The 230,686-nt window shown below is 47.3% G+C and carries 201 protein-coding genes, 34 tRNA genes, 6 rRNA genes, 1 pseudogene and 3 riboswitches (2 of these 245 running past the window's edge); of the genes and pseudogenes, 179 read left to right on the top strand and 63 right to left on the bottom strand.

Annotation, left to right across the window (positions count from 1 at the left end; all coding sequences use genetic code 11):
• On the bottom strand, positions 1-395 hold the beginning of the coding sequence (locus tag QF049_RS22110) for an SWIM zinc finger family protein (RefSeq protein ID WP_307540614.1). It extends 1,363 nt beyond the left edge of the window; only the first 395 of its 1,758 coding nucleotides appear in the window; its start codon is at positions 393-395; the stop codon falls past the left edge of the window.
• 301 nt (positions 396-696) lie between these two features.
• Between QF049_RS22110 and QF049_RS22105 the strand changes: the two genes are divergently transcribed.
• Positions 697-1,515, top strand: a complete 819-nt coding sequence (locus QF049_RS22105) for an endonuclease/exonuclease/phosphatase family protein (RefSeq protein ID WP_307540612.1) — start codon at positions 697-699, stop codon at positions 1,513-1,515.
• A gap of 163 nt (positions 1,516-1,678) precedes the next feature.
• On the opposite strand, the gene QF049_RS22100 is transcribed toward QF049_RS22105, so the two are convergent.
• Positions 1,679-2,506 carry a methyl-accepting chemotaxis protein gene (locus tag QF049_RS22100; RefSeq protein ID WP_124118247.1) on the bottom strand — a complete coding sequence of 276 codons (828 nt, stop codon included), beginning with the start codon at positions 2,504-2,506 and terminating at the stop codon, positions 1,679-1,681.
• Between the two features lie 367 nt (positions 2,507-2,873).
• Here QF049_RS22100 and QF049_RS22095 point away from each other — a divergent pair, with 367 nt between their 5' ends.
• From QF049_RS22095 to QF049_RS21920, 36 genes are all read left to right on the top strand, one after another.
• Positions 2,874-5,117, top strand: coding sequence for a glycoside hydrolase family 88/105 protein (locus QF049_RS22095; RefSeq protein WP_307543377.1), 2,244 nt, complete (start codon positions 2,874-2,876; stop codon positions 5,115-5,117).
• 331 nt (positions 5,118-5,448) lie between these two features.
• The gene (locus QF049_RS22090) at positions 5,449-6,789 is read left to right on the top strand and encodes an ABC transporter substrate-binding protein (protein WP_307540608.1); all 1,341 of its coding nucleotides are present in this window, start codon (positions 5,449-5,451) and stop codon (positions 6,787-6,789) included.
• A gap of 47 nt (positions 6,790-6,836) precedes the next feature.
• Positions 6,837-7,787 carry a carbohydrate ABC transporter permease gene (locus QF049_RS22085; RefSeq protein WP_307540606.1) on the top strand — a complete coding sequence of 317 codons (951 nt, stop codon included), beginning with the start codon at positions 6,837-6,839 and terminating at the stop codon, positions 7,785-7,787.
• Positions 7,784-8,632 (top strand): carbohydrate ABC transporter permease, encoded by an 849-nt coding sequence (locus QF049_RS22080; protein WP_307540604.1) that lies wholly within the window; start codon positions 7,784-7,786, stop codon positions 8,630-8,632. The genes QF049_RS22085 and QF049_RS22080 overlap by 4 nt, the downstream gene beginning before the upstream one ends.
• 28 nt (positions 8,633-8,660) lie before the next feature.
• A complete protein-coding gene (locus QF049_RS22075) occupies positions 8,661-10,529 on the top strand; it encodes a cache domain-containing sensor histidine kinase (RefSeq protein ID WP_124118243.1) in 1,869 nt (622 codons plus the stop codon).
• Positions 10,526-12,130: a response regulator gene (locus tag QF049_RS22070; protein WP_307540601.1), complete on the top strand. Its 1,605-nt coding sequence runs from the start codon at positions 10,526-10,528 to the stop codon at positions 12,128-12,130. The genes QF049_RS22075 and QF049_RS22070 overlap by 4 nt, the downstream gene beginning before the upstream one ends.
• 51 nt (positions 12,131-12,181) lie before the next feature.
• Entirely contained in the window at positions 12,182-12,727 is a 546-nt protein-coding gene (locus QF049_RS22065) for a GNAT family N-acetyltransferase (protein WP_307540599.1), read from the top strand.
• Positions 12,728-13,357: 630 nt separating this feature from the next.
• Positions 13,358-14,910: ribosomal RNA gene (locus QF049_RS22060) — 16S ribosomal RNA — on the top strand.
• A gap of 341 nt (positions 14,911-15,251) precedes the next feature.
• Positions 15,252-18,179 (top strand): 23S ribosomal RNA (locus QF049_RS22055).
• Positions 18,180-18,253: 74 nt separating this feature from the next.
• Positions 18,254-18,370: ribosomal RNA gene (rrf, locus tag QF049_RS22050) — 5S ribosomal RNA — on the top strand.
• The 16S, 23S and 5S rRNA genes sit together here with 17 tRNA genes alongside, the layout of an rRNA operon.
• A gap of 38 nt (positions 18,371-18,408) precedes the next feature.
• Positions 18,409-18,482: transfer RNA gene (locus QF049_RS22045), tRNA-Ile, on the top strand.
• 34 nt (positions 18,483-18,516) lie between these two features.
• Positions 18,517-18,592, top strand: a tRNA-Ala gene (locus QF049_RS22040).
• A gap of 1 nt (position 18,593) precedes the next feature.
• Positions 18,594-18,669: transfer RNA gene (locus tag QF049_RS22035), tRNA-Asn, on the top strand.
• 4 nt (positions 18,670-18,673) lie between these two features.
• Positions 18,674-18,745 (top strand) — tRNA-Glu (locus QF049_RS22030).
• 6 nt (positions 18,746-18,751) lie between these two features.
• Positions 18,752-18,827: transfer RNA gene (locus QF049_RS22025), tRNA-Val, on the top strand.
• 16 nt (positions 18,828-18,843) lie between these two features.
• Positions 18,844-18,917, top strand: a tRNA-Met gene (locus QF049_RS22020).
• Between the two features lie 25 nt (positions 18,918-18,942).
• A tRNA-Asp gene (locus tag QF049_RS22015) sits at positions 18,943-19,020 on the top strand.
• Positions 19,021-19,152: 132 nt separating this feature from the next.
• A tRNA-Phe gene (locus tag QF049_RS22010) sits at positions 19,153-19,228 on the top strand.
• Between the two features lie 20 nt (positions 19,229-19,248).
• Positions 19,249-19,324: transfer RNA gene (locus QF049_RS22005), tRNA-Thr, on the top strand.
• 9 nt (positions 19,325-19,333) lie between these two features.
• A tRNA-Tyr gene (locus tag QF049_RS22000) sits at positions 19,334-19,419 on the top strand.
• 9 nt (positions 19,420-19,428) lie between these two features.
• Positions 19,429-19,504: transfer RNA gene (locus tag QF049_RS21995), tRNA-Lys, on the top strand.
• Between the two features lie 6 nt (positions 19,505-19,510).
• Positions 19,511-19,591 (top strand) — tRNA-Leu (locus QF049_RS21990).
• Positions 19,592-19,601: 10 nt separating this feature from the next.
• Positions 19,602-19,676, top strand: a tRNA-Gly gene (locus QF049_RS21985).
• 7 nt (positions 19,677-19,683) lie between these two features.
• Positions 19,684-19,760 (top strand) — tRNA-Arg (locus tag QF049_RS21980).
• 17 nt (positions 19,761-19,777) lie between these two features.
• Positions 19,778-19,856: transfer RNA gene (locus QF049_RS21975), tRNA-Leu, on the top strand.
• 7 nt (positions 19,857-19,863) lie between these two features.
• Positions 19,864-19,937, top strand: a tRNA-Pro gene (locus QF049_RS21970).
• A gap of 10 nt (positions 19,938-19,947) precedes the next feature.
• Positions 19,948-20,018, top strand: a tRNA-Gly gene (locus QF049_RS21965).
• A gap of 391 nt (positions 20,019-20,409) precedes the next feature.
• Positions 20,410-22,275, top strand: coding sequence for a 3D-(3,5/4)-trihydroxycyclohexane-1,2-dione acylhydrolase (decyclizing) (iolD, locus tag QF049_RS21960; RefSeq protein ID WP_307540597.1), 1,866 nt, complete (start codon positions 20,410-20,412; stop codon positions 22,273-22,275).
• A 52-nt stretch (positions 22,276-22,327) separates the two neighbouring features.
• Positions 22,328-23,230, top strand: a complete 903-nt coding sequence (iolE, locus tag QF049_RS21955; protein ID WP_307540594.1) for a myo-inosose-2 dehydratase — start codon at positions 22,328-22,330, stop codon at positions 23,228-23,230.
• Between the two features lie 199 nt (positions 23,231-23,429).
• Positions 23,430-24,440 (top strand): 5-dehydro-2-deoxygluconokinase, encoded by a 1,011-nt coding sequence (iolC, locus tag QF049_RS21950; protein ID WP_307540592.1) that lies wholly within the window; start codon positions 23,430-23,432, stop codon positions 24,438-24,440.
• A gap of 104 nt (positions 24,441-24,544) precedes the next feature.
• Positions 24,545-26,020 carry a CoA-acylating methylmalonate-semialdehyde dehydrogenase gene (locus QF049_RS21945; protein WP_307540590.1) on the top strand — a complete coding sequence of 492 codons (1,476 nt, stop codon included), beginning with the start codon at positions 24,545-24,547 and terminating at the stop codon, positions 26,018-26,020.
• A gap of 69 nt (positions 26,021-26,089) precedes the next feature.
• Entirely contained in the window at positions 26,090-27,142 is a 1,053-nt protein-coding gene (gene iolG / locus QF049_RS21940; RefSeq protein WP_307540588.1) for an inositol 2-dehydrogenase, read from the top strand.
• Positions 27,143-27,252: 110 nt separating this feature from the next.
• Complete coding sequence (gene iolB, locus QF049_RS21935) at positions 27,253-28,059, top strand: 5-deoxy-glucuronate isomerase (RefSeq protein WP_307540585.1); 807 nt, start codon at positions 27,253-27,255, stop codon at positions 28,057-28,059.
• Positions 28,060-28,181: 122 nt separating this feature from the next.
• Entirely contained in the window at positions 28,182-29,189 is a 1,008-nt protein-coding gene (locus QF049_RS21930; protein ID WP_307540582.1) for a LacI family DNA-binding transcriptional regulator, read from the top strand.
• 331 nt (positions 29,190-29,520) lie between these two features.
• Positions 29,521-30,048 (top strand): hypothetical protein, encoded by a 528-nt coding sequence (locus tag QF049_RS21925; protein WP_307540580.1) that lies wholly within the window; start codon positions 29,521-29,523, stop codon positions 30,046-30,048.
• Positions 30,045-30,554 (top strand): GNAT family N-acetyltransferase, encoded by a 510-nt coding sequence (locus QF049_RS21920; RefSeq protein WP_307540578.1) that lies wholly within the window; start codon positions 30,045-30,047, stop codon positions 30,552-30,554. The genes QF049_RS21925 and QF049_RS21920 overlap by 4 nt, the downstream gene beginning before the upstream one ends.
• Before the next feature lie 149 nt (positions 30,555-30,703).
• Here QF049_RS21920 and QF049_RS21915 read toward each other — a convergent pair whose 3' ends face one another.
• The 3 genes from QF049_RS21915 to QF049_RS21905 form a co-directional block, all read right to left on the bottom strand.
• Positions 30,704-31,063 carry a hypothetical protein gene (locus tag QF049_RS21915; protein WP_307540577.1) on the bottom strand — a complete coding sequence of 120 codons (360 nt, stop codon included), beginning with the start codon at positions 31,061-31,063 and terminating at the stop codon, positions 30,704-30,706.
• Between the two features lie 260 nt (positions 31,064-31,323).
• Positions 31,324-32,163 (bottom strand): DUF4261 domain-containing protein, encoded by an 840-nt coding sequence (locus QF049_RS21910; RefSeq protein WP_307540575.1) that lies wholly within the window; start codon positions 32,161-32,163, stop codon positions 31,324-31,326.
• A 76-nt stretch (positions 32,164-32,239) separates the two neighbouring features.
• Positions 32,240-32,605: a DUF1304 domain-containing protein gene (locus tag QF049_RS21905; RefSeq protein WP_373428284.1), complete on the bottom strand. Its 366-nt coding sequence runs from the start codon at positions 32,603-32,605 to the stop codon at positions 32,240-32,242.
• A gap of 256 nt (positions 32,606-32,861) precedes the next feature.
• Between QF049_RS21905 and QF049_RS21900 the strand changes: the two genes are divergently transcribed.
• Complete coding sequence (locus QF049_RS21900) at positions 32,862-33,395, top strand: MOSC domain-containing protein (protein ID WP_307540572.1); 534 nt, start codon at positions 32,862-32,864, stop codon at positions 33,393-33,395.
• A gap of 16 nt (positions 33,396-33,411) precedes the next feature.
• On the opposite strand, the gene QF049_RS21895 is transcribed toward QF049_RS21900, so the two are convergent.
• Together QF049_RS21895 and QF049_RS21890 are read right to left on the bottom strand one after the other, a co-directional pair.
• Positions 33,412-34,251, bottom strand: coding sequence for a helix-turn-helix transcriptional regulator (locus tag QF049_RS21895; protein WP_150364028.1), 840 nt, complete (start codon positions 34,249-34,251; stop codon positions 33,412-33,414).
• 28 nt (positions 34,252-34,279) lie between these two features.
• The gene (locus QF049_RS21890; RefSeq protein ID WP_307540569.1) at positions 34,280-35,017 is read right to left on the bottom strand and encodes a WecB/TagA/CpsF family glycosyltransferase; all 738 of its coding nucleotides are present in this window, start codon (positions 35,015-35,017) and stop codon (positions 34,280-34,282) included.
• A 256-nt stretch (positions 35,018-35,273) separates the two neighbouring features.
• Here QF049_RS21890 and QF049_RS21885 point away from each other — a divergent pair, with 256 nt between their 5' ends.
• The gene (locus tag QF049_RS21885; RefSeq protein ID WP_150364027.1) at positions 35,274-35,723 is read left to right on the top strand and encodes an SRPBCC family protein; all 450 of its coding nucleotides are present in this window, start codon (positions 35,274-35,276) and stop codon (positions 35,721-35,723) included.
• Positions 35,724-35,900: 177 nt separating this feature from the next.
• Entirely contained in the window at positions 35,901-37,430 is a 1,530-nt protein-coding gene (locus QF049_RS21880) for a methyl-accepting chemotaxis protein (RefSeq protein WP_307540566.1), read from the top strand.
• Positions 37,431-37,573: 143 nt separating this feature from the next.
• Here the strand turns inward: QF049_RS21880 and pyk are convergent, their stop codons facing one another.
• The gene (gene pyk, locus QF049_RS21875; protein WP_062838171.1) at positions 37,574-38,989 is read right to left on the bottom strand and encodes a pyruvate kinase; all 1,416 of its coding nucleotides are present in this window, start codon (positions 38,987-38,989) and stop codon (positions 37,574-37,576) included.
• 112 nt (positions 38,990-39,101) lie between these two features.
• Between pyk and QF049_RS21870 the strand changes: the two genes are divergently transcribed.
• Positions 39,102-39,881, top strand: coding sequence for a helix-turn-helix transcriptional regulator (locus QF049_RS21870; protein WP_036607966.1), 780 nt, complete (start codon positions 39,102-39,104; stop codon positions 39,879-39,881).
• A gap of 134 nt (positions 39,882-40,015) precedes the next feature.
• Here QF049_RS21870 and QF049_RS21865 read toward each other — a convergent pair whose 3' ends face one another.
• Positions 40,016-40,687 (bottom strand): phosphatase PAP2 family protein, encoded by a 672-nt coding sequence (locus tag QF049_RS21865; RefSeq protein WP_307540563.1) that lies wholly within the window; start codon positions 40,685-40,687, stop codon positions 40,016-40,018.
• Positions 40,688-40,993: 306 nt separating this feature from the next.
• On the opposite strand from QF049_RS21865, the gene QF049_RS21860 reads away from it, so the two are divergent.
• The 4 genes from QF049_RS21860 to QF049_RS21845 all read left to right on the top strand — a co-directional run bounded on the left by QF049_RS21860 (position 40,994) and on the right by QF049_RS21845 (position 43,181).
• Entirely contained in the window at positions 40,994-41,782 is a 789-nt protein-coding gene (locus QF049_RS21860; protein WP_307540561.1) for a CPBP family intramembrane glutamic endopeptidase, read from the top strand.
• A 150-nt stretch (positions 41,783-41,932) separates the two neighbouring features.
• Positions 41,933-42,169 carry a DUF6953 family protein gene (locus tag QF049_RS21855; RefSeq protein ID WP_036607962.1) on the top strand — a complete coding sequence of 79 codons (237 nt, stop codon included), beginning with the start codon at positions 41,933-41,935 and terminating at the stop codon, positions 42,167-42,169.
• A gap of 395 nt (positions 42,170-42,564) precedes the next feature.
• Positions 42,565-42,765: a cold-shock protein gene (locus QF049_RS21850; RefSeq protein ID WP_024633772.1), complete on the top strand. Its 201-nt coding sequence runs from the start codon at positions 42,565-42,567 to the stop codon at positions 42,763-42,765.
• Positions 42,766-42,953: 188 nt separating this feature from the next.
• Positions 42,954-43,181: a cold-shock protein gene (locus QF049_RS21845; RefSeq protein ID WP_017691121.1), complete on the top strand. Its 228-nt coding sequence runs from the start codon at positions 42,954-42,956 to the stop codon at positions 43,179-43,181.
• Between the two features lie 243 nt (positions 43,182-43,424).
• On the opposite strand, the gene QF049_RS21840 is transcribed toward QF049_RS21845, so the two are convergent.
• On the bottom strand, positions 43,425-43,772 hold the full coding sequence (locus tag QF049_RS21840) for a hypothetical protein (protein WP_307540558.1): 348 nt from the start codon (positions 43,770-43,772) through the stop codon (positions 43,425-43,427).
• A gap of 165 nt (positions 43,773-43,937) precedes the next feature.
• Between QF049_RS21840 and QF049_RS21835 the strand changes: the two genes are divergently transcribed.
• Entirely contained in the window at positions 43,938-44,672 is a 735-nt protein-coding gene (locus QF049_RS21835; protein ID WP_307540556.1) for a class I SAM-dependent methyltransferase, read from the top strand.
• 57 nt (positions 44,673-44,729) lie between these two features.
• Here the strand turns inward: QF049_RS21835 and QF049_RS21830 are convergent, their stop codons facing one another.
• Positions 44,730-45,374, bottom strand: coding sequence for a GntR family transcriptional regulator (locus QF049_RS21830; protein WP_036671927.1), 645 nt, complete (start codon positions 45,372-45,374; stop codon positions 44,730-44,732).
• A gap of 322 nt (positions 45,375-45,696) precedes the next feature.
• On the opposite strand from QF049_RS21830, the gene QF049_RS21825 reads away from it, so the two are divergent.
• The 24 genes from QF049_RS21825 (at position 45,697) to QF049_RS21710 (ending at position 56,798) form a co-directional block, all read left to right on the top strand.
• Positions 45,697-46,518 (top strand): transporter substrate-binding domain-containing protein, encoded by an 822-nt coding sequence (locus QF049_RS21825; RefSeq protein ID WP_124118875.1) that lies wholly within the window; start codon positions 45,697-45,699, stop codon positions 46,516-46,518.
• Between the two features lie 23 nt (positions 46,519-46,541).
• Entirely contained in the window at positions 46,542-47,198 is a 657-nt protein-coding gene (locus tag QF049_RS21820; RefSeq protein ID WP_307540553.1) for an amino acid ABC transporter permease, read from the top strand.
• A 141-nt stretch (positions 47,199-47,339) separates the two neighbouring features.
• Positions 47,340-48,560 (top strand): ornithine--oxo-acid transaminase, encoded by a 1,221-nt coding sequence (locus tag QF049_RS21815; protein WP_307540551.1) that lies wholly within the window; start codon positions 47,340-47,342, stop codon positions 48,558-48,560.
• Positions 48,550-49,512, top strand: coding sequence for an arginase (gene rocF / locus QF049_RS21810; protein WP_307540549.1), 963 nt, complete (start codon positions 48,550-48,552; stop codon positions 49,510-49,512). Before QF049_RS21815 ends, rocF begins: the two co-directional genes overlap by 11 nt.
• 614 nt (positions 49,513-50,126) lie before the next feature.
• Positions 50,127-51,679 (top strand): 16S ribosomal RNA (locus tag QF049_RS21805).
• A 341-nt stretch (positions 51,680-52,020) separates the two neighbouring features.
• Positions 52,021-54,948, top strand: a 23S ribosomal RNA gene (locus QF049_RS21800).
• Between the two features lie 73 nt (positions 54,949-55,021).
• Positions 55,022-55,138: ribosomal RNA gene (rrf, locus tag QF049_RS21795) — 5S ribosomal RNA — on the top strand.
• A gap of 59 nt (positions 55,139-55,197) precedes the next feature.
• Positions 55,198-55,271: transfer RNA gene (locus QF049_RS21790), tRNA-Ile, on the top strand.
• Positions 55,272-55,304: 33 nt separating this feature from the next.
• Positions 55,305-55,380, top strand: a tRNA-Ala gene (locus QF049_RS21785).
• A gap of 1 nt (position 55,381) precedes the next feature.
• A tRNA-Asn gene (locus tag QF049_RS21780) sits at positions 55,382-55,457 on the top strand.
• 3 nt (positions 55,458-55,460) lie between these two features.
• Positions 55,461-55,552 (top strand) — tRNA-Ser (locus QF049_RS21775).
• A gap of 17 nt (positions 55,553-55,569) precedes the next feature.
• Positions 55,570-55,641 (top strand) — tRNA-Glu (locus QF049_RS21770).
• Positions 55,642-55,647: 6 nt separating this feature from the next.
• Positions 55,648-55,723, top strand: a tRNA-Val gene (locus tag QF049_RS21765).
• A 17-nt stretch (positions 55,724-55,740) separates the two neighbouring features.
• A tRNA-Met gene (locus tag QF049_RS21760) sits at positions 55,741-55,814 on the top strand.
• Positions 55,815-55,840: 26 nt separating this feature from the next.
• A tRNA-Asp gene (locus QF049_RS21755) sits at positions 55,841-55,918 on the top strand.
• 23 nt (positions 55,919-55,941) lie between these two features.
• Positions 55,942-56,017 (top strand) — tRNA-Thr (locus QF049_RS21750).
• A gap of 97 nt (positions 56,018-56,114) precedes the next feature.
• Positions 56,115-56,190, top strand: a tRNA-His gene (locus QF049_RS21745).
• Positions 56,191-56,201: 11 nt separating this feature from the next.
• Positions 56,202-56,276 (top strand) — tRNA-Gln (locus QF049_RS21740).
• A gap of 9 nt (positions 56,277-56,285) precedes the next feature.
• Positions 56,286-56,361, top strand: a tRNA-Lys gene (locus QF049_RS21735).
• A gap of 9 nt (positions 56,362-56,370) precedes the next feature.
• Positions 56,371-56,458: transfer RNA gene (locus QF049_RS21730), tRNA-Leu, on the top strand.
• 8 nt (positions 56,459-56,466) lie between these two features.
• A tRNA-Gly gene (locus tag QF049_RS21725) sits at positions 56,467-56,541 on the top strand.
• 6 nt (positions 56,542-56,547) lie between these two features.
• Positions 56,548-56,624, top strand: a tRNA-Arg gene (locus QF049_RS21720).
• A gap of 16 nt (positions 56,625-56,640) precedes the next feature.
• A tRNA-Pro gene (locus QF049_RS21715) sits at positions 56,641-56,714 on the top strand.
• Between the two features lie 13 nt (positions 56,715-56,727).
• Positions 56,728-56,798 (top strand) — tRNA-Gly (locus QF049_RS21710).
• 272 nt (positions 56,799-57,070) lie between these two features.
• Here QF049_RS21710 and QF049_RS21705 read toward each other — a convergent pair.
• A complete protein-coding gene (locus tag QF049_RS21705; RefSeq protein ID WP_307540547.1) occupies positions 57,071-57,931 on the bottom strand; it encodes a hypothetical protein in 861 nt (286 codons plus the stop codon).
• Positions 57,932-58,059: 128 nt separating this feature from the next.
• A complete protein-coding gene (locus tag QF049_RS21700; RefSeq protein WP_307540545.1) occupies positions 58,060-58,986 on the bottom strand; it encodes a LysR family transcriptional regulator in 927 nt (308 codons plus the stop codon).
• A 356-nt stretch (positions 58,987-59,342) separates the two neighbouring features.
• On the opposite strand from QF049_RS21700, the gene QF049_RS21695 reads away from it, so the two are divergent.
• The 7 genes from QF049_RS21695 (at position 59,343) to QF049_RS21665 (ending at position 67,350) form a co-directional block, all read left to right on the top strand.
• Positions 59,343-60,359, top strand: a complete 1,017-nt coding sequence (locus QF049_RS21695) for an ABC transporter ATP-binding protein (RefSeq protein WP_307540543.1) — start codon at positions 59,343-59,345, stop codon at positions 60,357-60,359.
• 72 nt (positions 60,360-60,431) lie between these two features.
• Entirely contained in the window at positions 60,432-61,505 is a 1,074-nt protein-coding gene (locus QF049_RS21690) for an ABC transporter substrate-binding protein (protein ID WP_307540540.1), read from the top strand.
• Between the two features lie 129 nt (positions 61,506-61,634).
• Positions 61,635-63,305, top strand: coding sequence for an ABC transporter permease (locus QF049_RS21685; RefSeq protein WP_307540539.1), 1,671 nt, complete (start codon positions 61,635-61,637; stop codon positions 63,303-63,305).
• Positions 63,302-64,930, top strand: a complete 1,629-nt coding sequence (locus QF049_RS21680) for an MBL fold metallo-hydrolase (RefSeq protein WP_307540537.1) — start codon at positions 63,302-63,304, stop codon at positions 64,928-64,930. Before QF049_RS21685 ends, QF049_RS21680 begins: the two co-directional genes overlap by 4 nt.
• 224 nt (positions 64,931-65,154) lie before the next feature.
• The gene (locus QF049_RS21675) at positions 65,155-66,060 is read left to right on the top strand and encodes an anhydro-N-acetylmuramic acid kinase (RefSeq protein ID WP_307540535.1); all 906 of its coding nucleotides are present in this window, start codon (positions 65,155-65,157) and stop codon (positions 66,058-66,060) included.
• Complete coding sequence (locus QF049_RS21670; RefSeq protein ID WP_307543374.1) at positions 66,026-66,385, top strand: anhydro-N-acetylmuramic acid kinase; 360 nt, start codon at positions 66,026-66,028, stop codon at positions 66,383-66,385. The genes QF049_RS21675 and QF049_RS21670 overlap by 35 nt, the downstream gene beginning before the upstream one ends.
• Before the next feature lie 125 nt (positions 66,386-66,510).
• On the top strand, positions 66,511-67,350 hold the full coding sequence (locus QF049_RS21665) for a MurR/RpiR family transcriptional regulator (RefSeq protein WP_036616797.1): 840 nt from the start codon (positions 66,511-66,513) through the stop codon (positions 67,348-67,350).
• Positions 67,351-67,496: 146 nt separating this feature from the next.
• Here QF049_RS21665 and murQ read toward each other — a convergent pair whose 3' ends face one another.
• Positions 67,497-68,402, bottom strand: a complete 906-nt coding sequence (gene murQ / locus QF049_RS21660; protein ID WP_307540533.1) for an N-acetylmuramic acid 6-phosphate etherase — start codon at positions 68,400-68,402, stop codon at positions 67,497-67,499.
• Positions 68,403-68,424: 22 nt separating this feature from the next.
• The gene (locus QF049_RS21655; RefSeq protein WP_307543371.1) at positions 68,425-69,381 is read right to left on the bottom strand and encodes an N-acetylglucosamine kinase; all 957 of its coding nucleotides are present in this window, start codon (positions 69,379-69,381) and stop codon (positions 68,425-68,427) included.
• 363 nt (positions 69,382-69,744) lie between these two features.
• On the opposite strand from QF049_RS21655, the gene QF049_RS21650 reads away from it, so the two are divergent.
• Genes QF049_RS21650 through nagZ form a run of 7 tightly spaced genes read left to right on the top strand, consistent with a single transcriptional unit; the run spans position 69,745 to position 77,812 of the window.
• The gene (locus tag QF049_RS21650) at positions 69,745-71,097 is read left to right on the top strand and encodes an ABC transporter substrate-binding protein (protein ID WP_307540529.1); all 1,353 of its coding nucleotides are present in this window, start codon (positions 69,745-69,747) and stop codon (positions 71,095-71,097) included.
• A gap of 54 nt (positions 71,098-71,151) precedes the next feature.
• On the top strand, positions 71,152-72,075 hold the full coding sequence (locus QF049_RS21645) for a carbohydrate ABC transporter permease (protein WP_307540527.1): 924 nt from the start codon (positions 71,152-71,154) through the stop codon (positions 72,073-72,075).
• 38 nt (positions 72,076-72,113) lie between these two features.
• Positions 72,114-72,947, top strand: a complete 834-nt coding sequence (locus tag QF049_RS21640; protein ID WP_307540525.1) for a carbohydrate ABC transporter permease — start codon at positions 72,114-72,116, stop codon at positions 72,945-72,947.
• 49 nt (positions 72,948-72,996) lie between these two features.
• Positions 72,997-74,106, top strand: a complete 1,110-nt coding sequence (locus QF049_RS21635; protein WP_307540523.1) for an ABC transporter ATP-binding protein — start codon at positions 72,997-72,999, stop codon at positions 74,104-74,106.
• Positions 74,107-74,154: 48 nt separating this feature from the next.
• Complete coding sequence (locus tag QF049_RS21630) at positions 74,155-74,865, top strand: hypothetical protein (protein WP_307540521.1); 711 nt, start codon at positions 74,155-74,157, stop codon at positions 74,863-74,865.
• Positions 74,865-76,061, top strand: a complete 1,197-nt coding sequence (locus tag QF049_RS21625) for an exo-beta-N-acetylmuramidase NamZ family protein (RefSeq protein WP_307540519.1) — start codon at positions 74,865-74,867, stop codon at positions 76,059-76,061. Before QF049_RS21630 ends, QF049_RS21625 begins: the two co-directional genes overlap by 1 nt.
• A 35-nt stretch (positions 76,062-76,096) precedes the next feature.
• The gene (gene nagZ / locus QF049_RS21620; protein ID WP_307540517.1) at positions 76,097-77,812 is read left to right on the top strand and encodes a beta-N-acetylhexosaminidase; all 1,716 of its coding nucleotides are present in this window, start codon (positions 76,097-76,099) and stop codon (positions 77,810-77,812) included.
• 170 nt (positions 77,813-77,982) lie between these two features.
• On the opposite strand, the gene QF049_RS21615 is transcribed toward nagZ, so the two are convergent.
• On the bottom strand, positions 77,983-79,383 hold the full coding sequence (locus QF049_RS21615) for a serine hydrolase domain-containing protein (protein ID WP_307540514.1): 1,401 nt from the start codon (positions 79,381-79,383) through the stop codon (positions 77,983-77,985).
• 267 nt (positions 79,384-79,650) lie between these two features.
• On the opposite strand from QF049_RS21615, the gene QF049_RS21610 reads away from it, so the two are divergent.
• Together QF049_RS21610 and QF049_RS21605 are read left to right on the top strand one after the other, a co-directional pair.
• On the top strand, positions 79,651-81,624 hold the full coding sequence (locus QF049_RS21610) for a methyl-accepting chemotaxis protein (protein WP_307540512.1): 1,974 nt from the start codon (positions 79,651-79,653) through the stop codon (positions 81,622-81,624).
• Positions 81,625-81,843: 219 nt separating this feature from the next.
• On the top strand, positions 81,844-83,040 hold the full coding sequence (locus QF049_RS21605) for a DUF2087 domain-containing protein (protein WP_307540510.1): 1,197 nt from the start codon (positions 81,844-81,846) through the stop codon (positions 83,038-83,040).
• Positions 83,041-83,174: 134 nt separating this feature from the next.
• On the opposite strand, the gene QF049_RS21600 is transcribed toward QF049_RS21605, so the two are convergent.
• Positions 83,175-85,175, bottom strand: a complete 2,001-nt coding sequence (locus QF049_RS21600) for a methyl-accepting chemotaxis protein (RefSeq protein ID WP_307540508.1) — start codon at positions 85,173-85,175, stop codon at positions 83,175-83,177.
• A gap of 438 nt (positions 85,176-85,613) precedes the next feature.
• On the opposite strand from QF049_RS21600, the gene QF049_RS21595 reads away from it, so the two are divergent.
• The 9 genes from QF049_RS21595 to QF049_RS21555 all read left to right on the top strand — a co-directional run bounded on the left by QF049_RS21595 (position 85,614) and on the right by QF049_RS21555 (position 93,943).
• Positions 85,614-86,318 carry an AzlC family ABC transporter permease gene (locus QF049_RS21595; RefSeq protein WP_036616527.1) on the top strand — a complete coding sequence of 235 codons (705 nt, stop codon included), beginning with the start codon at positions 85,614-85,616 and terminating at the stop codon, positions 86,316-86,318.
• Positions 86,309-86,638 carry an AzlD domain-containing protein gene (locus QF049_RS21590; RefSeq protein WP_091019970.1) on the top strand — a complete coding sequence of 110 codons (330 nt, stop codon included), beginning with the start codon at positions 86,309-86,311 and terminating at the stop codon, positions 86,636-86,638. Before QF049_RS21595 ends, QF049_RS21590 begins: the two co-directional genes overlap by 10 nt.
• A gap of 289 nt (positions 86,639-86,927) precedes the next feature.
• A complete protein-coding gene (locus QF049_RS21585) occupies positions 86,928-87,725 on the top strand; it encodes an NAD-dependent epimerase/dehydratase family protein (RefSeq protein WP_307543368.1) in 798 nt (265 codons plus the stop codon).
• Positions 87,726-87,840: 115 nt separating this feature from the next.
• Positions 87,841-88,497 (top strand): SGNH/GDSL hydrolase family protein, encoded by a 657-nt coding sequence (locus tag QF049_RS21580; RefSeq protein ID WP_017691078.1) that lies wholly within the window; start codon positions 87,841-87,843, stop codon positions 88,495-88,497.
• A 387-nt stretch (positions 88,498-88,884) separates the two neighbouring features.
• Positions 88,885-89,151, top strand: coding sequence for a hypothetical protein (locus tag QF049_RS21575; RefSeq protein WP_307540505.1), 267 nt, complete (start codon positions 88,885-88,887; stop codon positions 89,149-89,151).
• A complete protein-coding gene (locus tag QF049_RS21570) occupies positions 89,132-89,809 on the top strand; it encodes a hypothetical protein (RefSeq protein ID WP_307540502.1) in 678 nt (225 codons plus the stop codon). Before QF049_RS21575 ends, QF049_RS21570 begins: the two co-directional genes overlap by 20 nt.
• Positions 89,691-90,788 carry a heparinase II/III domain-containing protein gene (locus QF049_RS21565; protein ID WP_307540500.1) on the top strand — a complete coding sequence of 366 codons (1,098 nt, stop codon included), beginning with the start codon at positions 89,691-89,693 and terminating at the stop codon, positions 90,786-90,788. The genes QF049_RS21570 and QF049_RS21565 overlap by 119 nt, the downstream gene beginning before the upstream one ends.
• A complete protein-coding gene (locus tag QF049_RS21560; RefSeq protein ID WP_307540498.1) occupies positions 90,781-92,733 on the top strand; it encodes a glycosyl hydrolase in 1,953 nt (650 codons plus the stop codon). Before QF049_RS21565 ends, QF049_RS21560 begins: the two co-directional genes overlap by 8 nt.
• Before the next feature lie 73 nt (positions 92,734-92,806).
• A complete protein-coding gene (locus QF049_RS21555; protein WP_307540496.1) occupies positions 92,807-93,943 on the top strand; it encodes a glycoside hydrolase family 88 protein in 1,137 nt (378 codons plus the stop codon).
• Positions 93,944-94,265: 322 nt separating this feature from the next.
• Here the strand turns inward: QF049_RS21555 and QF049_RS21550 are convergent, their stop codons facing one another.
• On the bottom strand, positions 94,266-94,871 hold the full coding sequence (locus tag QF049_RS21550; RefSeq protein WP_091019980.1) for a methyltransferase domain-containing protein: 606 nt from the start codon (positions 94,869-94,871) through the stop codon (positions 94,266-94,268).
• A gap of 238 nt (positions 94,872-95,109) precedes the next feature.
• Between QF049_RS21550 and QF049_RS21545 the strand changes: the two genes are divergently transcribed.
• Positions 95,110-97,455 (top strand): Ig-like domain-containing protein, encoded by a 2,346-nt coding sequence (locus QF049_RS21545; protein WP_307540494.1) that lies wholly within the window; start codon positions 95,110-95,112, stop codon positions 97,453-97,455.
• A 160-nt stretch (positions 97,456-97,615) separates the two neighbouring features.
• On the opposite strand, the gene chrA is transcribed toward QF049_RS21545, so the two are convergent.
• The 6 genes from chrA to QF049_RS21515 form a co-directional block, all read right to left on the bottom strand.
• On the bottom strand, positions 97,616-98,161 hold the full coding sequence (gene chrA, locus QF049_RS21540; RefSeq protein ID WP_017691072.1) for a chromate efflux transporter ChrA: 546 nt from the start codon (positions 98,159-98,161) through the stop codon (positions 97,616-97,618).
• A gap of 2 nt (positions 98,162-98,163) precedes the next feature.
• Positions 98,164-98,751 (bottom strand): chromate efflux transporter ChrB, encoded by a 588-nt coding sequence (gene chrB, locus QF049_RS21535; protein ID WP_307540492.1) that lies wholly within the window; start codon positions 98,749-98,751, stop codon positions 98,164-98,166.
• Between the two features lie 12 nt (positions 98,752-98,763).
• Positions 98,764-99,258: a chromate efflux transcriptional regulator ChrS gene (chrS, locus tag QF049_RS21530; RefSeq protein WP_036616550.1), complete on the bottom strand. Its 495-nt coding sequence runs from the start codon at positions 99,256-99,258 to the stop codon at positions 98,764-98,766.
• A 271-nt stretch (positions 99,259-99,529) separates the two neighbouring features.
• The gene (locus QF049_RS21525) at positions 99,530-100,645 is read right to left on the bottom strand and encodes a PAS domain-containing sensor histidine kinase (RefSeq protein ID WP_307540490.1); all 1,116 of its coding nucleotides are present in this window, start codon (positions 100,643-100,645) and stop codon (positions 99,530-99,532) included.
• Positions 100,638-101,288, bottom strand: coding sequence for a response regulator (locus QF049_RS21520; RefSeq protein WP_017691068.1), 651 nt, complete (start codon positions 101,286-101,288; stop codon positions 100,638-100,640). Before QF049_RS21520 ends, QF049_RS21525 begins: the two co-directional genes overlap by 8 nt.
• A 108-nt stretch (positions 101,289-101,396) precedes the next feature.
• Positions 101,397-101,828, bottom strand: coding sequence for a GAF domain-containing protein (locus QF049_RS21515; RefSeq protein WP_076332600.1), 432 nt, complete (start codon positions 101,826-101,828; stop codon positions 101,397-101,399).
• Between the two features lie 373 nt (positions 101,829-102,201).
• Here QF049_RS21515 and QF049_RS21510 point away from each other — a divergent pair, with 373 nt between their 5' ends.
• Positions 102,202-102,978, top strand: a complete 777-nt coding sequence (locus QF049_RS21510; protein ID WP_223868873.1) for a Crp/Fnr family transcriptional regulator — start codon at positions 102,202-102,204, stop codon at positions 102,976-102,978.
• 162 nt (positions 102,979-103,140) lie between these two features.
• Here the strand turns inward: QF049_RS21510 and QF049_RS21505 are convergent, their stop codons facing one another.
• The 3 genes from QF049_RS21505 to QF049_RS21495 form a co-directional block, all read right to left on the bottom strand.
• A complete protein-coding gene (locus QF049_RS21505) occupies positions 103,141-103,695 on the bottom strand; it encodes a GNAT family N-acetyltransferase (RefSeq protein WP_307540485.1) in 555 nt (184 codons plus the stop codon).
• Between the two features lie 277 nt (positions 103,696-103,972).
• Positions 103,973-104,128, bottom strand: coding sequence for a hypothetical protein (locus tag QF049_RS21500; RefSeq protein WP_017691064.1), 156 nt, complete (start codon positions 104,126-104,128; stop codon positions 103,973-103,975).
• A gap of 153 nt (positions 104,129-104,281) precedes the next feature.
• Positions 104,282-104,575 (bottom strand): hypothetical protein, encoded by a 294-nt coding sequence (locus QF049_RS21495; protein WP_307540483.1) that lies wholly within the window; start codon positions 104,573-104,575, stop codon positions 104,282-104,284.
• Between the two features lie 224 nt (positions 104,576-104,799).
• On the opposite strand from QF049_RS21495, the gene QF049_RS21490 reads away from it, so the two are divergent.
• From QF049_RS21490 to QF049_RS21475, 4 genes are all read left to right on the top strand, one after another.
• The gene (locus QF049_RS21490; RefSeq protein WP_307543366.1) at positions 104,800-106,314 is read left to right on the top strand and encodes a DUF6359 domain-containing protein; all 1,515 of its coding nucleotides are present in this window, start codon (positions 104,800-104,802) and stop codon (positions 106,312-106,314) included.
• 207 nt (positions 106,315-106,521) lie between these two features.
• On the top strand, positions 106,522-107,151 hold the full coding sequence (cdaS, locus tag QF049_RS21485) for a sporulation-specific diadenylate cyclase CdaS (RefSeq protein WP_307540481.1): 630 nt from the start codon (positions 106,522-106,524) through the stop codon (positions 107,149-107,151).
• 287 nt (positions 107,152-107,438) lie between these two features.
• Positions 107,439-108,545 carry a Glu/Leu/Phe/Val family dehydrogenase gene (locus QF049_RS21480; RefSeq protein WP_074093168.1) on the top strand — a complete coding sequence of 369 codons (1,107 nt, stop codon included), beginning with the start codon at positions 107,439-107,441 and terminating at the stop codon, positions 108,543-108,545.
• A gap of 233 nt (positions 108,546-108,778) precedes the next feature.
• Positions 108,779-110,845 carry a methyl-accepting chemotaxis protein gene (locus QF049_RS21475; RefSeq protein ID WP_307540479.1) on the top strand — a complete coding sequence of 689 codons (2,067 nt, stop codon included), beginning with the start codon at positions 108,779-108,781 and terminating at the stop codon, positions 110,843-110,845.
• Between the two features lie 153 nt (positions 110,846-110,998).
• On the opposite strand, the gene QF049_RS21470 is transcribed toward QF049_RS21475, so the two are convergent.
• Complete coding sequence (locus tag QF049_RS21470) at positions 110,999-111,862, bottom strand: LysR family transcriptional regulator (RefSeq protein WP_307540477.1); 864 nt, start codon at positions 111,860-111,862, stop codon at positions 110,999-111,001.
• A gap of 156 nt (positions 111,863-112,018) precedes the next feature.
• Here QF049_RS21470 and QF049_RS21465 point away from each other — a divergent pair, with 156 nt between their 5' ends.
• On the top strand, positions 112,019-113,080 hold the full coding sequence (locus tag QF049_RS21465) for an alkene reductase (RefSeq protein ID WP_307540474.1): 1,062 nt from the start codon (positions 112,019-112,021) through the stop codon (positions 113,078-113,080).
• Positions 113,081-113,242: 162 nt separating this feature from the next.
• Here the strand turns inward: QF049_RS21465 and QF049_RS21460 are convergent, their stop codons facing one another.
• Together QF049_RS21460 and QF049_RS21455 are read right to left on the bottom strand one after the other, a co-directional pair.
• Complete coding sequence (locus tag QF049_RS21460) at positions 113,243-114,586, bottom strand: MFS transporter (RefSeq protein ID WP_307540472.1); 1,344 nt, start codon at positions 114,584-114,586, stop codon at positions 113,243-113,245.
• 9 nt (positions 114,587-114,595) lie between these two features.
• The gene (locus tag QF049_RS21455; protein ID WP_307540470.1) at positions 114,596-115,837 is read right to left on the bottom strand and encodes an ATP-grasp domain-containing protein; all 1,242 of its coding nucleotides are present in this window, start codon (positions 115,835-115,837) and stop codon (positions 114,596-114,598) included.
• A 217-nt stretch (positions 115,838-116,054) separates the two neighbouring features.
• On the opposite strand from QF049_RS21455, the gene QF049_RS21450 reads away from it, so the two are divergent.
• Both QF049_RS21450 and QF049_RS21445 read left to right on the top strand, forming a co-directional pair.
• The gene (locus tag QF049_RS21450) at positions 116,055-116,618 is read left to right on the top strand and encodes a type 2 periplasmic-binding domain-containing protein (RefSeq protein ID WP_036673091.1); all 564 of its coding nucleotides are present in this window, start codon (positions 116,055-116,057) and stop codon (positions 116,616-116,618) included.
• Positions 116,615-117,025, top strand: a complete 411-nt coding sequence (locus tag QF049_RS21445) for a DUF2000 family protein (RefSeq protein ID WP_307540467.1) — start codon at positions 116,615-116,617, stop codon at positions 117,023-117,025. The genes QF049_RS21450 and QF049_RS21445 overlap by 4 nt, the downstream gene beginning before the upstream one ends.
• 122 nt (positions 117,026-117,147) lie before the next feature.
• On the opposite strand, the gene QF049_RS21440 is transcribed toward QF049_RS21445, so the two are convergent.
• Positions 117,148-118,359: an MFS transporter gene (locus tag QF049_RS21440; RefSeq protein WP_307540465.1), complete on the bottom strand. Its 1,212-nt coding sequence runs from the start codon at positions 118,357-118,359 to the stop codon at positions 117,148-117,150.
• 283 nt (positions 118,360-118,642) lie between these two features.
• On the opposite strand from QF049_RS21440, the gene QF049_RS21435 reads away from it, so the two are divergent.
• Positions 118,643-119,221, top strand: a complete 579-nt coding sequence (locus tag QF049_RS21435) for a TetR/AcrR family transcriptional regulator (RefSeq protein ID WP_307540463.1) — start codon at positions 118,643-118,645, stop codon at positions 119,219-119,221.
• Positions 119,222-119,321: 100 nt separating this feature from the next.
• Here the strand turns inward: QF049_RS21435 and QF049_RS21430 are convergent, their stop codons facing one another.
• A complete protein-coding gene (locus QF049_RS21430) occupies positions 119,322-120,446 on the bottom strand; it encodes an LLM class flavin-dependent oxidoreductase (protein ID WP_307540461.1) in 1,125 nt (374 codons plus the stop codon).
• A 264-nt stretch (positions 120,447-120,710) separates the two neighbouring features.
• Between QF049_RS21430 and QF049_RS21425 the strand changes: the two genes are divergently transcribed.
• The 14 genes from QF049_RS21425 (at position 120,711) to QF049_RS21360 (ending at position 135,947) form a co-directional block, all read left to right on the top strand.
• The gene (locus QF049_RS21425; RefSeq protein ID WP_307540459.1) at positions 120,711-122,105 is read left to right on the top strand and encodes a helix-turn-helix domain-containing protein; all 1,395 of its coding nucleotides are present in this window, start codon (positions 120,711-120,713) and stop codon (positions 122,103-122,105) included.
• 257 nt (positions 122,106-122,362) lie between these two features.
• Positions 122,363-123,733, top strand: a complete 1,371-nt coding sequence (locus QF049_RS21420; RefSeq protein ID WP_307540457.1) for a helix-turn-helix domain-containing protein — start codon at positions 122,363-122,365, stop codon at positions 123,731-123,733.
• Positions 123,734-123,754: 21 nt separating this feature from the next.
• Entirely contained in the window at positions 123,755-125,119 is a 1,365-nt protein-coding gene (locus QF049_RS21415; RefSeq protein WP_307540455.1) for a helix-turn-helix domain-containing protein, read from the top strand.
• Positions 125,120-125,592: 473 nt separating this feature from the next.
• The gene (locus QF049_RS21410) at positions 125,593-125,778 is read left to right on the top strand and encodes an aspartyl-phosphate phosphatase Spo0E family protein (protein WP_307540453.1); all 186 of its coding nucleotides are present in this window, start codon (positions 125,593-125,595) and stop codon (positions 125,776-125,778) included.
• A gap of 328 nt (positions 125,779-126,106) precedes the next feature.
• Positions 126,107-126,793 carry a hypothetical protein gene (locus QF049_RS21405; protein ID WP_307540450.1) on the top strand — a complete coding sequence of 229 codons (687 nt, stop codon included), beginning with the start codon at positions 126,107-126,109 and terminating at the stop codon, positions 126,791-126,793.
• A 78-nt stretch (positions 126,794-126,871) separates the two neighbouring features.
• A complete protein-coding gene (locus QF049_RS21400; protein ID WP_307540449.1) occupies positions 126,872-127,141 on the top strand; it encodes a hypothetical protein in 270 nt (89 codons plus the stop codon).
• A 190-nt stretch (positions 127,142-127,331) separates the two neighbouring features.
• Positions 127,332-127,520: an aspartyl-phosphate phosphatase Spo0E family protein gene (locus QF049_RS21395; protein ID WP_307540447.1), complete on the top strand. Its 189-nt coding sequence runs from the start codon at positions 127,332-127,334 to the stop codon at positions 127,518-127,520.
• A 242-nt stretch (positions 127,521-127,762) separates the two neighbouring features.
• Positions 127,763-129,586 (top strand): sensor histidine kinase, encoded by a 1,824-nt coding sequence (locus QF049_RS21390; RefSeq protein ID WP_307540445.1) that lies wholly within the window; start codon positions 127,763-127,765, stop codon positions 129,584-129,586.
• A gap of 5 nt (positions 129,587-129,591) precedes the next feature.
• Positions 129,592-130,359 (top strand): response regulator transcription factor, encoded by a 768-nt coding sequence (locus QF049_RS21385; RefSeq protein ID WP_307540443.1) that lies wholly within the window; start codon positions 129,592-129,594, stop codon positions 130,357-130,359.
• 103 nt (positions 130,360-130,462) lie between these two features.
• Entirely contained in the window at positions 130,463-131,758 is a 1,296-nt protein-coding gene (locus tag QF049_RS21380) for an ABC transporter substrate-binding protein (RefSeq protein ID WP_307540441.1), read from the top strand.
• 27 nt (positions 131,759-131,785) lie between these two features.
• The gene (locus QF049_RS21375) at positions 131,786-132,499 is read left to right on the top strand and encodes a beta/alpha barrel domain-containing protein (protein ID WP_307540439.1); all 714 of its coding nucleotides are present in this window, start codon (positions 131,786-131,788) and stop codon (positions 132,497-132,499) included.
• A 279-nt stretch (positions 132,500-132,778) separates the two neighbouring features.
• A complete protein-coding gene (locus QF049_RS21370; RefSeq protein ID WP_307540436.1) occupies positions 132,779-133,693 on the top strand; it encodes a carbohydrate ABC transporter permease in 915 nt (304 codons plus the stop codon).
• Positions 133,677-134,531: a carbohydrate ABC transporter permease gene (locus tag QF049_RS21365; RefSeq protein WP_307540434.1), complete on the top strand. Its 855-nt coding sequence runs from the start codon at positions 133,677-133,679 to the stop codon at positions 134,529-134,531. Before QF049_RS21370 ends, QF049_RS21365 begins: the two co-directional genes overlap by 17 nt.
• 78 nt (positions 134,532-134,609) lie before the next feature.
• Entirely contained in the window at positions 134,610-135,947 is a 1,338-nt protein-coding gene (locus QF049_RS21360) for an FAD-dependent oxidoreductase (protein WP_307543364.1), read from the top strand.
• Between the two features lie 530 nt (positions 135,948-136,477).
• On the opposite strand, the gene QF049_RS21355 is transcribed toward QF049_RS21360, so the two are convergent.
• The 4 genes from QF049_RS21355 to QF049_RS21340 all read right to left on the bottom strand — a co-directional run bounded on the left by QF049_RS21355 (position 136,478) and on the right by QF049_RS21340 (position 139,784).
• Entirely contained in the window at positions 136,478-137,128 is a 651-nt protein-coding gene (locus QF049_RS21355) for an amino acid ABC transporter permease (protein ID WP_307540432.1), read from the bottom strand.
• A gap of 224 nt (positions 137,129-137,352) precedes the next feature.
• On the bottom strand, positions 137,353-138,075 hold the full coding sequence (locus QF049_RS21350) for an amino acid ABC transporter permease (protein WP_307540430.1): 723 nt from the start codon (positions 138,073-138,075) through the stop codon (positions 137,353-137,355).
• Between the two features lie 101 nt (positions 138,076-138,176).
• A complete protein-coding gene (locus tag QF049_RS21345; RefSeq protein ID WP_307540428.1) occupies positions 138,177-139,016 on the bottom strand; it encodes a transporter substrate-binding domain-containing protein in 840 nt (279 codons plus the stop codon).
• 39 nt (positions 139,017-139,055) lie between these two features.
• Positions 139,056-139,784, bottom strand: coding sequence for an amino acid ABC transporter ATP-binding protein (locus tag QF049_RS21340; RefSeq protein WP_051449904.1), 729 nt, complete (start codon positions 139,782-139,784; stop codon positions 139,056-139,058).
• Positions 139,785-140,264: 480 nt separating this feature from the next.
• Between QF049_RS21340 and QF049_RS21335 the strand changes: the two genes are divergently transcribed.
• Positions 140,265-141,878, top strand: coding sequence for a glycoside hydrolase family 28 protein (locus QF049_RS21335; RefSeq protein WP_307540426.1), 1,614 nt, complete (start codon positions 140,265-140,267; stop codon positions 141,876-141,878).
• A gap of 152 nt (positions 141,879-142,030) precedes the next feature.
• Here the strand turns inward: QF049_RS21335 and QF049_RS21330 are convergent, their stop codons facing one another.
• Positions 142,031-142,882, bottom strand: coding sequence for an AraC family transcriptional regulator (locus QF049_RS21330; RefSeq protein ID WP_253429372.1), 852 nt, complete (start codon positions 142,880-142,882; stop codon positions 142,031-142,033).
• Between the two features lie 256 nt (positions 142,883-143,138).
• On the opposite strand from QF049_RS21330, the gene QF049_RS21325 reads away from it, so the two are divergent.
• Entirely contained in the window at positions 143,139-143,600 is a 462-nt protein-coding gene (locus QF049_RS21325; protein ID WP_017691032.1) for a cupin domain-containing protein, read from the top strand.
• A 150-nt stretch (positions 143,601-143,750) separates the two neighbouring features.
• On the opposite strand, the gene QF049_RS21320 is transcribed toward QF049_RS21325, so the two are convergent.
• The 4 genes from QF049_RS21320 to QF049_RS21305 form a co-directional block, all read right to left on the bottom strand.
• Positions 143,751-144,602 (bottom strand): hypothetical protein, encoded by an 852-nt coding sequence (locus QF049_RS21320; RefSeq protein ID WP_307540422.1) that lies wholly within the window; start codon positions 144,600-144,602, stop codon positions 143,751-143,753.
• Positions 144,599-144,796, bottom strand: a complete 198-nt coding sequence (locus tag QF049_RS21315; RefSeq protein ID WP_307540419.1) for an RNA polymerase sigma factor — start codon at positions 144,794-144,796, stop codon at positions 144,599-144,601. Before QF049_RS21315 ends, QF049_RS21320 begins: the two co-directional genes overlap by 4 nt.
• Positions 144,736-145,116 (bottom strand): RNA polymerase sigma factor, encoded by a 381-nt coding sequence (locus QF049_RS21310; RefSeq protein WP_307540418.1) that lies wholly within the window; start codon positions 145,114-145,116, stop codon positions 144,736-144,738. Before QF049_RS21310 ends, QF049_RS21315 begins: the two co-directional genes overlap by 61 nt.
• A 274-nt stretch (positions 145,117-145,390) precedes the next feature.
• Positions 145,391-146,218 (bottom strand): aldo/keto reductase, encoded by an 828-nt coding sequence (locus QF049_RS21305; protein ID WP_307540415.1) that lies wholly within the window; start codon positions 146,216-146,218, stop codon positions 145,391-145,393.
• Between the two features lie 334 nt (positions 146,219-146,552).
• Here QF049_RS21305 and QF049_RS21300 point away from each other — a divergent pair, with 334 nt between their 5' ends.
• Both QF049_RS21300 and QF049_RS21295 read left to right on the top strand, forming a co-directional pair.
• Positions 146,553-147,137, top strand: a complete 585-nt coding sequence (locus QF049_RS21300; protein WP_307540413.1) for a DUF445 family protein — start codon at positions 146,553-146,555, stop codon at positions 147,135-147,137.
• A 34-nt stretch (positions 147,138-147,171) separates the two neighbouring features.
• A complete protein-coding gene (locus tag QF049_RS21295; RefSeq protein ID WP_307540411.1) occupies positions 147,172-147,810 on the top strand; it encodes a DUF445 family protein in 639 nt (212 codons plus the stop codon).
• Positions 147,811-147,895: 85 nt separating this feature from the next.
• On the opposite strand, the gene QF049_RS21290 is transcribed toward QF049_RS21295, so the two are convergent.
• From QF049_RS21290 to QF049_RS21275, 4 genes are read right to left on the bottom strand one after another with little or no spacing between them, the layout of a single operon-like run.
• The gene (locus QF049_RS21290) at positions 147,896-148,249 is read right to left on the bottom strand and encodes a YxeA family protein (RefSeq protein WP_307540409.1); all 354 of its coding nucleotides are present in this window, start codon (positions 148,247-148,249) and stop codon (positions 147,896-147,898) included.
• A 29-nt stretch (positions 148,250-148,278) separates the two neighbouring features.
• Positions 148,279-149,010 carry an ABC transporter permease gene (locus tag QF049_RS21285; protein WP_307540407.1) on the bottom strand — a complete coding sequence of 244 codons (732 nt, stop codon included), beginning with the start codon at positions 149,008-149,010 and terminating at the stop codon, positions 148,279-148,281.
• A 12-nt stretch (positions 149,011-149,022) separates the two neighbouring features.
• Positions 149,023-149,772 carry an ABC transporter permease gene (locus QF049_RS21280; RefSeq protein WP_307540405.1) on the bottom strand — a complete coding sequence of 250 codons (750 nt, stop codon included), beginning with the start codon at positions 149,770-149,772 and terminating at the stop codon, positions 149,023-149,025.
• Positions 149,772-150,689 (bottom strand): ABC transporter ATP-binding protein, encoded by a 918-nt coding sequence (locus QF049_RS21275; protein ID WP_307543362.1) that lies wholly within the window; start codon positions 150,687-150,689, stop codon positions 149,772-149,774. The genes QF049_RS21280 and QF049_RS21275 overlap by 1 nt, the downstream gene beginning before the upstream one ends.
• 156 nt (positions 150,690-150,845) lie before the next feature.
• Here QF049_RS21275 and QF049_RS21270 point away from each other — a divergent pair.
• The 8 genes and pseudogenes from QF049_RS21270 to QF049_RS21235 all read left to right on the top strand — a co-directional run bounded on the left by QF049_RS21270 (position 150,846) and on the right by QF049_RS21235 (position 161,414).
• Positions 150,846-151,560 (top strand): annotated as a pseudogene (locus QF049_RS21270) (response regulator transcription factor).
• Complete coding sequence (locus QF049_RS21265; RefSeq protein WP_307540403.1) at positions 151,560-152,942, top strand: sensor histidine kinase; 1,383 nt, start codon at positions 151,560-151,562, stop codon at positions 152,940-152,942. Before QF049_RS21270 ends, QF049_RS21265 begins: the two are co-directional and overlap by 1 nt.
• A 278-nt stretch (positions 152,943-153,220) precedes the next feature.
• The gene (locus QF049_RS21260; RefSeq protein WP_307540401.1) at positions 153,221-153,403 is read left to right on the top strand and encodes a type A2 lanthipeptide; all 183 of its coding nucleotides are present in this window, start codon (positions 153,221-153,223) and stop codon (positions 153,401-153,403) included.
• 101 nt (positions 153,404-153,504) lie between these two features.
• Entirely contained in the window at positions 153,505-156,858 is a 3,354-nt protein-coding gene (locus tag QF049_RS21255) for a type 2 lanthipeptide synthetase LanM family protein (RefSeq protein ID WP_307540399.1), read from the top strand.
• Positions 156,851-159,070 carry a peptidase domain-containing ABC transporter gene (locus QF049_RS21250; protein WP_307540397.1) on the top strand — a complete coding sequence of 740 codons (2,220 nt, stop codon included), beginning with the start codon at positions 156,851-156,853 and terminating at the stop codon, positions 159,068-159,070. Before QF049_RS21255 ends, QF049_RS21250 begins: the two co-directional genes overlap by 8 nt.
• 381 nt (positions 159,071-159,451) lie before the next feature.
• A complete protein-coding gene (locus tag QF049_RS21245) occupies positions 159,452-159,733 on the top strand; it encodes a hypothetical protein (protein ID WP_100527832.1) in 282 nt (93 codons plus the stop codon).
• Positions 159,734-159,748: 15 nt separating this feature from the next.
• Complete coding sequence (locus QF049_RS21240; protein WP_223868876.1) at positions 159,749-161,089, top strand: Tle-like phospholipase domain-containing protein; 1,341 nt, start codon at positions 159,749-159,751, stop codon at positions 161,087-161,089.
• 52 nt (positions 161,090-161,141) lie between these two features.
• Entirely contained in the window at positions 161,142-161,414 is a 273-nt protein-coding gene (locus tag QF049_RS21235; protein ID WP_017691024.1) for a hypothetical protein, read from the top strand.
• A 249-nt stretch (positions 161,415-161,663) separates the two neighbouring features.
• Here the strand turns inward: QF049_RS21235 and QF049_RS21230 are convergent, their stop codons facing one another.
• The 4 genes from QF049_RS21230 to QF049_RS21215 form a co-directional block, all read right to left on the bottom strand.
• A complete protein-coding gene (locus tag QF049_RS21230; RefSeq protein WP_223868877.1) occupies positions 161,664-162,440 on the bottom strand; it encodes a YcnI family copper-binding membrane protein in 777 nt (258 codons plus the stop codon).
• Between the two features lie 386 nt (positions 162,441-162,826).
• Positions 162,827-164,542 (bottom strand): copper resistance CopC/CopD family protein, encoded by a 1,716-nt coding sequence (locus QF049_RS21225; protein ID WP_307540393.1) that lies wholly within the window; start codon positions 164,540-164,542, stop codon positions 162,827-162,829.
• Between the two features lie 209 nt (positions 164,543-164,751).
• Complete coding sequence (locus QF049_RS21220) at positions 164,752-165,408, bottom strand: response regulator (protein ID WP_307540391.1); 657 nt, start codon at positions 165,406-165,408, stop codon at positions 164,752-164,754.
• 1 nt (position 165,409) lies between these two features.
• Entirely contained in the window at positions 165,410-166,240 is an 831-nt protein-coding gene (locus QF049_RS21215; protein ID WP_307540389.1) for a sensor histidine kinase, read from the bottom strand.
• A 304-nt stretch (positions 166,241-166,544) separates the two neighbouring features.
• Here QF049_RS21215 and QF049_RS21210 point away from each other — a divergent pair, with 304 nt between their 5' ends.
• Complete coding sequence (locus QF049_RS21210) at positions 166,545-166,712, top strand: hypothetical protein (RefSeq protein ID WP_017691019.1); 168 nt, start codon at positions 166,545-166,547, stop codon at positions 166,710-166,712.
• Between the two features lie 133 nt (positions 166,713-166,845).
• Here QF049_RS21210 and QF049_RS21205 read toward each other — a convergent pair whose 3' ends face one another.
• The 3 genes from QF049_RS21205 to QF049_RS21195 form a co-directional block, all read right to left on the bottom strand.
• Entirely contained in the window at positions 166,846-168,678 is a 1,833-nt protein-coding gene (locus QF049_RS21205; protein WP_307540387.1) for a bifunctional diguanylate cyclase/phosphohydrolase, read from the bottom strand.
• Positions 168,679-168,988: 310 nt separating this feature from the next.
• Positions 168,989-169,579, bottom strand: coding sequence for a DUF5317 domain-containing protein (locus QF049_RS21200; protein WP_307540385.1), 591 nt, complete (start codon positions 169,577-169,579; stop codon positions 168,989-168,991).
• Positions 169,580-169,822: 243 nt separating this feature from the next.
• On the bottom strand, positions 169,823-171,244 hold the full coding sequence (locus tag QF049_RS21195) for a hypothetical protein (protein WP_307540384.1): 1,422 nt from the start codon (positions 171,242-171,244) through the stop codon (positions 169,823-169,825).
• Positions 171,245-171,521: 277 nt separating this feature from the next.
• On the opposite strand from QF049_RS21195, the gene QF049_RS21190 reads away from it, so the two are divergent.
• The 16 genes from QF049_RS21190 (at position 171,522) to nfsA (ending at position 185,948) form a co-directional block, all read left to right on the top strand.
• Positions 171,522-172,553, top strand: a complete 1,032-nt coding sequence (locus tag QF049_RS21190) for a BMP family lipoprotein (RefSeq protein WP_017691014.1) — start codon at positions 171,522-171,524, stop codon at positions 172,551-172,553.
• A 114-nt stretch (positions 172,554-172,667) separates the two neighbouring features.
• Positions 172,668-174,167: an ABC transporter ATP-binding protein gene (locus QF049_RS21185; RefSeq protein ID WP_307540382.1), complete on the top strand. Its 1,500-nt coding sequence runs from the start codon at positions 172,668-172,670 to the stop codon at positions 174,165-174,167.
• Positions 174,164-175,231 (top strand): ABC transporter permease, encoded by a 1,068-nt coding sequence (locus QF049_RS21180; RefSeq protein ID WP_017691012.1) that lies wholly within the window; start codon positions 174,164-174,166, stop codon positions 175,229-175,231. The genes QF049_RS21185 and QF049_RS21180 overlap by 4 nt, the downstream gene beginning before the upstream one ends.
• Positions 175,215-176,138: an ABC transporter permease gene (locus QF049_RS21175; RefSeq protein WP_307540378.1), complete on the top strand. Its 924-nt coding sequence runs from the start codon at positions 175,215-175,217 to the stop codon at positions 176,136-176,138. Before QF049_RS21180 ends, QF049_RS21175 begins: the two co-directional genes overlap by 17 nt.
• 47 nt (positions 176,139-176,185) lie before the next feature.
• The gene (locus tag QF049_RS21170; RefSeq protein ID WP_307540376.1) at positions 176,186-176,857 is read left to right on the top strand and encodes a sulfite oxidase-like oxidoreductase; all 672 of its coding nucleotides are present in this window, start codon (positions 176,186-176,188) and stop codon (positions 176,855-176,857) included.
• Between the two features lies 1 nt (position 176,858).
• Positions 176,859-177,617 carry a nucleoside phosphorylase gene (locus QF049_RS21165; protein ID WP_307540374.1) on the top strand — a complete coding sequence of 253 codons (759 nt, stop codon included), beginning with the start codon at positions 176,859-176,861 and terminating at the stop codon, positions 177,615-177,617.
• A gap of 255 nt (positions 177,618-177,872) precedes the next feature.
• A complete protein-coding gene (locus QF049_RS21160; protein WP_307540372.1) occupies positions 177,873-178,151 on the top strand; it encodes a hypothetical protein in 279 nt (92 codons plus the stop codon).
• Positions 178,135-178,476 carry a hypothetical protein gene (locus QF049_RS21155; RefSeq protein WP_307540370.1) on the top strand — a complete coding sequence of 114 codons (342 nt, stop codon included), beginning with the start codon at positions 178,135-178,137 and terminating at the stop codon, positions 178,474-178,476. Before QF049_RS21160 ends, QF049_RS21155 begins: the two co-directional genes overlap by 17 nt.
• 192 nt (positions 178,477-178,668) lie before the next feature.
• Positions 178,669-178,854: a hypothetical protein gene (locus QF049_RS21150; protein WP_307540368.1), complete on the top strand. Its 186-nt coding sequence runs from the start codon at positions 178,669-178,671 to the stop codon at positions 178,852-178,854.
• A 123-nt stretch (positions 178,855-178,977) separates the two neighbouring features.
• The gene (locus QF049_RS21145; protein WP_307540366.1) at positions 178,978-179,466 is read left to right on the top strand and encodes a GNAT family N-acetyltransferase; all 489 of its coding nucleotides are present in this window, start codon (positions 178,978-178,980) and stop codon (positions 179,464-179,466) included.
• Between the two features lie 165 nt (positions 179,467-179,631).
• Entirely contained in the window at positions 179,632-179,988 is a 357-nt protein-coding gene (locus tag QF049_RS21140) for a metal-sensitive transcriptional regulator (RefSeq protein ID WP_307543360.1), read from the top strand.
• Between the two features lie 58 nt (positions 179,989-180,046).
• On the top strand, positions 180,047-180,247 hold the full coding sequence (locus tag QF049_RS21135) for a copper ion binding protein (protein ID WP_017691004.1): 201 nt from the start codon (positions 180,047-180,049) through the stop codon (positions 180,245-180,247).
• 225 nt (positions 180,248-180,472) lie between these two features.
• Positions 180,473-182,950 (top strand): heavy metal translocating P-type ATPase, encoded by a 2,478-nt coding sequence (locus tag QF049_RS21130; RefSeq protein ID WP_307540364.1) that lies wholly within the window; start codon positions 180,473-180,475, stop codon positions 182,948-182,950.
• A gap of 346 nt (positions 182,951-183,296) precedes the next feature.
• Positions 183,297-184,457 (top strand): YhgE/Pip domain-containing protein, encoded by a 1,161-nt coding sequence (locus QF049_RS21125; protein ID WP_307540361.1) that lies wholly within the window; start codon positions 183,297-183,299, stop codon positions 184,455-184,457.
• Positions 184,458-184,612: 155 nt separating this feature from the next.
• Positions 184,613-185,212 carry a TetR family transcriptional regulator gene (locus tag QF049_RS21120; protein ID WP_307540359.1) on the top strand — a complete coding sequence of 200 codons (600 nt, stop codon included), beginning with the start codon at positions 184,613-184,615 and terminating at the stop codon, positions 185,210-185,212.
• Positions 185,205-185,948, top strand: a complete 744-nt coding sequence (nfsA, locus tag QF049_RS21115; protein WP_091018428.1) for an oxygen-insensitive NADPH nitroreductase — start codon at positions 185,205-185,207, stop codon at positions 185,946-185,948. The genes QF049_RS21120 and nfsA overlap by 8 nt, the downstream gene beginning before the upstream one ends.
• A 280-nt stretch (positions 185,949-186,228) precedes the next feature.
• On the opposite strand, the gene QF049_RS21110 is transcribed toward nfsA, so the two are convergent.
• The 7 genes from QF049_RS21110 to QF049_RS21080 all read right to left on the bottom strand — a co-directional run bounded on the left by QF049_RS21110 (position 186,229) and on the right by QF049_RS21080 (position 192,023).
• Positions 186,229-187,035, bottom strand: coding sequence for a TatD family hydrolase (locus QF049_RS21110; RefSeq protein WP_307540355.1), 807 nt, complete (start codon positions 187,033-187,035; stop codon positions 186,229-186,231).
• A gap of 105 nt (positions 187,036-187,140) precedes the next feature.
• The gene (locus tag QF049_RS21105) at positions 187,141-188,049 is read right to left on the bottom strand and encodes an ABC transporter ATP-binding protein (protein WP_307540353.1); all 909 of its coding nucleotides are present in this window, start codon (positions 188,047-188,049) and stop codon (positions 187,141-187,143) included.
• Between the two features lie 43 nt (positions 188,050-188,092).
• Positions 188,093-188,851, bottom strand: a complete 759-nt coding sequence (locus QF049_RS21100) for an ABC transporter permease (RefSeq protein ID WP_124117990.1) — start codon at positions 188,849-188,851, stop codon at positions 188,093-188,095.
• Entirely contained in the window at positions 188,851-189,141 is a 291-nt protein-coding gene (locus QF049_RS21095) for an MTH1187 family thiamine-binding protein (protein ID WP_307540349.1), read from the bottom strand. The genes QF049_RS21100 and QF049_RS21095 overlap by 1 nt, the downstream gene beginning before the upstream one ends.
• A gap of 223 nt (positions 189,142-189,364) precedes the next feature.
• Entirely contained in the window at positions 189,365-190,405 is a 1,041-nt protein-coding gene (locus tag QF049_RS21090; protein ID WP_036673166.1) for an ABC transporter substrate-binding protein, read from the bottom strand.
• Positions 190,406-190,624: 219 nt separating this feature from the next.
• Positions 190,625-190,737, bottom strand: a riboswitch (TPP riboswitch).
• A gap of 127 nt (positions 190,738-190,864) precedes the next feature.
• The gene (locus QF049_RS21085) at positions 190,865-191,620 is read right to left on the bottom strand and encodes an NAD-dependent epimerase/dehydratase family protein (protein ID WP_307540346.1); all 756 of its coding nucleotides are present in this window, start codon (positions 191,618-191,620) and stop codon (positions 190,865-190,867) included.
• A 16-nt stretch (positions 191,621-191,636) separates the two neighbouring features.
• The gene (locus QF049_RS21080; protein ID WP_307540344.1) at positions 191,637-192,023 is read right to left on the bottom strand and encodes a VOC family protein; all 387 of its coding nucleotides are present in this window, start codon (positions 192,021-192,023) and stop codon (positions 191,637-191,639) included.
• A gap of 174 nt (positions 192,024-192,197) precedes the next feature.
• On the opposite strand from QF049_RS21080, the gene QF049_RS21075 reads away from it, so the two are divergent.
• Positions 192,198-192,707: a DUF2798 domain-containing protein gene (locus tag QF049_RS21075; protein WP_307540342.1), complete on the top strand. Its 510-nt coding sequence runs from the start codon at positions 192,198-192,200 to the stop codon at positions 192,705-192,707.
• Positions 192,708-193,136: 429 nt separating this feature from the next.
• Here the strand turns inward: QF049_RS21075 and QF049_RS21070 are convergent, their stop codons facing one another.
• Both QF049_RS21070 and QF049_RS21065 read right to left on the bottom strand, forming a co-directional pair.
• Positions 193,137-193,652: an MFS transporter gene (locus tag QF049_RS21070; RefSeq protein ID WP_307540339.1), complete on the bottom strand. Its 516-nt coding sequence runs from the start codon at positions 193,650-193,652 to the stop codon at positions 193,137-193,139.
• Positions 193,653-194,129, bottom strand: a complete 477-nt coding sequence (locus QF049_RS21065; protein ID WP_307540336.1) for an MFS transporter — start codon at positions 194,127-194,129, stop codon at positions 193,653-193,655.
• 388 nt (positions 194,130-194,517) lie between these two features.
• On the opposite strand from QF049_RS21065, the gene serS reads away from it, so the two are divergent.
• Positions 194,518-195,816, top strand: a complete 1,299-nt coding sequence (gene serS, locus QF049_RS21060) for a serine--tRNA ligase (protein WP_307540334.1) — start codon at positions 194,518-194,520, stop codon at positions 195,814-195,816.
• 226 nt (positions 195,817-196,042) lie between these two features.
• Here serS and QF049_RS21055 read toward each other — a convergent pair whose 3' ends face one another.
• Positions 196,043-196,246 carry a hypothetical protein gene (locus QF049_RS21055; protein WP_307540332.1) on the bottom strand — a complete coding sequence of 68 codons (204 nt, stop codon included), beginning with the start codon at positions 196,244-196,246 and terminating at the stop codon, positions 196,043-196,045.
• Between the two features lie 181 nt (positions 196,247-196,427).
• Between QF049_RS21055 and QF049_RS21050 the strand changes: the two genes are divergently transcribed.
• The 26 genes from QF049_RS21050 (at position 196,428) to sdaAA (ending at position 225,657) form a co-directional block, all read left to right on the top strand.
• Positions 196,428-197,534, top strand: a complete 1,107-nt coding sequence (locus QF049_RS21050; protein ID WP_307540330.1) for an Ig-like domain-containing protein — start codon at positions 196,428-196,430, stop codon at positions 197,532-197,534.
• A gap of 375 nt (positions 197,535-197,909) precedes the next feature.
• Positions 197,910-198,461, top strand: a complete 552-nt coding sequence (locus QF049_RS21045) for a GrpB family protein (RefSeq protein WP_307540328.1) — start codon at positions 197,910-197,912, stop codon at positions 198,459-198,461.
• Positions 198,462-198,465: 4 nt separating this feature from the next.
• Positions 198,466-198,873, top strand: a complete 408-nt coding sequence (locus QF049_RS21040; RefSeq protein WP_150365308.1) for a ribosomal maturation YjgA family protein — start codon at positions 198,466-198,468, stop codon at positions 198,871-198,873.
• Positions 198,874-198,901: 28 nt separating this feature from the next.
• Positions 198,902-199,459 carry a GNAT family N-acetyltransferase gene (locus QF049_RS21035; RefSeq protein WP_307540325.1) on the top strand — a complete coding sequence of 186 codons (558 nt, stop codon included), beginning with the start codon at positions 198,902-198,904 and terminating at the stop codon, positions 199,457-199,459.
• Positions 199,460-199,510: 51 nt separating this feature from the next.
• Positions 199,511-199,840 (top strand): DUF952 domain-containing protein, encoded by a 330-nt coding sequence (locus QF049_RS21030; RefSeq protein ID WP_091038169.1) that lies wholly within the window; start codon positions 199,511-199,513, stop codon positions 199,838-199,840.
• 68 nt (positions 199,841-199,908) lie between these two features.
• On the top strand, positions 199,909-200,499 hold the full coding sequence (locus QF049_RS21025; RefSeq protein ID WP_307540322.1) for a DUF1572 family protein: 591 nt from the start codon (positions 199,909-199,911) through the stop codon (positions 200,497-200,499).
• The gene (locus tag QF049_RS21020; protein ID WP_307540320.1) at positions 200,496-201,086 is read left to right on the top strand and encodes a histidine phosphatase family protein; all 591 of its coding nucleotides are present in this window, start codon (positions 200,496-200,498) and stop codon (positions 201,084-201,086) included. The genes QF049_RS21025 and QF049_RS21020 overlap by 4 nt, the downstream gene beginning before the upstream one ends.
• Positions 201,087-201,147: 61 nt before the next feature.
• Positions 201,148-201,864, top strand: a complete 717-nt coding sequence (gene pxpB, locus QF049_RS21015) for a 5-oxoprolinase subunit PxpB (RefSeq protein WP_307540318.1) — start codon at positions 201,148-201,150, stop codon at positions 201,862-201,864.
• Positions 201,861-202,892, top strand: a complete 1,032-nt coding sequence (locus QF049_RS21010; RefSeq protein ID WP_307540316.1) for a 5-oxoprolinase subunit C family protein — start codon at positions 201,861-201,863, stop codon at positions 202,890-202,892. Before pxpB ends, QF049_RS21010 begins: the two co-directional genes overlap by 4 nt.
• Positions 202,892-203,665, top strand: coding sequence for a LamB/YcsF family protein (locus QF049_RS21005; RefSeq protein WP_307540314.1), 774 nt, complete (start codon positions 202,892-202,894; stop codon positions 203,663-203,665). The genes QF049_RS21010 and QF049_RS21005 overlap by 1 nt, the downstream gene beginning before the upstream one ends.
• An 86-nt stretch (positions 203,666-203,751) precedes the next feature.
• Positions 203,752-204,210 (top strand): NUDIX domain-containing protein, encoded by a 459-nt coding sequence (locus QF049_RS21000; protein WP_307540312.1) that lies wholly within the window; start codon positions 203,752-203,754, stop codon positions 204,208-204,210.
• A gap of 651 nt (positions 204,211-204,861) precedes the next feature.
• The gene (locus QF049_RS20995; RefSeq protein WP_074093246.1) at positions 204,862-205,278 is read left to right on the top strand and encodes a pyridoxamine 5'-phosphate oxidase family protein; all 417 of its coding nucleotides are present in this window, start codon (positions 204,862-204,864) and stop codon (positions 205,276-205,278) included.
• A gap of 477 nt (positions 205,279-205,755) precedes the next feature.
• Entirely contained in the window at positions 205,756-208,029 is a 2,274-nt protein-coding gene (locus QF049_RS20990; RefSeq protein ID WP_307540309.1) for a bifunctional 2',3'-cyclic-nucleotide 2'-phosphodiesterase/3'-nucleotidase, read from the top strand.
• A gap of 214 nt (positions 208,030-208,243) precedes the next feature.
• Positions 208,244-209,302, top strand: a complete 1,059-nt coding sequence (locus QF049_RS20985; RefSeq protein WP_307540307.1) for an EAL domain-containing protein — start codon at positions 208,244-208,246, stop codon at positions 209,300-209,302.
• A 173-nt stretch (positions 209,303-209,475) separates the two neighbouring features.
• Positions 209,476-211,563 (top strand): methyl-accepting chemotaxis protein, encoded by a 2,088-nt coding sequence (locus QF049_RS20980; protein ID WP_307540305.1) that lies wholly within the window; start codon positions 209,476-209,478, stop codon positions 211,561-211,563.
• Positions 211,564-211,750: 187 nt separating this feature from the next.
• Positions 211,751-213,043 carry an arsenic transporter gene (locus QF049_RS20975; protein WP_307540303.1) on the top strand — a complete coding sequence of 431 codons (1,293 nt, stop codon included), beginning with the start codon at positions 211,751-211,753 and terminating at the stop codon, positions 213,041-213,043.
• Between the two features lie 307 nt (positions 213,044-213,350).
• Complete coding sequence (locus QF049_RS20970) at positions 213,351-215,216, top strand: BglG family transcription antiterminator (RefSeq protein ID WP_307540301.1); 1,866 nt, start codon at positions 213,351-213,353, stop codon at positions 215,214-215,216.
• Between the two features lie 17 nt (positions 215,217-215,233).
• Positions 215,234-216,112 carry a ketose-bisphosphate aldolase gene (locus QF049_RS20965; RefSeq protein ID WP_307540299.1) on the top strand — a complete coding sequence of 293 codons (879 nt, stop codon included), beginning with the start codon at positions 215,234-215,236 and terminating at the stop codon, positions 216,110-216,112.
• 15 nt (positions 216,113-216,127) lie between these two features.
• Complete coding sequence (locus QF049_RS20960) at positions 216,128-218,053, top strand: PTS fructose transporter subunit IIABC (RefSeq protein ID WP_307540297.1); 1,926 nt, start codon at positions 216,128-216,130, stop codon at positions 218,051-218,053.
• A 378-nt stretch (positions 218,054-218,431) separates the two neighbouring features.
• Positions 218,432-219,358, top strand: coding sequence for a phosphate ABC transporter substrate-binding protein (locus QF049_RS20955; protein WP_253429468.1), 927 nt, complete (start codon positions 218,432-218,434; stop codon positions 219,356-219,358).
• 115 nt (positions 219,359-219,473) lie between these two features.
• Complete coding sequence (gene pstC / locus QF049_RS20950; protein WP_017690972.1) at positions 219,474-220,409, top strand: phosphate ABC transporter permease subunit PstC; 936 nt, start codon at positions 219,474-219,476, stop codon at positions 220,407-220,409.
• Between the two features lie 2 nt (positions 220,410-220,411).
• The gene (gene pstA, locus QF049_RS20945; protein WP_091018663.1) at positions 220,412-221,299 is read left to right on the top strand and encodes a phosphate ABC transporter permease PstA; all 888 of its coding nucleotides are present in this window, start codon (positions 220,412-220,414) and stop codon (positions 221,297-221,299) included.
• Positions 221,300-221,311: 12 nt separating this feature from the next.
• Entirely contained in the window at positions 221,312-222,067 is a 756-nt protein-coding gene (gene pstB, locus QF049_RS20940) for a phosphate ABC transporter ATP-binding protein PstB (RefSeq protein WP_101314910.1), read from the top strand.
• A 194-nt stretch (positions 222,068-222,261) separates the two neighbouring features.
• Positions 222,262-223,278: a phosphotransferase enzyme family protein gene (locus tag QF049_RS20935; protein ID WP_307540292.1), complete on the top strand. Its 1,017-nt coding sequence runs from the start codon at positions 222,262-222,264 to the stop codon at positions 223,276-223,278.
• Positions 223,279-223,626: 348 nt separating this feature from the next.
• A riboswitch (glycine riboswitch) is annotated at positions 223,627-223,749 on the top strand.
• 4 nt (positions 223,750-223,753) lie between these two features.
• Positions 223,754-223,888, top strand: a riboswitch (glycine riboswitch).
• A gap of 112 nt (positions 223,889-224,000) precedes the next feature.
• A complete protein-coding gene (gene sdaAB, locus QF049_RS20930) occupies positions 224,001-224,690 on the top strand; it encodes an L-serine ammonia-lyase, iron-sulfur-dependent subunit beta (RefSeq protein ID WP_307540290.1) in 690 nt (229 codons plus the stop codon).
• The gene (sdaAA, locus tag QF049_RS20925; RefSeq protein WP_307540289.1) at positions 224,680-225,657 is read left to right on the top strand and encodes an L-serine ammonia-lyase, iron-sulfur-dependent, subunit alpha; all 978 of its coding nucleotides are present in this window, start codon (positions 224,680-224,682) and stop codon (positions 225,655-225,657) included. The genes sdaAB and sdaAA overlap by 11 nt, the downstream gene beginning before the upstream one ends.
• A gap of 171 nt (positions 225,658-225,828) precedes the next feature.
• Here the strand turns inward: sdaAA and QF049_RS20920 are convergent, their stop codons facing one another.
• Positions 225,829-227,589, bottom strand: a complete 1,761-nt coding sequence (locus tag QF049_RS20920) for an alpha-glycosidase (RefSeq protein WP_307540287.1) — start codon at positions 227,587-227,589, stop codon at positions 225,829-225,831.
• A 228-nt stretch (positions 227,590-227,817) separates the two neighbouring features.
• On the opposite strand from QF049_RS20920, the gene QF049_RS20915 reads away from it, so the two are divergent.
• The 3 genes from QF049_RS20915 to QF049_RS20905 all read left to right on the top strand — a co-directional run.
• Entirely contained in the window at positions 227,818-228,501 is a 684-nt protein-coding gene (locus tag QF049_RS20915) for a response regulator transcription factor (protein WP_091038197.1), read from the top strand.
• A gap of 44 nt (positions 228,502-228,545) precedes the next feature.
• Positions 228,546-230,051, top strand: coding sequence for a HAMP domain-containing sensor histidine kinase (locus tag QF049_RS20910; RefSeq protein WP_307540285.1), 1,506 nt, complete (start codon positions 228,546-228,548; stop codon positions 230,049-230,051).
• An 85-nt stretch (positions 230,052-230,136) separates the two neighbouring features.
• On the top strand, positions 230,137-230,686 hold the 5' portion of the coding sequence (locus QF049_RS20905; protein WP_124117936.1) for an ABC transporter ATP-binding protein. The gene runs 365 nt beyond the window's last position; only the first 550 of its 915 coding nucleotides appear in the window; the start codon lies at positions 230,137-230,139; its stop codon lies beyond the right edge, outside the window.

The following is a 230,686-nucleotide window of genomic DNA, read 5'->3' as shown; positions in this document are numbered from 1 at the left end:
TGTTCATCGGCATCTGTATAGCTGGATAGTCCTGAGGACATGGCACCGACGGGTTTAGTCGTTTGTTTGAGCGCAGTACTGGAGTGTGCATTCACAATCGCATGCACAGGTCGCTCCAGTTGCTCGGCATAACTCATCAATACAGCAGTCATATGTTTGCATACGGAACTCACCGGGCAGGTACAATGACTTGTAGTTAGGGACTGCATGCTTAGTGTGACCTCGTACTCTTCCGATCCTTGTACAACGGCCGAAATTCCTTGTTGTTCTGAATAGGTTAATGGTCCGACACGTTTCTGTTTATAATATTGGAATCCGCGCATGATCGTCAGGTTATTAAAATACTCCGCAACCTGCCTGATCAACTGTTGCCACTGCGCATCATCCATCCTCATGTTATTTGGTATGTTCATCATTCCATCTCCTGGGGTAAACATAGGTTCATTAATCACCACGTCTATGATGTGATGTTGTAAATTTGTTGTATCCATCATATCAGTTATGAGCCAATCCGTGCATGGGTTATGAAGAATTTGAAGTTATTTTAGACCAACTGGAATCAGGATGAACACGTCGGTTCTGCTGGCGGCCGACATGCAAGAATGCAACATATTGTGTATGCTTATGGTATGTATTCCTATCAGGAACGATGCAGGCCGGGGAAACGGCCATACTACACACAACAGGAGAGAGCATATGAAAATACTTACGTTAAACACACACGCCTGGGCGGAAGAGGATCAACTGAACAAGATCAGTCAACTGGCTGATTTTATTAATACACATCAATTTGATGTGATCTCCATGCAGGAGGTCAACCAATCCATGCAGGAAGCGGCGCTTTCTGAAGAAGAATTGAAGATGTATTATGCTACTGAATCCGACGCTGTGATTAAAAAAGACAACTATGCCTACGTCCTGCTTCAGCAGCTGACAGAGCAATATTACTGGACGTGGATTCCTGCGCATGTTGGGTTCCAAAAATATGACGAAGGACTGGCGATCCTTAGCCGGACGCCGATTAAGCAGGCTTTTGGGGAATACGTGTCCCACATGCGGGATTATAACAACTATCGTACACGCAAGATTGTGGGAATCCAGACGGTCGTCCAAGGTGAAGCAACCTGGTTTGTGAACGGACACTATAACTGGTGGGATGATGCGCAGGAACCTTTCAAGGGACAGTGGGAGTTGACGGAGAGCAAGCTTGCCCCCTACATGGACCAGCCGTTATATATAATGGGTGATTTTAATAATGTCGCGGAAGTGCGTGATGAAGGCTATGATTATATGATAAGCAAAGGCTGGAATGACCTGTACACCACAGCATTGCAAAAGGATGAAGGAGCAACCGTGGTGAAGGCCATTGCCGGCTGGGCAGATAACAAACGCGATCTGCGGATCGACTATATTTTCTCCAATCGTCCAATCCAAGCCAAGTCTTCCACCGTGGTCTTGAACGGTAAAAATGGACCGGTCGTGTCCGACCATTTTGGCGTAGCTGTAGAGATATAACAGCCATTTGACCATAAACCATAAAGGTGATATCACCGCAAATACGAAACAAAGCCTCCGCTGACTTCCTGCAAAGGGAAGTGGCCGGAGGCTTTTCACATTCTAAATCATTTTTCTATGTACATTTCATATCATTCTTTATTTCTGCTGTGGAACTGGACTGTTATTCGAGCGCCAGCATCTGATGTACGAACTTTTTCAGATTCGCGCTTGTCTCGCTAAGCTGTTCGATACTTTCCATGAACTCGGTAACAAGCTTGGCCTGATCCACTGTTGCGGTTGTAATCTGACCGATCTCCTGCTCCATATGTTTCATGGAATCTTGTACACTACCGAGGGATGTTTCGATATCAGCTGCTGCTTGTTTCGTATGATCCGACAGCTTGCGTACTTCACTGGCAACTACACCGAAGCCGGCTCCCTGATCGCCCACACGGGCTGCCTCTATCATGGCGTTTAGTCCAAGCAGATTGGTTTGTTCCGATACTTCACGAATGACGTTTGTTACTTTACTTACACTGACCGAGTTCTCTGAAGCTTTTTTGGAGTTGCGCAGAATCTCTTCCGAGGTCGCAGAGAGTTCTTCGGAATGTGCCGCAATCTGCTGAATGCCACCGACGAGCGCATTAATGGTTGTTTCATTTTCACGGATCAGCGTTTCCAGTGTCATGTGACTATCCAGTGCGTAGTTCACACCCAATATACCCACGACCTGATCGTTTTCCTTAATGGGAATAAGGATGGAGTCGAAAGGTCTGCCTTGCAGATCACCAGGCATACGTGCCACAGTACGCGTCTCCTTGTTGGTGAGCATTTTGAAATTTTTATAATCGTCATGCAGCTCATCTCCAACCTTCACGCCAATCTCCAGACTTTTTGCTTCGGAAAAATACAATACTTTCTCATGATCATTAATGGATATGGATATGTCGTCACGAAACATTTGGCTAACAAAAGGCATAGCATTTACCAGAGATTCAAGAGTATTCAATGTGCATCTTTCCTTCCCGATACAAAAAGCGGAATTTTTTAGCCTACTATCTATATCGGTAACGTTTTCTCGTTTTTAAACCATTGTTTAAATTTAAGTTAACCTAGAGAGAAAAGGTGACTAAATCCAATATAATTGTAAGCGCAATCAAAAATCTGTAGCCACCACAGAACATGTCAGTTATACTGGGATTATTATTCGGCTATTCAGAAGATAACCAAGGGACATACCTATTTCCCGGTAAGGGGATTACCCACCTAGGTTAAGCGCTATACTTTATTACTTATTAGTTTGGTGCTCCAGTGTGGATGGTATGAATGCTATGATATAAGACTTTATTTCAACGGGAGAAGGATGTGTGCCATCGATGACGACCTATTTCAGTGAACCACAAAGCATGTATTACCGATTTGGAGAAGATCAGGATCAGGTGCTGAAGGTGCTAGCCGAGAGGTATATTGGAGCCAATGCGCAGGCTGATTTTGTATATCGGGTATTCCAGAAGTCTGGTATTTTGCAAAATGAAAAAGGGCTTTATGATCTGAATTTAGGTAAACGCTTTCCTGACGCTCCCAAAGATCATATATCCTACGCAGCTGCGCTGGTCTGGGGGGACGAGGACCGGAATCTGGATGTGTTGGTCCGCTGTTATGGACCTGTGCGCTTCTATTTCAATGAGCAGTTGGCCTATCGCTCTACCGTAATGGATGAGATCAGTCCTGATGCAACGGTAAAGCTCAGCATCGATATCAAGCCCGGTTGGAACACCATTTGGCTGGAAATGAAAAATACCCCTGCCGGATTTGGCTGCCAGTTTGGCTCAGATGAGGGTAAAGTGCGTATTCTGAACGTATTTGCGCCGTTTCAGGAGAGACAGGGACAAGCGGGTTGGGTGTTCTCCCAACCGAACCGAACCGCGAGTAAACAACCGGACCTGCTTGGAAAAGAATCAGACTACAGCTTAAACTGGCTGCCTGAGACAGACTGGTCTGATGAAGATAAAACCAAGCCAGCTTTCGAACGAATATTCGGAAATCTTCCTGGAAAACATGCTTATGCTTGGACCCATCTGAACAATAACGATTCAACCGGGAATGCGGTGAGATTGTCAGGTCAATCCTCTGGTTCTCTGAGTATTTGGATTGGCGGCAAGTCTGTGGCGCAAGTGAAGGAAGCAGGTCCGTTCGAGGTGGATGTACCAGCCTCTTTTGGGCGGAGTGACCTGCTTGTGCGAATTGAATGCACCGAAACGGCAAAACCTTGGCATTTTAATTTGAATGCAACCGTTTCGGGTAAGCCACTTTCATTGGAACTTCCTCAGCGTGTGCACGGTGCTTCCAGAGAGTCTTGGTTATATGTCGGACCTTTTGAGTCGGAGGTTGAACCGGATTTGCAGGATCTGACTCGAACGGACCGAGTGTATCAAACGGGTCTAGAACAGACGTATTGGCGCTTAGATCGACCGGATGCTTGGATCAGACCTTATTATGAAAATGCCATGTTAAGCAACAAATGGACCGTGGGCAGTGTGACCAATTATGGCCGCTGGGATTATCCATTGGGTGTCACTGTATATGGTCTATTACGGACGGGGCGTTATTTGCAGAGACCGGACATTACACGTTATGCGGCTGAGCATGTGCAGGCATGTACCCAGATGTATGAGTACTCATTATGGGATCGGGAGCAGTATGGTTTCCCGGCTGTCAATCAACAATTGGTCATGCTGAAAATGCTGGATAACTGCGGTTCTTTTGGATCGGCCATGCTGGAAGCGTATTCAGAATGTCATGAACCAACGTTTCTTCCGATTGCTGAACGGATTGCAGATTTCATGCTTTCCCGCCTGGAGAGGCAGGAGGATGGTGCATTTTATCGCACATGTGTAGGGGAGTATGCCGAGAATACCATGTGGGCAGATGACCTCTATATGAGCACGCCGTTTCTCGTTCGTTATGCCCGGGTGACAGGCAACTCAGCCGCATTGGATGAAGCCGCCAGACAATTTTCACTGTATCGGAAGTATCTGTTTATGCCTGAGTTCAAGATCATGTCCCATGTGTATGATTTCAAATACGGACAGGCAACGCAGATTCCATGGGGACGGGGGAACGGCTGGACACTGTTTTCCCTGACGGAGGTACTGGAAGCTTTGCCGGCAGAGCATCCCGAGCGCCCAGCCTTAATAGATTTCTTTAATGAGCTGTGTGAAGGGTACGCAGCGCTTCAAGGGGAAAGCGGGTTGTGGCATCAGGTGTTGAATGTTCCGCAGACGTACGAAGAAGCCTCCTGCACGGCGATGTTTGCCTATGGTTTTGCGAGAGGTGTACGTTTTGGCTGGTTCAAAGACCCTGAAGTTTACGTCACAGCTGCCGAACGGGCTTGGAAGGGACTCATCTGCAAAGCGATTGATCGTCAAGGGAATGTCCATGGCGTGTGCAGCGGATCACGATATGCATTTACAGCAGAGTATTATGATCAGGACTTGCGTACCGTCACCAATGACAATCACGGAATAGGCATTATGATGCTGGCAGGAACCGAAGTGGCAAAAATGAAGAAACATCTGGCTGAGCACAGGGTGTCTTCACCTGCAGTCTCACATTCCTGACAGATTCGCAGGAAACACATTTTTATAGCTGAACATCGAGCTCGGACATTCCAGTGGCTCGTAGAAAGAAATGCCGTGATTAGATGTTCATACTTTTGTTCCATATCAGCCCAGTAACTTCTTCTCAATGTATCATGCATGTATACCCGTAATCATACCGATACGGGAACGGAACCGCCGGGAATATCATTCCTGGTGGTTTTTGATTCCTGTAACTCCTTACTTTTTTGACAGGAAAGCTTACTTTTGTTTATGTCATGTGCAGCAATGGACCGATACAATATATTTTGTAAGCGATTCCATTAATGCAAGAAGGGGAGGAAATTCATTTATGATGATTACAAAAAAGTGGGTAACCCTGTTCTGCCTGTCCCTGTTATTGTTCGCTACAGCCTGTTCGGGAGGAGCCACGGATAAGCCAGCTTCTTCTGGCGAAGCAAGTGGAAGTGAAGGAGACTCTTCAGGCAAGATTGAACTGCGCATGACCTGGTGGGGATCACAGACCAGACATGATCTGACGACCAAAGTCATCCAACTATTTGAAGAGAAACATCCGGGAATCACCATTAAACCTGAATACTCTGGTTGGGATGGTTATTTTGACAAATTAACTACACAGGTAGCCGGTTCAAATGCACCAGATATCATCCAGATGGATTACGCATTTCTGACTGACTTTGCCCGGCGTGGGGCCTTGCTTGACCTGACCCCGTTTGCAGAGAGCAAAGAGCTGCGGACAGAGGACCATGATCAGAGCATGATTACAGCCGGATCCATTGACGATAAATTATACGCAATTACCCTCGGAGTAAACGCGCCAGGTGTCATCTATGACGCCACCGTATTTCAGGAATTAGGTATTGAAGAACCGCAAGAGAGCTGGACATGGAAGGACTTTGGAGATATTGCAACCAAGATTGCCGCAGCCAAAGGTGATGGGTTCTATGGATCTGCAGACATTTCCGGTACAACCAACATGTTTGAAGTATTTATCCGACAATCCGGAAAAGGTTTGTTCGACGGTGGCACAATGACCGCTACCAGCGAGGAGCTTCAGCAATGGTTCGATATGTGGGGCGCATTGCGCGAGAATGGTGGAGTGACCACAGCGGAGATCACGGCATCCACAACCAATGCACTGGAGACACGCCCAATCTCACTGGGTACAGCTGCCATGGATTTTGCATGGTCCAATCAATTGCTGACATTCCAGCAGGTGAACAAAAACCAGGATCATAAGCTCGGCATACAGGTACTCCCGCATGGTGTTAACGAGCAGCAAATCGGTGAATACCTGAAACCAGGACAGTTCCTCTCCGGTTATGGCAAAACCAAACATCCAAAGGAAGTTGCCATGTTCATTGATTTCATGGTCAATGATCCAGAAGCGACTGCTATTCTTGGTTCTGAACGTGGTGTGCCGGTTAACTCAAGCATTCGTGAGCAGATGCAGCCAACGCTGCCGGAAGCGGAGCAAGTCATTTTCCAATTTATCGATACCGTATCGAAGAACTCCAGCGAGATTGACCCGCCATACCCGCAAGGATTTGCTGAAGTGGACACAAGTTTCAAGAGCGCAAGCGAGCAGATCGCCTTCGGTCAAGGCGATACGCCAGATGTCATTGCCCAGTTTATTGAAGGAGCCAAGGCTACCCTTGGATCGAGTCAATAATAATTGAAACTGTCTCAGACTTCTAATACTGCGGGGAGGTTGCGAAGATGACGACATCACAGGTCAGTCAAGCCCGAATCGAACGTGTAGCTACCCGGCGGGTAAAACGGAGATATGCGCATAATGGAGCCGCACTTCTATTTCTCGCCCCATGGCTTGTCGGATTGTTATTTCTAACCCTTGGTCCCATGTTGGTATCCTTGTACATTTCGTTTACAGATTACAGTATCCTGGCCGCCCCTTCCTGGGTCGGTCTGGATAACTACACCACGATGTTTACATCGGATAAACTGTTTACCCAGTCGCTCAAAGTCACCTTCACGTATGTCGCTGTATCGGTACCGGTCAAGTTGATCTTTGCGCTGCTTGTAGCGATGTTGCTCAACAAAGGGATTCGAGGATTAGGTATTTATCGGACAGTGTATTACATCCCGACATTGCTTGGAGGTAGCGTGGCGATTGCAATGTTATGGCGTAAAATGCTGGGTGGGGACGGGCTACTCAATAGTGTGCTTGCTATGGTGGGTATTAAGGCGCCCGATTGGGTTGCTAATCCGAAGTATGCCCTGTACTCTATCGTCTTGTTATCCGTATGGCAGTTTGGATCATCCATGATTATTTTCCTGGCAGGTTTGAAGCAGATTCCACCCGAATATGATGAAGCCTCAGCGGTAGATGGTGCAGGTCCCCTGCGGAGATTCTTCTATATAACGTTGCCGATTCTGTCACCCGTTATCTTCTTCAATCTCGTCATGCAGCTGATTACGTCCTTTCAATCGTTCACGCAGGCTTTTGTTATCAGTAATGGTAGCGGAGGGCCAGTGAACTCAACCTTAATGTACTCTCTGTATCTGTACAAAAAAGGATTTTCATTCTTTCAGATGGGCTATGCTTCTGCGATGGCCTGGGTGCTGGTCATGCTGATTGGCGTATTTACATTGCTCGTATTCCGCAGCAGCAAGCTGTGGGTGCACTATGAGGATGGTGGGAAATCATGATTGGACAACGGAACTCTACAGCATGGGTCGTCAGCAAACATGTGTTGATCTCAGGCATCGCCTTTGTCATGCTCTACCCGATCCTCTGGATGCTGGGCAGCTCGTTCAAACCGGGACATATGATCTTTACAGAGACCTGGTTTTGGCCGCAGGAATGGAATTGGCAAAATTACATGAATGGCTGGTCGGGAATTCAGGGAAACCCGTTCTCCCGCTTCTTGACCAACTCCATGGTCCTGTCGCTGGGCGCCGTGCTGGGCAATGTGATCTCCTGCTCTATGGCGGCGTATGCCTTCGCTCGACTGAATTTTCGTTTCAAAGCCATCTGCTTTGGCCTGATGCTCATGACGATCATGCTCCCACATCATGTGACACTGATCCCGCAGTATATCCTTTTCAACCACCTGGAGTGGGTGAATACGTATCTGCCGCTTGTGGTGCCAAAATGGCTCGCGACCGACGCCTTCTTCATTTTTCTCATGGTACAGTTCTTCCGGGGATTGCCCAAAGAGTTGGATGAGGCGGCTACCATTGATGGTTGCGGTCCTGTGAAAATTTACACCAAAATCATCATTCCACTTGCGTTTCCAGCACTGGTTACCACGATGATCTTTACGTTCTTGTGGACATGGGACGACTTCTTCAGTCAGTTGATCTACTTGAGTGACGTTAGCAAATACACCGTGCCGCTAGGTCTGCGTCTGTTCCTTGATTCGAGTTCTCAATCCGATTGGGGTCCGATGTTTGCCATGTCGGTGTTGTCGTTGGTGCCATGTTTCATTGTATTTATCGTGTGTCAAAAGTACTTCGTGGAAGGAATCGCGACCTCTGGGCTCAAAGGGTAATTCCAAGACGAAACGAGTTGATTTTTCCATGGGGAAAGGCAGATGGTCTTCATTCATTAATCAAAAGCTGCAACAAAGCAAGCTCTCCACGTTGATGGTGACTTGCTTTATTGCGTTTAACCTGTTGCTTGTCTCGGTTGTTGTCTGGCTGGCATATCAGTCTTTCTCTGCGGTCACATTTGCCGAGATTAGCAAAGCACGTCTGGCTCTTCTGAACGAAAGTACACGTCGGGGATTTGATTTCATCACAGGGGTAACCGGAACAGCCTATGCTTTGGCAAGCAATCGGGAACTGTCCAATCTGCTCGAAAAGGCCGATACGGGCAGGCTTGCACAAATTCACCAGCGGAGAGAGGTCTCTCGAATCCTGGATCATACCATGGTCGTGAGTGAAGGTATCACTTCCATCGAACTGTATACGGATGTCTTCAATGAAGTGACAGTGACTATGGCTGATCGCATATTTCCGGTGGACACCATCGCACACGACTCTTGGTTTGCTACGCTGGAAAAGGCCGATGCGGCTTGGGTTCCGCTGCGTGAGAACGAATCGGGCCAATCCCTGGTCGGATACGCCCAACGGATTTTCGACAGTCATGGCGGAACGGTTGCCTATGTGCTCATTCGACTGAGTAGAGCGGACATTGTACGCAGGTTTGCCGATGTGCCCATGGTGCTTGATGGAAAAGTCCTGTTGGTAGATACGGCTGGTAATGTCGTAATGGAGATGGGGAAAGCTGATCCAGCAGGGGAAAATGAACGAGCGGATAGAAGGAATGAAGCGAGTGCCATTCAAGAAACGGGTGGAGCTGTAAATGCATCTTCTTCTATTATAGATAGTGCATGGATTCAGGAACATGTCCAACCTGGTGCAGACGGATACGAAGTAGTTTCCGGCCAACCCGGAGGTGCTCAATTGGTGCTGTACTCCAGGCCAGCCATGCTTCAGTGGCGACTCGTACAGACTATTCCGGTGTACACACTGTTATCTCCGGTCAGGCATGCGGGCTGGCAGATTCTCGGCATCGCCATACTGGGACTATTATGCTCCGCTGTGCTTGCGTACCTGTTCGTAAGGCAGATCATCCGCCCACTGAGACAATTGATCAAGCGAATGAGACAACTGGAGAAAGGGGACTTCGATACCCGGGTCCAACTTTCGTTTACGGAGGAATATGCCCATTTGGCTTATGGCTTTAATCACATGGCTTCACAGCTCACGACGCTGATGGAACAGGTGAAGGATGAGAGCCGGGCCAAGCGTGAAGCCCAGACGGGCTTGCTTGAGGCCCAGATCAAACCCCATTTTCTATACAATACCCTCGACATGATCCACTGGCGCGCACTTGATTATGAAGCCAAGGATATCAGTCGTATGATTGTGCAGCTCAGTAAGCTGTTACGGATCGGACTGAGTGGAGGGAGATTGTTTATACGGGTTCGTGATGAGTTGGAACATGCCCGTTGCTACGTTAACATCCAGTCAGAGCGGCTACCGTTCTCCATTCAATATCAGGAGCAGATCGATCCGCATATTCGCGGTTGTTACATTCCCAAGATCATTTTGCAGCCCTTTATCGAAAATGCCGTTATGCACGGGCACCCTGAAGAAGGTACACTTCGAATTCAGGTGCATATGCACGAAGAGGTTGACCCGCATGAGGATATCGTCATTCGTATCACGGATAATGGGCGGGGTTTGCCGGAGGGGTGGAAACTCGAAGAGACGTGTGGCATCGGTGTCCGGAATGTACATCAGCGCATTCAGCTTTATTGTGGGAAGAGGTATGGCGTTCAACTGAGCGATAGAGAGTCAGGTGGCGTGGAAGTGACCATTACGCTGCCGCGTATTGAGACCGACGAGCAATTAAATCTATGGCTGGACGGTGAAAAATGATGAAGACCATTATGCTTGTTGATGACGATCCTCATATTGTAAAGGCATTAACAGATCATATCGATTGGCCTTCTCTGGGCCTCAGCATTGCAGGCACTGCATCCAATGGCTTGGATGCGCTGGAGCTGTTTCAACGCATGCATCCAGATGTGGTTATGACTGACGTCTATCTACCGGGGATGACCGGGCTTGAGATCACACAGACGTTGCGACGTGATCATCCCCACTTGCCGATCATCATTCTTAGTGGATATGACGAATTCGAGAACGCCCGGGCAGCCATGCGCTGGGGGGTGAATCACTTTTTGCTGAAGCCGGCAGAGGTTGAGGAGATTGAGTCTGTGCTGCGGGAGGTGTTACTGGAACAAGATGTGAGAGAGCGGCATGAGCGGCTGGAGCAGACGTACAAGCAGGAGGTCGGACGGGTACTTCCGTATTTGCGCAAACAATTTCTTCACGAACTGCTGACTACGCGATATCGGGCAGACGAGCTGCCCAAAGAACGCATGGACTATATAGGCATTCATATGTCCTCACAGACACGCGCCATTAGTCTGCAACTGAATCGCCCCGTATTTTTGACACGAATGAAAGAACGGGATTGGCAGCTTCTCCGCTATGGGGCGGCCGATATTATTCAGGAGACGGTGAAGGAGCAAGCAGCGCGCATAAATGGTCAGGTAGAGATTGTTGATTATTCGGATCAGGTATTTGTGTTGCTTCTATTAGGAGATAAAGATCATCTGGAGGAATGCCTGCCACTCGTGGAGAGGATGATCGATCAGATCTTTACGTATCTGAAAATAGAAGTGAGTGCTGGAATCGGGAGATCCAAGAGTCACCCATGTGAGGTGATAGATTCCTATCTCGAGAGCAGGGAAGCGGTGGAAACAGCAGAGTTTCAAGGTGGAAGTCGTATCTACCACTATGAAGCATCGAAGGAAACAGAACCAAGTGTGACCGATTATTCATTATTGCTTCGTCAATGGAATGAGGCATGGGCAGATATCAGACCCGATCAGGCGGAAGAGGTGTGGCATCATATTCGCCTTTTACTGAAAGAGGGAAATTGTGTTGGGATACAGGATATACAGGTTGTTGCCGTCAGTCTGTTTGACACCTTGATTCATAGTTGGAATCGACTTCATCCCATGTTAACACCGCCTCTGGCGATGAGTGATTTTCTGCGTGAAATTCAATCGAAATATGCGTTGCATGATCTGGTAAACTGGATGGATCGTATTATCTGCGACTGGCTGGAACAGATACGCAAAGAGATGGGTGAGAAGAAAAGCAATAAACTGATAGAGCAGGTGAAACAGTATGTAGAGCTTCATTACGCCGAAGAGATTAGTTTTGAAGCGATAGCCAAGGGGCTGTTCGTACATCCGAAGTATCTGAGTCAACTTTTCAAAAGGGTGACCGGTGAGAATTTCGTGAGTTATTTGAACGGGTACCGGATTCAGAGGGCGTTGGAACTGTTGCAGTCGGGACATTACATGGTATATGAGGTGAGCGAGATGACGGGGTTCCGTAATGCGACGTATTTCAGCCAAGTGTTCAAAATGCTTACGGGCAAGAGTCCGTCTGAGGTGGGGTAGAGCGATACAGGTATAGTAATTATACAAAGCGGAAGAGGAGGTATGGTTCTTATGATGATCGATCAGCAGGAATATTACATTAAAGGCTTATCTTACTCAATTAGATCGGCAGAGGAAAAGGATGCTGAGGCCTTGTCTTCACTTCGTGTACAAATCGATGGGGAAACCGAGAACATGGATCGTGAAGAGGGCGAGGCGTATATCGACGCAGCCGGGTTCAGGCGGATCATCCATTTGGACACTGAGAAGTCACGGAATCTATTCCTTGTTGCTGTAGTGGCGGGCGCGATTGTGGGATACTCCCGATGTGAAGGTACAGAGTTGAAGCGCTTTTGCCATAAGATTGAGTTCGGCGTGTGTGTGGCCCGAGAATTCTGGGGACATGGGATTGGCAAGAACTTGTTGGAGAAGTCGATTGAATGGGCAGACCAGACTGGTGTAGAGAAGATGACGTTGAACGTGCTGGCATCCAATGAAAAGGCAATCGAGTTATACCAAAAGAGTGGCTTCGAGATCGAAGGTATTTTGAAAAAGGATCGGCGACACACGGATGGACAGTATCACGACACGATAGTGATGGGCAGGTTCAGAGAGTAATAGTATAAAAAGTGAAGAGCCCAGTCGTATCATGCTTACAGCCTATGGAGTTCAATTAATAGATTCGGTATCCACATAATAGATAGCAGTGTTATAGAATACAGGTATTGTGTTTCATATTTTATATAACGAATGTAATGATGCTGGTTGATTAGTTCACAACCTATATTGAGAGAGATTCGACCGGTGAGTGTATTTAGGTTATAGTAAGAGGATATTGCCATTGGAAAAAGAAATTATGAAGAGATTGAATCAGATATATAATCAGTTTCTAAATGGGATTTTTTACAAGTGGTAATTGTGTTGTGTATATGATATATTCTATTTCCGGCCAAAAAAACACGAGAAACAAAGTGCAGTAGGCAAAACAAATAAGCTTCGAAAAGAAACTTAAAAAAAGAGCTTGCTAAGTTGGTTCGGAAGTGTTATGATATAAAAGTTGCTGAGGGGAACGACACTCGGTAGCAAAAACAAGTTTGATCTTTGAAAACTGAACAACGAGTGAGTGAACATTCTGTTTGCAGAATGAACGCGAAAGTTGAGACAAGCCTTGGCTTGAATCGACTGGAGCACAAATGAGATTTTTAATCTCGTCAGATTCAAAATGAGCTTATCGCTCTTTTCAATACTTTATTGGAGAGTTTGATCCTGGCTCAGGACGAACGCTGGCGGCATGCCTAATACATGCAAGTCGAGCGGAGTTGATAGGAAGCTTGCTTCCTTGATACTTAGCGGCGGACGGGTGAGTAACACGTAGGCAACCTGCCCTCAAGTTTGGGACAACTACCGGAAACGGTAGCTAATACCGAATAATTGTTTTCTTCGCCTGAAGGGAACTGGAAAGACGGAGCAATCTGTCACTTGGGGATGGGCCTGCGGCGCATTAGCTAGTTGGTGGGGTAACGGCTCACCAAGGCGACGATGCGTAGCCGACCTGAGAGGGTGATCGGCCACACTGGGACTGAGACACGGCCCAGACTCCTACGGGAGGCAGCAGTAGGGAATCTTCCGCAATGGGCGAAAGCCTGACGGAGCAATGCCGCGTGAGTGATGAAGGTTTTCGGATCGTAAAGCTCTGTTGCCAGGGAAGAACGCTTGGGAGAGTAACTGCTCTCAAGGTGACGGTACCTGAGAAGAAAGCCCCGGCTAACTACGTGCCAGCAGCCGCGGTAATACGTAGGGGGCAAGCGTTGTCCGGAATTATTGGGCGTAAAGCGCGCGCAGGCGGTCATTTAAGTCTGGTGTTTAATCCCGGGGCTCAACCCCGGATCGCACTGGAAACTGGGTGACTTGAGTGCAGAAGAGGAGAGTGGAATTCCACGTGTAGCGGTGAAATGCGTAGATATGTGGAGGAACACCAGTGGCGAAGGCGACTCTCTGGGCTGTAACTGACGCTGAGGCGCGAAAGCGTGGGGAGCAAACAGGATTAGATACCCTGGTAGTCCACGCCGTAAACGATGAGTGCTAGGTGTTAGGGGTTTCGATACCCTTGGTGCCGAAGTTAACACATTAAGCACTCCGCCTGGGGAGTACGGTCGCAAGACTGAAACTCAAAGGAATTGACGGGGACCCGCACAAGCAGTGGAGTATGTGGTTTAATTCGAAGCAACGCGAAGAACCTTACCAGGTCTTGACATCCCTCTGATCGGTACAGAGATGTATCTTTCCTTCGGGACAGAGGAGACAGGTGGTGCATGGTTGTCGTCAGCTCGTGTCGTGAGATGTTGGGTTAAGTCCCGCAACGAGCGCAACCCTTATATTTAGTTGCCAGCACTTCGGGTGGGCACTCTAGATAGACTGCCGGTGACAAACCGGAGGAAGGTGGGGATGACGTCAAATCATCATGCCCCTTATGACCTGGGCTACACACGTACTACAATGGCCGGTACAACGGGCTGCGAAATCGCGAGATGGAGCCAATCCCAACAAAGCCGGTCTCAGTTCGGATTGCAGGCTGCAACTCGCCTGCATGAAGTCGGAATTGCTAGTAATCGCGGATCAGCATGCCGCGGTGAATACGTTCCCGGGTCTTGTACACACCGCCCGTCACACCACGAGAGTTTATAACACCCGAAGTCGGTGGGGTAACCGCAAGGAGCCAGCCGCCGAAGGTGGGATAGATGATTGGGGTGAAGTCGTAACAAGGTAGCCGTATCGGAAGGTGCGGCTGGATCACCTCCTTTCTATGGAGAATCGTTTCCTGCAACGGAAACATTCAAATACAAGTCTTCAGGGAGCATGCTTCCGAAGCGAGCTTTACTTCGTAAAGCTTTTAACTCACTCGTTGCTCAGTTTTGAGAGCTCAAACTCTCAAAACAGCTTGCTTTTGCATGGAGCTTGTTCTTTGAAAACTAGATATCGAAACGAAACAAACGCGAATTAGAACATTCCTTTTTAGCTGAACTTGTGTTAAACAAGTTTAAATAAAAACGGTAGATTGCACGTACGATGGTATCGAATGGGAGCGACTTTTGGCTTTGCGCAAGCAAAACAAGGGAAGCGAGCAGTCGAAACCGGAGCACGAGGTTAAGCTACTAAGAGCACACGGAGGATGCCTAGGCGCTAGGAGCCGATGAAGGACGTGGCGAACAACGAAACTGCCTCGGGGAGCTGTAAGCAAGCTTTGATCCGGGGGTGTCCGAATGGGGAAACCCAGCTGGGGTAATTTCCAGTTACTCACAACTGAATACATAGGTTGTGTAGAGGCATACCAGGGGAACTGAAACATCTAAGTACCCTGAGGAAGAGAAAACAATAGTGATTCCGTCAGTAGCGGCGAGCGAACGCGGAGAAGCCCAAACCAGAGAGCTTGCTCTTTGGGGTTGTGGGACGTCTCACATGGAGTTACAAAGGAACCGGTTAAGCGAAGAGGTCTGGAAAGGCCCGCCAAAGAAGGTAAAAGCCCTGTAATTGAAAGTTGGTTCCCTCCGAGACGGATCCCGAGTAGTGCGGGGCACGTGAAACCCCGTATGAATCCGGCAGGACCATCTGCCAAGGCTAAATACTTCCTAGCGACCGATAGTGAAGCAGTACCGTGAGGGAAAGGTGAAAAGCACCCCGGAAGGGGAGTGAAATAGAACCTGAAACCGTGTGCTTACAAAAAGTCAGAGCCCGTTTTAGGGGTGATGGCGTGCCTTTTGTAGAATGAACCGGCGAGTTACGTTCCCGTGCAAGGTTAAGGTGAAGAGCCGGAGCCGCAGCGAAAGCGAGTCTGAATAGGGCGACTTAGTACGTGGACGTAGACCCGAAACCGGGTGATCTACCCCTGTCCAGGGTGAAGGTGCGGTAACACGCACTGGAGGCCCGAACCCACGCATGTTGAAAAATGCGGGGATGAGGTGGGGGTAGCGGAGAAATTCCAATCGAACTCGGAGATAGCTGGTTCTCCCCGAAATAGCTTTAGGGCTAGCCTCGGAAAACAGAGTCGTGGAGGTAGAGCACTGATTGGGTGCGGGGCCCGCAAGGGTTACCAAGCTCAGTCAAACTCCGAATGCCATAGACTTACTTCCGGGAGTCAGACAGTGAGTGCTAAGATCCATTGTCAAAAGGGAAACAGCCCAGACCATCAGCTAAGGTCCCCAAGTGTGTGTTAAGTGGGAAAGGATGTGGAGTTGCACAGACAACCAGGATGTTGGCTTAGAAGCAGCCACCATTGAAAGAGTGCGTAATAGCTCACTGGTCGAGTGACTCTGCGCCGAAAATGTAACGGGGCTAAACACACCACCGAAGCTATGGCTTGATGCTTTGCATCAGGGGTAGGGGAGCGTTGTATAAGGGTTGAAGGTGTACCGTAAGGAGCGCTGGACATTATACAAGTGAGAATGCCGGTATGAGTAACGAAAAGATCAGTGAGAATCTGATCCGCCGAAAGCCTAAGGGTTCCTGAGGAAGGCTCGTCCGCTCAGGGTAAGTCGGGACCTAAGGCGAGGCCGAAAGGCGTAGTCGAAGGACAACAGGTCGAAATTCCTGTACCACCGTAAGCCGTTATGAGCAATGGGGGGACGCAGTAGGGTAGTGACGCGGACTGATGGATGTCCGTCTAAGCAGTGAGGCTGATGTGTAGGCAAATCCGCACATTGTAAGGCTGAGCTGTGATGGGGAGCGAAAATTATAGTAGCGAAGGTCATGATCTCACACTGCCAAGAAAAGCCTCTAGCCAGGTGATGGTGCCCGTACCGCAAACCGACACAGGTAGGCGAGAAGAGTATTCTAAGGCGCGCGGAAGAACTCTCGTTAAGGAACTCGGCAAAATGACCCCGTAACTTCGGGAGAAGGGGTGCCCCGGTAGTGTGAATAGCACGAGGGGGCCGCAGTGAAAAGGCCCAAGCGACTGTTTAGCAAAAACACAGGTCTGTGCGAAGCCGTAAGGCGAAGTATACGGGCTGACGCCTGCCCGGTGCTGGAAGGTTAAGGGGAGTGGTTAGGGAGTAATCCCGAAGCTGTGAACCGAAGCCCCAGTAAACGGCGGCCGTAACTATAACGGTCCTAAGGTAGCGAAATTCCTTGTCAGGTAAATTCTGACCCGCACGAATGGCGTAACGACTTGGGCGCTGTCTCAACGAGAGATCCGGTGAAATTTTAATACCTGTGAAGATGCAGGTTACCCGCGACAAGACGGAAAGACCCCATGGAGCTTTACTGCAGCTTGATATTGAATTTGGGTACGATCTGTACAGGATAGGTGGGAGCCTTTGAAGCAGGAGCGCCAGCTTCTGTGGAGGCAACGTTGGGATACCACCCTGATCGTATCTAGGTTCTAACCTGGTACCGTAATCCGGTGCGGGGACAGTGTCAGGTGGGCAGTTTGACTGGGGCGGTCGCCTCCTAAAGAGTAACGGAGGCGCCCAAAGGTTCCCTCAGAATGGTTGGAAATCATTCGAAGAGTGCAAAGGCATAAGGGAGCTTGACTGCGAGACCTACAAGTCGAGCAGGGACGAAAGTCGGGCTTAGTGATCCGGTGGTACCGCATGGAAGGGCCATCGCTCAACGGATAAAAGCTACCCTGGGGATAACAGGCTTATCTCCCCCAAGAGTCCACATCGACGGGGAGGTTTGGCACCTCGATGTCGGCTCATCGCATCCTGGGGCTGAAGTAGGTCCCAAGGGTTGGGCTGTTCGCCCATTAAAGCGGTACGCGAGCTGGGTTCAGAACGTCGTGAGACAGTTCGGTCCCTATCTGTCGTGGGCGTAGGAAATTTGAGAGGAGCTGTCCTTAGTACGAGAGGACCGGGATGGACGTACCGCTGGTGTACCAGTTGTTCCGCCAGGAGCACCGCTGGGTAGCTATGTACGGACGGGATAAACGCTGAAAGCATCTAAGCGTGAAGCCCCCCTCAAGATGAGATTTCCCAGTATGTAAGACCCCTTGAAGACGACGAGGTAGATAGGCTGGGGGTGGAAGTGCAGCAATGCATGGAGCTGACCAGTACTAATCGGTCGAGGGCTTATCCAATTAGCAAGTTGTAATTCGCATGTTTCGTTTCGAATCTAGTTTTCAGAGAACGATCTCTGAATGTAAGCTACGCGTTTGGTGGCGATGGCGGAGGGGTTCCACACGTACCCATCCCGAACACGACCGTTAAGCCCTCTAGCGCCGATGGTACTTGGACCGCAGGGTCCTGGGAGAGTAGGACGCCGCCAAGCGAAACCCCACTGGGGTATTTTTTTTCGAAAATTGATAAGGGCCCTTAGCTCAGTTGGTTAGAGCGCACCTCTGATAAGGGTGAGGCCGGTGGTTCGAGTCCACCAGGGCCCATAGTAAGACCACAACAAGAAATACACCAGAGTATGGGGCCATAGCTCAGCTGGGAGAGCGCCTGCCTTGCAAGCAGGAGGTCAGCGGTTCGATCCCGCTTGGCTCCACCATTCCCTGATAGCTCAGTTGGTAGAGCACTCGACTGTTAATCGAGTTGTCACAGGTTCGAGCCCTGTTCGGGGAGCCAGTAAGGCCCGTTGGTCAAGGGGTTAAGACACCTCCCTTTCACGGAGGTAACAGGGGTTCGAATCCCCTACGGGTCATAATATGGAGGCTTAGCTCAGCTGGGAGAGCATCTGCCTTACAAGCAGAGGGTCGGGGGTTCGATCCCCTCAGCCTCCACCATAACAATTTATAACGACGCGGGGTGGAGCAGCCCGGTAGCTCGTCGGGCTCATAACCCGAAGGCCGCAGGTTCAAATCCTGCCCCCGCAATTAACTTTCCTTGAGAAAGTACTATGGAACCGTGGTGTAGTTGGCCTAACATGCCTGCCTGTCACGCAGGAGATCGCGGGTTCGAATCCCGTCGGTTCCGCCATCTTGTATATGCTTCAGGGATGAGAATCCGTTTTTGGGTTCGTCGGAGCATTCACTTCGAGAGCATAAGCTTCGCAGTCTCGAACGAAGTGAGAGTATCCCGTCGGTTCCGCCATTTTTTTTAATGTAGTAAGGCTCGGTAGCTCAGTCGGTAGAGCAGAGGACTGAAAATCCTCGTGTCGGCGGTTCGATTCCGTCCCGAGCCACCATTTATAACACCATGTAATACGCCGGTGTAGCTCAACTGGTAGAGCAACTGACTTGTAATCAGTAGGTTGGGGGTTCAAGTCCTCTCGCCGGCACCATGTAATCCTGGAGGATTAGCGAAGTGGCCAAACGCATCAGACTGTAAATCTGCTCCCGTACGGGTTCGGTGGTTCGAATCCATCATCCTCCACCAGTTTTCTATGAGTCATTAGCTCAGTTGGTAGAGCACCTGACTTTTAATCAGGGTGTCGAAGGTTCGAGCCCTTCATGACTCACCATTATATGCGCGTGTGGCGGAATTGGCAGACGCACTAGACTTAGGATCTAGCGTCTTTGACGTGGGGGTTCAAGTCCCTCCACGCGCATCCCTTATTTGCGGAAGTGGCTCAGCGGTAGAGCATCGCCTTGCCAAGGCGAGGGTCGCGGGTTCGATTCCCGTCTTCCGCTCCAATATTTTGCGCCCTTAGCTCAGCTGGATAGAGCGTTTGACTACGAATCAAAAGGCCGGGAGTTCGAATCTCTCAGGGCGCGCCATTATAACTTCATATTTTGCCGGCGTGGCGGAATGGCAGACGCGCTCGACTCAAAATCGAGTGGGAAACCGTGGAGGTTCGAGTCCTCTCGCCGGTATAGATAACGGGATGTAGCTCAGCTTGGTAGAGCACCTGGTTTGGGACCAGGGGGTCGCATGTTCAAATCGTGTCATCCCGATTGTTGTTATGCGGGTGTAGTTCAATGGTAGAACTTTAGCCTTCCAAGCTAATAGCGTGGGTTCGATTCCCATCACCCGCTTATATATTGAAAAGAAAGAGATGGTATTCACCGTCTCTTTCTTTTTTTGCATTCACAGGCATATCGATCATGATTGTATACAAAGATCACAGATTATATGGCTGAATATCATGTACCAGCATATATCCCATCCTCAAGATATATTCCCGCCTCTTTTAATTCTGTTCTTAGTCATTGTGGAAGTGTTCAAATAGAGAAGGTCTAACACATGTTCGAACACAAGAATATCTTTTCTTTATCACATTTCATAAAAACGCTTACAAAAATAGCTTGCGTAAATCATTAACCTGTAATACCATATCAATTAAGCGCTTAACCTTTAGGGGTAAGGCGCTTAAACTTAACGTAGATTAAGCGCTTAACCCGTAAAGGAAAGGACGGCGACCAATTCATGAAAACAATTCGACTGACGATGGCTCAGGCACTGCTTCGATACTTGGATCAGCAATATATCTCGGTTGACGGGGTGGAAACCAAGTTTGTGAAGGGAATCATCGGTATTTTTGGACATGGCAATGTAACAGGCATTGGAGAAGCGCTGGAGCGCAGTCCGGGAAGCCTGACGTATATGCAAGGCAAGAACGAACAAGGCATGGTGCATACGGCAGCGGCTTATGCCAAGCAGAAGAACCGTAAACAGATCTATGCATGTACAACATCCATTGGACCTGGTGCTTTGAATATGATTACAGCGGCAGCTACTGCAACGGTGAACCGGATTCCGGTTTTATTGCTTCCAGGAGATAACTTTGCTACACGGGAACCAGACCCGGTACTGCAGCAGTTGGAAGTGAGCAGTGATTATACAATCTCAGCCACTGATCCATTCAAAGCCGTCAGTAAATACTGGGATCGCATTGTTCGTCCCGAACAGCTGATGATTGCTGTTACACAGGCGATGCGTGTGCTAACCGATCCAGCAGAGACGGGAGCAGTAACGCTCGCATTGCCGCAGGATGTGCAGGCAGAGGCGTACGATTATCCAGAATCGTTCTTTGCCCGCAAAGTACATTATCTGGACCGTCGCCCCCCGGTACAGGCAGCCATTGAGCGGGCAACGGAGCAGATTGCCCGAGGCAGAAAGCCGTTGCTCGTTGCAGGCGGCGGTGTGTTGTATTCTGAGGCGTCCGCCCAGCTCGTGGAATTCGCCGAGGCATTTGGTATTCCGATCGCCGAAACGCAGGCGGGCAAGAGTGCAGTCTCTTGGGACCACCCACTGAATGTGGGGGCCATCGGAGTTACCGGCTCTCTGGCAGCCAATAGGCTGGCGAGAGACGCGGATGTGGTGATCGGCGTCGGTACGCGGTTCTCGGATTTCACGACGGCGTCCCGCTCTGCTTTTCAGCATCCAGAAGCTTCATTCATCAACATCAACCTGAACAGTATGGATGCCGCCAAGTTAGGCGGCGAAGCCATTCTGGCAGATGCTCGCGAAGGATTGCAGGCTTTGCAGAAGGAATTGCAGGAAAGACAATACCGAAGTGCATATGGCGCATCCGAAGTTGCTGATCTCCGCGCTGAATGGAATGCAGAAGTGGATCGGCTGTATGCAGCTCAACATGAAGCAGGGCTGGCACAGACTACAGCAGTTGGCATCGTTAACCGGACCATTGATCCATCTTCCGTTATAGTGTGTGCGGCAGGCAGTCTGCCGGGTGATCTACATCGTCTGTGGCGTGCGTCTGAACCAAAGACATACCACATGGAGTATGGATTCTCCTGTATGGGGTACGAGGTAAGTGGAGCGTTCGGGGCAGCACTTGCCGAGCCGGATCGTGAAGTGTACGCCATGGTCGGTGATGGCAGTTATCTGATGCTGCATTCGGAGTTTGTGACCAGTTTGCAGGAACAGAAGAAGATGACCGTTCTCTTATTCAATAACAATGGATTCCAGTGTATTCATAATTTGCAGCGGGAACATGGTAGTGACGGGTTCGGCAATGAGTTCCGTTATCGGGAATCCGAGAGTGGACGACTGACCGGGGATTACATGCCTATGGACTTTGCAGCACACGCCCGAAGCATGGGAGCCAAATCCTATAGAGCGGAGACAGCAGAACAGCTGGAACAAGCACTCCGAGATGCGAAGAACGAAACAGTGAGTACGTTGATTGAGATTCCAGTCGTGCCTGGAACCAACGCAGGTGGATACGAGTCATGGTGGAATGTGGGTGTACCTGAGGTATCTGCCGAAGAGAAGGTAGTTCATGCTCATCACACCATGCAAGCCAACCGTGCCAAAGCAAGACCGATTTAATCCGGTTAATATAGTGAACCACAATGTTGAACGACAAAGGAGACGTGGAGCAATGAGCAAGCAGCCATTCCAGCTTGGGATTCATCCGATCAATTGGGTCGGTGAAGATGTGAAGGAGCATGGTGATGCGACAACGTGTGCACAGATTCTGGATGACATTCAGCGTCTTGGGTTGACAGGCACAGAGATGGGACGTAAATATCCGACCGACCCTGCTATATTGCGTGAGGAATTGAGCAAAAGGAATATCAAGCTGGTCTCTCAGTGGAAATCGGTACTTCTCTCCGATCCGGCGTATCGTCAGTCGGAGCTGGACAGTTATCGCAGACATGCGGAATTTCTGCAATCCATGGGTAGTAAGGTGATCAGTACGGCGGAGGTAGGCGGGTCACTTCATTTTGATCCAAGACGGACACCGAATGAGAAAGAAGTACTCAGACTCAGCGAATCTGAATGGCATATCCTTGCTGAAGGGTTGAACGAAGCAGGAGCTATTGCACGTGAATACGGGTTGAAGCTTACGTACCATCATCATGGAGGCACAGTGGTAGAGCAACCGGATGAAATTGATCGACTGATGGAGCTGACAGACCCTTCTCTCGTGTATCTGCTCTATGATACTGGTCATGCCTACTATGGCGGAGCCGATCCACTTGAGCTGCTGCGCAAACATTATGATCGGATCGCCTATATCCATCTGAAAGATATCCGCCCGCATGTGCTGGATGAAGCACGTGCGGAACAGTCTGATTTTGTTGGTTGTATTCGTAAAGGAGTGTTCACCGTACCAGGGGATGGATGCATTGATTTTGCACCAATTCTGCAAGAACTGATCACACGAGGGTACGATGGCTGGGCGATGCTTGAAGGAGAGCAGGATCCTGCGATTCATAACCCGTATGAGTATGCGAAGCGATCTTTGAACTATATGGAGTCGTTACACCAACACAGCTGATTCGTTCAGCATTGCAGCGGTCAGAGGCCATACCCATGAAGTGAAATAGGAAGAAGGCCAGCAAGAGTATAACGATACGATTGGAAAATAAAACTGACTTACTCTAGCCGTTTACGAGTTCTTACGATGGAATGAATAACTAGTCTAGATATCGATATACAACATGGAAAATCCCACTACAGAAAGGGGCTCACATGCAATGACTTACGTATCCTTTCCGGTATCCAGGAAGAAGGATTTCACCGCGATTGGCCGCTTGTGCATCGACTTGAACGCCAATGAGATCAACCGCCCGATGGAAGAGACGATGACGTTCACGAAATATGTGGGTGGCTCTCCGGCCAACATTACGATTGGCATGTCCAGGCTCGGTATGGAGACAGCTTTTATCGGCAAAATTGCAGGTGACCAGATGGGCAGATTCATCCAGAGTTATTTGGAGAAGAACGGCATCGACACATCGAATGTAGTTACAGATGACACCGGAGCGGTGACAGGGCTTGCTTTTACCGAAATCAAAAGCCCAACGGATTGCAGTATCCTGATGTACCGAGACAACGTAGCGGATCTGTTATTACAGGCGCAAGAGGTACAAGAGCAATTGATCGCTGACTCCAAAGTGCTGCTAATCTCAGGCACGGCCCTCGCGCAGAGTCCATCCCGTGAAGCCGTATTACAGGCACTAACGTATGCGAAAAAGCATGGAACAGTTATTGTGTTTGATCTGGACTATCGCCCATACACTTGGACATCAGATGAAGAGACAGCGGTCTATTATAACCTCGCAGCCGAGAAATGCGACATCATCCTCGGTACACGCGAAGAGTTCGACATGATGGAGACATTCGACCACAATCCGGATCATAACGATCAGGTGACTGCACAGAAATGGTTTGATTTCTCAGCGAATATCGTTGTAATCAAACACGGTAAGGAAGGCTCTATTGCTTATACGCGTGAAGGGCTTTCCCACCGTGCGGACAGTTATCCGGCAAAAGTGGTCAAAACGTTCGGAGCAGGCGACTCCTATGCGGCCGGGTTCCTATATGGATTGATGCAGGGCTGGACGATTGAGCGCAGTATGGCGTATGGCAGTGGCGCAGCAAGTATCGTCATTTCAAGCCACAGCTGTTCGGATGCAATGCCAACGGTGGAACAGGTGAATGACTACATCGAACGTTGCAATCGGGGCGAGATTACCGTGTCTTGAAGCTCGTTGCAATACTTTGAATAACATACTCATACAGATCAACATCAATGATATAAGTTCAACATAAGGGATCACATCACACATAAGCGAAGGGAGACAGGGCTATGGGAAAAGGAATTTCTGAAGCGTCTGCAACAGCGACAATGGTACAAAACTGGATCGGAGGTGCCTGGGTAACCCCATCGGCAACTCGTACGGAGCCGGTTGTGAATCCGGCTACAGAAGAGGTTATTGCACACGTGCCACTGTCTGAACAAGCGGACGTAGATCTCGCCGTACAGACGGCACGGAAAGCGTTCAAGTCCTGGAGCGGCACACCGGTTCCACGCCGTGCACGTATTCTGTTCCGCTACCAGCAGTTGCTGGTGGAACATTGGGAAGAGCTCGCCCGCCTGGTAACTCTGGAGAACGGTAAAAGTTACGCCGAAGCGTATGGCGAGGTATTGCGTGGCATTGAGTGCGTCGAGTTCGCGGCTGGTGCCCCGAATCTGATGATGGGCAAACAACTGCCTGATATCGCGACAGGACTGGAGTCAGGCATGTATCGTTACCCAATCGGAGTTATCGGGGGAATTACCCCGTTCAACTTCCCGATGATGGTGCCGTGCTGGATGTTCCCGCTGGCTATTGCGTGCGGTAACACCTTTGTTCTGAAGCCGTCCGAGCGTACACCGCTACTGGCAGGCCGTCTGGCAGAGCTGTTCAAGGAAGCAGGGCTTCCGGACGGCGTGCTCAACATTGTTCACGGTGCGCATGATGTCGTGAACGGGTTGCTGGAACATAAGGATATTCAAGCGATCTCCTTTGTCGGATCACAACCTGTGGCTGAATACGTCTACACCACTGCATCCAAGCATGGCAAACGGGTACAGGCACTGGCTGGTGCCAAAAACCACTCCATCGTTATGCCGGACGCCGATCTCGATCTGACGGTGAAAGAGATTACCAGTGCAGCCTTTGGTTCAGCAGGGGAGCGTTGCATGGCATGTGCGGTTGTTGTGGCTGTGGGTGATGTGGCTGACGACCTGGTACAAAAGCTGGTGGAAGCGGCAGACCGCATTACCATTGGTAACGGCATGGATGAGGGCGTGTTCCTCGGTCCTGTCATCCGTGGACCACATAAAGAGCGTACACTCAGTTACATTGAAGCCGGAGAGCAGGAAGGCGCGGCATTGATTCGGGATGGACGTAAGGATCAGGCGACAGGTGAATCCGGTTATTTTGTAGGGCCAACGGTATTCGACCAAGTTGATAGCAATATGAAAATCTGGCAGGATGAGATCTTTGCTCCGGTACTCTCGGTGGCAAGAGTATCTACGCTGGAGGAAGCCGTTGAGCTGGCGAACCGTTCTGATTTTGCCAACGGGGCGTGTCTGTTCACCCGCAGCGGAGCGAGTATGCGTCAATTCCGTGAAACGATTGATGCGGGCATGTTGGGTATTAACCTGGGCGTACCTGCGCCAATGGCATTTTTCCCGTTTTCCGGTTGGAAAAAGTCCTTCTATGGTGATCTGCACGCTAATGGTACGGATGGTGTTGAATTCTACACTCGCAAGAAGATGGTAACGGCACGCTGGTAACAACCAGAGCATCACTCGGGCTAAGGGGAATGCCCAGCCCATATGGACGCACATAGGGAGGATAACGGAATGGGCAAGGACAAAGTGAGAATTGGCATCATCGGTGCTGGACGGATCGGCAAAATTCATGCAGACAATCTCCTGCGCAACCCGCATGCCGAGATTGTGGGAATCAGCGACTTATTTGCAGGTCCTGAATTGGAGGCTTGGGCTTCCGACCGTGGCATCCCTGTTGTAACAACGGATAGCAGCCAGTTGATCTCGATGCCTAATGTAGACGCGGTGCTGATCTGTTCTTCAACAGATACACATGTGCCGCTGATCGAACAGGCCGCTCAGGCGGGCAAACATATCTTCTGCGAGAAGCCGGTCAGCATGGATCTGGCACAGACCCAAGCGGCTGTAGCGGCAGTTCAGAAGGCTGGCGTGAAGCTGCAAATTGGATTTAACCGCCGCTTCGATCACAACTTCAGACGGATACGTGCGCATGTGCAGGATGGTACGATTGGTGATCCACATATTATCAAAATTACTTCTCGCGACCCGAGTCCGCCGCCTGCGGAGTACATCCGGGTGTCTGGCGGGATCTTCATGGACATGATGATCCACGACTTTGACATGGCTCGGTATCTGTCCGGGAGTGAAGTGGAAGAAGTGTACGCTCAGGGCAACGTGCTGATCAATCCGGTCTTTGCAGAACATGGCGATGTGGATACGGCAATTGTTACGATGACTTTTGCTAATGGAGCGATTGGTGTTATTGATAACAGCCGTCAGGCTGTATACGGATACGATCAGCGTGTTGAAGTATTTGGTTCAATGGGCAGCGCCGCAGCGGCGAATGATCATCCGAATACGGCTGAGATTAGTACAGCGGCCGGGCTTATGCGCGACAAACCATTACACTTTTTCCTGGAACGATACAATGAAGCGTATGTGCAGGAGACAGCCCTCTTTATCGATGCAATCCTCCATGATACAGCGGTTATCGTAGATGGCCACGATGCAGTACAGGCAGAACGAATTGCGCTGGCAGCAAAACTGTCCATGGAGCGGGGAAGACCTGTGAAGCTGAGTGAAGTTCCTGGGATGTCACTGGAATCGCAAACGGCAATGCCATAGGTGGATGATTATAGTCACTTTTTCTAATGGAGCGCATGAATAGTCCAAGTTTTGTTTTTTTATAAGGTTCAGGTTGTTGTGGACGACTACAGAAAGGAGTGGATGGCAAGATGTCAGAACGTATTGTGAAACCCGTGGTCAACCCGGAGGGAGACGGTACACTTATCAACGTAACACCGGAGTCGGCTGGGTGGGAATATGTTGGCTTTCAGGTAGCGAAGCTGGCGGAGGGGGAGACGCTAACCCGTGAGAGCGGTGATCAGGAACTCTGTGTGGTGCTTCTCAGTGGTTTCGCCAATGTAAGTACCCGGGAGCACACATGGGATAATATCGGAAAAAGAATGAGTGTTTTCGAGAAAATTCCGCCGTACTCGGTCTACGTCTCAACTTCCGATCAAGTACAGATCACAGCACGTACCGAACTGGAAGTCGCTATATGTGTTGCACCCGGTAAAGGCACGTACCCGGCTCGTCTCATTACACCCGAAGATGTAGGGGTAGAGGCGCGAGGGTATGGTAATCTGGAACGCCAGATTCACAACATTTTGCCGGAACAAAAGGAAGCGGACAGTCTGCTCGTTGTTGAGGTATTCACACCAGATGGGCATTGGTCCAGTTACCCGCCACATAAGCATGATCGGGACGCACTCCCGGATGAATCTTTGCTGGAAGAAACGTATTATTTCCGTGTACAGCCTGAGCAGGGGTTTGCCATTCAGCGTATATACACGGATGATCGTTCTGTGGACGAGACGCTAGCAGTGAAAAACGGTGAAGTGGTGCTTGTTCCGGACGGATATCATCCGGTAGGCGCTCCTCCGGGGTATGAGGTCTACTATCTGAACGTGATGGCTGGACCTACCCGGACCTGGAAGTTCCATAACGATCCTGACCATGAGTGGTTGATGAAAAAGTAAAACAGTTCATGCTACGCACATTTTGCTCGCTTCAAGTTGCGTATGCAGACTTCCCCCTGCATAATGAGAAGAAGAGAACAATTATCTATGTATATTATATATAGCACAAATGGGGAAAAACAATGAAAGCAACCATATACGATATAGCACGCGAGGCGGGTGTATCCATTGCAACCGTCTCGCAGGTCATTAATGGCAAAGGCAAGATCAGTGAGAAGCGTCGCGCCGAAATTATGGAGATCATGGAACGCCTTCACTATCAACCCAGCGCGATCGCAGCTGCACTTACAGGTAAGCAGACGTATACATTGGGGTTGCTCGTACCGGACATCTCGAACCCGTATTTCGCAGAACTGGCGAGAGCGGTCGAGGATCGAAGCCGGCAGTTGGGATACAGCGTGGTCATCTGCAGTACGGATAATAAGGACGAGCGGGTAGAGCGTTACCTGAATCTGCTCCAGCAAAAAAGGGTTGATGGCATGATGATCGGAACCGGGATCGATAATGCCGAAATTTTGTCACCCCTCTTGCAGCAGTCCATCCCTGTTGCTCTGATTGCCCGTCATATGCCATCCCTGTCTGTGCATACGGTCACCATTGATGACATACTCGGTGGAGCACTTGCAGCGGAACATCTGCTTGAACTTGGGCATACCCGAGTAGCCGTACTGTCGGAACCGTCCAAAGTCAGCAGCAGTCAGGAACGTGTACGTGGATTCCGTGAAACACTGATTGAGGCAGGTCATACGCTGGAACCGAATCAGATCCGAGAATCGGCAGCTGACCTGAGCTCGGCCAAAAAAGAGGCGTTACTGCTGCTCGGTGAGAAGGATCACCCGACAGGTTTGTTCTGTTGTAATGACATTCAGGCCATTGGTGCACTTCAGGCAGCCAAAGAGCTGGGCCTAAGCGTGCCAGAGGATGTGTCCATTATCGGGTTTGATAATACCATTCTGGCTTCGGTAACCAGTCCACCGCTTACGACCGTTGCCCAGCCGATTGAAGAACTGGGACATCGCGCTGTAGATCTGTTGATTGAAGAGTTAAAGGATGAACAAAAAGAGCCACAGAAGATTGTGCTGAAGCCTGAGCTGGTTATCCGAGAATCAGCAGGTCGTGTATTGAGCTGAAAACAATTAGGTTTCTGATGTAACCTGATCAGTTGTGAGGCCAAGTCTACGTGTGTCATATTCATGCTCGGGATAAGGGTTAGCGTCTTACCTGGTTCTGAATAGGTAATAAAACAATATAACAAAGTAACAAACAAGCCGCGCTCACCCTATGGGAGAACGCGGCTTGTTCATTTAAATCTTTAATTTTTAGTGTAGCCCAAAACGTCATCGTAGTTGAGGAACCAGAGATAAGAAATGACATTGGAACAGAAGGAGTGAGATGTTATACTGGAATATATCAATAATTACCAATTTATGTGTTTTGTGTAGGTATAGAGAGGGGATTAGGATGAGTAGACGAATCAAGATGATTATGGGTATCGCCATGATTATTGTTTTTTTAGCTATTGCAGTGCGTATGTATACCTCTGGTCAATATACTATGTATATCCCCAGCAAACATACGACATTTCGAGCAGAGGTCACAGATCATATGACGATGCTGGATACATTGGATCGACTGACGATTAGGAAAATTTCCGACAATGAACTGTATAATGAAGATGATGAAATAACGATTACAGATCCCAAAGAGATTAGAGACATGCTGAAGCTATTAAAGGATGTTGAACTTAAAAGAGTACGGGAATTCGACGTTTCCGAAAGGAATCCGCATTACTATGAGTGGCGACTTACCATTAATAAAGAAGGTCGCTTTACCGATGGATTCGGACTGACGTTTTATAATGAAAAGTCCATCTCCATTTACAGCGAGGCGAAAACGAGAGACCAACTTGAGGACTACGAGATTACCAATGAGTTTGATCTGAATGAGATGGACCGCCTTTTTGGAAAGCTGAAGGAGGAGCAAACATGACCATCATATCCAACTATTATGTACGCCCTATTGAAGAACAGGATATCCCCTTTCTGTGGGAGATGTTATACGCATCCCTGCATATAAGAGAAGGTGATGAACCTTTTCCAATCGAAAGTATTCATACTTCCGGACTGTCCAAATACGTTGAAGATTGGGGAAGAGAAGGGGATTTCGGGTATGTTGCAGTTGACCAGCAAGGCAAGAGACTAGGTTCAATAACGTTAAGATTCTATACGGATCAGAATGCGGGATACGGTTATGTGAATGCAGCTACGCCAGAGATGGGGATGGCTGTAACGGAAGATGCGCGTGGAAAAGGAGTAGGCACCTCATTGCTTCAGGCCGCATTAGATGAGGTTGAACGGCGGGGAATTGCAGCAGTCTCGCTCAGTGTTGACCCGGATAACCAAGCGATTCGCTTATATAAGCGGTTAGGATTCGTGGAGGAGTCCCTAAATGGTACATCGGTAACGATGGTGCGTGTAAGTAAACTTGAATCTTAAATGAGGAGCGTTCGGATCACTGGCAAAACTGAGTAAGCCACGTGGAACTGCAAAAGAAAAAGGCGCTTCCTCATGGGGAACGCCTCTTCCTTTGTGCCATGTACAGCATCGGTAGCTCTCTTTTATACTTACGCCGTATCACTTCAATATTATTTCAACAAAAATGCCAAAGCCTCGTCATACGTTTCCCATTGGAATTCAGTCTGGTGCGCCGATTCTTTGGAAATCCGATTCAATTGCATTTTGGCGATCGCACCACCTACGGCTACACTGGCTCGCTGCATACCCCACTGTGTCAGTAATTTCTGATGTTCCACAATTTTTTCTTTGGTATCCTGAGGGAAAGCCTTCATGTTCTGCATATCTACTAGCACATCAAACGAATTTCCCAATTGTTCCGCTATTCTCTGAATTTCTGTATTTGCTTGTTCGACATGTTCAGGAGAAACAATACCTTCCCAGATAATTTCAATAATAGGTTTAGTTGAATCCAAACGTCTAACAGACATGTAGGCAACTCCTCGATAATAAAATAATATGTAATATATGAGACTATAAGCCTATTAATTATACCTTTTTATAGCGAGGATGAAAACTAAATTCATAATTTAGTGGTTCTTATGGACTACTTATTCCTAGTGAAGTTAAATTCAGGGATTGTTATCATATCGTCTTTCGGAGGAAGCTTAAATAGCTAAAAGCCACCCAGAGGTTGAACTCCAGATGGCTTCAATAATTGTAACATGATAAAGTGAAAACCCAACGTCAGTTAGAAGCCAATCTTCAAACTGTTACCTTCCGTTGCTACACCTTTGGAAAGGGAAATGCTCAGCTTTTGTTCTGCCGAGAAGCCTAGTGTTTCCCCATCATGCAGTGTGACGTCGTTTTCAACCACATACGTTGTGGTCATAAACATCATCTCAAATACATCGCTTAAGGATTCAGACGATTGCATAATCTCCATCTCTTCTTTTCCAAAGTTACGTAGTCCGTAAGTGTAAGCTGAAGCGCCTTCGGCATTTTGGAATAGTCCGATGAAAATCCAGAGCGAGACTGGCAACTCATCATGTTTGATCCCACGGCTGGTTTCGACATATTGACTGGCTTCAACAACAAGTGGGGCCATGTATATGGCCAGCGCGTGATCCAACTGTAACAAGGCACTCGCTGTTTGAGTGAACAGAACATGTCCATCAATAGCATTTGATGCGTTCAGAACAGAGACAATAATCTGAGACTGGTGCCGTGAGGTAACTTGCTCCGCTTCCCGCCAAAGGATGTTGAGTTTGGCATTCTCCTCAACTTCACGGTCAGGCACAGGCGCGGCAATGTGGGCACATACCACCTGCATTCCATTCACTTCGAAAAAGAGATTGCCCTCCTCCGGGCGTTCTTCAATCTCGATATCCCATTCGTTCTTCATGTTCCTGATGAAGAGGTCAAAATCACAATCGTCACGCTCCAGCAGGACAAAACCCACGATGGTTTCACTGTAATCTGTCGATTCGACAGCACCACCTGCAGGTACCTTCTCCTTTTTGCGCCGCCGAAGCTTGTCAAACAATCCCATGACATGTTCTCCTTCCGATCCCAGATTGATTCTGGTCATTGTACACTACTATCTATTCACTACCTTACCATAAAGGAGTTAACATGAATCGAAGCAATGCACCATTCGACAGAAATTAGAGGAACAGAACTAGCAACAACGTAATGATCGCAGGCAAACCTTGTTTGATAATGATCGACCGTGAAGAAGTTGCTCCTCCATAAAGAGCCGCGATGATCACACACGCCAGGAAGAAAATCTGAATATGCTGTCCAACGGCAGCATCCGGATATACGAGTCCCCAGATCAGACCTGCCGCAAGAAATCCATTGTAGAGACCTTGATTGGCCGCGAGAGATTTGGTGGATTTGGCGAATTCCGGCGTGAGATTAAAGGTTTTCATTGTGCGTGGACGAGTCCACATAAACATCTCCATCACCATGATATAGAAGTGTTCGACAGCTACAAGAGCTACAAAAATGATACTAATCAAAGGAAACACCTTGCTTTCTGATATGTAATTTATTTACTTGTCCATCCTAGTATAAATGTTTGCAACAAGAACGGAAAGAGCAAATTTAATTTGTAACAATTTAATTGTGTATTATTAAAAATATTTATCGTTTTCCAGTTGAGTTATGATGTTGAAATTAATAATGGTTACAAAGCTAAGCATACGCCGATTGTCGACAATCCATTCATTGGGTAATAATGAACAATAAAGAAGTGATATTGCTCAGGAAAGGGAGGAGATTATTATGGGAACGGTTCAATTTGTCTTGTTGGCTGATGATCCATCCACATTTGTGACCCGAGTTGTACCTTTTATCGACATTGAGCTTGCAGGAATTCCAGGTGACCGTCATTATGGTCTGCTTCGTCCGGCGGACTCGCGTCAGAAAATCTACAAGCGCGGTACACCGATTGCGAATCGCCGCCAGATCAGTATTGTGTCCGAGGAAGAATGTGCTCTTATTGCTGAGAAAATGAACATTCCTGAAGTGCGTCCAGAGTGGCTTGGTGCCAATATACTGGTCCGTGGCATTGATCGATTGACGGAACTGCCTGCTGGAACGCGGCTCCTATTTCCAAACGGGACAGGGTTAATATGTGAAGGGGAGAACCTTCCCTGTGTACATCCGGGGAAAATGATTGAACAATTCTACGAACAGGACGGTTTGCGCAAAAAATTCGTGCCTGCGGCTCGCAAAAAACGTGGGATTGTGTGCTCGGTTGAACGGGAAGGTGTAATTCACACGGGGGATACCATAGAAGTCATTCACCTGTCCTGATTTTCAGGACAGGTTTCTAATTGATCAGCCCTCGGCGCTCACCATGCGGATGTCTAGAGTGTAAGTATTCCTCTGGTGTACTGCCAATAATGGACTTGAAATCTCGGATGAAATGGGATTGATCATGATATCCAAGATCCTGAGATAGCTTAATCAGGTCACAGTGAAGACCGCGGTCCATCCATTCTGCAGCATTTTGCAGACGATACAACTTGATTACGGTTTTGGGTCCGATGCCCACATACTGATTGAACAGGCGTTGAAGCTTTCGGGTATGCATATTCCAATAGGAAGACAGATCATCTACTCTCAGCATCTCCCGGTTCTGTTCAATCTGTTGTACAATATCGTAAACCATTCTCGCTTGAGCATCTTCAGCAGGAAGGTGTGCACATAATAGTTGGTCGATGTAACTGGTTTTATCCGCATCATCCCCCGCCCCAAGAAGCCGGTCTTCCAAGGATTCCGCTGTGACGTCCAGAATACTGGAGACATCCATCGGCTGTCCGTACAATGAAGAGACAGGAGCGCGGAGGAAGGGATAAAACCCTCCTGGTTTGAACTTCACGCCAAATACACGACCTTTCCCGCTCACAAGATAGGAGAATTTACGTCCCGATGGTCCGAAGAAAAACGTATTGTTTCGTTCCACAACCAGATTAACACAGGGGTTAGGCACGACATGTTGGGGATACGGTTCAAGTCCAGTCAGATCCCACGATACGATCCAGTAATGTTTAACAAAAGGGCGAAGTGCTTCGGAAGGAGCGTGGCGCGTCAGTTGATATTTATGATCACCTTCATTCAGATTCAACAGGCCCATACTTGGTCTGTCTCCTTGTTCTACCTGGTTCATCCGAATCATCCCTCCTGCTCATCTCATATTATTTAGGTTCTCTGAACAACATTGCCCGCACAGCAAAACGGGGTAAAATGAGTTGCCTGCGCCATCTCGAAGGTTGACTGAGGAGGCGATAGAGCCATTCCAGGTTAAGCTTCTGCCATATCGCAGGGGCACGTTTGGTTTTGCCGGCCACGATATCGAGACTGCCTCCTACACCTATGGCTACACGAGCGTTCAACTGGTGACGATACTTGTTAATCCAGTGTTCCGCATGGGGTGCGCCAAGAGCCACGATAAGAAAGTCTGGTTGAGCAGTACAAATCTCTTCCACAATCTGTTGTTCCTCATCTGCTCGGAAATAACCATGGTGTCTACCTTTTACGATAACTCCGGGGTAGTGTTGCGCAATAACTTTCACGGCCTGTTCACTTACGCTTTCCTCTGCTCCCAGCATGTAGAATGACCAGTGTTTTTGATCGCCATCCTCCAATAAACGAAACAGCAGATCACAACCCGTTACCCGTTCAGTTAATTGTCCGCCCCGAAAACGGGATACCATCACAATGCCAGCACCGTCAGCCGTGACCAACCCGGCTTGATCGATGACTTTGCGGAGAGAGGCATTCTGTTGACAGGACATAACAATCTCGGGATTGCCTGTGATGACATGGAATAATTCATTGCTTTCCTGATCTACAACTTCACCAAGGATTGCAACCGTTTGATTCATTGTTACATTAGGAAAAGGGATGCCCATAATATTCGTTGTTTGACTCATGTCTCATTTCCTTTCTGATTCTGTCTCATCACCTTGAACAGTCCTGTTATTTCATTCCAGTTTAGTATATCTGATCTTCTGGGAAAGCACTATATGGGCGCAATCCGTTTGGATCAGGGTATAACACTACTAAAAAATAAAGAGCTTATATTTTACCTGTTGTCGCGTTTTTACAATACGGCCTTTGGGGTATAACGTTAGGATAGGAGTGCGAGCTTGGCAGATCGCTTATCCAATACATAAAGGGAGTGAGTCCATGGAACTGAAATATGAATTCTATATCAATGCAGGACTGGAAGATGTGTGGAATGCTCTAATATCACCAGACGGCACACGGAATAGTTTTTTCGGCAGCGAACTCCGCACCAATTTCCAACCAGGTCAGCCGTTTGCTTATGTAGGACCAGGTAATGATGGTGCGGAGACTGTCCATGTGTATGGAGATATATTGGAATTTGAACCGTTGTCCAGACTTAGTTATCAGGAGCATCCCGGACCGTCGTACCATGCGAATCATGCCGAGCTTCAATCCAGAGTAGTCTTCCAGTTGGAAACTGTAGGTGAGTGTACGAAGCTGACGCTGATCAATGATCAATTTACAGATAACCATCCTTCCATTGCGAATGCACAGAGTAGCTGGTGGATGATTCTAAGCAGCATCAAAACTTGGGTGGAGACGGGGAAAACACTGAATTTTGGCTGGTAGCTGGTTAGAGGCAGTCATTTAAGATTTATTTTCATAAAAAATAAAGGCATTTAATATAAGAACCAGTGCTGATTCAGCGCTGGTTCTTGTTTTTATGCAAAATTAAGACCATTGCTCTACACTTAATGTCTGATAATGTCGAAATATATATCATATGAGCTAAGAGGAGAAATGAGCATGTTTCGTAAACGTACTGAATCGACCAAACACCTTCGTACAGATGCGCATCAGAATTTACTGGAGTATAGTCGTAAACTGGTAGCAAACGCAGAAAAGGGCGACTATGACGCATGGATCGAAGATGGCATTGAGTTTCAGGATACCGATGAAATAGCTAGTAATTTCAAAAAAGCAGTACATATGATGAAAGCTCAGAACGAAAACGTGGAAATGCGCCTTAGAATGCTGAATCAGGCGATGAATGTGGGATTATGGGAATCTGAAATTGTTGCTGGTGATCCACTGGATAACAATAATATCGTTTCATTTTCGAATGAATTCCGCCAAATGTTAGGCTTCCATAATGCCAAGGATTATCCCGATTCATTTGCAAGCTGGGCGAAATCGATATATCCGGATGACAGACCCCAACTGGTGCAGGAGATTATGAAACATGTGAATGACACAAAAGCAACAACTGCCTATAATGTCATCAGCCGTATGATTACAAAAAGTGGAGAAATTCGCTGGTTCCGATGCCTTGGACAAGTCATCCGAAATCAGGCTGGAGTTCCAGTCAAACTTCTGGGCATTATGTTTGATATTCATGAGGAGAAAAGCAAGTCTGATGAGCTAGAAGCACTCGTCACCCGATATGATCTGGTTAACCGCGCTTTGGTGGAGGCACCGTGGGATATGACCGTTGTAGCTGGAGATGTGGTTAATCCAAATAACGAATTTTGGTGGTCACCTCAGTTCCGTAGAGAATTAGGGTTTAAAGACGAGCAGGATTTCCCGAATGTGTTCAGCAGCTGGAGCAGCCGACTTCATCCGGAAGACCATGATCGGACGATCAACGAATTTGCCAGACATATGAACGATTACAGTGGTCGTACACCGTACGATCTGGATTATCGTCTGCAACGCAAAGACGGGGAGTATCGTTGGTATCACGCGGGTGGGGAGACCATCAGGGATCAGGATGGAGTACCACTCCGTGTAGCTGGAACCATTCGAGATGTTACCCATGAGAAGAATAAGGAACAGATCGTGGAAGCCATGAATCTGAAAACAAAACAATTGTCGGAGTCCATTGGCGAGATGGTACGTGGAATCAACTCGATCACCGATCAGGCACAGGATCTGGTTACTGCACAGGAGTTATCTGCCGATGCAGCTATTCAAGTGAAAAGCAGTGCAGATGATACGAAGAATATTACCGTGTTTATTCGGGAGATTGCCAGTCAGACCAATCTGCTGGGGTTGAATGCAGCAATTGAAGCTGCACGAGCGGGAGAGCTGGGATTGGGATTTGGCGTCGTTGCAGGTGAAGTGCGGAAACTGGCTGATCACAGTTCGGAGGCCACAGTAAATATCGAGGATAGCATGCAGAAGATGAAAACACTGATTGATCAGATTCTTGAACATATCGGTAATATGTCCACGTTAACGCAAAATCAGGCTGCCCTGACACAGCAGGTGAATGCTTCAATGGATGAGATCAACACCATGTCACAGGATCTGGTTGATTACTCGCGGAATCTATAATCTCGTAGCCGTTTGTTGTAACATCACGATCATTGGCACACATTATCAACAAAAAAATCCACCGGGATGCATTTCTGCTCTCGGTGGATTTTTTGTATTTCCATATAAAGCTAAGATGTATAGCTTCAGTTTCAGCTATTGAATTAAACTTGTTGAACTTTGATCAGGTTTGTATTACCGGATTGACCGATTGGAACACCAGCGGACAATACAATGATGTCACCTTTTTCAATGTAACCTGTTTTGATTGCGTTACGAGTAGCAGACTCGAACATTTCATCCGTTGTGGTTACTTTGTCGCCCATAACCGGAATAACACCGGAGAGCAGGCAGATTTTCGCCAATACTTCTTCATGTTGAGTAACTGCGATGATTGGTGCTTTTGGACGATATTTGGAGATCATACGCGCTGTGAATCCACTCTCAGTCGAAGTGATGATTGCTTTTGCATTCAGTACGAGGGAAGAACTTACAGCGCCCTGACTGATAACTTCAGTAATATCAGCGATCTGTTGAGCCGATTTTTGTGCGAATTGCTCTTTGTAATCGATCATCGTTTCAGCACGGCGAGCAACAGCAGCCATCGTGCGCACGGATTGTACCGGATATTTACCAGCAGCTGATTCACCGGACAACATCACAACGTCAGCACCTTGAAGTACAGCGTTTGCCACGTCACTAACTTCGGAACGAGTAGGGCGTGGGTTCACTTGCATGGACTCCAACATGTGTGTAGCTACGATAACCGGTTTACCAGCGCGGTTACATTTATCGATCATTTCTTTTTGCATCATGGGTACGTCTTCGATCGGCACTTCAACCCCGAGATCTCCACGAGCTACCATGATACCGTCAGATGCTTCAATAATATCGTCCAGGTTTGTCATACCTTCCTGGTTTTCGATTTTGGAGATGATCTGTACGTGGTCTACACCGCGTTCTTTCAAAATGCTGCGGATTTCACGGATGTCGTCACCTTTACGAACAAAGGATGCTGCGATAATTTCGATATCGTTTTCGATCCCAAATCCGATGTGCATAACGTCACGCTCGGTTACACCTGGCAATGTCGTTTTGATTCCTGGCAAGTTAACCCCTTTGCGTGGTTTCAGAATGCCGCCACTGATGATTTTACAATGGATATCGGATCCTTCCACAGACAGTACAGTCAGATCCACAAGGCCATCATCGATGAGGATACGATCGCCAGGTTTCACAACGAGGTTCAGTTCTGGATAGTTCACCGAGATACGCTCAGCGTCACCGAGAATTTCTTCGGTAGTCAGGATCAGCTCTTTACCCGCTTGCAGATGGCAGGATGCTTCTTTCAGTTTACCGATACGTACTTCCGGCCCTTTGATGTCCATCATGATCGGTACATAGGTGTTCAGTTCGGAAGCTGCTTTGCGGATATTGTTAATCCGTGTAACGTGATCTTCCAGTTCGCCATGAGCCATGTTCAGACGGGCAACGGTCATACCTTCCTGAATCATTACTTTTAACAATTCGATTGAGTCACAAGCAGGTCCCATGGTACAAATAATTTTTGTTTTTAACATGCTAATTTCCTCCTCATATTTAAGCTTATATGTGTATTGTAGCGTTTTCTGTCGAATCAGGGTATGAACTATAGTACAATGATTAGAGTATAGTCCGATAATGAGGTGTGTTATGGTCACTCCACTTGAAGTACGACATATTAATGGTGTCGGTTGGTACGAAGAAGCTGTGCAATCTCAAGAAACTTGGCGGCTTAGCTTGGTTACTTATGGAAAATGTGTATATTGGGTGAACGGTGATAAACAGATCATGGAGAAGGGGGAATTGCTCCTCATTCCAGGTGGTACCCCATATTACGGCAAGAGTATTCCTACAGTAACGCACACACAGATTGTAATTCAACTGCAACGCGACCATACGGAAACTCTGCCTGCACTGGAACGGTATGAGGCTTTGCGGCATAAACCTGGATGTTATGAGCTGATCCATCAACGCATGAGCGCTATTTATCAACAATGGCAGGAGCGTCCGTCTTATTATGTCATGATGAGCCAAGCCTTATTGATGGAAGTGTTGATTTATATGAACAGGGAGCTTGATCGTGGAGTTATCCCGCCAGAGAGGCATAATCATGTTGAACGGATGAAGCGATATATTGAGCGGCATTATCGGGAGAAAGTAACGAAGGAAGAACTCGGGGACGAGATTAATAAAACTCCCAATTATGCTGCCGCATTGTTCAAAAGCATGACAAATCAGACCATCAGTCAATATGTCCATGATCAACGGATGAAACGAGCCATATATCTGCTCACCGAGTCACAACTCTCCATCCAGGAAATTGCCGAATTTCTCGGCTACCGGGATCTGTCTTATTTTTACCGCATATTCAAACGTATAACCGGAAGTCCACCGTCTGACCTTCTTCATGAACGTCCACCTATAGCATGAAACGCGTAGTCCAACCCAAATAAAGTTCTTCTATATAAGTAGGTTTAATTAAATGAGTACAAAAAAAGAGGGCTTATGCCCTCTTTTGCTGTATAGCAGGATCATCATCCCACCTGTTACATATATAAATGTCGTTATACATGACTGCTTGGGTTAGAAGCTGTGAGTGGTTGCTTGCCTTTTTTGCGTGCCTGCCCAAGACGAAGAGCAAAGACATGTACAGTCCAATACGCGGCCTCCGCAAACAAAATGCCGCCGGCGATGTCCAGCAAGGAATGCTGTTTTACAAACACCGTCGAAGCAATAATCAACCACAGCCATACCGACCAAGAAATCCGTGCCAAGGGCTTAAAGCTCAAGTGTCTATTGATCACAATAAACAGCAAATAGCTGGTCAGAACGTGAACACTTGGGAAACAGTTGAAGGGCGCATCATTTGTATAGATAAACTGTACTAACACGCTGCTCAGATCAGTTCCGCCGACCTCCGGGCGCGGGACATGGGTAGGGAACACCGCAAAACAGACATTGGCAGCCATGACACCAACATTATAGGTAATCAACGTACGCCAGAATAGTGACTTGTTCGTCAGACCCAAATAGAGAAATCCAAGATACAGAATGGGCATCCAGCTAATGTACGGATAAATAAATTCTTTGAGAAAAGGAATCTGTGTATCAATCCAAGCATAATTGTAGAAGACATCACTTCCGGTGTTGCTGCCTAGAAATACGTAAATGGAGCCTTGGAGCGGTATGCACAGAATAGCCAGTAAATGCCCCCAGCGCTGAAAGAATGCTTTCATAGTATCCTCCTGATTTCATTATGCATTGTGAAACTATCGTTAATGGGTACTTCATAGATATATGACGTTGAAGAGTCGCCACACCCCTGCAGCTTTGAACTCTTGTAATACTATAATGGACAGATAAAGGTATAAGCCATACCTGATTTTAGGGGAAAAGAGGTTAGTATAAGTCTCTTTTTTGTTACTTTTATAGTTTTATCCATAATAGGGATATTCAATATACGGATGATGTGATACAACTATATTGGCATATAAATTCATATGACAACGAAAAAAAGTAAATGAAACGAGGTAGGGAAATGTATGATTAATCCGCAATCTAAGCCAAAACATTCCTTTTCCGAGCGCAAACCTGTGCTCACCGTTGTGATTATTGAGCTACTTCTCTTGTTAGCCGTATTTGCTGCAGGAGCCATTGCGACGATAAAGCAACTTGACTACACTTCCCCTGTACTCATTTCCTTTACACCCATCGCAATTGTTCTGATGATCTATCTGACGTTAAGGCGCAAGTGGGGAGAGACTGGATTCCGATCTTTGCGAAGTATCCCAGCTGGCCACGCAAAGTATTATATTCCACTACTCCTTGTACTGGGTACACTTTCACTGAAAGGATTTGGGGAGCTGAGCTTGTCACGGGCAGCCTTTTTCATCTTTTTTACCTTGCTCGTAGCTTTTGTTGAGGAAACGATCTATCGTGGACTTATTTTCAAAACATTGCTTCAAAAAAGTGCAGTGGCCGCAGTTGTGACCTCCAGCATATTGTTTTCGATTACACATCTGCTGAACGCATTGTCTGGTCAGGATATGACGGATACGATCATGCAATTGATCTATGCGCTGCTCCTGGGAGTTGTACTGGCGCTATTGATGCTGAAGAACGGAAATATCGTACCGCTTATATTGTTTCATTTCATACATAATCTGATTCAATTTCTAGGGAATGACCTGGAGGACACAGGTACACTGCCTTATGATCTGTTTATACTGGCAGTACTGATTGCTTACTGTGCATGGTTAGTGTGGAGCATTCGAACAAATTCGTCTATTCCATCCAAAGGGAGTGAGCAAGCGAATACGGTTGTTCATTAAGGTTCTTTCCGGTATTGCTTGAAAGTAGTTATCATACAGTTTCCCGTCAGCAGTTGGATCATGGTATACTTCAGTCTGGCGGGAAGACAGATATGTTCATGATACGAGGTCTGCCTATCCGTACATTAGGTTTAGACAGTAGGTGATATAGTGGAGAAGACAGCACAAGGTGTAGCAGAATGGATGGTACAGGAGATTAAATTCACAGGAACACTTCATCAGGAAGCTGCCATAGAATATGTGAAGACCCATTTTGGTGAAGAGTTTGTTTTTGTGAACGAGAACGGCAATACATCATTGTCCAAGGAAGTGAAGAAGGCTTTCCGAAAGCTTCATCGTGGGCAGATCGCCTGGGATCGGGATGCATTTATGTGGGCATGGACATAGTGTGTTATACTGGAGTAAGATGATTCATTGGTTGTGTTGGATATGCATGTCAGAATATTATATAAAAAATGTATAAGATGGATTAGATCTGCATATCCTTTCATAAGACCGTACACAAGCGACCAGGCACATAAGCGTGATAAGCCTTGGCCCCACGCGTGGTAATAACATGTATTTCCAAAGCTGTTTGAAAAGAAAATACAAAGATTTGCTTTTTGGCTGAAATGGAGTTATAATAAAAACAAGTTGTAGAGAGTGGAAAACCTAATTCATATATTGTAAAGGGCGATCACTTATAGGTTTATGACTGGTACCTTTTTCAATGTGTGAATTTTTATTTGCTTGCTGCAAAGAACAAAGGAACATGTTAATCTTTATTTGGAGGTGTAATTCACATGCAAAACGGAACAGTAAAATGGTTCAACGCTGATAAAGGCTTCGGTTTCATCGAAGTTGAAGGCGGAGAAGATGTATTCGTACACTTCAGCGCTATTACAGGCGAAGGCTTCAAAACGCTGGACGAAGGTCAACGCGTGCAATTTAAAATTGTACAAGGAAACCGTGGTCCTCAAGCAGAAGAAGTTGTAAAACTGTAATTAAAGCATAGCTGCCTTTAACATGTTATAATGGTAAAGGCAGCTTCTTTTTTTTGATTAGTTATATAAAAGTCGACCCAATAGTTGTCGAGACAGAAGTTCGGTGGTACGTAAAACTTCCGCTAAGTGTAGGCTTCTGTGAAATAACGTCGGTTAGATGTTTTTCCATAACAAAGGGGGTAGAAGTCATGTATAATCGCAAAAAACCGTTGGAAGAGATTCCACAAGCTGATGCGGCAATCTGGGAATGTACGAGTGATACGTGCAAAGGATGGATGCGGGACAATTTTGCGTTTGATAACGTACCTACTTGTCCGATATGTGCTTCTGAGATGGTCAGCACGACTAGGATGCTACCATTGCTTGAGAATTCGAATAGTAATCTGAAAACGATGCCTAAAGGAAATCGGATTTAACATAGCTTACCCGCCTCTAACGAGGTGTTTTTTTTTAAGATCAAACAGACACCCTGTGCGAAGGTAAGGGTATTAAATATGAAGTTCCCGGCATTCGTTTTAGCGAATGCCTTTTTTTGTATCTTTTTTTTACAGAAAGTATACTTTAATTGACGGGAATCGTATGAAAAGATAAAGACCCTTTTTGCTATAAGCAAAAAGGGTCTTTGTTGTGACTACAATTGTACCACGTCCAGATTGAGTTTAGATGAACAGGAATGGCAGCAGAAATAATGTTGCTACCAGAGCCAGATCGATTCCTGCTCCGTAGCCGTAACCCCCACCGTATCCTCCATATCCATATGGACCGTAGGCCGAAGATTTAACTTTCTTTGATGTAACAGCGTTTTTCTTGCTGCTTTTTACCAGCTGCTGTTTGGATTTGACTGAACACAGCCGTGGTCCCTCGAAACATCCGTTCAAATAAACTTTGCCATCACGACATTGACTAAGCGTACCATACATATGCTTACCGTCGTTCATAACGAGACAAACGGAACGTCCAACGTGCGGAGAAACCGTTTCTTCACATACCGGGTTAATTCTGTACATGCAAAATCCTCCTCATTAGATGCGGTTGCCGCTTGAATTCAACGGTTTGTATATCATAGTAAAAAGAAGAGCAATTGGTATGGACGAGTACCCGGAAAATCGAATGGGGAGGAGCCGTTTTTGAATCTGCTCCATACACTGGGAGGAGTGAGGAGGGGGTATCGCGTGGATTATCATGACATGCTGGCTCGGTTAGGGGAGGGAAGTGCCCATCCTGGAGGATTTTTGGCAACACTGAAGTTGCTGGACGGCTTATCTCTGCCTTTGGGTAGTCATATTCTTGAGATAGGGTGCGGTACTGGAAGGACTGCGTGTTACTTGGCTAAAAGTGGATATCGGGTAACGGCGATTGATCTTCATCGAAATATGCTGGATAAGGCAGTTCGGAGAGCGAGACGAGAACAGGTGGATGTTCAATTTGTTCAGGCTGATGTAGCATCGTTACCTTTTCCGGAAAACCATTTTGACGTGGTATTCGTGGAGTCGGTCACGATCTTCACCCCATGGCGGAGTGCACTTGCTGAGTATAGAAGGGTGTTGAAGCCTGGTGGACTTTTAGTGGATCGGGAGATGGTTCTATCAGGCCAGAAGACCGAATTGATGTGTCGCAGGTTAAAGCAATTTTACGGTATACGAACTCTGGTAACGGCCACAGCATGGAGAAAACGCCTCAAGCATTGTGGTTTCACCAAGGTAGAGGTCAAGGAACATTCGCGATCCATGGGAAAATGGGGCGTTGATCATGATCCACATCGCGAGATCGATATGAATTGGTTTGAGGATGAACGTATGCAGCGAATGAGTCAAACCAATGATCGTTTGCTCGCGAAATACGGCAAAAAGTTGGGATATGCTGTTTTTGCGGCTAGGGCACCGTTGGAGGTCAAAAAGGAAAAATAGTAAAAAGACAACTCACACAATCGTGTGGGTTGTCTTTGTTTGTTCTGACAGAACGTACTACAGCATATCGTTATCGATAATCCGCCAGTGGTGTTTGAGCAGGGCTTCCAGTTGGTTCTTATCTTTGGCTCGAAAAGCACTTAAAATTTGTCGGTGCTCTTCATTAACTTCGAGCAGTACCTCAGACAGCTTAGGCTTATTATCACTAACATACGACTGCCGGATGAAACTGTTCTTCAGTGTGTTTAACATCTCAATGACTGTGGCGTTACCACATCGCTGAATGTACAGATTATGGAACTGATATTGGTTCTTGTTGTAGGCAGCAAGATCAAGCTGACTGATATCTTCGTCCATTCGGACAACCAGAGTTTCCATCTCCAAAAGTTCAGATGGTCTGAGATGGTCTGCTGCAAGTGTGGCAGCAAGTGCCTCCAGCACACCGATTGCTTGGGAAAACTCCAGTTTTTTGCCTGCATCAAAAGGAGTGACAATAAATCCCCTGCGTGGGATGTATTGCAGCAGATTGTCTGAAGCCAGCTGGAAAAGGGCCTCACGGGTAGGCGTGCGACTGATGTCCAGCTTTTTGCATATCTCGGCCTCGTTGATCTTCTGGTTGGGAAGTAACGTCCCGTCCTGAATCTTCTGGGCAATGTAATCGTATACGTGATCTTTCAAGGATCGGTATTTGGGTACCTCCATACCGAATCCTCCTTTCTATGTATAGTGAATAAATAGATGGGTGTGAGGCCGTACTGTACGCGCCGTTCAGGAGTTTCAAGTTTTTATCATCTTAACACCGAGGGGGGAGTTGGGCAAGCAAACTTCATGTTTCAGCCGATGTAAATGCTGTGTTATGTATAGCATATTTTATGGAATTAAAGCGTATAAATGTTTAAATAATGATTGTGATAAACCGAATTGTTTGTTAGTATTACTTACATATAAGTCCATATATTGTATTATGTATATTGTATACAAATTATTATGTTACTCATTCAAAAAAAGAATAGGGGTATGATGTGTGAAAAAAGTGCTTTTGCCAATGATGCTGTTGTTAGTGGTTGTATTCATGTCCGCATGTGGGCAGGAAAAAACGACAGGAACCGGATCAGACGCTACTTCGTCTTCGGGCAGTAGCTCTGCGGAAAAGGAAGTAATTGTACTTGGAACCAGTGCGGACTATGCACCCTATGAATTTCATAAGAAAATCGATGGTAAAGATACCATTGTAGGTTTCGACATCGAGATTGCGAAAGCAATTGCGGCTGATCTGGGAGCCGAGCTGAAGATTGAGGACATGGACTTTGATGGCCTTCTTATGGCTCTCGGTACAGATAAGGTTGATTTTGTAATATCAGGCTTAACCCCTACCGAAGAACGAAAGAAGAATGTTGATTTTACGGATATTTACTATTATGCAGAGCAGGCTGTACTTGTTAGAGATGGGGAAGGTACGGCATTAAAGTCTGTGAATGATCTATCAGGCAAGCAGGTTGGTGTACAAAAGAGTTCCATTCAGGAAGGGATTGCTCAGGAAATAGAGGGAGCAAAGCTCACTTCTCTGGCCAAAATACCTGAACTGATTCTGGAGTTGCAGACGGGGCGTGTAGACGCACTCATCCTGGAGAAGCCGGTGGCTGAACAGTATGTAAAGAACCAAGAGGGGCTTGTTGTTGCAGGTGTGAAGATTGAACAGGCTGAAGACGAGGGTGGTTCGGCCATCGCGGTGAAGAAGGGTAGTCAGAAACTGCTGGATCAGATCAACGCTACATTGGAAAAGCTCAAAACGAACGGAGATATTGAACGGTTCGTCGTTGAAGCGAATGAGATGCTCGGCGAATAAACCGGACGAGTGAGGGATATGCCGTGAATTTAGATTTTTCCTTTCTATTAGATCATTGGCAAGATTATGCACGAAGTGCATGGGTTACGCTTGAGCTTTCCTTCTTCGGTGTTCTGTTTGGGACGTTACTTGGTGTGATCATGGCATTAATGCGATTATCCCGAATATGGCCAATTAAATTTGTGGCATCGGCGTATATTGAACTCATTCGAGGAACACCAATGCTCGTACAGATTCTTATTATTCATTATGGTCTGACGGTTGTAGGTGTGAACTTGCCGGCATTTATGTCGGGGGTGGTAGCTCTGACGATGAATAGCTCCGCTTATATGGCGGAGGTGTTCAGGGCCGGGATTCAGGCGATTGATAAAGGACAGACCGAGGCTTCGCGCTCCCTTGGTATGACACATGGTATGACACTTCGCTACATTATACTGCCGCAGGCTTTTCGTAACATGCTTCCAGCCATCGGTAATGAATTCATTATTATCATTAAAGATTCTTCGCTTGTCTCCATGATCGGCATAGCCGAGATTATATACACGGCCAGAACGATTCAGGGTGTTACGTTCCAGCCGCTTGCTCCGCTGCTCGTTGCCGCCGGCCTCTATTTTATAATCACATTTACACTGGCTAATTTACTCTCTTGGTTGGAACGTAGACTGTCTACTTCTCGCTAACTATTGATAAAGGATTGGAGTCGAGGAAGGCTTGGAGTAGGCTGGAGTGGAAAAAGAGAGATGTAGTCGTAAATGGCGATGGCATCGCATACATTGTTATTGTATTTTGTATACAATATTTTGGAAAGGTGTTGGGTGTGTATGTCAGATTCCAAAATGTTAATGGATTGGTCGGAGCGTTATGCTGCACCTAATTATCATCCGCTCCCTATTGTTATTGAGCAGGCGGAAGGGGTATGGGTGGAAGACCCTGAAGGCCGCCGTTATATGGATATGTTAAGTGCATACTCTGCATTGAATCATGGTCATAGACATCCTGTAATCATACAGGCGCTCAAGGATCAGGCAGATCAGGTTACGTTGACATCACGGGCATTCCACAGCAGCTCCGCTTCTCTTTTTTATCAGAAACTCTCACAATTCACGGGGAAATCGAAGATTCTCGCCATGAATACAGGAGCGGAAGCGGTGGAGACTGCGGTAAAAGCGGTACGTAGATGGGCTTATCGTTGCAAAGGTGTACCGGAAAATCAAGCCGAGATTATCGTATGCTCTGGTAACTTTCACGGAAGAACTCTGACGGTCACGTCTTTCTCTTCTTCGGCGGAGTATAAAAAAGATTTTGGACCGTTCACACCTGGATTCCGAATTATTCCCTATGGAGACATTGAAGCACTGAAGCAAGCCATTACACCGAATACAGCAGGCTTTCTTGTAGAGCCCATTCAAGGTGAGGCAGGAATTGTTATCCCGCCCGATGGATATCTGGCTGAAGCTTTTGCATTGTGCAAACAACAGCAGGTGCTAACCGTATCTGATGAGATCCAGACCGGTTTTGGAAGAACAGGTCGCCGTTTTGCCTCTGACTGGGAAGGTGCTGAACCAGATATCTGGATTATGGGCAAGGCGCTGGGAGGAGGAGTCATGCCCATCTCGGCTATTGCTGCTAATGCGGAGATAATGGATTTGTTTGAACCCGGGTCTCATGGTTCTACGTTTGGCGGGAATCCACTCGCCTGCGCCGTGGCTGTAGCAGCTCTGAAAGTCCTTGAAGATGAGAAGCTCGCCGAGCAATCGGAGCATCTGGGCAACTATTTTATGAAAAGACTTCGTGATATTCGCAGTTCGGCTATAAAGGATATTCGGGGTAGAGGTTTATTTATTGGGGTTGAGTTGTATGGATCAGCACGTCCTTATTGCGAACGTTTGATGTCTGCTGGACTGCTGTGCAAAGAAACCCATGAGACAACCATTCGGTTTGCTCCACCACTAACGATTAAAGAGTCCGAGATTGACTGGGCATTGGAGAGAATTGAGCTGGTTTTGACAACCGATGAAGGAGCTGACCTACATGAAAAATGATGATGTCCTTGATGGCACACAAGATACTTCTACTAATACAAGTCATACTTCTGTGCGGCGCAATGTTGCCATCATTAAGGTTCCTTTCGGACTCGGTGGAGCGAGAGGCGGTGCAGAGTTGGGGCCCGATGAATTAATTACAGCTGGACTGAAGCGGGAGATCGCGAGCCTGGGACTAGTGCTTTCCAAAGAAGTGCGGGTAGAGTGTCCAACTGAACCATCTGTCCCTGCTGAGCGGAATCGGGTGAAATATTTAAACGAAGTACGGCAGGTCAGCGAGAATGTGTTTAATGAAGTATCTGTTGCGGTAGAGGAGGGGGCCTTTCCGCTTGTGCTTGGAGGAGATCATAGTGTAGCGATAGGTACTTTCGCCGGATTAACTGCGCATTATTCTAATCTGGGGGTGATCTGGTTTGATGCGCACGCAGACTTGAATACGGAAGAACGAAGCTTGTCCGGTAACATGCATGGGATGAGTGTGGCTGCTTCTTTGGGTCATACTGCATATAATCTGTCTCACATTGCTGGGGCAGGCGCATTTATAGATCCATCCAATTTGGTCTATATTGGTCTGCGTGATCTGGATGAGTATGAGAAGGAACAGATTAAGGGACTGGGCATCCAAGCATTTACGATGCATGATATTGACCGGATGGGTATACAGCAAGTTATTGAGCAAGCAATAGCTATAGCTGGTGATGGAACGGATGGTATTCATGTCAGTTTTGACATGGACTGTCTGGATCCGCGTGAAGCTCCGGGGGTAGGCACACCTGTACCGGGTGGTTTGAATTACCGAGAGGCACATTACGCATTAGAGCTACTTGCTTCCACGAATCAAGTTACGTCCATGGAACTGGTTGAGGTGAACCCATTGCTTGATCACAATAGACATACGGCAAGGCTTGGTGTGGAACTGATCGCTTCTTTGCTCGGTAAGCGCATATTGTAAGCACTGAGAAGTGAATCGGAATGTGTAAGCTGCGCTCAAGGAATGACTCCCTTATTTATATAGAAGGAAAGAAAACTGAGATTTCCGAAAACTAGGGCTAGTCACAAGAAATTGTTCACTGCATTCGCAGTGGAAGTGGCTTCCCTGGTTATGTTTAATGGATAAGTATATTAGAGGCGCCGTAATGAGGATGCTGAGAGTTATTTCTATAGTACAGGAGCGTCAGATTACATATTGTGCTGATGAAGTAGTTTGATTATCATTTTTGAAAAAAGACTTGCAATTGAAATCTGTACATGATATATTCTAATTCCGGCCAAGAAAACACGGTTTACACGGTGCGGCAAGCAAATCAAATAAGCTTCGAAAGAAACTTAAAAAAAGAGCTTGCAAAGTTGGTTCGGACATGATATTATATAAGAGTTGCTGAAGAGAACGACATTCGGTAACAAAACAAGTTTGATCTTTGAAAACTGAACAACGAGTGAGTAAACATTCTGCTTGCAGAATGAACGCTCCAGTTTGAAACAAGCCTTGGCTTGAATCAACTGGAGCACAAATGAGATTTTTAATCTCGTCAGATTCAAAATGAGCTTATCGCTCTTTTCAATACTTTATTGGAGAGTTTGATCCTGGCTCAGGACGAACGCTGGCGGCATGCCTAATACATGCAAGTCGAGCGGACTTGAAGAGAAGCTTGCTTCTCTGATGGTTAGCGGCGGACGGGTGAGTAACACGTAGGCAACCTGCCCTCAAGTTTGGGACAACTACCGGAAACGGTAGCTAATACCGAATAATTGTTTTCTTCGCCTGAAGGAAACTGGAAAGACGGAGCAATCTGTCACTTGGGGATGGGCCTGCGGCGCATTAGCTAGTTGGTGGGGTAACGGCTCACCAAGGCGACGATGCGTAGCCGACCTGAGAGGGTGATCGGCCACACTGGGACTGAGACACGGCCCAGACTCCTACGGGAGGCAGCAGTAGGGAATCTTCCGCAATGGGCGAAAGCCTGACGGAGCAATGCCGCGTGAGTGATGAAGGTTTTCGGATCGTAAAGCTCTGTTGCCAGGGAAGAACGCTTGGGAGAGTAACTGCTCTCAAGGTGACGGTACCTGAGAAGAAAGCCCCGGCTAACTACGTGCCAGCAGCCGCGGTAATACGTAGGGGGCAAGCGTTGTCCGGAATTATTGGGCGTAAAGCGCGCGCAGGCGGTCATTTAAGTCTGGTGTTTAATCCCGGGGCTCAACCCCGGATCGCACTGGAAACTGGGTGACTTGAGTGCAGAAGAGGAGAGTGGAATTCCACGTGTAGCGGTGAAATGCGTAGATATGTGGAGGAACACCAGTGGCGAAGGCGACTCTCTGGGCTGTAACTGACGCTGAGGCGCGAAAGCGTGGGGAGCAAACAGGATTAGATACCCTGGTAGTCCACGCCGTAAACGATGAGTGCTAGGTGTTAGGGGTTTCGATACCCTTGGTGCCGAAGTTAACACATTAAGCACTCCGCCTGGGGAGTACGGTCGCAAGACTGAAACTCAAAGGAATTGACGGGGACCCGCACAAGCAGTGGAGTATGTGGTTTAATTCGAAGCAACGCGAAGAACCTTACCAGGTCTTGACATCCCTCTGACCGATACAGAGATGTATCTTTCCTTCGGGACAGAGGAGACAGGTGGTGCATGGTTGTCGTCAGCTCGTGTCGTGAGATGTTGGGTTAAGTCCCGCAACGAGCGCAACCCTTATATTTAGTTGCCAGCACTTCGGGTGGGCACTCTAGATAGACTGCCGGTGACAAACCGGAGGAAGGTGGGGATGACGTCAAATCATCATGCCCCTTATGACCTGGGCTACACACGTACTACAATGGCCGGTACAACGGGCTGCGAAATCGCGAGATGGAGCCAATCCCAACAAAGCCGGTCTCAGTTCGGATTGCAGGCTGCAACTCGCCTGCATGAAGTCGGAATTGCTAGTAATCGCGGATCAGCATGCCGCGGTGAATACGTTCCCGGGTCTTGTACACACCGCCCGTCACACCACGAGAGTTTATAACACCCGAAGTCGGTGGGGTAACCGCAAGGAGCCAGCCGCCGAAGGTGGGATAGATGATTGGGGTGAAGTCGTAACAAGGTAGCCGTATCGGAAGGTGCGGCTGGATCACCTCCTTTCTATGGAGAATCGTTTCCTGCAACGGAAACATTCAAATACAAGTCTTCAGGGAGCATGCTTCCGAAGCGAGCTTTACTTCGTAAAGCTTTTAACTCACTCGTTGCTCAGTTTTGAGAGCTCAAACTCTCAAAACAGCTTGCTTTTGCATGGAGCTTGTTCTTTGAAAACTAGATATCGAAACGAAACAAACGCGAATTAGAACATTCCTTTTTAGCTGAACTTGTGTTAAACAAGTTTAAATAAAAACGGTAGATTGCACGTACGATGGTATCGAATGGGAGCGACTTTTGGCTTTGCGCAAGCAAAACAAGGGAAGCGAGCAGTCGAAACCGGAGCACGAGGTTAAGCTACTAAGAGCACACGGAGGATGCCTAGGCGCTAGGAGCCGATGAAGGACGTGGCGAACAACGAAACTGCCTCGGGGAGCTGTAAGCAAGCTTTGATCCGGGGGTGTCCGAATGGGGAAACCCAGCTGGGGTAATTTCCAGTTACTCACAACTGAATACATAGGTTGTGTAGAGGCATACCAGGGGAACTGAAACATCTAAGTACCCTGAGGAAGAGAAAACAATAGTGATTCCGTCAGTAGCGGCGAGCGAACGCGGAGAAGCCCAAACCAGAGAGCTTGCTCTTTGGGGTTGTGGGACGTCTCACATGGAGTTACAAAGGAACCGGTTAAGCGAAGAGGTCTGGAAAGGCCCGCCAAAGAAGGTAAAAGCCCTGTAATTGAAAGTTGGTTCCCTCCGAGACGGATCCCGAGTAGTGCGGGGCACGTGAAACCCCGTATGAATCCGGCAGGACCATCTGCCAAGGCTAAATACTTCCTAGCGACCGATAGTGAAGCAGTACCGTGAGGGAAAGGTGAAAAGCACCCCGGAAGGGGAGTGAAATAGAACCTGAAACCGTGTGCTTACAAAAAGTCAGAGCCCGTTTTAGGGGTGATGGCGTGCCTTTTGTAGAATGAACCGGCGAGTTACGTTCCCGTGCAAGGTTAAGGTGAAGAGCCGGAGCCGCAGCGAAAGCGAGTCTGAATAGGGCGACTTAGTACGTGGACGTAGACCCGAAACCGGGTGATCTACCCCTGTCCAGGGTGAAGGTGCGGTAACACGCACTGGAGGCCCGAACCCACGCATGTTGAAAAATGCGGGGATGAGGTGGGGGTAGCGGAGAAATTCCAATCGAACTCGGAGATAGCTGGTTCTCCCCGAAATAGCTTTAGGGCTAGCCTCGGAAAACAGAGTCGTGGAGGTAGAGCACTGATTGGGTGCGGGGCCCGCAAGGGTTACCAAGCTCAGTCAAACTCCGAATGCCATAGACTTACTTCCGGGAGTCAGACAGTGAGTGCTAAGATCCATTGTCAAAAGGGAAACAGCCCAGACCATCAGCTAAGGTCCCCAAGTGTGTGTTAAGTGGGAAAGGATGTGGAGTTGCACAGACAACCAGGATGTTGGCTTAGAAGCAGCCACCATTGAAAGAGTGCGTAATAGCTCACTGGTCGAGTGACTCTGCGCCGAAAATGTAACGGGGCTAAACACACCACCGAAGCTATGGCTTGATGCTTTGCATCAGGGGTAGGGGAGCGTTGTATAAGGGTTGAAGGTGTACCGTAAGGAGCGCTGGACATTATACAAGTGAGAATGCCGGTATGAGTAACGAAAAGATCAGTGAGAATCTGATCCGCCGAAAGCCTAAGGGTTCCTGAGGAAGGCTCGTCCGCTCAGGGTAAGTCGGGACCTAAGGCGAGGCCGAAAGGCGTAGTCGAAGGACAACAGGTCGAAATTCCTGTACCACCGTAAGCCGTTATGAGCAATGGGGGGACGCAGTAGGGTAGTGACGCGGACTGATGGATGTCCGTCTAAGCAGTGAGGCTGATGTGTAGGCAAATCCGCACATTGTAAGGCTGAGCTGTGATGGGGAGCGAAAATTATAGTAGCGAAGGTCATGATCTCACACTGCCAAGAAAAGCCTCTAGCCAGGTGATGGTGCCCGTACCGCAAACCGACACAGGTAGGCGAGAAGAGTATTCTAAGGCGCGCGGAAGAACTCTCGTTAAGGAACTCGGCAAAATGACCCCGTAACTTCGGGAGAAGGGGTGCCCCGGTAGTGTGAATAGCACGAGGGGGCCGCAGTGAAAAGGCCCAAGCGACTGTTTAGCAAAAACACAGGTCTGTGCGAAGCCGTAAGGCGAAGTATACGGGCTGACGCCTGCCCGGTGCTGGAAGGTTAAGGGGAGTGGTTAGGGAGTAATCCCGAAGCTGTGAACCGAAGCCCCAGTAAACGGCGGCCGTAACTATAACGGTCCTAAGGTAGCGAAATTCCTTGTCAGGTAAATTCTGACCCGCACGAATGGCGTAACGACTTGGGCGCTGTCTCAACGAGAGATCCGGTGAAATTTTAATACCTGTGAAGATGCAGGTTACCCGCGACAAGACGGAAAGACCCCATGGAGCTTTACTGCAGCTTGATATTGAATTTGGGTACGATCTGTACAGGATAGGTGGGAGCCTTTGAAGCAGGAGCGCCAGCTTCTGTGGAGGCAACGTTGGGATACCACCCTGATCGTATCTAGGTTCTAACCTGGTACCGTAATCCGGTGCGGGGACAGTGTCAGGTGGGCAGTTTGACTGGGGCGGTCGCCTCCTAAAGAGTAACGGAGGCGCCCAAAGGTTCCCTCAGAATGGTTGGAAATCATTCGAAGAGTGCAAAGGCATAAGGGAGCTTGACTGCGAGACCTACAAGTCGAGCAGGGACGAAAGTCGGGCTTAGTGATCCGGTGGTACCGCATGGAAGGGCCATCGCTCAACGGATAAAAGCTACCCTGGGGATAACAGGCTTATCTCCCCCAAGAGTCCACATCGACGGGGAGGTTTGGCACCTCGATGTCGGCTCATCGCATCCTGGGGCTGAAGTAGGTCCCAAGGGTTGGGCTGTTCGCCCATTAAAGCGGTACGCGAGCTGGGTTCAGAACGTCGTGAGACAGTTCGGTCCCTATCTGTCGTGGGCGTAGGAAATTTGAGAGGAGCTGTCCTTAGTACGAGAGGACCGGGATGGACGTACCGCTGGTGTACCAGTTGTTCCGCCAGGAGCACCGCTGGGTAGCTATGTACGGACGGGATAAACGCTGAAAGCATCTAAGCGTGAAGCCCCCCTCAAGATGAGATTTCCCAGTATGTAAGACCCCTTGAAGACGACGAGGTAGATAGGCTGGGGGTGGAAGTGCAGCAATGCATGGAGCTGACCAGTACTAATCGGTCGAGGGCTTATCCAATAGCAAGTTGTAATTCGCGTGTTTCGTTTCGAATCTAGTTTTCAGAGAACGATCTCTGAATGTAAGCTACGCGTTTGGTGGCGATGGCGGAGGGGTTCCACACGTACCCATCCCGAACACGACCGTTAAGCCCTCTAGCGCCGATGGTACTTGGACCGCAGGGTCCTGGGAGAGTAGGACGCCGCCAAGCGATTTCCCTTTGGGGTATTTTTTTTGCCCCCCTTGCCAAGGAATAAGGGATATATATTAGGGCCCTTAGCTCAGTTGGTTAGAGCGCACCTCTGATAAGGGTGAGGCCGGTGGTTCGAGTCCACCAGGGCCCATAGCAAGACCACAACAAGAAATACACAGTGTATGGGGCCATAGCTCAGCTGGGAGAGCGCCTGCCTTGCAAGCAGGAGGTCAGCGGTTCGATCCCGCTTGGCTCCACCATTCCCTGATAGCTCAGTTGGTAGAGCACTCGACTGTTAATCGAGTTGTCACAGGTTCGAGCCCTGTTCGGGGAGCCATATGGAGAGGTGTCCGAGCTGGCCGAAGGAGCACGATTGGAAATCGTGTAGGCGTCACAAGCGTCTCGAGGGTTCGAATCCCTCTCTCTCCGCCAGATAATTTTTTTAGCAAGGCCCGTTGGTCAAGGGGTTAAGACACCTCCCTTTCACGGAGGTAACAGGGGTTCGAATCCCCTACGGGTCATAATATGGAGGCTTAGCTCAGCTGGGAGAGCATCTGCCTTACAAGCAGAGGGTCGGGGGTTCGATCCCCTCAGCCTCCACCATAATACTTCTATAACGACGCGGGGTGGAGCAGCCCGGTAGCTCGTCGGGCTCATAACCCGAAGGCCGCAGGTTCAAATCCTGCCCCCGCAATTATACTTTCCTTGAGAAAGTGATCTGGAACCGTGGTGTAGTTGGCCTAACATGCCTGCCTGTCACGCAGGAGATCGCGGGTTCGAATCCCGTCGGTTCCGCCATTTTTAATTAAATTATACACCGTGCCGGTGTAGCTCAACTGGTAGAGCAACTGACTTGTAATCAGTAGGTTGGGGGTTCAAGTCCTCTCGCCGGCACCATTTTTAGTATTTACATCTGAATTTGTGATAGAATGTATATTATAGATGCAGTTGTTAATACTAAGATACTCTTAGTGGATGAATGGCTTACTCTATGGCGATCGTGGCGAAGTGGTTAACGCACCGGTTTGTGGATCCGGCATTCGGGGGTTCAATTCCCCTCGATCGCCCCATGATTTTTTAATGGGGATTAGCCAAGCGGTAAGGCAACGGACTTTGACTCCGTCATGCATAGGTTCAAATCCTATATCCCCAGCCATTTCATTACGAGTCATTAGCTCAGTTGGTAGAGCACCTGACTTTTAATCAGGGTGTCGAAGGTTCGAGCCCTTCATGACTCACCATTATATTTTGCGGTCGTGGCGGAATTGGCAGACGCGCACGGTTCAGGTCCGTGTGGGCTAACCCCCCGTGGAGGTTCGAGTCCTCTCGACCGCACCATATGTTTTGCGGAAGTGGCTCAGCGGTAGAGCATCGCCTTGCCAAGGCGAGGGTCGCGGGTTCGATTCCCGTCTTCCGCTCCAATATTTGCGACCTTAGCTCAGCTGGATAGAGCGTTTGACTACGAATCAAAAGGCCGGGAGTTCGAATCTCTCAGGGCGCGCCATTATTTTCATAAGTATCGGGATGTAGCTCAGCTTGGTAGAGCACCTGGTTTGGGACCAGGGGGTCGCATGTTCAAATCGTGTCATCCCGATTTTTTTTATTTTGCGGGTGTAGTTCAATGGTAGAACTTTAGCCTTCCAAGCTAATAGCGTGGGTTCGATTCCCATCACCCGCTTCCGAGTAACATACAGAAGAGCCTTTGCTTATAGCAAGGGCTTTTTTTGTTTTCACCTATAAGAAGAGGTGATTTTCTGAAAATCAGAGTTTAATGTGAGTAGACAACTCGAGATGAACAGATGAAGTAGATAAGCAAAAATCTCAACTGTTGATAAACGTAGAATTACTTAATTAACTGATTTTAATTCGTTCTCTACGCAAAAAAAGACAGGCTCCTCTCCTACGATGTACGCAGGAAGAGGGGCTTGTCTTTTTTATTAAAGCTTGCGATTAATATCTTTCCAGAATGGTCTGTGTTTTCAAGCCATCGGCAGGAATCAGCCAGTTGTTGTTCTCCAGCAATTGCAGCAGTTGGGTACGGAGTCCGGATACGGCTACAGCATCATCGTTTTTGAAAGAGACCTCTACGACATTCTCAATACCTGTACCTGCTGCGTCACGGATTGGCCATACTTCGAGTGTAAGTTCTTGTCCATTCCATGTACCTTCATATCGTTGGAATGTGATCGGACCATATGCACGGGATTGAGTCAGTTGCTGCTTGCCCCAGTTGGAGGAAGTCCAGTTTTTCAATTTGCCCGGAAGCTTGTCCAGTAACATGTTCAAGGCTTCTTGCTCCGAAGGAAGCTGAACACCTGTTGCCTTGGTATCGACTTTTTTGGTGTTGGAGAAGCTCAAGGTTTGTTTGCCATATCCCCAATCGATTTCAGCCTCGTAATTATCATCCGATTGATCAAATCCCTCTTGGTTAGCCAGGGTCAGCGCACCGTTGATGTCGCCATTGATTACAGGGTAGCGCTTTTTATAAGTCAATTCGTAGTTATTCTTGTCATCCTTTTTGCGAAAACGAACGTTCCATCCTTGTTGATCCAATCCGAGAGCATTGGTGTCAAAGTACTCTACGTTAATGTTTCTTGGCGTGGAACTCAGGCCGAGTGTCTGAATCACTTCACTGCGTGGTGTCCCATCTGTATTCAATACAAGTTCCGGCTTGGCCAGAAACTTTACTTCATAAGCAGGAACGGCATTGGCAGCAGCTGAAGCCTGGGGTGCTCCCAGAAATGTCATTCCACTTCCCAATGTTACGATGCTCAGCATCAATGAGGCGGTTACCTTTTTCCACTTTTTCAAAACCAATCACTCTCCTAATCTGGATTAACGTACAGATCCCACTTTATCGCCCGAGTATCTGAAAGCGATTAACGGGGAGCGCACATTGCGTTAACCCTGCATAGATTTGATGAATGGCAAACGATAGTTTATAGCGGATCAGGGCAATCAGCCATAGAAAGGGGGAAGCCTTGACTCACCTCTCGCAGCACTTCTTTGAAGCGGTTTACCTGAACTGAAGGGTGGCGGTCCTTATTATGTACCGTATAGATATGGCGCGGCGCTTGCTCTCCGGGAATGGGAAGAACCTGAATGAGCCCCTGCTGTTCCTCCCACTGTACCGCCATCCGAGACATGAATGAGACATGCCCCCCGATTAACACGAGCTGTTTGATCGCTTCCAGGGAATCCATCTCCACGGTGCTCCTCAAACGAATGTCATGTTGCGCAAGCCATTGATTGGTTAACCGACGAGTACTGGATTCATTGCCATGTAAGGCAAAAGGAATCTGCGCGATATGATCGGGTGTTAATGCATCCTTCTGGGCCAACCCATGCTGCGGAGAACAGATCAATACCAAGTCATCTTCACATAACGTCTCAGCTTGCAGGGCGGGTCCAACAAATGGCTCGGAAGAGATCACCCCCAGATCAATCTGATGCCGAATCAGCATCTCGCGAATAACAGGTGATGGTTTGACGGATAGGACGATACGTATGCCCGGGAATTCCTGCGAAAAGGTGTTGAGTATGGTGGGCAACAGATATGTAGCCGGTACATAGCTTGCCCCAATGTGCAGAGTGCCCCGATATAGACTGTCATATTCCTTTACAACCCGTCGTGCTTCCTGGGTCAAGGCATTGATTTTGACGGAATAGTGGAGCAGGGCTTGTCCTGCCTCGGTTAGAAACGTCTTTCCACTGCGCGATTCGAATAATCGCACACCCATCTCTTCCTCCAACGACTTCATATGAAATGTAACAGTGGGTTGCTTGATCCCCAGTAACTCGGCCACGCTTGTCATGTGATGATGCTTGTCGATCAGCTCAACAATTTGCAATTTGATCAGATTCAATGTCCCAGCACTCCTCTCACTTCTACTATATAAATCGAACTAAAGATTATTTACACAGACACTACGATGACAGAACAACCTTCCAATCGCTGTTATCCCCAGATTTTTTGATTCCCTTTCTCAAGGGAAAATCCGGTGATAAAGGCGAACGCTCCGCTTTTTCAGGTTTTTTCTGTCCTCTCCGTTATCGTGCAAATGATTAGTTCACCTACTATAGATTTAATCTATGAACATCAACAGAATTCATCTAAAAAGTTAATTCCAATTTTACATACAAGACATACAACTCGCGAAAGCGGACGTTAGACTGAAAACAGTGCAAGAGATCAAGTAACAGAAGACAGGCAGGGATGCTTATGAAATTAGAGATAACTGGAATTCAAAAATCATTTAATCAAACACCCGCACTGCTGCCGACAGATCTAACGCTTGAACATGGAAAGTTCACGACACTGCTCGGCCCGTCGGGCTGTGGCAAAACAACACTGCTCCGCATGTTGGCCGGGCTGGAACAGCCGGACGCGGGGGAGATTCGTGCAGATGGTCAGTGTATCTACTCTGCGGCGAAGCGGATTGATATACCGACACACAAGCGTAATCTGGGCATGGTGTTTCAGGATTTTGCATTATGGCCGCATATGACCGTATACGAAAATGTAGCGTTTGGCCTGAAGGCCGGAAAACAGAAATCCGATCTACGGCAAAAGGTGAACGAAACACTTGGCATGGTCCGCCTGCAAGGCATGGAAGATCGATATCCTCATCAGCTGTCTGGTGGACAGCAGCAACGGGTTGCTTTTGCCAGAGCCGTAGCGGTCAGACCTGGTGTGATCCTGTTCGATGAGCCACTAAGTGCACTGGATGCTGTACTTCGGGAAGAGATGCGGATTGAGATGATGTCGCTGGTTCGGGACATGGGACTGACTGCGCTGTACGTCACACATGATCAGATTGAAGCGATGTCGATGTCGGATGAGATTGTGGTGATGCAGAAGGGACGGATATTGCAAAAGGGAAGCCCGGAAACGATCTACTCGGCGCCAAGTGATCCGTATGTTGCTTCGTTTATCGGAAAGTCCAACTGGCTCACACCTAATCAATCGATGGTGCGTCCAGAGCATGTCACCTGGAACAAAACAGGTCATGACGATCTGTGTTATCCGGGGACGGTACTTAGTGTCAGCTATGTAGGTGAACGTTATGAAGTACGAGTGCAGATGGAAGGGCTGGGCATATGGACAGCCTATATGAACCAAAGAGTGCGCGTAGGGGAGCGGGTGCAGCTCTATGTAACCCCTGAACGGATATGCCGAATGGACGGTTATGACCACCCGAGTATGAAGCAGAACGAAGCGATCGCAGTGGCATATTAAATTGTTGAACGAGCACGCAGTTGGAAGCAGGAGTACACATTTTTTATAAGAAACCAGGGGAGATGGACGAATATGTTGGGTATGAAAATACGGAAAAAGAGCGCAATGCTGTTATTAACAGCGGTAATGAGTATCAGTTTGTTCGGATGTAGTACAGGGAACTCAACCACAGGCAACGCGGCACAACCCGCCGGTGAAGGAAACACAGCAGCGGCGGCGGAAACAACGAAACCGGCTGGTGGCAAGCTTGTCTTGTACAGTGCTGGTCCACAGAAGCTGGCGGATAACATCGTGAGCGGATTTACAGACAAAACAGGGATCGAAGTTGAGATGTTCCAGGGAACGACAGGCAAAATTCTGGCTCGTATGGAAGCTGAGAAATCCAATCCGGTTGCAGACGTTGTGATTCTGGCTTCCTTGCCTTCAGCACAGGCTTTGAAAGCAGACGGACTGACCATGCCTTACCCCGAAGCAGCCAATGCAGACAAGCTGAACAAGGATTGGTCGGATGCAGAGGGCAACTATTTCAGCAGTAGTGCTTCCGCACTGGGTATTGTGTATAACACCAAACTGGTATCTACACCACCAACAAGTTGGGCAGAGCTGGCTACACCCGCGTGGAAAGATGCAGTGAACATTCCCGACCCTACATTATCAGGTTCAGCACTCGACTTCATCACAGGCTACCTAAGCGCGAACGGTGAAAAAGGTTGGGATCTGCTGAGTGCCTATAAAGCCAATGGTGTAGCGATGGCAGGTGCCAATCAGGAGGCACTTGATCCGGTCATTACGGGTGCCAAAAGCATCGTAGCAGCAGGTGTGGACTACATGGCGTATTCCTCCAAGGCAAAAGGCGAACCACTGGATATCGTATATCCTGAGGAAGGAACGGTAATAAGCCCAAGACCGGCAGCGATTCTGAAATCCAGTCCAAATGTAGAGAATGCTAAAGCGTTCATTGACTATCTATTGTCCGATGAAGCACAGAAGCTTGTTGCAGATGCTTATCTGATCCCAGGCCGCGAAGACATTGAAGCGACTAACCGTGCCAATGTGAAGGATATCCCACAACTTAAAGTGGATTGGAACTGGATGAGCGAACATGGCGAAGAGACAGCAGCGCGTTTTTCCGAGACGTTTAAATAAGTACTTTTGCATAAATCCAAAAAGCGTCTTTCAATAAGCAAGGTATAGATCGAAATACTTCTACTCGTCTAAATCATACCTGCTGTCTGTGGAAAGTCATGTGAGGTGAACGTAGTGAAACCTGTTGTTATGGACAACAACCGTATTTTTCGGAGAGTGGGCGTGATTCTGGCCCTCTTTCTGCTGACCATAAGTATTGGCGTGCCGCTCTTGCTGATCTTCTGGCAAAGTGTGTATCCGGATGGACAATGGGACTGGATGGCTCCGATTCGCACGATTACGGGTCATCATCTATCCGGTGTGCTGCTGAATTCCGTCTGGCTTGGCATCTGCGTTGTAGCGGTAACCACGCTGCTGGCGCTGCCGCTGGCTTGGATGATGGCGAAGACTCGGATGGGCGAGCATCGCTGGGTCGATGTAATCCTGATGATTCCGTTCATGACCCCGCCGTATATCGGATCGATGGGCTGGATTCTGTTTATGCAAAAAGGGGGATATCTCCAGCAGTGGGTGCCCTCATCTGCGGGCTGGAGTGAGCTGTTCTTCAGCTTCTGGGGCATGGTGCTCATCATGAGCTTGCACCTGTTCCCATTCCTGTATCTGCTGCTTCGAGATGCATTGATCCGCATCGGTGGCAATCTGGAAGAAGCGGGAGCCGTGCACGGTGCACGTGCAGGATACCGTTTTAGACGTATTATTTTACCCCTGTTGTTGTCGTCTTACGGCATGGGGATCATGCTGGTCTTTGTCAAAACGATTGCGGAATTCGGAACACCGGCAACCTTCGGGCGCAAGATTGGCTATTATGTCATGACCTCCGAGATCCATAAGTACATCTCCAGTTGGCCGATTGACTTCGGCAAGGCGACTTCACTGGCATCGGTGCTGTTGTCCGTCTGTCTGGTGATGTGGTATATGCAGTCTGCCATGAGCCGGAAGTTCACGTATCGTCTGGTTGGTGGCAAAGGGCAACGTTCGAAGCGATATTCTCTTCGCGGCGGAGCAGGATGGTTGTGTGGGGCGTATCTTGCGATTCTGTTGATCCTGTCGGTAGGTATCCCGTATTTCTCCATCATTGCGGCTTCGACCATGAAGCTACGGGGATCAGGAATTGCTTTTGATAATCTGACCTTGGATCATTACAAGGAGCTGTTATCTTGGGGATCAGTGAGTATGAAAGCCATCGGGAACAGTCTGGGATTATCCCTCGCGGCTTCAACCGTTGCTGTTATTATCGGTACGGGGTTTGCGCTCGCGATCGGCAGATCATCTTCATTCATGCAGCGTGTGATTGACTTGTTCAGTCTGTTGCCTAATACGGTGCCGGGTATCGTGATGGTGGTAGGTCTGATTCTCTTCTGGAACTCACCCTGGATGCCAGTCACGTTGTATAACACCTACGGCATGGTTGTGCTCACGTACGTTGTTCTCTTCTTGCCTTACACCGTGCAGTATGTAAAATCGAGCTTTACCCAGATTGACGGAACATTGTTCCAGGCGGGTCAAGTGTTTGGCGGAAAGCCGCTGTATATTCTGCGGCGAATCCTGATCCCATTGATTCTGCCCGGCATGCTGGCGGGCTGGATGATGACCTTTACGATTGCAACAAGGGAACTGGTGGGTTCGTTGTTGATTCTTCCGCCGTCCATGCAGACGTCGGCTACGTATATTTTTGCCCAATTTGAACAAGGTCAGGTATCCCTCGGGATGGCGATGGCCGTTGTAACTGTAGGTATGACAGTGCTGATGCTGCTGGGGATCGAAATGCTGAATTCAAAGAGAAAGTGGAATGCATCATGATCAAACTGAACGTATGGGGCGGTGCAGGGGAACATGGACGTTCCGCCTATCTCCTGAGCGGGAGCTGGTTTCGCCTTTTGCTGGATTGTGGTGTGAAAAAAGAAGGCGCAGGCCAGTATCCGCTGATTGACCCGGAGATTGTCCCGCAACTGGACGCGGTCCTCTTGTCTCACGCCCATGAGGATCATTCGGTCGCCATCCCACTGCTGTATAAGATGGGCTACCAGGGTGAAGTGTGGACGACAAGGGAGACGAGGGAGCAGCTGGGTACGTATTTTCGGGCATGGCGCAGCAACATGGAACGAGCAGGACATGTAATACCATATGACAAAGCTGACGAGCAGCGTATTCGATACAGGTTCCTGGAGAACGAAGCAGAGCGAGGCCATTGGTTTGAAATTATACCTGGGGTAGCGGCAGTCTGGGGGCGTAGCGGGCATCTCGCGGGTTCGGTCTGGTTTGGTCTGGAGATGGAGGGCAAGCGAGTTCTGTACTCCGGCGATTATACGTCCGAGTCCATGCTTCTACAGGATGACGATGTGGCCGACGGATTTCGGCGAGCAGACCTGAATCGCCATAGCCGCGTATGGGCTGTTCCTGTCCCAATTCAAAGCCTTCAGGATATGTCCATCGCACCCAATGTAAAAACGGATGTGAACAGCGAACAGGTCAGCGAGTTGGTAATGGACCAAGCTATGGGACGGGCGCTGGTTGATCAATCAGCATATGCTCAGACCCTTGCTGCTACAGGATCTACCGGATCAGAGACAGCACCAAGCTCATCTGCAGTGACACACAGCAACATCCTTACCGAGCAAATGCACATGAGAGAAAGTATAGAAGCCTTGGTATCCATGTCTAACTCATCCCAGGTTAAGCTTGATCTGGCGATCGTGGATGCTGCCTATGGTACGGACCAGGATACGCAGGCCGATAAACTGCACCAACTGGAGAGCGCTATCAGTAGTGTGATTGCTCGGGGGGGCAGAGTATTATTACCCATGCCTGCGGTAGGCCGCGGCCAGGAGATGATCCTATGGGCACAGCAATGTTTTCAGAACATTCCTATTATAGTGGAACAGAAACTGGTGGATGGGATGACTCAGTTACATCGTGCTCCCTATTGGCTCAGGAAGGGAGAGCGGACTCGGGGAGGTTTGCCTGCGGACAGCATCGATCATTTTCTGAGCGGAGAAGGTTGGGCAAAGACATCTACTGAGGAAGAGCGTCTGCAGTTGCTGGAACAACATCATGCTTCCCTATGGTTTGTACCGGACGGCATGATGCAGTCCTCACTTGCACGTTGGTACTATGAGAGATGGGCATCTGATGAAAAAAATCTGATTCTGCTCACCGGGCATGTTGCCGCCGGAACTTTTGCCGATGAGTTATTGAAAAATCCAGAAGAGTATGGCGAATGTGAAGTTAGGAAATTGCGTTACAAAGTTCATCAGGGTTGGAGGGATGTCGAGCAGATGTTGGGCCGGATCTCTGCACGTCATACGGTCCTTGTGCATACTGACCTTGTGGAGACGGAACGGTTGAGACAAGGTTTGCTTGATGAAGGTTCATCTGCGGAAGCTGATATCTATGCGTTGTCTCCAGGAGATGAGTTATCCTTTTAAAAGAAAGAATGAACAGGTTTTCGCTGAGGGCGAGAGCCTGTTTTGGCGTACCGTTCTTGCCTTCATATCGGAAAGAGTAGGAAAAGATACAAAGAGAGTTGTTAACCTTTATCTGATGTAATTTAATTTTACATAAAGTTTGACTTGTAAAATTTTATATCATATACTGGGTAAAATGTTGGCAGATGACGTGATCATCGGGTCTTGCAGGAGGTTGGAAGTGGATGGATACAGGCAGCTATCCGATGTGGGAGAAGTATCGTTTGAAGCAGGAGCATCTGGTCATCGGACTAATGTCAGGGACGTCTCTGGACGGAACAGATGCAGCGCTGGTGCGTATTCAAACCGATATGAGCGGGGCATTACAGCAGATCGAGCTGGTTGATTTCGTATGTGTGCCGTATTCGAATGGATTGAGAGACGTACTGATCCGGTTATGTTCACCAGGGACAGCTCGTGTCGACGAGCTGACAGCCGCGCATTTTGGTGTATCGGAGTGGTATGCGCATAGCGTTATGGAACTGATGCAGTCTGCCGGTATCTCAACGCAGCAGGTGGATATGATTAGCATGCATGGGCAGACGGTATGGCATGCTCCTGTAGCATCTGCATTTCCAGGGCCAACGGGAGCAAGTATTGATGTGGTATCGACATTGCAGATCGGTGAATGTGCTGTCGTTCGAGAACGGACAGGACTGCCAGTGATTGGCAACCTGCGAGCAAGGGATATGGCCGCTGGTGGGGAAGGTGCCCCGCTTACGCCTTATGCGGATGCTCTGATGTTCCGCAACCCGACGGAAGGGCGGCTGGTGCAGAATATCGGCGGCATTGGCAATGTGACGGTGCTACCATCCGAGTCATCTACCGAAGGTATTTCGGCTTTTGATACGGGACCGGGCAATATGGTGATGGATGCCATTGTGCGGCAGGCAACGGATGGGCGGCAGAATTATGATCCGAGTGGAAGCATTGCCGCACAGGGAAAGGTCAATCAGGGTCTGGTAGACCTGTGTTTGGAGGATGAATATTTCAAAAGACTTCCGCCGAAAAAGTACCGGGCGAGAAGTATATGGAGCCGCGTATGCAGTGAGACTGATGGAGATGGCCTCAGAGCGTTCCTTATCCCTTGAAGATACGCTGGCTACTGCCACCTGTCTGACCGCGGAGACCATCGTGCGTGCAGTGAAGGATTTTATCTTGCCCAAGGTGCAAATATCAGCCATGCTCGCGTGCGGTGGTGGCACTTCCAATGCCACGCTGATGGAGATGATCCGTCAGAGACTTCCGAAAGATATCCGTTTGGAACGAACAGCAGATTATGGTATACCCGATGATGCTCGGGAAGCCATTGGATTTGCTCTACTTGGCCATGAGGCACTCATGGGAAGAACCAATACACTTCCGGCAGTAACCGGCGCGAAACACGCAGTAATCTCGGGCAATCTCACACTCTAGTGAGGCCTGACTTTAATTGGAGTTCAGTTATGGAAGGGCGAGGAATTCGATTAGACGCGAGTGGAATTATACGATAAAATGCTTGTACATGAATGCAGTACGGAAAGGAGGAGCGAATGGAAGGCATGAAAGGTGGACTTGTGCGTTTACGCGCATTAATGGATGACTTAACTCCGTCCGAACGGAAGATCGGAGCTTATATTCTCGATCACCCGCAAGAAACTGTTCAATCCTCGGTGGCCCAGTTGTCTGAACGGAGTGGAGGCAGCCCAGCTGCCATTATCCGTCTCTGCAAATCACTGGGTGTAACGGGTTTTCAGGAGCTGAAGCTGAAGATTGCCGGAGATTTGCAGACGAGTGAGCCATATCAATATACGGAGATTCGTCCCCAGGACTCCATGGAGAGCATTATTCAGCATGTGTCCGCAAATAATATTCAGTCGGTGAAGGATACGGTTCATATTCTGGACCCACGTCTGGTGGAAAAAGCCGTGGACGTGCTTCATCAGGCAAACCGGATCTTTTTCTATGGAGTAGGGGCCTCCAACCTGATTGCGCTGGATGCACATTACAAGTTCATGCGAATCAATCGCACAAGCTTTTCGTTCGCCGATCCGCATATGCAGATTTCGTCCGCAACGACGCTTCGTGAGGATGATGCGGTGGTATGTATCTCGTATTCAGGGGAGACTTCGAACGTAATCTCCTGTCTCAAGCATGCTCATGATGGTGGTGCAGCGACAATCAGCATTACCAAGTGGGGCAGCAATACACTCAGTAGTATGGCGGATGTGCCCCTGATGATTACTTCTACCGAAAGCGATATTCGGAGCGGAGCAACTTCATCACGGATTGCACAGTTGAACGTGATCGATATCCTGTATCTGGCGATTGCCAGTCGGGATTACAACCAGTCGGTGGAATATTTGGAGAAGAGCCGACAGGCTATACTGGAGCACAAGTGAAGCAGAACCATATGAATCCCTTTCTGTTTATGCAGGAGGGGATTTTTTGACGGATGATATCCGCTTTAGAATAAAAAAATAAAAAAAAGAGCCCAAACCAATGTCGGACTCCTCTCTTTCAACCTCTAAAAATCCCCCTGTATGTCTCAGGAAGGCCCCGCAATGGCGCTGCGGACAAATCCATCAGCCAGATCAAGCCTGTGCTGGGCTTCTGTTGCGTCCACGCCTGCCATCAGCATGACGATTGCCGTTTTTACATGACCATCTGCACCGGTAAAAGCCTCTTCAATATCCGCTTCATTTGCTCCGGTTGCCAGATGTATCATGCGTTTGGCCCGATGGACAAGCTTCTCGTTCGAAGGGTTCAGATCAACCATGAAATTACGGTAAACCTTGCCCAGACGAATCATGGCGGTAGTCGTGAGCATGTTCAGAATCATTTTCTGGGCGCTGCCTGCCTTCATACGTGTTGAACCCATGACAACCTCTGGGCCGACAACAGCCTCAATGCTCACATCAGCCAACAGGGTCATCGGCGTGCCTGCATTATTACTCAGGCTGATCACCGTAGCCCCGATCTCCTTGGCGTGTCTCATCGCACCCAGCACATACGGCGTTCGTCCACTGGCTGCAATGCCAACCACAACATCGTTTTTGTCTAAGCCATGTTCATCAAGGTCCGCAGCTCCCAACTCCTCACTATCTTCAGCACCTTCAACAGGGTCCTTCACTGCCCGGAATCCCCCTGCAATAATACCCTGCACCATGGATGGCGGGGTTCCGTAGGTAGGCGGGCATTCCGAAGCGTCAAGTATTCCTAATCGTCCACTGGTACCTGCGCCTACATAAAAAAGCCTGCCGCCAGACTGAAACGCCTCCAAGATCCGATCCGCAGCTTGAGCAATGACCGGAATGAGGGGCTGAATGAGCTCCGCAATTCGTTGATCTTCCTTATTAATGAGCTCCATAATTTCTGCCGAAGGCAATTCATCTATATGATCCGTTAGTGGATTGGGTTGTTCTGTTATTAGTGAATTCAGCATGTGATTCATCCGTATGGCCTCCTTCTCTCTTTTAAAATGATTCATTCAGGGAACAGCGTTTTCTTGCCAGTTGTGCTGCGCCAACCGCTGGAGCGGGGGCATCTTCACGATATACAAAGTCCAACTCTCCATAATATCCCGATAACTTCTGGATAAATGTATTTCGGAAAAGTGCAGCATATCGAAACAGTGATCCGGACAGGACAACCGGAGTGGATGCAAATTCGGGATGACGGGCAATCAGCGCTTTGGCGGTATCCGCCAATTGTGAGGCTTCGTCGATGATCAGTGCCCGGGCGGCCTCATCTCCGAGTTCAGCTGCTTCCATAGCTAGGCGGGCGATGGATGCGGTCTCGGTTTTGCCCCAATCCGTCTGATACACTCGTGCCTTTAGCTCCGATATATCCCGAAGGCTCAGTTTCTTTAGAAGAAGCGGGGTTAAACAGGTTGGAGGAAGAACACCGTCATAACTTTGCATAACCACTTGGAGTGCACGCTGCCCAATACGATAGCCGCTCCCCTCATCTCCGAGCAGGTGACCCCAGCCTCCTGCACGGTATCGCTCGCCTTCCCGCGTAAATCCGTACACGATGGACCCTGTTCCAGAGATGCATAATACACCGTGCGTATGTCCGAGAGAGGCCATCAGAGCAATCTCTCCTTCGGATACAACCCAGACTGGGCAACCTTCTGATGCTTGTCGATTACGACTCTTCATATAGTTATTTACTGCTTCGGCTATAAGTTGCCGTTCTTGGATCGTATCTACACCTGACATACCAAGGCATATACCCTCACAATTTGTCGATAAATCACTTATTAGATTAAATAGCTGTTCCAGCACTCGTTGCAGTTCGGAAATGGCCTGTTCAGTTGATACGCTGTGAGGATTTGTGGGACCGCCGCTGAGTCGGGCGAGAATTTCACCAGATTCAGAAATGATTGCTGCATCAGTATTGGTACCGCCTCCATCTATGCCTCCATACACTCGCAAAGTGGCTCACCTCGCTTGCTTGGGTTTTCTTTTTACATAGTATAGTTGCATGAAAAGAAAAAGTAAAATTAAATTTTATAATAAAAAATAATGTTGAATTTTTATTTTACAACTCATATAATGAATTCAATCTACAATTTTGGAAGGAATTAATACTGTTAATGTCAATTAAGTTGACGTTAATATTGCATTTAAGAGATTGAGCCTGCGACTGGCAGGCTCAATCTCCAGGGGAGGTGCTTTTCCTTACTGCCGCGTGTATAGGTGGATGGCGTTTGAAGGCCGAATGATCACAAAAGGGGTAGCATGGTTAGGCAATGAAGGAAACGGATGATGACATGCAAAGGAGATGAAGGGATGAAAAAGAAGGGTCTGGTATGGACGATGTTGTTGATGATGGTCTTGGTTACTGCCTGTGGGAATAGCGGGGGTGCTGCTTCAGATGACCCAAATGCTGACGATACGGTAACGGTATGGACCTATCCTGTACATGGCACATATGAAGATGAACTGAAGGATCTAATCTCTGATTTCAATAAAGAACACCCGAACATTACCGTGAAGACGGAAATGCTCTCCTGGGCGGAAGGGCCCAAAAAATTCGATGTCGCTCTGAACGCGGGCAATCCGCCGGATCTTTACTTTCATAGTGTAGACGGCACATATGTGAATACAGGATTGGCACTTGAGCTGGACAGCTACCTGACACCTGAGATCAAGGATGACTATCTGCCAGGTACGCTTGAATTAGGTCAGATCCAAGGGAAACAGTACGGACTGCCATTGTATCAATTCCAATGGGCGTGGGGTGGCAACAAACGTATTCTAGAGGAAGCGGGCATTGACTGGAAATCCATTCAACAAAACGGCTGGACCTGGTCCGAATTCAACGCTGCCGCAGCCAAGCTGACCAAACCGCTGGATGGCGGGGCTAAACAATATGCACTGGTTACCGACGGAACCTCGCTTGATTTCATTGAAATGCTGTCCCGAAACAACGGAATGATTGACGTTCTCGATAAAGCTGGCACGTTCCAGTGGAATGATGGGCGCATTCTGGATACTCTCTCTTTTATCAAAAACCTGATGGATCAAGGCTATATGCCAAAAGAAACGGCTGCGCTTGCTCCAGCCAAACGGACGGATATGTTCTATGCGGGTGAAACAGCGATCATCTCCAAAGCGATTCCTTATTATGATGTAATGATTCAGAACCGCAACAAGGATATTGATGATGGCAAAGTACAGGGGGAGAAAATTGATTTTGTCCTGCTACCTGTACCGCATAATGATGATCAACCTGCGGCAACAACGATGGGCGGCGAAGGGTATGTAGCCTTCAAACAGAAGAAAGACAAAGGCGAGCAGCATGCCAAAAATACGTTCCTGGTGATGGAAGCGCTCAGTGGTGCCAAAGCAGGGAACTCCGCCAATGAATTGGCTCTCCCTTTCGTAAGACAATCCCAGGTGGATCTGTTTAAAGGAAAAGAACTTGGTCAAGCGGATAATCTGGCTGCTGCGAAAGTCATGGCAGAGGATATTGCGATGCCGGTTGTACTGGAACTGGATATCGACAAAGCATCTCAGCAGAAACAATTCAAGGAACAGGTTGTGAAGCCTAACATTCAGGCGCTGTTCTCGGGTGAGAAAACACCGGAGCAGATCGCAGAAGACTTCAAGAGCAAAGGCCAGCAGATGTTTGGACAATAACTCGGACAATCAAACATAACGTAAACCACACTGATTAGGAGAGGAGGATTCGCCATGCAGACCGCCCTTGCGCCAAAACCGTCAGTGCCCCGGACTTCCCGGGTTGCCCGGTTTTGGCGAGACTACGGGTGGGCGTATTTGTTTATTTTGGCGCCTGTCCTGCTGTTTCTCATTTTCACACTGTACCCCGTTCTGACGGCTCTTGTGATGAGCTTCCAGAAATACAACATTATGAATTCGACGTGGGTTGGATTGGATAACTACGAGCGACTGGTGAAAGATGAGACGTTCTGGAAGTCGATTAAAAATACACTCATCTTTACCGTAGGCACAGTCCCGGTCAATATTCTCATTACATTTGTACTGTCCTATTTCATCTATCAAATGAAAAGCAAATGGCAGACATTTTTCAAAGCTACCATGTATCTGCCTGCGGTAGCCTCCGGGGTGACCATCTCCATTGTATGGCTGGCGATCTTTGACCCGACGGATTCAGGACTGCTCAACCGTTTCCTCGGTCTGTTCGGCCTTGACCCGGTAATCTGGCTGGGCCAGTCGGGAACGGCACTCTTTTCCCTCATTCTGATGAACTGGCTTGGATCGCACGGAGCAGGCATTATTCTCTATCTGGCAGCTATGGGCGGTATTCCGAAATCGCTGTACGAAGCGGCGGATATTGATCATGCCAGCGGCTGGACCCAGTTCAGCAAGATTACATGGCCGCTGCTCAAACCAACGACGCTGTATCTGCTCGTTACAGGTGTGATTACATCCTTCCAGGTGTTTATCTCGGTATATTTGATGACACAAGGTGGACCAAACTTTGCGACAACTACAATTGCCTATCTGATCTACGAGACGGCATTCAAGTTCTATGAATTCGGATTGGCTTCGGCACAGTCGTTCGTATTGGCGATTATCATCATTGTCATTTCCGTCATACAGTTCAAATATTTCTCCAGCGATATTGAGTATTAGATGTAGTTGCATTAAGCATCCGGGGGTGAATGAAATCCATGAAATCAACACAGAAAAAGATCCTGCTTGTTGTTGCATCCATTCTGCTGGTGGTCTGGGCGCTGGTGACGGTCATTCCGATGTATTGGATGCTCGTCGGTTCGGTGCAGGATAGTGCGATGTCGGCTTCGTTTAAACCACAGATGATTCCGGAGCAGTTGTCGTTATCACCATATGAGCGCTTTTTTGCCAAAACTGATGCCTGGCGCTGGTTATACAATTCGCTGCTCATCTCGATTATTCTGACAGTCACGAATGTATTCTTCGCCTCCCTGGCGGGATATGCGTTCGCCAAACTAAAGTTTCCGGGGAGTCGGGCGGTGTTCTGGACGTTGCTGGGGACCATGATGATTCCGGCACAGGTGACGCTGATTCCTTTGTACATTCTGATGGTCAGCGTGTTTGACCTGGGAGATACGTATACGGCCATTATCCTGCCTGCTGCCGTTAGTGTGGGCAACATTTTCTTGATGAAACAGTTCATGTCTACGCTGCCCACATCGCTAATACATGCGGCACGTATCGATGCATGCAGTGAGTTCGGCATCTTCTGGAAAGTCATTCTGCCGATGGCAAAGCCGGGAATCGCGGTGCTGGCGATATTCACGTTTGTGGCTTCGTGGAATGAATTCTTCTGGCCGTTCCTCATTACCAATTCCAACGAGATGCGTACCATTCAGGTGGGGCTGGCCTCGTTTGTATTTGCTGAATCAACGGACTTCGGCGCAATGATGGCAGGGGCAACAATAGGTGCGCTGCCCATGATCATTCTGTTTTTCTCACTGCAACGTTATTTCCTACAGGGTATTACGATTGGTGCGGTAAAAGGTTAAGTTGAACTGTTAGTTCAGGACAAGTGACAACGTAAAGGGGGATCTACCTATGGCACGCGTGGAGTTTCGCCAAGTGCGCAAAGAATTCAAAGACGATCATAAAGGAACGTTCACGGCTGTAGCCGGCTCGGACTTTGTTATAGAAGATAAGGAATTCGTGGTTTTTGTGGGTCCTTCGGGCTGTGGCAAGACGACGTCACTGCGGATGATTGCGGGACTGGAAAAACAGACGAGTGGCGATATTGTCATTGGGGAACGGGTCGTGAACGACCTGCATCCGAAGGATCGGGATATCGCGATGGTGTTTCAGGACTATGCACTCTATCCGCATATGACCATCCGTGAAAATCTATCCTTTGGCCTGAAAAATCTGAAAAAGCCAAAGTCTTATATTAATGAACAGGTGCAGAATGCGGCCTCCATTCTGGGACTGGAAGCGATGCTGGAACGCAAACCACGCGAGCTGTCTGGTGGTCAGCGCCAGCGTGTGGCAGTAGGACGGGCGATCGTCCGTGATCCGCAGGTGTTTTTATTCGACGAACCACTGTCCAATCTGGATGCCAAGTTGCGGGTACAGATGCGGGTGGAGTTGGGAGAACTGCATAAACGTCTTGGTGCCACGATTGTGTATGTGACGCATGATCAGGTGGAGGCCATGACACTTGGGGAACGCATCGTGGTCATGAATCATGGAGATATCCAGCAGGTGGCTTCACCGAAAGAACTGTATGCGAGTCCGCGGAATATGTTTGTTGCTGGATTTATTGGTTCCCCGGCGATGAACTTCATTGATGCGCGGATTGAAGGCACGCAGGTTGTCATCGAGGGAGCATCATTCACTTTGCCAGCAGATGTGCTCGCACGTCTGCAAAGTCATCAAGGGAAGCCGGTGATTATGGGTCTGCGTCCAGAGCATATTTTTGGTGACGATGTCGCTCCGAATATCCCGACAGACCATATGCTGCAGGCGCGAGTTCAGGTTGTAGAACATCTGGGCTCCGAGAATCTGGTGTATTTCCATTCCGGTGCCCGTACCGTTACGGCCAAGGTTCACCCGGAAACACATGCTTATGTAGGTATGGACAAAAATTTTGTGCTGGACCTGCGTAAGGCACACTTTTTCGATCCAGAGACGGAGCTTGCGATTGGACGGGAGTAAGAGACGAAGCGGGGCGAAGAAGGAACTGTGGGAAAGGGGAGAATAAAAATGCGTAAACTGAGTGAAGTGTTGGTCAAGTCGGGCGCAGAAATCTATCGGGATATTATTCCGGTGGCCTTGTACAGTGTCGTTAGCTCCATCGTATTGGTTCCCATTCTGATGTTTGCTCCGTTGCCGATCGCGGTGCTGCTTCTGGCCTTGATATATATGCCCATCCTGTTCGGTGTTTGTTATGCCGTGCATCACAGATTGGAACGTAAGGAACGGCGCAATGGACTTAAGGATATCTGGGTCGGAACATTGAAGGGAATAATCCCGGGAGGATCGGTGGGTGTGCTTTTCGCGGTGCTTGGCTTCATTCTATGGTCAACTTGGTGGTATTACGGTGGACAGGGTGGAATTACAGGTACAGCAGTGGGTGCATTCCAGACGTTCTTTGTCTTCATGGCGCTGATGTCACAGTTCTATACTTGGCAGCTTGTTTTACAAAAGAACATGGGCATCCTTCGGGCGATGGGGGAAAGTGTAAAGCTGTTCTTCCGTCACCCGGGGTATACGATGGGCGCTTGTTTTCAGGCCATGTGCCTGACTGCTCTGCTGATGCTGACTGTCGTTGGTTTCGGAGCGCTGTTTGGAGGTATGTTTGCCATCTATCAACATAAGGTGGCTCTCAATGTGCTGGAGCCTGAAGAGGAACCTGTCGTAACAGGCGGTAATGATCACCAGTATACAGGGTGGATCAGCCAGGGGAATGTGTAATGGGTCGGTTGAATGGAAGCGAGCAGATTCCGGCTGTAAAAACGGGAGTTGACCTTCTGTCGAGAGGGTTATCGCATCCATGGTTAACAGGTGCTCGAATCGGTCTAATTACGAATCCGACTGGAATTACAGCGGATTTTGTATCGACCATAGATGTGTGCGCGGGACTGGCTAATGCCGAGCTTACAGCGCTCTATGCCTGTGAGCACGGACTGGATGGAGAACTTCAGGCGGGTGTCAGATTCGGAGACATGCTTCATCCACGTCTGGACATTCCGGTGTTCAGCCTGTATGGGGATTACAAGAAACCTACGCCTGCAATGCTGGCTGGAGTGGATACGGTGCTGTTCGACATTCAGGATGTGGGTATCCGCTATTACACGTATGCCTCAACCTTGTTCCATATGATGGATGTCTGTGCTGGAGCAGGCAAACGTATGCTGAATCTGGACCGTCCCAATCTGCTGGGTGGAAACGTTGTGGAAGGCGGTGTGCTGAACGCGGGATATGAATCACTCGTTGGCGCTTGGCGTGTACCTGTACGTACCGGATTGACGGTAGGTGAACTCGCCCTGATGGTCAACAGCGAGATGGATGTACCTTGCGAATTGGACGTGGTTGCGATGGAAGGTTGGCAGCGTTCCATGAGGTTCACGGATTGTCAGCTTCCCTGGATGTTGCCCTCCCCCAATATGCCTACGCTGGATAGCGTGCAGGTATATGCGGGCACATGCCTGTTCGAAGGCACTAATGTATCGGAGGGCAGGGGCACGACCCGCCCATTCGAGTGGATTGGGGCACCCTGGGTTGAGGGTGAGCGTTTGGCGGAACGATTTCGGGAATACAAGCTGGAAGGTGTGCATGTGCATCCGGTGTACATGTCGCCAACATTCTCCAAACATGCAGGTGAGCTGTGTGGGGGCGTAAGGATCTTTGTAACGGACAGTAGGAAATTCCGGGCGGTAGAGACGGGGCTAGTGCTATTGCATGAACTGGTTTCACTCTATCCGGAGCAATTCTGCTGGCTGGAGCCACCAGAGCCGGGTTCGAGGTACTTTATCGACCTGCTGGCAGGGGGGAAGGCAGTTAGGGAAACCATTCATGACCGTGCGGAATTCATTCGTTTAATGGATGCGTGGAATGTACAGGCAGCGGAATGGAAGGAGCGGCGAAAGCCGTTTTTGTTATATGAATGAACGGATGTTTGTTAGCGGAGGGAGGCATGAAATGAGTGGGCAAAAAAGAGTTATACCAGTCGAGGCTGAAACAGATGACTTTGCGTGAGAAAGTTGGGCAAATGCTGCTTTGTGGCTTTCATGGCACCGAAGCTGTTGGCGATGTGGAATCCTTTCTCCGAAAGTATCCAATCGGTGGCGTAATCTACTTTGCTCGCAACGTTGAGTCGCCAGAGCAGATAGAGCGGTTATCGTCAGGGTTACAGCAGATTGCCAAAAGCAGTGGTAATGTGCCGCTCTGGATCTCCATTGATCAGGAGGGCGGCATGGTTGCTCGAATTACCGAAGGGATCGCCTTGATGCCTGGACCAATGGCCATTGCCGCTGCCGGTTCCATTGACGATGCATATCAGGCGGCATATATCAGTGGGTTGGAGCTGAAGTCCATGGGTATTAACATGAACTTTGCTCCGGTATTGGATGTCAACAATAACGCCGCCAATCCGGTCATCGGTGTACGATCATTCGGCGAATCTCCACAATCGGTTGCAGACTATGGGGCCAGAACCATCGCGGGAATACAGGACGCTGGGATTGCAGCGACAGCCAAGCACTTCCCTGGGCATGGGGATACGGATACCGATTCCCATCTGGACCTCCCGATCATCACTCATGATCGTGAACGGGTAGAGCGCCTGGAGTTGATTCCATTCCGAGCCGCTATCGCCGAAGGTGTCGATGCCATGATGTCGGCGCATATTTATTTCCCTGCACTGGAACCAGAGCGTTTGCCCGTAACGCTATCGCATACTGTATTAAGCGGTCTGCTTCGCCAGGAACTGGGTTATGAGGGCATGATCGTGACAGATTGCATGGAGATGGATGCCATTGCTGTGAACTATGGCACTGTCGATGCAGCTGTGATGGCTGTAGAGGCCGGAGCGGATCTGGTGTTAATTAGCCATACGGCCAAGCTTCAGGCAGAAGCATTTGAAGCGTTGTTAGCAGCTGTGAGGAGCGGGCGGATTAACGAGAGACGTATTGATGAGTCGGTGAATCGCTTGCTGATGTACAAGGCGAAGCGTGGTTTACTGGAGAGTGGAATGGGCGGCGCAAGTGATGATGAAGTGAATATTGTAGTATCGAATGCATCATTGCCAAAGGCATCAAACGCTCCTGCTCTGTCCAGTTGGTCGGAGCGCAACAGTTCTTTACACCAAGAGGTTGCCCGCCGTATTAGCGAGAACAGTATCACACTGGTGCGCGATCAGCTGAATATGCTGCCTTTGAAGCCGGAACGCACGCTGGTCATAACGGTTGCCACGTCCGTGACGACAATTGCAGACGAACAGCTGACTCAGACGTTCACCTTGGGCTCAGCCTTATCCATCTATGGTCTGGATGTTGTCGATCTGACGGTCACGCCCGAGGAAGTCGCCATTCGTTCCGCACGTCTGCTTCAGGCAGCGGAAGCAGATGACATTCGGCAGATTGTGGTGGGAACCTACAATGCGGGAAGTCCCTCCGGCGATCCACAGTGCAGGCTGATTGGTTGGATACAGCAATTGAGTAAACCACTGGCTGTTGTGGCATTGCGAAGCCCCTATGATCTGCTGGCGCTTCCGGATGCCCAGGTCTATGTAGCGGCTTACGAGAGCCGGCCACTTGCCATGGATAGCGTCGCTCAGGCGCTGATGGGGCGCATTCCTTTTGCGGGGAAACTTCCTGTAACATTAAAGCAGACAGATGATGAAAGAGCGGATGTCTCCTAGGCAGTGATAAGAATATGAGTACATCTGCCTTTTGCAGGATGGAGAAGAGATGGATTGTGGGTTGAGCGAAACGGAAATGTGAGTCGTTAAAATGAAAACATATATAGAGCAAAGAGACGATCCTTTAAAGGACCGTCTCTTTGTGCTGTATATAAGCGATTAATTATAGATTATTGCAATTGCAGTGCTGCTGCTGTTTTGGTTTCAACTTCATCCAAAAGTGAAGTCATGTCCATACCTGCGTGGTTGCCGAGCAGGATAATGGTGATATCATCGGACAGATTACGTGAAAAGGCTGTAGCAAACCCGCCACCACTACCGTTGTGGAAGACGGTACGGTTGGTGCCATTCTCTTTGAGAATCCAGGCGTAGCCATAGTTTTTATCGGAGTAAGGCTCATACATCTGTTCAATCGTATCCTGGCTTAGAATCTTGTCCGTATACAGCGCACGATCCCATTTCAGCATATCGTCCACCGTGGAATAGATGGTTCCTGACCCGGATTGAGATACATAGTAAGGCGCAGTTACCCATGCGTTATTTTGTTGAACAAAACCACTAATCGTGTGCACTTTACGGGAAGCCTCTCCCGAATTCTTCATGCCAAGTGGCTTCAGTATCGTCTGTTGCACGTAGTCGGCATAACTCATGCCGGATACCTGTTCAACGACGTATGCAAGCAAGACATATCCGCTGTTGCTGTACAGATAGGCACTTCCTGGTTCAAACTTCAGCGTTTTGTGGCGAATCTCCTCTACAGTCTCTTCCATAGAAGTTCCTTCACCCCGACCAAATGCGGATGGCAGACCTGAAGTCTGGGATAACAGCATATGCAGTGTGATCTGATCTCCCTTCGGTATACCAGAAATATACTTGGAGATTGGATCTTGCACATTAATCTTACCATCCTCCACTAGACTCAGAATGGACGCGGCCGTAAAGGATTTGCTCAGCGATGCGATTCGGGTCTTCTGATCCGGGCGATTCAGCGTCTGTTCATCGGCAAGTCCGTAGCCTTGCTTTAGAAGCACTTCACCATCGCGGGCAATCAGAGCCATACCTGGATAGTTGATCTCGCGCAGATATGTATCCACGCTGGCAACCTTGCTATTCAGCAGGCTGACCTGATCAGTGACCATTTTTACACTCATCTGCCCCGTGGCTGTGCGTTGGACCTTGATGTCTGCCTTGATTGCATTAGCCATGGCCCGGATAGGTACCATCAACGTACCGTTAACGGTACGTGAATTCACACCTGTAGCCAGATCGACCTTGTTTACCTTAATGGAATTACTACCAGCCTGATGGATCAGCTTGTCTCTGCCAACGGTAATGGTAGCCGTCTTGGTGCGATTATCCCATTTCAACGTGCCTTTAACCGATGTGACCACATCCCGTAGTGGAACAAACGTTGAGCCTTTGATTATAAGTGGTGCGTTCTTCCAGGATTGTTGCTCACCATTCACTTCAATGTGAACTGCTTGCGTCGCCTGCGCTGCGGATGCCGTAATACCAGCTTGTCCCAGAATCGGGCCTGCGCACAGGATGAGCGCTAACAGAATGCGGAACATGGATGAATATAACGTGGAAATACGTTGTTTTTCATTTGACTTGCGTAAGATTTGAATCCTCTCCTTCCAATCGTTTCATGAATAGCCAGCTTATGAGCATTGTAAACGATCTCGCGTAGAGGGTCAAAACGATTAAGCGGATATAATCCATATCATCTGATCAGATCATTTAAATTAAATTTGTACTAATTTAGTATCTATACATAATATTTTTACAGCGATTGTCCGATAAAAGGATGGGTGAAGATTATGATGGGGGATAGTTAAATGAAGAAAAGGATTAAAAACTGGTTTACTTTAACCGTAAAAAAACGCCTGATCGCTGCATTGCTCTTGTTCCTGATTGTACCGAGCATTACCGTGGGATGGTTGTCTTATCAAAAAGCTGCTGAGCAGGTCAAAATGGAAATTATTCGTTCCGCACAAGCCAAAACAGAAATGCTTAGTCTGCAGATAAATCAAATGCTGGATATGGAGAAGGATAACGCAGCGCAGATGGCTGCGGGTATTACTTCAAAGGATATTATTAATAAATCCCCTGCACTGCAAAGGCAGATGGATCGGATGTCTCAGAATCATAAGGAATTGGGTGTACTCACCGCAGGTGCGGACGATGGCAGTTGGATGAAATCCCCAGAATCCGAGGAACAGAATTATGATCCTCGAGAACGTTCATGGTATAAGATGGGCATGTCTCAGGATGAACCTGTAATCTCAGACACGTTCCAGTCGGCTTCGACGGGTGAATGGGTTGTGACTGCGGCGGCCAAGCTGGCCGATGGCAAAGGGGTATTCGGGGCTAATGTCAGTCTCAATCATCTGAAAGAATCCGTAGATCAGATACGCATCGGTAAAGAAGGCAAACTGTACATGCTGGATAACGGTGGGAAGTTCCTGTTCCATTACAATATTGAATCCGGTACACAGTCGGATGAACCTTACATTAATGAGATGTATACGAAAGAAAGCGGAACCGTGAAGTATACATATGATGGTCACGAAGTGGAAGCTGTGTATTTCACCAATCCGGTGACAGGCTGGAAAATTGTTGGCGAGATGGTTCCTTCCGAAGCAACTGAAGCCGTAATGCCTATTTTGATTCGTTCCATTACAATTGTGGCATCTGCATTGGTTATTGGGCTGATTCTGCTTGTTTTCATTATTCGCAGCATTCATCGGCCATTACTGCAATTAACACAGGCAGCATCGAAAGTAAGTGCCGGGGATCTCACCGTTCGGGTAGGTTTGCAGCGCCGGGATGAGTTCGGACTGCTTGGAGAAAGTTTCGACACGATGACGACTTCACTGCGTAATGTGCTTGGAGAGGTACATGATACGTCCAGCCAGCTGGCGGCATCTTCGGAAGAGCTGATGGCAAGTTCGGAGCAGACATCGAAAGCCACAGAACAGGTGGCTGAACTGATGCAGGATGCAGCTGCGGGAACGACTTTGCAGAACAATAGTCTTGCTGCTACAGGCCAACTCGTAGGCGAAATGTCCATTGGAGTCAAAGAAATCTCATCAAGTGCTGAAGACACCGCTCGTATCGCTCTGGATGCTTCCACCAAGTCGGAAGCGGGCATGGTGACAGTGGAAGAAGCAGTTACCCATATTCAGCAGGTGAATGACGAGAGCAAAGCCATGTCTGTGGTCATTGAGGATCTGCGCGCGAAAAATGAAGAGATTCTGGTGATTGTGGCCGAGATTACGGCCATTGCCAAGCAGACGAACATTCTCGCATTGAATGCATCCATTGAAGCTTCAAGAGCTGGCGAGCAAGGGCGCGGATTCGCGGTCGTAGCCAACGAAGTGAAGACACTGGCTCACAGTTCAGGTGCTTCAGCCGAGCGGATTAATGTGCTTATGCATGAGATGCAGGAGAAAACCAATGCGGTGCAATCCACTTTTGCCCGTACGGGAGAAGGTATGGTGAAGAGTTCGCAGATGGTTACAGAAGCGGGCGAAGCATTCCATAACATTCGCACTGCGGTACAGTTGGTGGCTGCACAAGCTGGAGAAGTATCCGCGGCTTCCCGTCAAATTGATGGTGGCATGAGTCATGTCAACAAGGCAGTAAGTGATACCATGGTTCTGTCGGACAGAATTGCCTCTGGAACGGAAGATGGATCAGCGGCGGCTCAAGAGCAGTTGGCTACAATGGAAGAGGTTGCAGCTTCTTCGGCAGCATTGTCACGTATGGCTGAAGATCTGCAAAGCATGATTGAACGTTTTAAGTTGTAACAGGGATTGAAATGAGACTGCAGGGTTGCGATCCTGCGGTCTTTTTTCTGTTGAGCAAAAGGGTATCCGTTATGTCTTTAAACACAGCATTCTTTTCCATTATATTGACATACAATAAACAAAATTATATTATGTCTATAAATGAACAAACATAATTATGAAATATTTGATTATTATACGGTTGAAATGACCATAACAATGATAAAAAGGAGCTTTGTCATGAAATCATCGGAATCCTGGTTGCAAACCGCTTCATTGGAAGAGATCAAGCGTGGTTATATGGAGGAGGGTGCAGCCTATATATGTGTCTGCTGCGGATACAGGACGGAAGCGGGGATTATCTATCCTGAAGAAGGAGTGCTCTATGAGGCAGCCCGTTATATGCGAGTGCATATTGAGAAGGTTCATGGATCGGTATTTGAATATTTGCTGGAGCTGGATAAAAGCGTAACCGGATTGTCTGATGTCCAGCGTGGATTGCTGGCCCAGTTTCATGAAGGAAAGAAGGATTCTGAAGTACAGAAGGCCCTTGGTATAGGGAGTGCCTCCACGATCCGGAATCATCGGTTTGTATTAAAGGAGAAGGAACGGCAGGCCAAGATATTCCTGGCATTAATGGAACTTCTCAAAAGCAAGGATACCCAGGCTCCAGCCGAATGGGTGTCGCCGGTCACAATACATGGACATACGATCCATCGTGATTCATTTGATATTACAGAACATGATCGGGAAAAGGTGCTGAAAAAGTATTTTCCAGAGGGTACCGGCGGTCCGCTGACGACGTTTCATATGCAGCAAAAGCATAAATATATCGTGCTCACCGAAATTGCCAAACGATTCGAGACAGAGCGCCAATATTCCGAAAAACAGGTCAATGAGCTGCTGAAGGAAGTTAATGATGATTACGTGGAAATACGGAGGTATCTCATCGATTATGGTTTGCTGGAACGTGAGTCAGACGGCAGTCAGTATTGGGTGGGAAGCCGCGCAGATCAACAGAGCGCCGGAGATGGAAAACAGGAACGTAAAGAAAAGGGGGAGCAGGAGAAGATGAATCGTCGCAAAGAATTGCAGGAACAGGCCAAAGAAGTCAAAACGGAAGCAGGCGTCTACCAGATTCGAAATGAACGTAACGGCAAAGTTTATATCGACAGCACACTTAACCTGAAAACCATTAACGGACAACGGTTTATGTTACAGATGGGTAGCCATCTGAATCGAAGGTTGCAGGCTGAATGGAATGAATATGGAGAGAATGCGTTTGTGATCGAAGTGCTGGAGACATTGAAGCAAGATGACAACCCGTATTACGATCCCAAAGATGCACTCGCCAAATGTCTGAATCGCTGGTTTGAACAGTTAGAGCCCTACGGAGATCAAGGGTACCACGGAGATAAAAAGCAATCTGCTGAATAGGAGAGTCATTTACTTTCTAAATTTCATGGCCTTTCATTACCAAAAAGCCCCCTTGCCAATATGATGGCAAAGGGGCTTTTGGTGTTACAGACTACTTATTAAATAAGTTGAACTAATCTTTTGCACGATAACGATTACAGCTTGAATTGTTCCACCAGCTTCTGCAGCTTGTGAGCCAGATGGGCAAGGGAATCAGCAGAGGATGATATCTCCTGCATGGAAGCCACTTGCTCCTCCGTAGCTGCAGAGATGTTCTCCGTTCCATCTGCATTGGTTTCCGATATGGCGTGGATCTGATCAATGGACTGCACCACTTCGGCTGTACTTGCAGACATCTGCTGTGAGGCAGCTGCAATGTTCTCAAGCTGATGATTAACGACCCCAACAGCCTCACTAATCTGGGCAAAAGCTTCATCTGCAAACTGAACGGCACGAATGCCGTTGCTTACATCCTGTTGCCCGATCTGTACATTGTGATTGGCCAATGAAATCTCCTGTTGAATCGCTCCGACCATCTCTACAATCTTCTGGCCTGAAAGGCTGGATTGTTCCGCCAGCTTGCGGACTTCGCTGGCAACAACGGAGAAGCCACGTCCATGCTCACCTGCACGTGCTGCTTCAATAGAAGCATTGAGAGCAAGCAAATTGGTTTGTGCAGCGATATCTGTAATGACAGATACCATCTCACCAATGGATGTGGAATGCTGTCCAAGTCGTCCAGCAGTATCTGCCATACCTTGCACAAAGCGACTCACGGAACTCATCTCGGATACGGCCGTCTGCATGGTTGCATTCCCTTTATCCGCGAGCTCACTTGCTTGCATGGCAGCTTCGGATACTTGCTGTGTGCTGTTCGTTACCTGTCCTACACCTTCAGCAAGCTCATTCATCTGTAGTGCCGTATGTTTCAGGCTGCTTGTTTGTTTCTCAAGTCCAGCTGCGGATTCTTCCGTGATCAAGGCGACTTGCTCTGTTGCTTTGGTTGTCTCCGATGAGTTGACTGCCAATTGTGTGGATGAGGCGGTTAACTCGTCAGCCGTGTGTCGTACGTCCTGAATAACGGTTCGCAAGGATTCACTCATTTTATTGAAGCTGGTGCTCAGCTTGCCGAATTCATCCTGTCCCAATACAGCAACCTCGATGGTCAGATTACCATTACTAATTTCGTCAGATGCCTTCACCAAGCGGTTCAGTGGTTTGGTGATGGATTGCACAATCCAGAAAATAATGATGGAGCTAACAGCAATTGCAATCGCTACAACAATAAGTGTGGTGTATAGGATCGGACGGACAGAAGCCGTCACTTCCCCACTGTCAATGACACCAACCACGGTCCAGCCCGTCGTTTCATTGGTGGAGAAAAAGGCGTGTTCCTGGTTTCCGTTTAGTGTATAGGTCAGACTTCCGTTTTTCTGTGCAAAAATATCTTTATAGGGTGCCATGGTTCCTTCGGTCCCCGGTTTTTCGGTAGGATGTACAATGATTTTATTGGCATTATCAATGATATAGACATAACCCTTCTCGCCAATCTTGGTGGAATTAACCGTCTTCGAGAGGGCTTCAAGCGACAGGCTGACAGAGACAACACCGTGGCCATCCGCTGAGGTCTGAGCTACCGAAGCAACAACATTGCCGGTATTGCTTGATAAGTAGGGGGTGATTACGGTAGGGACATCTTTGTTTTGCGTAGCAGCCTGATACCACGGGCGTTCGCGCGGGTCATATCCTTCTTTGTTCACCGCAGTTACAGGGGAGTTAATATACACGCCCTGATCGGTACCGATGGAGGCAAGTTCCACGTCATCATGGGTTTCCTTATACGCGTCGAGCAAGGTACGGATGGTATCTGTTTCGTCACCCTGATTGGGTCCGACATTGCCTGCATCCAGCTGACTTGCCAGGAAATCAACATTTTTGCGTGTTGCACCAATGATCTGGTCAATGGTCTGGTTGAGCACAGTAACATTGCTAATTGCGTTTTCATACATTTTCTCTTCGACCTTGGCATCGGCTGTTTGAAACGAGATAATGCCCAGACTGATTGTGGGAATGAGTAGTACGATGGCAAATGACAAAATCAGTTTCTCTCTCATCTGCAGCGTTCTTTTGGCCCCTTGTTTACGAATCTTCTTCATACACATTCCCCCTCTGTGTCATCCAACCATTTCCTGGTGGATATATCCAATCTGGTAAAGTTTCCAACATTTCCAGAAGTTTCTGGTGCTATCGTATGACAAAATTCGAGTTTATTCAACATTATTTATGCGTTTTATGAAAATATTTTTCGGTTTTGTAGGTATTTAGAATTACATCTGTTCTATAAAAAGTAAACTGTCTCTCCCTTAGTGCACATCTTGTGGTATATTTCTGAATTAATGTGAAATGAATTTTGCAAATTGTGAAATCCACAAGGCACGTACCTGATCATGTTGAATACACAAAGAAGTTGTTTTCATGAAGAATGGATCTGGATGGAGCTACATCCATATATATCGGTTTATGGAGACAGAAATTGGAGAGGGGTTGTACCGCAGTTGGACCAAAGTACACTACAGATATCTGGACAGGAGAACATGGAAGAGGTCCAGGATCAGGCTACATTCATGCAGGGGGTCAAAGATTGTATCCCAACCCTGCTTGGTTATTTAAGTATTGGCTTTGCGGCGGGTGTCATTGAAATGACCGCAGGTCTGAGTCTGGCGGAAACGGCGCTGCTCAGCCTGATTTTATATGCAGGATCGGCCCAGTTCATTGCAGCGGGCATGCTCGCATCGAATGGGTCAGCAGTAGCTATCATGTTCACCATATTTTTTGTGAATCTTCGTCATTTGCTGCTCAGCGCAGCTGTTTCACCGTATTTTCGGCATCTGACCCCGCTTAAAAATATGTGGATCGGTTCATTGCTTACGGATGAGTCTTTCGGTGTGGCGATGACACGTGCGATTGGCAGGGAAAGGCTCAGTGAACGCTGGATGCACGGTCTGAATATTACCGCATATCTGAACTGGTTCGTGGCTAATATGGCGGGAGCGTACTTTGGACGCTGGATCACCAATCCGGAACGACTGGGCCTGGATTATGCCCTGCCAGCGATGTTTATTGGACTGGTTGTACTCCAGTTGGTGCATCGCAAAAACAAAAAAATACACATTAATGTGGCGATCATCGCTGTGGTCTGTGTAATCTTCGCCAGCATGGCTTCACTGGGCAGCATGAGTGTCATTGTGGCTGCGGTCATTGCGGCAACGATGGGAGTGTTCATGGAACGATGGAAGTAAGATGGGATGTATTCTGGATTATTATGGGGTCAGCGCTGTTAACATTTATCCCGCGTGTACTGCCACTGATGTTGTTCAGCAAGATACAGATTCCGGTGTGGTTGTTACGCTGGCTTGAGTATGTACCTGTAGCGGTCATGGCAGCACTGATTGGTCAGGAACTGTTCATGTCGGACAACCAGTTGGTGCCGATTACGCAAAATGCAGCTCTGTGGGCATCTCTGCCTACGATTGCAGTAGCTATTTGGACACGCAGTCTGCTGGGAACCGTATTGGTTGGTATTGTGGCTATGATGATTCTGCGATATTGGATCGGATAGTTGAACTAAAGAATATTTACACTAACCACTTCGATGACAGAACAACCTTCCGATCACTGTTATCCCCAGATTTTTTAATTCACTTTTATAAAGGTGAAAATCTTGGGATAAAGGCGAACGCTCCGCTTCTTCAGGTTCTTTCTGTCCTCTACGTTCTCGTGTAAATGGCTAGTTCAACTTATATAGGTTGTATTGTAAAATCCGGTAATTCCTTCGCCTGATCGGTTAATACTGTTCTATAGAGGACAGATAGCCTATCTGAGCGAAGGGAGCTGGATTCATGAGTGAACTGAAGCGCAAGCTGTTAATTACGGGAGCTGCAGGAGTCATTGGTCGCAGTCTGCTGGAGGGGCTGAGAGCCAAGGGTGCGTATGACATCGTTGCAGCTGATTTGCGTGAAGACGAGGAAGCTGGCATTGTAGCCATGGATGTAACAGATGGGGGACGCCTGAAGGAACTGATGCAGGGGGTTCACACCGTTCTGCACATTGCATGGGCCAAGGATGAGGAAGATTTTCTGGGCAAAGTTCTGCCGATCAACGTAACCGGAGCCTACCATGTGTATGAAGCCGCACGGTTGAACGGTGTTCGGCGGGTGATCTTCGCAAGTTCCAACCATGCAACAGGCTTCTATCCTACTGGTGAAGATATTGAAGTGGATGACCCGTACCGACCGGACAGCTTCTATGGACTTAGCAAATGTTATATTGAACTGCTGGGACGTTATTACGTTGACAAATATGACCTGTCCTCATTCAACATTCGGATTGGAAACTTCTCAGGTGATACATACCCGCACTCGGAGCGCTCGGCTCATATTTGGATATCACCAAGGGACATGGTCCAGCTCGCTGAGTGCTGTATTGAAGCAGATCCAGATATGAAGTATCTGAATCTGTATGGGACTTCTGCGAATACAGATAATTACTATGATATTAGCTATCTGGCGCAGAAGATTGGATACCGCCCACAGGATGATGCAGCCGAGTTGTGGGAAGAGGCAAAGCTTAGAGGCGTACCCGACAAACAGGATGAGACAGCCTATCAGGGCGGAGGCCATGTGGAGAAAGAACCAAAAGATTCATAAGATGGCGACACTCAGTGATGAAAACGCTATTTTCTATTGTAGCCGAAAGGGATAAAATGGAGACTGAGGTGTTCAGTGTTTCCATTTTGCACAAGAGGAAGGAACGATTTCAATCATGAGTACAAGTCCATCCGTTATATTGTTTCAGGGAGACTCGATTACAGATGGGGGAAGATCACGCAATGATGATCCGAATCATTTTCTCGGACACGGATATGCGTATCTAATCTCCAGCAAACTGGGTATGGAACTGGCGGGTAAGCAAAAAACCTTCTATAACAGAGGCATCAGCGGGGATCGGGCATCCGATCTGTACGCACGCTGGAATGAGGATACCATTAGTCTAAAACCGGACCTGATCAGCATCCTGATTGGGGTGAATGATGCCTGGCGCACGATGAATGGTGAACCTAGCGGGGTAACGGATCGTTTCGGACGGGCGTATCGCCATTTGCTCGAGGAAACTCGGGAAGTGATGCCGGATACGGGGCTGATTTTGATGGAACCGTTTATTCTGAGAACCGGAGCGACCGCGGAGAAATGGGAAGCCTGGGAAGAGTATATCGGTCAATATCAGAAACTGGCCCAAGGTCTTGCTGAGGAATTTGGAGCTGTGTGGGTGCCATTGCAGCAGACGTTTAATGACGCTCTGAAACAGGCGGATGCAGCGTACTGGTTATGGGATGGCGTACACCCAACCGCAGCAGGTCATGAGCTGATTGCACGCCAATGGTTGTCTGTTGTGCAGAATTCTCCGCTTGCGATTGTGTAACAACAACGGACAGTTGCGATATGGGCAGCAGCACTATAGGTATACAGGATTAGTTGAGGATATAAGATAGTTAAGAATATGAGATAGCCATAAAAAGCCTGTGGAGAGGCAGAATGCAACGAAGGACCTGACGAAGGTCCTTCGTTTTTTTTGTGTTGGGAAGGAGAAGGACATCACGTCGTGGAAAGGGTTCTAATGGATAATTCTTCAAAAGTGCTATTATATCCGGTAAAATGAAATCGATTACATTATAATATGGGTATGACAATCCATTAACGGAGAGTGGTGAATCCAGTGGAAGATTCCATTCACGAAGTCGAAAATGAAAATATAAACCAACGTGGAAACGAGAGCAGAACATTGAGTTCCTTAAGTGCCGACAGACTCTTGGAGAAGTTATCCCGGCCTGAATTGGCTACGTTATACACAGACTTGAAGGCTTACGCTGAACGTGCCTTGAAAGAACCCATGCCTTCCTTGTCGTTCCGTCTATATCGACAGTTCAGCGAGACGGGTGAGCGGAAAGCTTATGAGCAGGCTTATTTCGATCGAAGGGGCAGGTTGGCTGCTGTGGCGATGCTCGCATTGGATTCGGCTAGGCCGGATGCACTGCAAGCGCTGGAGGAAATGTTGTGTGTGGAACGTGTGTGGTGAGTATACGTGGTGCTTGCCCGCACATCTGGGTACGGGAGAGGTTGGTCAGGTGAATGGAAACATTGATCTGTTCGCCGCAGAGACAGTACATATGCTGGCCGAGATTGTGACAATTCACGCCGAGCGGCTCGATCGCCTTGTCATAGAACGGATCAGGTTTGAAGCAGAACGGCGAATCTTCATCCCGCTTTACCGGGAGCAACGGAAGTTCCACTGGCAGACAGCGGATCACAACTGGTCGGCAGTTTGTGGTGGCTGCTGTGGCATGGCCGCATTGTTGCTGCTCGAGGATGAGTCCACACTACAGGAATCGATCTCCCATACGGTCAGCTGTATGAACGCATTCTTGAGCGGTTATGGCGAGGATGGCGGCTGCGCCGAAGGTATTGGATATTGGGTATATGGCTTTGGTTATTTCACCTATTATGCCGAGATGCTTCGTCAGTACAGTGAGGGCGAACTAGATCTGCTGACGGGTTCCAAAAATAACAGCTATCGCAGCCTTCCCGCTGCGAGTTCATCTGTCAGGCGGAACATTCGTGAATTATTCGGACAGTGCCGAGCAGGAAGACATTCCTTCCGGACTACTCTCTCTGCTCGCGTCCCGGGTTGGGTTGCAGGTGGATCTGCCGCTTCATATTCCACTCCTTACAGATGATCCCTGTCATCGCTGGGCTCATCTGTTGCGGAACGTGATGTGGAGCGATCCGGCAGTGTATGGTGGTGAAGGTGCCTCTGGGCAGTTTGAACGGGGATTTATTTTTCAAAATCTGGGCTGGATGATTGCAAAAGGCTCGCTCGATTCCCGGGATACAAAACATGCGAACGGCGCACCCCTTCATGTGGCTATTTCCGTTAAAGGTGGGCATAACGATGAACCTCACAACCATAATGATCTGGGGCAGTTCATTATCCATTGCGGTGGTGAGAATATTCTGTGTGATCCAGGAGCAGGGTTGTACAGCCAAGCGTATTTTGCACCAGGCAGGGAGCAACTGTTCCACATCTCGTCATCCGGTCATAACGTTCCGCTCATTGAAGGCCAGGAGCAATGCTCCGGTCGGCAAGCACAGGCCCGTGTGTTAGAGGCAAAGCTGGCAGAGGGTAGCGGTGAGCTGAATACAACATTGGATCTGACATCCGCTTACTCTGGGGTAGCTTCACTGGCTCGTTATACGCGCCAATTTCATTGGAAGATGGCTTCTGAAGGTAGCGGGAATGGGGCGGAATTGCGTCTCATTGACCGTTTTCAATGGAAGAGCAGGATGGTGCTTTCGGCAGAACGATTCTCTTCGGTGGATGATTCAGATGCAGGATGTTCGAGCGTAGTGGAGCGCTGGATGAGTAGAGTACAACCTGAGGTGGTGAAGAGTGGTAACCTTCGCTGGCAAGGTGTGCATGGAACGGTCCATATGACGTATGATGCGAACCAGTGGCAGGTTTTTACGGAGGTTATGAAAACAGTTGATCATGACAATGTCCCAGTCACATTCTATCGGACGTCACTATCATGGACAGGTGTGATTGATGAGACGGATGTTCGGACAGAACGCCCTAATCCGCTTGAAACGGTATGTGAGGTACACTTCATCATTGAACCGAAAATGGGAGAAACCGAGGTGAGCATGCGTGAGTAAATATACATCTGCGTCCACGTATCCATGGAAAGATGAACTCGAACGTTACCATACATTGGCAGAACAAGCGGGCCCCGCTCCGGCAGACGGCTGGAATCGGGAGCGCAAGTTGGCACTTGTTGAAAGTGTTGTTCGCGCTTACACACCATATCAGGACAGCCAAGGTGCAATTATCGACCCGTTCTCGGGTGTGGAGAGATATTATTCTACACCGGCCTATGCGATGGCTGCGGCAGTTTTGGTTGATGCAGGGCGTACAGATTTGCTCCAATCCGCAGCAATAGCCCTGTCACAGAGCATTGATGCCGTGGTGAATCGTAGTGCACCAGACAATCACCCTGATTTTTATCCAGTGCTAATGATGAGAGCTTATATGTTGTTGAAGTCACATCTGCCTGAACAAGCACAGATTTGGGCTGAAGCACTCAAGACGATCCATCCTGAACAAGATTATGTATTTACGATGAGCAAGATGAACAATCCCAATCGTATGATTAACTGGAACGCCATTATGATCTCTGGCGAATATCTGCGGTGGCATGAACAGCTGGCAAGTGAAGATACAGCGTGGATGGATCGTTATCTGGAAGCTTATCATGTGCCCCGTTTTACGGCTCTCGGGTTGTATCAGGATGGACCGCTGGACCGCCCGAATTGTCCATTTTCCTATGATATTGCCACCCGTTATCACCTTGGGATGATGCTTGAGGCGGGTTACGAGGGAGCCACTGCCGATAGGTTACGTGAGCAGCTGCGCCATGGTGCCTTCAGCTCGCTACTGACGCTCTCACCGCTAGGCGAGATTCCACCGCGTGGCCGCAGCTCCCAGCACCAGTGGAATGAAGCGGCAGCAGCTTATGTATGTTCTACACATGCAACGCAGGCTCTGGAGGCGGGAGATCCGGTGATGGCGGGTGCTTTTGCACGTGCGACCAATCGGTGTTTTGCTGCTGTAGAGCGCTGGAAAATGGATGATGGGCGCCTGAAAATCGTGCGCAATGAATACGCGCCAGAAGATCGGCACGGGTATGAAATCTATACCAACCATACGTGTTACAACCTGTGGACAGCAGCAGCACTGTCCCACGCCTGTCTCAGTGATCCGGGAGACGATGTGAGCGAAGTGTACCTTCCTTCCGAGTTAGGCAGCAGGGTTTTGCAGACTGATGGGTGGTTCGAGACCGTAATTGCATCCGTACCTGGTCAGCAACTGGTATTACACACGGCAATGAATGATCCTTATACGATCCCTGGTTTGGTACGGATTCAGCAGACGGGGTTACCTGGTCTGATTGGTCCGTCCGCTGCCAGCCATGTGCAGGCCGGATTCACGGAATTTGCCGAAGGGGCGGTTCGTCCGCTCAGCTACTGTCCTGCCTGGAAGACACCAGATGGGGTATGGCACAGTCTTGCAGAGGGTATTCCGTCTGGTGGTGCATATGATCGGGATGTTGGATTAGACCCTGCTCAGGGAGGTGGGTCAATCGTGTATGAAAAAGTGGGCCAGGATACGCCGAATCAAGTAGAGGGACATCTGGCGGAAACAGCGGCGGAAGAGAGAGTAAACACCTCCGAGAATTCTTTTGCTGTGACATGGGTTGGTCCCTTGCCTGGCGTGGAAACATTGCGCACTCATTATGTGCAGCAGGCAGACTTGCTGACCATAACGTATGAATTCGAAGGTGAGATCACGGCGGCAGGTGCACTCATTCCGTTGATGTTCCATGATGGCCGTGAACAGGCGGTGATTACCCATACGGATCATAGTGTGCGAACGGAGTATCGGGGGGCCTATGTAGAATCTACAGCGCTGGATCAGGGAGCCATTATTCATCTGGAAGAGCAGGCTGTGGCTTCCCGTAATGGGTTGCTGAAGGAAGCGCGAATTGAAGTGAGCGGAGCCCGTAGTCTGACATTTTCGATCCGATTGGGCGAGTTTAACTGAAGGTGTTGAGGTTGAGGATGAGCTGGAGCATCAAGCATAGATGTCTGGTATTGAATCGAGGAGGGATATGTTCATGAACACATCAACGTCGGTAAAATGGACCGAGGAAGCGTGGCAACAGGGGGCTGCCAAGACAATTCGGAATGCAAAGCGGATTAAGGATACATTTCCACACATTGCCCCACAAGGGATGTATGATCGGAATGATCCGGAATGGTGGACAGCAGGTTTCTGGCCTGGATTGTTATGGCTGGTCTATGGGGATGCGCCGGAAAGTGAAGCGGCGGCTTCGCTACATCGCATTGCCGAAAGCTGTGAGCGGCAACTGGAGGGTTGTCTACGTGATCCCGAATCGGTGGATCACGATCTGGGGTTCATCTGGCTGCTTAGTGGCGTAGCCAACTACCGCCAGACGGGCAGCATGGATGGACGGCGGCGTGGCATGCTTGCCGCCAATCTGCTCGCTGCCCGGTTCCACGTGCGCGGTGAGTTCATCCGCGCCTGGAACTTCAGCTCGTCAGCAATGGATACGCGCGGCGTAGCCATCATTGACAGCATGATGAACCTTCCGCTGCTCTACTGGGCATCCGAGCAGAGCGGCGACCCTCGCTTCCGCTGGCTGGCGGAAGCTCATGCGGACACCGTGGCGCGCGAATTCATCCGCGCTGACGGGTCCATCTGCCACGTGGTGGAGTTTGATCCACACACGGGGCAGAAGCTGCGAGAGCATGGCGGACAGGGCCATGCTCCAGGTTCCGCCTGGGCGCGGGGGACCGCCTGGGCGTTGCACGGGTTTGCGCTGTCTTTCCGGTATACGGGCGAAGCCCGATATCTGGAGACAGCGGAGCGTGCGGCCGATTTCTTCCTCGCCATGCTTGGCGAAGAGATCGTGCCGGTGTGGGATTTCCGCGCACCTGCGGAGCATCAGGTGGCGTGGGACTCGTCCGCTGCGGCGATTGCCGCGAGCGGGTTGCTTGAGCTGGCGAAGCTGTCGCCACGCGGGGAAACCTATGCCGCCGCGGGAGAACGTATCGTCCGCGGGTTGCATGAGCACTATAGCTCCGGCGACTCGGCAGCGGAAGAAGGTCTGATCATGCAGGGAACGGTGCATTACCCGGAAGGGCGAGGGTTGAATGTGCCGATTATATACGGCGATTATTTCTATATGGAAGCGCTGGCGAAGCTGCGTGGACATGCGGGGTTATTTTAAAAGAAGAATTGAGAACTACGGGTTGGAAGAACCGAAGGTGAGAACTGATTAGTAAGGTATTAGTGTTATGAGCCTTCGAGTTGTTAGCAAACCATCATCACCTGTCCGCATAGAGCTGTCTCCAGTATCAGGAACGATATTCCTTCTATTGGAGACGGAGTATATCTAAGTTTGAGCTTTGAATAGAAAATCAAGGTGAGCGGACAGGCGGATGGTGTACATAATCGAAGGAGGACAAAAGAATATCTGGCCTATGAATACTCATTCTTACGGGTCCAGTTGGGGTGCAGACTTAGTTATGCTTTACTGAAAAAATCGCTTTTCACTTCGAAGGCGTACGTCTCAGGATGACAAAGTCGGCAGAAGATTGATCTGGATAGCGCTGCGGAATAATCTCATGAACTTTGAAATCAGGGTAGTCGAAGAGATATTCGAACAGATTACGGTCCTGGATTGTATCAATCCCCGGGTTGCCGTTTTCTTTCAAACGGGTGTAAAGCACCACCCATGCTGTTGAGGAGTGCAGAATATCATAGAGGGTATTACGAAAATCTGTTTCATCCGTGATGTGATATAACACATCCAGACAGACCGTCAGATCGGCTTGCAGGAAACCTCGGTTAATCCATAGTCCTGGTGTATACAGCATGAAACTCTTGGAAGAATCCTTGGCAAATTGGGAAGCACAACGCTTTACTGAAGAAGCCGCTACATCCACGCCCAGGTAGTCCTCATAATTCATGTATTGCAACTGGTTGCCATCCCCACATCCAAACTCAATGACACGATGAATCCCTTCACGTTGAATCAGTCCGTTCACGACCTCGGCCTTGAATTCAGCCAAAACCCCGTATGAACCCCTCCCGGAAGTTTCACCCGAACGATATGTTTCCTCCCAATACCCGATGTAATCAAAAGGCTGACGCATTATGTTTCCTCCAATCCTGTTAAAAGAAGTTCAAGACAGTCAATATACATAGGTATGCGCAATATTCGCAGGTATGATCGGTTGAAACAGGAATAGAAGATAAATTAATTTCCATAGAATTCCCTGAAAATTTCCTGAAAGTCTAAACATCTGGAAAGGACTTGCCGACATAAAACATAAGGAAAAAAATGATGATAATCGGGGGGAAATGATGTTAAAGCCAAGATTGACCAAGTACATGGTGATGATGCTGGTGTTGATGCTGAGTATTTCCAACGTAGGCTTGGCCGCTGCGGCAGACAAAGAACTGTCCAAAATTGTGGTTTCCAAGAATGAGATGTCGCTCGAAGTTGGTGATTCTGGGTCTGTTACGGTGACAGGGGTATATTCAGATAATACCTCGGCTAATGTAACGATTAGTACAACCTGGAGTAGCGAAGATACTTCGATAGCAACTGTATATAATGGTGCAATCACGGCCAAAAAGGAAGGTAAAGCGACGATTACCGCAGCTTACCAGGGTCAGAGTCAGACCGTTCAAGTGAAAGTGACAAAGAAGGTCAAAGCCCTTTCGAAAAACGTGCAAAGTCTGGATTTGCGCACGGGAGATACAAAAGAAATTATTTTGACAGCAACCTATAGTGACAATGAAACAAATAATGCAGCAGCAAGTACGGCAGAATGGTCTACCAGTGATGAGAAGGTTGCTACCGTTGTGAATGGTAAAGTAACTGGACAAAGCGCGGGTACGGCAGTTATTACTGCGAAAGTTGGCAGCCAAAGTGTGACCGTGGATGTTAACGTTGAAGTGGTTAAACGTGTAGATGTAGATAAACAACAGGTTAACCTGTTGTTGAACAAAAGTGAAAGTGTGAAAGTGACGGCTACGTATCCAGATGGCACAACCAAAGATGTAACTGATCTGGCGGAATGGACGTCCAGCAATGAGAAGGTTGCAGACGTTCTTAAAGGCGAAATTACAGGATACTCGGCAGGTTCTGCCAAGATCACAGCCAAATACGGTACGAAATCCGTATCCGTTGACGTGGATGTAGATCTGACCAGCAAGCTGAGTGTGGAGAAACAAAGCATCTTCTTCCGTTTGAGCGAGACAACCAAAACGGCTAATATCGTTCTTACGGCTTCTTATCCAAATAGCAGTGATGTGAATGTAACGGATCAAGCGACTTGGACATCGAGCAACGAGAAGGTTGCTACGGTATTCAAGGGACAAGTTACAGCCATTAGCGCAGGTTCAACAACAATCAAAGCAACCTATAGTGGAAAAACTGTAGAAATTGCTGTAGATGTAGATACGGCAAGATATTTGGATATCAAAGATGTAAATGACAAACTCGCCATGAGTGTTACGGGAGATAACAAGTCCAAGACATTGGTAGCCAATGCCGAATATATTGATGCCAGTACAGAAAATGTAACTTCCAAAGCAACATGGACTTCAAGCAATCCAGATGTCGTATATGTATCAAACGGCGATCTGATTGCATACAAATCCGGTACGGCTACGATCACTGTAGCTTATGGCGGTAAAACAGCTAAGTTTACAGTGAATGTAGACGTAGCAGACAAGTATGAGATGGACAAGAAAAAAGCATCGGTAGCCGTGGGTGGAACGACTTCTGCCAAAGTACTGGCGTTGTATGGTGAAACATCCAAAGATGTATCTGAAGATGCAACTTGGAGCAGCAGCAGCGACAAAATCGCTGAGGTAGATAGCAAAGGGGTTATCACAGGTGTTGCTACAGGTAAAGTAACCATTACCGCGAAGATTGAAGGCAAAACACTGACTCTGCCTGTTGAAGTAGGTATGGCTAGTGGACTGGAAGCAGATGTGAACTTCGTTGTTCTGTCTGCCAAAGAAACTCAGACGATCCTTCTAACAGGTACGGATGAGGACGGCAACACGTTGGATGTTACATCCGAAGCAACCTGGAAATCCAGCAATGCACGTGTAGCGGATGTGAAAAAAGGCGTGATCACAGGTAACAGCAGTGGTAAAGCCAACATCACAGCAGAATATGGCTCCAAAAAAGTGACGATCCAAGTTGAAGTGGATGTCATCACACGTATTGAAGCTTCCGAGCCGGTCCTTTCCCTGAAATCAGGCGATACAGCTGATCTGACGGTAACTGCCTTCTTGAGCGACGGTAGCGAGCGTGATGTTACGGACAAAGCTGAATGGAAAACGAACAGCTACAAAGTAGCTCAAGTGACCAAAGGTAAAGTCAAAGCTACAGGTTCAGGTAAAGCCAAAATCACAGCCAAATACGGTAGCAAGTCTGTAACGATTGCTCTAGATGTGGATACACTGAAATATTTGCAGACGGATAAAGTGACGTTGACCATGAAACCTGGTGAAAAGGTAACTGTGGCGGCTACTGCAACGTATGCTGATGGCAGTGAAGCTAATGTATCCAAACCGGCTCTCTGGAAATCTTCCCGTATTGCAACAGCATCGGTGAAAGATGGAATCATTCAGGCGAACGGCAAAGGTAAAGCAACAATTACGGTGACATTTGCAGGTGTGAAAACCAAAGTAACGGTAGTGGTTGAAGCGAAGTAATTGCTTTTCCAAATGTGACCGTGAAACGCGCAAATAAAAAACGGTGATGCCAGCTAATAGCTGGTATCACCGTTTTTTGGTCTATAAACTAGAGCATGTCTTCAAGCGCTAACGAATCTGAAACGTCATATTCAGGGATCGTTCCCTGTAGGTTCTATAACTACATCGTGTGAGACAGTACCAGCGCACCATAGGCAAAAGCGATCACGATCAGAATGGCTGGGTGCAGCTTGGTCTTGGTCATGACCCAGAGGGAGATGCCTGCAATGATCAACGTCTGCCAGATGCCGATGGAATCGGTGGATAGCTGCCCGAATTCCCATGTGAGCAGAATCATGAGTACAGCGATAACCGGCTGCACGAGTAGGGTCATGCCTTTGACTTTCGGTGACGTGCGATGTTTGTTCAACAGACGAAGTAATATAATTAGTGCGGTTGCGGAAGGCACGATTGTAGCAAAACTTGCAATAAATGCCCCGAACCAGCCTGCCACGTGATACCCGACAAATGCAGCAATTTTGGTTGCAATCGGCCCGGGAAGGGCGTTACCAATCGCCAGTACATCCCCGAATTGCTCTGTGGTCATCCATTGGTAATGGTTCACAATCTCTTCCTGCATGAGCGGAATCGAAGCCGGACCGCCCCCATATCCCAAGATGTTTGCTACGAAAAATCCCCAAAATAATTCCCACCAGGTTTGGAGCATCCTTAGGACACCCCCTTATCGGAATTGCCTTTGGACTTGAAGCGCTGAACCAGATCCAGATGGAAGACACCATATCCAAGGAAAACCGCGATCACAATCCCTGGATGGATATTCAGTAGTTGTAACGATACAAAGGCAATCACCCCGAATAGGGCGGCAAAAACTTTACCGAGTCCCTTCCAGGCTTTCATGGCAAATTCATAAGCCATCATGCCCAGCATGACAAAAATGACCGGCCGCACGGCGGCTACCATGCCGGCTACCACTTTCGACTCGCGCAGCGCGTACATGGAACCGAGCAGAGCAATAATGGCAATACTTGTCGGCAAAATATGAGCGAGTACGGACACGATCGCGCCCAGCACACCTTTGGTTTTATAACCAAGATATGCGGCCATCTTGGTCGCGATGGGACCCGGCAGGGCATTGGCGATAGCCAAAATCTCGCCGAACTCCTCATCACTGACCCATTTGTAACGCGTAACGGCTTCGTAACGGATTAACGGAATAACCGAAGGGCCACCGCCATATCCGAGAATTCCGGTCCGTACCATTCCGATGACGAGACCGTTGTAATCTTTCCAACCCATGCTGATTTCCTCCTAGAGTCTCATGCCCATCCGGCTTTTATAACGTTTCAACAATAGCTGTGATTCCACTTTGACGATACCCGGCATCTTATAGAGCTTCTCCAGCAAGAACTGCTCCATCTCTTCCATATCCGCAAAAATACCGTGCATGTGCAGGGTACTCGGGCCTGTCATATGATAAAGGCTGGTGACGGCAGGCTCTTCATCCAGTTTCTCCGCGACTTCATCCAGGAAGGGCGGTTCAACATCGACATTGAAAAAGGCCGAGACCTGAAGCCCAACTTTGCCAGGGTTGATTACAACGGTGAAGCGTTCGATGATTCCTTTTTCGGATAACGCATTAATGCGCGCCTGAACAGCCACACGCGACAACCCGATCTGTGTACCCAGGTCCGTATAGGATATCCGGCTGTTGTGGTGAAGCGCGGCGATGATTTTGCGATCCATCTCGTCCAGATTGTACATTTGTGGAATTTCTCCCCCTTTGGAGGAGCGTTTCTCTGACATGTTGACCATCCTTTTCTTTCGCTATATGAAATGAACAATGAAATTTTACTGAACATACAATGTGTATGTGGCATTCATAGTTTAATGACGAATCGTAACTGGAGTCAATCTATTTATCATGATTATTGAATTTAACCGATTTTGAGCCTTCATTTTGTCATTTCGACCAATCGGAAAATAAAAAGACCACTCGCACAGTCCAATAGCGAGCAGCCGTTAAATAATAGATAAGCTGAAGTGAAGCGCAAAGTGTGATACGAAGTATGTCCGGTTATGCTTGGGCTGTCTTGGGCAATAAAAGGGTAACGGTGGTCCCTTCCCCAGGCTCGGAAGACACTCTTAACGTTCCTCCTGCACCACGGGCACGCTCTTCCATACTGAACAATCCAACGCCATTCCCAGCAGTTGCTTCGCTGAATCCGGCACCCTGGTCTTCAATAATAACCATCGTCATGTCCTCAGCGTCTTCTATAGTAACACGTGCCTCGGCAACATCGGCATACTTCGCGACATTGGTTAAGGCTTCCTGAATAATCCGGTAGATGGCGATCTCCCGGTTCATCTCCAGACGTTTGCGCAAATTACATTCCAGATCAACTTCGATCCCGTAGTGACGGGTGTAATTCTCGATATACGTACGAATCGCCGGAACAACACCCAGGTCATCCAGAACGGATGGTCTCAGCTCCCATGCCATACCGCGTACATCTTCCATAATACCCGTGACCTGCTTACGCAGTGCTTCAACTCCGGCGTGAGGCTGTTCTGCCAGCAGTCGGTCCATTTGAATCACCAGAGAGAAGAGACTCTGTCCAATCCCGTCATGCAGTTCACGCGAGATCCGGCGTCTTTCCTCTTCCTGAATGTTCATGACCTGGGACATCATCTTCTGCAATTCACCTTCGACGGATTTCAGCTTGGTGACCTCGCTACGTACAGCCAGGTATTGATATGGCTCCCCGTCGTTATCGAGGAAAGGCACGATGGTAGTGTTGACCCAATAATGACTGCCATCTCTGGCACGATTGCGAATTTCCCCGTTCCAGACTTTACCTGAGGATATCGTCTCCCACAGGTTTTTCATAAAGCTTTTGCCATGGTATCCGGAATTAATGATTCGATGATCCTTACCGATCAATTCCTCGCGCTCATACTGCGAAATTTCACAGAATTTATCATTCACATACTGGATTTTCCCCTTGCGGTCTGTCAGGGCTACAATGGAGGATTCATCCAGGGCAAATTTCAGATCACTCAGTTGATGCAGGGAACCCTTCAACCTGCTGCGAAATTCATTATCCGTAATGTGATTATCGATTTCGTTCAGCAGGAGGCGTACGGGCTGGTCTGCGAGTCCACTTAGTCTGTTCTTGCGTGCACTACTCAAAATTCAGCAACCCCTTTTTCATGGCAAACTTCACCAGTTCCGGTCGTGTGCGCAGGCCAAGCTTCTCCATCAGATTGCTTTTGTGGGATTCGACCGTTTTGACACTGATGATCAGATGTTCGGCGATTTCCTTGTTGGCGTATCCTTTGGCAATCCAGGACAAAATCTCTTTCTCCCGCTCGGATAACGTGTCATACGGTCCGGCGTTTTCCTGTTTGGCTTTGTCCAGGTATTCACTCATCAGCCGCTTGGTCGCACTTGGGTACAGATAGGCGCTACCCTCTGCTACGGAACGAATTGCGGCAAGCAATTCTTCATGCGGTGCACTTTTGAGTATATATCCAGATGCTCCCGCGTGGATGGCGCGGAACAGATATTCTTCATCGTCATGCATGGTCAGTATCAAAATGGAGACATCCGGCATCAATTTCTTCAATTCAGCGGTAGCGGTCAGACCGTCTTTGCCTGGTGGCATGCTGAAATCCATCAAGACTACGTCTGGTTTCAACTCTTGAGCCTTGGCAATGGCTTCATCGCCATCTGCGGCATCTCCAACGATATGTATATCATTCTTTCCTTCAAGTAAGGCGATCAGCCCGGAACGCACGACAACATGGTCGTCTACAACTAATAGTTGAATCACATGATTTCCCCCTGTCCGCTTCCTTAGTTCTATCTATATCATAACAAAAAAAGAAGCCATTCAGAGCTTTAATCTCCGAATAGCTTCTCTCACGCTCTAGTTCAAACTTTATCCAAACACCTTCGGCTGAAGATGTAGAGCGACTTGCTCCGTCTGCCGGACCATGTCCGGTGAGAAGGTGCAAGGCAATCTGCTGCCAACGAGCAGCACGGCGCCAGGCACGCTTCCTTCCTGGAACACAGGTACCGCTATGGCACTTACCAGCCGCTCAGCAAGCATTAACGGGCAACGACCGGGTGTATGCTCCCCGGTGGATTGGGCATCAGATCGAGCTGTGCGTCCAGTCCGAAGGGCTGTGCCCACCAGATCTTGTCCGGGGCGCATTTCCATGCGTTTCACCCGTTCATTACTAGCCCCAGAGGTGTACTTCCAGCGTAGCATCGTCCCATTCAGACAGGCAAGTCCACAGAAGTCGCTGGATGTGTTCAGGCGCAGGCCGTCGATCATCTCCTGAATGCCAGATGGCAGTTCATCATGCATGAGAGGACACTTCCTTTTTCGAAATTATAACGTACGTGACGTGTAATTATTATCATTAACCTTTTAGGATCATCTTAAAGTAAGGGTATTACAATGTTAGTTCTATTGTAGACCCTTTCTCGTACGTTGTAATTCAGGGAAAACCCCTATTTCCGTTCTATAATTTACTGAACATGGGCAGTGGAGGGCTCCTGATTCAGGTGCACCAAGGGATTGAAGAAATGCGAAGGATGAGGCATATCGGTGAAATGTGACTTTTCTCACAGCAAATTCAGGGAGTTTCTCGATAAGGATCAGGTAATCCCCCGATAACCCTCGCGCTACTTTCGCGGTATGATGGATACATAAGGAATCACCGAGGGGGACGAAGGTTATGGGTACAGTATTTGTAGAAAGAACAACCCAAAGAGCAGAGCAGAAACAAACGGAGGCGGGCAAAATGACACGGGAAACAGGCGGAATCCTTTCGTTCGTTACACCTGAGCAATGGGACCTGATTGAAGCAAAAATGCAGCCCAAACGGGTGAAGTCGGGGTATAGTCTCTTTCTCGAAGGCGATGAAGCCGGATATCTGTACTACATTCGTTCGGGACGAGTGAAAATGACCAAGTCGACGGAGGATGGCAAGGAAATTATTTTATCCATTCAGCAAAGCGGCGATCTCATCGGTGAATTCGGCGGCATCGGCGGATTGAATCATAGCTACAGTGCAGAGATGGCGGAAAAAGGGGAACTGGCCATTATCTCGCTTAGCGATCTGGAAAGTATACTCAGCAAACATGGTGATCTGGCCTTGAAATTCTTGCAATGGATGGCGCTGTCGCAGCGGATCACCCAGTCGAGATTCCGTGATCTGCTGCTCTATGGCAAGGCGGGTGCGCTCGCTTCGACACTGATCCGTGCCAGCAATTCGTATGGCAGGGTTACACCGGATGGCATTGTGCTGGACATGAAGCTGAACCATACCGATCTTGCTGAGATGATTGGAGCTACCCGGGAGAGCGTAACGCGGATGCTGGGGGCATGGAAGGAACAAGGTACGCTGGATATGATGGACGGCAAACTGATGATTCGTGATCTGGCAGCCCTGCGCTGTATGTGCGGATGTCCGACATTCCCAAGCTGTCCGGTAGAGCTGTGCCGACTGTAACATAGCTTGTTCCGGTGTGTTCCGAGTTGAGGGAAGAACAATGGTTGCATTCCTGAGGAACAAATTCGATTTGGATTCCAAATGAGGCTTTAAGGCCTCACCTCCATTGGCGATTGGGGTCGTTACGGAGTAAAAGAAAAGCTGGCGTCCCATATATGGGAGTCAGCTTTTTGTGTTTCTTTGAAATTGTTCACCTGCATATTCCTTTGCAAGAATCGAATATAGACACGAATCATGATATTCCCCTTTGTAGAACCAGTGCTCGCGTAATAGCCCTTCTCGCTGCATGCCGATCTTCTGCATAACGTTCTCGGAAGCCTTGTTGTTCGGGCGGCATTTCGCGTAGATGCGGTGTACACCAAGTGTATTGAAGCCAAAGCCTAGTAGAGCACTGGCTGCTTCGGCGGCATAACCTTTTCCTTGATAGGCGGGATTAAGGACGTAACCGATCTCAGCGTTCGTCTTTTCGATGTGAAGGCCAACACCACCGATCAGGATGCCCTCCTTTTTCAAGCATATCGCCAGTTCATAGCCTTCTCGTGGTTTTGTCTGCTGCATGTCCAACACAAATTCCACATAAGCTCGTGTATCTTCTTCGGTATTCGGCCCCCACGCTGTATGCTGTGTAACTTCCGGCATGGATGTGTAAGCATGAATCCTCTCCCAATCGGTCTCCCGAATCTCCCGGATGATCAGTCTGTCAGTCTCCAGTTGCATCGTTGTTCACTCCTATATCAATTGAACTAAAGAATATTACACTTGCCACTCCGATGACAGAACAACCTTCCGATCGCTGTTACCCCCAGATTTTTTTGATTCCTTTTTCAAAGGGGAAAATCCGGGGATAAAGGCGAACGCTCCGCTTCTTCAGGTTATTTCTGTCCTCTCCGTTTCTCGTGTAAATGTTTAGATCAATTATATTGTAAAATAAAAATAGCCCAATAACCGATTCATGTAAAGAATGGGTTATTGAGCTATGTAAGTATGTGGAATGCTATTGTGGTTGTTTACATTGAACTGCGGGATAAGTATAAGCCAGCTTACGGATAATTTCCTTTTGCCATCTCGTATCACCCAGGTTGGTTGCCAGGTTCAGAAGATCCAAATAATCGTCAAGCTGCAGGTCAGCCTTTTGCAGAGTTGTATTCATTCGATGTTCGTTCCCCTTTATCTATAAAATCGTAAAATCATATGCAGTAGAAAGTTACAAAGAGACAAGTTCAATAATGATAATCATTATCACGTTTATATATTCATTATGCAATGAACGCTGGCAAAATGCAATCCCAAGTCCGCATCGAATTTAACTTTTTTCTGAAAATAGGCTCATCCACAGCACATAGGGAATGTATACACCGAGATATGCGGACGGATACAAGAACCAGCCATTCAACAGGAAATGGTGAATCTCGGTAGTGAATGTGGTCATATGAGCATTCGTCGCATACACATCACCAGCGATAACAGTTGCCGCACTGTAGAAACAGAGTAGCGCAAGAATATGGAATACTCGGGTGACCATCCGGAAACGAAGAGCAACATAAACCATAATTAGCGGAACAATTAACAAGAGCAACAAAAATACCAACTTCATCATCGTTGTACTCCTTCGGTAAATGGAATTCTAATGATCATCAGTATGGGCCAATAGACTCAACTTCTAAACTTTTTCATAAACTTTACAAAAAGAAAGAGGAATTCAGCATATGAACAATTAAATTAAAGGAGGATAACCCAATATCAGGTAATTTGGAGGAGGAGAAAGGGAATATGAAAAAGGCGTTATGGCAGCACTGGATCGGGGCATTCCTGGTCTTTATCATGATGGCAAATGCACTGCTGGGGCCGGGTTCGCAAAGTCCGGTACAAGCTGCAGCACCACTTACGGTATCTCAGGCCATCGCTGCCCAGAGCGGTGGAGGAACAGCAACGGTTGAAGGAATCATTGTTGGACATGCCACCGGGTCACTTACCGCGAAGTTTACATCTCCGTATGCCAATGATTTTAATGTTCTGATTGCAGATTCAGCGTCAGAGCGAACCAACGCCAGATTATTGGATGTACAGATTCCCTCATCTTTCCGTTCGCAATATGGATTGGCGTCCAACCCCAGTCTTGTAGGCAAAAAGATCATCGTAACCGGAACCCTTGGTGCCTACAACAGCTATGCAGGAGTCAAAAACCCAACGTCCATCACACTTTCCTCCGGAACAACCAATCCTGATCCAGAACCGAACCCGGGCACAACACTGCCGGATGGTACCGGCAAGAAAGTATTGTTCGATAATACCCACGCCCAGACAGCAGGTGCTGCCGACTGGATTATTGACGGGGCATTTTCGGATTTTGCCAATGGTTTGCGAAACTCAGGCTTTGCCGTGGATCAGCTGGAACGCAGCATCCCGTATACATTCGGTGAGCAAGCCATCACCTATAATAAATTGAAAGATTACGACGTCTTTGTCATTGGCGAAGCCAACGTGCCGTTCAAAGCGACTGAACAGGCTGCGCTGGTGCAATACGTGCAGAACGGAGGGAGCATTTTCTTCATCTCCGACCACTATAATGCAGACCGCAACAAAAACCGCTGGGATTCTTCCGAAGTATTCAACGGTTATCGCCGCGGTGCCTTCCTGAATCCAGCCAAAGGCATGTCTTCGGCTGAAGCCGAATCACCAGCCATGCAGAGTGTGACGAGTTCAGACTGGCTGGCGACGAACTTTGGTGTGCGTTTCCGTTATAATGCCCTTGGAGATGTGAATGCATCGGATATCGTTGCACCTGCTCAATCCTTCGGCATTACGGCTGGTGTTAATTCTGTAGCCATGCATGCGGGATCGACGGTTGCGATTATAGACCCTAACAAGGCCAAAGGTTTGGTATATGTACCAAGTGGTGTGTCCAAGTGGGGCAATGCCGTGGATCAGGGCGTATACAATGGTGGTGGACGAGCTGAAGGAGCCTATGCTGCGATTGCAAAGGTTGGTGCGGGCAAAGCCGCATTTATCGGCGACTCTTCACCTGTGGAAGACGCTACTCCGAAATATTTGCGTGAAGAGACCGGTGCGACCAAGAAGACCTATGATGGATTCAAAGAAGTGGATGATGCAACGTTCCTTGTCAATACTGTGAAATGGCTCGCGGTCAAAGAGAGTTACACCAGTCTGGCGCAAGTGCCAGGACTGACATTGGATACAGCCACAAGCCTGCTTCCGATCGAAGCTCCGGCTGCGTCTACCGAGCCGCAACTTGAGCCATGGGCTGCACCTGCGGCAGGGTACAAATGGTATGACCCGACTACATTTAAGACAGGTTCATACGGCAAAGCGCAATAAGTAAAATAGACAGGACATCAAATAATGCGAGTAGGGTCTGACCGTGGAGTTTTGCGGACAGGCTCTTTTTTGCTTGTTATATCAGTTACAATGAAGCCCATGATTAGCTCCTACAGCCCTGCCATTGCATAAATAACTGCTCCGGAGGGGAAGGTATGGGTACTAATGATGCGGCGTGAAGCCCAACCCAACCAGAGGAGGCGGCGAATGATGACTCGGCAAGCAGACTGTGACAGTTCCTCGATGAGGCAGAAGCTTAAGGCAGACCTCCATCGTGTAGCAGAACGTATGAATCTGACGTTATCCCGATTTGACAATGACAGTGCCTGTCTGCTGGGGCAATTTGCAGAGATTCGAGCGGAGATCAAGCAGATCGAGGTGCTCGCCTCTTCGTTTTATCTGGATTGTTATCTGTCACCCTTTACCGAGAAGTTTGCCGAATTAACATCGAGCGTACAGCATCTATCTGACCGGAGATATGGGGCGTTGATTGTGATTGAACGGGAGATTCCGTTGGAGTCGATCATCCACTCAGGGGTGGCAGTGGATGCAAGAGTCACCCATGCGCTGCTTGAATCACTGTTCATTCCCGGTGCGCCATTACATGACGGGGCTGTGTTGATTCGTGGCAATCAAATTGTATCCGCTGGTAATGTGCTGCCGTTGTCGCAAGCGGAAGTGCATGAACGAAAAATAGGCACTCGTCATCGGGCAGCACTGGGACTCAGTGAATTGACGGATGCGGTTGTACTGGTTGTCTCCGAGGAGACAGGACAGGCTTCATTTGCTGTAGATGGCGATTTACATCCAATCAATGTGGTTGAGACGCTCCCTTAAATGTGAACGATTAAGTGGCCTACTTGGGGCGATTAAGATGAGGCTGTTGAGGGAAGCGTACCTTTCTCCTGTAAGGGAGAGAGGTTTTTCTATTGATAGACGATAAAATTATAATCTGAAATTTGACAGCTTTGCTCTCGCCATATGAGAAACATCGATCGATGTTTCTCTGACATTGCGATGTGATTTTGCACAAACTGGGTATTCATGGGTACAATAGAGGATGGTCAATGAATAGAGAACAATGCGATTGGATCGCAAAAATGGTTGGAGGAGACGGTTAGCACATGAGTTGGTTTGAAGCAATGGAGCATCACGATTATGAGGAACTGGTTCTGTGCCAGGATCGAAATTCAGGGTTAAAAGCAATTATCGCCATACACGACACAACACTCGGCCCTGCGCTGGGAGGCACGCGGATGTGGACTTATGCTTCAGAAGAAGCCGCCATTGAAGATGCCCTGCGCCTTGCCCGTGGTATGACATATAAAAATGCGGTATCTGGCCTGAATCTGGGCGGTGGCAAAACCGTTATTATCGGAGATCCAAGGCGCGACAAAAACGAAGCGATGTTTCGAGCGTTTGGACGATATATTCAAGGGTTGAACGGACGTTATATCACGGCCGAAGATGTAGGAACAACGGAAGAGGACATGAACCTGATCTATCAAGAAACCGATTATGTGACAGGCATCTCGGCGAGTTATGGTTCATCCGGTAACCCATCACCTGCAACGGCTTGGGGTGTATATCGGGGGATCAAGGCAGCAGCCAAAGAAGCATTTGGTACCGATCTGCTGGAGGGTAAAACGATAGCGGTCCAAGGTGTCGGCAATGTGGCGATGCATCTGTGCAAATATCTGTATGAGGAAGGTGCACATCTGATCGTTACGGATATCCATAAGGACTCGGTGAAACAGGCTGTGGATCGCTTCGGCGCAACAGCTGTTGATCCCGCAGACATCACTAGTGTGGAGTGTGATATCTATGCACCATGTGCACTGGGCGGAACGATTAATGACGATACGCTCAAAACGCTCAAGGCGAAAGTTGTAGCAGGCTGTGCCAACAATCAGCTGCTGGAGACCCGTCATGGGGATCAGTTATATGATATGGGCATCGTTTACGCGCCTGACTATGTTATCAATGCAGGTGGTGTAATTAACATTGCGGATGAGCTGAACGGATACAACGCGGATCGGGCGTGGAGCAAGATCGGAGAGATCTATTCCAATCTGGAGAAAATATTCGAAAGCTCACGTACCGAGGGCATCGCTACCTATGTTGCCGCAGATCGTCTGGCTGAGCGACGGATCGAACAGATGAAGAATACGCGCAGTACATTCTTGCAGAATGGCCACCACGCGTTGAGTTCCCGGAGATTGCGCAAGTAAACAGTATTGAATCATTACCAAATCTGTAAACGGTCTGTTAGATAACGGCAACGTCCATTCCTAAAATGGATAGTGTCGATCTAACAGGCCAATTTTTATGTTGTTATCCAAAATAAAAAAAAGAAAAACAGTGGCAATATCTCCCTAATTGATCAACTCCACTATGCATTTTTCCGATAATGTATGTACATCGTTCAGATGCAGATGGTTCAGGGAAGTGGGGAGAAGTGAAAATGGGGAAAAGACAAGGGGTAGCACACAGGCTTAAAAATGTGTCGCTTAAAATCAAGCTGCCTTTCATGATCAGTGTATTGGTTGTTTTGGTTCTGCTTGGTGCAACGACCACAAGTTATATGATTTCATCTGATGTTGTGGTCAGAAAAAGCAAGGATGAGATTAATGTGATGGCTGACCGCCTTGGGGAAGGGCTTTGGACAGCGATGCAGCTTCAGCAACAGATGAGTCATGCGATATCCGTACATAACACGTTCAAAGAACTCTTGCAGTTGCGTGATACGAACGAAATGACAGATGAAACCTTTTTTACAGATGAGAATCCATACTTCAATAGAGCGAATACGATTCTCACCGACAGTATATCCAACACGGTAGGCACCAAGCCGGACCTGTTTGTGTTTGACAAGGAAGGAACCATGGTGGCGGGAACCATGCCGGATGTCATTGGGCAGTCACGGGGAGATCGGGAATATTTTAAGGAGTCCATACAGGGGAAATCCTTCATCAGTGACGCGGTCGTCTCTAAGACTGGCAAGAAGCTCATTATTGTATTCTCGGAGCCCATCACCGATGAACAGGGGAATATACTGGGTGTGTTCGCCATGTCGGTAGACAGCAGCTTCTTCCTAGGACAACTGGGGGACATTAAAATTAATGGCCAAGGCAGAGTTGAAGTGCTGAGTCGGAGTGGCATCATCATGTTCGACTCACTGGACCCTTCGGTTGTCGGACAAACACTTGCGGAAGACAAGGAAGCTATGGAACTTATAAATGTCAAGGCAACGGACGAAGTGAAGATCACTTCGATGGATCGAGATGACATCTACTATCGTATTAATCAGATTCCTGAGGCGGATCTCTCCGTGGTCATTATTGACGATTATGATGATATCAAACGTCCATTAGAGGATATGCAGCACCAGATGGTTATCGTAACATTGATCGGAGTTGCTTTGGCTATTGGCGTAGGATTATTGATCTCTCGAAGTATTACGAGACCTATAATTCGTCTGATCGGGCTGTTCCAACAGCTTGCTCAAGGGAATCTGACCGTCAAGGCCAATGGTAGATATAACAGCGAATTCAAGGACCTGGCGGAGAGCTTCAATGGCATGGTGGAGCAGAACAGAAACCTGATTAGCGATATGAATAGTTCGATCCATGTTCTTCAAGCCAGCACTCAGGAGCTGGAGGAAACATCCAGACAGACGGCAAGATCCATTGATGAGACATCAGCGACGTCCATGGGCATCGCGAAGGCGATGGAGGCCCAATCGGAAGATACCGAGCAGATTGCAGGCAAATTCAACAGCTTTGGCGATAAAGTGGCTGCCATGAACAGCAGTGCCCAGGATGTGAAGGCGAGGGCAGATGAGATCGAATCTGTGTTCCACAACGGGAATGAAGTCGTCAATGAATTGATGCGTATTAATGAGGTGAACGAACGGGAAGTAGAGAAAATCTCGGAGATTACGGTCAAACTTCAAACGAGTTCGGGCAGTATTAGTCAGATCACTGAAGCCATCAGCCAGATTGCTAAGCAGACCAATCTGCTTGCATTGAATGCTTCCATCGAAGCATCACGGGCCGGGGAGCATGGCAGAGGATTTGCGGTTGTGGCAGAGGAGATTCGCAATCTGGCAGAGCAGAGTTCCCGCCAGTCCAAGGAAATCTCCAGCATTATCGAGCAGAATCTGGCCGATGTCGCCGAGAACAACCAAAGTGTTGCCGAAATTCACACCATCTCGTCCAGACAGGATGAGCTTGTCTTGCAGACTCGTCAGGCATTTGATGTAATTTTGGAGAAGGTAACGGTCATTAATCAACAGATCGCTACGATGGCAGGACAGATGCAGGAGATGTTACAGAACAAGGATGATGTACTGGAGTCAGCCCATAGTTTGTCAGCTTCAGGAGAGCAGGTATCCGCTTCGGTTGAAGAGGTAACAGCAACCATGATGGAGCAATCTTCAACGGTACAGCAGTTGGCCAACATGGTTGATACGATCGATCAATTGACGCAAAAGCTGGCCGAATCGGCTGCGCGATTCAAGGTGGAGTAAGGTTAGTTGAATAGGTTTAGAGGGAAGGAAGGCAAAAGGCACTCTGTATGAGTGCCTTTTGCTTTGTTTTTTTAGGGTCTCGATCAATGTGCTCTAGTCCATTTAGTGATCAAGAAGATCAGCGGTTGAAAGAGGGGTACTAAGTTACCTTTATCAAAATGTAATGCATTTCTGGTTCAGCAGCTTCATGAATTGATCCAGCGCACTGCTGACATACCGATCCTCACCGCGGACAAAGGTTGTCGTGGTATGAGTATAGCGATCAGCCAGATCAAATACGGAGAAATTATCCGGTTTCTTGTGAATAACGTTGCACGGCATAATGGTAAAAGCAATGCCTGACTCCACACAGCTGAGCAGGTTTTCCATCGTACTCACTTCGATGATATTACGTGCGGACAACCCTTCTTCCTGCAAAAATTCTTCGGTCATTTCACGATACGGGCAGCCCTCCGGGAAAACAACCCATGATACTTGGCACAGGCTTGCGGGTGGTGTATCCATCCGCTTGGAGATGATATGAACCGTGTCCTGCATCTCATATTCCACCTTCAAACCTTCCTTCACACAAGCCCCGCTGATAAAAGCACCATCAATCTCATAGTCCTGTATTTTCTTGCGCAGTACTCTGGGTGAAGTGGCGTTAACGAGTGAGATGGACACCTTCGGGTAGGTTATCTGATATTCATTCAGAATCTCCATAAAACGACTGGATGCCGCAGTTTCTACAATGCCGATTTTTAGCGTGCCGGAAGGCTCACCGGGATCGGTCATATCCTGCTTCAGATCATGCAAAAGGTTGTGAATCTGTGTGGCGTACTCAACAAACTGTTCTCCTTTGGAGGTCAGTACAACACCTTTGGGAAATCGGTTGAACAACTGGATTTGATATTCCTGCTCCAGTTTTTTGATGCGTGTAGTGACATTGGATTGCGCGTAATTCAGTTCTTTGGCGGCCTGTGAGATTTTGCCTGAACGCGCCACCGCGAGAACAATATCGATATCGGAAAGTTCCATGCTGTATCCTCCTGAACGTGGATTAACTTCAATTACTTCCGCAGATGGTGATGTTAGGTATCTCTCTGAGAGATACAACTATATATTTCAATCATTTTACGATATATAAGAGCCGCCGTACAATATCCTTAATGACAAAGAGAGTAGGGATATGACATGGATAACATAAATACACGTTCAACATTATTAAGCCCGGTGACAATTCATCAGTGGCAATTAAGGAACCGCATTGTGATGGCTCCGCTGACCCGAGGATTTGCTGATGATCAGAATGGGACCGTAACGGATGAGATGGTCGCTTATTATGAGCAGCGTGCGCGAGATGGCGTCGGACTGATCATTACCGAGGGCATTATTCCGAATTTGGCAGGCAAAGGCACTTATGGCATCCCCGGCTTATATACAGATGAACAGACGACTTCTTGGAAAAGGGTAACGGATGCTGTTCACAGACATGGCGGAACCATTATTGCTCAACTGTGGCATGTCGGCAGGTTGTCCCATTCCGATCTGATCGGAACCGTTCCACTGGCACCTTCCAGCCTTGCGGCAGAGGGAAGAGTGCATAAGCTGCACAAGCCGTATCAGATTCCCCAAGCGATGAGTGCACAGGATATAGCGGATACGATTCAGCATTTTCAGACGGCCGCCCGCAATGCAGTTTTGGCAGGGTTCGATGGGATCGAGCTGCATGCTGCACATGGGTATCTGATCGACCAGTTTATAAATGAGAAGACCAACCACAGAACAGATGAATACGGAGGCGACACTGCGGGTAGATTGCGGTTCCTGCGGGATATAATTGTGGCTGTGAAAAAAGAGATCCCTGTGGATCGCATATCGGTACGATTCTCCGAGAAAAAGGATGATGATGCATCCTATGCTTGGGCAGACAAAGCTGGAATGATTGATGCATATCTGAACTTGTTCCGCGAGACGGGAATTACGATCTTGCATCCCTCAACAGACCATTATGCGAAAGCATGGGAAGGGGAGCAGTCCTTTCACGAGCAGATTCGTAGTCGGTGGGATGGAATCATCATTGGTGTGGGGGATTTGGATGTTCAGACCGCAGAGCACGCGATTGGTAAGGGAAGCATAGATCTGGCTGCGTTCGGCAGACCGTTTATCGCCAATCCCGATCTGGTGCAGAGATTACATGAGAATAAGCCGTTGATCGAGTATGATGCGAATGCACATTTGCCTGTTTTGGTATGAACATAAAGAAACAAAGGGCAGAAGCCGATCCTGAGGATCGCTCTGCCCTTTGTTTACTTATGAAAAGGAATGTATTCAAAGTCATGTATTTTCCGTACTGAACAGTTCTGGGTATTCTATCTTGCTTGCTATAGCCACTTGCGGACGATGTAGACTCGAAGTTTAGATGCTCTTTGAGAATTCAAGTGGCTCTGTTTCGCTTTTCTTGGTTGAGCTTTTTTCGATATACCAGAGAATGATCATACACAACGCATAGAACAGACTGAAAGCCAGAATAATGATCCATACACTTTCCATGTCCATGCTTTTGATGAAAATGCCTGTCAAATATGGACTAAGTGTGTAACCCAGGCAACCTACGAATAACAGCAAGCCATTAAACCGCCCCTGATGTGTATCGGGTACACGCGAAGCAATATACAGATTGATATTGGTCTGCACGAGAATCTCTCCAATGGTCCACAGCACCGTGGATAAGGCGACGATGGAAAAATGGGGGAAGTAACCGAGCAGGTTCAAGGCTCCAAATCCGATTCCATAGAAGAGTGCGCCTGTGGCTATGGAGTTTAGGGCCGTTAATTTGCGTGTAGCGGACAGGATCACGGTGGTAAGAATAATGACGCTAATGGCATTGATGGTCATGACAGAGCCGTAATAGGCTGCCCCGTTCTCGCCAAACGAGTGATTCATCTGAAGTGGGAGGCTAAATGAGTATTGCATATAGATAAAATAGTTAAGAAATGACACAACGATGAAGAAGGCAACGAGTGGATTTTTCAGCAGTAGTCTGAATAACGGCGAAGGTGGTTGGCTCGATCGTTGTTGTTCTTGTTGTTGTCCAGCATGTTCGCTGCTTGTTGGTGCCAATTCCTTGCGTGTGCCGATCTTAACCTGGTTGATGATGATAAAGGTAGATATCAGAAACACGGTACCGATACTTATAAAGACGATGTTGACGTGATCCTTGATAAAAAAACCGGCGACCAGTGGTCCGATGGCTATACCCAGATTGGCCCCCAGATACATGAGGGAAAAGGCGGACTTTCGTTCTTTCTCCTCCGTACACAGTTGAATAATCAGTGCATTATAAGCAGGCCGGGTAATACTGATGAAGAACATGACTGCAATCAGAAGATAACCAACGGTAATGGTGCCTGACCAAAAAGAGCAGCTTATAATCATGATGGCAGACAACAGTTGGCCGATGACAATAATTGTTTTTTTGCCCATAAGATCGCTTAAATAACCGCCGAGAAGTACACCGGGTCCGCTAATCAGGGCTGCCATGGACACAAAGATCCCTGCACTGACCACATTCATGCCCATCTGTAACGTAAGCACCAAGGTAATCAGGGAGAATACAAAATCTCCTGTGCTGTTAATCGTTCTGGCTAAACAGAGATAATAGATATCGCGGCTCAGACCCGCGTAGGTTTTGAATAACGACAATAATTCCAGCCCTCCCCAAGATAACCGCCACTCCAGACCAAAAACAGTGAGGCTCATCCGTACATCTTATACGGTTTCAGCAACCGTCACTTCTATCTTGAAGCGATCGTACATATCCAGCAGAGTTTGACGCAATTCCTCGAACGAATCACCCTCCACGATTGCATAGCCTGATCGGGTCATGGTATCGTTTACGTCCCCGGCGCGCTGTCCCACTCGATAGGATACATTGAACTCAACGATGCCAGGGATATCCGCATAATCCTCTATCCCGGATATGTGTTGAATTACCCCTGCGCGTGAAGGGAAGCAGATCATGCCTGTGAATTTATGGCTCGTCTCCTGTTGCTTAAATTCATATATTCCAACTTCCAGATCAGTGACGGCTTCGAAGAAATCAACGCCATGGGTGTTCTTGATACAAGGAGGCATAACATGCGATCCCCCGATTCTTGCACCAATTTCTCCAAACACCACTTCTCCTTCCGGAGTCAGAAAAAGTTCGGCATGTGTTACGGACTGATTGATACCCAAGGCTGCAATGACCCGTTCATTGAGCTCTTTGATGTGATGGATAAAATCAGCTTCCGTGCCTTCAGGGAACGTAATACTGGCCGGAGGTTTCTGCTTCGTCGCAATATCCAGGCAGTTATACAGGTATTGGGAAACGGATGCAAATACAACCTTGCCCTTAGACACAATGGAATCACAATGAAACTCCGTACCGTGGATGAATTCCTCCAGCAAATCCCTTTGCTGTGCTTGTCTTGTATGGTGTAGATAATGTACCAGTTCATCCATGCTGGACAATTTGAACGTATTGATACTTCCATATCCGCTTAGTGGCTTCACAATAATCGGGAAGCCGTGTTCAGCAGTGAAACGAATATAGTCCTGTTCATGTAGGGCAATTGCAATTTTGGATGTCCGAATTCCACGCTGATGCAGCATTTGTTTCATGATCCATTTGTTGCGAACAGCCTCAGCCTGATTGCGCTGCATACCGGGGATCCCGAACTCGGAACGGAGTTGACCACCGATCTCAATCGCATTCTCACCCGGCGTTAACAAAGCTGAGATGGAGTGGGATTCTCGGATCTGCATCATATGCTCCCGGATGGCATCTACGGACTCCAGATGATCGACATATCTAATTTCATCAAAGAAATCCCTGAGCACCTCATCATGATGCAAATTATGCCGTTCAATAATCAGAATTTTCTTGTGATCCGCCAATTTCTGCAAAGGTTTAACGAAGTTTAATCCAGTAGGTAGCCTGAAATCAGATATGTATACAATCGTTTTCATACGCTCTTGTAAATCCCCTTTCAGCAAAATGCTAAAAATAGTAAAAATTCATTTCATAACATTATAACTCAATATTTTCCATTTTCAATACACTTTTTGGCGGGAAATATGAACGGAAATACATATTTGTGTTACGTTAAAGTGTTAATTGACAATAGGAATTTTTTGGTATACGATCTTTAGCGGATTAGAAATAAAAAGGAGGAAATAGAAATAAATGGAGATCGTTAAAGAGAAATATGCCATACTGGGAACGCTGGGAGACGATGAAGGATTCTTGACTTGCAGCATGCATATCGCGAAGAAGTTAGGCAACTCGGAACGTATCAAGCCATACCCTGAATTTGAAGCGGCTGCGGAAGACTTGAGATCAGGGATCATATCCTGCTTGCTGGTCCCCGGGGCGTATCCCAAGCTCAACAGCTTCATCATGGATTCTGAACTAGCGGTGTCTGAGAGCTTTGTGGAGAAGATTCCTGCGCTGGTTCTATCCGGCTTCCATGCGGTATGTCCCGATCAGATCGATATTATCTATCATCATCCAGCAACCACATACTTGTTATCTGAACTTGATACAACCTATAGAGAGAACAGCACCGTATCGTCCAACCCTGAAGCTTGCAGGAAGGTCATGCACAACACGGAGAAGTCCATTGCACTCACGAATCAGCTATGCGCTGATCATTACGGGCTTGTGACCTACAAAGTACTGCGCGAGGGAATCAATATGCCATGGGTATGTTTTACACAAAATACACAGAGGGTGAATACAGTCATATGAAAAGAATTGCTATTATACTGGATAAAAATTTGGAACCTGGCGCCGCAGCCAATGTGTCTGCCCTGTTAATGGGACAAGCAGCCCTGAATGAGCCGGGGTTATATTCTGATCAATCTGTGCTGGATCATAGCGGCGTTCAGCATGCGGGCATCCGATATAGTACTGTCATTGTGAAGGCCGGGGAGAATCAACTGATCAATCTGGCCAAACTCTGCTCAGATGACAGCGGGGGACTGAACCATGTTGTTTTTTCACAGACAGGTCAGTCGCTCAACAATGCCTTTGAACAATATGCAGTTGAGATTGCTTCGATGGAATTGGAAGCTACCAAAGTGGTAGGTGTCATTGTATGGGGCGAGGATGATCAAGTTAGGGCAGCGACCAAAAAATTCAGTGTCATGAAATAAGGGAAAAGGGCAGAGCGGATCTTTAGAGATCACTCTGCCCTTCTTTACATATGAAAGAATCGTTATAGAGGTTGTTCCAAAAGTCCGTTTTTGATTACGAAGGATGCCTGAAGGTATCGCACTTATAGATGCTTGCTGACGACTACAGCTTTCTTTTCCGTAAAGTAATACACCAAAGCGAGCAGCGGCATGATTAGCCCAATCAGCGTTGTGAGACTCCAGCCTCCGTTAGCATAAGACCAGCTTCCAAGAGATGAACCAATCGCACCGCCGACAAAAAAGATCGACATGAATATGCCATTCACACGTCCTCTCGCTTCACTTCCTAACGAATAGATGATGCGTTGACCCAGCACCAGATTTCCCGAGACAGCCATATCCAGTGTGATCGCCACGATCACAAGCAGGATCAATGCAAATGTGGAGTGGCTCTGGAACACATAAGCAAGACCAAACGAAGCAGCAGCGATCACCATGGCAGCACCTGTCAGAATACGTGTAAGTCCGCGATCAGCCAGTCTCCCGGCAATGGGAGCAGCAATAGCACCTCCGACACCAGCCAGTGCAAACCAGGCAATGCCTTGCTGTGACATGCCAAAATCGTTAGCCAGTCTGAGCGGAACCGTAGTCCAGAACAAGCTGAAAGCACCAAAGAGACTGGCCTGATAGAACGCCCGGCGGCGCAGCAGCGGCATCGTTCTGAACAGTGTGCCCAAGGACACGATTAATTGCCCGTATTTCAAGGTGGGTTCAGGCTGGCGAGCAGGAAGAGCACGTGATAGGAGCAGCATGAGAAGTGTTATGACAATGGCGGAGAATACAAAGACCGTCTGCCATCCGAAGAGGCTGGTGATAAAGCTTGCGACAGGACGAGCCAGCATGATGCCCAGCAGCAGACCACTCATTACATTGCCAACAACCCGTCCGCGCTGTTCCTCGGAAGTAAGATATGTCGCATAGGGCACTAGAATTTGAGCGACAACAGAACCTATGCCGATGAATAGAGAGGCAGTCAGAAATACAACAGCAGTGGGCGAGAAAGCCGCAGCAATCAGGGCAACAACCAGTACGATGAGGAAAAGAACAACCAGGCGCCGATTCTCGGTAATGTCACTGAGCGGCACGATAAACAGCAAACCAATGACATAACCAATCTGAGTCAACGTTACGATCAATCCGGCAGCGGCAGAAGACAGACCCGTTGTCATGCTGATCGGACCGATAACGGTCTGAGCATAATACAGGTTTGCCACGATCAATCCACAAGCGGATGCCAGCAAAAAAATAATCCAGGTGGGTACAGGTGCCTTCTTCACTTGTTGTCTCATATCCATGATAATCATCCTCCACAATTCTAAATTTGTATTCGCAATAAACAGTTAATATTAAAATCGTTAATTACTAAACGTTGTGTTCACTAATTACAAACATATAATAAACTAAACGTATAGTATTGTAAATAGGCTCTACATATTTAATGAGAATTTTAAATGAGGATAAAAAGGTGAGTGGAGGGTGGAATTGTGTGTACTCATGGCAGTTTAGTATAATGAACGTATCGTTTTTATGAATATTACTGATGATTAAATATATTTTATACATCCAGGAGGGCTTAAGATGACTGCCAAAAGAGGACGTCCACGTAACATGGAAACCCAGAATGCCATTCTTACAGCATCGTATGAGTTGTTGTTGGAGCACGGATTCGGGGCAGTTACGATCGAGAAGATCGCTGAACGTGCACAGGTGAGCAAAGCCACTATCTACAAATGGTGGCCGAATAAAGGCGCTGTCATCATGGACGGATATATGTCTGCTGCAACGGCAAGATTACCAGTACCGGATACAGGCTCGGTAGTGGAAGATATACGCATACATGCGAGTAATCTGGTTCGATTTTTGACCAGTCGGGAAGGAAAAGTGATTACACAGATCATCGGAGAAGGGCAGTCGGATGAAGGGCTTGCCGAAGAATACCGTACAAGATACATCCAACCACGTCGACGTGAAGCACGGGGAATTCTGGAGAAGGGTGTGGAGCGCGGCGAATTAAAGAGTGGGGTGGACATTGGACTGTATATTGATCTGATCTATGGACCGGTGTTCTATCGTATGTTAGTGACGGGGGAAGCGATGGATGATGCGTTTGTAGATCTGATGCTCCGTTCATTGTTTGAAGGCATTCAGTCCAAGTAGATATAGGGATAGTCGCGATACAAGTGGGAGGAAGAGGGAAGAGGGCGATTCATAGAAATCACCCTGGAAGGAGCGCGTGTATATTGTACGAGGTAGATTGTTAGACCTGGAATATAGGTGAGATGGCTGTGGGCCATGAATCTGTAACATTAGAGGAAAGGAAGGATGAGTGCTGGGTTAACACCGGGGGTTCATTCCATACCGAACTGGGCAGTTCGCGGCGTAATACAGGGGCAACTTCCTTGGCAAAACGCTCCACTTGCTCCAACTGCTCGCTATGCGTCAGTCCATCTACGCTGATACTCAGCACCTGATGTCCGTAAGCGGCATGATAGTCCAGAATTTTCTCAATGATCTGCTCCGGACTGCCGATTAACGCAGGGCCTCGTGCAATGTTATCCTCCAGATCGGTGAAGGGAGACTGATTATGCTGTGCGGCGGTAGTGGCATGGAACGCTTCATAATATGGCTTATAACGACGAATGGCTTCTTCGCCCGTATCCGCAAGATAGAGACTGCCGGCACCAGAGCCAATCACGGCTTGTTGCGGATCATGACCATAATAATCGAGGCGCTCCCGATAATGATCAATTAATGCTTTATATTTGGCCTGAGGATGAAAAGAATTCGACGTGAAGAGCGGCTCGCCATATTTGGCAGCGAGTTCGGTCGAGACCGTGCTCGACGCGCTACCATGCCAGATCGGGATGGATTGTTGAAGCGGCCTGGGCCACGTGGTCACTCCCTCAAGCGGAGGGCGATACGTTCCCTGCCAGGTTACATTCTCTTCAGACCACAGCCGTTTTAGCAGGTGGTAGCGTTCATCTAGTGAATCCCACTGTTCCTCTTCGCTTATGCCAAACAGCGGATAGTGCCGAGGGTCATTGCCTTTCCCGATGATCATTTCCAGCCGTCCGCCCGATAATTGATCCAGCGTGGCATAATCCTCGGCAACCCGGACTGGATCAAGTATACTAAGAACAGTGACGGTGGTTAGTAACCGAATGCGTGTGGTTGCTGCGGCTATTGCGGTTAATACGACAGGTGGCGAGGAAGATAGAAAAGGCGCACCGTGTCGTTCACCGATCCCATAGGCATCGAAACCCAGTCGTTCAGCCAGCTTCGCTTGCTCTAATATATTGTGGAATTTCTGCTGAGTCGTCAGAGCTTCCCCGGTTACGGCATTAGGCAGATTCATCATGAGACTAAACAAGGCAAATTTCATCTGACCTTCTCCTCGAACTGAATTGATAGCATCTGTGTCGTATAATCCTATTGAAATAGTAGGATATGTAAGTTGGATTAAATGTATCACGTTCTCACGGATTCTTCTAATGGATTTTTTCTATAAGCAGGAACAGCGAGGCCTCCTTGCATAAATGTGAAGGAAATTGCCACGATTTTTATTGACCGCTGTAAAATTTAGGATTAGAATTGTGCTTATCATATAAATTCAAAATTATGGATTTTCATTGTGGAGGTGGGATACATGGAACCTACAACTACGATACGCTCATATATTGAGGACTACATCAGGAAACAGGGGTACACCCTGCAGTATTTTGCCGATATATCGGGAGTTAACGCTGGAACGCTTAGTGCAATTATTAAGGGGACTCGGCCCATCGCTATGGCGCAACTGGATCTGATTACCCAAGGCATGAAGCTGGAAGAGGGGTATTTCTACGAGATTTATGGGGCTGAATGTTTCGTGGAATCGGCACCTCATTGGAGAAGACTGGAACCATTCCTCCAGCGCTGTGCTGAATTGGACAAGCTGGAATGTATTCATAAGGTTATCCAGGAAGTGACGGATGATCGCTCGTATATCTCGGAGTTGTTCGAGATGGCCGAAGGCATGCTTGAACGTGGACAGACGAAGGCTGCACGGATGTTGTACGAATGTGTGGCGGAGTGTGAGAAATATCAACATTCGGAACGTCTGGCTCTGTGCCAGTATCGCATCTTCACGTTATCTCTCGGTCAGGACCAGCATGAGAATCTTCGTGCAGCCGTACATTTTGAACCGTATATTAATCGGCTGGATGAGGAACGGCAGCTGGATGCGATTAAAGACCTGGCGAATACATACGCTTCTCTTCGATATTGGGACAAGTTATTTTCGCTTGCTGATGAGTTAGGGCATAAAGTTGAAATTATTCAATCGTTCACAAAAAAGATAGTGAACAAAGAAAATAGGATAACAGCTTACCCTTTATTTGTATATCAAGCATATTCAAACTTGCTTAAGGCCAATGCATGTGAATGTAGAGGAGAATATACCGAAGCACTGAATTACACAAAAAAATATAATGATTTAGTTAATATTTCTAATCCTAGCGATGAAGATATGATATATATAAATATGTTTAATAGATGGACTGAGGTTAATACCTATTTGTATAATCTGATGATGGGAAAGAAAGAGGTTCTTCCGGTCTATGTAGCTTGGATAGAGCAAAATGAAGAAGAAACTCTTACGGCCCTTGTTAAGATCATTGAAGCAGCAAACAAATATGATATGGATATAGATGATATCCTCTTAAAATTTGATAACTCCATTAATTCTATGTTGAGTGATAGAAGTTTATCGGAAGGATACAATGAACAACTTAAGAATGATCTATATTCAAAACTTTTATTTGAGTTGGCAATGTATTATTTCAATAGAGAACGATATGGAGAAGGAATGAAGAAGCTCGTCAATTGTCTGAGTTCAGCCATCAGAATTAATAATTCTAATGACATAATACAGTGTGTTGCTCTCTTTGAGAGGTACAGGTCTTTTGCATCTCAGGAAATAAAAAGTACCTATCATAATCTAATGGAGGAGGTTAACAGCTATTATGAAATTAAGAAAAATCATGGCTATACTCTTGTTTAGTGTTATGATTGTTAGCACTTTCCCTACAATTGAAATTAATGTGCAAGATCAGATTTATCGCCTACTAACACATGGTAGTGGAACATTGTAAGCTACAAATTACAATTAGGAATACGTTATAACATTGGTTTATTTCCAAAGACGGAGATAAACCTTTTTGTTGTACTCATAGATTGACCAATGTAAAATACAGGACTAAAATAACATTTATTATGTGTTATTGAATTATAAGTGATTTTGGTGATGGAGGTGTTATAGTGGAATTGTTACCTAAAATAAGAGTACATATTGAGAAATATATGAGAGAGCAGAATCTCAAGTTGCAGCATTTTTCCGATATTACTGGAATTAATGTTGGAACTTTAAGTGCCATTCTTAAAGGCAACAGGTCAATGTCTATGAACCAACTGAATCAGATTACTTCTGTTATGGGATTAGAGAAAGGCTATTTTTATGAGAGTTATGGGGTTGAATCCTTCATAGAATCTTCGCCCCACTGGAGACGTCTGGAGCCATATCTATATGAGTGTGCTGAGCTTGGTAAGCTGGATTGTATACAACAAGTCATCACTCATGTAACGGACGATCGATCATATATAGAAGAATTATTTGATGTAGCTGAAAGCTTTTTTGAAAGAGGATTAAAAGAAGTAGCTCTTATTTTGTATGAATGTGTGGCAGACAGTGAAAAATATCAACACTCCGAGCGGTTGGCCTTATGCCAGTACCGTATTTTTCTGCTTCATAAAACACTGAATAAATTCAATAACTTAAATGCCGCAGTAAAGTTTGAACCCTATATTGATAAATTGAATGATGAAATGCAATTAGATGCGATTAAAGATTTAGCAAACCTTTATGCAACAATACATGTGTGGGATAAAGTTTTGGAGCTAGCTAAAAAACTAGAACAAAGAGTTGACTTTCAGCTTACTCTTCGTACCAACAGGCGGGGAAATAAATTGAGAATTGCGCATTACCCGGTATTCAGTTATAAAGCCTATGCGAATTTGTTAAAGGCTACTGTATCCGAAAAGCGTAAGCAGTACAGAAAAGCTTTAAAATACACAGACGTTTATGAGGATATTATGGACGAAATTAAAAATCCGACAGAAGAAGAGCAAGAATTGATAGAGCGATTCAAGGGTTGGGCTGAGGGCAATCGATATTTATATACATTATTGATGGGCGATTTTGATATGTTAGATGATTACCTAAACTATCTGGATGCCAATCCTAAAGAAATCTTAACAGCATTCGTATATATTGTGAAGGCTGCTAACCAGTGCTCATACGATATTGACAATGCATTAGATAGATTTAAAAATCACATCAATAACATTAGAATAGAGAAATATTTAAAAGGGACATATAACGAACAGGCGTTGAATCTTAGATATATACGCTTATTCTACGAACTAGCAAAATACAAATTAAATCAAAACCAAATTCAGCAGGGGATCGAACATTTAATTACTAGTTTCGAACGTTCTGTCTCAAGTAATGATGACATGATGTGTATCAAATGCATTGACTTATATGGAAAGTATAGAAATCACGCCAGTAAGACCCAGGAAGAGGGGTATACAAAACTAATAGATAAATTAAGTGTACCAACTTTTCAATAGTGAAATATATGGGGAAGGACGATGAAGACGATGCCCAATATACGTTTCTATATTGAAAATCACTTAAAGAATAAGGGGTATAAACTACAGCAATTTTCAGAAATCGCTGACATTAATGTTGGTACATTAAGTGCGATTATCAAAGGAACCAGGCTTATTTCGATGAACCAACTCGATCAGATTACATCTGCAATGGGATTGGAGCGGGGATATTTTTACGATATGTACGGTGTGGAGTGTTTTATCGAATCTGCGCCCCATTGGAGGCGATTAGAACCGTTTTTATATCGTTGTGCTGAACTTGGTAAGCTAGATATTATACAACAAGTCATTACTCATGTGACAGATGATCAATCCTATTTTGATGAGTTATTTGATGTGGCTGAGAGTCTCTTTAATAAAAGCATGAATGAAGCGGCACTCATTTTATATGAATGTGTAGCCGACAGTGAGAAGTATCAACACTCGGAGAGGTTGGCTCTTTGCCAGTACCGCATTTTCTTGCTTCAGAAAACACTGAGTAAATATGATAATCTCAATGCAGCAGTAAAGTTCGAACCGTATATTGATAAATTAAATGAAGAAGTGCAATTGGATGCAATTAAAGACTTGGCAAACGTATATAATACGATACATTTGTGGGACAAGGTCGATGCATGGGCACGGGAACTGGAACGGAAAGCAGAATTCCAATTAAAAATTCAATCTCGTAGGCGAAAAAGTAAAAGAAGGCTAACAGCCTATCCTCTTTTTACATATGTAGCCTATGCAAACTTATTAATATCAAGCGTTTATGATGCTCGTAAGGAATATGAAAATGTCCTAAAGTATATAGAAAAATACTTGAAAATAGTTGAGGTTGAGAATCCTACACAAGAGGATCAACAAATAATAGATTTGTTCCAAATATGGGGAGAAGGAAATCAATATGCTTCCCAATTAATGCTTGGTCAAGAAAATGTAATCAATTCTTATTTGGATTATATCGAAAACAACCCGTCAGAAATATTAGCTGGATTCATTAATATTTTGCAAGCAGCTAACCAGTATTCTTTTAACATTGACTATGCTTTAGACAGATTTAAAGATCAGACCAATTTGTTTAATACTGACATGTATATTAAAGGTAGTTATAACGATCAAATGTTAAACCACGCGTATCAAGATTTTTACTATGAATTGGCAAGTTATCAAATGAAACAACGTAATTATTCACTTGGAATGGATGCCTTACTTATGTGTTTAGATCTCTCTTCTTCAAGTAAAGATGACCTGATGTGTATTAAATGTGTAGATTTGTACGGGGAGTATAGAAGCGAGGCCAATGAAACACAGATCAGAAAGTACAAAAATGTAATAGAAAAGTTAAGTTTACCGACTTTCTGATAATGAAATATCTGCGAAGGGACGATGAAGAAGATGTACAATGTGCGTTCCGTATATGTTGTTTAATTATGAACTTGTAAAGTATAAATGCAGACTAAAAGTTTATCAAACTGGTATAGATACTTAATACACTTACCTCTTTCAACGTTTAACCATACGATCATATGACAGTAAAATGTTTTGATTTTTACGGGACTTATAAACAATACGCAAACTTGTCTCAGCAAAGACGTATTCTCAATTATTTAAGCCAATAAATATATAATAAAACAAACAGCCTAACTGATTCTGAGTCAGGCTGTTTTGTGTTTTAGAAAAGCACTAGGCAGAGCGCTAGGTCTTTTCTAAAGAAATGTTTTTACAAAATTATGCAAAATATATTATGTTTTTCAAAGTACTTGTCGTCATTAGCGAAACTAAATAGCCTACTCATATTAAATGTTATTTAAGAATGTCCTAGAGGGGGACTTGCCATGAGAGAACTGAGTAACTTGAAAGACCAAATCGAGCAAGGTCGGCAAGAGTTGAGTCGCTTGGTAGATCTATATGAAATCCCAAATATAAAAGTGATTGAACAGTCTATGGCACTGGATGAGCTAATTAATGAATATAATCGAGTTACTTTAGGAGTGAGCGTAAAGAGGTGTAAAGTATTGTGAAGCTAACTTAAAATCATAGTCATACTAAAAATAGTGTTCGTATGGTAATCATCAATGTTTAATAACAAAGGGCTGTGTTATGGATTATTATTCATAAAAAGTTTATTTAAGTTTCTTTTGAAAATGATTATATGATTAATCTGAGAACGTTCTCAATTACAAAGAAAAGAGGTGATTGCATCGTTAGGATATGGATAAAATTTGATTTAAGTAGATGAAGAGAGAATTCTAGCTTCAAAGATATCACAGTCTTATGATCTTAGTTTCTTTATTAAGTTCGATAGGTTATTAACGTGACTATTTTAAAACTTATGAGGAGGTACTATCCATGAAAAACTTTGGGAAAATTTTATTAACGGCAATCATGATTTCTTCCGCTTGTTCATCAGTGGCATCTGCTTCATCTGAGGGACAAGTTTTAAGTACAAATACGCCTGAAATAGTGATTAATAATGATATTTCTCAAACAAGTACAATAGGTATTTTTGATCCTAATTTTAAAGAAAAAGCTATTTCACAAGGACTTGATCCTGAAACAATTATTGCAGGGTATTATGTTCCTTTTGATAAGACCCGTTCCAATCTATCAAGCGGTCCGGTGCATCCTTCTGCGATAGGAGATTACTATCTGAAAAACATTGACATGACCCAAATTACTGGAAATGTTATTGAACGTGCGATTGGAAAAGGTCCAGCGCCCTTGTCCTTGTCTGTTATTGATGGTGTAGCTACTACATTCTCTGCTGAGATTTCTTCGAAAGCAGGATGGGGTGGTGCAGAGATTGCTGCGAAGCTAGGCACGACCTATCAGGCAACTCGTAACTTTAACAAAACATACGGACCAATCCAAATTCCTGCAAATAAAACATATACCATTTACTGCGCACCAACATACAACTACTACTCGTTTCAGATATGGAAACAAGGTTTCTTTTCTGATTCTTATATTGGTACTTATGAGTATAAAGAACCGACGGGTTTATACTTTTACTGGCAAGATACTACTGGTTGGTAACTAGACAGAATTTAACAATTTTGGTAATATAGTAGCGCATACAACAGCAATATTATATTATCAAAGGAGAATTTAAATTTGAAAAGTAAAATGATTTCCTTAGTAGCCCTTATCTGTTCATTTGTATTATTTGTTATTGGATTTCAGTTTATTGCTCAAAGTACTAATTGGGGTATGAACAAAGCTATGTTGGTTCTTGCAGAATACCAAAATGTAAAGTCTGATACCTCTGATATCTTTGGTAGCTTCATAAACTCAGAGATTTGGTCGTATAAAATTGAAGGAATGTTATTGATATTTTTAGGGATGTTAATGTTGTATTTAGCAAATTCATTACGAAGTAAATAATGAAAAGTATTCGGGTCCCGAATACTTTTTTTCTTATTTACAATTTAATCTTTAGTTCAACATATAAGTATGAAAAAGGCTGAATTTCTTTGAAAACTTATGTAAATAAACATTTTATTCTGCAAAGGAATATAATATGAATTTTTTGGCAATGTATCCTAAAATGTTATACAAAGAGGGGGTGCATGCTGTGAGTGAACCGAAGCAGATCAAAGATAAAATCGAACGAAATAGGCATGAGTTAAGTCGTTTGGCGGAGAATCATGGCATGCAGGACAACCAAGTCCTCCGACAGTCCATGGTACTGGACGAGCTTATTAATGAATATAATCGATTCAAATATAAAAGCCATCTCAGGAACAGACAACCGATTGCATAATGCAGTCGGTTTTTTGGTCTAATTAGTGTTCTATAGAAATAGGGTAGTCGACTGTAGCGATACAGTCGGCTTTTTTGCGTTCACCCTGAAACCCATGCGCATAACTTGAAATTCCATACCAATTCGAGGATTCGCAGGATAGCGAATGATCATTAAAACTGGATATGATGACCCCAGTTATATCCAGATTGATCTGTGAAGGGGGCTCATACAATGATCGGGAGAGGGAGGGATAAACGGAAATGATGGACAAGGTACGCATTTTTTTCGGAAAAAACGTAAACCTGCGCACCAAGTTGCTCCTGTTGTTCCTTGCGCTGACGTTGCTGCCGCTAAGTTTGCAGGGAGTGATGAACTACAAGCATTTCTCGCAGACGATGGATCGCAAGACCGAGCAGTTCACCATTGATATGGTTCGCCAGATTAACGCCAATCTGAATCGGCTGCTGAAGGACTTTGAGCGGTTGTCGCTCTTGCCGCTTTACGATCAGATGGTGCTTGGCATTCTGGACAAATACAACGCTTCAATGGGGTCGGGTACATGGGCGAGGTCTGAGGATTATCTGAAAATGAAGCTCTATACATCTGGTCAAGCTTATGACCGGCCCGAGATTCGGGGGATTCACTTGATCAGCAATAGCGGCATCCTGTTCTCCAATCTCGATTCGCTGGCAGTCAAGCCGGTATGGGACAGCAGGCAGGATGATTGGTTTGCAGAGCTTGAAGGCTCGGAGGGGACATGGCGTCTGCTTCCTCCGCATCAACCCAGCTATTACACGGGCGGTCAGCAAGAATCGTATATATCGGTGGGCAGAGTGCTTCGAGATCCGGGTACGCTTCAACGATTGGGTTACATTCTGATTGATATCCGTCTGGAGGCCTTCGGTCAACTGTTATCCCATCTGAATTATGAGCAAGATGCAAGTCTGATGATTGTAGACAGCCAGCAGCGTCTGCTGTTCGAACGGACCTCAACCGGAGGAATGCCTGCGTACGACCAGTTGCTATTGCACGGACAGCTTCAAAGCTATGCAGGAAACCAAAAAGTTGTTCTGGATGGGCAGCCCTATCTCTATGTACAACACCATTCCAGCTATTCCGGGCTTTCGGTGATCAGTCTTACACCTATTGCTGTGATTCAAAAGGAGTCGGGTGAGATGCTCACCTTTACAATATGGTTCTCAGTGTTATGTATGGCGGGTATAGCGATTCTGGCGGTTCTGTTATCCTATCGTATCACCCGGCCGCTGATTCGACTGAAGCACCACATGATTCGGGTGGAGCAGGGAGATTTTAGCCAGCGTGTAGCACACTTCAGCAGTGATGAATTCGGACAGATTAGCCGGGGCTTTAACCGAATGATGGAAGAGATTCATCGACTGTTCAATGAGGTGTTTCTGCTGGGCATTCAAGAGCGGGAGGCAGAGTTGTCAGCGCTGCAAAGCCAGATGAATCCCCATTTTATATACAACACGCTGGAGTCCATTAACATGATGGCCATTCGCCAGAAGCATGCTGAGGTGTCGGACATGGTGACGGCGCTTGGCAAGCTGCTGCGTTATACGATTGATAAGGTGGACCGGATGGTTCCACTTGGGGAAGAACTGGCTTTTGTACAATCCTATGTACGCATTCAGCAGGTACGTTACAACGGTAAGTTGGAGGTTAACTATGACATCGAAGAAGAGATAACGGAATGTGCGATTCCGAAGCTGATACTGCAACCGCTGGTGGAAAATGCAGTCTACCATGGCATTGAAGGGCAGGAAAATGGAGGAGTAATCTGGGTATCTGCCTTGAAATTTGACCATGAATTACTGATTAGCGTGCGAGACAACGGTAAGGGTATGACTCAGGCAAAGATTGACGAGTTAAACGAATCCATATCAAAACAGCCTTCCAGTCAGGCATTACGTTGCCATGCCGGGGACAGTCTGGGGCTTAACAATATCGCTCAGAGGCTTCGCCTCATGTATGGAGAAGGCGGTAGCCTAAGCATTGATGGAAGTCCCGGGCAGGGCCTAGTGGTTACCATATCCATTCAACTTCTACCGAAAGGGGATTGAAGCGCATGTATAAAGTATTGCTTGTAGAGGATGAGACGGTCATTCGTCAGGGACTGAGGGAGCTGATCGTACAAGCGTCTTCTCAGTTTCAGGTAACGGGCGAAGCATCGAGCGGTACCGAGGCGCTGAATTATCTGAGATGTGAGGTGCCGGATGTGTTAATCACGGATATCCGCATGCGTGAAATGGATGGATTAACTTTGGTAAGCAAAGCCAGAGACATGTACCCTGATTTGCTCATGCTCATCATTAGCGGCTATGGCGAGTTTGAATATGCACGCAGGGCGATGGAGTTCGGGGTGTTGAACTACCTGTTGAAGCCAATCGATCGTTATGAACTGGCATTATGCATACAAAAGATTCAATTGCTGCTGGATCGCAGATACGGTATAACAACTCTTTCTATCCCTGAGCCATCTGGCAAAGCAGAACACGCTGGTGGAGATACACGGAAGATTATCCGAGATGTGAAGGAGCACATCAAGCAACATCCCGATGGAGACCTGCGACTTCAGACGATAGCAGATCTTGTTAACTTGAACCCTACTTATTTAAGCCAGTTGTTCAAGAACGAAATAGGCATCAATTATTCCGAATACATCACTGAGGCACGTATGGAGCGGGCCAAGTGGTTGCTGATCAACACGGGTCTCAAAATCTATGATGTGGCACGGTTATCCGGGCATCAGAGCCCCAAACACTTCATGCTGGTGTTCAAACAACAGGTGGGATGGACCGCAGGAGAATATCGAGACCGATTCAGTATCTCTTGAAAAACCATACCATTTCTGTAGTTGACGTGATTTATGAGGGAACGATGCTTTCGTTATACTTTGGTTGCACATGTATACCACGACGTCCATAAGGGGGATTTACATGAAAAAAGCAGGACTGATACTGGTGTTTGTACTCATGATGGTGGCTTCAATCGCGTGCACAAGCTCCAATTCCAGCAGTGAACCTGGCAGTGCAGGCGGGGAGAATGGAGAGGTGGAGCTGAAGTTCATGATGTGGGGCAACCAGGCACATATGGATGTATACAACAAGCTGATTGATGGCTTCACCAAGGAAAATCCAGGCATCAAAGTCACGATGGAATCCGTACCTTTCGCAGAATACCAGCAAAAAATTTCGGTGCTTGCTGCCGGAGGCTCTCTTCCCGATCTCGCCTGGGTATCGGAGCGAATGGTACCACAATTCAAGTCCAACCACATTCTGGCCGATGTATCCGAGTTCAAGGATGATGCACAGTTTAAGCTGGATGATTATATTCCAAGTACATTGGATTTGTTCCGTGATGGCGATCAATTGCTAGGGCTACCTTTCTCTACACCTCCGGTGGTCATGTTTTACAATAAAGCGCTGTTCGATCAAGCCGGCCTGACTGATCCAAACACACTTGCCGCCCAAGGGCAATGGACATGGGAACAGTTCGAAGAGTCCGCCAAAGCCATTACCAGCAAGGATGCGACCAACCGAGTCTATGGTGCCAACTTTTTTCGCGACTGGAAGACCTGGGCGGTGCTCTCCTCCTATTCCTGGTCCAATGGAAGCGGTCCGTTTGATGAGGGCATGACAACGTTCACCTGGAACGATGCCTATGGCGTACAGACCTTTGAACTACTGGAACGCATGATGTTCACCGATGAATCACACCCAAAGGCGGGCGAACAGGTCAGCTTCGATGCGGGTAATGTGGGCATGTTCTTTGATAATTACAGCTATGTTTCCAAAGCAAGAGAGATTACGGATTTTGAATGGAGCATCGCTCCTATGCCTTCCGGTTCACAAGGAAGTGTACCGATGCTGGGGCAGGCCGGATATGCCATGTTTAACGATAGCAAACATCCAGAGGAAACGAAGAAGCTGTTGAAGTATTTTGCGAGTGAGCAGGGGATTCAGGCGACAGCCACCTATTTTGTGCCTCCTCGTACTTCTGTTCTGAACTCGGATGCATTCATTCTTCAGCCGAATAACCCGAGCAAAGAGCATATTGTGCAGGCCGTCATTGATGAAATGCCGAAAGCGCGCTTAATTCCTGGCCATATCCGTTGGCAGGATATCGACAATGCGGTATTGCAGGGATTCGACCGACTTTTTGCCAAGACAGCGACAGCTGAGGATAACCTGAAACAAATGCAGGAAGAGATCCAAAGTGTGCTGCAACCCTAAGTAAATCGATCGAAACCGGAGGTGAGAATGATGGGCAAATTCAAAGAATTACTTGAGCGGAAACCGCTGTCCCTGGTGGTCAGTCTGCCTGAGAATGAACTTGCTTTGGCTCGGGCAGCCATTGAAGAGGGTGCTGATGCACTGAAGGTGCACTATAATGTCGGTCATCGCGCCAGCGGGAATCATTTTGGCCCATTGGACAGGTATGCCGAGGTGTTTCGGGCAATCCGCAGTGAGTTTGGTGGTCCGCTCGGGGTCGTACCTTCCGGCAGTATAGATGGAGCACGAAGGGAGGATGTGGAGCGCCTTGCTGGACTGGGTTTTGATTTCTATTCCATCTATGCACATCACTTGCCCTCCTTCATGCTGAGTGACTTGGGGCTGGACCCAACGTTTGCGATCAATGAAGAATATGATGCTTCCCTCTTAACATCGGCAGCTCACTTCGGCTTCACCGCTTTGGAGGCATCTATTGTATCTGGAAAAGAATATGGTACACCGCTCAGCTTCGCGGATGTGCTCAAGTATCGCCGTCTGGTCTTGCAAGCCCAGGTTCCGGTATTGGTTCCTTCCCAGCGAAAGCTGGTACCGGAGGATGTTCGGGTGCTAAGCCATGCTGGGGTCAAAGCGATTATGCTTGGAGCGGTTGTGACAAACAACACGGAGGAAGAGCTGCGAAGGGCTGTGAACGGGTTCCGCAATGCGGTGGACAGTCTGAACCGTCCAGACTATATAAGTTGAACTAAAGAATATTTACACTTGCCACTCCGATGCCAGAACAACCTTCTGATCGCTGTTATCCCCAGATTTTTTTGAATCCCTTATATAAAGGGGGAAATCCGGGGATAAGCATATGCTTCCGATGCAGCTTTCTTCCAGAAAGCTTTTAGGCGACCACTTCGCTTCTTCAGGTTTTTCTGTCCTCTACGTTCTTGTGTAAATGTATAGTTCACCTTATATAGAATCGTCGCAGAGTTCAGCTTCAGGGGATAAGTTTGATAACAAAAGGGGGGCCTGATTGTGACCCATCCACACAAGCGCAAAAGAAGGGGACCGCTCGCCAGAGAAGCCCAGATCGCGGGGTGGCTGTTTGTATCGCCGATGGTGCTTGGGTTTACGCTACTGCTGTTATTTCCCATGGGTCTCGCGTTATACATGAGCCTGACCGATTGGCCGCTGCTGGGAGATCATCATTTTATTGGATTGGATAATTACCGGAATATTATGACAGACGCCATGTTCTGGAAAGTGCTCGCCAATACGGTTTATTTCACAGCGGGGCTGGTACCGCTTAATATTGTGCTCGCCCTGCTGCTCGCGTTGCTGCTATCCAGAAATCTGCGGGGGATCGGAATTTTTCGAACAGCGATCTTTGTTCCGGTCATGACTTCGCTGATCGTATGGGCCATCGTGTGGAAGCTGATGTATGCGACAGAGTCGGGATTGATTAATCAGCTTCTGTTGATGCTGGGCATTAAAGGTCCGGCCTGGCTTTACAATCAGGATTTGGCAATGCCAGCGGTTATCGTGACAAGTGTGCTGAAAAATGTCGGTCTGAATATGGTGCTGTTCATTGCAGCCATTCAGCAGGTACCGCGTTCACTGTACGAAGCGGCAACATTAGACGGGGCGGGCAAAAGGGGAACCTTTTTTCACGTCACGCTGCCCATGATCACGCCAACAGTGTTTTTGACAGTAGTCATGACCGTGATTGGTTCACTCAAAGTATTCGGGCAGATCTATGTGATGACACAGGGCGGGCCGAGCAACAGCACAAAGGTATTGGTTTATTATATCTGGGAAAAAGCATTCAAATTATTTCAGTTTGGCTACGCTTCTGCTCTCGCATATGTGCTTTTCTTTATCGTGCTAATTCTGACGCTGCTGCAATGGCAGCTCCGAAAGAGGTGGGTATTCAATGAAGGCGATGCCTAGTCCTTCGGGGCGGAAGATAGGAAGTACTCTTGGGACGTACTTGTTGCTGACCCTGATTTCCCTCATTATGATTGTGCCATTTATCTGGATGATATCGACATCATTCAAGGAACCCCAGAGCATATTCACCTATCCACCGCAGTGGATACCGGAACCATTCCGATTTCAGAACTACATCGATGTCTTTCGATTGATTCCGTTTCACCGTTTTTATTGGAACAGTATCTACATTTCTGCGTTGGTTGTGCTGGGAACAGTATTCTTTGCCTCTCTCGCCGGTTATGCATTCGCCAAAATTCCGTTTAAGGGACGTAATGTGGTATTTCTCATCCTGCTAAGTGCGATGATGATTCCCCATGAGGTGACAGCGATTCCGATGTTTCTATTCATGCGGCAGCTGGGGTGGATTGATACCCATTTTCCTTTAATTTTGCTGCCGATCTTTGGCGCTGGTGGTGTGTTTGGCATTTTTGTGATGCGGCAATTCTTCATTACGGTGCCAACGGAACTGGAGGAAGCGGCGATGATGGACGGCTGCAACCGATTCCGAATATATGCGCGAATTATGCTGCCTATTGCCAAGCCGGGTATGGCTACGCTGACGATCTTCACGTTTGTGACCATCTGGAATGAGTTTTTTGATCCGTTGATTTTCATTAACTCGCGTGATCTAATGACGCTGCCGCTTGGATTATCTCTCTTTACAGATGAGGTGGGCACAGCCTGGCAATATCTGATGAGTGCCACCGTCATGGCAACCTTGCCACTGTTAATTGTCTTTTTCCTGGCACAACGGCGCTTCATTGAGGGGGTTGCCATGACGGGACTGAAAGAGTAAGCCATGAAATACGTGCAAAGGCGAGCAATACGTGCAATAGAACGGAAGGAGGGACAACATTTGCGTGAACGGATGAGCATGGAAAAGGAAGAGGCAGATGTCGTTATTGTGGGCGGAGGTCCAGCTGGTATAGCGGCAGCCATTGCGGCTGGACGACAGGGTGTCCGCACAGTGCTGGTGGAGCGATACGGATTCGTGGGTGGGATGTCCACTGCCGCTATGGTCTATCCCTGGATGACTTTCCATACGGAACATGGTGAGCAGGTCATTAAAGGTATTGCGCAGGAGATTGTGGATCGTTTGCAGATGCGTGGCGGCTCCCCGGGGCATTTGCGTGATACGGTTGGATTTGTGCACAGTGTCACACCGTACCATCCAGCCATCTTTCAGGTGGTTGCGGCAGAGATGTTGCAGGAGGCTGGTGTCCGGCTGTTATTGCACAGCTTCGTGGATGAAGTGGTCGTTGGGGATGATCGGGTGGAAGCGGTGCGAGTGACAAACAAGTCTGGACGAAAGGAGTTTCAGGCGAACGTATTTGTGGATGCAAGCGGTGATGCGGATTTGGCTTATCTTGCAGGGGCTTCGGTGGCGAAGGGGAGAGATGGCGATAACCAGTCTCAGCCGATGACCATGAAATTTCGCATGCGTGGTGTGGATCTTGGACGAGTGAAGCAATACATGCAGGAGCATCCGGAGGATTTCTATGTGAAAACGCCTTTTGCAGAGCTGGACAGTATTCCGTTAACCGGGGTGAGCGGCTTCTATTCCCAATGGAAAAAAGCGGGTGTGCCGATTAATCGCGACCAAGTGCTGTTTTTTACCGGACCGGCTGACGATGAAGTGCTGATTAATTGTACCCGGGTGCAGGGACTCGATGCGACAGATGCCGAGGATCTGACCTCTGCGGAACAGGAAGGCCGGAAGCAGGTGCTGATGATTGCTGAGTTTTTGCAGCATGATGTGCCTGGATTCGAACGGGCTTCGATCTCGGCAGTAGCGCCGCAGATTGGTATCCGTGAATCCAGACGAATTATAGGTCATTACGCATTGACCCAGGTGGACGTGGTTGCAGGACGGAAATTTGACGATGTGATTGCCAGAAGCGGTTATCCGATTGATATCCATGACCCTTCGGGTCAAGGTGTTGTGACTGCCTTTATAGAGGGAGATGGGGCATATGATATTCCGTATCGCTGTCTGATCTCTCGCAATATCCGCAATCTGCTGGCGGCAGGACGCTGCATCTCCACCACACATGAGGCGCATGCAACGACAAGGTTGACTCCAAGCTGTATGGCTACCGGGGAGGCCGCGGGAACGGCGGCTGCACTAACAGTGAAGATGAAGCTGGACCCAGTGGAGCTGCCGATCGAGCTGTTACAGGCGGAATTACGTCGCAACGGGGCGGCGATCTAGCGGATGAGCTGATTGTGGGCGAATTATTAGGAGTGGGAGCGGGATGAATCATTAATAGTAGGCGTGGCGTTTCGCGGTGGTGTAAGTTTTAACGAACGAACCTGAGACGTCTAATATGGGGCTATAAGCTGAGATGAAAAATGTAACGAATCTCAGTGAAGTTATTTCACTCAAAACCCTGAAATAGCGGGTAAAGGCGGGGTGAATCGGAAGAATAGAGCGTCTACGATTCGTTAGAATAGAAACTGTCCCCAAAATGGCTGAATAAGCTTCCCCCGGTTCGTTAGAAATCGGTGGGAAGCTCGTGAGTTTGATTTTATAAGCATAACTGAGCCCCAAAGACTCCAAATCCACTGCATAGGTGATCTGGGGTCTTTGGGGCTCTCTCATTCTTTTCATCCATGGGTTCTTTCCTTCATATCTAGTCCTTCGCTTCTAATCAACACGAGGTCTCGGTTCCGTCATGCTCCTTCATGTTTCGTATTATTTTCATGCCTTATTCTCCGCGCTTCATTCATTCATTCAGTCATTCAATTCATGCGTGCCTCAAGTCGCCTTGCGACAATGGACAGCGTGTAGTTGATGACAAAATACAATACCGCAGCGAGCAGCAGGGCAGGGATAATATAATCGAAACTTTGGCCGCCAAGGATCTGCACGTTGTGCATCAGCTCCGGCAGAGAGATGATGATCGCCAATGAAGTATCCTTCAGGAGTGAGATGAATTGGCTGACCATCGGCGGAGACATGCGGCGTAGCGCCTGTGGCATGATGATGCCACCGAGAGTCTGCATGTAGCTAAGGCCCGAGGAGCGGGCAGCTTCCACCTGACCGCGCTCAACGGACTTCAGACCGCTACGGACGATCTCGGCGATCATCGCGCCTTCAAACAGACTCAGTCCAACAACTGTGGACCAGAAGACGGACATTTTAATCCCGAGCTGCGGAAGTACCATGTGGATGAAGAAAATGATGAGCAGCAACGGCAGATTCCGGATCGTATCCACGATTACCGCTACGATCTGTGACAGAACAGGGATACGGGTAAACCGGATCGTACCCAGCACAGTGCCAAGCACAAAGCTGAATATAATGGATAGCCCTGCCACTTGCAGGGTAATCAGGAATCCTTGAAGCAGGAAACGAAGGTTGGGCCACGCATAGGCCCCGCTAAAGTCCATATTTTATTAGCCTCCTTCTGTATGCAGGAATGGAATATCGAAGATCAATAGATGGGGCATGGACTGTGTACAAATCAACTCAAGCACCGTAGCAGTGAATTACAATATGCACTGTGACATGATCACCAATGCCAGCAAAACACAGACGATCCAGTACTCATTTAAACGACATGGACAAGCCAATATATCTCCCTGAAAATCTACGCCAGGTACAAGTCGATCTGTTACATGGTGACCTGACCTGCCGGTTTGTTTTTCTTCGGTTTGCCCTTGGTGCTGCGCGCCTCTGCATCGCTCTGTCCAAACCTGCGCTCCATATAATGCACCAAGAAGCTAAGTGGTAGTGTCATTACCAGATAGAACAACGCAACAATGGTGTACACACTTAGCGGTTGGAATGTATCCGAGTTAACCAAGTCGGCAAAATACATAAGATCCATACCGGCGACAACGGCAAGAATGGAGGAGTTTTTGACCAAATTGATGAACTGGTTGCCGAGGGACGGCAGTACAATCTTGATGGCCTGGGGCAGAATGATCAGGTTCATGGCCTGTACATAGGACAAGCCGGAAGACCTTGCTGCTTCCAGTTGTCCACGCGGCACAGTCTGAATGCCCGCTCGGATCGCTTCGGCAATGAAAGCGGCCGTATAGATGGTTAGGCCCAGAGTGCCGGAGACAAATCCATCCAGCGAAATGCCGAGTGCAGGCAGTCCAAGATAGAAGAAAAATACAACCAACAGCAATGGGATGTTTCGGATAAATTCCACAAAAGCCGTGCCAATCCAGTTCAGCGGTTTCACAGGGGATATCCGAAAGATAGCCAGGATCGCGCCAAGGATAAAGCTGCCAATGAGAGCCATAATGCTCACTTGAATGGTATTCAGGAATCCTTCCAGAAAACGATCCGAGTGTCGCATCAGTACGCTGAAATCCAATGTGCCCATATAGGCGAAGCCTCCGTTCTCCAGATGTAGAAACGGCGATTACGTCTGCTCATGCATCGCATCCAGCAGACGAATTCGCCGCTTGCTCATCATTAATCGGGTTACTCGGGCTTGGAGCCCAGCCATTTCTCATGTAATGTGTCATATTCCCCGCTGTCTTTCATGCTTTTGATCAGCTTGTTGACTTCTTCCACGAAGGCAGTGTCGCCTTTGCGGATGGCCATACCATAAGGTTCACTTGTGAAATTGCCACCAACCAAATGGAAACTGTTATCCGTCTGTTGCATGCCGATGAGGATGATGTTATCTGTGGTCAGCGCTTCGCCTTTACCTGCTTTGAGAGCAGTGAATGCATCCTGATAGTTATCGAATTCAAGCACCTCAGCATCCGGGGCTTTTTCTCGAATATTCTGAGCCGATGTGGAGCCTTTCACCGCGAGCACTTTCACTCCGCTGAGGCTTTCCAGGCCGGTAATCGCACTGTCGTTTTTCACCAGCAGGGATTGGCCTGCTTCAAAATAAACATCACTGAAATCCACTTGTTCTTTACGCTCATCCGTAATTGTCATTGTGGCGATGATGATGTCGATGTCTCCATTTTGCAGCATGGGAATACGTGTCTTGGAAGTGACCTCTTTCAGTTCGACCTTTGTCTCATCTCCAAGGATCTGTTTGGCGAGTGCCTTGGCGATATCAATATCAAATCCTTCAACGTTGCCACTTGCAGGATCTTTCAAGCCAAACAGCTTCGTATCGTATTTCACACCGGCAATGAGCTTGCCACGTTCCTTAATCCGCTCAATCGTGCCTTTCGCCTCGGCGTCACCACCACCACCACCACCGCTCGCTGAAGGTGTATCTGTACCTGTACTACAACCTGACAATACAAGGGAGAGAATGAGGACAAGCATAAATGATGGCCATTTCAATAATTTCTTCATGAATAAAGACCCCTTTCAAAATGGAATATTGGATTATTCTCAATGATGAATCAGACGGCTCAGGAATTGCTGTGCTCGTTCTTCTCTGGGGTTGTCAAAAAATTCAGCAGCGTTGGCCTCTTCTACAATTCGGCCTTCGTCCATGAAGATGACCCGGTCCGCAACTTCGCGGGCGAATCCCATCTCATGGGTAACGACGACCATAGTCATGCCATTATGGGCAAGGGAACGCATAACATCGAGGACTTCCCCGATCATCTCGGGATCGAGAGCAGAGGTAGGTTCGTCAAAAAGCATGATTTTGGGTTCCATGGCGAGTCCTCTGGCGATGGCTACCCGTTGTTGCTGCCCACCGGACAACTGGGAGGGATAACTGTCTGCTTTGTCGGCAATGCCCACCCGGGTCAGATACTTCATAGCTGTTGCGGCTGCCTGTTCTTTGGGTTGTTTGCGCACCTTCATGGGTGCAAGGGTAATGTTATCGATGACTTTTTTGTGAGGATAAAGATTGAAGTGTTGAAATACCATGCCGATGTCACGGCGGAAGAGGTTAATGTCCACCTTTTTCTGATGTAGAGGAATCCCACTGACGACAAGTTCACCTTCGGTAATGGTCTCCAGGCGGTTAATACAGCGGAGTAACGTGCTTTTGCCGGAGCCGGAAGGTCCGATAATGACGACGACTTCTCCTTCTTCAATGTGAAGATGGATATCCTTGAGGACATGAAAATGACCGAAATGCTTCTGGACACCCCTAAATTCAATCAAGAGTACACCCCATCCTTTCTGCAACGTCTGTGTGTAAAAGGGAGAATAAGGAATAAATTGAAACTAGTTATTTAATCATACATAGTCATCCTGCTTATGGCAATTGGTTTGTGATAAAACATGACATAAGTAATAGGTTTCCTAGGGCTATAGCCAGAAAATGTGTTATATATCTGTCATGTTTTTAAATGCCTTGTGACGAATCCTGACAGAAAAATGAATCTATTCTCCTAGTTGTTTTCCAACCTTTGGAATAGTTGTATAGAGTATACTGAAAGTGATGTTTGATTTATGACTCTGATTAACAAAACAAATAGCATCAAGTTCCACGTGTACATGGCAAGAAAGCTCAACCCTACACGTCATGCCATTGATATGATGGAGTGAGAGAGCGTCCGTTTGAACGTAAGTAAGGAAAGTAAAAGCGATGTATTGATCCCATAACAATTCCATTACATGTAGAGAGGATGATTCTGCACGATGAATACATATCACTCCCCAATGTCGACAGGAGCAGGTGCCCAGTCCGATGTTCGAGCTTATGAAGCCAATTTGCCTGTCATTCCTTCTCAAGATTTTCAGCTTACAGACTATGGAGCTGTTGGAGACGGCGTAACAGATAATACGGAGATGTTCCGACTTGCCATCGCTTCATGTGCTGAAGCAGGAGGTGGAAGAATCGTAATTCCTGCCGGGGTATGGCTCACAGGCCCGATTGTAATGCGCAGCCGTATCGAACTACATGTGGAAGCAGGGGCACTGGTTACATTTAGCCGAGATTTTGATCAATACCCATTAATTGCATCAAGCTTCGAAGGCTGGCAGGTGGTACGCTGCCAATCCCCGATCGATGGAGATCAACTGGAGGATATTGCGATTACTGGTGAGGGGATATGGGATGGGGGCGGGGAGGCATGGCGTCCGGTAAAACGCTCCAAAATGACCACTTCACAATGGAACCAATTGGTCGCTTCTGGTGGTGTTGTAGAGCAATCCGGCGGAGATGAAGAAATCTGGTGGCCTACCACAGCTGCACTTGAAGGCGGCACCATTGCGAATCGATTGCATCAGGAGCAGGTACGTGATGTCGCTGCCTATGAAAAAGTCAGAGACTTTTTACGTCCCAACATGGTCAGTTTACGGAGATGCAAACGGGTATTGCTGGACGGTCCAACGTTCCAGAACTCGCCTGCATGGAATCTGCACCCCTGGGCATCTGAGCATGTCACCATTCGTAACGTGAGTGTGCGGAATCCGTGGTTTTCTCAGAATGGAGATGGGCTGGACGTTGAATCCTGTCGTCATGTGGTGGTGGAGAAGAGTGTATTCGATGTCGGTGATGATGCGATCTGTCTGAAATCAGGCAAGGATGCCGAAGGCCGTGAACTGGGTCTTCCATCGGAGTACATCACCATTCGGGATTGCACGGTGTATCACGGTCATGGCGGGTTTGTAATTGGCAGTGAAATGTCCGGTGGTGTGCGGCATGTGCGTGTGTCGGATTGTACGTTTATCGGCACGGACATTGGACTTCGCTTCAAAAGCGCACGTGGGCGCGGCGGAGTGGTTGAGGACATTCAGATTGAGCGCATATATATGAAAGATATCATTATGGAAGCGATCTCGTTTTCCTTTTTCTATGCAAATCAGGAGGGGTCTGCCCGGGGCAGTGACTTGTCTCAGGAGATTAACGAGGAGACGCCGGTGTTCCGGGATATTCGCATATCGGATGTGGTCTGTGCCGGTGCTGACACTGCGTTGCTCATAAGTGGGTTGCCGGAACTGCCTTTGGATGGGGTGATCATCCAGCGTTACAACGTGCAAGCTCGCAGTGGTATCCAATGTGCTCATGCAAAACATCTGCATATCGCTGAATTGCAGGCGCAGATTACCGAAGGTCCGCTGGTTCATTTGCACCAGTGCAAAGGGGCGGAGTTAGAGAGCATTCAGGGCAAGGGTGCGGATGGCCGACTTCTGATAGTGACCGGACACGAGTCCGCAGGCATTGTATGTCGTGAAGTCGATGCTGACACAGACGGTCGTCAGGTCTCTGTGGGTCCCGAGGTGCGAAGTGGTGTGATCATTCGCAGGTAAAAGGTATTTAGTAGGGTTTATACAAGTTGGTCCAATTCAGTCGTAGTGGCGTAGCCATAGATCCAGTAATCGCGATGCCTTTTGATATAAGGAATACGTAATCTCTGGAGCAAGGCTACCCACTCGGCTTTTATATGAAGTTATCTGATGATCTACCGGTGTTCCTTGCGATAGCGCAGCGGTGTTGTACCAGTGACTTGTTTGAATGTTTTGTTAAAATGAGCCGTATGCTCAAAACCTACCTTCTCTGCGATCATTTGTACACGCTCTTGTGTCGACAGCAATCTTCGTTGTGCCTCTCGGACACGAACAACCCGTAAATATTCACTAAATCGAAACCCGGTAAATCGGCTGAACATTCGACTCAGATAGGATGGACTGATATAAAAACGATTTGCTGCACCCTCCAGCGTAAGTGGTTGGGTGTAGTTACTGTTCACATATGTAACGATTTCACTGATTTTGTCCTGCATCGGATGTAAAGGACCAGGGCATGACTGCCGGATGTCCTCCTCCACCCGATGAATACGGATCAAAAGTTGGGCAAGCAGACTTCTGACCGCAATCTCATAGTGAGGGCGTCGCTCTTTGCATTCTTGCAGCATCTGCCACAATATACGCTCCATCTCGGGCTGTTCCGCTTCAGGCAGGCGAAGGAGCCTTGAACAATTAAAAGGCAGCAGACCACATATGCCAAGTTCCATCCCCGTTGCAAAAGCAGGCGAAAAACCGATTAAAATCCGTTCGAAGCCGGGAATACTTCCTTTGGAGGTGGTATGTACATCGTGTGGATTAATCAGAATAAAATCACCCTTGCGGGCGGACAGAATCTGACCATTCATGGAATAAACGCGTTCACCTTCAAGCAGGTAATACAGTTCGTAGAATGGATGAGCGTGAGGCTTAGGCATACCGTTCCCATCATGTCTGCGCATATGTTCAATGGTAAATGAATGTTCACCGATTCGATATTTGGGTCCAATCCGATCTTCTATGAGACTCATGGTACAGCTCCCCTCTGCTTCACGGATTAACAACGATATCCATATCATAACGGAAAATCCATCTTTTTGTAAACGCTATCATTGGAAATGAAATATTTCTTTAATATATCGTTAAATACCGAAAGAACGAATCTGGCATGGCCCATGTGAGCTGTCAAGGTGACAAAACTTGAATGATGTTTTAGAGTAGGGGGAGAGAGGCCAAACTCTGGTTAAGGAGTGTCTCCAATATGATTTGGAAGGAAGGAAACAGGTTATGACGACACATGAATTATCGCCATTGGTTGCTGCACTCAATATGCAGCCTCACGTTGAAGGCGGTTGGTATAAGGAAGAATGGAAGGCATCTTATCAGATTCCACAGTCCGTTCTGCCGGATACATACTCCGGCCCACGATTCTCGGCAAGTTCCACGTATTTCCTGCTACACGCACATGAGATCTCCGAGTGGCATACGGTTCTGTCTGATGAACTTTGGCTGTGGCACAGCGGCAGTCCAGTTGAACTGAAGCTGGGTGGCAATGGGGAGAACCCGGAGAACGAGGAAGTTCTTGTTCTGGGGATGGATATTGCTGCGGGGCAATCACCACAGGTGCTCGTTCCTGCCGGCGTATGGCAGACAGCGCGTCCGCTGGGCGATGAGCCTGTACTGGTAACTTGCGTAGTAGCGCCAGGTTTCCACTTTGATGATTTCAAGCTGGTATCCAAAAGCGAATAGGTTTTGATATGTGAAAATCCCGATTGGAGATGCTGAGGGCATCCGAATCGGGATTTTTTTGGATTGAGCGTATTAAGTATGCTGAGGTCTAACCCAGTTCAGGGATGTAGGATTCCCTTTTGGATCAGCCTCACTTTTGGCGATGACGGATCACTTTGGATTTTCGTTACTCATCCAGCTGTCCACATAAAACTCCTCATGATAATCCGGTTGCCCGGCGAGTTCTTTGAGCTTCTGTTCAGCTTCTTCAGCGGTAGGATATTCTCCAATAACTGCTGTAAACTCACCAGTGGACGTTTTGAGGAAAGAGATGTCCTCATCCGGATAGGATTCTTTAATTATACCCATCGATTCTCCAAAAGGCATTGATTCTGTGCGGAGAGAGTATACCTTCCGAGGTGTGACCGGTTTGCCGTCGGAAGTCAGTTTCACTTCCAGGTATCCAGGGTTCTTGAATTCCGTTACGGCATACTGTACCCCTTCTTTTAAAACAACGACGAATCCGACGGAAGAGTCGTCTAAAATCATGGAACCATATACATCTTTCACTAAAGGCTGGGTCATAAAGTCGGCCTTGACTTTCTCTATATCCATGTAACGTGCACCGCTAAAAGTGAAGAGGATACGATTCGGTGCTTCTTTGTGTACCACATTATAATGGGGTGCATCATTGGCCTGATTCTGTTCGTCGGTACTAAAATTGATTTTAAGCGTATTTTCGGTTGCTTCCGATCCCACGGTTACTCCATCGGTAATCTTGCCGCCATCGCCGAATTGAAGTACCTGAACAATCGTTCCGACCACAGGTATTTTGACCATGGCGTTTGCGACAGTAGGAATGTTGACTATGAACAGAAAAGCAGCACATGCTGTCAGAATGGAAGCGTAGCGAATGATACGGGAGGAGCTTTTGCGAGCGGCAGCCTTTTGCTGGGCACGACGAATAACATTTGGAAGTTGAGCTGGAATTTCAATGTTTTCATAACGTTCTTTACTAGTCATAGATCTCCAACCTCTCCTTCGATTAAATCCATTTTTAATTTGTTGATAATCCGATAGAATTTTGACTTCACGGTATTCTCCGACAGGGAGAGCACTTCAGCGATCTCCCGGAAACGCATATTACCAAAGAACTTTAATATAATATAAGCTCTATCTTCGGGCACGAGTCGATCCAGTGCATCATACAAATCCATTTTCTCTTCCACGGATGCCCCTCGCTCTGGAGCCACAAACTCCTGTACATATCCTCCATATAGGTCACTCGTTGGTTGCGTCGAATATGATCTATCGCTGTGTTAATCACGATTCGTGACATCCAGGAATCAAAATAAGTCATGGACTCCATCTTTCCATAAGCGATGAACCCTTTATAGACCGCTTCGGATACGATATCCAGCGCTTCTTGTTCATTTTTAACATAGCAGTATGCCAGTCGATATAATTTATTTTGAATCTCTGTTATTTTTTCGCTGAACTGTTCTTCTTTTGTCTTTCTATGGTTCAGTCTAATCACTCCTGATCCCCCCTGATAAACCTAAATATTCAAGTCACCGCTCGTTCCAGGCCTGGATTCTATATAAGTGCTTGAGTTCGCTTGACACTCGTTAGACTGATGAGGAGAAGAAATAGTTCTAAACGGTCAAAAAACTTTTTTTCTTTCGGCCCTGAATAGGATAACGAGCCTCGCCTCCATTCTTAACAACGAATAGATTGCCTATAACATCACATACCAAAACACCCGCGCTTCTAAGATCGAAGGCGGGTGTAATAGAATTAATCTGCTTATATTAGAAGTTAAAGTTGTCTGGATCCGAACCAAAGCGTTTGTTCTCGTTCAGTCCGTTAATCTGCTCTACTTCTTCCGAAGTTAACTCAAAATCGTAGAGATCGGCGTTCGCGCGAATACGCTCAGGCGTGACGGATTTTGGTATGGTCACGATGCCGTTCTGCAGATCCCAGCGCAGAATGACTTGTGCGGGGGACTTGCTGTATTTGGCAGCGATATCCTGAAGCAACGGATGATCCATCAGATGACCTTGTCCAAGCGGAGACCAGGCTTCGATCTGAATCTGATGTTTGTTGCAATACTCACGAAGCTCCGATTGAATCAAAAGTGGATGAAGCTCGACCTGATTGACTGCAGGTTTGACCGTGGCATCAATCATGAGGTCTTCCAGATGATGAATCTGGAAATTGCTCACCCCGATTGCGCGGATGCGTCCTTCCTTTTGGAGTTTTTCCAGCGCTCTCCATGTATCTTTATACTTGCCTTTGACCGGCCAGTGGATGAGATAGAGATCCAGGTACTCCAGTTCGAGTCGTTCCATGCTTGCTTCGAAGGCGGCCAGTGTGGATTCATATCCCTGATCGCTATTCCATACTTTCGTAGTAATGAACAGATCTTCACGGGCTACTCCGGATTCACGAATACCCTGAGCAACACCCGTTTCATTGTTATACGCTTTCGCTGTATCGATGCTGCGATAACCAGCTTGAATGGCCGTTTTGACAGCATGAACGACTTCGTCTCCGTCTTTAACTTTGAATACCCCAAAACCTAGCCATGGCATTTTGACTCCGTTATAGAGCGTGGTTGTGTCCTGCACGTGTTTCATGGTCCGAAATTCCTCCTCTGATTGATTCATTGTTCCACTATGTAATTACCCTGCTGTTCAGCAGCCAATCGATATCAAAGGGCCGTTATGATTGATTATACTAAATTATTCCTGGTATAGGAAAAGGGAGCGGTCCGTTTTACGACGTAAACACAACAAATGTCCTTTTTCTTCAACCAGAGGTTTGGTTTTGACGCTTGTGGGTGATAAGATGAAGTATACGAAATATGGAAGTTAAGACTTCGCTAGGGGAGAGTTTACATAAGAAACGAAGAAGTGCGGAATCGGGTACAGGCCGGGCCGTGCGATTTAATGATAAAGGAGCAAGAATACAATGGCTAAACCTAAACAAACCAAAAAAGCAGCAGCCTGGTCTCTCGTGGTAATGGGAGCAGGATTTGCTGCATCCTTGCCGTTCCAGGGCGTTCCTGTGGGCAAGTTGCTGGTAGGATCATTTGAAGCGGGACTCGTGGGAGGACTTGCGGACTGGTTCGCAGTTACTGCATTATTCCGTCACCCGCTCGGCATTCCAATTCCGCATACGGCATTGCTGCCGAAAAATCGGGATAAAATGACGGAAGGTCTGGTCTCCGCAGTAGAGAATAACTTGCTCAACAAAGACAGCATTACCGAGAAAATTGCAGATTTCAAAGCAGCAGAGACGGTGCTCGATACGTTGACACGTGAGCTTCACAGTGACGGGATCAAGATCATGATTGATACGCTCTGCAAACGAATTCTGGCTGGTCTGCCGTTAGAGCAGATTGCTCCGCTCGTAGCACATGAGATCAAGTCACAGGCAGGCGCCTTTGATCTGGGTCCGATTCTGGAACGGGCTGCCCATCAGATGACAGAGCGGGGTTACGACGCCAAAGCGCTGGACTACGGACTGAAGCAAGCCGAGGAGTGGCTGGTTTAAACCCGAGACGATCATGTTTTTGGGGGAAAGCGGCATGAAAGCCATCAGTGGCATTCAGATGAACGGATTGATGCAGTTTGCGATGAATGCGTTCCTGGGTTATATGAACGAGGAGCGTCTGGGTGGCATTTTGCAAGGATATCTGTTTGAGCGGGTAGAGGATATGAAACGTGAGGGCAGCGCTCTAAGGTACAAGGTGCTTGATATGGTACGTACCCAGACGGTGCGTTTGGCAATGAGCGAGGCTATGCAAGATGGAATCAACAGTTGGAAGAACAATATGTTGGAGGGCTGGAACGCAGAGGAAACGGTGCTGAACAAACTCACCGAACTGAGAGACAAGGCGCTCGCCGCGATGGAAGATGGACAGTATGTAGATACGTATGCACTGCCAGCCATTGAGCGGGTATTGGTTGATCTGCGGGCAGATGACGAGTTGATGACAGGCATGAATGCCAAGATTGTAAATGGTGTCACAACACTGCTGGAGAAAAACCATTCCAAAATCGGTAAACTGGTACGCGAAAATGTGGACAAAATGGACAATGCCACTTTGGTTTCGATGATTGAGGATAAGGTTGGACAGGATCTGCAATGGATTCGGATCAACGGAGCCGTTACCGGATTTGTTATCGGGATTGCGCTGACTGCGCTGCAGATGGCATTGGCATAACCTAAAAGAGCCACCCTTGAAGTAATGGGGCAAGGCTCTTTTTGTTATGCAAATATCAATGGAGATATAGAGACGCATCTTTTTTCTATTTAGAGGTTAACTGCTTGGCTTGCCCCGGCAGATCGTCCCCTGTGACCTCTTCCCAGTGTGTAACACCACGCAGCGTGGATACATATAGTTTCAGATAGGCCCCATTTTTGAGTAGCTTACTGGTAGAGAAGCTGAGTGTTTTGGATTTTCCTTCGTCTGTATAGCCGATCAGTTCATAAGCATATCTGTCATTGTCATCCTTGTTGACTGTAGCCTGGTTCACAATGGTATAGTAGGTTGTTTTGCCGGCAGGGTTATCGGGAGTCAATTTAGCAGGGTCCATGAAGAAGAGCCACAGGCAAGTTAGAATAACAAGTACCAATGCGAGAATGGTGAATGCTTTTTTCATGTTCTTGTCCTCCTTTGATCTCGGTAAATTTAGGACGATGCGATGTCTTTATATTTTAGGCGGCGGATCGACCAGGTAGCAAACAGAAGGATAAAGAGACTGTTCATGAACAGAAAGAAGATATTCTCCGAGGATGTCAGTCCCTTTTGACTCAGAACGCCCATGCCTATAGTTAACAAGGAGTAGGGGAATAACATGCCGATTTTCAGCACATACATGCCTAGTCCCAGAAAAACTGCACAAAGGCTGATGCCAATTGGCGTGGCAAAGCTTCTTATTCGGATCGACAACCCTAGTTGCAGTGCAGCAATAGAGATAGAAGCAAACCATCCTCGCAGGCTCCATACGACGGTCTCCATCGGGAACGGACCTGGAATGACGAACAGTTGGCCTGCTGCCCAGTACATGAGCATGAAGAAGGTTTGGGCCGAGAAGATCAATATGCCGACAATGACCAACTTGGCAACAAACAGGCTGGTGACCGAAACCGGAGAAGCCAGAATCATGTTCCAGTTGCGATTGCTGTGTTCCAGGCGGCATACAAAGGCACAACAGATAGCGATTAGGATAGGTAGAAAGAATTCCCCGTAAAATAAACTGACCTGTGTCCACAGGCTGTACCACCCGTTTTGTAAAGCCGCTTGATTGAAATAAAAGTTAAAGCATCCGATAAGCAGGCTGATAATAGGCAGAATGGCCAGTACCAGACTGATCCGGGAATGCCGAAGTTTAAGCCATTCGGCGGAAATGCTCCTCAGCATGTGTTTCCCTCCTCAAATCTCTTTTCTTGAAGCATGAATATTCCCTGCAAAATAGAAGATGGCAGCCATCAACAAGGCGGCTAAGAAAAGACCGACAGGCAGCATACCCGATACATAGGTACCCGAAGTTGCGCTGTAAATGTAAGTGACTGGATTCAGATCCATGTAGTAAGACCATATGAAAAGGTGACGTACACCTGCAGGAAACAACCCCGATGTTGTACCAATGAAGCCGCCCAGCATACCCAGACATAACGCAAAAGCCTGATTGCGTACCGTAAGAGACAGCCATTGTTGAAGAGCGGTTATCGCGAGTGTAGTTAGCAGTGTGCCTATAACGAACTGCATCAGCAGGGAGAATGGTAGCGGGCCGGAAATGTTTTTGGATAGACCGAAACCGACAATGAACACAGCTTGCGCAAGAATACCATACAGAATCAGGCTGTTCGCACATATGTACTTGGCTGTGTAGACATGATTACGTCCGATGTTGGTTGTCATCAGCATCTTCCATGTGTTCCCCTTATGCTCCATGTCACAGATGCGGGATACAACGATAGCCGATATAATGGGCAGGAACAGTCCGTTCATGGAAGCGATGCTGAAGATCAAGGCTTCCCAACTCGCATTGGCTGCACTTCGGGAGATGGAGATGCTCATAGACATGGAGGCCCAGATCATTTCTGCGGCCAGAAAAAGGGATAGCATGACCCAGATCCTTTTGCGGCGGATTTTATAATACTCCAGGGATAGAGCTTTCATTACAGGCTCCGCTCCTTTCCGGTCAAATCCAGGAATATGTCTTCCAGACTTTTCTTGTGTTCCTCGATTCGGATCACGGGGATATCGTGTTCTACCAGCACCTTGTTCATCCGAGAGACTTCCTCGTCACGAAGATAGTTGAACACCAACTGTTTTCCATGAACTGTGGGCATGTAGCCTTGAGTCAAAAGGATTTTCTCTGCCCTTGTCGTGTCTGTTGTCTGAAAACGAATGGTGGTCTTGTTATTGGCTTGAAGGCTCTGCATGGTTCCCTGAAACAGCAACTTGCCATCACTGATAATCCCGACCGAGGTAGCAATCTGTTCGATCTCTGACAACAGGTGGCTGGATAACAGGACTGTTATGCCATATTGACCCGGAAGGGACTTGATTAATTCCCGGATCTCACCGATTCCAGCCGGATCAAGTCCGTTTGTAGGCTCATCCAGAATAAGCAGGCTTGGGAAGGCAAGCAGGGCCATGGCAATACCGAGTCGTTGCTTCATCCCTAGGGAATACTGATCGGCCTGCTTATGTTTTTGATTTTCGAGCCGGACAATTTTGAGGGCTTCATCAATATTTTTGTTCGGTACGTTCCGCAGTCGCTGCATGACTTTCATATTCTCAAGTCCAGTCAAGTGGCCGTAATAAGATGGGGATTCGATCAGTGAACCTGTCTGATTCAGAATGGAAGGGCGATGTTTATTCAGATCTTTGCCGAACACCTTCACAGTACCTTCGGTGGGTTTGATCAAACCCAACAGCATTTTTAATGTGGTTGTTTTGCCTGCTCCGTTCGGACCCAGGAAGCCAAAAATCTGTCCCGTCTCAACTGCCAGATTAACCTGGTGTACGCGGTTAGTGCCGCCATAAGATTTGGACAGGTTATGCGTTTCCACGATGGGGGAAGAATTTATCATTGATCTCAACTCCATTTCACTAATATCTCAGTTGCTCTAAATATAGATCAGGCTTCTTGCTCGTGGCTGAAGATAACCTTACAATTACCTTAAATGGAAATGGAAAATATCGGATGAATGCCTTTATGATGTATAATAAAAAGGGTGATATCAATGGAATTATTGAAGAATAAGAAAATATTGATCGTAGATGATGAACCTGAGATACGGGAAATGATTGAACGTTTTTTACGTAAAGAAGGTTTTTTTCGGGTCTATACGGCCGATAACTTCGTGAATGCCTTGGCAGTATGCAGGCTTGAAAAGCCGGATGCAGCAATCCTGGACGTGATGCTTCCAGATGGGGATGGGTTCTCTCTGCTCTCTTCGATCCGGTCATTCTCGGACATGCCTGTTCTGTTTCTGTCGGCACGTGGTGAAGATGAGGATCGATTGCTCGGTCTGGGGGCTGGGAGCTGATGATTATATGGTCAAGCCCTTTCTGCCAAGAGAGTTGATTCTCAGGCTGATGGCTATTCTGAAGCGGGTATATGCCTCCAATACGGTGGAGAGATTGCCAGTATTCCGTTTAGGTGAACAAACCATTGATCTGGAGAGTGCTGTTGTACAGGGGACAGACAGGGAGCTTCCATTGACAGCTAAGGAGCACGCCATACTGATCAAGTTGTATGAGAATCAAGGCCGGATTGTAACCAGTGATGCCCTGTGTCAGGCCGTATGGGGAGACGAGAGTTATGGTTATGAAAATACACTGATGGTGCATGTTCGGCGAATCCGGGAGAAGATTGAGGAAGACCCATCCAAACCGGTATTTTTGCTAACCGTTCGGGGACTTGGTTACAAACTGATGGCTCAGGAGTCTAGGTGATGGATGGCGTTGTTCGAATTCTAAGAAAGTTTGTAGGATCTACCATTCTGGTATCTGTGGTGCTGTTATTGTTCAATCTAATTCTGCTAGGTTCGCTGATCTTCAAGGAAATTCATGAGGGTCCTTCCCCCGGTGCGGTTGTGAAACAGATGGCCAGTGGCCTGAGTAAGGGCGAGCAGGGGGACTATGCGCTAAACAGCGATGGAATGCAACTGCTGGATACATATCAGGCTTGGGCGATGCTGCTCGATCCCCATGGCAAGGTACAGTGGAGCGAACGGCTTCCGGCTGAAATCCCGCGCTCTTATAATGTGACGGATGTTGCGAAGTTCTCGCGATACTATCTTAAGGAATACCCGGTGTACGTATGGGAACGTGAAGATGGATTATTGGTCGTAGGCTACCCTAAGAATACGTACGGAAAATACCAGTTCGACTTTCTGGCAGAGTGGCTCAAGTCATTGCCTATTCGGATCATACTATTGTTGGTGTGTAATGTGGCTCTTGCTCTACTAGTATCCATACTCATTGGAACGCGGGTGATCCGTAGTATTCGACCGTTAATCCATGGCATTCACGCATTGGCAAAGGAAGAGCCTGTTCACGTCGAAACCAAAGGTATATTTAATGATCTGTCACAAAGCATTAATTCAACATCCCGTATGCTTCAGGACAAGGATGATGCTCTAAAAGCGAGAGATGAAGCGCGATCCAACTGGATCGCAGGCATTTCTCATGATATACGGACACCCTTGTCCATGATTCTGGGTTACGCGAGTGAGTTGGAGGAGCAATCGGATTTGCCAGCCGAGCACAAACAGCAGGCCTCCATTATTCGTCGCCAGGGTGAACGCCTGCGGTCACTGGTCAGTGATCTAAACCTGGTATCCATGCTGGAGTATGAGATGCAGCCTCTACAGTTGAAGTCGATTCGACTCTCGGTACTAGCAAGGCAGGCTGTGTCGGATTTTTTGAATAATGGACTGGATGAACGTTATCCAATCTCGCTTCATGTTCAGGACGAGAGTCTTCATGTTATGGGGGATGAACGATTATTGTATCGTGCAGTAACGAATTTGGTACAAAACAGTATCACGCATAACCCGGAGGGGTGTGCAATTGTGCTGGAAACGATGCGTGCAGCTGAGGATGTATGTTGTGAATTTGTGGTGTCAGATGATGGAAAAGGAATTCCAAAAGAGTATCTGGACGATGTGGTGGTTCTCCCCTATGCGGCAGGGCGCGTACGGCCTTCCCGTCAGGGACATGGCCTGGGGCTTCCAATGGTATCGAGGATTGCGCAGGCTCATCGGGGAAAGCTTATTCTTGAGAGTGATAGTGGGGAAGGCCTTAGAGCTGCTTTGCAGTTGCCTGCTACTTAGAAAAACACCTGCCTTGGACAGGTATTTAAAATTTTGTGCATTTAACAACGAAATAACACCATTTTGTTGTGAATATAGTAAAAGCGATTTATTTTGTCAAATGGTGGTGAAATGCCAAAAATGGATTTACAAAAACTAGCAAATTATGCTAGAATAAATATATAGAAAATAATTACATAATTTAAATATTTTACAATATCCTGCAGTTGAGTTCAACATTGGTGTTTAGCTTTTTATAAGCTATACATATAAAAAAAATTCGAATGGAGGTTTTTTCAATGAAACAATTCAATCTCGAAGCATTGCGATCAATCGAGGACATCAGTGATGACGAGCTTATGGTCATTACAGGGGCGGTATCTGTAATTGATGCTCAAGCTAGCGGCGGTGTATTTTGTACGGTAAGTCATGAATGTCATTATAATTCGGTTTCACCTTCTTCCTGGCTTACTTGTTGTTAAATTTTACTCTCATCTTCAAGCACATAGCTGATTTCAGTTATGTGCTTGATTTTTTTATGTGATATTTTGGACACCAAACCATCCAATAGAAGGGGAATGAAATGATGAGCATACAGGAGCGATTACATGACTCCCGCTGGAGTGATGCACTCTACTTAACAGAGAAATACAAACAGTTTGTGCAGCGATATACTGCACAAGTTCCCAACGTTCCGAATGTGGACATGCCTGTAGAGCAAACGGATTCAGGAAGAATGCAGCAATGGCTTGACAAGTTTTTTCAGGACCAGGAGCAATTGTTCAATCGCTTCCGGGCTGAATCCATGAATGTGGACACGGTGCAGGCTATGTTTAATGATGCAGGTTTTATGTACGATTTTGCTGAAATGACCTGGCATCAGGAACTCCGGGGAACATTTCTGGAGAATGAGCATCTGGAGATCGAATACTTTATTGAGGGCGATACGGATGAAATTCCGTTCTTTGAGTTTTCCAAACCCTTTCTGCAACGATCCATTCAGATCATGACCAAAGGCCTGAATGAAGGATATGACTGGTTGGACAAACGGCGTGTTACAGGGCTTGTTCTGAAGACGGTCTCGGATAAAGTTTTCCACATGTCTGCCAAGACACTAATCTATGAGTTAAACAAAGCGAGATTACAAGATGAATTGAGAGGTGAGGATTCCCGGCAGCGGTATCAGTACTTTGTGAGCCAGAACATCCAGTCCAGAGAACAGATTCTCGCCTTACTGCTGGAATATCCTGTTCTTGCCCGAGGACTTGTTGAGCACACTCTTCGGATCAGTCTTAATATGATGCGTGTTCTGGAGCGCCTGACGAGAGATCGTCGTGAACTGGAGTCCTTTTTTGGTTTCGAGCTGGATAAGCTGGAGGATATCGTATTTCTCGGGGATTCGCATAATGGTGGAGCCAGTGTATTGCGGTTAGCGTTTGCGGGAGGGGTCAATGTCATGTACAAACCAAGGAACATGGCCATCGACACCGCTTTTGCCCGATTGTTGCAATGGTTTAACGATCAGCAAAAGGGGTTGCCGTTCCGTATTGCCAAATCGCTGGATCGCTCCGAATATGGCTGGCAGCAGTTCATACCCTATGAGGAAGTCACCAGTCTGGAGGCAGCGGAACGTTTTTTTGAACGGCAGGGGCAGTATCTCGCTATTCTGTATGCCGTTAACGCAACGGACATGCATATGGAGAATATCGTTGCCCAAGGTGAGCATCCATTCTTTGTCGATCTGGAATCACTGCTGCACAATCAGCCCTTCAAATATGTGGAGGAGAAGGAGTACTATACGGCGCTGGAGAAGACCCTTTCGATATTGAATGACTCCGTGTTAAAAACGAGCATGCTGCCCACGCTGGACTCCAATGCCTTGTATCACAGTGATCTAAGCGGGCTTGCGGGGGACGTAGATCAGGTACTCAACACGTATGAGATTCACGATAAGAATACAGATACCATGAGAATACAAAGAAGCAAAGTAAGTGTGAGTCGGTTCAGTCATTTGCCTTCATATGAACAGACTCCGATCAAACCTGAACGATATATCCAAAGTTTGAAGAAGGGTTTCTATCGTGTATACAGCACCATCATGGAGCAAAAGGAGTCATTTATCTCCATCGTTTGCAATTACTTTTATGGTTGTGCTGTACGAACGATTGTTCGTCCGACTGTTACATACTTTACGCTGATTGAAGCCAGCTCCCATCCCAAATATCTCAGAAACGGGCTGGATAAGAGCTTGTTGTTCGACATGATGTGGATGATTGTACGACAGGATCGTATGCGTGAAAAGCTCGTGAAATATGAATGCTACGATCTATTGCACGGAGACGTACCTATGTTCCAGACCTGTATCGGCCAGGACATATTGTTTCACCACCACGACAACCAAGCCATTGCCGGCGTATTTTCCTCTGATATTTTAACGCAGACTGCGGATAAAGTGCGGGCGATGAACCCAAAAGACATGGACATGCAGTGGGAATTTACCGAAAGGACACTCCAGACCAAGTATGTGCTGGAACGTTCATTCGCTATGGAGAAGAGTACCGCAAGTGTGCAACCGGCACAGTTGAACGAACTTCGAATACCCATGACGAAAGAAGAATATTTGCATGAAGCCGTAAGGATCGGGGATTACATAAAGAATATTGCCATTATGGGAGATGAAGGTCTTTCGGTGTCATGGATCAGTATGGGTATGGACGCAGACGAGAAGTTAATCTACAAATCTTCGGAATTGGGGTTATATAACGGGGTAACGGGCATTGCCTATTTCTATCTGTATCTGAGTCAGGAGACAGGTGACCACAAATATATGCAGATGGTTCATCTGTGTATTCAGACAGCCTGGGAGATGATCCGCAAAAAAATCGATAAAAACATCTCATTGTTCACTGGCTATGGATCACTTCTCTATTTACTGGTTCATAAAGCCAACGTATGTTCTGAACCGGGGGTTAACCCGGATACGCTGGAATTGCTCGATATCCTGGACGATATGATTGATAATGATCAGCAATTGGATGTGATCTCAGGTTGTGCAGGTACATTGATGGCTTGTGTGGACATGTATATGAACTTTCAATCGCAAAAAGCGCTGGACGTGGCTGTGCGATGCGGAGATCGTTTGCTGATGCTTGCGCAGCCAATGGATCAAGGTATGGCTTGGGTGACGTCGGCGATTAATAAAACGCCACTTAGCGGCATTGCACATGGTAACGCAGGCATCTGTCTGAGTCTGGCCCGTCTATATAGTGCTACAGGCAACAAAGCCTATCTTGAAACCTGTATTGAAGGGCTGAAGTATGAGGAAGCTCTCTACAGTCCTGAAGTGAACAATTGGAAAGATCTGCGGTTCACCGATGGCAGCATGCCGGAAGAACATTATGTCATGTACTGGTGTAATGGCGCACCTGGTCTAGGGATCGCCCGTATAGGGTTAGCGCAGCAATTGAGGTCATTAGGAGCTATGGATGCGGTTGAGAAGGATATCCGCAGAGCGTTAGCCAAGACGATGGAAGAAGGGTTTACAGAAGTTAGCTATTCGCTCTGCCATGGGGATATGGGCAATCTGGAGTTGTTCCTGCTCGCAGCCGAATATTTGCAGGATGAAGAGTTGAAGGAGTACTCAGTTCAGATGGCAAATTACATTGTGACACAGGTGAGAAATGATAACCATCATTGGAGATGCGGCATTCCGGGTCGTCAGCAAATCCCAGGACTGATGCTAGGGCTTGCCGGCATTGGATATCAATTGCTCCGACTGTACAATCGTGACCTGCCTTCAGTACTGATGATGGAGGGACCAAAAGGCAAGGAAATAAGGGATATGGCGCAGACATACGCTATGGAAACGGCATCCGCTCAGCAGCAACAGATGGACATTATGGAACAGTCACCCCATATGGGCCAGCATTATGCCTGAACGGCCTGTATTCCGTCTGCGCGGAAAGAGACAACGCAAAGTCCCTGTCAAACTGCAAATGAATCAATATGATTGTGGCCCCAGTTGCTTACATATGTTACTCGCATATCACGGCTACGAAGCGGATTTCACGGATCTGAAGGAACGGTTTGCGATGCTGGGGAACGGTCGGGATGGCAGTTCCATGCTCAAAATGAAAGAGGTTGCCCAGACCTATCATTTGAAAGGGGTAGCCAAAAAAGCGCCTGTTGAAACACTTAACAATGACTTTCTGCCAGTCATTTGTTTCTGGGAAGAGAGCCATTTTATCGTGCTTGAGCGGATCAAGACGGGTGGTCAGTTCATTATTGTCGATCCGGCTTTGGGCAGGCTGGTCATCAGTACACAGGAGTTTACGGAGAAATATTCTGGTGTTTTTTTGCTCGTATATCCGGATGATGGCTTTGTACCTTTGTCCGAGAAAAAGATTAGTAAAGTGGCGTACTTCAAGGATTTGATTCGCAGTAACAAAAAATATTTTGGTTGGACCATTCTACTTGCTCTGGGGTTGCAATTGGTTTCGGTAGCCTTTCCGTTCCTGATGCAAGTTTCAATTGATGCGGCCACTAGCGGTGAGGGTTACTCGTTATTTCCTGTCCTGACCACCAGCATTGTGCTGTTAACCCTGTTTCAGATTGGCTTCAGTTATATGAAGGATATGTGCATTGTACGGCTTCAGGAATTGCTTGATTCCCAACTGACGACAAACTTTGTCTCACATATGCTCAGACTGCCTTATCAATATTTTGAAATTCGTTCACGTGGAGATCTGATGCTACGAATTAATAGCAACACAACGATTCGGGAAATTTTGTCCCAGAAGATGATCTCTACGCTGATCAATCTATTTTTAATTGTTGTTACATTCACATATATTATAATCCAGTCCCGTTTGATCGCTTTCACACTGCTAGGTGTAGGGCTGATACAAATTCTTGTTTTTGTATACACACGCAGCAGATTCAAGAAGCTGACACAAACTCAGATTGTCGCCCAAAGTCTGGCTGGATCGTTCATGACGGAAGTATTGGAAGGCATCTCGACCATCAAATCACTAGGGATTGAAGAGCGTACCGCGGAGAAATGGAGAGCGTTATTCAAGCGTCAACTCGCAACAGTCAAGGAAAAAGCGATTTTTCAGACGAGAGTGAATACCGTGACCAATACGCTGAACTTTATGACTCCGATGCTCATTCTACTGGTGGGATTATATCAGATTATGGAGGGGAATATGACCATCGGCATGCTCGTTTCATTCCAGTCTCTTGCCGCGCTGTTTCTGGGGCCGTTGAACTCGCTTGCTTTGATGCTCAATGAGTTCGTGATGGCGGATGCGCTACTGGATCGAATCTATGATGTCATTCAAGCCGAGGAAAGTAATAAATTCAAGAAAAAATCAACGCCATCCCTTCATGGCGTGAAGCTGAATGGGGATATTACGATTGATCAGATCAGCTTCAGGTATACGGACTATGGTGAAGATGTGCTTAAAAATATCAATATTGCAATCAAAGCAGGGCAAAGGATCGCTCTGGTTGGCAAATCAGGATCAGGAAAGAGCACCTTGGCAAAATTGCTGGTAGGGCTGTACACGCCGACCCGGGGCAATATCTATTTTGACGGGATGAATGTAGAAGAACTGGAACAGCAGGATATTCGCAGCCAGATCAGTATCGTGCTTCAGGATAACTTTGTTTTTAACAATACTGTTCATGACAACATTAGGCTGCACGCAGCGGATTCAACGCTGGAGGATGTGATGATCGCAGCGAAGCTGGCTGATATTCATGCTGATATTGAGAAGATGCCAATGAAGTATAATACACTGATCTCTGAGGCGGGATCGAATCTGTCTGGAGGGCAGAAGCAACGGGTAGCTCTCGCACGAGCATTGGTGAGCAGACCCAAAGTTCTTCTGTTGGATGAGGCAACCAGTGCTTTGGATACCGTTACAGAGGCGACCATTGCCCATAATCTGAACATGTTGAAATGTACCCAGATTATCATTGCCCACAGGCTAAGTACGATCCGAAGCGCGGACACCATATATGTGCTGGATCAAGGTGAACTCGTTGATGCTGGAACACATGATGAATTGATTGGGCGGTGTAAATCCTACAATGATCTCGTGTGTGAACAACTGGACGAAACCGGGGCCAGACAGTATGGATGAGTCTAGTGAGGATGATGTTCACGGAAGACAAAAGGCTTTCTTTTCTACACAATATGTGTTGAAAAGGATGCTTTTTTTGTTATATATGGAAAGCCGAGAAGCTAAACTGATGCAAGAATTAGGAAAGTGGGTAATGTACACCAAAGTGTCCTATTTGAATCATATAGGAAGAAAGTTACATGAAAACGATCCTGTTAGCCGATATGGCTCATGTTGATTTTGTACTATGATGCAGGTAACAGATGAATAGGGTGTACTTCACATATAGTGAATGCCTCGATTCTACCAAGAGGGGGGATCCGTATTAAACGTGCAGGATGGTTGAAGGGTTTATTCACACTAATGATGGTGTTTACTATATTTCTGGGAGGTTGTCAGAACATGAATGCAAGTGAGAAGGAAGCTTTATACCAAGAAGCTGAAGCAACCGTAATACAGCACTTCAAGCAGAAGTTTGAACTGGATGTTGTGATTACAAGCAAAGAGTTGTTACCGGAAATGGCAGTGTCCCAGATTGGGCTGAAAGGGCATGTGAAAGATCATGAAGATCAGAGCTTTGGCATTTCGTACGACTACAAAAAGAAGGTAACCAAGAACTTGGTCATTAGCCCTGAGATTGAGGAAGTGATGATGGCCAAGGGACATAATCCATACGACAAATAAAGGGAGGTGTAGTTATTGAGTAACGGGTCCAATATTGATGATGAAACGTATAAAACGATGTCTGATCTAGCCTACCAGGATCAAAAGGCTGGAGACAAATTAACGGAACTTCCCGGATGGGAGGTCCTTGAGGGGACGGAAAGCAATAAATTTTCCGGTTTTGATGCTGTAACATTTTATAATCCGGAGACCAAAGAAGCTGTCATTGCTTATCGTGGTACAGAAGGAAGTGCGTCCCTGGATCGCTCTGTACCTGACTTTGTCATGGATGGCCGCATTGGGGGCGGAGAGTTGATTCGTAAGGGCCAGCAGGAGGCCGGGAATTTTGTCAATAATCTTACGCCGGATTGGCTCGACAAAGGGGTCGAAGGTGTCAAGGACTTCACGGGTATATCCAAAGTGGAGGATTGGGCTGGTGACAGGGTAAGAGACGTGGAAAACTGGACGGGTGATCGCGTAAAGGATATTGAAAAAACCGTTTCCCCTACAGGTTGGGCCAATCAGATGTATCAATCTGAAGACTACGCAAATCACATGCAGAACAAGCATAAGGATCTGAATTTCTCGATGACTGGACATTCCTTGGGCGGGGGAAATGCACAATATGCGTCTGCTTATACAGGAATTCCAGCCGTGACGTTTAGTGCACCATCTGTAATGGGTAATTTGACGCCAGAAATGCGGCGCCGGGCTGAAGCGGGTGCATTTGACGGGCAGGTTGTGAACTATGCGAATCCCAGTGATCTGGTAGCCAGCGGAACGCTGGGAGGATATGACCGGCATGTGGGATCGACCTTCTACATTAATTCCAATTATGAGGATGCAAATGATGGAGTGGGCATTATCGATAAAGCCAAGAACTCATTTGGCGGGGAAAACTATCACAGTTTGGATCAATATGATTTCAAAAATGGTTACATATCCAATGACCTGTACGATCCGATTACTGGAGAGAGAATCCGCTATTCACCGCGCCTTATGGATCACATGGGACCGTTCAGCAAGAACTTCGGTCCGTTACGTTCCAAGTCTGGCGGCGGAGGAGGTATGGCTTCGGCTGCTGCGGCTTCAGGTCTGATTCAGGTAACGCCGGAAGAACTGAAAAGTGTCGCTTCGCGGTGGAAGCAAAATGCACAACAATGCAATGCCGAGCTAAACCAGGTACGAAGCCGCATGGCTCAATACCTGCATACAAGCCGCAGTCGCAGGCTGGAGCCGATTGTCACCCAACTGGACGCGTCGATTCAAGAACTTAGCACATGGCATATGAAACATACCAGCCAGTTCCTGAACTTTATTGATGAGAAAGCAGATGCCTTCCGGCAGGCGGACGAGAGTCCGGTTCATTTTAATTAGGAACCAGGTTGGTTAATGTCGATATCACGTACATGGGGGGAGGGGAACGCAAGTGGGTGGACAATTGCTGGTGGAATTGAATGATCTTCGAATTGCCGAAAAAGAACTTACACAGCTGCTTGCCCGTCTGCAAGCCGATGAACAGGAAGCGAGGGCGCTATATAGTCGCCTGAACGATTGGAAGGGGCAGTCTGCTGATCATACAAGGCAGCAGATTGAAGAGTTTTTTGCGGGCCTGTCCAGACGGATTCAATCCATCGAACAGCAGAAGAAAAGCTTGCTGCAATACATTGAGATCATGATCCAGACGGATCAGGAACGCTAGCTAAAGAGTGGTTTGGCTGATGCCATATTGCGGATGGCGACCAGCGTTAAGATGAGTATGACCGTGGAGAAATGCGCGCGATTGTATGTAATTGTGAGTATAAATAGCATGATTGAGAGTATAAACCACGGAGTAAAAAGTATGAATACCAGAAAAAAAGCCTATGGCTTATCGGGTTTGAGCCCGTATGCCATAGGCTTTTTATTATCTGAATTTTTCTCAGGTTTTCGTAAATCTGTAAGTTAGTTCTTAACGTTTTTTGCGACGTGTAGCCAAAGCGATCCCCAAGAAGGACAGGATCAGGGCCAGAATGGATACGATCAATGTTGCTTGTTGAAGCTTCAGCGTCCCCGGATCTGTATCCGTATTGTTTGGCTCACCTGTAACGGTGTCATTGAGTGCATCGCCCAGCGTGGTGTCATCGTTTGCTTTGCTATCGTCGGTAGCTGCATTATCCCCAGTGGCTGCTTCTGTACCTGCACTATCATGTCCATCGTCGGCATGACCCCCACCTGCCGCAGCATTACCAGCAGCAGCCGGATCTTCGCTAATCGTTGTGATACTGTGCGGGTTGGCATCACTTGGTTGGCCTGTCCATTCTACGATGCTACCATCACTGTAGTATTGGAAGGCATCCCAAGCTACTTCAGCTTCCGCCTTAGGGTTTTGTGCAACGAAGTTGAACTGCTGGAATTGTCCTGCCAGAATACCTTCGTTATCGCCGTCAATCTCCCACGTAATCGATGTTACTTCATTGGAATCGTTCTTCTCTGTAGTGATTTTCCATCCTGCCAGTGGTTGATATTGCTTGAATGCAACACCTTCCGGAACTTTCATCGTGATTTTGGTTGTAGGCAGTTCTTTCTCGGATGGAATCTTAATCGTGTACGTCTGCCATGCGCTTGTCTGTGCAACGGATGGGCTAACGGTAACGTGAGCGCTCGCGAATCCGGCGAATAACATGAATGCTGCGGTACCTGTTGCGATAGTGGATGTTAGTTTGGAAATCCATGATGTTTTCTTCAAAATAAATAACCCCTCTCAGTTCTTATCATATATGATGCAGCCCATTTTCTTAAATGAGTGTCTACGTTCTGCAAAGGCCGTTTCGGTTACGAATTGTTCTTTCGAGTGATTAAAAGCAGGTTACACTTGCTACTTCGATGACAGAATAACCTTCCGATCGCTGTTATCCCCAGATTTTTTGATTCCCTTTTCTTAAAGGGTAAAATCCGGGGATAAAGGCGAACGCTTCGCTTCTTCACGCTATTTCTGTCCTCTCCGTTCTCGTGTAGATCAGAAAGCTTTTAGCTTCGCTTCTCCAGAATGAATTTCGTATCCTTCACTACATTTGCAGTTCGTAGAAACACTAATTTTAAATTGGGTCTCTTTTCAATATAAACGTTGTGTAACTATGGCTTGGCGGTGTCGATCTCAAATTCGGCATCCAATGCATCCAACGTTTTGGTCAGAAGATGTACCTTGATATTCCAACGGCCAGGCATGGAGATATAATCTTCAGCCTTATACACACCGGTGTCATTTTTCGGAATGGTAATCTCATAGATCCCCATATCCATGTCCAGATGTGTGAGTGACAGTGTGATCTGTTCCAGATCGTTAACGATACTTCCATCTGCACGTTTCACATCGACTTCGAATTGGTTCTCTCCCGTTACATTGGGACTCACCTGAAGTGTGATCGCTGAGCCGTCTTCTGTAGTCTTTGTCTCCTGAAAAGGACCGACCGCAGCCGGTTGTCCTGGAGACAGGTGTGTTAGTACGGCAGCAAGGGCGAGAATCACAGCACCAGTAGCAAGCTCGGCTTTCAGGCTGCCGGATAGTCTGCTTCCCGTTGCTGCTCTTGCCAATCTGGCATGACGCCATGCAAAGAGAACCATCACAACCAGCAGGACGATCTTGCCGATCAGGACAAGGCCATAGGCTGTAGTGAACAAGGAGGTCAGCACGGGTGCAGGCAGAATAATCAGACTGCTGTATATCCCTGTAGCAACCAGAGCGGCTACGGCGCCAATTCCCCAGGCGGTAAACCTGCGGATAGTAACCCAGTAGACCTCTCCTCGCACCTTCGATGGCAGCTTATCCGCCAGTGGAGGCAGACATATCGCCATGGCGGTTAGTGCGCCAATCCAGAAAGCGGCACCAATCAGATGTATGAAATCCATGGCAATCGCGAGAGCACGTTGATCCGCCGCAGCCGGATGTCCCGTCATGGCATGAGTGAACAGCCATCCAAGCACGAGCACGAGTGACCCGTAAGAAGACCAAATGCGAGCACGGATGGATCGATCGCGATCATATCCGGAGAGAATCGTGACGGCCAGTAGCATTACAATGAGTATCTGTAACATCCAGATCTGGCCAAAGGATGTCAGCTTAAGCGCACTTCCGATCAGTGCCCAGCTTAGCTCACCCAGAGCCACACCAGATTCATATAACGTATTCAGTGGCAGGCTGACCAGAGCAGCAAAGGAAGCAGCAGCATAGCTGATCCATAACAATCTGTAGCTGCCCGGAACGTCCATAGGTTCTCTTGTCATGGATGTCGGTGCGATTCGCAGTAGCAAGAATGCAAGTGTCCCAAGAATGACAGACAATCCGAGATACTGAATCCAGTCTGTCAGGGATACGATCCATTTCAGCGGCCCGCCTGTTGAACCCGAACCGGATGTTAGATCACTTAGCCCAGCAGGCGATCCGGAAGGTTCTCCGATATGGAAAACATATGCGCCTTGAATCGGGTGTCCATCGGCAGACACAGCTTTCCAGTTGACGGCATAAGTCCCGTTCCCGAGTCCAGCCTGCAGGCCAGTCTCCAGAATATGAGGGCGATCCACATCAATCTTTACATTTCCATCGTCTGCCTGATTGCCGTCAGGGCCGGTAATTTTGATATCATAAAAGGCCGTCTGCAGGGATTCGTTGAACTCCAGCGTCAGCCGTTCCGGAGCAGCTACGAGGATCTCATTTTCTCCTGGCGAAGCCTTAACAATATAAGCATGGGCAGATGCCCACTGTGGCATAACAAGGCAGCACACGAGCATCAGACAGGTGACGAATGCCCAGTGCCGTTTTCCCCATTTCAGGGTAAAGCTTGTAAAAATCAAAAAAATCATCACCCTCAGGTTATAGATTTGTAGTCACTCATGGTCCTTTAAACACAATCTAACCCATTATAACTTTGTCCAAAATGACTGCGTATGACTACATTGGGCTATAAAAAAACGATTTGGTCTACATAATTGTGACAAAAGCATGAATGCTATGTCATTTCTCACCTATGTCGGACGCATCATTGACTTCGAATTAACAATGTTTATTTGCGAAGTTTACGTCCCGCAAGCCCACTCTCTAGTGCGTAGCGGGTGAGTTGTACCCGGTTTTCAAGCTGGAGCTTCTGTAAAATGTTTTTGAGATGATTCTTCACCGTCTGGTCTGAAATACCGAGTTGATCGGCGATCTCCCGATTGGTATATCCCGCGGATACCCATTGCAGAATCTCAAGCTCCCGCGCCGTTAGCGGGTTATCTTGCACATCTTCACTGCGTGGTGCGGGAAACTCCTGCAAAATTCGGTAGGCCAGTTCCTTACTGAGCGGTGCGTCGTCACTGACGATGGCGCGCAGGTATTCAAGCCAGGTGGAAGGCGTTAGATTTTTGAGCAAATAGCCTTGAGCGCCTTGTTTCAATGCTTCAAACAGAAACGTCACATCATCCGATACCGTGACCATAACAACAATAACATAAGGGAATTGCAGCTTGATCTGACGGGTGGCTTCCAGCCCATCCATGCCCGGCATCTGCACGTCCATCAAGATTAGGTCGGGCATCCATTGTCCGGTGAGCTCCAGCGCTTCCTGTCCATTCGAAGCTGTACCAATCACTTCAAACAGGCTGTCCTCGGATAAAATGCTACAGATCGCTTCACGCGCATGCGCATGATCATCAACAACCAATACACGTACATGTTCCATATTAAGTATGCTCCTTTCCTATCGTCATTCGTGTATGCCCCTGTCTTGAATCGAGGGTAAAAGACCAACCCATCTCGGCAGCACGCTCCTTCGTAATTCGCAGTCCGTACCGATCCTTCAGATGAAGAGGATCTCCACTTAGTCCATTCCCATTATCCTGAATATAAATGAACCAGGCAATTGGGTTACCTTCCGCATGAACCTGAACGCGGGTAGCCTGCGCATGTTTGCGTACATTCAGTAAACCCTCTCGGATACAGGCGAGCAGCTCCACTTGCTCCTTGGCAGAGAACGTTACACCCCTGAGGTCCCAATGAATCTGTGCACCAGGTACCGTTTCCTTGACGAGCACTTCGACCTGCGCATGCAGTGAAATAATTTCTGATGTTACCGTAGAGGAAGGAACAAAACGCAACTGGGCAATAGCTTGCCTTACATATGTATTGACTTCGTGCACGGTTTTTTGAATCTCCTGGATCTCATGCTCATGTCCGCTCCCTGCCAGACTACGGCCTGCTTTATCGGTCTTGACTGACAGCAGGAAAAGAGACTGAGATATGCCGTCATGAAGTTCTCTTGCCAATTGGTCACGAGCTTCCAGAGCTGCTTTAGCTGCACGTTCCTGCTCCAGAGCAGCCCTGGCACCTTCGAGCATGTGGAACAATCGGCTGAGCAGTGTCACGCTGACGAGGTAAACGATGAGGGGTGTTAACCAGTTTCCTGCATCCATCGAAAGGTATGGCATCAGAAACTGATGACGAATATATTCCCAGATGCCAACCGTGAATGTGGGGATCAGCAGAATCATCCATTTAATTTGTTTATAGGACATGAATGCAGAACTCCTTTGATCTAGGATTAGCTTAATTAGGTACTTTATTTATACAGGGATGGGACCATTATAACGCAAGCTTGTCCAAGACCCTAGTCTGTGTCTTTGGAGAAAGCTGGGGAGGATCAGGGAGTATTTAGAAGGATATCTAAGAACGACAAGGGGTGAAATGTTGTCACGCTAGGTGAGGGTTGGTGTGAACAGCTGAGGAAGGCTGAGTCCGTTTTCCCTATCGGAGAAGGTCCTCTATACTTATATAGAACGTGAATTCATTACAAAACATGTTAAGGAGTGAAGCAACAACATGAGTCAAGAAGTATTGGAACGTCGCAGTGAATTGCTCAAAAAGAACATTCACCAGATGCTTGTTCAAGACAATCAGCACGGTATCAGTCGCCAAGACAACATGTTTTTGCAGCAGATGATCAAAGAGCTGCATCAGACCTCACATGAACTGAATACCAAATCTTAATGTAGAATCTGCACGAGAATGAAGATGTCTGGTGTACGATTCATTCCATGAAAATGAAAATGGCGCTATCTCCGATCAGACCGGGGATAGCGCTTTGATTTTTTTTAGAGCCTATAAAAAAGCCTCATTTATCTTACAGCAACTGTTGCAGAGCGGTTCTTTTCTCAATATATCGAATGAATAACTCGGCAAGCTCCGGATCGAACTGTGAACCCGAACATGCGCGCAGCTCCCTAATGGCTTCCTCCACGTTCTTGGTCTCCTGATACGGCCGCTCTGTCGTCATGGCATCAAAGGAGTCAATCACGGTCAGCATCCGGCACAGCCGGGGAATCTCGTTACCCTTCAGGCCGTAAGGATAGCCCTTGCCATCATAGCGCTCGTGGTGAAGTTCAATATACGGAATCAGATCGGCGAAGCGATCGTTCGTGATGACCATTTTTTTGCCCCAGGTGACATGTCCCTTGATCGTTTCCCATTCTTCTGCGGTGAGCTTGTCCTTCTTGTTCAGAATCGACCAAGGAATCTCCAGTTTGCCGATGTCATGAATCAGTGCTCCCAGCACGAAACGGCGTTTCTCCGCATTGTCCAGTGCAAGCAGTTCGCTGATATCCAGTGCATATTTGTAGACCCGTTTGGAATGTTTGAACGTATCCATATCCTTGTATCTGAACAGATTGAGCTGTTGCTCGATGTCACGAACGTCCTGTACCAGATCAATTTCGTGTTCCATGCCATCATTGCTTCCGTGGCGGTGCACGTTGTTCTTGCCCTGTTTCTTCGCATAATACAGTGCTTTATCCGCCTGATCCACGAGCTGGGATTTGTTATACATATCCACCTGATAGGGCGCGACGCCAGCAGAGAAGGAGAGACAACCGTGTGGAAACACTTCAACACCTTCAAACGGCGTGTCGTTCAGTTGTTTACGCAGCTTGTTCATAAACCTGTAGGATTCGTCCAGTTCCATGCCTGGCATGAGCAAAGTAAACTCTTCCCCTCCATAGCGAAAGGCGGTAACAGGTGTGCCTTCCGTCTTTCGCATCAGAAAATCTCCCAGCAGGGCCAGCAGACTGTCGCCTTGTAGGTGGCCAAACCGATCGTTATACTTTTTGAAATCATCGATATCAATAAGTCCCAGACAAAGCGGTGTTCCCTGCGTACGAGCGGTAGTCAGTTCATTTTCCAACATACTTTCAAAATAACTATGGTTGAACAGACCTGTGCGTTGATCCGTGTTAGCTTTCTCCTCAATGCTCTGATACATGACAAACAACTGCTTGAATGCATGGGAGAGCAGAATACTGAGACTCAGATATAACAACAAACCGAGTACGCCATTATGCACAACCAGAATCGTCAATACAAGCGCCAGAATCAGCGTACATAAATAAACCAGCAGGGATTCGGTAACGAATGCCCGCTTCATCTGCTGTAATGCATCCTTCGTTGAGAAATGAAAGAATAAGCCAAGTGTGATCGTGTTGATGATGAAGTAGGCTGCGAGCGCTGCAAAATACGGAATCAGGTTATAGCCGTCCAGAGTTCCCGATTGCCCACCAGTCCACTCAAACACAGCAGCTGCTCCTGTAATCATGAGACTGTAGATGCTGAAATTGACAATGTGTTTCCACCAGGTAAGCTTGCGCTCTTTGATTAACAGGATGATGGAGACAGGAAGCAGTATAGATAAACTGAAAGCTCCGCCAAACATGAATATACAGGCAAGGTATACCGATGAATCCATGGATTGCTGATTGCCTTTGGGTGGAATCTGGAACGTGAAATAATCCAAAATTAACGCCGCACCCAGCATGGTGTAGACCATAACCCAATCCGCCGTGGTTAGATGAAGATAAGACCACTTGTTCATGTACAGAAAAACACCGATCCCGGTACAACTAAGCAAAATAACATACAGACTGCTTCGATCTGCCTTATGGATAAGGTTACGAATAAAGTTCATAAAAAATCTCCTGCTTGGGTTTAGTCTACTCTTGATGTGTATATAATTGGCGTTCTTGTATAGGGATATATTATATAGATGTTTAACATACCAATTTGCCTGGCAAAAATCCAGAAAGAAAAAACAGGCCGCTGGCAGCCTGTTTGTCTTGTTTGGCGGTATGGATACTAGCCGCCCAGCTTGTATCCCGAAGTTAACGCTACAACGACAGAAGCCACGATGATTGCGTTGATGACAATGCGGGAATATTTCACACCTTCAAATTTTTTCATGGAGAAGACCTCCCTTCCTTGGAGTCTACCTGGTTTCTTCAAGCCTGATGAGTTTTAGCAGGTTGCACAGCCTTTTTGTCCCGATTCACCATCATGTATTGGATAAAAAGGAATATGCCAACGTTCATGACCACATCACCGATACTGATCACCTGAGTCCGTGGATAAGGGCTGGAGAGTGGGATGATATCACCGAGAAAAGGCAAGCGTGTATACGCATCCATCATAAAATGCTTTGATACGGCGCCGCCTTCCCTGAGCATGTCTACATAATAGGGTCCCAGTACAGCGGAAGCTTCCACAGAAACAGGCATGCGCCCACCGTTTACTGCCATCACGGCAAAATTGAGAAATACCCCAACCCAGATGAGCATGAAACCGGTATGGTGTCTGTTGAGCCACAGGAAAGCGAGCCCTGTAATGTAGACGGCAGCAAAGAGATATCCATTAATGGATGCCACCCATTCGAATCGTTCCTGGAGATAGAAAATAAAGAACTGGATCAGCAACAATACAGGGAAAATCCAGCCGCTTCGCAGCTTGAGTGCTGCAAACTGATTGAGCCCATGCCGCAACCCGCCCCGAAAAAATCCAACGATCAAGCCTAGTAGAATACCGTCATATACCATGGAGTAACTCCTGTTCGTGCGGAGATATGCAATATGATTGCGTGTTTGTGTACATAAAGGATTCGACCTTATATTGGTAATTCCTGCATGAGAAAAATGATTTTGTAGAAGAAATTTGCAAAATGCTGAACAAAAAACCGCCTTTACGAATCTAGGGGTCGAAACCCCTGTGAAATTCGGTAAAGGACGGCTGCTTATGGTGCCAAAATACGAGCTTTAATTTGGTTAGAGACGGAATTTATTTTATTCAGATCCACCGTTCAGATAGTTGAAGAAAGGCTGGTCCACCCAGAAGTCATACGTCGTAATGTCCGCATCAGGTGCCAGCTTCAGGAAACCTTCACGAATGGATTTGGCATTCTCTTTCAGAGAGAAGGACTGAGCATAGTAATTGCCAAGTGCGATCTTATTATTGGAAATGACAGGGTAGTTCGCCAATGTGGTTGGTGAATAATACAACGGTTGCCACCAGGAACTGAGAATCAATGGAGATGTACTGTCACTGTTCTTTTTAGCATATTTCAGCACAATGTCATTGAAGCGAACTTTGTCTGCCACATTGTTGAACTCGAACTGAATATCATATTCCTTCGCAGAAGCGATATAGTTGCCGTTCTCGATCTGTGTCACTTTATAATCAGGTGTTTCCTTCGGCTCGCCCCATTCCTTCAAATAAATGAAGGCAGATGTCTTCGGCTGGAATTGTACATCAGCATCAATACCTTCGCTACGCAACAAACCAACCAACTGTACAGCATGTTGAATATTATCGTGGCCGTAAGTAAGTGTCAGTTCATCGATAAAGTTGGAATCAAAGCGGCTATCCTTCAGATTGTAACCTGTTACGAGATCATCTCGCAGCGCCTGATCCACAATCTTTCTCAGCTCAGGTGATTCGATCAGATCCGCTGTGCGATATGCAGCATACAATTTGGAATAGATGTCCGCATCGCCGGAACGCCCAATCTCATGTTTGTATTTCCCTTGACTGACCAGTACGCGTCCAAGCAATGTATTAGCGAAATCTTTACTTGCTACGCCACCCTTAAGGAGAGCGGGGTACAGGCTTTCGGGAATTAGGCCTGTATCGATCGCCGCAGCCAGTTCCTGTGCGGCTTGTCCCTGAACACGGTTCGGGTTAATGCCAACTTTGGCAAGCGCTTTAGCTGTTTTCTCTGCAGGATATGTATAAGCCAGTTCCTTGAATCCGGCTGCTTTCACCGCGATGAAGACCGCCGCATAAGTGCTCAGTTGATCCTTGGCACGTACTTCTGTACCCGTAAGAACCCCATTATTGTATAAGGATACGGCAGCATCATATGAAGAATCACCAGAAGACAGATCGGTAAAGACAGGAGCTTTGGCTTCACTGTCACTTGCTTGAGTTGCTTCCGTGATAGCTGCAATGGCTTGAATGAAATCACCTTTGGTAATCTGTTGCGGCAATTGAATGTTGTATTTCGCTTGCAAGAATTGAGCAAAATCCGCTTCGCTTTCCGTATAAGCGACTGGAGCCTGAGCTACTGGTCCTTTGACACTTTGTGAAGTGGTTGGTTTAGCCGGAGTTGCAGATGCTGCAGAAGCCGAAGCAGGCAAGCTTAGACTGCCGAGTGTTACCGGAGCGGCGAGTAGGGCCGCCAACGTGATCTGGGTGATTTTTTTCAAATGAATAGCCTCCTTAAAATGGGTTGGAAAAAAAGTAGCTTTCGGTTATAATCCTGACAAATCCTATCAGAATAGAATAATTGGATTGACTTTAGCACGGAGACGCGCTGGATGTCAACGGAAAAAAAGCTTGTTATAAAGCGGTTTCCAAAGCTTGGTAGAAAGCGAATTGTCAATTATATTCTATTTGAGTGTATACGCTCAAAGATTTATTGACAAGGATCGACAGTATCCGCTAGGATAAGAAAAAAGAATGTTGAAAAGGGGTATTTTCAAAATGAAAAGAGGTTTATCGTTCGTCTTATCGATCATCATGTTGGCTATTTTGTTGGCAGCTTGTGGGAATTCGGCTTCCAAAGACGAACAATCCGCCCAAGGCAGTGATTCGGAGAAATCTCTTCGGATGGCCCTCGTACTTCCCGAAAAAATAGGGGTTAACCCTTTCTTTGTACAGATGGATGAAGGTTTCAAAAAAGCAGGCGAAGAATTCAAAGTAGATACCAAGACGATTGAATCGACAGACCCGGCAGCATTTGAACAAAATCTGCGTGCTGCGGTTGCCGAGAATTATGATCTGATTATTACAGCAACTTTCCAGGCAGAAGATGCATTGAAGAAAGTCGCAGCAGAGAATCCGGACAAGTCCTTTGCAATTGTAGATACAACCGTTGATCTTCCTAACGTTCGTAGCGTTGGTTTCCGTGAATATGAAGGGGCGTACCTGCTCGGTGCAGCTGCTGGATTGTCCACCAAAACAGACAAAGTCGGCATGATTGCAGCGATGGATGTACCATTGATCAAGAAATATACGGAAGGTTTCAAAGCTGGATTGGAATCCGTGAATCCGGATGCAGAATTCCTCGTGAACTATGTAGGTGGATTTAATGACCCGGCCAAAGCAAAAGAATTGGCACTCGTACAATTCGGCAAAGGCGCTGATTTCATCGCTGGCGCATCCGCTGTAGGTGATCTGGGTGTGTTCGAAGCAGCGAAAGAAAAAGGCTTCTATACTTCAGGTCAGGATACGGACCGTACCGTTGAAGACCCGGAACATATCGTATTGTCTCAATTGAAGTCAACCGATACCGTTGCTTATGAGACCGTGAAAGATTTTGTAGAAGGCAATTTCAAAGCAGGTGCAGTGAACTACGGCTTGAAAGAAGACGGTGTGGGCCTGACTTACGTTACACGTGATAGCGAATCTCCGCTGAATGCTTTTGTTGGACAAGAAGTGATCGACAAAGTGAAAGCAATCAAGGATGATATCGTATCCGGTAAAATCGTAGTCAAAGATCCATTGCAACAATAGTTTTGAATGTTCTTTTCAATGAATGAGTGATGGAAATGATCAGCCGGCTGCCCGATCAGGCAGCCGGTTTTGCTGCTATTAAATGACCGAGACCGAGAGGAGCGAACTCGAGATATGCTGTTGGAGATGGAGCAGATTACGAAGAAATACGGCGGCTTCACCGCTAACCGTGACATCCGTTTTAATTTGCGTGAGGGAGAGATTCATGCCCTTGTCGGTGAGAACGGGGCCGGTAAAACAACCTTGATGCGTATGCTGTACGGTATGGAACAGCCTACGACAGGAACAATCAAAGTCCGTGGACGCGAAGTGAGCTTCGCTACGCCGTCCCAGGCGATGGCAAGTGGGATCGGTATGGTGCACCAGCATTTCATGCTGTTCCCTTCCTTTACGGTGGCGGAGAACATCGTGATTGGGCGCGAACCGGCTAAGGCAGGTGCATTTGACCGTAAAAAAGCAGCGGCCCAGGTGAATGAGCTTGGCAGACAATATGGCATGCCGGTTGACCCGTGGAAAAAAGTGTCCGAGTGCCCGCTTGGCATGCAGCAGCGTGTTGAAATTCTTAAGGTGCTGCATCAGGGCGCAGACATCATTATATTGGATGAACCATCGGCGGTACTGACGCCGCTGGAAGTAAAGGAACTGCTGGCGAACATGAAATCACTCGCAAAGCTGGGCAAAACCTTTGTACTAATCACGCACAAGCTGCAAGAAGTCATGGATGTAGCCGACCGGATTACGGTACTTCGGGATGGTCAGGTAACGGGTACGTTAGAAGCCAAAGATACACATGTGGAGGAATTGTCCCGTCTGATGGTTGGTCGTGAACTTGTGCGTATGGACAAGCAGCCATCGGTTCCAGCCGAAGCCGTTCTTCAGGTGGAAGGGGTCAATCTGTCCGGGGCCAAGGATCGTTCGGCGCTCAAGGAGATCCATATGGAGGTTCGTAAAGGCGAAGTCGTTGGCATAGCCGGTATCTCGGGTAACGGCCAGTCGGAATTGATTCAAGTGATTGCGGGACTGCGTAAGGCGGACAGTGGTCGCGTTGTGCTCTCCGGGCAGGATACAACCAATTGGCCTGTACGGCGCATTCGGGAGCATGGACTTGCTCATATCCCGGAAGATCGTTATATGTGGGGAGCGGCCAAAGATGCGAGCGTTCGCGAGAACGGGCTGATGGGACATCATCATCGCTTGCAGTCACGTGGCATTATCAAAGCGAAAGCAGCAAGAACAATGGTAGAAAGCTGGATCAAACAGTTCAGCATCAAGACGGGTTCTGCGGAGACCAAGGCGCAGTTTCTGTCCGGAGGTAATTTGCAGAAGCTGATTGCCGCTCGTGAATTTGCACAAGATACACCGTTTCTGATTGCAGCCGAACCAACACGTGGTGTGGATATCGGAGCGATGGAGACGATTCATGCTGAATTGCTACGTAAACGTAGTGAAGGTGCGGGTATTTTGCTCATTTCATCGGAGTTGTCTGAGATTTTGCAATTATCGGATCGCATTATTGTGATGTATGAAGGCGAAATTGCCGGAGAACTGAGAGCAGAGGAAGCGACGGAGGAACAGATCAGTTTGTTAATGGCAGGAGGGAAAGAGCGGATATGAATCGGGTAAAAGAAACACTTCGCGGACTCGTACAGCCGCTGCTTGCCGTATTCATCGGTCTGATTGCAGGGGCTGTGGCGATTCTGATTGTTGGCGGTAATGTGGTGGATACGTATGCGGAGATGTGGAAAGGGGCCTTCGGCAACTTCTACTTCTTCACCAATACACTGGCTCGTTCCACACCGATCATCTTGGCGGGACTTGGCGTAGCCTTGGCATTCCGTGCCGGATTTTTCAATATGGGAGCCGAAGGTCAGATGATTCTTGGCGGGCTCAGTGCCGCGCTCACGGCGCTCTATCTGCCAGGACCAGGCTGGTTTGTGTGTATTGCTGCGATTGTGGCAGGTATTGTTGCCGGGGGAATCTGGTCTCTGTTTGCAGGTTGGCTGGATGCTCGTTTCGGCATGAACTTATTGATTACAACCTTATTACTTAACTATATTGCCATTTATTTTGGTGGATACATGGTCTCCTATCCATTCAAGGATCGGACTGGATCTGCAGCGATGGCTCAGACACCCATGATTGATCAGAGTATCTGGTTGCCGAAGTTGTTCCAGGGCATGGGACTGCATGCTGGCTTCATCATTGCCATAGTCGCGGCTATTCTGATCTACTGGTTCACTCATAAAACGGTGACTGGTTACGAGATCCGCATGCTCGGCAGCAACCCGTCCTTTGCAACCTACGGTGGTGTTCGCCGCATTCGCATGATGATGCTGTCTATGGTCATCAGTGGTGGACTTGCTGGACTCGCGGGTGCGGGGGAAGTGCTCGGTACACAGTACCGTTTCCTTGATGGCTCGTTGTCATCGGCAAGTTATGCATGGAGCGGCATTATGGCCACGCTACTTGCCCGTTCGCATCCACTTGGTACAGCTGTGGCAGCCATTTTGCTCGCTGCGTTACAGACAGGTGCCATGGGGATGGAACGGAATACGGATGTGCCGCTGGAAGTCGGCAGTGTCATCCAGGCCGTATTGACGTTATTTGTATCAGCTCAGATCGGTTATTCATTCCTGAAGCGGAGAAAGGAGAAAAAGTCCAATGCAACAACTGTTTGATGCAGCCATGTTTGGCTCAACCTTGCGGATTATGACTCCAATCCTGCTTGCAGCGCTCGGTGGGGCTTTATGTTCCCGTGTCGGTCTGTTCAACGTGGGTCTCGAAGGACTGGTTTTGATTGGTGCGTTCTCCGCCATTGTCGGTAATTATCTGTTTGGCAATGTGCTGCTGGCTGTACTCTTTTCCATTATTATCGTCATGTTGTTCTCGGCGCTCTTTGCCTTTATAAGTATTAATCTCAAGGCCAACGCCATCGTGGTCGGGATCTCGCTGAATTTCCTGGCTGCGGGGGTGACGACCTTTGCACTGCGTGCGATTTTTGATGTAAAAGGTGCATACTACGACAAAGACATGGTTGGACTTCCCAAGTGGGATATTCCGCTGATTAACGACATCCCGTGGGTGGGCGATGTATTATCGGGACATAGTCCCTTGGTCTACCTCGGTATTGTGCTCGTGATTGGACTGCAATTCTATCTGTTCAAAAGTGTATCCGGCTTCCGCCTGCGCTCCGTCGGTGAGAACCCGATTGCAGCACAGAGCATCGGGATCAAGGTACGATGCATCCAGTACGGTGCTGTTCTGATGTGCGGTGTGTTGTGTGCTCTGGCTGGCGCACAGTTGTCGCTCGGTCAGGTGACGATGTTTACCGAAGGTATGACCGCGGGTCGTGGCTTCATTGCACTCGTAGCAACGATGTTGGGGCAAGCGAATCCGCTTGGCGTGATGGGCTCAAGTGTACTGTTTGGCTTCATGGAAGCATTGAGTATTCGTCTGCAAGGCTTCTCCTTGCCAACCCATTTCACATTGATGTTGCCGTATATTGTGACGCTGGTCGCAATGTTCTTTTTCAAAGACCGTACCTATGCACAGGATGCACTGAAAGCGGGCGGAAGCTCGCGTTAATTCCTGAATGCCCATGCTAGAGGCAGAAGAAGAAGGAGGAATTCCACTTGCATAACAAGGCTGAACGTTTGAAAAAAGGAAAAACCCCGGCACCCAAAGCAGGCAATGATCATGGAGATCGCTTGCCGCCGGGACAGATGCTGACGGAGAAATTCCCGATTCTGCATGAAGGGGAAGTGCCGGAATATGACCTGTCCACCTGGGACTTGAAGGTATTCGGCGAAGTGGAAGAGGAGAAGGTGTTCTCCCTAGCTGAGTTGCAAGCGATGCCTCAGGTGAACACGGTTAGTGATATTCACTGTGTTACCCGTTGGTCCAAATTCGATACGCCGTGGGAAGGTATTCGCTTCTCCGATTTTGTGAAACTTCTGGGGGTTAAGCCGGAAGCAAAATACGTCATGATCCATGCAGATCATGATTATGAGACAAATGTACCGCTCGAAGAATTGATGCATGATGACGTACTGCTTGCATTCAAATATAACGGTGAGCCACTAACACCCAAGCATGGTTTTCCACTGCGTATGGTTGTGCCACAGCTTTACTTCTGGAAGAGTGCGAAGTGGATACGTGGGCTGGAGTTTATGACAGAAGACCGTAACGGATTCTGGGAAGTGAATGGTTTCCACCATTTTGCCGATCCGTTCAAGGAACAACGCTTCTCGGGTGAAGATCTGCCGATTCCGGAAGACGAGTGGACGAAGAAGGAGTTTGATTGATATGTTGATGCCTATTTTGCAGATTCATTCGGAAGACATGCCGGCATATGCCATCGTCTGTGGTGATCCGGCACGTGCAGAGAAGATTTCCCGTAAGCTGGAGCAGGCGAGAGAACTGGCGTTCAGTCGGGAGTATCGTACATTTGTTGGATTGTATGAAGGGGTACAGATCGCTGTGGTTAGCCATGGTGTAGGTTCACCTGGAGCAGCTGTGTGCTTCGAAGAATTGATTCGCGCGGGTGTAACGACACTGATTCGTGTAGGTACAGCGGGATCGTATACAGCGGATTATCCGGCAGGTAGTGTGATTGTGAGTACAGCCGCTGTTCGTACAGATGGATTGACTCGCCAACTGGTGCCGGATGGTTTCCCGGCGGTAGCGGACATTGGGGTGACGCAAGCGTTGATTGAAGCTGCTCGTGAGCAGGGGAACGCGGATGCTACAACCTTTGCAGGCAAAGTGGGCGTTGGTATCACCGTAACGCTGGATGCGTTCTTTGCAGGCGTGGAAGAGATTCCACACCGCAAGTACAAGCAGGCTGGAGCACTTGCGGCCGAGATGGAAATTGCGGCACTCTACATCGTCAGCACCTTACGTGGCGCTCGTGCCGGAGCCATTGTCGCAATTGATGGATTCGCGGACAGCGATCTGGCTGCCGAGTATGATCCGCATACAGATGCGGTTGGACAAGCGGTGGAGCGCGAGATTAATGCCGCTCTGCAAGCGCTAGTAGCGCTTGCTCGTCAGGATCAGACATAGGTTAGTTAAGGCAAGTATACATTTTTTCTTATTGTTTCAATCAAAACAGTAGATGATGTCCATTTGAGGTGGACAATATAAAAGGGGCGTCCCGTAAGGTCATAAATATGACCCAGGGGGCGTCCTTTACTTTTTGATTTTTCCGTTTTTGGTTAAGTGGAGCCTTTTAAATAAACTGAAAAAGAAGAGGGGATAAAGTTACAGTAGCGAATTGTATTTGCATGGTATGTCATTAAATTAGGAGAGTGATTATATATGGGCTGGAGTGAATTACGTGAAATTCCTAATGAATACAGCGATGAGGTACAGCGGATTGATGAGCAACTTTTGAAACTGGTCGCAGCCAGAAAGGACATAACCGGAGCTGTCCAATACCAACCCCCTCAAAATACCATCGATGAATGGGTGAGCTTACTGGATATGAAGGAGGAAGATATCCGATATGTTCTCCGTAGCGTGCAACCGATGCCTCAAAGACACTACTTTCCAAGTGAACCTCTTCAATTGGGTGCCGATTATGAAGAAAATGATTAAAGATTCGTGTGAGTATATGATCACGCATTCGATGCAATATGAAGGCGAAAGCCTCGTATATGTGGAGATTCAATATAAAGGGAATGAAGCTGAGCGTATACAAATGGTTCCACACTTGGCTCTGGAAATATTCAGCGAACAGAGACATATCACCATGAGACATGGCAGTCGTGGAGGAGGTGGGGAGACGCAAATTAGTTTCCGAGTGGTTCCTGCCCTTCCTTCTTCTCTGGAAAACGTTCGATTCTCCTTGATTCCCTCAATACCGGAGATGGAATACAAAGTAGAGGAAATCATTTTGGATAAACAGGTTGATTTCGATTAACGGGGAACAGGATATATCATGAAAAATGACGTATGGAGAATGCGCATGTAATTAGGGCGCATATCTATACGTCATTATGTTTAACTGGGGAATAAGTGGATGGCCTGTCCTTCGCGAAGAATGATAATGCAGAAAGTGGGCAGGTTATATAAAGGAACATCAACATGAATACGAAAAAGGGAGGACTCTACGATGAAACAGAACAATCAACCTCAGGACGAGGCGGAAATTCGCAACAAGCTGGATGAAGACGGGGATTCCTTGATGGAGAAAAAGAAAATCTTGAGCGGAGTAGACATTGAGCCGCAGGCGGACGAATGGGCAGCGAAGCCATCACCTGTTGCTTTTAATGAAGGAAATGCTTCTTCGAAAAAATAAACAACATGAGCATCATATGGGCTTGATGGAATGAAGATAAATTTAGCGAAGCAGGTACCCTTATGGTATCTGCTTTTTGGTTGTATAATAATGTAAAATTCAGTAGATGAAAGAGTGATGAGGATGAGTACGGGTAAGATTAAAATCAGAAAGGCAGAAATGAGGGACTACTCTGGCGTGTCATTGTTGATGGATGAGCTTCACCAGATGCATGTCGAGGCGCGGCCCGATCTATACAGAGTGTTAGAGACCAGAATGGAGGAAAAGGAGTTCACCGAACTGCTGGAAACGGACAAGCGTTACCTGTATGTTGCCGAATCTTTAGAAACGGGCTTGATTCTGGGTTACGGGAGTGCGCAGTTGAGTGCTATTCAAGATAACCCATTGATGGTGGATCGCAAGATGTTGTACATCCATGAACTTGTAGTGGATACCAAGCATCGGGGCCAAGGAACAGGCAAACAGTTACTACAAGCATTCATCGAGCTAGGGAGAGAGCTTCAGGCAGACAGCGTGGAATTATCCGTGTCGACTTTTAACTCTGGCGCACAGGCTTTCTATGAACAGATGGGTCTGGTCGTTCGCAGCAGCAGGATGGAATATACCTTGTAAGATGCACTGCTCTTTTTAATTAGGAAGGATTCATCCATTTTTATCAGAATATCAGAATACTCTTGAATACCCCCATGGGGTATGTTATTTTTAGAAAAGAACGAAAGAAAAGGGGTGTTCATGATGGATCATCAGAGCCATCCCGAGGAACCTTTGCAATCCTCCATGACCGATTCAACGGAAGCTTTGGCTACAGTTCAAGAAGCAGTATCCTGTCATGCCGAAGGCAGTGATGGGAAGCATGTGCGCAAGAGTCACCATTCGCAGGAGATGAAGAGTAACCTGGTTTCTCGTTTGAACCGTGTGGAAGGTCAGATTCGCGGGATCAAGGGATTGATCGAGAAGGATACGTACTGTGATGATGTGCTGACGCAGATTGCGGCGGCTCAGTCTGCTCTTAATTCGGTAGGCAAACTTTTGCTTGAAGGCCATATGAAGAGCTGTATCGTTGAGCGTATTCAGGCTGGTGAACATGAGGTTGTGGATGAACTGCTGGTTACGATGCGGAAGTTAATGAAGTAAGTCGAATCAATTCACCTATTTAATTTATCATTTAATATACCCCAAGGAGGAATTTACAATGTCTAATGTTACGTTGAACGTTACGGGAATGTCTTGCAATCACTGTGTGAAGTCGGTTGAAGAAGCTGTGAAGAATACCGGTGCGAGTGGTAAGGTTGATCTGGCAGCGGGTACAGTAGCGGTGGAATATGATGAGCAGACGGTGAACGTGGATCAGATCAAAGCTGCCATTGAAGATCAGGGATACGATGTAGTCTAAAGGGATCACAGGCTTAAACCGAACATGCTCATGGGCGAAAAAGAGGTCAAAGTACCTTTTTCCAAGAGCCAGGTTTAAGCCTAATTTTCTGTCTAATATATACCCCTTAGGGGTATGTTGAATGCAACATACAAAAATTGAATCGACATGAAAGGAGCTGACATGATGGATAACTCAACGAATAAACCAATGGATAGATCATCCGAACCCACCCCAATACCACCTATGGCAGAAACACCTGGGCTGAAGGCAACACTGCACATCACGGGAATGACCTGTGCTGCATGTTCGACGCGAGTGGAGAAGGGATTGTCCCGCATGGAAGGTGTGCGTCAGGCCAATGTGAACCTTGCCATCGAACAGGCAATCGTATCTTATGATCCGAAGACAACCAACGTGAATGCGTTGCGGGATAAAGTAGAGGCGCTTGGCTATGGTACAGTATCAGAATCGGTTGATCTGAACATCACCGGTATGACGTGTGCCGCCTGTTCTGCCCGGATTGAAAAAGGTCTTTCCCGACTACCCGGGGTATCTCAGGCGAATGTGAATCTGGCGCTGGAGACAGGGCATATCGAATATGCCGCGGGCTCATTGAAACCTTCGGATATTACTGCCAAGATCAAGCAGATGGGCTATGGTGCTGAACTGCAATTGACCCAAGAAGAGACCACATCGGTTCGTGAACGTGAGCTGCAACGCAAAAAGTGGAAATGGATGATATCAGCTTTGTTATCGATTCCTTTGCTGTGGGCAATGGTTGGGCATTTCTCGTTCACATCCGGAATCTATGTACCCGAGCTGTTCATGAACCCTTGGTTCCAACTGCTGCTGGCAACACCGGTACAGTTCGTGATTGGGTGGCAGTTCTATATAGGAGCGTACAAAGCACTTCGCAACCGCAGCGCGAATATGGATGTTCTTGTCGCACTGGGTACCAGCGCAGCGTTTTTCTACAGTCTGTATCTGACGTTATCCAGTGGGTACTTGCCTTTTGCGTCGGTGGATCATGGTGCAATGGGAACGGGCACAGCCGCCATGCCTTCGGTAGAACTCTATTATGAGACAAGTGCAATTCTAATTACGTTAATTTTACTGGGAAAATGGTTGGAAGCTGTGGCGAAAGGTCGCTCTTCACAGGCGATCAAAAGCCTGATTGAGTTGGCTCCACGTGAAGCCCGTGTCATCCGGGATGGACAGGAAATTATGGTTCCTGCTGCATATGTTGCGGTAGGAGAACTCATTTTGGTGAAGCCGGGTGACAGCATACCAGTAGATGGTATCGTTGAGGAGGGGCAATCCTCTGTAGATGAATCCATGCTAAGTGGAGAGAGCCTTCCCGTGGATAAAAAACCGGGAGATGCCGTTACAGGTGCTACGCTGAACAAAAATGGAGTATTACGACTGCGTGCGACTCGAGTAGGTTCGGACACGGCTCTGTCCCAGATTATCAAAGTGGTGGAACAAGCTCAGGGCTCCAAAGCGCCGATTCAGCGGATTGCAGATGTTATATCAGGCATATTTGTTCCGATTGTCGTCGGCATAGCTGCATTGACATTCCTGATCTGGTATCTGTTTGCAAGTCCGGGTGACTTCGCCGGTTCCCTTGAAAAAGCCATTGCTGTGCTCGTCATTGCCTGTCCATGTGCACTGGGGCTGGCCACGCCGACCTCAATCATGGCTGGGTCAGGCCGTGCTGCTGAGTACGGCATTCTGTTCAAAGGCGGCGAACATCTGGAGTCCGCACAACAGATTCAGACCGTGGTGCTCGACAAAACAGGTACAGTGACTCAAGGTAAACCCGTGCTTACCGATGTTATCACGGCTCCGAATTGGACGGAATCCGATCTGCTTGAGCGTGTGGGAGCGGCTGAACAGGGTTCGGAGCATCCGCTGGCAGAGGCGATTGTTGCAGGTATCCGTGCCAAGGGTCTGGAGCTGACCTCAACAGAGAAGTTCGAGAACATACCGGGATACGGCGTGCGAGCTTCAGTACAAGGGCAGGAAATTCTGGTCGGTACACGACGATTGCTTGCAGATGCAAAGGTGAATGTCTCTGAGGAAACCGTTCAGCAGATGAACCATTTGGAGGAACAAGGGCGTACAGCGATGCTAGTAGCGGTGGATGGTCAGTGGGCAGGGATCGTGGCTGTGGCTGACACCATCAAGGATACCTCTCGCGAAGCCATTGGTCGTCTTCAGGGCATGGGGATTGATGTGATCATGATCACGGGAGACAATGAGCGAACTGCTCGCGCTGTAGCGGAACAGGCAGGGATCGGTAAAGTTCTGGCTGAGGTTCTGCCCGAAGGTAAAGCTGCGGAAGTGAAGAAACTTCAGGAGAGTGGTCTGAAAGTTGCGATGGTAGGTGATGGCATTAATGATGCTCCGGCACTTGCTACTGCTGATATTGGAATGGCCATCGGAACAGGAACGGATGTAGCAATGGAAGCGGCGGATATTACGTTGATGCGTGGTGATCTGAACAGTATTGCAGATGCGATTGAGATGAGCCGGCGCACGATGGGTAACATCAAACAAAACCTGTTTTGGGCACTCGGATACAACGTTATTGGTATTCCCATTGCGGCAGTTGGCTTCTTGGCTCCATGGTTGGCAGGGGCGGCGATGGCGTTCAGCTCCGTGTCGGTTGTACTGAATTCCCTACGTCTGCAACGCATGAAACTGAAGAGAAATGACTGAACGATCTTTGTTTATATCGATATCCAACGTTTCATTGTAATAAAGTGAGGATATAGGTGCGGTTCGCTGCGGCGGACCGGTTTTTTTGTTGAGAAAAATACAGTTGAGTCGCCAGAAAGTAAGCCTGAATCGTTGGTATAGATGTTCTTTTCTACGTAGAAAGGATAGCATAATACTCTTTTGTGAAAATGGATCAATTGTATTCATGAATAAAGCTTACGTTTTCTGAATTTTTCAAAAATGAGTTGACAATATGGACATATTCACATAAAATTTAAACGATCGTTTGATTCAAACAACTGTTTAAATCAAATTAGAACTATTTGAGTAATGGAGGACACCTTTTATGTTACAGGCTTTACGTACATTGTTTAAAAAACCGCCAGTGATTGTAGGGATCGTAACAGCACTTATGTTCCAAGTGATCTTTAGCGTGATCTGGATGACCGCATATTCTGGAGTAAATGACCGTACGAAAGAATTGACGGTTGCAATTGTGAATGAGGACGGCGAAATGTCCAAAGGAATTGCAGATTCGCTCGCTGGAACACTGCCTTTCCATACCGTATCCAATCTAAGTGCGGCTGAAGCGTTGGATCAGTTAAATCATCACCAAGTACACATGGTGCTGGATATCCCGGCTGGATTTAACGAAATGCTTCAGACGGCTGGCTCAACCGCCGAGATTAAATACACCATTAATGAAGCAAACCCGGTTACGATCAAAAGCATGATGCAAGGTGTATCACAAAGTGTGACAAACACGATTAACAAACAAGCTACAGCACAAGGAGTACAGACGGTGTTGACCGCTTCAGGTGCACCTGCCGATCAGGCTGCTGAAGCCGCGACAAACCTGACTACCCGAGTGGAAGGAACGACAACGTCCATCAACCCGGTTAATGGGATGAATAATCAAATGGTGCCAATGATGATGGTACTGGCTTCCTATGTAGGTGCCATGATCATGGGGATGAACCTCCAGACAGCCATGGGTATGCTGTCATCTACCTATTCCCGATTGACTTTGTTTGGCGCGCGAGTAGTCATTAACGTGGGTTCTGCATTGGTCGTTTCCTTGCTGGGATCATCACTGATCGTTGCATTGGGAGGACAGATTGCACAAGGATTCGTTGCATTCTGGTTGTTCCAGGCGCTCTTCCTGTGCACGTTCATGTTCTTCTCCCAGTTCTTCCTGATCTGCTTCGGACCTGCAGGAAGTCTGTTCAACATCATTTCACTGTCCTTGCAACTGGTATCTTCCGGCGCAATGGTACCGCGTGAATTGCTGAACAGCTTCTATAGCGGCATTGGGCAGTACCTGCCTGCAACATACGCCGTTCAGGGTATTCTGAGCGTGCAGTTGGGAGGCCCAGGAGTTCAGTCTGCTGCGGGCTCTATCGTGATTGTACTGTTGGTTGCCGTTGCGTTGTCACTGGTCGTGACGTTATTGAAAAAACAACGCATGCCAGCTATGGCTCCAAGCCCTGCTCAAGCAAACAACTAATACAGCAGATGTATACCATTGCATCATAGGATAGGACAAGCACCCCGATGATTTTCATCGGGGTGCTTGGTGTAATATAATAGACAGATGATTCGCTGGCTGCAGTCCTTGAGCTGGAGCGAATGAGATGAACGGACAAGAGGGAGCGGGACGGAATGACGGAACCGGAGTTGGATATCAAAACGAGGATATTGCTTGCAGCCAAGAAGCTTTTTGCACAGCAGGGGTATGACGGGACGAGTGTTCGTCAAATCTGTGATGAGGCGGGTGCAAACGTGTCACTGGTCTCATACCATTTTGGCGGCAAAGAAAAGGTGTTCGAGGCATTATTTGAACATTTCTTCCCCGATCATATGATGAACTCGCTGGCGGAAGAGTCCATGTCCTCGCCTGTGGAAGGTATCCGCCGAATTATTGGTGAAGTTGTGAAGTTCACGATGACAGATCGGGAGATGAGCGATATTGTGCAGCTTGAAATTACACTGCGTACACATCGCACAGCTACCGTATTTCGTTTTCTGGACCCCGTCTGGACACGTGTGAGGGAACTGCTGCAAGAAGGAAAGGACCAGGGATTATTCCAAATCGAGTCCGTATCTTATGCAATGCTTCAGGTTATGGGTGTGGCTTTGGCGCACAAACGGGCCAAGAATTCACGATTTGGCTTTGATTATCAAGATATGAATACAGACGAGCTCGCGGAGCAGACAATTGAGTTCGTACTTCGAGGATTGGGAGTGAACCGCCATGAATGAAACCATTGAGTTGATGATGAAGCACCGCTCTGTACGAAAATTTAAGCCAGACCCGGTAAGTGATGAGCAGCTTGCAGCCATTGTATCGGCAGGGCAGATGGCTTCCTCTTCAAGCAGTGTACAAGCTTATACCGTGATTGCTGTGACTGAATCGGAGCAAAAAGCCAAGCTGGCTGAATTGGCAGGCAATCAGGCCTACGTCAATGAATGTCCGGTGTTTCTGGTATGGTGTGCAGATCTGTATCGGCTGAGTGATGCTGCGAAACGTCATCTTCCTGAGAAGGAATCGTATGCCGATTCGACCGAGAATTTCATGGTAGCCACGATTGATGCCGCTTTGGCTTCCCAGAATGCCGCTCTTGCAGCCGAATCCCTTGGCTTCGGAATCGTATATATCGGCGGGCTTCGTACTCGAATTGAAGAAGTCGCTGAGCTGTTAGGATTACCTGAGGGCGTATATCCGGTGTACGGCATGTGTATTGGTGTTGCAGATCAGGAAACGGGAATTCGCCCACGTCTGCCGCTGGATGCAGTCCTGCATCATAATCGATATAATGCCGAGCAGAGCCTCCAAGGTGTTGCGCAGTATGATGAGACCACAACCGCGTACATGAAAGAACGGACCAATGGAGAACGAACGACCCCATGGTCCGAACTGATGGCGAAGCGACTGACTGAGCCGACACGTTTGCAGGTGAGACCGTTCCTGGAAGGCAAAGGATTCTTGAAGCGTTAAGTTGAACGGAAGGTAGTTACACTTGCCATTCCGATGACAGAACAATCTTCCGATCGCTGTTATCCCCAGATTTATTGATCCAATTTTTGTAAAGGTGAAAATCTAGTGATAAAGGCGAACGCTCTGCTTCCTCAGGTTATTTCTGTCCTCTACATTCTTGTGCAAAAATTTAGTTCAACTGATATATATAAATTAGAAGACAGTCGGGGTGAAAACGACTGTCTTCTTTGTGTTGTGTGGACACGGGCAAGTGAGAGTGCTTGCAATTACGTGATTGTAATCAAGTTAAGCCATAGAAACGCTTTGTGTTCTGATAAAAGAGACGGGCGGCCCGCTCGGTTCCCATGCCAGTGATCTCACTCCATGCCTGGATGACCTGTCTGGTCATGGCCGGGTGTGTCATTCGTCCCTGAAATGGTCCTTCGAAGGGCCAAGGTCCGTCGGTCTCGGCCATCACTTGTTCTGATGGATATTGCCGGGCGAGTTCACGAATCTCTTCTTCATACACAATATCCGGCGTGAAGGAAATGAAATAACCGTTGTCCGCCATGCGCCTTACGGTTTGGCGAGAACCTTTGAACCAATGGAAATGAGCACGTCGGAACTGATATTGCTCCAGCAGATCACAGACAATATCCGCATCATCGTATACCGCATGAAGGACAAGTGGTTTGTTATGCTTTTTGGCAAGTTGGATGAAACGTTCAAGCAGCTTGATATACCCGCTCTGATCGAAGCGCTGTCCTGCTTGCTCTGCTTCCTGACGATTGTAATAGGGAAGGCCGACTTCTCCGATGGCTGTGGCTTGTCCTATATGCTTCTCGATCCATTGGAAGAACAGGTCCATCTCTGTAGCGGATGGCAGTTCCTGTTCCGGATGAAAACCGAAGGCCGGATATATGGTGCGTGGATGTTGATCTGCAAGCTCCAGATTGACCTGGGCAGAGGCCAGATTCATGGATACCGCAATTACCGCTTCAACCTGCTGAGACGGGAAAGATAACAGCAACTCGCGTAGTTCGTCAGGGGCATACTGATCCAAGTGAATATGAGCATCAATGAATGGAGCGAAAGCTTGAGAAAGCATGAGGGAAATCCTCCTTGTGTTCATATATAGTTTAATTATGGTACGTCAGATTTCATATAATGGATCACCCATTAAAGGAAAATAATAACTTAAAAACCCGCACTATCAAGATAGGCGGGCTTTCTGCTGCTCTTCTCTCATCCACTGTGCAATCTGCCGTTTACGCTCCAGAAAAGCGGATTCCTCCGTAATTTCTTCTCGTCTTGGGCGATCAAAAGGAACATGTACCTCGTGCAACACTGTTGCAGGTCGGTTGGATAATACATAGACCCGATCAGCTAGCAGCAATGCTTCTTCGATATTATGGGTGATGAACAGCACCGAGCGGCGGTTCTGTTCCCAGATATCGAGCAGCCAGCGCTGCATGTCGCTACGTGTCAGTGCATCCAGCGCGCTGAAAGGTTCGTCCAGCAGCATGAGTTCCTGCGGACTGAGCAGGGCGCGCAAAAATGCAGCACGCTGCTGCATTCCGCCCGACAGCATATGAGGATAGGCTTGCTCGAATCCGGCAAGACCCACGCTGCTTAACCACTTACGAGCTTCTGCAAGTGCTTCAGCCCGAGGGGGAGTGCTTGAAGCTACTTCACCAGCAAGCAGTACATTGTCTTCAATGGTGCGCCACGGGAAAAGAGCGGGCTGTTGTGGCATATAACTAATCTTGCCACGCTGTCCCGTTACATTCTGACCGTTCATAAGCACTTGGCCTTCCTGTGGCTTCAGCAGACCGCCGATGATATGGAACAGGGTGCTTTTCCCACAGCCAGAAGGTCCAACGATAGCAACAAACTCGCCTTGCTCCACAGTCAGGGACAGGCCGTTCAGAACCGGTAACCTGCTCCGCCGTTCACGGAATGATGCATGAACATTAACAACGTCCAGTGCAGGTGGAACCGGAGCAGGAGTCGTGTTGGCAGGTCGATCAGGCTTAACTGGGTGGAGTTTTTCACCGTGCTTTTGCTCCATTACACTTGCTCCTCGTCCAGGCTGGACTTGTTCGTCCTGTTGCCGATTCATATGGTCATCACTTCCTAATATACAGATTACATTACATGCTTTACTACCGCTTCTGTGGCCGCCAGCGCACGAGCAGCTTCTCCAGAAGGGCAATGAACAGGAAGAGCAGCAAGCTGAGCGCGACAATAATCATGATCGCCACGAATAGGCGGTCCGTACGATAAGCCGACTTTTGCAGCATCATATAATAACCAATACCCTTGTCTGCGCCAATCCATTCGGCGATGATGGCACCCATCACGCTATAGGTAGCAGCGATTTTGACACCGGAGAACACGGATGGCAGCGCATGGGGAAGCTCCAGCTTCCAGAAGATATGATGACGTTTCGCACCAGCCATGCGCATATAGTTCATCATCGCTGCATCTGTACGGGTCAAGCCGTCCATGGCTGCCACTGCAACGGGGAAGAAGCAGACGAGGATGATGGTAATCAGCTTGGGCAACAGCCCGAATCCGAACCAGATTAACAGGAGCGGCGCGAGCGCGATGGTTGGGATATTTTGACTAAGAATAAGTAAAGGGTACAGGGCCGACTTGAGAAAAGGAACCAAATGCAGCACCATTGCAATCAGTAATCCGACCGCTGTTCCAGCGGCGAATCCGATAAGCGTTAACTGAATGGTTGCGGAAGCGTGCATGCCAAGCCGTTCGGCCTGAGTTGCCGCTTCGCGGGCGATATCGGACGGTGCAGGCAGCATCCATTTCTCAATATGGAAGAGGGAGACGGCTCCCTGCCATATCGCTATAAAGAGAATAACCGCCACAATGGGCGGCCATACACTTTTGAAATAGGTATGCATTAGCGATACTTCTCCGTCAGGGTATCCATGCTTAAGCCAGTAGGGCTATGGGCGATTTTGATCTGGGAGATGATGCTTGGACTGCCAGCCTCCACGAGTACCTCGTGCATTTTACGGACAACCTCCAGCAGTTCCTCCAGTTCCCCCTCTATCGTGGTGTCGAGCGCGTTCACCTGATATTTCAGGCCGGATTGCTGAATAACTTCAATGGCGCGATCTACGTAAGGATAAGAGTTCTCGCCATTTGGCGTTTTCGGAATAACCTGAATGCTAAGTAATGTGCTTGCCATGAGAGATCACGGCTCCTTTCGTGATATATAAAATGAACCAATGACTGTTACACTTGCCACTTCGATGACAGAATAACCTTCCAATCGCTGTTATCCCCAGATTTTTTTGATTCCCTTTCTCTAAGGGAAAATCCGGTGATAAAGGCGACCGCTTCGCTTTTTCACGTTATTTCTGTCCTCTCCGTCCTCGTGTAAATATTAAGTTCGTTTTATATGAGAAATTTTATTGGGGTAAAAACTCGTTTGTGTATGCCTTGCTCACATCGATCTGTTCATCCAGCAGTTTTTTGCTAAACATCCAGTCGGTGTAGTTCTGCCACACTTCCTGTTTTTGTTCTCCCCAGCGCGGGGCGTCATCCGTGTACTTTGGACTAAGCCATTTCTGGCTTGCCAGTACCAAGTCTTTATCCAGATCCGGGACGGCCTTGATCAGAATATTCGCTGCGTCTTCGGGATGATCAATTGCGTATTGATATCCTTCTGAAGTGGCTTTCAGGAATGCTTTCACCAACTCAGGGTCGTTCTGAATCGTCTGCTCGTTTGTTACGAGGACAGGCGTGTAGTAATCCAATGCATCTGAATAATCCTTCACATACAACATGTCGATGGGTTCCCCGCGCAGTTCGGCTTCAATACCCGTCCAGGCGTAGAAAATCCACGCGAAATCAATGTCTCGTTTCACTGCGGTGAAAAAGTCAGCGTCACCCATGTTAATGTTTTTCACTTTGGATACATCGGCTCCGTCGCCTTCCATAATGGATTGCATCACGGCTTCTTCGACTGGGGAACCCCAACCGCCATAGGTTTTACCTTCAAAATCTTTCGGTGACTTGATATTCCGATCCGCCGGAGCAGCGAAACCAGATGTATTATGCTGAATAACTGCTGCGATGGAGACCAATGGAACACCCTGTGTGCGGGCTTGAGTTACACTCTCCTGATAACTTACGCCAAAAGGCACTTCATTCGAGGCAACCATTGTATCTGCGCCACCGGCACCTGGTTGTACAATCTCTACATTCAAGCCCTCAGCCTTGTAAAAACCTTGATCCACAGCCGCATACAGGCCGGTATGATTCGTATTTGGTGTCCAGTCGAGCACCACTTTAATATCTTTCAGGGCGGCAGTATCACCTTCGTTGCTACTTTCCGTATTTGTGTTGCCGTTCTGCCCAGCTGGGGCAGCTTCTTTGCCACCACATGCGGCTACAGTCACCATAAGCACGCATAAGAGCAACAATCCCATCGTTTTACGCCATTTCATCTGTGGTTCTCTCCTTCGGTATGTCCGGCCGATTGGCACGGGGTACTCCTTGGCTTCATATCCAATCATCTTGCATAAATCGACAGATTTATACCAGTTGAGATCTGGATAACGTCACTTTTTTAGCTCTCTGGCTATATAAAAGAACATTAAAAAAGCGTCCCGTAATCCGGGACGCGTGCAGGCGTTAGAGAGGTGGCGTTCAGCATAGGGCTGTGCCATTTCGATATACTCCGATTCCTACGCTGGCATGATCCAGATCAGGTCTAAGGGTTAGTATCTTGGTGGGATACACTCTCAGCCGGCCAATTCCGACTCCCCTGGGAAACTATGAAGTTACGGGCATTACTAGGTGTAATTATAGGCCAGCGGGTGGAACGTGTCCAGTCAGGAACTGGATGGGGACACGTATGAACTTATCAAACAGGCCGTTATACATATGTATAACAGCCTGAATAATTATCGTGGCGAATCATATAAGGAAATCTGGCTGAGTGCAAAAGCATCGGATTTTGGTTCATAGCCTACCTGTTTCTGAGTGGTTTCCAGATTCAATCGTTTAAACCGGTTATTCGAGATCCCATGCAGTATGGTGAAGGGTTCCAGATCGGTAGTTGTAATTGCTTTGAGCATCAAATCACACAAGTCAGCCGGACTAATATACGCGCTTATATCCCTTGCCTCCAGCGCTGGTCCGTCCGGTTGAAAATCATCATATGCACCTATACGTATTGCTACACTTTGTAAACCTTCGGTATACGCAAAATAGGAAGCGAGCGATTCTCCAAAACATTTGCTAACCCCGTACAAATTCCGTGGGCGTGTTGGCATGTCCGGGTAGACTTGAGCATCAATGGGATACCCCTCAATCGTCTGTGCACTGCTTGCAAGAATGACTCTTCGTACACCTTGGTCTTTAGCTGCACGGAATACATTAAATGTACCTTTGATATTGATGTCCAACAACGATTCATAAAATCCGGCATTCGGGGAAGGATCTCCCGCCAGATGTACAACTACATCCATGCCTTCGCAAGCATGCTGACAGGCTTCGGGATCTGTCACATCCAATGTCATGATCTCATGGCCGGTCCCTTGATACGTATGCAGTCTGTCGATATTCAAATCCGTTAGTCGCAGGTGATATGCTTCTGACAAGTGTTGGGACAAGTCACGGCCAATTTTCCCGGCTGCGCCGGTAATTAAAATGTTCATACATCAACTCCTATTCTTAGCGCTGGAAGAACTCAATCCATTCCTTTTCAGGTCCATAGATGAAGAAATAGCGGTAACCGTTAGGCAGTGTAATAATCTCTCCATCAATAAATTCGGCTTCGGTGGATTGAATGCGTTTGTACTCAGAATCAAGATCATCCACGTGGATGGCAAAATGGTGCACAGTTCCTTCGGCAGGCAGCTTGTCGCTGTATCCTTGAATTAACTCAATCTCAGTCTCGTTACTTCCATTGAAGCCAAGGAAGGCGAGCTGAATGACCCCGTTGGTATGGGTTACCCGGTCTTTCAATTCAAGACCAACAATCTCCGTATAGAAACGCAGCGTGGTCTCCAGATCACGAACGGCAATACCGACGTGGTCAATGCGTTTTTGAAAACTCATAATCCAAATCCTCCTTATGTAGTGAGTGTTTATACCATATTAAGGGATATCATAGGGCTGTACTACATGGTTGTCAAATCCAGTTTTAATTCGGAAAAACCACAATTGTTCACAGAATGTTCACTTATGTAGAGGGTTTCGTCATCTCTATAATTACGAAGGTAAACGGAGAGGATGAGAGAATTGCCAACAAGCAAGAAGGAACAAATTATTTTCGGATTAATGGTGTGTACAGGAATGGTCTTGGTCATGATGTTCTTCAATCTATGGCACAGTGGGCTACTCGGCAAGATGTCCCCGCTTGAAATACTGCTTCAATTCATATTATGTTTTGTCATCGCGTTTCTGGTGGAGTCATTCATTGTCGGACCTGTAGCGAGAAAGATTGCTTTTTCCTTGCCCTTTGACAAGTCCAACAAGATTTTGGGTGTGCTTGCTATGTCATTTTTTATGGTGATTGGCATGGTTCTGATCATGTCCTTGTATGGAATGATCTCGGCATATCTCGCTGATCAATTAAGTGGGTCATCCGTACTCCGTACGTATCTCCATACAATCGCTCGTAACTTCAGCCTGGCGCTTCCATATCAGTTGATCGTTCTGGGACCACTCGTGCGATATGTATTTGGTAAATTCATCAAGGATAACGGGCCTGTAATGCCTGTCGTTAACAAAAGTGTGTGATTCGGTTGGCCATAAGTATTTCCTGGGCAATCTTGTGCAAATGAATAGATCGTATTCTCACCTTTAATGAAGGTGATCAGAGAGGCAAAGATAGGGCACTCGCCATCATTATTACAACGCTAACGAATCGAGGACATCTTATTCGGCCAGTTTCTAAGGGAATGAAAACCTAACGAATCTCAGCGGTGTTATTATGCAAAAAAACCTCCAACGAGGCATTTAATTGAAGCTAATTATCTATAATAACGTCTCTAGGATTCGTTAGATTTCAAACATGCAGAAATGGAGGGAGATAGCGTGTGCTAGGTTCGTTAGAACAGAGTAACGCTACAAAAAAAATGTCCACCGTCAGGTCATGACAGTAGACATTTCAATCTCACTCTCAATATTAGGTAATTCTAATCTCAGGACTGCATCGACACATAACTGTTAAGTCGCAGAATTGGCTATAGGTTTGTTCTGCCATTGATACGTGATTACGCTAATAACAAGCAGGCCAACTGCAAAGATCGCAAGCATCCATGCAGATTGATTAACCGCCAGATGATCAAGACTCCATCCCGTGGTCAAAGGAAGAATGGCACCGCCAACCCCACCTGAAGCAATCAAAATGCTAGGTGTGGATTCTTCTGTTCCGGGCAGCAGTTTACTCGCGAAGACAAGGGCAATGGAGAAAATGCCTGACATGGCCAGTCCAAGCAGCAAGATGATGAGAAATGCAGACCAGATTTGGTTTGTAAATGGAAATACCATTAACAAGAGAACAGAAGCGAGACAACTATACAGGACATAGACGCGGTATTGGAATTTCTCTGCGATATATCCGGCGAAGAGTCGTCCGACAGACATGGCAATCCAGAAACAGGTGACACTAAGCGCTGCTCCAGCTTCCTTCATGTTCATTTTCTCAATCAGGATCGCTGGCATGAAGTTCGCAAGACTCATCTATGACAGACGCCAGTATCCGGCAGCGATCAGACCGCTGGCAATGAGCGGCATGACCATCGCTCCAATCCCGAATAACACTTCCAGTCGGCTCATGGCAACGGCCGTATTGTCTTTGATTGCAGCGATGATAATGGTGCCAATAACAGCTTCAACCATTCCGAATCCGAAGCCGGCAGCGGGTGCAATGACGAACATCCAGCCCCATGGTGGCAACAGCATGTAAGATAATTCTGCAATACAGAGCAATGCTGTGGCGATTAACAGGCCTCCCCGTTTACCAAAGCGTCGGTTCAGCCATGGAGATAACAATACACCGCCCAGGAATCCGGCAAATTGAGCAAAGATCAGCGTTCCGCCTTGGCTATAATCTTTGCCGTAATGCTCAAGTGCAACCGGTAGAATGGAACCGAGCACAACGTGGGCAAGTCCAATCAGGAAATAGGACAGACATCCGATCCAAAGTAATTTTTTCATAAAGAACTCCTTCTACTTATAAACATAAATTGAGGATCACAATAAAGCGCAATCTTGAAGACAACGTCTATCATAACAGGACATGTCAAGTTGTGCCATGAATTCCGGATCGATACAGAAGGTTGCAATCTGGTCCGGCGTTCGTATATACTGAGACACAACAATTACAGATCGGACCATGCCGTTGAAGAGCATCCAACTCGGAGGCGTTTTCGCCAGGGGAGCGATATTTCCCCAAGTTAACCGGAACCGCCCGTTATCGCGGACCAAGAGGCTGGAAGCAGGATATCCTGATTCAGCAAGTTGGGTGGCACCGCGAGCAGAGCGCTCCTCGTCCCAAGGGATGAGGGCGCTCTTTGTATTTTTACAGCCAAAGGAGACGGTGACCATGTTGGAAATGAAATGGATTCGGGCACATGCAGAAGAGGTTCAGGCCGCAGCAGACGGGAAAAAAATCAAGATCAACATTCGCGCATTGTTAGAGCGGGATGAGGAACGCAGGGCACTTTTGCAGGAATTGGAAGAAGGTCGCAGATTGCGAAATACGTTATCTGCTGATATTGGCAGACTCATGCAAGCCGGGAATCGGGAAGAGGCCGAGGGTTTGCGGGTTCAGGTGAAACAGCTCAATGAACAGTTGGAATACGTGGAAGCGAAGCTTGCCCCTGTGCAGGAGGAAGTAACCAAGCTGCAATGGCTGGTACCCAATATCGTATCCCCAGATACCCCGAAAGGCACGTCGGATGCGGATAATGTGGAGCTGCGACGTGTGGGAGAGGTGCCAACGTTCGAGTATAACACCAAAGATCACGTGGAACTTGGGGAGTTGCATGATCTGATCGATATTCCTCGTGGAGTTAAGATTGGCGGTACGCGAAGCTATGTATTAAAAGGCGCTGGCCTGTTATTGCATCGGGCAGTACAGCAACTTGCGCTGGATCTGTTGCTGAAACACGGGTTTACACCGATGGAGGTACCGCTGATGGTCAGGGAGGACGCACTGGTGAACACCGGATTCTTCCCAACTGGACGAGATCAGGTCTACGAACTTGAAGGGGAGAATAAGTGGCTGGTGGGAACTTCTGAAGTGCCGCTGGTCTCGTATTATGCGGATGAGATTGTTGATGTTCAAGAGCCTGTGAAGCTGGCCGCGGTATCGACGTGTTTCCGCAGTGAGGTTGGCTCCGGCGGACGGGATGTACGCGGATTGTATCGTGTGCACCAATTTGCCAAAGTTGAGCAGGTCATTCTCTGTGCCCCTGATGCGGAAGAATCGGAGCGTATGTTGCAAGAGATTACGGGACACGCTGAGGAATTGCTGCAAATACTGGAACTGCCGTATCGTGTTGTCGCCGTATGTACTGGGGATATGTCGCAGAAAACGTACAAACAGTATGACATCGAGACCTGGATGCCGAGCCGCGGTGCATATGGAGAAACCCATTCGTCGTCGAATCTGCATGATTTTCAGGCTCGCCGTTCGAATATTCGTTGCCTCGATGCCGAAGGCAAGTTGGCCTATTGTCACACGCTCAATAATACGGCGGTGGCATCACCGCGTATCCTGATTCCGTTGCTTGAGAATCATCAGCAGGAGGATGGAAGCATTCACATTCCGGCAGCCCTGCGGCCCTATATGGGCGGCGCGGAGAGCTTGATTTTGCCAGAGCAGGATGAAGTGAAGTAGAGAGGTTATATAACGCTTTAGGCAGTAGAAGAGGGGATGTTCCATACGTCTTGTAAAATGACGGTGGACATCCCCTTTTAAATGATAACGCTATTTAATTAACCAATCCCCTAATACTTTGTGCCAAATTTACTAATCTGGTTAGTTCTCGGACCTAAGGTATAGCTTACTTTTTTGTTCACAATTTTCTTCGTTTATGTAAGTAAATAAAATTATTTTTTAAATGTTAACGCAGCTTCCATTCACGCTCGTTAATGATTTCAATTTGTCCAGATTCAAGGGCTTTTTTGAAACGATTTCGGACTGTTTTCATCAATAGAACCATTTCGTCTTCAGGACGAATCTTGGTGGATGTCGAAGTGACGATAGCTTTCATACGTTTACGATTATTTTTGGGTGAAACCATATCAAGCAAATTCTTTTCGATCATACATATCCCACCCCCATCTTTTAGGTTTATTAAAACAGTATTACGCGACCTTCCCATATTATACAATGAAATTCATGAATTGTTCCAAGACTTCCACTTATGTTATTCAACTTTATGCAATTCGTATCCGATATAATATAATAGAAGTAAAATATTGGATTATGGGAGTTGGAAATTAAAAATGAATAGAATCAAACTGGCGCTTCGAGGCACGCTTGCTCTAATTATGGCATTAACAATCCTGGTCCCTTCGTTGGCCTTGGCGGCTACTGGTGACGTGAAATCGATTGAAATAACCAATAGCAGCCCGCAGAAGATGAGTGTTTCCGAAACAGCTGCGCTTCAGGTGATGGCAACGGTAGAAGGTTTTGATAACAAGCAGGATGTTACCGAAGGCGTGACTTGGTCCACGAGTAATGCAGCAGTTGCAACGATGGTGAAAGGCAAAGTCAAGGCTATGGCCGCGGGCGAAGCAACCATTTTTGCAGAAGTAGACGGGGCTAAAGCCCAGTTGGTTGTCCAAGTGCAGGAGAAGATCAAAAGCATCAAAGCTTCACCGAAATCCTACAGTTTTGTTAAAGGCAGTGAGAGCACCCTTCCGAAAGTAAGCATTACACGTGCGAATGGTAAGGAAGAGGATGTGACGTCTGAGATTGTGTGGTCCGTATCCACTTCTTCGGCTGTGCTGGAAAACGGTAAAATCAAAGGCGTTACACCCGGCAGAGTATTGCTGCAAGGTAAGTACGGAAAAACGATTGTAAAAGTTCCTGTTGCCGTGACGGACGAGATTACCAAAGTTGAAGTCACTCCTGCCACAATGCAGCTGAACATCAAGAAGTCCAAGGCGTTGAAGGTCATCGGCACCTACGCAAACGGCAAAACGATTAACCTTTCGAAACAAGTGATTTGGACCTCTTCCAATACAAATGTAGCTATCGTGAAAAATGGAGCCGTTAAGACGCTGACTGAGGGACAAGCCACCTTGACAGGAACTTATCAAAATCAGACAATAAAGGCAGAGGTTACCGTTTTACCTTTGCTCAAAAAGTTGATTACTGGCCAGAAAAAACTGGTTTTGTCCCCACAGGGAAGTACAACACTGAGTGTGATGGCCCAGTATGATACGGGCAAGACCACTGTCGTGACCAACAGTGCGGTGTGGAGCAGCACAAAGCCGGGCGTAGCGACAGTAACAAATGGCAAGATCGTGGCTGTAGGCAAAGGTAAAACGTCTATCACGGCCAAGTGGGGCAACAAAAAAGTGACCATCCCTGTTACGGTAAAATAAATCTTCGTATAATGAAGCGCTTTGCATAAATCAAAAGTTAATTTCAATACATGACATCGTTAAAATCATCAATGTAACAGACAACTAGGGGCGTAGACATACGCTCCTTTTTGGATATATAGAAATATGTATCTTGGATGCCTTCTGCTAGAACAACAATATAACGGGATGGGATGGGATGAAAATGAAAGCTTCGATTATAAGCTCTGACTCTAACTCTAGTGATCTGGCTTACCTGAAATATCTTCTATTATCCCTAAGTTCCACACTTACATTTCAACGGAGTACTACGATTAAGCGCATGAAGCAACGCACCTATGAAAAATACAGAGAAGGTTACCATTTAAAATGTCATAGTGAAGAGGAGGTTCTTGAATGAAAGATCCAATGCAACCAGAGAACTGGCCTGCCTGGGCGACAGAGGCGGTAGAGATTGCTCCAGCCAACCCCAACTGGGACGCACAGGCTCAGGAAGAAATCCGGCAACTCAAACGTCTTCTACAGCAGTTTAATATCCATCAATTCGAACATATCGGAAGCACATCCATTCCCGGATTACCCGCCAAACCCATTATTGATTTGATGGCAGAGGTACAGTCATGGGAGGATATGGATCTGATTGCCGATCAGCTGAATCCGGTGGGCTGGAATTACGTTCCGCCTGAACTGGATGGACGGGAGTACAGACGATTCTGGGTCAGAATTAAGGATGGCAAGAGAGCTGTGCACCTTCATCTAATGCGCCCGGGAGAAGAACGCTGGGATCGTCAAATTCGATTTCGGGATGTGCTGAGAAAACGCCCAGATCTGGTGGAAGCTTACGCCGTCCTGAAGGCGAAGCTTGCTGATGAGAATAAAGAAGACAGGGAATCGTATACCGCTGCCAAAACGCAATTTATTTTACAAGTGCTTGATGAAGGCGTGTGATTGATTGAAAAGCGTACTTATCAGAGACAGGCTGATCTATTTCTTCGCAGTCATGATGACCATGGCGGCAGGACTCGCATCCAGACACTTTGGTGAACGATTGCCGGGTTGGGTGCATGAACATTTCGGAGATGCATTATGGGCGGGCATGATTTATTTCGGAGTACGCATGGTGTGGCCTCATCGCAGCTTGGTATGGGCGATGTGTTTGAGCTGTGTATTCAGCTGGATGATTGAGTTCTCGCAGTTGATTCAGACGCCTTGGCTGATTGAGATACGCTCAACCGTATGGGGTGCTCTTATTTTGGGACATGGTTTTCTGGTAATCGATCTGATTCGGTATACGGTCGGTATTCTGTGCATGGTAATGATAGATCGTTATTTCCTGAGAAATAAGATGGCTGGATCATGAATTAAAGTAAATCATGGAGGTGTGCTGAATGAATGTAGAAAAACTTTTTGCCGAATCGCCGGAATTTGAAACACAGCGGTTAAAGCTGAGACGCCTTGCGATGGATGATCTCGATGAATATTATGCATTTGCCTCTGATCCGCGAGTGAGTCAGCAAAGCTTGTGGAACTGTCATAAGACGGTGGAGGATTCAATTCAATATATTCAGCGGGTACTGGATAATTATGAACGGAAAACGGTACATATCTGGGCTTTTGTCTTGAAGGAAACAGGAACCTTGATCGGGAGAGGGGGCATCTTTCATCTCAACGAACCCATGCAGAGTGCTGAACTAGGGTACGCGATAGCCAGCAGTCACTGGGGTAAGGGTCTTGCAGCAGAAGCGATGCAACCCATCGTGGATTATTGCTTTCGGGAATTGGACTGCAATCGGTTGGATGGGAAATGTAATGCAGGCAACATAGGCTCTGCACGCGTAATGGAGAAGCTGGGCATGTCGTACGAAGGTTTGTTACGCAAACAGTTGAAGATCAAAGGTGTATTTACGGATCAAAAATTGTACTCCCGTATCCGGGATGATCTATAATACTTCCAATGCCACATAGGGTACATCGCAGAATTTGAAGGAGGCGGAACCATGATCTATAGTATTATTTCCCGTTCGTTGTGGGAGCAAGTGTCAAAAGGGAGTGAGTATGCACCAGATAGCCTGGAGACAGACGGATTCATTCATTGTTCCACCAAGGAACAGATCCCATGGGTAGCCGGGCAATATTATGCAGGCCGCACGGATCTGTTATTACTTAGTATTGATGAGAAGGCGTTGAAGCCGGAACTGGTATATGAGGATCTCTACGAATTGAATGAGCTATTTCCACATATCTATGGAGAACTCAATCTGGATGCGGTGCGCAAAGTCATTCCATTTGAACCGAATGCAGACGGCACATTCTCATTTCCTGAATAAATAACATGTGACGCTTCTGTTTGGACGTGATCAGGGGACAACATACTTTTCCGAAGGGTGGTTAACGAATGGATATGAATCAGGTTTTTCTGGAGACAGCGGAGAAACAATTCCTGTATTACAAGCAGCTCGGGGAAAAAGCCATGGCACAACTGGAGTCCGAGCAATTGTTTCAATCCTGGAATGAAGACGCGAACAGCATTGCGGTAATCGTAAAACATCTATGGGGCAATATGCTGTCCCGTTGGACGGATGTACTGACCACAGATGGTGAGAAATCGTGGCGTGAGCGAGATGCCGAATTCGTGAATGATATTACATCCCGGGAAGAGTTGCACGCCAAATGGGAGGAAGGCTGGACATGCCTACTCGAAGCCATTCGTTCGTTTACCCCGGAACAATTGTCTCATATCATATACATTCGCAATGAAGGACACACCGTCATGGAGGCAATTATTCGGCAATTGGCGCATTATCCGTATCATGTTGGGCAGATTGTATTTGCCGCAAAAATGCTTAAAGAAACAGCTTGGGACAGTCTCTCGATTCCGAGAAACGGGTCTGCTCAATATAATGGCGGCAAATTTGCCAGGCCGAAGGCACGCAAACATTTTACAGAAGATGAACTTCATATAGAAAAAGGTGAGGAACAACAATGACTCAAATTGCATTGATTCGCCATGGAAGTACAGCGTGGAATAAGGAAAAACGTTCGCAGGGACAGACGGATAATCCGCTGGATCAGGAAGGAAGGGAACAGGCGGTTTTACTTGCTGCGAGACTAGCCGAAGAATCCTGGGATGCCATCTATGTAAGTGACTTGGAACGTGCAAGTGAGACGGCTCGCATCATTGGTGATCGCTTGGGCATACAGGAGATTCATCTGGACCCTAGACTTCGCGAGATGGGCGGAGGACAGGTCGAAGGAACGACGGAAGAGGAACGTATAGCCAAGTGGGGAGCGGACTGGAGTACCCTGGATCTGGGACGGGAGCTTGCAGATGCAGGGACTGTTCGAGGCAGTGCGGTGCTTGAAGATATTGTACAGCAGCACCCCGATGGAAGAGTGATCGTTGTCAGTCACGGAGCCGTTCTGCGGAATACACTGCGAGGTCTGGTGCCTGAGCTTGATATCAGCGTGAAGCTGTCCAACACATCCATTACCCGGATCGCCAAGAATGAGAATGAGTGGCAATGCGAACTGTACAATTGCAGCGTGCATTTGAATTCGCCCAGGGAGTCTTAATAGATGGATGCTCTGACGTTAAAACGCTAGCAAACTTTGTGGACAAAAGGGGAGATGGCGCATGACCGAATTGACGTATGCATGGACGGAGGAGATTTTATCTCCGCTGGGTGAGACAGCAGTTATCATCCATTGCGGGGATCAATTGTCTGACGCTGTGCAGCGCAGAGTGATATCTGTATGTGCTTTGCTGGAAAAAAGCACTCTGCCAGCCATGATCGAATGGGTACCTTCATACACGTCCGTTACAGTATTTTATGATCCGTTCATCTCCCCGTACCCCGAGTTATGCCGTATTCTGCTTCAGCAGTTGAATCAATTGAAGGAATCCGTCCAAGACAAACCCAGAACGGTCACGATTCCCGTATGTTATGGTGGCGAGTGGGGGCCTGATCTGGACTACGTTGCCAGTGAACATGGACTGACCGCAGAGGACGTTATTGCGATTCATACATCCGGGGATTATCTCGTACATATGATAGGATTCGCACCGGGTTTTCCGTATCTCGGCGGGTTGTCTGAACAGATTGCTACGCCCAGACGTGCAACGCCAAGGCTTCGGGTTGAGGCTGGCACAGTAGGTATTGGTGGCAAACAGACGGGAATCTATCCAGTGGACACACCCGGAGGATGGCAATGTATTGGACGAACGCCACTCCGGTTGTTTCGGCCGGAACAGAGCGTACCGAGTTTGCTGGCAGCAGGTGATCGGGTTCAATTTGAACAGATTACGATGCAGGACTATCTGGCGTTGAAGCGGAAGGAGGGCGAACGATGAGTATTGAAGTGATTCGCCCTGGTCTGTTATCTACCGTTCAGGATGAAGGCAGAACCGGGTATCGCCGGTATGGTATTCATCCTGGAGGGGTCATGGACACCTTTGCAGCCAGAGCAGCCAATATGCTTGTGGGCAACTCCCGACATGCGGCAGTGCTGGAGATGACGATGACGGGGCCGGAGCTTCGATTTCAGGAGAGCCAGCTAGTCTCATTATGTGGAGCCGATCTGACGGCAACGGTGGATCATCTGCCTGTACCTTTGTGGCGTCCTGTGCTGGTGCGGGCTGGAAGTGTACTGAAGTTTGGTCATTGTCGTCATGGTTTGCGTGGATATCTGGCGATTGCGGGCGGAATTGCTGTGCCTGAATTGATGGGCAGTCGAAGTACAGACCTCAAGACAGGTCTTGGCGGTGTGGAGGGCCGAGCCTTGCGCGTGGGGGATCTGTTATCCAATGGTGAACCTTCTGCCGAAGCGCGAGTATGGATGCAGCGTATGGAGCAGCAGGTAAAGGAGAGTGAGCGGGACCACCGAATATTGGCACCTGCGTGGCTTTTATCTGAACGTGAAAGACCTGACTATTATGGGCAACCTGTTATTCGTGTGATGGAGAGCAAGGATAGTTCGCTGTTCAGCCAAGAAAGTCTGGGACAATTCTATGCCGAAAAATACGTGATCACTTCGGAATCCGATCGGATGGGCTATCGCTTACAGGGCTCCAGACTGGAGCTGGATCAGCCTCTGGATCGGTTGTCTGAAGCCGTTACCTATGGCACGGTGCAGGTGCCACCGGATGGTCAGCCCATCATCTTGATGGCAGATCATCAGACGATTGGAGGTTATCCTGTCATTGCACAGGTAGCTCGGGTGGATATGCCAATCCTGGCTCAGGCTAGGCCAGGAACCCGAATTTCTTTTATGAAAATTACGCATGATCAAGCCGGACAGTTGTATATGGAACAGGAAATCAATATGCAGCTCATGGATAAGCTGATACGCAGAAGAATGGCAGAAATGGGGGGCACTTAATGAATACCTCGAAAACCTTGGATATCAATTGTGATCTGGGCGAAAGTTATGGTATATATCGCACTCTGTCGGACGAAGCCATTCTACCCTTGATTACATCAGCCAATATTGCCTGCGGATTTCATGCAGGGGACCCGGCTATAATGCGGCTGACGGTGGAGAGGGCATTGGAGCATCAGGTTGCAATTGGAGCCCACCCCGGGTTGCCGGATTTGCAAGGGTTTGGCAGAAGACGTATGGAGATTACGCCACGGGAAGCATATGACATGGTGGTGTATCAGATCGGTGCGCTGGATGCATTTGTCCGGGTAAGCGGAGGGCGAATGCATCACGTCAAACCGCACGGTGCTTTATACAATATGGCCGCAGAAGATACGGAGCTTGCTGAAGCCATTGTGGAGGCGATCTATCAAGTACAGCCTGATCTATATTTGTATGGTCTGGCGGGCAGTAAGCTGATTCACGCTGCGGATCGCATCGGTCTGCGCAGTGTGAGCGAGGTGTTTGCGGATCGAACCTATGGGACGGACGGACAGTTAACTCCTCGCAGCCAAGCTGGAGCCCTCATTGAAGAATCGGGACAAGCCATTGCTCAAGTGCTTCGGATGGTGAAAGACGGCGTGGTTGTATCCACGGATGATACGCTGGTTCCCATTAAGGCAGAGACGGTCTGTATCCACGGTGACGGAGCGAACGCTCTCGCATTTGCGCAAGAGATTCGTCACGTCTTGGAATCGGAAGGCATTAGGTTATCTGCGCATACCACGGGATGATACGCATGTTCAGCAGAACAACAGTAGTATCAGGTTGTTCGGATTGAACTTTGAAATTTTGGAATGACAAGGAGTGAATGAACAGAATGAAACCCATACGCAACTCGGCGAAAGCTGTCATTGTGCAGGATGGACGATTGCTGGTCATCCGGCTGGAAGACCAATATGGTACCGCTTATGTGTTCCCGGGTGGAGGACAGGAGAAAGGTGAAGAACTCAAGGATGCGGTCGCGCGCGAATGTCTGGAGGAGATTGGTCAGGCTGCGAATGTGGGAGAGCTGTTACATATCCGGGAGTATATCGGAAAAAATCATGAATTCGCCGAGTGGGATGCAGACATCCACCAGGTTGAATTTTATTTTGCGTGCAGCCTGATAGATCCGGAGGCAACCGTTTTTGAAGGCTCCAATCCAGACGACCACCAAGTCGCTGTGGAATGGATTGCACTTGAAGAGCTGTCCCAGATTCGTTTATATCCAAAAACCATTGGTGAGCTGCTGCTTAAATCGGATTCTTCATCAATCTATCTTGGAGATTTGAATTGAAATGATCCTAGGAACGATATGAGATAATCCCTTTATGTAAATATTTTTATAAAGAACTTTTCCAATTTTGTCACGTTGGCGTATCGGTTCATGGATTCACCATAGGTGAGGTGGGTACACTATAAGTACAGGCTTATTACACCTAACGTAAGTTGACTGTACTTATACACGGCAACGGAGCGGATAAAACCTAAAGAAACGAAACCTGCAAAGTTAAGTACAGGTTTCTGTTTGAACTTTAGCTTAACCACTCCTCAAATTGGGAGAACAGTAGACGTAGTGGAGGGGACGGAATCGATTCTGAGGAAGCGAAGCATTCGCATGAATTTTTGATTTTCGCTCATATATCCTTTGGAATTAAGCATTCACACGATAACGGAGAGGACAGAAGAAACCTGAAAAAGCGAAGCGCTCGCCTTTATCACCGGATTTTTCCCTTTGAGAGAAGGGAATCAGAAAATCTGGGGGTAACAGCGATTGGAAGGTTGTTCTGTGATCGTAGTGCCAGTGTGAATCGGTTTTAATCCAATGTATATGAGGAAGAGATCAGGATCATCGTGAGATAACAGCGATCCAAAGAAAACGATCCGCACCCGCAACGGCCTACATAGTCCTTCCAATATACCCCCAAAACCGAAAGGAGCACTTCCCATGAACCAGACTGAATTGGAACAAAACATTGTAAAAGCATTGGAAAACAACCCTTTTTGCAGCTTCTCCACTGTGGAGAATGGTAAACCGAAATCCCGCTATATGGCGCTTTTCAACGATGGACTGAACATTCATCTGGCAACGAACCGCCGTACACACAAAGTAGAGGAACTGGAGAATAATCCGAATGTTAGCCTGCTACTGGGTTATGAGGCTGGTGGTTCCAAGGAAGTAGTTGAGATCGAAGGGACCTGTGAAGTGACGAAGAACGAAGGCTTGCGTGAGCAAGTGTGGAACGACGAACTGAAGGCGTGGTTCGATGGACCTAATGATCCAAACTATGTCATTCTGGACATCACCCCGACTCGTATTGAATATACAGGGAAAGATCATGAACATCATGTGTGGGAACAATAATCCAAATATGAACATAACCTCTGCAAAGTAGCGTCCTTATGCGAAAATACCCGCAGAGTTTAATCCAACCGTGAAAGCCATGAAGGTTTCACGGTTTTTGGTATGGATGAATAACGCTTAATTGGTTATACATGTAAGACACATGTAATATACGTATTTTAAAGATAATAAGCACTATATACCTACTAAAATGTTGAAAAAATTGTCGAAATCACGCATGATAATGTAAACTTGCCTAGGTATGTGCGGTTAATGTAAAAAATAATGCTTTTCAATGACTGAACATTACGTTATGATTTGGAATGTAAACGACAAGCACAGACATAAATAGATGTTCATGTGAGATAAACTTACCTGAAATTCCGATGCATGTCATCAGAGCATCAGTACGCACAACCCATGAAATCTATCTTTTTTCTGCGCTCTTCGTTTGCCCATTAATGCATGATTCAATGTACATAACCGGGAGGGGTTATTTTGAAAACGAGTAAAAAAGTATTATCAAGCCTGACTGCCGCTTTGGTTGCATTAAACGTGCTTGCGGTGTTTCCGGTACCTGTATCGGCTGCGGATGCTGCCAAAGTTAAACTGCGGATCATGGAGACAACAGATATTCATGACAATCTGATTAACTACGATTATTATTCCGACAAAGAGACAGACCAGTATGGACTCGCCAAAACAGCTACACTGATCAAAAAAGCGCGTGATGAAGCCAAGAACAGCTTGCTGTTTGACAATGGTGATTTGATTCAGGGTAACCCGCTGGGAGACTATGTTGCGAAGATTGATCCACTGAAAAAGGGTGAGACTCACCCTGTATATAAAGCGATGAATCTGCTCGATTATGATGCAGGTAACATCGGTAACCATGAGTTCAACTATGGTCTGGACTTCCTGGACATGACGCTGGAGGGAGCAAACTTCCCTTACATTAATGCCAATGTTTATGTAGACGATGGTGATGATGATGAGACAAATGACAAGAATTACTTCACACCGTATGAGATTTTGGATAAAAAAGTAACGGATGAGACTGGCAAAGAACATACGATCAAAGTGGGTGTGATCGGATTTGTACCGCCTCAAATCATGCAGTGGGATAGCGCTAACCTTGAAGGTAAAGTAATCGCCAAGGATATTATTGCTACCGCGAAAAAATTCATTCCAAAAATGAAAGCCGAAGGTGCCGACATTGTTGTAGCCATCCCTCACTCCGGATTTGAGGATATTCCTCAAACGGATCTGATGGAGAACTCCGTACTGTACCTGAGCCAGGTAGAAGGCATTAATGCTATTCTGTTTGGACATGCTCACAAAGTATTCCCAAGTGCTGATTTTGCCGGCAAAAAAGGGGTAGACCTTGAGAAAGGTACAATTAATGGCGTTCCTGCTGTAGAGCCAGGGTTCTGGGGTGATCATCTGGGTATCATCGACCTGGATCTGGAGCTGGTTGATGGCAAATGGAAAGTGGTTGATTCCAAAACGGAAGCACGCCCAATCTATGACACAGCCAACAAAAAGCCATTGGTAGATGCGGATCAGGACATCATTGATGCGGTTCATGAAGAGCATGAAGGTACATTGGAGTATGTTCGTGGTCCGGTGGGCGAAACGACTGCACCTATCAACAGCTTCTTCGCTCTGGTGCAGGATGATCCATCCATTCAGATCGTAACGAATGCACAGAAATGGTATGTCGAAAAACATATGCAAGGTACGGAATATGAGAAAATCCCTGTATTGTCCGCAGGTGCACCATTCAAAGCCGGTGGACGTTCAGGCGCTTCGTATTACACGAATATTCCTAAAGGCACCATTGCGATCAAAAACGTTGCTGACCTGTACGTATATCCAAATACGGTACATGCTGTAATGGTTAACGGCGCAGAACTGAAAGAATGGCTGGAATGGTCTGCAGGCCAGTTCAACCAGATCGACCCGGCTAAAGGTGGACAACAACAACTGATCAACAACGACTTCCCAACGTACAACTTCGATGTTATCGATGGTGTAACGTATCAGATTGATGTGACCCAACCAGCCAAATACGATAGCAAAGCTACGATTGTTAATGCATCCGCAAGCCGGATCAAGGACCTGAGCTTTAACGGCAAACCGGTTGACCCAGCACAAAAATTCATTGTAGCGACAAATAACTACCGTGCTTCTTCATCCAAACTGGCTAACCCAGACGGCAAACGGATCGTTCTGGCTGCACCGGATGAGAACCGTCAAGTGATCATCGACTACATCCGTGAGAATAAAACGATTAATCCGGCAGCGGACGGCAACTGGTCTCTGGCACCAATCAAACCATCTGCTGGGTTAACCGCAGCAGCACTTAACGACCTTGAAGTGGTATTTGCATCTTCCCCGGATGCCAAAAATCTGGTAGAAGCGAACCCGGCGATGTCTTTCATTGGTACAAATGATGATGGTTTTGCTGAATACGGCATGAAATTGACTGGAGAAGCAACAACAACTCCGAAACCAGGTACGGAGCCTGCTCCTACGCCTACAAAGCCAACTAAACCTACGGAGCCGACTACTCCAACCAAACCAACGACCAAGCCACAGCCTGAGAAACCAGCGGGCGGCAAAGTGGTATATGTGGTGAAAAAAGGGGATAACTTGTACCGTATCGGCTTAAAATATGGTGTGGACTGGCGCAAGCTTGCGACAGCTAACAAAATCTCAAATGTGCATAACTTGAAAGTTGGACAGAAGATCGTGATTCCCGCATCTTAAAGTTTAATAAGCTGAGGAGGAGACCGACAGTCATCAGACTGTCGGTCTTTTTTTCTGTAAATTTGAATATATTTGTTCCAAGAACCGTCATACAGGAAGTCATCAAAACAGTAGAGATTAATTTTAAGACCCATGATATAATATTTACAAACTTTGGGTATATACAAGTGAACATTAATGGACATGGAATCTAAATTGGCAAGGGGGGTCCTACATGAATTGCAGTGGCTGCAGTCCAATCTATCCTATAGAGGGCCAAGGTACCTTGTACTTGCGTCCCATTTCCCCCGCTTTGCTGGAAGCGCTACAAACGCCGGGAAGACTTATCGAGACGTCGGATGACATGATGTGGATGCATTTTTCGAATCTGGAGACGGTTCAGAGCTTAATAGAACAGATCGGCGAAATTGATCCGACATTACGTGATTCCCTAACTGTTCAGATTATGCCTATATACGAACAGGCTAATGAAGAAAGCTGGATTAGTCTAACCATACAGGAGTCCCGTTTCAAACATGCGGAGCTTGTTTCCATTATTCTGGAGCATCAATTCAGCAGTCATATGCAACCCATCGTTGATGCATCGGAGCAGATTATCGGATATGAGTTTTTGCTTCGTCCAGCTGAGAATGGAAAATCCTTCAGTTCCTATGAATTATTTGAAGTTGCGCGTGAGACCGGACTACATTCTTTTCTGGATCGATTGGCGCGTATTACTGCTATTGAGACCAGTGCCCTTTTTCTGCCGCATGGTGTCAAACGCTTCGTAAATTTCCTGCCTTCCTCCATATATAATCCCGAATATTGTCTGACACATACGTTTGAAGCGATTGAACGTCTTTCGCTTGACCCTAAAGATTTTGTGTTTGAAGTCGTGGAAACAGAGCAGATTCAGCATATGCCCATCTTGCAGCAGATATTTGAGGTATATCGTTCCCGTGGAATGTCGGTTGCACTGGATGATGTGGGTGCCGGATATTCGACAATAGAGTTAATGAATAGGTTAGAACCGGATTTTGTCAAAATAGATCGAAGTCTTATTGACCGTTGTGATCAGGATTCGACCAAACAACAGCAAATTCTTCATATTGTTGAGATGTCGAGTCGATTTGGAGGGCAAGTCCTTGCCGAGGGGATCGAACGAATGGAAGAGTTTGAATTCTGTCGTTCCATAGGTATTGAGCTTGCCCAGGGGTACTATTTTGGTAAACCCTCGGCACAACCGCCAGGCGGTCCGTACTGCAATACTTCATCTAATTTATGTAATAATTAGTAACCTGTAGCTTGTACAAGTCGCTTCTGATCAGAGGTGGCTTGTTTGGCGTGCCTGCACATTTTTCTCTCAAATAAATACCTTCATTTAGCCGATATATAAGATAAGCCTTTTAGATTGATCCATACATACAAAGAAAGAGGGCATTTTTACATTTTGAGGGGGAGAAAGACATGAGTGAAACTCAGGATAATAAACCAATGAAAGCAGCGAAACCTGCCAAACCAAAACATAATCAAAATAAAAAGAAGAAAAAGAAAGGTTTCGTCTGGAATATAAGGAACAAACTATTGGTCTCCTTCCTGGCCGTTCTACTCCTGCCAAGCTTGGCAGTCGGCTTGATCACACTGACGATGGCTGAAGATGGCGTACAAGGACAATTAGTGGATAGTGCCATGCAAAGTGTGAGCACTGCCAATACCATTGTAGAAAGTCAAGTGAATAACAAGATTCATGACATTAACTATTTCGCGGATGCCCTTGATCCGAGCCTGATCAAAGGGGAGAACGATAGTCCTGAGATTCAGGTGAAACTGGAGCAATATCTGGGCTTGCATCCCGATGCTCTGAACATCTTTATAGGAACCGAAGAGGGAGTTATGGTGCGTGGTAAGGCCAAGACTGGAAATGCTCAAGAGGCCAATTATGATCCGCGGGAACGGGATTGGTACAAACTTGCGATGGAGAAGCCGGGTACGGCCGTTGTGTCAGCTGTTTCCAAAAACACGGATGGAATTGCGGTTGTTTTTATCTCCAAAACATTAAAAGACCAATCCGGTGTTGTTGGTTTGTCTATGGATCTGACAGACCTGCAAGAGCAGGCATCCATCAAGGTTGGCCAAGAAGGCTACGTTATTATTATGGATGCAAACAAGAATTACGTTGTTTCCCCTGTAATAGATGCAGGTACGCAGGAAACTAGCGGTATGCTGGATGAGATGTATGAAGGTCCAGAAGGTCAATTCGATTACGTATTCAATGAGCAGCCGAAAATGATGATTTTCTCAACGAATGAAGCAACGGGTTGGAAAATTGCCGGCACGATGTTCAAGAGTGAAATAACCAATGCGAGTAAGGACATTCGGATGGCTACATTTATAGTTATTCTTGCGGCCACGTTCCTTACGCTCATCTTTATTATCTGGTTCACGCGTTCCATGCTGCGTCCAATCAAACGACTGCAGGAATCAGCCAGAGCTGTAAGTAAAGGTGATCTGACCGTGAAAATGGAAACAGGTCGTAAAGATGAAGTCGGTGATCTGGCGAAGTATTTCGAGCGTATGGTTGATAACCTGCGGATGATGATTCTCGGTGTACAGGAGACGACAGAGCAAGTATCTGCTTCTTCTCAAGAATTGTCTGCAAGTGCAGAACAAACCACCAAAGCGATTGAACATTCAACATTAGCCATTCAGGAACTGGCTGAGGGTGCAGAGCATCAGGTGAACAGTGTGAGAGACGGATCAGGACAGATGAGCCGAATGGCAGAAGATGTCCGGTTAATGTCGGAGCGTGTGCAATCGATAACGGCGAATATGCGGAATACATCTGGTGCGGCTTCTTCTGGTAATGAGGCAGCAGGACAGGCTGTTGTGCAAATGAACAGTATTCAGGAAACGGTGGAACAGCTCGGAACGGTAGTCCGTTCTCTGAATGCCCGTTCGGTTGAGATTGGCAGTATGGTTGATGTTATCGCATCGATCTCCAAACAAACCAACTTGCTCGCATTGAATGCTTCCATTGAAGCGGCTAGAGCGGGGGATGCGGGTCGTGGGTTTGCCGTTGTAGCTGGAGAAGTACGTAAACTGGCAGAAGAATCCGGTAGCTCAGCAGGGCAGATCAGTGAGCTGGTACACAATATCCGTCAGGACATGGATACTGCTCTTATCGCCATGAATGCGGCTCAGACGCGAGTGGGAGAAGGCATTCAGGCCGTGAATACGTCAGGACAATCGTTTGCCCAGATTCGGGAGGCGGTGGAAGATGCTGTTCATACATTGGATGACTTGTCCGCAACAACGAAGCAACTGGAGAGTGGTGCATCCCACGTTGCCAAGGCGATGAGTGATATTTCGAATGTGACCCAGGAATCGGCTGCGAATACAGAATCCGTGTCTGCATCTTCGCAAGAACAACTGGCATCGGTAGAAGAGATCGCATCATCCTCGGCACATTTGAATAGCATGGCGGAACAATTACAAGGATTGCTTGGCATGTTCAAGATGGTGGAGGATACACCGAAGGATAAGGGCAAAGAATAAAATCTAACATTGGAACGCCATAATTTACCACACTCTTTATAATAGAAGAAAATAAAGATAGACATTGATCCTGTAGCCCTGTATAAATATATCGTCTGGTTATTCTGCGCGTATAGCGGTGTAATCTTACAAAACAAGATCGAATTAACGAAATAATATATGGATACAGGGTACAGCAGGAGGCTCTATGGTATACGTAGCAATATTGATTTTTGCAGTGACGATCACCTTGGTGATCTGGCAACCTCGTGGGTTGGGTATCGGTTGGACTGCCTCGGGTGGGGCATTACTTGCCCTGCTGTGTGGAGTTGTCAGCTTAAACGATGCCTCGGATGTGGCATCCATTGTATGGAATGCAACGCTGGCCTTTGTCGGCATTATTATGATTTCTCTCATTCTCGACGAGACAGGTTTCTTCGAATGGGCTGCCCTTCATATGGCAAGGCTCGCTGGAGGGGACGGTCGCAGACTGTTTATCTACTCCATTTTACTGGGGGCCGCAGTGTCAGCCTTGTTCGCAAATGATGGTGCAGCGCTCATTCTGACGCCAATTGTGCTGGCGATGGTGCGTGCATTGAAGTTTGATGAGCGCATGGTGTTGGCTTTTGTGATGGCGAGTGGATTTATCGCCGATACCACGTCGTTACCGTTAGTCGTCAGCAATCTGGTTAACATTGTGTCAGCCGATTTCTTTGGTATTACATTTGTGGAGTATGCTGTACGCATGGTCGTGCCCAATCTGTTCTCAATCGTAGCGAGTACGGGGATGTTGTTTTTGTTCTATCGCAAAAGCATACCCCTTCGCTACGACATCTCCGCGGCACGTGACCCGAAGGAAGCGATACGTGATCCACGGATGTTCCGAATCGCCTGGTTCATGCTTGGGCTGTTATTGGTTGCCTATGCCTCCAGTGAGTTTCTGCCGATTCCCGTGTCGGTTATCGTTGGCTCCGTTGCGCTGCTGTTCGCTTTATTGGCACGCAAGAGCGAGGCTGTTGATCTGAAACGGGTGATTAAGGAAGCGCCATGGTCGATTGTGGTGTTCTCGGTGGGCATGTACATCGTCGTATATGGACTGCGTAATGCAGGGTTAACGGATCATCTGAGTCGCTGGCTGGATGCCATAGCAGAGCATGGTCTGCTGGCTGCTTCGCTCGGGATGGGCATCATCGCTGCTGTATTATCATCCGTGATGAACAATCTGCCGACCGTGTTGATTAACCTGCTAGCCATTCAGGGCGCACATACGGAAGGTATTATTCAGGAAGCATTGATCTATGCCAATGTCATTGGTTCCGACCTGGGTCCCAAAATGACCCCGATTGGATCACTTGCCACATTGCTGTGGCTGCACGTGTTATCCCGCAAAGGTGTGAAGATTACATGGGGGTATTATTTTAAGGCAGGTATTATCCTAACGATCCCGACACTGTTGATCACGTTGGTCGGATTGGCGCTATGGCTATGGATTATAGGTTAGTACAATCGTAATTACATTTGGAACCAGAACAAACCGTTAAGGGCCTAGTGTAGGTAGTGTTGTAAGGATCTCGCTTATTGTCATGGATGTAGTGGTACTATACTCAAAAACCAACCTTTTTAGAAGGTTGGTTTTTTTGTGTTCTAATTTCCTTCCCAAACGATTCTTAAATAGAATACTAACTTAGAATTTAAAAAAAGTGGGTATCATAAACGAATACACGATCACTTCCTAACTATTAGGAAAGAGTATAGGCTTGGTGGATATAAAGCGCTTGCATTAGTATGTGTGTAAGGAGGAAAGCCAAATGAGAAAACGTTACATTAAGCTATTAGAGCATTTAAAACAATCTGAGCATGATTTTGTGAGTGGAAGCGAATTAGCTAATCTATTTGATGTAACGACTAGAACGATTCGCAATGACATCAAAGAAATGAATGAAAATTATTTAGATAAAGCAATGATTATTGGCAATACTCGCAAAGGATACAAGTTAGTCGGGGATTTATCCAGCCTGTATAAAAATGAAGATGATGACGAAGAAAGAGCATTTCATATTATCAAAGCATTGTTATCGCAGACTGATTTTATTACGTATGAGGATCTGGCTAGAACGCTTTATTTTTCGACTCAAACGATCCGTAAAGACGTGCAAAAATTAGTGCAAACGATTCAAGCAGAAAAGCAGAACATCGAAATTGAAGCGATTATTTTCCAAGGTATCCGGCTTAAAGGAAGCGAAGTTGAGAAACGGATTTTGCTCAAAAAACTAGTCACTACCGATTGTCTCAAACACATGCCGATAGACGAAGCACTGCAATACTATTTTGGCGATTGGTTCAACGAATCTTCTATTCATTTTATCTACGCTTGTATTGAAGAAGAGGTTGCCAAGTATAATTTATTGCTAAGTTTTCAAGAATTATTCTCGATCTGTGTGAATGTTTTGATCAGTCTTAAACGAGTAAGTCTTGCACAAAAAATAACTGAACAGGATATGAGGTTGGATCATACAAGCTTTGAAGAATTAAAAATAGCCCAATCTATTCTGATCCGTCTGGCTCAAGAAATGGATATCCCTTTTGATGAATATGAGTATCAGTATTTAGGTTACCTGCTGATCGCATTGCAGATCTTACCTAAAAAAAATGAAGAAATCGGGCATGAACACATGAATGAAATGGAACAAAAAATCAAATCAGTAATCCAAAAAGTTGGAGAGCAATATGGATTCATCAGCTACAAAAACCAAGAGTTACTTGATCGATTATTAGCTCATATTACCAAATCATTATACCCATTAAAGTATTATTTCCCTGTCGAAAATCCTTTTATTGCTCAAATAAAATCAGAATATACCAATGCTTATAATGTCGCAGTTGTGTTGGCAAAAGAATTGCAATTTTGCTTAAATATCAAAATACCCGAAAATGAAATCGGTTACTTGACGTTACACATTATGGGCATTATTGAGAACTCTCAAGATAACAGAAAACGTATTGCAATTATTTATGGCAAAAATTTATTAGTCGGCAAGCTATTGGAGCGTAAGATTAATCTCTATTTTCCGAATATTAGAATCGTTAGTCTATTAGCTAATCATGAAATACATCTTCTTCCCGAAGGAATTGAAACGATTATCACAACGAGCGAGATTGCGGAACAACAGCAGTTAAATGTACAAAATATCATTCTGGTAAGTGAAATGATTACAAATGATGATATGAAGAATATTTCGATTCAGTTAAATCGTGGACTACTCAAATATTATTTATCACCAGATGATGTTTTTTTCCTAAATGAAGACAATCCAATTGATTTGTTAAAAAAACTTACAGAACTAGGCGATATTCAGCATTTATATACCAGTATTGTGGAAAGAGAAAAAATGTCGAGTACCAATATTGGAAATTTGGTCGCGATGCCCCATCCATTTGATTGTGGAGATAACAAAAAACTACGTGTACTGGTAGCGATCAATAAGCAGAAAATGCTATGGGGTGATCAGATGGCACAGATCATTTTTCTGTTTATTCCGCCGAAAAATCAGAAGGTGAATAACACCAAATTTTTCGAAGAAATTTACGATGTGTTTAAACAGACCAATATGACAGAAAAACTACTCCATATCACCAATTACGATGAATTTTTGGAAGTCTGGTCTTCCAAATAAATCTAGGAGGAATTCAAATGTTAATTAATATGAAAGATTTACTTAAAGTAGCGTATGAAAATAAATTTGCAGTCGGATCATTTAATGTAGCCAATAGTGAGTTCGTCAAAGTGGTCATTACAGCCGCAGAGGAGCAGAATTCGCCTGCAATTATGCAGATTCACCCGAATGAAATTGATCTAGTCACTGATGGGTTTATAGCTTATGTGCGAGAAGCGGCATCCAAGTCCAAAGTGCCGTTTGTTATTCATCTGGATCATGGAGCGACGATCAAAGATATTACGCGTTCGATTCGCAATGGGTATACATCAGTCATGATGGATGCATCTCATTTACCTTTTGAGGAAAATATTGCGGCAACCAAGGAAGCGGTTAAACTGGCTCATCTGGTCGATGTATCTGTAGAAGGTGAACTAGGTACGATTGGGAGTAATGAAGGCAGCTCGGAAGGTGGGGCTGACGAGATTTTGTATACGAATCCAGAAGAAGCGGCGATTTTTGTAGAACAAACAGGTATCGATACACTTGCTGTCGCTGTAGGTACTTCACATGGTATTTATCCTCAATCCAAAGATCATTCGATCAAAATCGATCGTTTGAAACAAATTCATGAAAAAGTAAAAATTCCGTTAGTGCTGCATGGTGGGTCAGATAATCCTGATGAAGAGATTAGAGAAGCAGTGAAGCATGGGATAGCGAAGATCAATTTATCAACCGATATGAAGCGAGCATTCTACAACCAATTAAGAGCGACACTCGATGCGAATCCGAATGCATATGAACCGGATCAACTGATGCCTGAGGCGACCAAAGCGGCAACAGAACTGGTGAAGAAAAAAATGGATCTGTTCGGTTCTACAGGTAAAGCATCCCTTTATAAACTGGGAGAAATTTAAGAGGAGAGATCCATAATGAAGATTTCTAATGTCTTAAAACCAGAAAATATCATATTAGATGTCACCGCTACGACCAAAGCCGAATTAATAGATGAATTGTCGCAAAAGTTAAACGATAACGGCTATTTAAGCGATATTGAGCAATTTAAAAAAGATATCTGGGCACGTGAAGAACAGGTTCCTACAGAAGTGGGATTCGGAATAGCCATTCCACATGCGAAGTCTACTGGAGTACAGTCCCCTGCCATTATTATGGGCAGATCATTAAGCGGTATTGAATATAGTACCGAATCATGTAATTTATTTTTTATGATTGCAGTCGATCAAAGCTCTTCATCAGAGCATTTGCAAACATTATCCAAAATTTCGACCTTTTTGATGGATGAACTATTTAGAGCGAAACTTATCCTTGCTCGAGATCAAGAAGAGATTGTCCGTTTATTTGAACAGGCAGAAGAGCAAGATGCGCAGGCGCTTCAAAGTCCTAAAAAGTATGCTGGCAAAAAAGTGGTTGGAGTTACAGGCTGTCCTACAGGAATCGCCCATACGTTTATGGCAGCGGAAGCATTGAAAAATGCGGCCAAGGAACTCGGTGTACACATTAAAGTGCAAACCAATGGATCAACAGGTGTTGGAAATCCATTGACTCCTGAAGATATTGCTGAAGCTGATGGTATTATTGTGGCGGCAGATGTCAAAGTCGATATGGATGTTTTTGGCGATCGTCCAGTGATCAAAACCTCTGTCAAAAATGGAGTTCATCATGCACAAGAGTTAATTGAAGATGCGATTGCTGGAAAAGGTGTCGTTTTGAATCAAGGCAACAGTAATCTGAAAGAAGCAAAAGAAAAAACACGCTTAAAGCAGCCTAAAATATACAGCCATATTATGAATGGTGTATCCTTTATGATTCCTTTTGTAGTCGCAGGTGGTATATTGATTGCGCTTTCGTTTATGTTTGGTATTCATGCGGCTGACCCAAATAGCCCGGACTATAATGCTTTCGCCGCTTTTTTAAGTACAGCAGGGGGTAGTGCTGCTTTTGCATTGATGGTTCCTGTATTAGCAGGGTATATTGCGTATAGTATTGCTGACCGTCCAGGATTGGCACCTGGTATGATTGGTGGGATGCTGGCAACTATCGGAGGTTCAGGATTTTTGGGAGGTATGCTGGCTGGATTTATCGCCGGTTATACGATCATAGCTCTGAAAAAATTAGTCAAAGGCATTCCTGACTCACTGCAAAGCCTGTCACCTGTGCTGATCTTGCCATTAGTAGGTTCATTTATAACCGCCTTGATTATGTATTTTGTCATCAACAGTCCGATGGCTTGGATCAATGAGTCGTTACAAGGTTGGCTAAATGGTTTAACAGGTTCTAATGCTATTTTATTAGGAGCACTTCTGGCAGGAATGATGGCATCTGATATGGGAGGGCCGATTAACAAAACAGCATCTGCATTTGGACTGGCGATGTTCGCCAATCAGATCTTTGAACCTTCTGCTGCTCTGATGGTTGGAGGTATGGTTCCGCCACTGGGTATTGCATTAGCTACAACATTATTCAAGAATAAATTTTCAATCGAAGAACGCAATGCAGGCAAAGCCGCTTATATTATGGGTGCTTCATTTATTACAGAAGCCGCGATTCCGTTTGCCGCAAATGATCCTTTGCGAGTTATTCCATCCAATATTGTAGGTGCAGCGATTGGTGGAGGAATGTGCATGGCTCTAGGTATTTCGTTACAAGCTCCTCACGGTGGAATCTTTGTTATTCCCATTGCGGCAAGTAATCCATTACTGTATATTGTCTGTATTTTAGTTGGTTCCATCATTACAGCTTGTATGATTGGATTGTTAAAGAAACCTGTATATCAACCAAAAAGTAATTCAAGCGACCCGTCAGATAAAAAAGCCTTAACAACTATGAAATCTGCATAAATTCTCTAACCAGTTGGTGCCATGCACTGGCTGTGAGGCAGTTTTTTGTTTGTTCTATATAACCGATTGATTTAATATCTACATTAAGTATTTACACAAGGCCAGCCTTTTATAGGGCTGGCCTTTTTTGCTTTCTTCCAGGCAGAGATTGAAATGCCTGAGATCCAACCAGCGATTGAAACAACGTCCGTTCCCGAAGCGATCACTTCAACGCAATTTCTCTCAGATAAATTTCAATATACAGCCGATATTTTTAACATTGCGTTTACAAAACACTGATTTTAAGATGACATACCGAAACTACAATGAGTAAAGAGTTGATGGTGAACAAACAAATTCACAAAACGCCATCACTACATTGGGGGAGGAAAACAAAACATGTTTAAAAAGTTGCCGTTTATTTTGATGACCTTAACGTTCGTACTGGTGCTCGCTGCATGCGGATCGAAAAATGACGCGGGTACAGAGGGTGCTGCAAGCAATGGATCAGGGGAAGCTGCTGCTGAGCTTAGCGGTAACATTCTGGCAGTCGGATCAACAGCATTGTTACCTCTGGTAGAACAAGCTGGACAGAAATTTATGGCAGTTGATGAATATAAGAACGTAACGGTTCAAGTTCAAGGTGGCGGTAGTGGTACTGGCTTGACGCAAGTATCTGACGGACAAGCTACAATCGGTAACTCTGATGTATTTGCAGAAGAGAAGCTGGAGGACGAAGCCAAAGTAAAAGAACTGGTTGACCATCAAGTAGCCGTAGTAGCTATGGCTCCAGTTAGCAACAAAGATGCAGGTGTAGAAGATTTGACTAAGCAACAACTGGTTGACATTTTCTCCGGTAAAGTGAAGAACTGGAAAGACGTTGGTGGCGCGGATAAAGCAATTGTTATTGTAAACCGTCCAAGTAGTTCCGGTACTCGTGCAACTTTCGAGAAGTATGCATTGGGTGCAAAAATGGATGATATCCAAGGTTCGATTCAAGAAGATTCTTCTGGTAACGTAAAAAAATTGGTAGCTGAAACGCCAGGTGCTATTGGTTACCTCGCCCTGTCTTACTTGGATGATAGCTTGCAAGTATTGAAGTACGAAGGTGTAGAAGCAACAGTTGAGAACGTGGAAGCAGGAACGTATCCAGTGTGGGCTTACGAGCACATGTACACAAAAGGTGAGCCGGATGCAGCAACAAAAGCTTTCCTGGACTACATCCTGAGTGACGAAATTCAACAAAACGACGTGACAGAACTTGGATACATTCCAATGTCAGGTATGAAAGTAAAACGCGATGCAGCAGGTAATGTGGTTCAATAATCTTTGAACTTGCGCATACAGCGAAAGAGGCGGACTTAGGTCCCGCCTCTTTACGCGGTTTGCTCTGAAATAATCCCATATTTTGCATTAATTCTACTATAGAAGGATGGTTGTTATGGAACAGACCGAAGGGGGAACGGTAATGAATAACAAGTTGAAACCGCGCCGGCCCTTAAAAGAGAAACATTATTGGGAAGAGTGGACGGGACGGATCTATACGTCGATTTGTGTCGTTTTCCTGATCGTTGTCATGTTTTCCATTGTTTATTTTGTAGCGTCCAAGGGACTGTCCACATTTTTCCAAAACGGAATAAGCATAAGCGAATTCCTTGGTGGAAAGACGTGGAATCCAACCGGAGAACCTGCGTTCTACGGGGCATTACCGTTCATTACAGGTTCTTTCATTACAACCTTGCTTGCAGCATTGATCGCTAGTCCACTTGGCCTGTGTGCAGCACTCTTCATGACAGAGATTGTACCGGGTAAAGGGAAAAAGATATTGCAACCGGCCATTGAGCTCTTATCTGGAATTCCGTCTGTTGTGTACGGATTTATCGGTCTGAGTGTCATCGTACCTTTGCTGCGCAGTATCTTTGGTGGAACAGGCGTCGGGATTGCAGCCGGATGTCTTGTTCTGGCGGTAATGATTCTTCCTACGGTAACAAGTATTATGGCAGATGCGTTGTCTGCTTTGCCAAAAGGATTGCGTGAATCCTCGTACGCACTGGGTGCCACTCGATGGCAAACCATCTACCGTGTCATCATTCCTACGACTTTGCCAGCTTTGTTGACAGGTGTCGTTTTGGGTATGGCTCGTGCTTTTGGTGAGGCCCTTGCTGTGCAGATGGTTATCGGTAATGCACCGCATGTTCCAACATCCTTGCTCGAATCGGCTTCAACATTAACAAGTGTAATTACACTCAGCATGGGTAACACCACGATGGGGTCTGTTCATAACAATGCACTGTGGAGTATGGCGCTTGTCCTGTTGGTGATGACATTTGTCTTCGTCATTCTGGTTCGCCTGCTTGAAAGGAGGAACCGGGTATGAAAATGAAGGCAAAGACGGTAGATAAAATTGCAACATCCGTTATCGTTGTATTGGCCCTGTTCATTGTTATTATATTGCTCGGTCTGCTTGGCTTCATCATGTATAGAGGAATTGGACATATTAGCTGGAACTTCCTGACGAGTGCACCCCAGTTGCTTAAGGGTGGCGGCGGGATTGGTCCACAGCTCTTTAACTCCGTATTCTTGCTTGTCCTGACATTGATTGTGACCATCCCACTCGGATGGGGCGGTGGAATTTACATGGCTGAATACGCCAAACCAGGCAAGATCACCAGCTTCATTCGTCTGGTCGTAGAAGTGTTGTCATCATTCCCTTCCATCGTTATCGGTTTGTTTGGTCTCTTATTGCTTGTAAATCAATTTGGTCTTGGTTTCTCCCTGATCTCGGGTGCCTTGGCTCTGGCGATCTTTAACTTGCCACTGATGGTACGGACAACGGAGCAGGCCTTCCGGGCTGTTCCGAAGGAACAGAAGGAAGCGGGTCTTGCACTTGGACTGTCCAAGTGGAAGATTATCACTTCCATTCTGCTGCCTGTGGCATTGCCGAGTTTGATTACGGGTACGATTCTGGCATCGGGCCGGATCTTTGGTGAGGCGGCAGCGTTGATGTTCACCGCAGGTATGAGTAGTCCACCACTGGACTTTACAGATTGGAATCCGACGAGTCCAAGATCACCGCTTAATCCGTTCCGTCCGGCAGAGACACTTGCTGTCCATATCTGGAAAGTGAACAGTGAAGGCATTGGGCCAGATTCCAAAGAGGTGGCAGCAGGTGCATCAGCTGTGCTTGTCATTCTCGTGCTGGCGTTCAATCTAAGTGCGCGCTGGATCGGTCGGGTTGTATTCCGCCGCATGACAGCTTCGAAATAAGGAGGAACCAACATGGCCATACCTTTTGGTACGGAACAGTTAAGCATATATTATGGACATTTTCAGGCGGTCAAGCAGATCAGTCTCACATTTCCCGAAGCGAGCGTAACGGCGCTCATCGGACCGTCTGGCTGCGGTAAATCCACGTTCCTCCGGTCGCTTAACCGAATGAACGACGAGATCGCCGGTTCCCGCACAGAGGGACATATCTGGATGGACGGTAACGATCTGAATGAGCCTGGAACCGATGTAATCAAGCTTCGCCAGAAGATTGGCATGGTGTGGCAGAAACCAAATCCTTTTCACAAGTCCATCTACAATAATATCGCGTTTGGCCCCCGCTACCGTGGTACGAAGAGTAAGAAGGCACTGGATGAGATTGTGGAAAAAAGCTTGCGCCGTGCTGCGCTCTGGGACGAAGTGAAAGACAGACTGCATGAGTCAGCTCTGTCTCTCTCAGGTGGACAACAGCAGCGTTTATGTATCGCCCGCGCCCTGTCTGTTGATCCGCAGATTCTGCTGCTCGATGAGCCTGCATCTGCACTTGACCCGGTATCCACGGGTAAAGTTGAAGAATTGATTACCGAGCTCAAGAAGGAGCTGCGGATTGTTATTGTTACCCATAACATGCAGCAGGCGGCACGCATCTCGGATTATACAGCTTATTTCTATCTGGGAAGCATGATTGAGCACGGGGATACGGAGCATATTTTCACGAACCCGGACAATCGTCTGACGCAAGAATACATTATGGGTCGTTTTGGTTAATTGGATCATGGAGTGTAACATAGAGCAGTAGACAGAGAGATTAAGAAATAATAGAGACAAAAGAAAGCACAATGCCTGGACGGTTGTTCGGGGGTTGTGCTTTTTAAATTCCATTTTGGAAGAATTTGCTGTATGCAAAGCAATCATGCTACGATATTTAGTATTAAGAGAACGTTTACATTACTTTGAAGGAGATGTTGATAATCACTACGGATCAGATGTCTTACGACCATATGGCAGCTCAGATTATACAGAACTACACTATTGAGAAACCTGTCGTTTCATATATTCGTCATAATGAGAATCTGACGTATCATGTCGTTGATGAAGCAAGCGGGCAGAAGTATCTGCTACGTATCCATCAAGCCGCATATGCAAGTATGACAGGCATTCAGCATACACCTCCTGCGCTGGAGGCAGAGATGAACCTGCTTCATGAGTTAAATGCAACGACAGCATTACGCGTACAGCATCCGGTACGCAATGTATCAGGAGATTGGGTCACGTTATGGACAAGTGAAGCAGGTAAAGAGATCTGCTGTACAGTTCTGGAGTGGATTGAGGGAAGGGACATCCAGCAGGGAGAACGCCTGACAACAGAACAGATCTATGATCTTGGGGCACAACTGCAGATGCTTCATCAATATGGGCGTGAGCAGAATCAGACAGATCAAACAAAGGTGCGGCCGGCATATGGCAACATTCATGAGAACTTGGTCATGCTAGGGCAGCTAGAGGAAAGCGTCCGACTGGGGATTTTTACAACGGAAGACTTCGATCTGCTTCGTGAGACGTTTGAGAACATTAATGAGCAGCTAGAAACATACCCGCAGCACGCAGGGACATGGGGGATCATTCATGGGGATATTACTCGCAACAATCTGCTGATAACGGATCAGGGGATGTCCATGATTGATTTTTGCCTACACGGTTATGGTTATTATCTTTTCGATGCCGGAGGGGCAGCGCTTATGTTCAATCGGGAGGAACGTGACATATTCTTATCAGCTTATACCAAACAGATCGCGCCACTGACGGATCGTGATATCCGATTAATGGAAGGATTCATGTTGATCTTTACACTGGGTTATTATGCCTTTCAGATGGCGAATGAGTCGAGACACGAATGGATGAAAGACCGTATGCCGAAGTTATGCAGCAAGTATTGCAGACCCTATGTACAGAACGAGAGTATCTTCTACGAACTGTGAATTAGGGTGTGCAGATCCGGAAGGGCTACGAACAGTGTGGTTCAAATATTATGGTTGCCTGAATACCCGAACAGTTTCGTGGACAATATCATAAATAGTAGTAAGCACATCTTTGATTGAAGGAAAATGAAATAATATGTTTAAAATATCCTTTTATCGTATTAATGTGATGAAAGCTGACAAAATATTCTGGTTTTCATCGGTTCAATCGAAAATGAAGGAAATACATCCAAAGAAATCGTTAAGTTTGTTGACACTGATCTTCCGGTCGATTAATCTTAATGAAGAAGAAATGAACGATTTCCATTACTGTTCTGACATACGCTCAGAATGGTTCCATACAGCGGATGATAACGAGCGGGAGAGACCTGGGTTAGCCGAGCAATGGCTAGTGTTCAGGCACCGAAGGAGCAAGCTGCTGCGCACCCGGCCCAGTGGTTAATCTCTCAGGTAAATGTACCATCGTTGGACGCAACTCTGGAGAGTGCGCGAATTGCGCCACCCAAGGGGTATATGATCAGTTAGTCCGGTGACTTGTCTGTAATCGCAGGCAATGCACCTTGTCGTGAGACACTGCTGATCGTGAAACTCTCAGGTATCGAGGACAGAGAGAGGGCCTGAGGCCTTCTTCTGTCCTTTTTTGATGTCATCATTCAGTAATAAAGGAACATTATGGCATGGGATCTGGATGGAAATGACGAACACAATTGGAGGGTTACAAGGTGCGATTTAAAGATGTTTTCTCAATTATTGGTCCGTCGATGACGGGGCCTTCAAGTTCACATACAGCTGGAGCAGCAAGGCTCGGAAGAATCGCTCGTCAGTGGCTAGGTTGTACGCCCGAACGTGCCCGGTTGACACTATACGGTTCATTTGCTGATACGTATCAGGGGCACGGAACAGATCTGGCACTGATCGGCGGTCTGCTGGATTATGTCACAGACGATCCGCGTATCCCGGATGCAGAGCAATACGCAGAGGAAGCGGGCATGGAGGTTGAGTTTTACACAAGTGGCCTGCCTGCTCCTCATCCGAATACGGTCAAAATTGAGTTGTGGCATGAAGGGCGTACCTGTTCCTTAATTGGTGCTTCTATTGGTGGTGGTAGTGTATCGGTGCATGCGATGAATGATTTTCGTGTTCAGATTAGTGGTGAGTTTCCGACACTCGTGCTGCGGCATGCGGACAAAGCAGGGGTGCTTGCCTCGGTAACGTCCACGATCAGTTCATCCGGGGTTAACATCGGGTATATGCAGGTGGATCGGAAAGCCCGTGATGGCGAAGCGCTTACCGCGATGGAAATGGATGGTGCGCCTAATCCTGATATGCTCAAGCGTCTAAAGGAGCTGGATCATGTACTGGACATTCGTGTCATCGATTTGAAGAGAGGAGTTGATTCGGATGCGATTTAAACATTTACACGAACTGAATACGATCTGTACAGCGGAATCCAAAACGATTGCTCAACTGATGATCGAGGAGCAGGTTCAGGAGACCAATACACCGGAAGCGGATGTTGTGAAGCAGATGTCTGAATATTATCAGGTGATGAAGGAAGCGGTACGTAAAGGGTTAACGGAAGATACCACTTCACGCAGTGGATTAACGGGTGGAGACGGTAAAAGAATGGCAGAGTACATTCGCAAGGGTGAAACTTGCTCGGGAGATGCTTCCGCACTTGCCATGGCGTATGCCCTGTGTGTATCTGAAGTAAATGCCTCCATGGGCCGGATTGTGGCAACACCAACAGCCGGTTCCTGCGGCATCATCCCCGGTGTTTTTATTAGCTCACAGGAGCGATTTGGCTGGACGGACGAACATTTGGTGAATGGGTTGTTCTGCGCGGGAGCGATCGGTTATGTTATTGCCAACAATTCATTTATCTCCGGTGCGGAAGGTGGCTGTCAGGCGGAAGTGGGTTCCGCGATCGGCATGGCTGCGGGTGCCATGGTTGAACTGCGTGGAGGTACACCGGAACAGGTCGTTCATGCCGTAGGCTTGGCGTTAAAAAATACACTGGGCCTTATCTGTGATCCGGTCGCAGGCCTCGTTGAGATTCCATGCATCGTCCGTAACGGACTGGGTGCAGTTACGGCGCTAGCTGCGGCTGATATGGCCCTGGCCGGAGTGCGTAGTGCTATTCCTTCAGATGAAGTCATCGACGTTATGCTGGAAGTAGGCAGTGCGATGCCGAGCCGTCACCGGGAGACAGCCCAGGGCGGGTTGGCCCAGACGCCAACCGGCCGCAAAATGATGCAGAAGCTGGCAAAACCGAAGGCCAAGCGTGCAGAGCCGGAGATGGAGTCGAAGACAGCGGATTCTGACACCACTACAAGTGGGGCGGACAGTGCTCAAATGGACACAGACCCTAAGGTTTAAGCTGAACTGGGACTACCGGGATATCATCAGTGACATTATGATGTATAACAGCGTTACAAAACAAGCGTCTGCGAACCTGAATCCAGGTTCTGCAGGACGCTTGTTTTATACTGTCAAATGAAGCGAAGCTGGGCTACTAATATGTGACTTCAGATGTATGTGTAATCTGATCTAATCCTTGCTCACAGACGTACTCAGTACGGCATATCCATACGCGGGCAATTCAATGGCAAGCACGCCGTCATCCTTGGCGGTACGATGGTTTCCACCAAATAGCTCGGTCCAATCCTCGTCACCAGCCTCCAGCTCGACAATAGCCGTCTCTTCGGATCGATTGAATAGAACCAGAATGCGTTCCTCCTCATTTTGCCGCTCAAATACCAGTTGACTGCCATCGGTACGAGCCTGCAGGAAACGAACAGTGCCTTCTGCACGGAGGGCAGGATGAGCATGACGCAGGGAGATCAGTTTTTGATAAAAGTCGAGCAACTCACGGTCCTGCTTCGCTTCATCCCATTCCATGCATTTCCGGCATCCCGGATCATGCTCGCCGTCCATTCCAATCTCGTCTCCGTAATAGATGCACGGAGCGCCCAAGTAACTGAACTGGAATAATGCAGCCAGCTTCATCTTGCGCTGGTCTCCTTCACACAGCGTGAGCAGTCGTGGGGTATCGTGACTGTCCAGCAAATTAAACGCCACTTCGCTGGCCTGAAGCGGATAACGGGACAACTGTCGCCCGATGGAGTTTGCGAACTGTTCGGCGTGCATTGTATTTTTCACAAAGAAAGCATTCACGGCATCGGTAAACGGATAGTTCATGGACGCATCGAACTGGTCGCCTTGCAGCCAAGAGGAAGACTCGTTCCATACTTCGCCCAGAATGTAGGCATCCGGATTAGCGGCTTTGACCACACGGCGGAAATCACGCCAGAATGCATCGTCCACTTCGTCTGCCACATCCAGCCGCCATCCGTCCGCACCCACTTCCTTGATCCAGTACTCAGCAACCTCCAGCAGATAGGCCTTAACCTCGGCATTCTCCGTATTGAGCTTTGGCATGTGCGCTTCGAATCCGAAGGTCTCATACGTAGGAATGCCGTCCTTCACGTCCAGCGGGTATTCGTGTACATGGAACCAGTCCTTGTATTTGGATTGTTCTCCGTTCTTCTGCACATCCACAAACGGCGCAAACGTCTTCCCGGAATGGTTGAACACAGCATCCAGAAGTACGCGAATTCCACGTGCATGGCACAGCTCGACCAGTCGTTTCACGGTATCTGCGTCACCAAAGTGCCGGTCTACCCGCAGGTAGTCTTCAGTATCGTATTTGTGATTGGTGGTGGCTTCAAAAATGGGTGTGAAGTAGATCGCATTAATGCCCAGATCGCTGATGTAATCCAGATGGTCGATTACGCCCTGAAGGTCACCGCCGAAGAAATTGAAAGGTGTCGGCTCGCCACCCCACGGTTCCACTTTTTCTGGACTAATATCCGGGTTGCCGTTCGCGAATCGTTCAGGGAAAATCTGATAGAATACCGCATCTTTCACCCATTCAGGGGGTGTGAATACGGCCCCGGCATGTATGTAGGGGAATTGGAACATGCGGCCTGGATCGTCCGGCTCTTCTTCCTGGAAGCCCGTCTCGGTCATCCAGATCTGCTCGTCTCCGTCTTTTAATAGAAAAGAGTACTTCAGCCGATGGTAAGGAGGCTTCACTTCACCTTCGTAATAATCGAACATGGAGTCAGAGGTGAACTTCGTTAAGGGAACCAGCGCTTTGGTTGCATCCCACGCATATTTGTCTCCGGTCAGGGCATGTACCTCAGTCAGATCATTCTTTTTGGCACGCAAACGCAGATGGATTGTATCTTGGTCATAGGCATAGGCCCAGTTTCGTTTCGGTTGATGATAGATGGCTTCCAGCAGCATAATGAATTTCCTCCCGTCAGGTGTAGGTATAATATGTACTTGGTAGATTTGATTGATATAACATTCCCCACGTTAATGGATAAGCTATAATTAGAATGTGTGGTAACGTAAAGGAATTCAATATGGTTTCAACAAGATATGAATCCATCTGTTATAGACAGCTTTTATCAGGATGATGCTCAGATATATCATTAACCCAATGGGGGCAGAAAGGAAACGAATATTCGAATGAAAACCAAACTGTTATATATTGAAGATGATACGGAAATTGCAACTTGGGTCAGAGCCGATCTGGAGGAGCGCGGTTATGAGGTGGTATGGCTCGGCAGTGGTGAAGGTGCAGCGGAGGCTGCTGTCGGTTGCTCACTCATTATTCTGGATGTCATGCTGCCCGGGTTGGATGGATTTACGGTGGGTCAGCGACTGAAAAAAGAACATCCCGCCGTGCCCATTGTCATGCTCTCGGCCAGAACGTCCATTGACGACAAGTTGCATGGTCTCGATTTTGCCGATGACTATGTGACCAAACCATTTCACCCCGATGAACTGGCTGCCCGGATTGAAGTACAACTGCGTAAGGCAGGAACAGCGGTATCCACGGATGCTGCCCTGAAGCTGGATCATCTCTCCATCTATGAGAAGGACAACCGGATCGTCAATGAGGAGACGGGAGATGAGATTATTTTATCGGGAAAACAGTTCCACATCTTCGCCTACCTGCTAAGACATATGGGCATGATTCGAACCAAAGAGCAGATCTATGAAGCCGTCTGGAACGAGCCCTATCTGGATGGGGACAAAACTTTAATGGTACATATTCGGCATCTGCGCGAAAAGCTGGAGCTTGATCCGGCTAATCCTGTAGTTATTCAGACGGTCCGTGGTGTGGGATATCGTGTGAAGAAGCCATGATCCGGTGGTTCAGGGAACGGAAGATCATGAAGGGAGAACGAAGCATGGATCAAAAGCAATCCGGGCGGCGCAAGCTTCGCTTTGGGCGGTCCTTGATGTCCAGATACATTATCCTGATCTTGGCGGCTGTATTATTTGTGCCCGTTGTGCTTCCGATCATATCCGTTATATATATTGTCGTAGTGAATAATACGAATACGAATCAAGCAGCACCTTATGGTGACGTTACCCGGATTAGTAAACTCTGGTCGCGGGAAGCAAAGAATCTGGATGGTGCTTCCAATGAAGAGGTTAAGGCCCGATTGGAGCAATTACATGGCTCGTATCCCAAATCTTCCATGTATCGTGTGAATGCGAGCGGTGAGACCCTCTTCATTATCGGTGGTGAGGATGTAAACATTCAGAAATCCAAATCCCCGGATGGCAGGACAGACACGACATTGAGATGGTCACTGGACACCGGACAAACGGCAGAGACTCGAATTCCGGCCATATGGAATGTGAGCAACACGGTGCAATTCATGAAAGAAGCTTCCTTTCGCGATCCACTGACCGTAGTTGCATATATTGGCGGAGCTGAGCAGGACAAAGGACAGGGATTCATGATCATTGAAGTACCGCGGTCACTTCTGCAAATGAATCAGAGTAACTGGCCGATGGAACTCTTGTATCTTGGTATCGTAATGACCCTCATCTTTCTGATCTTCATCATTATGTCGATTCTCTTCTTCGCACGCATTCGCAAACGACTTATTCGTTTGCAGACGGCCATGATGACCACTGGAAAGGAAGGCCTCCCGCTTCCGGTAGATATCCGCCGGTCAGACGAGATTGGTCAACTGGAAGAATCCTTCAATCAGATGGTGCATCAACTATCCGACAGCCGCCACCGTGAACGCGAGGAGGAACAATTGCGCAAACGTCTCATTGCGGGGCTTTCCCACGATCTGCGTACCCCGCTAACGGTGATTCGTGGACATATGCATGCTTTGCACAAGGAAGAGCTGAGCGAGCAAGGTGACCGTTCATTACATCGCATGGAAGCAAAGATGGAGGACCTCGGTGGGCTCATTGACAACATGTTATCCTACAATTTGCTCACGAGTGGGAAATATACACTGAAGCTGGAAGAGAAAGATATACTGCGGATCGTCAGGGAAACGGCGGCCGCCTGGTACCCGGTCTGGGAGAAAGAGCAATTTGATATTGATATTGACCTGCCAGAGGAACCGCTGATCTGGCATATGGATGAACAGGGCATGCGCCGTATTCTTGATAATTTGTTCCAAAACGTGATCCGTCATGCCGCCAGCGGGAAATATATTGGTATATCAACTCAGGAGATTCAGGGTGAGACGGCCATCGTTATTCAGGATCGGGGTCCGGGAATGCAACCGAATTCCGACACAAAAGGCACAGGTCTAGGCTTATCCATTGTAGACCTGTTGATTCGTGAGATGGGTCTGCGCAAGCGGGTAGACAGTTCCGATACGGGTGTCCAGACATATATCTACAGTGGTAAGGGAAACAGGGAAACAACAAACCGCTGAAATAGCTTTTTTAAACTAAACTTAAACTAGAGACTACTTTGGCTTTAACCTTGGAAGGTTACGATAGTTCCGAGGTGATCATACAGTGAGTGAAAATATTATTCAAACGGCGAATTTATGGAAAACATACCGGGACCGTGCAGCGGTCCGTGAACTTGATCTGCATATTAAAAAGGGAGATATCTATGGCTTCCTCGGTCCCAACGGTGCCGGCAAAACAACAACGATTCGCATGCTTCTCGGCTTGATTAAACCAACCAAAGGCGTGATCCGTATCTTCGACAAGGATATCCGCAAGGATCGCATGGATATCTTGCGCCGTGTGGGTTCCTTGGTCGAATACCCGTCCTATTACGGACATCTGAACGCAGTAGAGAATCTGGAAACTTTGCGTCGCATCATCAATGTACCAAAATCAAGAATTGCTGAAGTGCTGTCCATTGTAGATCTGACCAAGGATGCCAAACGTTCGGTGAAGGGATACTCCCTTGGGATGAAGCAACGTCTGGGTATTGCCAGCGCTTTGTTGGGTGAACCGGAGTTGCTGATTCTGGACGAACCAACGAATGGACTCGATCCGGCTGGTATTCAGGAGATTCGGGAATTGATCAAACGTATGCCTCTGGAACATGGCA

Origin of the sequence: Paenibacillus sp. W4I10, assembly GCF_030816325.1 — a bacterium.
In the GTDB taxonomy this organism is placed as follows: domain Bacteria; phylum Bacillota; class Bacilli; order Paenibacillales; family Paenibacillaceae; genus Paenibacillus; species Paenibacillus amylolyticus_B.
Note: the sequence above shows the minus strand (reverse complement) of the source record. Positions and strands in the feature narration are given on the sequence as shown.

What these genes read in the sequence shown, in the direction of transcription:
- QF049_RS22105 (WP_307540612.1), top strand. Translation starts at nt 697, where the DNA reads ATGAAAATACTTACGTTAAACACACACGCCTGGGCGGAAGAGGATCAA.
- QF049_RS22095 (WP_307543377.1), top strand. Translation starts at nt 2,874, where the DNA reads ATGACGACCTATTTCAGTGAACCACAAAGCATGTATTACCGATTTGGA.
- QF049_RS22090 (WP_307540608.1), top strand. Translation starts at nt 5,449, where the DNA reads ATGATGATTACAAAAAAGTGGGTAACCCTGTTCTGCCTGTCCCTGTTA.
- QF049_RS22085 (WP_307540606.1), top strand. Translation starts at nt 6,837, where the DNA reads ATGACGACATCACAGGTCAGTCAAGCCCGAATCGAACGTGTAGCTACC.
- QF049_RS22080 (WP_307540604.1), top strand. Translation starts at nt 7,784, where the DNA reads ATGATTGGACAACGGAACTCTACAGCATGGGTCGTCAGCAAACATGTG.
- QF049_RS22075 (WP_124118243.1), top strand. Translation starts at nt 8,661, where the DNA reads ATGGGGAAAGGCAGATGGTCTTCATTCATTAATCAAAAGCTGCAACAA.
- QF049_RS22070 (WP_307540601.1), top strand. Translation starts at nt 10,526, where the DNA reads ATGATGAAGACCATTATGCTTGTTGATGACGATCCTCATATTGTAAAG.
- QF049_RS22065 (WP_307540599.1), top strand. Translation starts at nt 12,182, where the DNA reads ATGATGATCGATCAGCAGGAATATTACATTAAAGGCTTATCTTACTCA.
- iolD (WP_307540597.1), top strand. Translation starts at nt 20,410, where the DNA reads ATGAAAACAATTCGACTGACGATGGCTCAGGCACTGCTTCGATACTTG.
- iolE (WP_307540594.1), top strand. Translation starts at nt 22,328, where the DNA reads ATGAGCAAGCAGCCATTCCAGCTTGGGATTCATCCGATCAATTGGGTC.
- iolC (WP_307540592.1), top strand. Translation starts at nt 23,430, where the DNA reads ATGACTTACGTATCCTTTCCGGTATCCAGGAAGAAGGATTTCACCGCG.
- QF049_RS21945 (WP_307540590.1), top strand. Translation starts at nt 24,545, where the DNA reads ATGGGAAAAGGAATTTCTGAAGCGTCTGCAACAGCGACAATGGTACAA.
- iolG (WP_307540588.1), top strand. Translation starts at nt 26,090, where the DNA reads ATGGGCAAGGACAAAGTGAGAATTGGCATCATCGGTGCTGGACGGATC.
- iolB (WP_307540585.1), top strand. Translation starts at nt 27,253, where the DNA reads ATGTCAGAACGTATTGTGAAACCCGTGGTCAACCCGGAGGGAGACGGT.
- QF049_RS21930 (WP_307540582.1), top strand. Translation starts at nt 28,182, where the DNA reads ATGAAAGCAACCATATACGATATAGCACGCGAGGCGGGTGTATCCATT.
- QF049_RS21925 (WP_307540580.1), top strand. Translation starts at nt 29,521, where the DNA reads ATGAGTAGACGAATCAAGATGATTATGGGTATCGCCATGATTATTGTT.
- QF049_RS21920 (WP_307540578.1), top strand. Translation starts at nt 30,045, where the DNA reads ATGACCATCATATCCAACTATTATGTACGCCCTATTGAAGAACAGGAT.
- QF049_RS21915 (WP_307540577.1), bottom strand. Translation starts at nt 31,063, where the DNA reads ATGTCTGTTAGACGTTTGGATTCAACTAAACCTATTATTGAAATTATC.
- QF049_RS21910 (WP_307540575.1), bottom strand. Translation starts at nt 32,163, where the DNA reads ATGACCAGAATCAATCTGGGATCGGAAGGAGAACATGTCATGGGATTG.
- QF049_RS21900 (WP_307540572.1), top strand. Translation starts at nt 32,862, where the DNA reads ATGGGAACGGTTCAATTTGTCTTGTTGGCTGATGATCCATCCACATTT.
- QF049_RS21895 (WP_150364028.1), bottom strand. Translation starts at nt 34,251, where the DNA reads ATGAACCAGGTAGAACAAGGAGACAGACCAAGTATGGGCCTGTTGAAT.
- QF049_RS21890 (WP_307540569.1), bottom strand. Translation starts at nt 35,017, where the DNA reads ATGAGTCAAACAACGAATATTATGGGCATCCCTTTTCCTAATGTAACA.
- QF049_RS21885 (WP_150364027.1), top strand. Translation starts at nt 35,274, where the DNA reads ATGGAACTGAAATATGAATTCTATATCAATGCAGGACTGGAAGATGTG.
- QF049_RS21880 (WP_307540566.1), top strand. Translation starts at nt 35,901, where the DNA reads ATGTTTCGTAAACGTACTGAATCGACCAAACACCTTCGTACAGATGCG.
- pyk (WP_062838171.1), bottom strand. Translation starts at nt 38,989, where the DNA reads ATGTTAAAAACAAAAATTATTTGTACCATGGGACCTGCTTGTGACTCA.
- QF049_RS21870 (WP_036607966.1), top strand. Translation starts at nt 39,102, where the DNA reads ATGGTCACTCCACTTGAAGTACGACATATTAATGGTGTCGGTTGGTAC.
- QF049_RS21865 (WP_307540563.1), bottom strand. Translation starts at nt 40,687, where the DNA reads ATGAAAGCATTCTTTCAGCGCTGGGGGCATTTACTGGCTATTCTGTGC.
- QF049_RS21860 (WP_307540561.1), top strand. Translation starts at nt 40,994, where the DNA reads ATGATTAATCCGCAATCTAAGCCAAAACATTCCTTTTCCGAGCGCAAA.
- QF049_RS21850 (WP_024633772.1), top strand. Translation starts at nt 42,565, where the DNA reads ATGCAAAACGGAACAGTAAAATGGTTCAACGCTGATAAAGGCTTCGGT.
- QF049_RS21845 (WP_017691121.1), top strand. Translation starts at nt 42,954, where the DNA reads ATGTATAATCGCAAAAAACCGTTGGAAGAGATTCCACAAGCTGATGCG.
- QF049_RS21840 (WP_307540558.1), bottom strand. Translation starts at nt 43,772, where the DNA reads ATGTACAGAATTAACCCGGTATGTGAAGAAACGGTTTCTCCGCACGTT.
- QF049_RS21830 (WP_036671927.1), bottom strand. Translation starts at nt 45,374, where the DNA reads ATGGAGGTACCCAAATACCGATCCTTGAAAGATCACGTATACGATTAC.
- QF049_RS21815 (WP_307540551.1), top strand. Translation starts at nt 47,340, where the DNA reads ATGTCAGATTCCAAAATGTTAATGGATTGGTCGGAGCGTTATGCTGCA.
- rocF (WP_307540549.1), top strand. Translation starts at nt 48,550, where the DNA reads ATGAAAAATGATGATGTCCTTGATGGCACACAAGATACTTCTACTAAT.
- QF049_RS21695 (WP_307540543.1), top strand. Translation starts at nt 59,343, where the DNA reads ATGAAATTAGAGATAACTGGAATTCAAAAATCATTTAATCAAACACCC.
- QF049_RS21690 (WP_307540540.1), top strand. Translation starts at nt 60,432, where the DNA reads ATGTTGGGTATGAAAATACGGAAAAAGAGCGCAATGCTGTTATTAACA.
- QF049_RS21685 (WP_307540539.1), top strand. Translation starts at nt 61,635, where the DNA reads ATGGACAACAACCGTATTTTTCGGAGAGTGGGCGTGATTCTGGCCCTC.
- QF049_RS21680 (WP_307540537.1), top strand. Translation starts at nt 63,302, where the DNA reads ATGATCAAACTGAACGTATGGGGCGGTGCAGGGGAACATGGACGTTCC.
- QF049_RS21675 (WP_307540535.1), top strand. Translation starts at nt 65,155, where the DNA reads ATGGATACAGGCAGCTATCCGATGTGGGAGAAGTATCGTTTGAAGCAG.
- QF049_RS21670 (WP_307543374.1), top strand. Translation starts at nt 66,026, where the DNA reads ATGGAGATGGCCTCAGAGCGTTCCTTATCCCTTGAAGATACGCTGGCT.
- QF049_RS21665 (WP_036616797.1), top strand. Translation starts at nt 66,511, where the DNA reads ATGAAAGGTGGACTTGTGCGTTTACGCGCATTAATGGATGACTTAACT.
- murQ (WP_307540533.1), bottom strand. Translation starts at nt 68,402, where the DNA reads ATGAATCACATGCTGAATTCACTAATAACAGAACAACCCAATCCACTA.
- QF049_RS21650 (WP_307540529.1), top strand. Translation starts at nt 69,745, where the DNA reads ATGAAAAAGAAGGGTCTGGTATGGACGATGTTGTTGATGATGGTCTTG.
- QF049_RS21645 (WP_307540527.1), top strand. Translation starts at nt 71,152, where the DNA reads ATGCAGACCGCCCTTGCGCCAAAACCGTCAGTGCCCCGGACTTCCCGG.
- QF049_RS21640 (WP_307540525.1), top strand. Translation starts at nt 72,114, where the DNA reads ATGAAATCAACACAGAAAAAGATCCTGCTTGTTGTTGCATCCATTCTG.
- QF049_RS21635 (WP_307540523.1), top strand. Translation starts at nt 72,997, where the DNA reads ATGGCACGCGTGGAGTTTCGCCAAGTGCGCAAAGAATTCAAAGACGAT.
- QF049_RS21630 (WP_307540521.1), top strand. Translation starts at nt 74,155, where the DNA reads ATGCGTAAACTGAGTGAAGTGTTGGTCAAGTCGGGCGCAGAAATCTAT.
- QF049_RS21625 (WP_307540519.1), top strand. Translation starts at nt 74,865, where the DNA reads ATGGGTCGGTTGAATGGAAGCGAGCAGATTCCGGCTGTAAAAACGGGA.
- QF049_RS21615 (WP_307540514.1), bottom strand. Translation starts at nt 79,383, where the DNA reads ATGTTCCGCATTCTGTTAGCGCTCATCCTGTGCGCAGGCCCGATTCTG.
- QF049_RS21610 (WP_307540512.1), top strand. Translation starts at nt 79,651, where the DNA reads ATGAAGAAAAGGATTAAAAACTGGTTTACTTTAACCGTAAAAAAACGC.
- QF049_RS21605 (WP_307540510.1), top strand. Translation starts at nt 81,844, where the DNA reads ATGAAATCATCGGAATCCTGGTTGCAAACCGCTTCATTGGAAGAGATC.
- QF049_RS21600 (WP_307540508.1), bottom strand. Translation starts at nt 85,175, where the DNA reads ATGAAGAAGATTCGTAAACAAGGGGCCAAAAGAACGCTGCAGATGAGA.
- QF049_RS21595 (WP_036616527.1), top strand. Translation starts at nt 85,614, where the DNA reads ATGGAAGAGGTCCAGGATCAGGCTACATTCATGCAGGGGGTCAAAGAT.
- QF049_RS21590 (WP_091019970.1), top strand. Translation starts at nt 86,309, where the DNA reads ATGGAAGTAAGATGGGATGTATTCTGGATTATTATGGGGTCAGCGCTG.
- QF049_RS21580 (WP_017691078.1), top strand. Translation starts at nt 87,841, where the DNA reads ATGAGTACAAGTCCATCCGTTATATTGTTTCAGGGAGACTCGATTACA.
- QF049_RS21555 (WP_307540496.1), top strand. Translation starts at nt 92,807, where the DNA reads ATGAACACATCAACGTCGGTAAAATGGACCGAGGAAGCGTGGCAACAG.
- QF049_RS21550 (WP_091019980.1), bottom strand. Translation starts at nt 94,871, where the DNA reads ATGCGTCAGCCTTTTGATTACATCGGGTATTGGGAGGAAACATATCGT.
- QF049_RS21545 (WP_307540494.1), top strand. Translation starts at nt 95,110, where the DNA reads ATGGTGATGATGCTGGTGTTGATGCTGAGTATTTCCAACGTAGGCTTG.
- chrA (WP_017691072.1), bottom strand. Translation starts at nt 98,161, where the DNA reads ATGCTCCAAACCTGGTGGGAATTATTTTGGGGATTTTTCGTAGCAAAC.
- chrB (WP_307540492.1), bottom strand. Translation starts at nt 98,751, where the DNA reads ATGGGTTGGAAAGATTACAACGGTCTCGTCATCGGAATGGTACGGACC.
- chrS (WP_036616550.1), bottom strand. Translation starts at nt 99,258, where the DNA reads ATGTCAGAGAAACGCTCCTCCAAAGGGGGAGAAATTCCACAAATGTAC.
- QF049_RS21515 (WP_076332600.1), bottom strand. Translation starts at nt 101,828, where the DNA reads ATGCATGATGAACTGCCATCTGGCATTCAGGAGATGATCGACGGCCTG.
- QF049_RS21510 (WP_223868873.1), top strand. Translation starts at nt 102,202, where the DNA reads ATGGGTACAGTATTTGTAGAAAGAACAACCCAAAGAGCAGAGCAGAAA.
- QF049_RS21505 (WP_307540485.1), bottom strand. Translation starts at nt 103,695, where the DNA reads ATGCAACTGGAGACTGACAGACTGATCATCCGGGAGATTCGGGAGACC.
- QF049_RS21500 (WP_017691064.1), bottom strand. Translation starts at nt 104,128, where the DNA reads ATGAATACAACTCTGCAAAAGGCTGACCTGCAGCTTGACGATTATTTG.
- QF049_RS21495 (WP_307540483.1), bottom strand. Translation starts at nt 104,575, where the DNA reads ATGATGAAGTTGGTATTTTTGTTGCTCTTGTTAATTGTTCCGCTAATT.
- QF049_RS21490 (WP_307543366.1), top strand. Translation starts at nt 104,800, where the DNA reads ATGATGGCAAATGCACTGCTGGGGCCGGGTTCGCAAAGTCCGGTACAA.
- cdaS (WP_307540481.1), top strand. Translation starts at nt 106,522, where the DNA reads ATGATGACTCGGCAAGCAGACTGTGACAGTTCCTCGATGAGGCAGAAG.
- QF049_RS21480 (WP_074093168.1), top strand. Translation starts at nt 107,439, where the DNA reads ATGAGTTGGTTTGAAGCAATGGAGCATCACGATTATGAGGAACTGGTT.
- QF049_RS21475 (WP_307540479.1), top strand. Translation starts at nt 108,779, where the DNA reads ATGGGGAAAAGACAAGGGGTAGCACACAGGCTTAAAAATGTGTCGCTT.
- QF049_RS21470 (WP_307540477.1), bottom strand. Translation starts at nt 111,862, where the DNA reads ATGGAACTTTCCGATATCGATATTGTTCTCGCGGTGGCGCGTTCAGGC.
- QF049_RS21465 (WP_307540474.1), top strand. Translation starts at nt 112,019, where the DNA reads ATGGATAACATAAATACACGTTCAACATTATTAAGCCCGGTGACAATT.
- QF049_RS21460 (WP_307540472.1), bottom strand. Translation starts at nt 114,586, where the DNA reads ATGAGCCTCACTGTTTTTGGTCTGGAGTGGCGGTTATCTTGGGGAGGG.
- QF049_RS21455 (WP_307540470.1), bottom strand. Translation starts at nt 115,837, where the DNA reads ATGAAAACGATTGTATACATATCTGATTTCAGGCTACCTACTGGATTA.
- QF049_RS21450 (WP_036673091.1), top strand. Translation starts at nt 116,055, where the DNA reads ATGGAGATCGTTAAAGAGAAATATGCCATACTGGGAACGCTGGGAGAC.
- QF049_RS21445 (WP_307540467.1), top strand. Translation starts at nt 116,615, where the DNA reads ATGAAAAGAATTGCTATTATACTGGATAAAAATTTGGAACCTGGCGCC.
- QF049_RS21440 (WP_307540465.1), bottom strand. Translation starts at nt 118,359, where the DNA reads ATGGATATGAGACAACAAGTGAAGAAGGCACCTGTACCCACCTGGATT.
- QF049_RS21435 (WP_307540463.1), top strand. Translation starts at nt 118,643, where the DNA reads ATGACTGCCAAAAGAGGACGTCCACGTAACATGGAAACCCAGAATGCC.
- QF049_RS21430 (WP_307540461.1), bottom strand. Translation starts at nt 120,446, where the DNA reads ATGAAATTTGCCTTGTTTAGTCTCATGATGAATCTGCCTAATGCCGTA.
- QF049_RS21425 (WP_307540459.1), top strand. Translation starts at nt 120,711, where the DNA reads ATGGAACCTACAACTACGATACGCTCATATATTGAGGACTACATCAGG.
- QF049_RS21415 (WP_307540455.1), top strand. Translation starts at nt 123,755, where the DNA reads ATGAAGACGATGCCCAATATACGTTTCTATATTGAAAATCACTTAAAG.
- QF049_RS21410 (WP_307540453.1), top strand. Translation starts at nt 125,593, where the DNA reads ATGAGAGAACTGAGTAACTTGAAAGACCAAATCGAGCAAGGTCGGCAA.
- QF049_RS21405 (WP_307540450.1), top strand. Translation starts at nt 126,107, where the DNA reads ATGAAAAACTTTGGGAAAATTTTATTAACGGCAATCATGATTTCTTCC.
- QF049_RS21390 (WP_307540445.1), top strand. Translation starts at nt 127,763, where the DNA reads ATGATGGACAAGGTACGCATTTTTTTCGGAAAAAACGTAAACCTGCGC.
- QF049_RS21385 (WP_307540443.1), top strand. Translation starts at nt 129,592, where the DNA reads ATGTATAAAGTATTGCTTGTAGAGGATGAGACGGTCATTCGTCAGGGA.
- QF049_RS21380 (WP_307540441.1), top strand. Translation starts at nt 130,463, where the DNA reads ATGAAAAAAGCAGGACTGATACTGGTGTTTGTACTCATGATGGTGGCT.
- QF049_RS21375 (WP_307540439.1), top strand. Translation starts at nt 131,786, where the DNA reads ATGATGGGCAAATTCAAAGAATTACTTGAGCGGAAACCGCTGTCCCTG.
- QF049_RS21365 (WP_307540434.1), top strand. Translation starts at nt 133,677, where the DNA reads ATGAAGGCGATGCCTAGTCCTTCGGGGCGGAAGATAGGAAGTACTCTT.
- QF049_RS21360 (WP_307543364.1), top strand. Translation starts at nt 134,610, where the DNA reads ATGGAAAAGGAAGAGGCAGATGTCGTTATTGTGGGCGGAGGTCCAGCT.
- QF049_RS21355 (WP_307540432.1), bottom strand. Translation starts at nt 137,128, where the DNA reads ATGGACTTTAGCGGGGCCTATGCGTGGCCCAACCTTCGTTTCCTGCTT.
- QF049_RS21350 (WP_307540430.1), bottom strand. Translation starts at nt 138,075, where the DNA reads ATGGGCACATTGGATTTCAGCGTACTGATGCGACACTCGGATCGTTTT.
- QF049_RS21345 (WP_307540428.1), bottom strand. Translation starts at nt 139,016, where the DNA reads ATGAAGAAATTATTGAAATGGCCATCATTTATGCTTGTCCTCATTCTC.
- QF049_RS21335 (WP_307540426.1), top strand. Translation starts at nt 140,265, where the DNA reads ATGAATACATATCACTCCCCAATGTCGACAGGAGCAGGTGCCCAGTCC.
- QF049_RS21330 (WP_253429372.1), bottom strand. Translation starts at nt 142,882, where the DNA reads ATGAGTCTCATAGAAGATCGGATTGGACCCAAATATCGAATCGGTGAA.
- QF049_RS21325 (WP_017691032.1), top strand. Translation starts at nt 143,139, where the DNA reads ATGACGACACATGAATTATCGCCATTGGTTGCTGCACTCAATATGCAG.
- QF049_RS21320 (WP_307540422.1), bottom strand. Translation starts at nt 144,602, where the DNA reads ATGACTAGTAAAGAACGTTATGAAAACATTGAAATTCCAGCTCAACTT.
- QF049_RS21315 (WP_307540419.1), bottom strand. Translation starts at nt 144,796, where the DNA reads ATGGATTTGTATGATGCACTGGATCGACTCGTGCCCGAAGATAGAGCT.
- QF049_RS21305 (WP_307540415.1), bottom strand. Translation starts at nt 146,218, where the DNA reads ATGAAACACGTGCAGGACACAACCACGCTCTATAACGGAGTCAAAATG.
- QF049_RS21300 (WP_307540413.1), top strand. Translation starts at nt 146,553, where the DNA reads ATGGCTAAACCTAAACAAACCAAAAAAGCAGCAGCCTGGTCTCTCGTG.
- QF049_RS21295 (WP_307540411.1), top strand. Translation starts at nt 147,172, where the DNA reads ATGAAAGCCATCAGTGGCATTCAGATGAACGGATTGATGCAGTTTGCG.
- QF049_RS21290 (WP_307540409.1), bottom strand. Translation starts at nt 148,249, where the DNA reads ATGAAAAAAGCATTCACCATTCTCGCATTGGTACTTGTTATTCTAACT.
- QF049_RS21285 (WP_307540407.1), bottom strand. Translation starts at nt 149,010, where the DNA reads ATGCTGAGGAGCATTTCCGCCGAATGGCTTAAACTTCGGCATTCCCGG.
- QF049_RS21280 (WP_307540405.1), bottom strand. Translation starts at nt 149,772, where the DNA reads ATGAAAGCTCTATCCCTGGAGTATTATAAAATCCGCCGCAAAAGGATC.
- QF049_RS21265 (WP_307540403.1), top strand. Translation starts at nt 151,560, where the DNA reads ATGGATGGCGTTGTTCGAATTCTAAGAAAGTTTGTAGGATCTACCATT.
- QF049_RS21260 (WP_307540401.1), top strand. Translation starts at nt 153,221, where the DNA reads ATGAAACAATTCAATCTCGAAGCATTGCGATCAATCGAGGACATCAGT.
- QF049_RS21255 (WP_307540399.1), top strand. Translation starts at nt 153,505, where the DNA reads ATGATGAGCATACAGGAGCGATTACATGACTCCCGCTGGAGTGATGCA.
- QF049_RS21250 (WP_307540397.1), top strand. Translation starts at nt 156,851, where the DNA reads ATGCCTGAACGGCCTGTATTCCGTCTGCGCGGAAAGAGACAACGCAAA.
- QF049_RS21245 (WP_100527832.1), top strand. Translation starts at nt 159,452, where the DNA reads ATGAATGCAAGTGAGAAGGAAGCTTTATACCAAGAAGCTGAAGCAACC.
- QF049_RS21220 (WP_307540391.1), bottom strand. Translation starts at nt 165,408, where the DNA reads ATGGAACATGTACGTGTATTGGTTGTTGATGATCATGCGCATGCGCGT.
- QF049_RS21215 (WP_307540389.1), bottom strand. Translation starts at nt 166,240, where the DNA reads ATGTCCTATAAACAAATTAAATGGATGATTCTGCTGATCCCCACATTC.
- QF049_RS21210 (WP_017691019.1), top strand. Translation starts at nt 166,545, where the DNA reads ATGAGTCAAGAAGTATTGGAACGTCGCAGTGAATTGCTCAAAAAGAAC.
- QF049_RS21205 (WP_307540387.1), bottom strand. Translation starts at nt 168,678, where the DNA reads ATGAACTTTATTCGTAACCTTATCCATAAGGCAGATCGAAGCAGTCTG.
- QF049_RS21200 (WP_307540385.1), bottom strand. Translation starts at nt 169,579, where the DNA reads ATGGTATATGACGGTATTCTACTAGGCTTGATCGTTGGATTTTTTCGG.
- QF049_RS21190 (WP_017691014.1), top strand. Translation starts at nt 171,522, where the DNA reads ATGAAAAGAGGTTTATCGTTCGTCTTATCGATCATCATGTTGGCTATT.
- QF049_RS21185 (WP_307540382.1), top strand. Translation starts at nt 172,668, where the DNA reads ATGCTGTTGGAGATGGAGCAGATTACGAAGAAATACGGCGGCTTCACC.
- QF049_RS21180 (WP_017691012.1), top strand. Translation starts at nt 174,164, where the DNA reads ATGAATCGGGTAAAAGAAACACTTCGCGGACTCGTACAGCCGCTGCTT.
- QF049_RS21175 (WP_307540378.1), top strand. Translation starts at nt 175,215, where the DNA reads ATGCAACAACTGTTTGATGCAGCCATGTTTGGCTCAACCTTGCGGATT.
- QF049_RS21165 (WP_307540374.1), top strand. Translation starts at nt 176,859, where the DNA reads ATGTTGATGCCTATTTTGCAGATTCATTCGGAAGACATGCCGGCATAT.
- QF049_RS21160 (WP_307540372.1), top strand. Translation starts at nt 177,873, where the DNA reads ATGGGCTGGAGTGAATTACGTGAAATTCCTAATGAATACAGCGATGAG.
- QF049_RS21155 (WP_307540370.1), top strand. Translation starts at nt 178,135, where the DNA reads ATGAAGAAAATGATTAAAGATTCGTGTGAGTATATGATCACGCATTCG.
- QF049_RS21150 (WP_307540368.1), top strand. Translation starts at nt 178,669, where the DNA reads ATGAAACAGAACAATCAACCTCAGGACGAGGCGGAAATTCGCAACAAG.
- QF049_RS21145 (WP_307540366.1), top strand. Translation starts at nt 178,978, where the DNA reads ATGAGTACGGGTAAGATTAAAATCAGAAAGGCAGAAATGAGGGACTAC.
- QF049_RS21140 (WP_307543360.1), top strand. Translation starts at nt 179,632, where the DNA reads ATGACCGATTCAACGGAAGCTTTGGCTACAGTTCAAGAAGCAGTATCC.
- QF049_RS21135 (WP_017691004.1), top strand. Translation starts at nt 180,047, where the DNA reads ATGTCTAATGTTACGTTGAACGTTACGGGAATGTCTTGCAATCACTGT.
- QF049_RS21130 (WP_307540364.1), top strand. Translation starts at nt 180,473, where the DNA reads ATGGCAGAAACACCTGGGCTGAAGGCAACACTGCACATCACGGGAATG.
- QF049_RS21125 (WP_307540361.1), top strand. Translation starts at nt 183,297, where the DNA reads ATGTTACAGGCTTTACGTACATTGTTTAAAAAACCGCCAGTGATTGTA.
- QF049_RS21120 (WP_307540359.1), top strand. Translation starts at nt 184,613, where the DNA reads ATGACGGAACCGGAGTTGGATATCAAAACGAGGATATTGCTTGCAGCC.
- nfsA (WP_091018428.1), top strand. Translation starts at nt 185,205, where the DNA reads ATGAATGAAACCATTGAGTTGATGATGAAGCACCGCTCTGTACGAAAA.
- QF049_RS21110 (WP_307540355.1), bottom strand. Translation starts at nt 187,035, where the DNA reads ATGCTTTCTCAAGCTTTCGCTCCATTCATTGATGCTCATATTCACTTG.
- QF049_RS21105 (WP_307540353.1), bottom strand. Translation starts at nt 188,049, where the DNA reads ATGAATCGGCAACAGGACGAACAAGTCCAGCCTGGACGAGGAGCAAGT.
- QF049_RS21100 (WP_124117990.1), bottom strand. Translation starts at nt 188,851, where the DNA reads ATGCATACCTATTTCAAAAGTGTATGGCCGCCCATTGTGGCGGTTATT.
- QF049_RS21095 (WP_307540349.1), bottom strand. Translation starts at nt 189,141, where the DNA reads ATGGCAAGCACATTACTTAGCATTCAGGTTATTCCGAAAACGCCAAAT.
- QF049_RS21090 (WP_036673166.1), bottom strand. Translation starts at nt 190,405, where the DNA reads ATGAAATGGCGTAAAACGATGGGATTGTTGCTCTTATGCGTGCTTATG.
- QF049_RS21085 (WP_307540346.1), bottom strand. Translation starts at nt 191,620, where the DNA reads ATGAACATTTTAATTACCGGCGCAGCCGGGAAAATTGGCCGTGACTTG.
- QF049_RS21080 (WP_307540344.1), bottom strand. Translation starts at nt 192,023, where the DNA reads ATGAGTTTTCAAAAACGCATTGACCACGTCGGTATTGCCGTTCGTGAT.
- QF049_RS21075 (WP_307540342.1), top strand. Translation starts at nt 192,198, where the DNA reads ATGAGAGAATTGCCAACAAGCAAGAAGGAACAAATTATTTTCGGATTA.
- QF049_RS21070 (WP_307540339.1), bottom strand. Translation starts at nt 193,652, where the DNA reads ATGAGTCTTGCGAACTTCATGCCAGCGATCCTGATTGAGAAAATGAAC.
- QF049_RS21065 (WP_307540336.1), bottom strand. Translation starts at nt 194,129, where the DNA reads ATGAAAAAATTACTTTGGATCGGATGTCTGTCCTATTTCCTGATTGGA.
- serS (WP_307540334.1), top strand. Translation starts at nt 194,518, where the DNA reads ATGTTGGAAATGAAATGGATTCGGGCACATGCAGAAGAGGTTCAGGCC.
- QF049_RS21055 (WP_307540332.1), bottom strand. Translation starts at nt 196,246, where the DNA reads ATGATCGAAAAGAATTTGCTTGATATGGTTTCACCCAAAAATAATCGT.
- QF049_RS21050 (WP_307540330.1), top strand. Translation starts at nt 196,428, where the DNA reads ATGAATAGAATCAAACTGGCGCTTCGAGGCACGCTTGCTCTAATTATG.
- QF049_RS21045 (WP_307540328.1), top strand. Translation starts at nt 197,910, where the DNA reads ATGAAAGATCCAATGCAACCAGAGAACTGGCCTGCCTGGGCGACAGAG.
- QF049_RS21035 (WP_307540325.1), top strand. Translation starts at nt 198,902, where the DNA reads ATGAATGTAGAAAAACTTTTTGCCGAATCGCCGGAATTTGAAACACAG.
- QF049_RS21030 (WP_091038169.1), top strand. Translation starts at nt 199,511, where the DNA reads ATGATCTATAGTATTATTTCCCGTTCGTTGTGGGAGCAAGTGTCAAAA.
- QF049_RS21025 (WP_307540322.1), top strand. Translation starts at nt 199,909, where the DNA reads ATGGATATGAATCAGGTTTTTCTGGAGACAGCGGAGAAACAATTCCTG.
- QF049_RS21020 (WP_307540320.1), top strand. Translation starts at nt 200,496, where the DNA reads ATGACTCAAATTGCATTGATTCGCCATGGAAGTACAGCGTGGAATAAG.
- pxpB (WP_307540318.1), top strand. Translation starts at nt 201,148, where the DNA reads ATGACCGAATTGACGTATGCATGGACGGAGGAGATTTTATCTCCGCTG.
- QF049_RS21010 (WP_307540316.1), top strand. Translation starts at nt 201,861, where the DNA reads ATGAGTATTGAAGTGATTCGCCCTGGTCTGTTATCTACCGTTCAGGAT.
- QF049_RS21005 (WP_307540314.1), top strand. Translation starts at nt 202,892, where the DNA reads ATGAATACCTCGAAAACCTTGGATATCAATTGTGATCTGGGCGAAAGT.
- QF049_RS21000 (WP_307540312.1), top strand. Translation starts at nt 203,752, where the DNA reads ATGAAACCCATACGCAACTCGGCGAAAGCTGTCATTGTGCAGGATGGA.
- QF049_RS20995 (WP_074093246.1), top strand. Translation starts at nt 204,862, where the DNA reads ATGAACCAGACTGAATTGGAACAAAACATTGTAAAAGCATTGGAAAAC.
- QF049_RS20985 (WP_307540307.1), top strand. Translation starts at nt 208,244, where the DNA reads ATGAATTGCAGTGGCTGCAGTCCAATCTATCCTATAGAGGGCCAAGGT.
- QF049_RS20980 (WP_307540305.1), top strand. Translation starts at nt 209,476, where the DNA reads ATGAGTGAAACTCAGGATAATAAACCAATGAAAGCAGCGAAACCTGCC.
- QF049_RS20975 (WP_307540303.1), top strand. Translation starts at nt 211,751, where the DNA reads ATGGTATACGTAGCAATATTGATTTTTGCAGTGACGATCACCTTGGTG.
- QF049_RS20970 (WP_307540301.1), top strand. Translation starts at nt 213,351, where the DNA reads ATGAGAAAACGTTACATTAAGCTATTAGAGCATTTAAAACAATCTGAG.
- QF049_RS20965 (WP_307540299.1), top strand. Translation starts at nt 215,234, where the DNA reads ATGTTAATTAATATGAAAGATTTACTTAAAGTAGCGTATGAAAATAAA.
- QF049_RS20960 (WP_307540297.1), top strand. Translation starts at nt 216,128, where the DNA reads ATGAAGATTTCTAATGTCTTAAAACCAGAAAATATCATATTAGATGTC.
- QF049_RS20955 (WP_253429468.1), top strand. Translation starts at nt 218,432, where the DNA reads ATGTTTAAAAAGTTGCCGTTTATTTTGATGACCTTAACGTTCGTACTG.
- pstC (WP_017690972.1), top strand. Translation starts at nt 219,474, where the DNA reads ATGGAACAGACCGAAGGGGGAACGGTAATGAATAACAAGTTGAAACCG.
- pstA (WP_091018663.1), top strand. Translation starts at nt 220,412, where the DNA reads ATGAAGGCAAAGACGGTAGATAAAATTGCAACATCCGTTATCGTTGTA.
- pstB (WP_101314910.1), top strand. Translation starts at nt 221,312, where the DNA reads ATGGCCATACCTTTTGGTACGGAACAGTTAAGCATATATTATGGACAT.
- QF049_RS20935 (WP_307540292.1), top strand. Translation starts at nt 222,262, where the DNA reads ATGTTGATAATCACTACGGATCAGATGTCTTACGACCATATGGCAGCT.
- sdaAA (WP_307540289.1), top strand. Translation starts at nt 224,680, where the DNA reads ATGCGATTTAAACATTTACACGAACTGAATACGATCTGTACAGCGGAA.
- QF049_RS20920 (WP_307540287.1), bottom strand. Translation starts at nt 227,589, where the DNA reads ATGCTGCTGGAAGCCATCTATCATCAACCGAAACGAAACTGGGCCTAT.
- QF049_RS20915 (WP_091038197.1), top strand. Translation starts at nt 227,818, where the DNA reads ATGAAAACCAAACTGTTATATATTGAAGATGATACGGAAATTGCAACT.
- QF049_RS20910 (WP_307540285.1), top strand. Translation starts at nt 228,546, where the DNA reads ATGGATCAAAAGCAATCCGGGCGGCGCAAGCTTCGCTTTGGGCGGTCC.